Annotated in this window: 221 protein-coding genes and 1 pseudogene (2 of these 222 cut by a window edge); 118 read left to right on the forward strand and 104 right to left on the reverse strand. The window is 61.2% G+C overall.

All coding sequences use genetic code 11. The features are described from left to right. Window positions 1-288, reverse strand: partial view of an FUSC family protein gene (locus ABSE61_RS00585; protein ID WP_423869108.1) — the start only. The gene continues 822 nt to the left of window position 1, outside the view; the window shows 288 of its 1110 coding nt (coding positions 1-288); it begins with the start codon at window positions 286-288; its stop codon lies beyond the left edge, outside the window. Window positions 289-424: 136 nt separating this feature from the next. Beyond that, window positions 425-2590: a carboxypeptidase-like regulatory domain-containing protein gene (locus ABSE61_RS00590; protein WP_423869109.1), complete on the reverse strand. Its 2166-nt coding sequence runs from the start codon at window positions 2588-2590 to the stop codon at window positions 425-427. A 456-nt stretch (window positions 2591-3046) separates the two neighbouring features. On the opposite strand from ABSE61_RS00590, the gene ABSE61_RS00595 reads away from it, so the two are divergent. The 10 genes from ABSE61_RS00595 to ABSE61_RS00640 all read left to right on the forward strand — a co-directional run bounded on the left by ABSE61_RS00595 (window position 3047) and on the right by ABSE61_RS00640 (window position 12669). Then, window positions 3047-3928, forward strand: a complete 882-nt coding sequence (locus ABSE61_RS00595; RefSeq protein WP_423869110.1) for an isocitrate lyase/PEP mutase family protein — start codon at window positions 3047-3049, stop codon at window positions 3926-3928. A 63-nt stretch (window positions 3929-3991) separates the two neighbouring features. Next, window positions 3992-5020 carry an ABC transporter substrate-binding protein gene (locus ABSE61_RS00600; protein WP_423869111.1) on the forward strand — a complete coding sequence of 343 codons (1029 nt, stop codon included), beginning with the start codon at window positions 3992-3994 and terminating at the stop codon, window positions 5018-5020. A 10-nt stretch (window positions 5021-5030) separates the two neighbouring features. Then, a complete protein-coding gene (locus tag ABSE61_RS00605) occupies window positions 5031-5822 on the forward strand; it encodes an ABC transporter ATP-binding protein (protein WP_423869112.1) in 792 nt (263 codons plus the stop codon). Further along, window positions 5819-6580 (forward strand): ABC transporter permease, encoded by a 762-nt coding sequence (locus tag ABSE61_RS00610; protein WP_423869113.1) that lies wholly within the window; start codon window positions 5819-5821, stop codon window positions 6578-6580. Before ABSE61_RS00605 ends, ABSE61_RS00610 begins: the two co-directional genes overlap by 4 nt. Next, the gene (locus ABSE61_RS00615; protein ID WP_423869114.1) at window positions 6577-7377 is read left to right on the forward strand and encodes an ABC transporter permease; all 801 of its coding nucleotides are present in this window, start codon (window positions 6577-6579) and stop codon (window positions 7375-7377) included. Before ABSE61_RS00610 ends, ABSE61_RS00615 begins: the two co-directional genes overlap by 4 nt. A gap of 19 nt (window positions 7378-7396) precedes the next feature. After that, window positions 7397-8266, forward strand: coding sequence for an isocitrate lyase/PEP mutase family protein (locus ABSE61_RS00620; protein WP_423869115.1), 870 nt, complete (start codon window positions 7397-7399; stop codon window positions 8264-8266). A gap of 1 nt (window position 8267) precedes the next feature. Then, window positions 8268-9533: an MFS transporter gene (locus tag ABSE61_RS00625; protein ID WP_423869116.1), complete on the forward strand. Its 1266-nt coding sequence runs from the start codon at window positions 8268-8270 to the stop codon at window positions 9531-9533. Window positions 9534-9715: 182 nt separating this feature from the next. Further along, window positions 9716-10381: an HD domain-containing protein gene (locus tag ABSE61_RS00630; RefSeq protein ID WP_423869117.1), complete on the forward strand. Its 666-nt coding sequence runs from the start codon at window positions 9716-9718 to the stop codon at window positions 10379-10381. 65 nt (window positions 10382-10446) lie between these two features. Beyond that, complete coding sequence (locus tag ABSE61_RS00635) at window positions 10447-11736, forward strand: MFS transporter (RefSeq protein ID WP_423869118.1); 1290 nt, start codon at window positions 10447-10449, stop codon at window positions 11734-11736. 9 nt (window positions 11737-11745) lie between these two features. After that, window positions 11746-12669 carry an SMP-30/gluconolactonase/LRE family protein gene (locus tag ABSE61_RS00640; RefSeq protein ID WP_423869353.1) on the forward strand — a complete coding sequence of 308 codons (924 nt, stop codon included), beginning with the start codon at window positions 11746-11748 and terminating at the stop codon, window positions 12667-12669. 22 nt (window positions 12670-12691) lie between these two features. Here the strand turns inward: ABSE61_RS00640 and ABSE61_RS00645 are convergent, their stop codons facing one another. The 3 genes from ABSE61_RS00645 to ABSE61_RS00655 are packed head-to-tail and all read right to left on the reverse strand — an operon-like array spanning window position 12692 to window position 17063. Next, the gene (locus tag ABSE61_RS00645) at window positions 12692-14239 is read right to left on the reverse strand and encodes an efflux transporter outer membrane subunit (RefSeq protein WP_423869119.1); all 1548 of its coding nucleotides are present in this window, start codon (window positions 14237-14239) and stop codon (window positions 12692-12694) included. Beyond that, window positions 14239-15837 carry a DHA2 family efflux MFS transporter permease subunit gene (locus ABSE61_RS00650; protein WP_423869120.1) on the reverse strand — a complete coding sequence of 533 codons (1599 nt, stop codon included), beginning with the start codon at window positions 15835-15837 and terminating at the stop codon, window positions 14239-14241. The genes ABSE61_RS00645 and ABSE61_RS00650 overlap by 1 nt, the downstream gene beginning before the upstream one ends. After that, window positions 15834-17063 carry an HlyD family secretion protein gene (locus tag ABSE61_RS00655; RefSeq protein WP_423869121.1) on the reverse strand — a complete coding sequence of 410 codons (1230 nt, stop codon included), beginning with the start codon at window positions 17061-17063 and terminating at the stop codon, window positions 15834-15836. The genes ABSE61_RS00650 and ABSE61_RS00655 overlap by 4 nt, the downstream gene beginning before the upstream one ends. Before the next feature lie 184 nt (window positions 17064-17247). Between ABSE61_RS00655 and ABSE61_RS00660 the strand changes: the two genes are divergently transcribed. Both ABSE61_RS00660 and ABSE61_RS00665 read left to right on the forward strand, forming a co-directional pair. Beyond that, window positions 17248-17844, forward strand: coding sequence for a TetR/AcrR family transcriptional regulator (locus tag ABSE61_RS00660; protein WP_423869122.1), 597 nt, complete (start codon window positions 17248-17250; stop codon window positions 17842-17844). A 131-nt stretch (window positions 17845-17975) separates the two neighbouring features. Continuing rightward, window positions 17976-18518, forward strand: a complete 543-nt coding sequence (locus ABSE61_RS00665; protein WP_423869123.1) for a DUF4142 domain-containing protein — start codon at window positions 17976-17978, stop codon at window positions 18516-18518. 77 nt (window positions 18519-18595) lie between these two features. On the opposite strand, the gene ABSE61_RS00670 is transcribed toward ABSE61_RS00665, so the two are convergent. From ABSE61_RS00670 to ABSE61_RS00680, 3 genes are all read right to left on the reverse strand, one after another. After that, window positions 18596-18802 carry a hypothetical protein gene (locus tag ABSE61_RS00670; protein ID WP_423869124.1) on the reverse strand — a complete coding sequence of 69 codons (207 nt, stop codon included), beginning with the start codon at window positions 18800-18802 and terminating at the stop codon, window positions 18596-18598. A 47-nt stretch (window positions 18803-18849) separates the two neighbouring features. Next, a complete protein-coding gene (locus ABSE61_RS00675) occupies window positions 18850-19020 on the reverse strand; it encodes a hypothetical protein (protein WP_423869125.1) in 171 nt (56 codons plus the stop codon). Between the two features lie 76 nt (window positions 19021-19096). Beyond that, window positions 19097-19390, reverse strand: coding sequence for a hypothetical protein (locus ABSE61_RS00680; RefSeq protein WP_423869126.1), 294 nt, complete (start codon window positions 19388-19390; stop codon window positions 19097-19099). Window positions 19391-19794: 404 nt separating this feature from the next. On the opposite strand from ABSE61_RS00680, the gene ABSE61_RS00685 reads away from it, so the two are divergent. Beyond that, the gene (locus tag ABSE61_RS00685; protein WP_423869127.1) at window positions 19795-20235 is read left to right on the forward strand and encodes a nucleoside deaminase; all 441 of its coding nucleotides are present in this window, start codon (window positions 19795-19797) and stop codon (window positions 20233-20235) included. 154 nt (window positions 20236-20389) lie between these two features. On the opposite strand, the gene ABSE61_RS00690 is transcribed toward ABSE61_RS00685, so the two are convergent. Genes ABSE61_RS00690 through ABSE61_RS00705 form a run of 4 tightly spaced genes read right to left on the reverse strand, consistent with a single transcriptional unit; the run spans window position 20390 to window position 24245 of the window. Further along, the gene (locus tag ABSE61_RS00690) at window positions 20390-21376 is read right to left on the reverse strand and encodes an ABC transporter substrate-binding protein (RefSeq protein ID WP_423869128.1); all 987 of its coding nucleotides are present in this window, start codon (window positions 21374-21376) and stop codon (window positions 20390-20392) included. A gap of 31 nt (window positions 21377-21407) precedes the next feature. Further along, window positions 21408-22529, reverse strand: a complete 1122-nt coding sequence (locus ABSE61_RS00695; RefSeq protein WP_423869129.1) for an ABC transporter permease — start codon at window positions 22527-22529, stop codon at window positions 21408-21410. Next, window positions 22529-23455: an ABC transporter permease gene (locus ABSE61_RS00700; RefSeq protein WP_423869130.1), complete on the reverse strand. Its 927-nt coding sequence runs from the start codon at window positions 23453-23455 to the stop codon at window positions 22529-22531. Before ABSE61_RS00700 ends, ABSE61_RS00695 begins: the two co-directional genes overlap by 1 nt. Beyond that, complete coding sequence (locus ABSE61_RS00705; RefSeq protein WP_423869131.1) at window positions 23445-24245, reverse strand: ABC transporter ATP-binding protein; 801 nt, start codon at window positions 24243-24245, stop codon at window positions 23445-23447. Before ABSE61_RS00705 ends, ABSE61_RS00700 begins: the two co-directional genes overlap by 11 nt. A gap of 309 nt (window positions 24246-24554) precedes the next feature. On the opposite strand from ABSE61_RS00705, the gene ABSE61_RS00710 reads away from it, so the two are divergent. Next, entirely contained in the window at window positions 24555-25430 is an 876-nt protein-coding gene (locus ABSE61_RS00710; protein ID WP_423869132.1) for an FAD binding domain-containing protein, read from the forward strand. 18 nt (window positions 25431-25448) lie between these two features. Here ABSE61_RS00710 and ABSE61_RS00715 read toward each other — a convergent pair whose 3' ends face one another. The 9 genes from ABSE61_RS00715 to rutR form a co-directional block, all read right to left on the reverse strand. After that, window positions 25449-26267 (reverse strand): ABC transporter ATP-binding protein, encoded by an 819-nt coding sequence (locus ABSE61_RS00715; RefSeq protein ID WP_423869133.1) that lies wholly within the window; start codon window positions 26265-26267, stop codon window positions 25449-25451. Window positions 26268-26278: 11 nt separating this feature from the next. Beyond that, entirely contained in the window at window positions 26279-27079 is an 801-nt protein-coding gene (locus tag ABSE61_RS00720; RefSeq protein ID WP_423869134.1) for an ABC transporter permease, read from the reverse strand. 36 nt (window positions 27080-27115) lie between these two features. Next, the gene (locus ABSE61_RS00725; protein ID WP_423869135.1) at window positions 27116-28126 is read right to left on the reverse strand and encodes an ABC transporter substrate-binding protein; all 1011 of its coding nucleotides are present in this window, start codon (window positions 28124-28126) and stop codon (window positions 27116-27118) included. Window positions 28127-28161: 35 nt separating this feature from the next. Further along, window positions 28162-29481 (reverse strand): CmpA/NrtA family ABC transporter substrate-binding protein, encoded by a 1320-nt coding sequence (locus ABSE61_RS00730; RefSeq protein ID WP_423869136.1) that lies wholly within the window; start codon window positions 29479-29481, stop codon window positions 28162-28164. Between the two features lie 79 nt (window positions 29482-29560). Continuing rightward, complete coding sequence (gene rutD / locus ABSE61_RS00735) at window positions 29561-30346, reverse strand: pyrimidine utilization protein D (protein ID WP_423869137.1); 786 nt, start codon at window positions 30344-30346, stop codon at window positions 29561-29563. Window positions 30347-30365: 19 nt separating this feature from the next. Beyond that, window positions 30366-30755, reverse strand: coding sequence for a pyrimidine utilization protein C (gene rutC / locus ABSE61_RS00740; protein ID WP_423869138.1), 390 nt, complete (start codon window positions 30753-30755; stop codon window positions 30366-30368). Window positions 30756-30762: 7 nt separating this feature from the next. Beyond that, window positions 30763-31500: a pyrimidine utilization protein B gene (gene rutB, locus ABSE61_RS00745; RefSeq protein WP_423869139.1), complete on the reverse strand. Its 738-nt coding sequence runs from the start codon at window positions 31498-31500 to the stop codon at window positions 30763-30765. Beyond that, window positions 31500-32579 (reverse strand): pyrimidine utilization protein A, encoded by a 1080-nt coding sequence (gene rutA / locus ABSE61_RS00750; RefSeq protein ID WP_423869140.1) that lies wholly within the window; start codon window positions 32577-32579, stop codon window positions 31500-31502. Before rutA ends, rutB begins: the two co-directional genes overlap by 1 nt. 242 nt (window positions 32580-32821) lie before the next feature. Continuing rightward, the gene (gene rutR, locus ABSE61_RS00755; protein ID WP_423869141.1) at window positions 32822-33544 is read right to left on the reverse strand and encodes an HTH-type transcriptional regulator RutR; all 723 of its coding nucleotides are present in this window, start codon (window positions 33542-33544) and stop codon (window positions 32822-32824) included. Window positions 33545-33964: 420 nt separating this feature from the next. Here rutR and ABSE61_RS00760 point away from each other — a divergent pair, with 420 nt between their 5' ends. The 4 genes from ABSE61_RS00760 (at window position 33965) to ABSE61_RS00775 (ending at window position 37853) form a co-directional block, all read left to right on the forward strand. Then, on the forward strand, window positions 33965-35647 hold the full coding sequence (locus ABSE61_RS00760) for a methyl-accepting chemotaxis protein (RefSeq protein ID WP_423869142.1): 1683 nt from the start codon (window positions 33965-33967) through the stop codon (window positions 35645-35647). A 118-nt stretch (window positions 35648-35765) separates the two neighbouring features. Next, window positions 35766-36065: a hypothetical protein gene (locus ABSE61_RS00765; protein ID WP_423869143.1), complete on the forward strand. Its 300-nt coding sequence runs from the start codon at window positions 35766-35768 to the stop codon at window positions 36063-36065. A 220-nt stretch (window positions 36066-36285) separates the two neighbouring features. Continuing rightward, window positions 36286-36573 (forward strand): helix-turn-helix domain-containing protein, encoded by a 288-nt coding sequence (locus ABSE61_RS00770; RefSeq protein ID WP_423869144.1) that lies wholly within the window; start codon window positions 36286-36288, stop codon window positions 36571-36573. Further along, window positions 36570-37853 carry a type II toxin-antitoxin system HipA family toxin gene (locus ABSE61_RS00775; protein WP_423869145.1) on the forward strand — a complete coding sequence of 428 codons (1284 nt, stop codon included), beginning with the start codon at window positions 36570-36572 and terminating at the stop codon, window positions 37851-37853. Before ABSE61_RS00770 ends, ABSE61_RS00775 begins: the two co-directional genes overlap by 4 nt. 241 nt (window positions 37854-38094) lie before the next feature. On the opposite strand, the gene ABSE61_RS00780 is transcribed toward ABSE61_RS00775, so the two are convergent. Continuing rightward, window positions 38095-39153 carry a DUF21 domain-containing protein gene (locus ABSE61_RS00780; RefSeq protein ID WP_423869146.1) on the reverse strand — a complete coding sequence of 353 codons (1059 nt, stop codon included), beginning with the start codon at window positions 39151-39153 and terminating at the stop codon, window positions 38095-38097. A gap of 71 nt (window positions 39154-39224) precedes the next feature. Continuing rightward, a complete protein-coding gene (locus ABSE61_RS00785) occupies window positions 39225-40001 on the reverse strand; it encodes an acetoacetate decarboxylase (RefSeq protein WP_423869147.1) in 777 nt (258 codons plus the stop codon). A gap of 234 nt (window positions 40002-40235) precedes the next feature. Between ABSE61_RS00785 and ABSE61_RS00790 the strand changes: the two genes are divergently transcribed. Next, complete coding sequence (locus ABSE61_RS00790) at window positions 40236-41405, forward strand: patatin-like phospholipase family protein (RefSeq protein WP_423869148.1); 1170 nt, start codon at window positions 40236-40238, stop codon at window positions 41403-41405. Here ABSE61_RS00790 and ABSE61_RS00795 read toward each other — a convergent pair. The 3 genes from ABSE61_RS00795 to ABSE61_RS00805 form a co-directional block, all read right to left on the reverse strand. Further along, window positions 41399-43243 (reverse strand): tetratricopeptide repeat protein, encoded by a 1845-nt coding sequence (locus tag ABSE61_RS00795; RefSeq protein ID WP_423869149.1) that lies wholly within the window; start codon window positions 43241-43243, stop codon window positions 41399-41401. The genes ABSE61_RS00790 and ABSE61_RS00795 overlap by 7 nt on opposite strands. Window positions 43244-43351: 108 nt before the next feature. Then, complete coding sequence (locus tag ABSE61_RS00800) at window positions 43352-43978, reverse strand: 2OG-Fe(II) oxygenase (protein ID WP_423869150.1); 627 nt, start codon at window positions 43976-43978, stop codon at window positions 43352-43354. Then, a complete protein-coding gene (locus tag ABSE61_RS00805) occupies window positions 43965-45122 on the reverse strand; it encodes a glycosyltransferase family 4 protein (RefSeq protein ID WP_423869151.1) in 1158 nt (385 codons plus the stop codon). Before ABSE61_RS00805 ends, ABSE61_RS00800 begins: the two co-directional genes overlap by 14 nt. A gap of 270 nt (window positions 45123-45392) precedes the next feature. Between ABSE61_RS00805 and ABSE61_RS00810 the strand changes: the two genes are divergently transcribed. Next, complete coding sequence (locus ABSE61_RS00810) at window positions 45393-45917, forward strand: hypothetical protein (protein ID WP_423869152.1); 525 nt, start codon at window positions 45393-45395, stop codon at window positions 45915-45917. A gap of 207 nt (window positions 45918-46124) precedes the next feature. Beyond that, window positions 46125-47372, forward strand: coding sequence for a serine hydrolase domain-containing protein (locus ABSE61_RS00815; protein WP_423869153.1), 1248 nt, complete (start codon window positions 46125-46127; stop codon window positions 47370-47372). Between the two features lie 585 nt (window positions 47373-47957). On the opposite strand, the gene ppk2 is transcribed toward ABSE61_RS00815, so the two are convergent. Further along, window positions 47958-48878: a polyphosphate kinase 2 gene (gene ppk2, locus ABSE61_RS00820; RefSeq protein WP_423869154.1), complete on the reverse strand. Its 921-nt coding sequence runs from the start codon at window positions 48876-48878 to the stop codon at window positions 47958-47960. Between the two features lie 175 nt (window positions 48879-49053). On the opposite strand from ppk2, the gene ABSE61_RS00825 reads away from it, so the two are divergent. Further along, window positions 49054-50166 carry a hypothetical protein gene (locus ABSE61_RS00825; protein ID WP_423869155.1) on the forward strand — a complete coding sequence of 371 codons (1113 nt, stop codon included), beginning with the start codon at window positions 49054-49056 and terminating at the stop codon, window positions 50164-50166. Between the two features lie 221 nt (window positions 50167-50387). On the opposite strand, the gene ABSE61_RS00830 is transcribed toward ABSE61_RS00825, so the two are convergent. Then, window positions 50388-50735 (reverse strand): DUF6481 family protein, encoded by a 348-nt coding sequence (locus ABSE61_RS00830; RefSeq protein ID WP_423869156.1) that lies wholly within the window; start codon window positions 50733-50735, stop codon window positions 50388-50390. A 208-nt stretch (window positions 50736-50943) separates the two neighbouring features. Next, window positions 50944-51657, reverse strand: coding sequence for a hypothetical protein (locus tag ABSE61_RS00835; protein WP_423869157.1), 714 nt, complete (start codon window positions 51655-51657; stop codon window positions 50944-50946). A 383-nt stretch (window positions 51658-52040) separates the two neighbouring features. On the opposite strand from ABSE61_RS00835, the gene ABSE61_RS00840 reads away from it, so the two are divergent. The 3 genes from ABSE61_RS00840 (at window position 52041) to ABSE61_RS00850 (ending at window position 54947) form a co-directional block, all read left to right on the forward strand. Next, window positions 52041-52772 (forward strand): gluconate 2-dehydrogenase subunit 3 family protein, encoded by a 732-nt coding sequence (locus ABSE61_RS00840; RefSeq protein ID WP_423869158.1) that lies wholly within the window; start codon window positions 52041-52043, stop codon window positions 52770-52772. A 616-nt stretch (window positions 52773-53388) separates the two neighbouring features. Further along, window positions 53389-54561, forward strand: a complete 1173-nt coding sequence (locus ABSE61_RS00845) for a GMC family oxidoreductase (protein WP_423869354.1) — start codon at window positions 53389-53391, stop codon at window positions 54559-54561. Window positions 54562-54584: 23 nt separating this feature from the next. Beyond that, window positions 54585-54947 (forward strand): c-type cytochrome, encoded by a 363-nt coding sequence (locus tag ABSE61_RS00850; RefSeq protein WP_423869159.1) that lies wholly within the window; start codon window positions 54585-54587, stop codon window positions 54945-54947. Window positions 54948-55615: 668 nt separating this feature from the next. On the opposite strand, the gene ABSE61_RS00855 is transcribed toward ABSE61_RS00850, so the two are convergent. The 5 genes from ABSE61_RS00855 to ABSE61_RS00875 all read right to left on the reverse strand — a co-directional run bounded on the left by ABSE61_RS00855 (window position 55616) and on the right by ABSE61_RS00875 (window position 61009). Then, the gene (locus ABSE61_RS00855) at window positions 55616-56908 is read right to left on the reverse strand and encodes a DUF445 domain-containing protein (RefSeq protein ID WP_423869160.1); all 1293 of its coding nucleotides are present in this window, start codon (window positions 56906-56908) and stop codon (window positions 55616-55618) included. Then, window positions 56895-57722, reverse strand: a complete 828-nt coding sequence (locus ABSE61_RS00860) for an EcsC family protein (RefSeq protein WP_423869161.1) — start codon at window positions 57720-57722, stop codon at window positions 56895-56897. The genes ABSE61_RS00855 and ABSE61_RS00860 overlap by 14 nt, the downstream gene beginning before the upstream one ends. Next, window positions 57719-59830, reverse strand: coding sequence for a heavy metal translocating P-type ATPase (locus ABSE61_RS00865; protein ID WP_423869162.1), 2112 nt, complete (start codon window positions 59828-59830; stop codon window positions 57719-57721). Before ABSE61_RS00865 ends, ABSE61_RS00860 begins: the two co-directional genes overlap by 4 nt. A gap of 53 nt (window positions 59831-59883) precedes the next feature. Next, window positions 59884-60471, reverse strand: coding sequence for an HMA2 domain-containing protein (locus ABSE61_RS00870; RefSeq protein ID WP_423869163.1), 588 nt, complete (start codon window positions 60469-60471; stop codon window positions 59884-59886). 163 nt (window positions 60472-60634) lie between these two features. Beyond that, a complete protein-coding gene (locus tag ABSE61_RS00875; protein ID WP_423869164.1) occupies window positions 60635-61009 on the reverse strand; it encodes a DUF5132 domain-containing protein in 375 nt (124 codons plus the stop codon). 340 nt (window positions 61010-61349) lie between these two features. On the opposite strand from ABSE61_RS00875, the gene ABSE61_RS00880 reads away from it, so the two are divergent. The 4 genes from ABSE61_RS00880 (at window position 61350) to ABSE61_RS00895 (ending at window position 65693) form a co-directional block, all read left to right on the forward strand. Then, the gene (locus ABSE61_RS00880; RefSeq protein ID WP_423869165.1) at window positions 61350-62597 is read left to right on the forward strand and encodes an MFS transporter; all 1248 of its coding nucleotides are present in this window, start codon (window positions 61350-61352) and stop codon (window positions 62595-62597) included. Window positions 62598-62683: 86 nt separating this feature from the next. After that, complete coding sequence (locus ABSE61_RS00885) at window positions 62684-63442, forward strand: SDR family NAD(P)-dependent oxidoreductase (protein ID WP_423869166.1); 759 nt, start codon at window positions 62684-62686, stop codon at window positions 63440-63442. A 12-nt stretch (window positions 63443-63454) separates the two neighbouring features. Then, window positions 63455-64711 carry an NAD(P)/FAD-dependent oxidoreductase gene (locus tag ABSE61_RS00890; RefSeq protein WP_423869167.1) on the forward strand — a complete coding sequence of 419 codons (1257 nt, stop codon included), beginning with the start codon at window positions 63455-63457 and terminating at the stop codon, window positions 64709-64711. A 313-nt stretch (window positions 64712-65024) separates the two neighbouring features. Continuing rightward, window positions 65025-65693: an amino acid ABC transporter permease gene (locus tag ABSE61_RS00895; protein WP_423869168.1), complete on the forward strand. Its 669-nt coding sequence runs from the start codon at window positions 65025-65027 to the stop codon at window positions 65691-65693. A gap of 81 nt (window positions 65694-65774) precedes the next feature. Here ABSE61_RS00895 and ABSE61_RS00900 read toward each other — a convergent pair whose 3' ends face one another. After that, window positions 65775-66671 carry a transporter substrate-binding domain-containing protein gene (locus ABSE61_RS00900; protein WP_423869169.1) on the reverse strand — a complete coding sequence of 299 codons (897 nt, stop codon included), beginning with the start codon at window positions 66669-66671 and terminating at the stop codon, window positions 65775-65777. Between the two features lie 144 nt (window positions 66672-66815). Here ABSE61_RS00900 and ABSE61_RS00905 point away from each other — a divergent pair, with 144 nt between their 5' ends. Further along, window positions 66816-67226: a RidA family protein gene (locus ABSE61_RS00905; RefSeq protein ID WP_423869170.1), complete on the forward strand. Its 411-nt coding sequence runs from the start codon at window positions 66816-66818 to the stop codon at window positions 67224-67226. Window positions 67227-67236: 10 nt separating this feature from the next. Here ABSE61_RS00905 and ABSE61_RS00910 read toward each other — a convergent pair whose 3' ends face one another. From ABSE61_RS00910 to ABSE61_RS00920, 3 genes are all read right to left on the reverse strand, one after another. Then, a complete protein-coding gene (locus ABSE61_RS00910) occupies window positions 67237-68130 on the reverse strand; it encodes a TauD/TfdA dioxygenase family protein (protein WP_423869171.1) in 894 nt (297 codons plus the stop codon). A gap of 308 nt (window positions 68131-68438) precedes the next feature. Then, entirely contained in the window at window positions 68439-69365 is a 927-nt protein-coding gene (locus ABSE61_RS00915) for an ABC transporter substrate-binding protein (protein ID WP_423869355.1), read from the reverse strand. Window positions 69366-69370: 5 nt separating this feature from the next. Further along, window positions 69371-70624: an MFS transporter gene (locus tag ABSE61_RS00920; protein ID WP_423869172.1), complete on the reverse strand. Its 1254-nt coding sequence runs from the start codon at window positions 70622-70624 to the stop codon at window positions 69371-69373. Window positions 70625-70894: 270 nt separating this feature from the next. Here ABSE61_RS00920 and ABSE61_RS00925 point away from each other — a divergent pair, with 270 nt between their 5' ends. The 9 genes from ABSE61_RS00925 (at window position 70895) to ABSE61_RS00965 (ending at window position 80594) form a co-directional block, all read left to right on the forward strand. Further along, a complete protein-coding gene (locus ABSE61_RS00925; RefSeq protein WP_423869173.1) occupies window positions 70895-71998 on the forward strand; it encodes a DUF2336 domain-containing protein in 1104 nt (367 codons plus the stop codon). Between the two features lie 119 nt (window positions 71999-72117). After that, the gene (locus ABSE61_RS00930; protein WP_423869174.1) at window positions 72118-73263 is read left to right on the forward strand and encodes an aminotransferase class V-fold PLP-dependent enzyme; all 1146 of its coding nucleotides are present in this window, start codon (window positions 72118-72120) and stop codon (window positions 73261-73263) included. Between the two features lie 274 nt (window positions 73264-73537). After that, window positions 73538-73666: a hypothetical protein gene (locus ABSE61_RS00935; RefSeq protein WP_423869175.1), complete on the forward strand. Its 129-nt coding sequence runs from the start codon at window positions 73538-73540 to the stop codon at window positions 73664-73666. Between the two features lie 480 nt (window positions 73667-74146). Continuing rightward, window positions 74147-75487: a Rieske 2Fe-2S domain-containing protein gene (locus ABSE61_RS00940; protein WP_423869176.1), complete on the forward strand. Its 1341-nt coding sequence runs from the start codon at window positions 74147-74149 to the stop codon at window positions 75485-75487. Window positions 75488-75549: 62 nt separating this feature from the next. Beyond that, window positions 75550-76716, forward strand: a complete 1167-nt coding sequence (locus tag ABSE61_RS00945) for an ABC transporter substrate-binding protein (protein ID WP_423869177.1) — start codon at window positions 75550-75552, stop codon at window positions 76714-76716. A gap of 183 nt (window positions 76717-76899) precedes the next feature. Further along, the gene (locus tag ABSE61_RS00950) at window positions 76900-78807 is read left to right on the forward strand and encodes an ABC transporter permease (RefSeq protein WP_423869178.1); all 1908 of its coding nucleotides are present in this window, start codon (window positions 76900-76902) and stop codon (window positions 78805-78807) included. Continuing rightward, window positions 78804-79625: an ABC transporter ATP-binding protein gene (locus ABSE61_RS00955; protein WP_423869179.1), complete on the forward strand. Its 822-nt coding sequence runs from the start codon at window positions 78804-78806 to the stop codon at window positions 79623-79625. Before ABSE61_RS00950 ends, ABSE61_RS00955 begins: the two co-directional genes overlap by 4 nt. After that, window positions 79612-80406, forward strand: a complete 795-nt coding sequence (locus ABSE61_RS00960; RefSeq protein ID WP_423869180.1) for an ABC transporter ATP-binding protein — start codon at window positions 79612-79614, stop codon at window positions 80404-80406. The genes ABSE61_RS00955 and ABSE61_RS00960 overlap by 14 nt, the downstream gene beginning before the upstream one ends. Before the next feature lie 2 nt (window positions 80407-80408). Further along, window positions 80409-80594, forward strand: coding sequence for a hypothetical protein (locus ABSE61_RS00965; RefSeq protein WP_423869181.1), 186 nt, complete (start codon window positions 80409-80411; stop codon window positions 80592-80594). 166 nt (window positions 80595-80760) lie between these two features. On the opposite strand, the gene ABSE61_RS00970 is transcribed toward ABSE61_RS00965, so the two are convergent. Together ABSE61_RS00970 and ABSE61_RS00975 are read right to left on the reverse strand one after the other, a co-directional pair. Then, window positions 80761-81939, reverse strand: a complete 1179-nt coding sequence (locus tag ABSE61_RS00970) for a Gfo/Idh/MocA family protein (protein ID WP_423869182.1) — start codon at window positions 81937-81939, stop codon at window positions 80761-80763. Between the two features lie 261 nt (window positions 81940-82200). Further along, a complete protein-coding gene (locus ABSE61_RS00975) occupies window positions 82201-83169 on the reverse strand; it encodes a PDR/VanB family oxidoreductase (RefSeq protein WP_423869183.1) in 969 nt (322 codons plus the stop codon). 158 nt (window positions 83170-83327) lie between these two features. Between ABSE61_RS00975 and ABSE61_RS00980 the strand changes: the two genes are divergently transcribed. The 3 genes from ABSE61_RS00980 to ABSE61_RS00990 all read left to right on the forward strand — a co-directional run bounded on the left by ABSE61_RS00980 (window position 83328) and on the right by ABSE61_RS00990 (window position 86618). Beyond that, window positions 83328-83858: a MarR family winged helix-turn-helix transcriptional regulator gene (locus ABSE61_RS00980; protein WP_423869184.1), complete on the forward strand. Its 531-nt coding sequence runs from the start codon at window positions 83328-83330 to the stop codon at window positions 83856-83858. 85 nt (window positions 83859-83943) lie between these two features. Then, window positions 83944-84414, forward strand: coding sequence for a (2Fe-2S)-binding protein (locus ABSE61_RS00985; protein ID WP_423869185.1), 471 nt, complete (start codon window positions 83944-83946; stop codon window positions 84412-84414). 2 nt (window positions 84415-84416) lie between these two features. Beyond that, window positions 84417-86618 carry a xanthine dehydrogenase family protein molybdopterin-binding subunit gene (locus ABSE61_RS00990; protein WP_423869186.1) on the forward strand — a complete coding sequence of 734 codons (2202 nt, stop codon included), beginning with the start codon at window positions 84417-84419 and terminating at the stop codon, window positions 86616-86618. 226 nt (window positions 86619-86844) lie between these two features. Here the strand turns inward: ABSE61_RS00990 and ABSE61_RS00995 are convergent, their stop codons facing one another. After that, on the reverse strand, window positions 86845-87099 hold the full coding sequence (locus ABSE61_RS00995) for a hypothetical protein (protein WP_423869187.1): 255 nt from the start codon (window positions 87097-87099) through the stop codon (window positions 86845-86847). Between the two features lie 198 nt (window positions 87100-87297). Here ABSE61_RS00995 and ABSE61_RS01000 point away from each other — a divergent pair, with 198 nt between their 5' ends. Next, window positions 87298-87645 (forward strand): hypothetical protein, encoded by a 348-nt coding sequence (locus tag ABSE61_RS01000; RefSeq protein WP_423869188.1) that lies wholly within the window; start codon window positions 87298-87300, stop codon window positions 87643-87645. A 22-nt stretch (window positions 87646-87667) separates the two neighbouring features. Here ABSE61_RS01000 and ABSE61_RS01005 read toward each other — a convergent pair whose 3' ends face one another. The 4 genes from ABSE61_RS01005 to ABSE61_RS01020 all read right to left on the reverse strand — a co-directional run bounded on the left by ABSE61_RS01005 (window position 87668) and on the right by ABSE61_RS01020 (window position 93332). Next, window positions 87668-88963, reverse strand: a complete 1296-nt coding sequence (locus ABSE61_RS01005; protein WP_423869189.1) for a glycoside hydrolase family 130 protein — start codon at window positions 88961-88963, stop codon at window positions 87668-87670. Window positions 88964-88995: 32 nt separating this feature from the next. Then, the gene (locus ABSE61_RS01010) at window positions 88996-91275 is read right to left on the reverse strand and encodes a glycosyltransferase family 4 protein (RefSeq protein WP_423869190.1); all 2280 of its coding nucleotides are present in this window, start codon (window positions 91273-91275) and stop codon (window positions 88996-88998) included. Beyond that, window positions 91272-92201, reverse strand: coding sequence for a class I mannose-6-phosphate isomerase (locus ABSE61_RS01015; protein ID WP_423869191.1), 930 nt, complete (start codon window positions 92199-92201; stop codon window positions 91272-91274). The genes ABSE61_RS01010 and ABSE61_RS01015 overlap by 4 nt, the downstream gene beginning before the upstream one ends. A 288-nt stretch (window positions 92202-92489) precedes the next feature. After that, the gene (locus ABSE61_RS01020) at window positions 92490-93332 is read right to left on the reverse strand and encodes an alpha/beta hydrolase (RefSeq protein ID WP_423869192.1); all 843 of its coding nucleotides are present in this window, start codon (window positions 93330-93332) and stop codon (window positions 92490-92492) included. A gap of 285 nt (window positions 93333-93617) precedes the next feature. Between ABSE61_RS01020 and ABSE61_RS01025 the strand changes: the two genes are divergently transcribed. Further along, a complete protein-coding gene (locus ABSE61_RS01025) occupies window positions 93618-93998 on the forward strand; it encodes a DoxX family protein (RefSeq protein WP_423869193.1) in 381 nt (126 codons plus the stop codon). A gap of 57 nt (window positions 93999-94055) precedes the next feature. Here the strand turns inward: ABSE61_RS01025 and ABSE61_RS01030 are convergent, their stop codons facing one another. From ABSE61_RS01030 to ABSE61_RS01040, 3 genes are all read right to left on the reverse strand, one after another. Beyond that, window positions 94056-94343, reverse strand: coding sequence for a DUF1330 domain-containing protein (locus tag ABSE61_RS01030; RefSeq protein ID WP_423869194.1), 288 nt, complete (start codon window positions 94341-94343; stop codon window positions 94056-94058). 14 nt (window positions 94344-94357) lie between these two features. Next, window positions 94358-95767 carry a GntP family permease gene (locus ABSE61_RS01035; RefSeq protein ID WP_423869195.1) on the reverse strand — a complete coding sequence of 470 codons (1410 nt, stop codon included), beginning with the start codon at window positions 95765-95767 and terminating at the stop codon, window positions 94358-94360. A 229-nt stretch (window positions 95768-95996) separates the two neighbouring features. Then, complete coding sequence (locus ABSE61_RS01040; protein ID WP_423869196.1) at window positions 95997-97121, reverse strand: amidohydrolase family protein; 1125 nt, start codon at window positions 97119-97121, stop codon at window positions 95997-95999. Window positions 97122-97333: 212 nt separating this feature from the next. Here ABSE61_RS01040 and ABSE61_RS01045 point away from each other — a divergent pair, with 212 nt between their 5' ends. The 4 genes from ABSE61_RS01045 to ABSE61_RS01060 all read left to right on the forward strand — a co-directional run bounded on the left by ABSE61_RS01045 (window position 97334) and on the right by ABSE61_RS01060 (window position 101827). Continuing rightward, window positions 97334-97765, forward strand: coding sequence for a DUF4399 domain-containing protein (locus tag ABSE61_RS01045; RefSeq protein WP_423869356.1), 432 nt, complete (start codon window positions 97334-97336; stop codon window positions 97763-97765). 204 nt (window positions 97766-97969) lie between these two features. Continuing rightward, the gene (locus tag ABSE61_RS01050; RefSeq protein WP_423869197.1) at window positions 97970-98188 is read left to right on the forward strand and encodes a hypothetical protein; all 219 of its coding nucleotides are present in this window, start codon (window positions 97970-97972) and stop codon (window positions 98186-98188) included. Between the two features lie 336 nt (window positions 98189-98524). Beyond that, complete coding sequence (locus ABSE61_RS01055; protein WP_423869198.1) at window positions 98525-99838, forward strand: MFS transporter; 1314 nt, start codon at window positions 98525-98527, stop codon at window positions 99836-99838. A gap of 246 nt (window positions 99839-100084) precedes the next feature. Continuing rightward, window positions 100085-101827: a hypothetical protein gene (locus ABSE61_RS01060; protein WP_423869199.1), complete on the forward strand. Its 1743-nt coding sequence runs from the start codon at window positions 100085-100087 to the stop codon at window positions 101825-101827. Window positions 101828-101896: 69 nt separating this feature from the next. Here ABSE61_RS01060 and ABSE61_RS01065 read toward each other — a convergent pair whose 3' ends face one another. From ABSE61_RS01065 to ABSE61_RS01080, 4 genes are all read right to left on the reverse strand, one after another. Next, a complete protein-coding gene (locus ABSE61_RS01065) occupies window positions 101897-103189 on the reverse strand; it encodes an MFS transporter (protein ID WP_423869200.1) in 1293 nt (430 codons plus the stop codon). 28 nt (window positions 103190-103217) lie between these two features. Further along, a complete protein-coding gene (locus tag ABSE61_RS01070) occupies window positions 103218-104285 on the reverse strand; it encodes a beta/alpha barrel domain-containing protein (RefSeq protein ID WP_423869201.1) in 1068 nt (355 codons plus the stop codon). Between the two features lie 5 nt (window positions 104286-104290). After that, on the reverse strand, window positions 104291-105235 hold the full coding sequence (locus ABSE61_RS01075; RefSeq protein WP_423869202.1) for a DUF6282 family protein: 945 nt from the start codon (window positions 105233-105235) through the stop codon (window positions 104291-104293). A gap of 65 nt (window positions 105236-105300) precedes the next feature. Then, window positions 105301-106140 (reverse strand): IclR family transcriptional regulator, encoded by an 840-nt coding sequence (locus ABSE61_RS01080; protein WP_423869203.1) that lies wholly within the window; start codon window positions 106138-106140, stop codon window positions 105301-105303. Window positions 106141-106287: 147 nt separating this feature from the next. On the opposite strand from ABSE61_RS01080, the gene ABSE61_RS01085 reads away from it, so the two are divergent. Both ABSE61_RS01085 and ABSE61_RS01090 read left to right on the forward strand, forming a co-directional pair. Further along, on the forward strand, window positions 106288-107148 hold the full coding sequence (locus ABSE61_RS01085; RefSeq protein WP_423869204.1) for a cupin domain-containing protein: 861 nt from the start codon (window positions 106288-106290) through the stop codon (window positions 107146-107148). 87 nt (window positions 107149-107235) lie between these two features. Next, window positions 107236-108600, forward strand: a complete 1365-nt coding sequence (locus tag ABSE61_RS01090) for an MFS transporter (RefSeq protein WP_423869205.1) — start codon at window positions 107236-107238, stop codon at window positions 108598-108600. A gap of 6 nt (window positions 108601-108606) precedes the next feature. On the opposite strand, the gene ABSE61_RS01095 is transcribed toward ABSE61_RS01090, so the two are convergent. Together ABSE61_RS01095 and ABSE61_RS01100 are read right to left on the reverse strand one after the other, a co-directional pair. Next, window positions 108607-108879 (reverse strand): hypothetical protein, encoded by a 273-nt coding sequence (locus tag ABSE61_RS01095; protein WP_423869357.1) that lies wholly within the window; start codon window positions 108877-108879, stop codon window positions 108607-108609. Window positions 108880-109093: 214 nt separating this feature from the next. Further along, window positions 109094-109735, reverse strand: coding sequence for a S24 family peptidase (locus ABSE61_RS01100; protein ID WP_423869206.1), 642 nt, complete (start codon window positions 109733-109735; stop codon window positions 109094-109096). 125 nt (window positions 109736-109860) lie between these two features. Between ABSE61_RS01100 and ABSE61_RS01105 the strand changes: the two genes are divergently transcribed. From ABSE61_RS01105 to ABSE61_RS01135, 7 genes are all read left to right on the forward strand, one after another. Beyond that, window positions 109861-110235: a GcrA family cell cycle regulator gene (locus ABSE61_RS01105; RefSeq protein WP_423869207.1), complete on the forward strand. Its 375-nt coding sequence runs from the start codon at window positions 109861-109863 to the stop codon at window positions 110233-110235. A 41-nt stretch (window positions 110236-110276) separates the two neighbouring features. After that, window positions 110277-110648 carry a DUF1376 domain-containing protein gene (locus tag ABSE61_RS01110; RefSeq protein WP_423869208.1) on the forward strand — a complete coding sequence of 124 codons (372 nt, stop codon included), beginning with the start codon at window positions 110277-110279 and terminating at the stop codon, window positions 110646-110648. A 199-nt stretch (window positions 110649-110847) separates the two neighbouring features. After that, window positions 110848-111420 carry a hypothetical protein gene (locus ABSE61_RS01115; RefSeq protein ID WP_423869209.1) on the forward strand — a complete coding sequence of 191 codons (573 nt, stop codon included), beginning with the start codon at window positions 110848-110850 and terminating at the stop codon, window positions 111418-111420. Window positions 111421-111710: 290 nt separating this feature from the next. Further along, a complete protein-coding gene (locus tag ABSE61_RS01120; RefSeq protein ID WP_423869210.1) occupies window positions 111711-111947 on the forward strand; it encodes a hypothetical protein in 237 nt (78 codons plus the stop codon). 253 nt (window positions 111948-112200) lie between these two features. Then, on the forward strand, window positions 112201-113019 hold the full coding sequence (locus ABSE61_RS01125) for an RMD1 family protein (RefSeq protein WP_423869211.1): 819 nt from the start codon (window positions 112201-112203) through the stop codon (window positions 113017-113019). 524 nt (window positions 113020-113543) lie between these two features. Continuing rightward, window positions 113544-113672: a hypothetical protein gene (locus tag ABSE61_RS01130; RefSeq protein ID WP_423869212.1), complete on the forward strand. Its 129-nt coding sequence runs from the start codon at window positions 113544-113546 to the stop codon at window positions 113670-113672. A gap of 284 nt (window positions 113673-113956) precedes the next feature. Beyond that, complete coding sequence (locus ABSE61_RS01135; protein WP_423869213.1) at window positions 113957-114121, forward strand: Flp family type IVb pilin; 165 nt, start codon at window positions 113957-113959, stop codon at window positions 114119-114121. Between the two features lie 218 nt (window positions 114122-114339). On the opposite strand, the gene ABSE61_RS01140 is transcribed toward ABSE61_RS01135, so the two are convergent. Further along, entirely contained in the window at window positions 114340-114723 is a 384-nt protein-coding gene (locus tag ABSE61_RS01140) for a hypothetical protein (protein ID WP_423869214.1), read from the reverse strand. A 231-nt stretch (window positions 114724-114954) separates the two neighbouring features. On the opposite strand from ABSE61_RS01140, the gene ABSE61_RS01145 reads away from it, so the two are divergent. From ABSE61_RS01145 to ABSE61_RS01165, 5 genes are all read left to right on the forward strand, one after another. Then, window positions 114955-115218, forward strand: coding sequence for a hypothetical protein (locus ABSE61_RS01145; RefSeq protein WP_423869215.1), 264 nt, complete (start codon window positions 114955-114957; stop codon window positions 115216-115218). A 99-nt stretch (window positions 115219-115317) separates the two neighbouring features. After that, the gene (locus tag ABSE61_RS01150) at window positions 115318-115653 is read left to right on the forward strand and encodes a type II toxin-antitoxin system RelE/ParE family toxin (protein ID WP_423869216.1); all 336 of its coding nucleotides are present in this window, start codon (window positions 115318-115320) and stop codon (window positions 115651-115653) included. Next, window positions 115650-115934 carry a helix-turn-helix domain-containing protein gene (locus tag ABSE61_RS01155; protein WP_423869217.1) on the forward strand — a complete coding sequence of 95 codons (285 nt, stop codon included), beginning with the start codon at window positions 115650-115652 and terminating at the stop codon, window positions 115932-115934. Before ABSE61_RS01150 ends, ABSE61_RS01155 begins: the two co-directional genes overlap by 4 nt. Before the next feature lie 172 nt (window positions 115935-116106). Then, complete coding sequence (locus ABSE61_RS01160; protein WP_423869218.1) at window positions 116107-116328, forward strand: hypothetical protein; 222 nt, start codon at window positions 116107-116109, stop codon at window positions 116326-116328. Between the two features lie 20 nt (window positions 116329-116348). Continuing rightward, window positions 116349-116687 carry a cupin domain-containing protein gene (locus ABSE61_RS01165; RefSeq protein WP_423869219.1) on the forward strand — a complete coding sequence of 113 codons (339 nt, stop codon included), beginning with the start codon at window positions 116349-116351 and terminating at the stop codon, window positions 116685-116687. 53 nt (window positions 116688-116740) lie between these two features. On the opposite strand, the gene ABSE61_RS01170 is transcribed toward ABSE61_RS01165, so the two are convergent. Next, window positions 116741-116995: a hypothetical protein gene (locus ABSE61_RS01170; RefSeq protein ID WP_423869220.1), complete on the reverse strand. Its 255-nt coding sequence runs from the start codon at window positions 116993-116995 to the stop codon at window positions 116741-116743. A 199-nt stretch (window positions 116996-117194) separates the two neighbouring features. Between ABSE61_RS01170 and ABSE61_RS01175 the strand changes: the two genes are divergently transcribed. Beyond that, window positions 117195-118043 (forward strand): M15 family metallopeptidase, encoded by an 849-nt coding sequence (locus ABSE61_RS01175; protein WP_423869221.1) that lies wholly within the window; start codon window positions 117195-117197, stop codon window positions 118041-118043. Window positions 118044-118050: 7 nt separating this feature from the next. On the opposite strand, the gene ABSE61_RS01180 is transcribed toward ABSE61_RS01175, so the two are convergent. Continuing rightward, entirely contained in the window at window positions 118051-121074 is a 3024-nt protein-coding gene (locus tag ABSE61_RS01180; protein WP_423869222.1) for a bifunctional diguanylate cyclase/phosphodiesterase, read from the reverse strand. Between the two features lie 203 nt (window positions 121075-121277). Continuing rightward, entirely contained in the window at window positions 121278-121544 is a 267-nt protein-coding gene (locus ABSE61_RS01185; RefSeq protein WP_423869223.1) for a hypothetical protein, read from the reverse strand. 235 nt (window positions 121545-121779) lie between these two features. Between ABSE61_RS01185 and ABSE61_RS01190 the strand changes: the two genes are divergently transcribed. From ABSE61_RS01190 to ABSE61_RS01210, 5 genes are all read left to right on the forward strand, one after another. Further along, window positions 121780-122040, forward strand: a complete 261-nt coding sequence (locus ABSE61_RS01190; RefSeq protein WP_423869224.1) for a PilZ domain-containing protein — start codon at window positions 121780-121782, stop codon at window positions 122038-122040. A 141-nt stretch (window positions 122041-122181) separates the two neighbouring features. Next, complete coding sequence (locus ABSE61_RS01195) at window positions 122182-122571, forward strand: nuclear transport factor 2 family protein (RefSeq protein ID WP_423869225.1); 390 nt, start codon at window positions 122182-122184, stop codon at window positions 122569-122571. A gap of 164 nt (window positions 122572-122735) precedes the next feature. Then, window positions 122736-123584, forward strand: a complete 849-nt coding sequence (locus tag ABSE61_RS01200) for a helix-turn-helix domain-containing protein (protein WP_423869226.1) — start codon at window positions 122736-122738, stop codon at window positions 123582-123584. A 228-nt stretch (window positions 123585-123812) separates the two neighbouring features. Continuing rightward, window positions 123813-125225, forward strand: coding sequence for a coiled-coil domain-containing protein (locus ABSE61_RS01205; RefSeq protein ID WP_423869227.1), 1413 nt, complete (start codon window positions 123813-123815; stop codon window positions 125223-125225). A 705-nt stretch (window positions 125226-125930) separates the two neighbouring features. After that, complete coding sequence (locus ABSE61_RS01210) at window positions 125931-126557, forward strand: hypothetical protein (protein ID WP_423869228.1); 627 nt, start codon at window positions 125931-125933, stop codon at window positions 126555-126557. A gap of 797 nt (window positions 126558-127354) precedes the next feature. Here the strand turns inward: ABSE61_RS01210 and lspA are convergent. The 4 genes and pseudogenes from lspA to ABSE61_RS01230 all read right to left on the reverse strand — a co-directional run bounded on the left by lspA (window position 127355) and on the right by ABSE61_RS01230 (window position 130540). Beyond that, window positions 127355-127885, reverse strand: a complete 531-nt coding sequence (gene lspA, locus ABSE61_RS01215) for a signal peptidase II (RefSeq protein ID WP_423869229.1) — start codon at window positions 127883-127885, stop codon at window positions 127355-127357. Window positions 127886-128123: 238 nt separating this feature from the next. Further along, window positions 128124-129564, reverse strand: a pseudogene (locus ABSE61_RS01220) (IS1182 family transposase). Between the two features lie 135 nt (window positions 129565-129699). Beyond that, entirely contained in the window at window positions 129700-129822 is a 123-nt protein-coding gene (locus ABSE61_RS01225; RefSeq protein ID WP_423869230.1) for a hypothetical protein, read from the reverse strand. Window positions 129823-129901: 79 nt separating this feature from the next. Then, window positions 129902-130540: a Rossmann-fold NAD(P)-binding domain-containing protein gene (locus ABSE61_RS01230; RefSeq protein ID WP_423869231.1), complete on the reverse strand. Its 639-nt coding sequence runs from the start codon at window positions 130538-130540 to the stop codon at window positions 129902-129904. A gap of 286 nt (window positions 130541-130826) precedes the next feature. Here ABSE61_RS01230 and ABSE61_RS01235 point away from each other — a divergent pair, with 286 nt between their 5' ends. Next, complete coding sequence (locus tag ABSE61_RS01235) at window positions 130827-131771, forward strand: AraC family transcriptional regulator (RefSeq protein WP_423869232.1); 945 nt, start codon at window positions 130827-130829, stop codon at window positions 131769-131771. Between the two features lie 77 nt (window positions 131772-131848). Here the strand turns inward: ABSE61_RS01235 and ABSE61_RS01240 are convergent, their stop codons facing one another. The 3 genes from ABSE61_RS01240 to mddA form a co-directional block, all read right to left on the reverse strand. Further along, window positions 131849-132091: a hypothetical protein gene (locus ABSE61_RS01240; protein WP_423869233.1), complete on the reverse strand. Its 243-nt coding sequence runs from the start codon at window positions 132089-132091 to the stop codon at window positions 131849-131851. Window positions 132092-132188: 97 nt separating this feature from the next. Then, the gene (locus ABSE61_RS01245; RefSeq protein WP_423869234.1) at window positions 132189-133076 is read right to left on the reverse strand and encodes an alpha/beta fold hydrolase; all 888 of its coding nucleotides are present in this window, start codon (window positions 133074-133076) and stop codon (window positions 132189-132191) included. Window positions 133077-133234: 158 nt separating this feature from the next. Then, window positions 133235-134011: a methanethiol S-methyltransferase gene (mddA, locus tag ABSE61_RS01250; RefSeq protein ID WP_423869235.1), complete on the reverse strand. Its 777-nt coding sequence runs from the start codon at window positions 134009-134011 to the stop codon at window positions 133235-133237. A gap of 167 nt (window positions 134012-134178) precedes the next feature. Here mddA and ABSE61_RS01255 point away from each other — a divergent pair, with 167 nt between their 5' ends. Further along, window positions 134179-135747 carry a winged helix-turn-helix domain-containing protein gene (locus tag ABSE61_RS01255; RefSeq protein WP_423869236.1) on the forward strand — a complete coding sequence of 523 codons (1569 nt, stop codon included), beginning with the start codon at window positions 134179-134181 and terminating at the stop codon, window positions 135745-135747. Between the two features lie 40 nt (window positions 135748-135787). On the opposite strand, the gene ABSE61_RS01260 is transcribed toward ABSE61_RS01255, so the two are convergent. Together ABSE61_RS01260 and ABSE61_RS01265 are read right to left on the reverse strand one after the other, a co-directional pair. Beyond that, entirely contained in the window at window positions 135788-136333 is a 546-nt protein-coding gene (locus ABSE61_RS01260) for a cupin domain-containing protein (RefSeq protein WP_423869237.1), read from the reverse strand. A gap of 108 nt (window positions 136334-136441) precedes the next feature. Beyond that, complete coding sequence (locus ABSE61_RS01265; protein ID WP_423869238.1) at window positions 136442-136699, reverse strand: hypothetical protein; 258 nt, start codon at window positions 136697-136699, stop codon at window positions 136442-136444. 106 nt (window positions 136700-136805) lie between these two features. Between ABSE61_RS01265 and ABSE61_RS01270 the strand changes: the two genes are divergently transcribed. After that, window positions 136806-137390 (forward strand): hypothetical protein, encoded by a 585-nt coding sequence (locus tag ABSE61_RS01270; protein WP_423869239.1) that lies wholly within the window; start codon window positions 136806-136808, stop codon window positions 137388-137390. A 277-nt stretch (window positions 137391-137667) separates the two neighbouring features. After that, the gene (locus tag ABSE61_RS01275; RefSeq protein ID WP_423869240.1) at window positions 137668-139725 is read left to right on the forward strand and encodes an alkaline phosphatase family protein; all 2058 of its coding nucleotides are present in this window, start codon (window positions 137668-137670) and stop codon (window positions 139723-139725) included. A 248-nt stretch (window positions 139726-139973) separates the two neighbouring features. On the opposite strand, the gene ABSE61_RS01280 is transcribed toward ABSE61_RS01275, so the two are convergent. Further along, window positions 139974-140378 carry a hypothetical protein gene (locus ABSE61_RS01280; protein WP_423869241.1) on the reverse strand — a complete coding sequence of 135 codons (405 nt, stop codon included), beginning with the start codon at window positions 140376-140378 and terminating at the stop codon, window positions 139974-139976. Window positions 140379-140555: 177 nt separating this feature from the next. Here ABSE61_RS01280 and ABSE61_RS01285 point away from each other — a divergent pair, with 177 nt between their 5' ends. The 4 genes from ABSE61_RS01285 (at window position 140556) to ABSE61_RS01300 (ending at window position 145627) form a co-directional block, all read left to right on the forward strand. Next, on the forward strand, window positions 140556-141338 hold the full coding sequence (locus ABSE61_RS01285; RefSeq protein WP_423869242.1) for a hypothetical protein: 783 nt from the start codon (window positions 140556-140558) through the stop codon (window positions 141336-141338). 293 nt (window positions 141339-141631) lie between these two features. Next, window positions 141632-143755 carry a glycogen debranching protein GlgX gene (glgX, locus tag ABSE61_RS01290; protein WP_423869243.1) on the forward strand — a complete coding sequence of 708 codons (2124 nt, stop codon included), beginning with the start codon at window positions 141632-141634 and terminating at the stop codon, window positions 143753-143755. A 468-nt stretch (window positions 143756-144223) separates the two neighbouring features. Beyond that, window positions 144224-144415, forward strand: a complete 192-nt coding sequence (locus tag ABSE61_RS01295; RefSeq protein ID WP_423869244.1) for a hypothetical protein — start codon at window positions 144224-144226, stop codon at window positions 144413-144415. Between the two features lie 189 nt (window positions 144416-144604). Then, entirely contained in the window at window positions 144605-145627 is a 1023-nt protein-coding gene (locus tag ABSE61_RS01300) for a MerR family transcriptional regulator (RefSeq protein ID WP_423869245.1), read from the forward strand. Between the two features lie 33 nt (window positions 145628-145660). On the opposite strand, the gene ABSE61_RS01305 is transcribed toward ABSE61_RS01300, so the two are convergent. Beyond that, window positions 145661-146020, reverse strand: coding sequence for a hypothetical protein (locus ABSE61_RS01305; protein WP_423869246.1), 360 nt, complete (start codon window positions 146018-146020; stop codon window positions 145661-145663). A gap of 130 nt (window positions 146021-146150) precedes the next feature. Here ABSE61_RS01305 and ABSE61_RS01310 point away from each other — a divergent pair, with 130 nt between their 5' ends. Further along, entirely contained in the window at window positions 146151-146939 is a 789-nt protein-coding gene (locus ABSE61_RS01310) for a molybdate ABC transporter substrate-binding protein (RefSeq protein ID WP_423869247.1), read from the forward strand. 62 nt (window positions 146940-147001) lie between these two features. On the opposite strand, the gene ABSE61_RS01315 is transcribed toward ABSE61_RS01310, so the two are convergent. From ABSE61_RS01315 to ABSE61_RS01340, 6 genes are all read right to left on the reverse strand, one after another. Further along, entirely contained in the window at window positions 147002-147367 is a 366-nt protein-coding gene (locus ABSE61_RS01315) for a response regulator (RefSeq protein WP_423869248.1), read from the reverse strand. 178 nt (window positions 147368-147545) lie between these two features. Further along, window positions 147546-148646: a peptidyl-alpha-hydroxyglycine alpha-amidating lyase family protein gene (locus ABSE61_RS01320; protein WP_423869249.1), complete on the reverse strand. Its 1101-nt coding sequence runs from the start codon at window positions 148644-148646 to the stop codon at window positions 147546-147548. Window positions 148647-148910: 264 nt separating this feature from the next. Then, complete coding sequence (locus ABSE61_RS01325; protein ID WP_423869250.1) at window positions 148911-149150, reverse strand: PilZ domain-containing protein; 240 nt, start codon at window positions 149148-149150, stop codon at window positions 148911-148913. Between the two features lie 102 nt (window positions 149151-149252). Then, complete coding sequence (locus ABSE61_RS01330) at window positions 149253-150842, reverse strand: GMC family oxidoreductase (protein ID WP_423869251.1); 1590 nt, start codon at window positions 150840-150842, stop codon at window positions 149253-149255. A 2-nt stretch (window positions 150843-150844) separates the two neighbouring features. Further along, a complete protein-coding gene (locus tag ABSE61_RS01335) occupies window positions 150845-151435 on the reverse strand; it encodes a gluconate 2-dehydrogenase subunit 3 family protein (RefSeq protein ID WP_423869252.1) in 591 nt (196 codons plus the stop codon). Window positions 151436-151761: 326 nt separating this feature from the next. Continuing rightward, window positions 151762-152502 (reverse strand): 3-oxoacyl-ACP reductase family protein, encoded by a 741-nt coding sequence (locus tag ABSE61_RS01340; protein WP_423869358.1) that lies wholly within the window; start codon window positions 152500-152502, stop codon window positions 151762-151764. A 105-nt stretch (window positions 152503-152607) separates the two neighbouring features. On the opposite strand from ABSE61_RS01340, the gene ABSE61_RS01345 reads away from it, so the two are divergent. Together ABSE61_RS01345 and ABSE61_RS01350 are read left to right on the forward strand one after the other, a co-directional pair. Beyond that, the gene (locus ABSE61_RS01345) at window positions 152608-153219 is read left to right on the forward strand and encodes a TetR/AcrR family transcriptional regulator (protein ID WP_423869253.1); all 612 of its coding nucleotides are present in this window, start codon (window positions 152608-152610) and stop codon (window positions 153217-153219) included. Between the two features lie 88 nt (window positions 153220-153307). Further along, window positions 153308-153676: a transposase gene (locus ABSE61_RS01350; protein ID WP_423869254.1), complete on the forward strand. Its 369-nt coding sequence runs from the start codon at window positions 153308-153310 to the stop codon at window positions 153674-153676. Window positions 153677-154045: 369 nt separating this feature from the next. Here the strand turns inward: ABSE61_RS01350 and ABSE61_RS01355 are convergent, their stop codons facing one another. From ABSE61_RS01355 to ABSE61_RS01370, 4 genes are all read right to left on the reverse strand, one after another. Then, on the reverse strand, window positions 154046-154237 hold the full coding sequence (locus ABSE61_RS01355) for a hypothetical protein (protein WP_423869255.1): 192 nt from the start codon (window positions 154235-154237) through the stop codon (window positions 154046-154048). Between the two features lie 203 nt (window positions 154238-154440). Continuing rightward, complete coding sequence (locus ABSE61_RS01360) at window positions 154441-154746, reverse strand: hypothetical protein (RefSeq protein WP_423869256.1); 306 nt, start codon at window positions 154744-154746, stop codon at window positions 154441-154443. Window positions 154747-154917: 171 nt separating this feature from the next. Further along, window positions 154918-155337, reverse strand: a complete 420-nt coding sequence (locus ABSE61_RS01365) for a hypothetical protein (protein WP_423869257.1) — start codon at window positions 155335-155337, stop codon at window positions 154918-154920. 103 nt (window positions 155338-155440) lie between these two features. Then, entirely contained in the window at window positions 155441-155935 is a 495-nt protein-coding gene (locus ABSE61_RS01370) for a MarR family winged helix-turn-helix transcriptional regulator (RefSeq protein ID WP_423869258.1), read from the reverse strand. A 55-nt stretch (window positions 155936-155990) separates the two neighbouring features. On the opposite strand from ABSE61_RS01370, the gene ABSE61_RS01375 reads away from it, so the two are divergent. Further along, on the forward strand, window positions 155991-157109 hold the full coding sequence (locus tag ABSE61_RS01375; protein ID WP_423869259.1) for an FAD-dependent oxidoreductase: 1119 nt from the start codon (window positions 155991-155993) through the stop codon (window positions 157107-157109). A 148-nt stretch (window positions 157110-157257) separates the two neighbouring features. After that, window positions 157258-157836: a PadR family transcriptional regulator gene (locus ABSE61_RS01380; RefSeq protein WP_423869260.1), complete on the forward strand. Its 579-nt coding sequence runs from the start codon at window positions 157258-157260 to the stop codon at window positions 157834-157836. A 215-nt stretch (window positions 157837-158051) separates the two neighbouring features. Here ABSE61_RS01380 and ABSE61_RS01385 read toward each other — a convergent pair whose 3' ends face one another. From ABSE61_RS01385 to ABSE61_RS01395, 3 genes are all read right to left on the reverse strand, one after another. Beyond that, window positions 158052-158528: a hypothetical protein gene (locus tag ABSE61_RS01385; protein ID WP_423869261.1), complete on the reverse strand. Its 477-nt coding sequence runs from the start codon at window positions 158526-158528 to the stop codon at window positions 158052-158054. A gap of 185 nt (window positions 158529-158713) precedes the next feature. Further along, on the reverse strand, window positions 158714-160849 hold the full coding sequence (locus tag ABSE61_RS01390) for an alkaline phosphatase family protein (protein ID WP_423869262.1): 2136 nt from the start codon (window positions 160847-160849) through the stop codon (window positions 158714-158716). A 52-nt stretch (window positions 160850-160901) separates the two neighbouring features. Beyond that, window positions 160902-162740 (reverse strand): multicopper oxidase family protein, encoded by a 1839-nt coding sequence (locus tag ABSE61_RS01395; protein WP_423869263.1) that lies wholly within the window; start codon window positions 162738-162740, stop codon window positions 160902-160904. 556 nt (window positions 162741-163296) lie between these two features. On the opposite strand from ABSE61_RS01395, the gene ABSE61_RS01400 reads away from it, so the two are divergent. Further along, a complete protein-coding gene (locus ABSE61_RS01400; RefSeq protein WP_423869264.1) occupies window positions 163297-163494 on the forward strand; it encodes a hypothetical protein in 198 nt (65 codons plus the stop codon). Window positions 163495-163550: 56 nt separating this feature from the next. On the opposite strand, the gene ABSE61_RS01405 is transcribed toward ABSE61_RS01400, so the two are convergent. Continuing rightward, window positions 163551-163793, reverse strand: coding sequence for a hypothetical protein (locus tag ABSE61_RS01405; RefSeq protein ID WP_423869265.1), 243 nt, complete (start codon window positions 163791-163793; stop codon window positions 163551-163553). Window positions 163794-163915: 122 nt separating this feature from the next. Beyond that, window positions 163916-166309: an outer membrane protein assembly factor BamA gene (gene bamA / locus ABSE61_RS01410; protein ID WP_423869266.1), complete on the reverse strand. Its 2394-nt coding sequence runs from the start codon at window positions 166307-166309 to the stop codon at window positions 163916-163918. A gap of 374 nt (window positions 166310-166683) precedes the next feature. Between bamA and ABSE61_RS01415 the strand changes: the two genes are divergently transcribed. After that, complete coding sequence (locus tag ABSE61_RS01415) at window positions 166684-167736, forward strand: hypothetical protein (RefSeq protein ID WP_423869267.1); 1053 nt, start codon at window positions 166684-166686, stop codon at window positions 167734-167736. A gap of 142 nt (window positions 167737-167878) precedes the next feature. Here the strand turns inward: ABSE61_RS01415 and ABSE61_RS01420 are convergent, their stop codons facing one another. Further along, window positions 167879-168307 (reverse strand): cupin domain-containing protein, encoded by a 429-nt coding sequence (locus ABSE61_RS01420; protein ID WP_423869268.1) that lies wholly within the window; start codon window positions 168305-168307, stop codon window positions 167879-167881. Window positions 168308-168509: 202 nt separating this feature from the next. Between ABSE61_RS01420 and ABSE61_RS01425 the strand changes: the two genes are divergently transcribed. Next, window positions 168510-169274: an SPFH domain-containing protein gene (locus ABSE61_RS01425; protein ID WP_423869269.1), complete on the forward strand. Its 765-nt coding sequence runs from the start codon at window positions 168510-168512 to the stop codon at window positions 169272-169274. Between the two features lie 458 nt (window positions 169275-169732). Further along, window positions 169733-171127 (forward strand): TAXI family TRAP transporter solute-binding subunit, encoded by a 1395-nt coding sequence (locus ABSE61_RS01430; protein ID WP_423869270.1) that lies wholly within the window; start codon window positions 169733-169735, stop codon window positions 171125-171127. A gap of 52 nt (window positions 171128-171179) precedes the next feature. Here the strand turns inward: ABSE61_RS01430 and ABSE61_RS01435 are convergent, their stop codons facing one another. Beyond that, window positions 171180-171530 (reverse strand): endonuclease domain-containing protein, encoded by a 351-nt coding sequence (locus ABSE61_RS01435; RefSeq protein ID WP_423869271.1) that lies wholly within the window; start codon window positions 171528-171530, stop codon window positions 171180-171182. 101 nt (window positions 171531-171631) lie between these two features. Continuing rightward, window positions 171632-172900, reverse strand: coding sequence for an alpha/beta hydrolase family protein (locus ABSE61_RS01440; RefSeq protein WP_423869272.1), 1269 nt, complete (start codon window positions 172898-172900; stop codon window positions 171632-171634). 250 nt (window positions 172901-173150) lie between these two features. Between ABSE61_RS01440 and ABSE61_RS01445 the strand changes: the two genes are divergently transcribed. Next, window positions 173151-173999, forward strand: a complete 849-nt coding sequence (locus tag ABSE61_RS01445; RefSeq protein WP_423869273.1) for a metal-dependent phosphohydrolase — start codon at window positions 173151-173153, stop codon at window positions 173997-173999. A 26-nt stretch (window positions 174000-174025) separates the two neighbouring features. On the opposite strand, the gene ABSE61_RS01450 is transcribed toward ABSE61_RS01445, so the two are convergent. The 4 genes from ABSE61_RS01450 to ABSE61_RS01465 form a co-directional block, all read right to left on the reverse strand. Then, entirely contained in the window at window positions 174026-175105 is a 1080-nt protein-coding gene (locus ABSE61_RS01450) for a sensor histidine kinase (protein ID WP_423869274.1), read from the reverse strand. A gap of 253 nt (window positions 175106-175358) precedes the next feature. Beyond that, entirely contained in the window at window positions 175359-176852 is a 1494-nt protein-coding gene (locus ABSE61_RS01455; protein ID WP_423869359.1) for a DHA2 family efflux MFS transporter permease subunit, read from the reverse strand. 92 nt (window positions 176853-176944) lie between these two features. Beyond that, window positions 176945-177445 (reverse strand): isoprenylcysteine carboxyl methyltransferase family protein, encoded by a 501-nt coding sequence (locus ABSE61_RS01460; RefSeq protein WP_423869275.1) that lies wholly within the window; start codon window positions 177443-177445, stop codon window positions 176945-176947. Beyond that, complete coding sequence (locus ABSE61_RS01465) at window positions 177442-178488, reverse strand: type III polyketide synthase (protein WP_423869276.1); 1047 nt, start codon at window positions 178486-178488, stop codon at window positions 177442-177444. The genes ABSE61_RS01460 and ABSE61_RS01465 overlap by 4 nt, the downstream gene beginning before the upstream one ends. Window positions 178489-179003: 515 nt before the next feature. Between ABSE61_RS01465 and ABSE61_RS01470 the strand changes: the two genes are divergently transcribed. Then, the gene (locus tag ABSE61_RS01470; protein WP_423869277.1) at window positions 179004-179207 is read left to right on the forward strand and encodes a hypothetical protein; all 204 of its coding nucleotides are present in this window, start codon (window positions 179004-179006) and stop codon (window positions 179205-179207) included. Window positions 179208-179423: 216 nt separating this feature from the next. Here the strand turns inward: ABSE61_RS01470 and ABSE61_RS01475 are convergent, their stop codons facing one another. Beyond that, window positions 179424-179669 carry a hypothetical protein gene (locus tag ABSE61_RS01475; protein WP_423869278.1) on the reverse strand — a complete coding sequence of 82 codons (246 nt, stop codon included), beginning with the start codon at window positions 179667-179669 and terminating at the stop codon, window positions 179424-179426. A 241-nt stretch (window positions 179670-179910) separates the two neighbouring features. On the opposite strand from ABSE61_RS01475, the gene ABSE61_RS01480 reads away from it, so the two are divergent. Next, complete coding sequence (locus ABSE61_RS01480; RefSeq protein WP_423869279.1) at window positions 179911-180261, forward strand: phasin; 351 nt, start codon at window positions 179911-179913, stop codon at window positions 180259-180261. A gap of 257 nt (window positions 180262-180518) precedes the next feature. Then, a complete protein-coding gene (locus tag ABSE61_RS01485) occupies window positions 180519-181196 on the forward strand; it encodes a PRC-barrel domain-containing protein (RefSeq protein ID WP_423869280.1) in 678 nt (225 codons plus the stop codon). Between the two features lie 71 nt (window positions 181197-181267). Here the strand turns inward: ABSE61_RS01485 and ABSE61_RS01490 are convergent, their stop codons facing one another. From ABSE61_RS01490 to ABSE61_RS01500, 3 genes are all read right to left on the reverse strand, one after another. Next, window positions 181268-182107, reverse strand: a complete 840-nt coding sequence (locus ABSE61_RS01490; RefSeq protein ID WP_423869281.1) for an alpha/beta fold hydrolase — start codon at window positions 182105-182107, stop codon at window positions 181268-181270. Window positions 182108-182254: 147 nt separating this feature from the next. Then, window positions 182255-183760 carry an ATP-grasp domain-containing protein gene (locus tag ABSE61_RS01495; protein WP_423869282.1) on the reverse strand — a complete coding sequence of 502 codons (1506 nt, stop codon included), beginning with the start codon at window positions 183758-183760 and terminating at the stop codon, window positions 182255-182257. Window positions 183761-183867: 107 nt separating this feature from the next. Continuing rightward, a complete protein-coding gene (locus ABSE61_RS01500; RefSeq protein WP_423869283.1) occupies window positions 183868-184122 on the reverse strand; it encodes a PilZ domain-containing protein in 255 nt (84 codons plus the stop codon). 252 nt (window positions 184123-184374) lie between these two features. On the opposite strand from ABSE61_RS01500, the gene rocF reads away from it, so the two are divergent. Next, window positions 184375-185331, forward strand: a complete 957-nt coding sequence (gene rocF / locus ABSE61_RS01505; RefSeq protein ID WP_423869284.1) for an arginase — start codon at window positions 184375-184377, stop codon at window positions 185329-185331. Between the two features lie 98 nt (window positions 185332-185429). Next, a complete protein-coding gene (locus ABSE61_RS01510) occupies window positions 185430-185702 on the forward strand; it encodes a hypothetical protein (protein ID WP_423869285.1) in 273 nt (90 codons plus the stop codon). Between the two features lie 32 nt (window positions 185703-185734). Here ABSE61_RS01510 and ABSE61_RS01515 read toward each other — a convergent pair whose 3' ends face one another. Continuing rightward, the gene (locus tag ABSE61_RS01515) at window positions 185735-185920 is read right to left on the reverse strand and encodes a hypothetical protein (protein ID WP_423869286.1); all 186 of its coding nucleotides are present in this window, start codon (window positions 185918-185920) and stop codon (window positions 185735-185737) included. Window positions 185921-186298: 378 nt separating this feature from the next. Here ABSE61_RS01515 and ABSE61_RS01520 point away from each other — a divergent pair, with 378 nt between their 5' ends. Then, the gene (locus ABSE61_RS01520) at window positions 186299-186685 is read left to right on the forward strand and encodes a VOC family protein (protein ID WP_423869287.1); all 387 of its coding nucleotides are present in this window, start codon (window positions 186299-186301) and stop codon (window positions 186683-186685) included. Between the two features lie 108 nt (window positions 186686-186793). Here ABSE61_RS01520 and ABSE61_RS01525 read toward each other — a convergent pair whose 3' ends face one another. Continuing rightward, window positions 186794-187594 (reverse strand): Crp/Fnr family transcriptional regulator, encoded by an 801-nt coding sequence (locus ABSE61_RS01525; protein ID WP_423869288.1) that lies wholly within the window; start codon window positions 187592-187594, stop codon window positions 186794-186796. Window positions 187595-188569: 975 nt separating this feature from the next. On the opposite strand from ABSE61_RS01525, the gene ABSE61_RS01530 reads away from it, so the two are divergent. From ABSE61_RS01530 to ABSE61_RS01545, 4 genes are all read left to right on the forward strand, one after another. Next, window positions 188570-190513, forward strand: a complete 1944-nt coding sequence (locus ABSE61_RS01530; RefSeq protein WP_423869289.1) for a PrkA family serine protein kinase — start codon at window positions 188570-188572, stop codon at window positions 190511-190513. Window positions 190514-190590: 77 nt separating this feature from the next. Then, on the forward strand, window positions 190591-191865 hold the full coding sequence (locus ABSE61_RS01535) for a YeaH/YhbH family protein (RefSeq protein ID WP_423869360.1): 1275 nt from the start codon (window positions 190591-190593) through the stop codon (window positions 191863-191865). Then, window positions 191862-193400, forward strand: coding sequence for a SpoVR family protein (locus ABSE61_RS01540; protein WP_423869290.1), 1539 nt, complete (start codon window positions 191862-191864; stop codon window positions 193398-193400). Before ABSE61_RS01535 ends, ABSE61_RS01540 begins: the two co-directional genes overlap by 4 nt. A 191-nt stretch (window positions 193401-193591) precedes the next feature. Beyond that, window positions 193592-193777, forward strand: a complete 186-nt coding sequence (locus ABSE61_RS01545) for a hypothetical protein (RefSeq protein WP_072821809.1) — start codon at window positions 193592-193594, stop codon at window positions 193775-193777. Between the two features lie 8 nt (window positions 193778-193785). Here ABSE61_RS01545 and ABSE61_RS01550 read toward each other — a convergent pair whose 3' ends face one another. The 4 genes from ABSE61_RS01550 to chrA all read right to left on the reverse strand — a co-directional run bounded on the left by ABSE61_RS01550 (window position 193786) and on the right by chrA (window position 198162). Continuing rightward, complete coding sequence (locus tag ABSE61_RS01550; RefSeq protein ID WP_423869291.1) at window positions 193786-194703, reverse strand: amidohydrolase family protein; 918 nt, start codon at window positions 194701-194703, stop codon at window positions 193786-193788. Between the two features lie 153 nt (window positions 194704-194856). Then, entirely contained in the window at window positions 194857-195801 is a 945-nt protein-coding gene (locus ABSE61_RS01555; protein ID WP_423869292.1) for a DUF1932 domain-containing protein, read from the reverse strand. A gap of 54 nt (window positions 195802-195855) precedes the next feature. Then, the gene (locus ABSE61_RS01560; protein ID WP_423869293.1) at window positions 195856-196851 is read right to left on the reverse strand and encodes a Bug family tripartite tricarboxylate transporter substrate binding protein; all 996 of its coding nucleotides are present in this window, start codon (window positions 196849-196851) and stop codon (window positions 195856-195858) included. Between the two features lie 81 nt (window positions 196852-196932). After that, window positions 196933-198162, reverse strand: a complete 1230-nt coding sequence (chrA, locus tag ABSE61_RS01565) for a chromate efflux transporter (protein WP_423869294.1) — start codon at window positions 198160-198162, stop codon at window positions 196933-196935. 147 nt (window positions 198163-198309) lie between these two features. Here chrA and ABSE61_RS01570 point away from each other — a divergent pair, with 147 nt between their 5' ends. The 9 genes from ABSE61_RS01570 to ABSE61_RS01610 all read left to right on the forward strand — a co-directional run bounded on the left by ABSE61_RS01570 (window position 198310) and on the right by ABSE61_RS01610 (window position 211032). Then, window positions 198310-199410, forward strand: a complete 1101-nt coding sequence (locus ABSE61_RS01570; RefSeq protein ID WP_423869295.1) for an MBL fold metallo-hydrolase — start codon at window positions 198310-198312, stop codon at window positions 199408-199410. A gap of 239 nt (window positions 199411-199649) precedes the next feature. Continuing rightward, complete coding sequence (locus tag ABSE61_RS01575; RefSeq protein WP_423869296.1) at window positions 199650-200246, forward strand: SCO family protein; 597 nt, start codon at window positions 199650-199652, stop codon at window positions 200244-200246. 126 nt (window positions 200247-200372) lie between these two features. Further along, window positions 200373-201059 (forward strand): response regulator, encoded by a 687-nt coding sequence (locus tag ABSE61_RS01580; RefSeq protein WP_423869297.1) that lies wholly within the window; start codon window positions 200373-200375, stop codon window positions 201057-201059. Further along, window positions 201046-202404 carry an ATP-binding protein gene (locus tag ABSE61_RS01585; protein ID WP_423869298.1) on the forward strand — a complete coding sequence of 453 codons (1359 nt, stop codon included), beginning with the start codon at window positions 201046-201048 and terminating at the stop codon, window positions 202402-202404. The genes ABSE61_RS01580 and ABSE61_RS01585 overlap by 14 nt, the downstream gene beginning before the upstream one ends. 302 nt (window positions 202405-202706) lie before the next feature. Continuing rightward, the gene (locus tag ABSE61_RS01590; protein ID WP_423869299.1) at window positions 202707-203393 is read left to right on the forward strand and encodes a putative quinol monooxygenase; all 687 of its coding nucleotides are present in this window, start codon (window positions 202707-202709) and stop codon (window positions 203391-203393) included. Window positions 203394-203594: 201 nt separating this feature from the next. After that, window positions 203595-205148: a DUF1800 domain-containing protein gene (locus ABSE61_RS01595; protein WP_423869300.1), complete on the forward strand. Its 1554-nt coding sequence runs from the start codon at window positions 203595-203597 to the stop codon at window positions 205146-205148. Between the two features lie 99 nt (window positions 205149-205247). Next, window positions 205248-206441, forward strand: coding sequence for a DUF1501 domain-containing protein (locus ABSE61_RS01600; protein ID WP_423869301.1), 1194 nt, complete (start codon window positions 205248-205250; stop codon window positions 206439-206441). Between the two features lie 117 nt (window positions 206442-206558). Next, entirely contained in the window at window positions 206559-208952 is a 2394-nt protein-coding gene (locus tag ABSE61_RS01605) for a bifunctional diguanylate cyclase/phosphodiesterase (protein ID WP_423869302.1), read from the forward strand. 172 nt (window positions 208953-209124) lie between these two features. Continuing rightward, window positions 209125-211032, forward strand: coding sequence for a potassium transporter Kup (locus tag ABSE61_RS01610; RefSeq protein ID WP_423869303.1), 1908 nt, complete (start codon window positions 209125-209127; stop codon window positions 211030-211032). A 28-nt stretch (window positions 211033-211060) separates the two neighbouring features. On the opposite strand, the gene ABSE61_RS01615 is transcribed toward ABSE61_RS01610, so the two are convergent. After that, complete coding sequence (locus ABSE61_RS01615; RefSeq protein ID WP_423869304.1) at window positions 211061-212350, reverse strand: NRAMP family divalent metal transporter; 1290 nt, start codon at window positions 212348-212350, stop codon at window positions 211061-211063. A gap of 394 nt (window positions 212351-212744) precedes the next feature. Beyond that, window positions 212745-213134, reverse strand: coding sequence for a hypothetical protein (locus tag ABSE61_RS01620; RefSeq protein ID WP_423869305.1), 390 nt, complete (start codon window positions 213132-213134; stop codon window positions 212745-212747). A 531-nt stretch (window positions 213135-213665) separates the two neighbouring features. Here ABSE61_RS01620 and ABSE61_RS01625 point away from each other — a divergent pair. From ABSE61_RS01625 to maiA, 13 genes are all read left to right on the forward strand, one after another. Further along, window positions 213666-213848: a hypothetical protein gene (locus ABSE61_RS01625; RefSeq protein ID WP_423869306.1), complete on the forward strand. Its 183-nt coding sequence runs from the start codon at window positions 213666-213668 to the stop codon at window positions 213846-213848. Between the two features lie 197 nt (window positions 213849-214045). After that, on the forward strand, window positions 214046-214228 hold the full coding sequence (locus ABSE61_RS01630) for a hypothetical protein (RefSeq protein WP_423869307.1): 183 nt from the start codon (window positions 214046-214048) through the stop codon (window positions 214226-214228). After that, on the forward strand, window positions 214222-214701 hold the full coding sequence (locus tag ABSE61_RS01635) for a GNAT family N-acetyltransferase (RefSeq protein ID WP_423869361.1): 480 nt from the start codon (window positions 214222-214224) through the stop codon (window positions 214699-214701). Before ABSE61_RS01630 ends, ABSE61_RS01635 begins: the two co-directional genes overlap by 7 nt. A 119-nt stretch (window positions 214702-214820) precedes the next feature. Then, a complete protein-coding gene (locus tag ABSE61_RS01640; protein WP_423869308.1) occupies window positions 214821-216083 on the forward strand; it encodes a CaiB/BaiF CoA transferase family protein in 1263 nt (420 codons plus the stop codon). 213 nt (window positions 216084-216296) lie between these two features. After that, entirely contained in the window at window positions 216297-217271 is a 975-nt protein-coding gene (locus ABSE61_RS01645; RefSeq protein WP_423869309.1) for a quinone oxidoreductase family protein, read from the forward strand. Window positions 217272-217277: 6 nt separating this feature from the next. Further along, window positions 217278-218132, forward strand: a complete 855-nt coding sequence (locus ABSE61_RS01650) for a type 1 glutamine amidotransferase domain-containing protein (protein WP_423869310.1) — start codon at window positions 217278-217280, stop codon at window positions 218130-218132. Between the two features lie 228 nt (window positions 218133-218360). Beyond that, on the forward strand, window positions 218361-219749 hold the full coding sequence (gene leuC, locus ABSE61_RS01655) for a 3-isopropylmalate dehydratase large subunit (RefSeq protein ID WP_423869362.1): 1389 nt from the start codon (window positions 218361-218363) through the stop codon (window positions 219747-219749). Next, window positions 219750-220385: a 3-isopropylmalate dehydratase small subunit gene (gene leuD, locus ABSE61_RS01660; protein WP_423869311.1), complete on the forward strand. Its 636-nt coding sequence runs from the start codon at window positions 219750-219752 to the stop codon at window positions 220383-220385. Further along, on the forward strand, window positions 220382-221521 hold the full coding sequence (gene leuB / locus ABSE61_RS01665) for a 3-isopropylmalate dehydrogenase (protein WP_423869312.1): 1140 nt from the start codon (window positions 220382-220384) through the stop codon (window positions 221519-221521). Before leuD ends, leuB begins: the two co-directional genes overlap by 4 nt. Beyond that, the gene (locus ABSE61_RS01670; protein ID WP_423869313.1) at window positions 221521-222567 is read left to right on the forward strand and encodes an ABC transporter substrate-binding protein; all 1047 of its coding nucleotides are present in this window, start codon (window positions 221521-221523) and stop codon (window positions 222565-222567) included. Before leuB ends, ABSE61_RS01670 begins: the two co-directional genes overlap by 1 nt. A 14-nt stretch (window positions 222568-222581) precedes the next feature. Continuing rightward, window positions 222582-223391, forward strand: coding sequence for an ABC transporter ATP-binding protein (locus ABSE61_RS01675; RefSeq protein WP_423869314.1), 810 nt, complete (start codon window positions 222582-222584; stop codon window positions 223389-223391). Then, on the forward strand, window positions 223388-224263 hold the full coding sequence (locus tag ABSE61_RS01680; protein WP_423869315.1) for an ABC transporter permease: 876 nt from the start codon (window positions 223388-223390) through the stop codon (window positions 224261-224263). The genes ABSE61_RS01675 and ABSE61_RS01680 overlap by 4 nt, the downstream gene beginning before the upstream one ends. Before the next feature lie 58 nt (window positions 224264-224321). Further along, on the forward strand, window positions 224322-224981 hold the full coding sequence (maiA, locus tag ABSE61_RS01685) for a maleylacetoacetate isomerase (RefSeq protein WP_423869316.1): 660 nt from the start codon (window positions 224322-224324) through the stop codon (window positions 224979-224981). 217 nt (window positions 224982-225198) lie between these two features. On the opposite strand, the gene ABSE61_RS01690 is transcribed toward maiA, so the two are convergent. Further along, window positions 225199-225495, reverse strand: the final stretch of a protein-coding gene (locus ABSE61_RS01690) for an amidohydrolase family protein (RefSeq protein ID WP_423869317.1). It continues 777 nt past the right edge of the window; only the last 297 of its 1074 coding nucleotides appear in the window; its start codon lies beyond the right edge, outside the window; the stop codon is at window positions 225199-225201.

A 225495-nucleotide genomic window follows, 5' to 3' on the forward strand; every position in this document is an offset into this window, starting at 1 on the left:
GTGCGGAATCAGGATCGCAATCGCGCCGCCATAGGCGACGCCTGCGAAGGTGCCGATCAGATAGTCTTTTGCCACCTTCACCGAGCGGCCCAGACTCATCTGGGTCACGATCACCGAGGTCAGGACCGCCCAGAGCGGCAGATGCAGGTGCAGGACCTGCGCCAGTGCGAAGGCCGACAACGCGCCGACCGTCACCCGAAGCGCCAGGATCAATTGCAGCCGGTAGCGGCGAATCCACGTGCGGATTGACGTCAGCAGGCTGGCGGCGCGGGTTTCGTTGGCTGGCATGCGGCTCTAACTGAGAAGGTGAGTCCCCCTTTAGGCCAGCTACCGCGTGAAGACAATGTCAGCCGGGAATGCAAATCGGGCTCCGCAACCTATATGGCGCGGAGCCCGATTTATTTCGAAGAGCTGTTTTAAGCGATCAATGCGCCAGCGGATCGGGCCGCATCTGCACCTTGAACACTTTCGGATAGGCGTCCTTGCCGCCTTCGCCGTGGAAGTTGGCGCGCGTGCCGGAGGTGGTCCAGATGCCGCGGCCTTTCCAGCCCTTGGCGTCATCGTCGATCCGGCCGTCGACATTCTTGGTGAAGAAGCCCTGCGGGTAGGGCATGCGCAGTGTGACGAACTCGCCGTTGACGAGCGCCATCAGCGCTTCGGCACCATTGGCTTCGGCGATCGGCACATTGGCGCCGAGGCCGAGCACATTGTAGCGATCGACCCACACATAATAGGAGTGGTTGGCGCTGCCCTTGGGATCGAGCCCCTTGAATTGCGGCCCCGGCAGCCGATAGACGTGCCAGCCTTCCGGACATTGTTTGCCGTCGGCGGTGGTCGGGCCGTTGAGCGGGCCCTTGCACAGCCTTCGGTCGAAGCTTCCGAGATGGCCGCTTGAGAGCGCCGTCCAAACCACGCCATCCAGCCCGATGTCGATGCCGCGCGGACCGAACGTGCCTTCCGGCGGCTGGTACACTTCGGCGAGCGCGGTGTTGGCGGGATCGGAGCCCGGCGTCAGGCGAATGATATAGCCGGGCTGATCGATGCGCGAGAAGCCGCGGTCCATTGCCTGACCCCAGATCGAATCGTCGACTGGGCTCGGCATGATGCCGTAGAACGAAGCGGCGATGCGCTTGTCCTTGGTCGGATCGACGGGATCCTTCGCGCCGACATAGGCATCGCGCTTGCCGTTGCCGTTGGTGTCGATGACGAGCGCAGTCCAGCCCTGTGAGGCGACGCCGTCCTGCGTCTCGCGGAACTGCTTGGTGTTGAGCCAGCCGACATAGCCGCCGCCGGTGCCCGGACCGCCGGCGCTCATCCACAAAGTCTGGTTGGCGTCGTGTCCGAAATAAAGGTGATGGGTCGTGAAGCAGGTGTTGATCAAATCCCATTTGCCGGTCGCAGGATCGAAACGCGACAGCTCGCGCACCGCGGTCGCCTGCGGATCGGCCTTGGCGGAAGGAAGTTCCGATCCTTGTTTGCAGTAATCGGGGTTAGCCGGCGGGCGCAGCTTGGCGGTGAACCAGACCTTGCCTTGCTCGTCCATCATCACGTTGTGGATGCTCGTGTGCCCGTCCCAGATCGCGTCGTCGCCCCAATAGGCCGAGGTACCGTGCGGCGCGTCCGCCGAACCCGTCATGTTGGGATCGAGGTAAGGCTCCTTGATCGTGGAGGCGATGTTCTTGATCGGATCGAGCGTCGGAATCAGGTCAGTGCTCTCTTCCGGCGATCCGTAGATCAGCCCGTTGGCATTGACATGCGGATTACGTTTGTCGGTCGAGACCGCGTCGTGCTGATAGTGCGTCGGCGAGGCCCAGTCCCACAGCGTGAACACGACGTTGCGCTCGACGCCTTTCGGACGCTCCGGCTTGTCGAACGGCAATGCGCCGGCCGCTATCTTGTCGGTCCACTTCGAGAAAACTTCAGGCACCTTGTCGGGGCCGATGCTGTTGATCGCGGTCGCCATATATTCCATGGCTTGTCCAGCTTGGGTGCGGATCGCCCAGGCGGTTTCCGAATTAGGGACCTGATCGGTGAACATCTTCGGTATTTCGCGGATGCCGCGCGTGCCAATGGCGTGGCAGGACTGACACATGTTCTTCACGGTATCGACGAACTGCGCCTGGCTCTTCATCGTGTCGGGCATCTTGTTGCCTTTGGCGCCGGTGCCGGGAAACTCACTGGGCGCGGGAATGTCGATCAGCGAATACCAGTACATGCCGGGATAAAGCTGCGCGTCCGCGGCACGCGAAGCGGTCGGCTTGACCTTGAAGTCCACCTGCTTGCCCGGTTTTGACTCGACGGGCGCGCTGTCGGTCAGGCCATAGCCGCGAACCCAGACCTTGTAGTTCGCGTCCGGCAGTTCGGGAATGACGAAGCGGCCCTGATCGTCGGTCACCACGATCTTCGCATATTTGGTCGGCAGGTCTTTGGTCTCGGCGATGATCCAGACGCCGGCTTCCGGTCCCTTTTCGCCGGTGACTTGCCCGCCAATGTCATGGGCGGAGATATCGATGTTGGCCGCGAAGACGGCGCCAGCATGCAGCAGCGCCAAAGCGCTTACACCGGTGGCAATCAATCGATTCAACTTCATGGTTCGTTTCCTTGATTTAGGTGGCACTCTCGCGCCAACCGCGCGTCTGTTATGGCATGCGGTCGGTCATGGGGGCTATTTCGACCAAAGTCTTCTTCTTGTCGAGGTACCTCCCATCGGCCGCCTTCCCTTCTCACATGGTGAAAACGAAGGCTGTCGGAACATAATGAGTTTGATGCTGCGCTGCCGATTCCAATTCATGGTCCATTTCTATTGCCGGTACGCATCGCAGCATTCGATTACCTCAGGTTTCAACCGCGCCATCGGCTGGTGGAGGCCGTCGGCCAGTATTGCTTTTTGCCAGATAACCCCTAGGAATCGAGGGGCTGGGCTTGGCGCAACGTGGCGCCGGAGTTCCGGGAAAGACCAAGTCGCAAAAGACCAAGTCTGGAAAAAGAATAATGGCGGAAGCCCTTGAAACAGGGATTCCGCCGAAGGAAACGATAGGAGGACGGCTTGGCTGGGGCAACACCGCTTCGTGCGCTGCTGCAACGCGATGAGTGCCTGACGCTTCCGGGCGTCTTTGACGGCATCTCGGCGCGAATGGCGGCAAGCATCGGTTTCGATGCGCTTTACATGACCGGATATGGCGTCGTCGCCTCGGCACTGGGCGTAGCCGATGCCGGCACCGCGACCTTCACCGAAATGCTCGATCGCGTGCGCTGCATCGCCGGCGCGACAAATCTGCCGTTTCTGGCCGATGGCGACACCGGTTATGGCGGATTGCTGAATGTCGATCGCACGGTGCGCGGTTATGCCGCCGCCGGCGCCTCCGGCATTCAGCTCGAGGATCAGGAATTTCCCAAGAAATGCGGCCACACGGAGTTTCGCCGCGTCATTGCAGCGGACGATGCGGTTGCGAAAATTCGTGTCGCGGTCGATGCACGACCAAGCCGCGATTTTCTCATCGTCGCTCGGACTGACGCGCGCTATGCCGAAGGGCTGGACGCCGCCTTGCGCAGAGCGGAGCGATTCCTGGAAGCCGGCGCCGACGTGCTGTTCGTCGAGAGCCCGGAGAGTCTCGAGGAATTGCGTCGTATTGCCGAAACCTTCAAGGGCGCGGCGCTCCTGGCGAACATGGTCGAGGGTGGCCGCACGCCGTATCTGTCGACCAGCGAACTCGCATCCATGGGCTTCAAGATCGCGCTTTATCCCGGCTCCGGGTTTTTGACGGCGGCCGGCGCCCTGCAACAGGTCTATCGCCATCTGAAGACCGACGGGATCGGCACCGGCGCCAACGCGCCGATGCTGCCGTTCTCCGAAATGAATCAATTGATGGGCTTTCCCGCCGTGCATGCGTTCGAAAAGCGCCACGGCCTCAGCGGGAGCGAGCGTTAGGAACAATCGTCGCGTGTCTCAATCAGGAAATCCTCGCACCGTCTCTTAAAGAAGGATGACGCCATGACACAGGGAAGTTCGCTTTCGCGCTTTCGACGGGTGCTGGATCCGGTTGTTCGGCGCCTTGGTTTTCTCCTTGTTGCAGGCGCTATCATCCTCGCCGGTGAATCTCGGGGCGTGCGGGCCGAGACCATCACGGTGACGCATTGGGGCGGGCAGTTCTATGGCGTTCCCTATGCGGTCGCCATGGAGAAGGGCTTCTTCAAGAAGAATGGCGTCGACGTCACCGGCATCCTCACCGCGGCGGGCGGCGGCACGGCCGTGCGCAACACGCTCGCGGGCGGCATTCCCTTCGGCGAAGTCTCGCTCGCGGCCGCCGTTCAGGCGATCAACTCGGGCCAGAAGCTCATCATCATCGGCGCAGGGTCCTGGTCGGTCGCCGACCAGATGTGGCTGGTGAAAAAGGATTCGCCGCTTCACACCATCAAAGATCTTTTCGGCAAGCAGGTCGCCTATACGGCGCCGGGCTCGGTGAGCAACATGCTGATCCTAATGGCGCTGAAGGCCAACGGCATGACGCCCCAGCAAGTCAAGCTGGTGCCGGCCGGTGATCTCGGCGCCAACATCTCCGCCGTCGGCAGCGGCGCGGTCGATGCGGGCTTCTCGGACGAATTGATCATCGCCCAGAACAAGGAACTGGTGCGGCCGCTGTTTATGGTGCGCGACGTGCTTGACCCGCGCATGATGCAGACCGTGATGATCACCACGGCCGAATATGCCAAGTCGCATGCCGATATCATCAAGGGCCTCGTCAATTCGCGCCGCGAGGGATTAGCCTATACGCTCGATCATCCGGATGAGGCGGCCGACATCACGGCGAAAGCCTACAACAATCCGCACACCGATCTCTTTCGCGATCACATCCGCGAACTGATCAAGGAGAATTACTGGAGCGATGGCCGGCTCGATTATCCCGCCATGAACCACATGGTCGAGGGTCTTCAGATCACAGGACAGATCAAGGGCGATGTCGACTGGCCGAAATATGTCGATACGTCCTATCTGCCGGCGGACCTGCGTCCGACGCAATGAGGGGCTGGCGATGAGTGGGCAGCCGCAGATACAGCTGTGTGAGGTGGTTCGCCGTTATGGCGGACCATCCGGCTTGCAGGCGCTGGGCCCGGTCAATCTCGAGATCCGCAGCGGCGAGTTCTTCTCCATTGTCGGCCCGTCCGGTTGCGGCAAGTCGACCTTGCTCGATGTGGCCGCGGGCCTGGTCGCACCGACCAGTGGCAGCGTGCGCTTCGAGGGCAAGGAATTGCACGGCGAGGTGCCGGACGGCATCGGCGTCGTGTTCCAGGAAGATGCGAGCCTACCGTGGCTGAGCGTGCGCGACAACGTCGCGTTCGGTCTGCGCACGTCGGGTCTGCCGAAAAAGGAAGTGGCCGATCGCGTCGATCACGCCATCGATTTCATGGGGCTCGCGCAATTCGCCGGTCATTATCCGGCGCAACTGTCCGGCGGGATGCGGCAGCGCGTGTGCATCGCGCGGACGCTGGTGTTGCGGCCGCGTTTGATCCTGCTCGATGAACCTTTCGGTGCACTGGACCAGCAGACGCGATTACTGATGGGCGACGAGCTTTTGCGGCTCTGGCGCGAGACCGGCGCGACCGTGTTGCTGATCACGCATGCGCTCGATGAAGCCGCGATGCTGTCGGATCGGGTCGGCGTCATGAGCGCGCGGCCGGGCCGCTTCATCGACATGATCGAGACCGTATGGCCCAGGGATCGCGACAGCCGCATCGTCTCCGACCCGAAATTCGGGGCATTGACCGCGCGGCTGTGGTCTTCGCTGCGTGAGGAATCACTCAAGACCATGGGCCGGGCGGCATGAGGTGGCGGCACGCCGCGCTCATCGTGCGGTCCGCCATCCTGGCGTCGTTGATCGTTCTGCTCGAACTTTGTTGCCGCACCGGCCTCGTCGATTCCCTGGCGGTGATCCCGCCGAGTGAGATGATTGCCTCGATGGTCGATCAAATCGGCTCCGGCGAGCTCAACGCCAGCATCGCGACGACATTTTCGACGATCCTGATCGCCTTCCTGCTGGCCGTCGTCCTTGGCACCATGGTGGGCGCGCTGATCCATCGCTGGTCTCGGTTGCGCGATGTTGCCGATCCGCTGCTTGCATCTTATTACTCGGTGCCGACCTTCATCTTCTATCCGTTGCTGGTGGCACTTCTCGGGCTCGGCAATGCGCCTTTGGTGGTGCTCGGCATTCTCTCCGCCGCTCCGGCGGTTGTGATCTCAACGCTATCCGGTCTCGATGGCGTAGCGCCCGTCTTGATGAAGCTTTCGCGCGTGCATCGGTTGACGCCAGCGCAAACGCTGTGGTGGATCGTAGTGCCGGCGGCATTGCCGCATCTGTTCACCGGCTTCAAGCTCGCATTGAGTTACGCTTTGATCGGCGTCATCGCCGGCGAATTCATCCTGTCCGGCACCGGGCTCGGTTACGCGATTTCCTTTGCCTATCAGAGCTTCGACAACAGAACGATGTATGGCGCGATGCTGTTCGTGCTGCTGGTCGCGGTGACTGCCAACGGCATTCTCTATGTATGGGAGGGGCGATTGGCGCGCCGCCGTTCACGGGGATGAGTGACCTCTCACTGGAAAACGAGCAGGCGACGATCGCGGTGCGCCGCCGCTTCCGTGGCTTCGACGCCATCGTACTCACGCTGGTGATGCTGGCGCTCTGGCAGGCGGTCGGGAGTTGGACCCAAGGCGTAGCGATCTCGCCGCCGTTGCTGACGCTGGTGTATCTCTTTGGCTTGCTCCGTACCTGGATGTTCTGGGATCATGCGGCGGCGACGCTTGCAGCGTTTTGTCTCGCTTTCATGTTGTCGGCGCTGATCGGCCTTGCGCTCGGCTTGATCTTCGGCGTCAGGCGCTTTGCCGGCGAAGTCGCCGAGCCGATTTTGGCCGGCTTCTACACCATCCCGAAAGTGACGCTCTATCCGGTCGTGTTGCTGCTGTTCGGGCTCGGCATGTCTGCGAAGGTGGCCTTCGGCGTCATGCACGGGCTGGTGCCGGTGACGCTGTTCACGCTGGGCGCGGTGCGCAACCTGCCGCCGGTGCTGGTCCGCACCGCCAAAGTATTGCGGCTTTCGCCCGGGCGTACCATGCGCTGGGTCCTGGTGCCGGCGTGCCTGCCTGATATCGTCAACGGCCTTCGCATCAGCTTTTCGCTAAGCCTGCTCGGTGTATTGATCGGAGAAATGTTTTCATCGCAGCGTGGCCTCGGCTTTCTTTTGGTCAACGGCATGGCGCAGAACAACGTGCCGCTGTCGACGGCGATCGTGACCGTGATCGTTGTGATCGCTATTGCCGCCAATACGCTGATGCTGCGCGCGGGGCGGCGTTTCGCGCGGCGACCGGATACTACGGCGAGATAGGCCGCGACAGGAGATTGGTATGACAAGGCCGACCACGATCTTGAAGACCATATTCAGCCGCCGCGAGGGGACGATTTTGCCCGGCGCTGCCAACGGTCTGTTTGCGCGGATCATCGAGGACCTCGGCTATGAGGCCGTCTATGTCACCGGCGCCGGTGTCGCCAATATGTATCTCGGCGCGCCCGACATCGGTCTGACTACGTTGACCGAAATCGCCAGCCACGTCGCGGCGATTTCGGACGCGGTCGCCGTTCCCCTGCTGGTCGATGCCGACACCGGCTTTGGCAATGCCGTCAACATGGTACGCACGGTGAAAGTGCTGGAACGGGCAGGCGCGGCCGGGCTCCAGATCGAGGATCAGGTGTTTCCGAAGAAGTGCGGCCATTTCGACGGCAAGGAGGTCGTGCCGCTGGAGGAGATGCTGGCGAAGATCAAGGCCGCCGTCGATACAAGGAAAGACAGTGATCTCCAGATCGTGGCGCGCACCGATGCACGCGCCGTCCTCGGTCTTTCCGCCGCGATCGATCGCGCCGGCGCCATGATCGAGGCTGGCGCCGATGTGACCTTCGTGGAAGCGCCGACCTCGGCCGAGGAACTGGCGCAGATTGCGAAAAGCCTCATCGTGCCGCAGGTCGCCAACATCGTGTTCGGCGGCCGCACGCCGGAACTGGGGCGGCAGAAATTCGCAGAGCTTGGTTTCGGCTGCGTGCTCTATGCCAACGCGGCGTTGCAGGCGGCGCTCAAGGCCTCTCACGACGTGCTGAAGGCGTTGAAGCAGGAGGGGGCGCTGGCATCGGTCGCCGATCACCTTGCAGATTTCGCCGTTCGCCAGCAGACCGTGTCCAAACCGAAGTTTGACGAACTCGAACGCCGCTACCGTGGGGGATGATGTGAGCTATCGCCGGGGATGGGTCGCGCTGCTGATTTTTACCGTCGTGATCATCAACTATATCGACCGCATCGCATTGTCGGTCGCCGCCAGACCCATTGTCGCTGAGTTCGGCTTCTCGCCGGTGCAGATGGGCTATTTGTTTTCCGGCTTCCTGTGGACCTACGTCGTCTGCCTGATTCCGCTCGGCCTTCTGGTCGAGCGGGTCGGCATCAAGAACATGGTCGGCGGCGGCATCGCGATCTGGTCGACCGCCACCGTGCTGACCGCCGCGGCCGGCAGCTTTGTCACCATCCTGGCGGCGCGGCTCGTGATGGGCGCAAGCGAAGCGACGACCTTTCCGGCCTGCGGCGGTGCGATCCGCCAGTGGTTTCCGGAGCGCGAGCGCGGTTTCGTCACGACGTTATTCAACGGCGGCTCATCGGCGGGTCCCGCGGTCGGCGCCATTCTCACCGCAGCGCTGGTCAGTTCGTTCAGCTGGCGCGTGGCCTTCGTCGTGCTGGGGGCGATCGGCTTTGTTTGGCTGATCGCGTGGTGGATCTGGTACGCCCCGCCGGAGGAAGCCCCTTGGCTGAGCGAAATTGAGCGGACAAAAATCCTTAACGAGCGGAACGGCACCGGCGTGGCGACCGAGAAAGCGCCGCCGCCGTCTTCGCCCGGTTATCTCCTGCGCCAGCGCAGCGTCTGGGGTCTGGTGCTGACCCAAGCGTGCCTCGTCTACACTGCCTATCTGTTTTTGACGTGGCTGCCGACATATTTGCAGTCGACCCGCGAACTCTCGACCATGAACACGGGCTATCTCACCGCGGTCCCGTATCTCTGCACTGTCGTGCTTGGCGTCACGATTGCCCGCATCAGCGACCGCGTGCTTTCGTCAAAGGACGTCCAGGCCGGCCGCCGCCGCAACTTCATCGCGGCCATGGCGATCCTCGCGATGACCATTCTGCTGGCCCCCGTCGTCGACAGGCTGTTCCAGCTATTGTGTGTGCTGACGGTGGTGCTGACGGGGGCAACGACCGGCTCGGGTTTGAATTTCACGCTCGCCAGCGATCTCTTGCGCAACCCGCGCGATGTCTCGCGCGTGGTCGCCATGACGTCGTTCGGCGGCAACTTTTTCGGCCTGATTTCACCGATCATCACCGGATACGTGGTCGCCGAGACCGGCGGCTATACGTGGGCATTCCGTATTGCGGCGGTGTTGTTATTCTGCGGCTGTCTGGCGACGCTCACTTTGACGCGCCGGCCGATCGAGCCGCAACACGCCTAGTGCGGTGAATTTGAAGTTCCTGTCAGTTTCGCGGCAATCTCTTCATAGGAACTTCAAATTCGAAACCGCACTAGATCATATAGTTAGCTAGTGCTGCTTTGATTCCGAAGTTCGCAAACGTGGAACCGCGATATGATACGAACTTTGGAATCGGAGCACTAGACGTTTCAGGAGAAAACGAAATGGCCAAAAATATGAAGCACCATTACGCCAGCCTGCGCCGCCCGGTCACCGATGAAACGCGCGCCGGCGTGATCGAGGATTTTCCGGAGATCGAACTGGTGCCGGACAAGGCGCTGGGCACGCGCTGCGTCGAGGCCTGGAGCTATTCGCTCTGCTGTTCCGATTTCCACCGCATCCGGGACATTCCGCCCTGGGGCAATCCCAATGGCCCGATCCTGCGTAAGGGAAACCAGACCGAACATCTGCGCGGCGTGGTGCGCATGACCAAGGCGATGGCGGAGGAATTCGAGCATTCATATCCGCAGGTGCACATCGATTGGGACGTCCTGATCGCGGGTGCGGTGTGCCACGACGTCGGCAAGCCGTATGAGTTCGACCCGAGCAACCGTGCGCGGTGGCAGGCCTATCCGGCCGACAGCGGCGAGCCAACGTTTCGGCATTCGGTGTTCGGCATGCATGTCTGCCTCACGGTCGGTTTGCCGGAGGAGGTCGCGCATATCGCGGTCGGTCACTCCTACGAAGGTTTGCACATGGGCGTCAGCGCCGAGTGCATGATCGTTCGTCAGGCCGATCACGGCTGGTGGCATATTGCCGGCGGTTTGGGCCTGCTTGCGCCCGACAGTATCGGCGTACTGCCGGGCAACTTGCGGGCCCGCAATCTCTGACATACTGCTTGATCAACAAATAATCAGCGCTCCGTCAGTGGGCGCAAAAAATCGGGGGGAAGAAGATGAAGCGCCGGTACTGGATTTTCGTTTTCATGTTTCTGCTGGCGACGATCAATTACGTCGATCGGGTCGCGCTGTCGGTGTCCTCGACGCCGATTGCCGCAGAGTTCGGCATCAGCAAGGTCGAACTCGGTTATCTCTTCTCTTCCTTTCTCTGGCTTTATGTCGTCTGCCTGGTCCCGATGGGCATGATCGTCGACAAGCTGGGCACCCGCACGGTCAATGCGGCCGGCATCGGCCTCTGGTCGATCGCGACCGCCTTGACGGGACTGGCAACCGGATTCGGCATGCTGATCGCGACCCGCGTGGTGATGGGCGTCGGCGAATCCACCACCTATCCGGCCGCGGGCCGCGTTATCCGCGAATGGATTCCACTGAAGGAGCGCGCGCTGTTCACGGCGATCTTCAACGGCGGCGCCTATTTCGGCCCGGCGCTCGGCGGCCTCGTTCTGGCTGGCCTCGTCGGCGCGATCGGCTGGCGCATGACGTTTCTCATCTGTGCGGCCATCGGCTTTGTTTGGCTGCTCGCCTGGATGATCTGGTTCCGCAAACCGGAGGAGGTGAGCTGGCTTTCGGACGAAGAGCGCGCGTTCATTTTGCGCGAACGCAACGGCAGCGCCGGAGCAACGCCGGCCGACGGACATTCGATCGGTCTGCGCGGGCTGTTGAGCTCGCCCTCCATGCTCGGGTTGATGGTGACGCAGGGCTGCGCGGTCTATACGCAATATTTCTTCCTGACCTGGCTGCCGAATTATCTTCAGACCGAGCGCGGGATGTCGATCCTGAAAAGCGGCGCGCTGATGTCGCTGCCGTTCATCGGCGCGGTGATCCTGACCGTGCTGTTCGGCAAACTGAGCGACAGCATGCTGGATGAGGAAAGCGCGCGGGTCGGCGGCCGCAGGCGGCTCGGGGCGCTCTGCATGTTGTTCGGCTCGGTGATCCTGATGACGCCGCTGGTCGACAACGTCTATCTCGTGCTGGTGCTGATCACGATTGCGCTCGGTGGCGTGGCATCCGCGGTCGCGCTGAATATCGCGATGGTCGGCGACCTCTTGCGCACGTCGGCCGATTGCGGCCGCGCGACCGGGTTGCTCATTCTTGGCGGCAACATCTTCGGCATCATGGCGCCGATCGTGACCGGCTATGTCGTGCAATCGACCGGCAGCTTCAACATGGCGTTCGTCGTTGCCGGCGCGTTGCTGGCGTTTGGCGCCGCGACCGTGTTTCTGCTGGCGCGAACGCCGATCGGTCCGAGCGAGAGCGAGGCGGCGTTGGCGGTTCGGACGGCGTAAGGGAGCGCGATCTTGTTTTTCCATCCGCCAAAAAACCTCTCGACCAGCGTGTTCGCGCGGCTGCCGGAGGAGTTTCGCAAGGCCGATCCCAACAACGAGTGGGCGCGCTATCAGCCGAAAGGAAGTCCCGCGCGCTCGCTGCTCGAAGGGCCGTCGTTCGACCGCAACGGCCATCTCTGGTGCGTCGATCTGCCCAACGGCCGCATTTACCGGATCACAGCGGACGGCCAGTTTCACGTCGTCGCCGAGTATGACGGCTGGCCCAACGGGCTGAAGTTTCATCGGGACGGCCGCATCTTCATCGCCGACTACAAGAACGGGATCATGGAAATGGACCCCGTCAATGGCAAGGTGAAGCCGTATCTGACCCGCGCCAGCCTCGCGCCGTTCAAGGGCTGCAACGATCTCTTCTTCGCCGCCAATGGCGATCTTTATTTCACCGATCAGGGCCTCACCGGCCTGCACGATCCCACCGGACGGCTGTTTCGGCTAACCGAAAAAGGCCAGCTCGACTGTCTGCTCGATAATGTGCCGAGTCCGAATGGCCTCGTGATGAATCTCGCCGAGAACATGGTCTATCTCGCGGTGACGCGCGGCAACTGCATCTGGCGGGTGCCGCTCAGTCCCGACGGCGGCGTGGCCAAGGTCGGAATCTACATCCAGCTTTCGGGCGGCTGGGGCGGCCCCGATGGGCTGGCGCTCGACTCCCAGGGCCGGCTGTTTATCGCGCATGTCGGCATGGGCGCGGTGTGGGTGGTCGATGCGCTCGGCGAGCCGGTCTACCGTATCCGAACCTGCGCCGAGCCTCACACCACCAACATGGCGTTCGGCGGCGCGGACAACAAAACGCTGTTTATTACGGAGTCCGGCAGCGGCTCGATCCTGACGGCGCAACTCGACGTGCCGGGCAAGCCGATGTTCTCGCATCAATGATGTGAAGCGATGGAACGCGTTCCTATCGAGGCGCGGGATCGGTTGTCGTCACGGTCTCCTTGACCTGAACCACCATCGGCTTCGGCGGGTCGGGCAAGGTCTGTTCCCAGCCGCCGCCGAGCGCCTTGAACAGCGTGACGAGGTCGAGCGCGACATTGGTTGTGCTCTGCGCCAATTGCTGCTCGTTCTGCAACAGGTTGCGTTCCGCATCGAGCACGGTCAGGAAGTCGGCGACGCCGTCATTGTAGCGCGAGCGGCCGAGATCGAGCGCGGCGCGGGTGTGATCGAGCTGGGCGCGCAACCGCGCGCGGCGGACTTGTTCGAGCCGCAGCGAAGCGATCGCGTTGACGACCTCGTGCCAGGCTTGCAGCACCGTCTTGTGATAGGTGATGGCGGCTTCGGCCTGCTGGACCTCGCTCAGATGGAGCGAGCTTTGCAGCCGGAAGCCGTCAAAGAGCGGTATCGTCACGCTCGGCCCGGCCGTGTATTGCAGCGAGCTTGCGTTATAGAGGCTAGAGAACTGAAGCGAATCCAGCACGACTTGGCCGTTGAGCTGGAATTTCGGATAGAACGAGGCGATGGCGACGCCGATATTGGCGGTCGCGGCATGCAATTGATCTTCGGCCTGCCGGATATCGGGTCTCCTTCGCGCCAGCTCCGACGGCAGACCGAGAGGAACATGCGCCGGCAGCCGCAGCGCGGCGCGGCCATAGCCGAGTTCGCCATTGAGCGAAGATGGCGGCAGGTCGAGCAAAAGCGCAATCGCATTCTGATACTGGATTTGCTGCTGCTGCAGGGCCGGCAGTTGCGCGCGAATACCTTCGACTTGCGCGGCCGCATTCTCGGCATCGAGCCCACTGCGCACGCCCTTTTGCTGGAGCTGCTGGGCGAGCTGCAGGATGTCGCGATCGACCCTGAGGTTGTTTTCGGCAATCCGGATCTGGTCCTGGGTGCCGCGAAGCTGGATGTAGTTGCGCGCCAACTCCGCAAGGCTCGAGACCAGCGCGTCCCGTCTTCGATCCTCGGCCTGGTCGACCTGCGCGTCGGCGGCTTCGACCTGCCGGCGCACGCGGCCCCAGAGGTCGAGCTCCCACGACATGTCGAGACCAACCGTATATTCGTTGATCGGCGTAATCGGGATTCCGCCCGAGCTGCCCGGGCCGAGCAGGGGCGACAGGAGGCTGATGATGCCGTTCTTGCTGTAGAGTTCGCGCTGATACTTGCCGTCGCCGTTGATGCTGGGCAATTCGGCCGCGGCGGCCTGGCCGCGCTGGTAGCGGCTCTCTGCGATGCGGATCGCGGCGGTCCGCACATCAAGATTGGCCTCGGCGACGCGGCTTTCGAGATTGGTCAGGATCGGATCGCCGAAAATTCTCCACCAGTTGGGATCGGTCGGCGCCGGCAGATGGGCGTCCGAGACTACTTGGCCGTTGAAGGTCGCATTGTCAGGCAGATGCGGATTCGGTTCGCTGAAGTCGGGCCCAAGTGCACAGCTAGAAAGCGCGCAGCCGGAGAGCAGCACGACCATCGCGGCAACAACGCCATCGCGGCGGCGGTGGAAACGCGACATCAGTGGCCCCCTCCGGGGCGCATGCCCCCGGTCTTCGGCGAAAGCAGAAAGCACAGGGGCACAATGAGAAACGCCACGATCGCGCAGTAAAAGAATACGTCCCGATAGCCGAGGATCGCGGCCTGCGTCCGGAACACCTGATAGACGCGCCCGACGGCGGCATCATGCGCGGCGGCGCCGACGCGGCCCAGTCCCCGCAGCGTCTGTTCGTATTGGGCTACCAGCGCCTGATACGGCTGGTTGAGCGGCGAGGTCCATTGCGCCAGATAACTCTGATGGACCTGGGTGCGCTCCGTAACCTGCGAGGTCCCGAGCGCAATGCCGATTGAACCGAAAATATTCCGGAACATCGCAAACAGCGCGGCGCCGTCGCCATTGAGTTCCCGCGGCAAGGTCATATAGGCGATGGTCGAGATCGGCACGAACAGAAAGGCCAATCCGGCGGTCTGGAAGGTTCGCATCAGCACCAGCGTCTTGAAGTCGATGTTCGGCACCAGCGTGCTCGAATAAACCAGCGCGCAGCCGATGATGGTGAAGCCAAAGGCGATGAGATAACGAATTTGTACGACGGCCATCAGCCGGCCGACGAACGGGATCAGGATGATCACCGCAATGCCGCCCGGTGACAGAATCAGCCCGGCCCAGGTTGCGGTATACAGCAGCACGGTCTGGGCGAATTGCGGGATCAAGACTGCGCTCGCGTAAAGGATGCCGCCGGTGGCGCCGATCATGACGCAGCCGCCGGCGAAGTTTCGATCGGCAAACACCGACAGATCGACGATCGGCTTCCTGGCGATCAAAAGCCAGCCGATTGCACCCAATATCCCAAGGAAAGCGAGCAGTCCCATCAGGCAGATGAAATTGGACTGGAACCAGTCGGCATCCTCACCGCGGTCCAGCATGATTTCGAGACAGCCCAACCCCATGGTGATCAAGGACAGGCCGATATAATCGATGCCGCGGCTGCGCCGGTTCTTTTCCCACGGCGGGTCTTCGACCATGATCGAGACGAAGAAGGCGGCGACCGCGCCGACGGGCACGTTGAGGAAGAAGATCCAGCGCCACGACACTTGATCGGTGATGAAGCCGCCAAGCGTCGGACCGAGCACCGGCGCCACGATGGTGGCGATCGCCGTGACGCCAAAGGCCGCGCCGCGTCGTGCCGGCGGAAAATAATCCAGAATGATGGATTGCTGATTCGGTTGAAGGCCGCCGCCGAAGAATCCCTGCATCAGGCGAAAGACGATGAGCTGGCTCAGGCTCTGTGCGACGCCGCACAGAAACGAGCAGACCGTGAACATGATGATGCAGATGATGAAGTAGCGCTTGCGCCCCAACAGGTCGCCGAGCCAGCCGGAGATCGTCAGCACGATGCCGTTGGCGACGAGGTAGGAAGTCAGCGCCCAGGTGGCTTCGTCGTTGCTGGAGGAAAGGCTTCCGGCAATATGCGGAAGCGCCACGTTGACGATCGTGGTGTCGAGAATCTCCATAAACGCGGCTGATGTCACGATCACCGCGATCAGCCATGGATTATATTGCGGCTTCCAGGGAGCCTCAGGCTTAGCCGTTTCGGGCGCCGCGGGGTCGGCCTCGCTCATTGCACCGAGACCTTCGGTGAGACCGAAATCCCGAGCGGCAGCGGAATGTTGGGATCGAGCCCCTTGTCGATGACGATCTTCACCGGCACGCGTTGAACGATCTTGATGAAGTTGCCGGTGGCGTTCTCAGGCGGGAAGGCCGTGAATTTCGAACCGGAGCCGAGCTGGATGCTGTCGACATGGCCCTCCAGCCGCAGCTGCGGATAGGCATCGATCCGGATCGCGACATGCTGGCCGGGCCGCATGTTGACGAGCTGGCTCTCCTTGAAGTTGGCGGTGATCCAGACTTCGGTCGCGACGATCGAAAAGATCTGCTGACCGGGCGCAACGTAATTACCCTTTTCCACGTTGCGCTTGGTGATCCAGCCGTCTTGCGGCGCCTTGACCACGGTCCAGGACAGATTGAGATTAGCCTGATCGAGCCTGGCCTGCGCCTGCTCGACCTGGCCCTTGAGCTGGCCGACGGCGGCATCCGTCTCGCCGACGCGCTCGGTGACCGGAGAATTTTGCGTCACCTGGGCGTCGGCCAATGCCACCTGCGCTTCGGCCTGCTTCAACGCGGCCTCCGCGGCATCGACATCCTGTTGCGACGTCGCAGCCTTCGGCAGCGCTTTTTGCCGGTCGTAATCGGCCTGCGTCCTGGCCTTGGTCGCCTTGGCGTTTTCGAGCTGGGCCTTGGCCTGTTCGAGCTGCGCCGGGAAATTCTTCTTCGCGACTTCCAGCCCGTATTGCTGCCCGCGATACTGCGCCTGGGCGGTGGCGAGTGCGCCTTCGGCCTGCTCGCGATCGATCTGGTATTGGCGCGGGTCGATATGGATCAGCGGCTGGCCCTGCTTGACGAACTGGTTGTCGTTGACGTCGAGCGAGATCACCGCGCCTGCGACTTGCGGCGCGATCGTAATGGCGCGGCCGTCGGTATAGGCGTCGTCGGTGTCCTCGATGCCGCGCGTCGTGATCCAGTAATAGAGACCGCCGATCGCGAGCAGCGCCAGCACCACGGCGCCAACGATGAGGACGGTCGGCCGCCGCTTCTTTCTGGTTTCCTCGCGGGCGGCCGCAGCCGCTGCCTTGCCGCTGTCGGCAGGTGGAGCCTTGCCGGTGTCGGGCTTTGCCTCGTCGGGTGCTTTGTTCGGCACTTGATTCGGCCCTTGGCCTTCCTGGCCGCGCCGTTCGGCCCGTGTCGCCTCGGGCGAACGGCTCGTTGCCTCAACTTCGTCAACCGCCATCGGGCGCGCCCCTTTGAACCACCAGAATCGTTTGCCTTGCTACTTGTGTAGCGCCCCGGATATAACCGTACCTGATGGTTCGGTTAGAGACAAGGGTTCCGCCACCTCCAACGCGCTCTGCAAGGCCCCCCGCATGCCTAAAGAAGTGGTCAATCGAAAAGTTCCGCGCGGCGATCGGCGCCGCGTGGAACTGATTGACGTTGCTGAGAAAATGTTTCTCGAGCGCGGCTACGCCGAGACCACCATGCAGGTGATCGCGGAAGCCGCCGGCGCTTCCAAGGAAACGCTGTACCGGCACTTCGAAAGCAAGGAGCTTCTGTTTGCCGAAATCGTCGGCCGCAAAGCGCAGATGATCTCCGGTCCCGACACCGGAATCACGCGTGGCGGGAAACCGGAAGTCGTGCTGTTGGAGCTCGGCACCAATCTCTTGCGCGCGATCAGCCGGGGGCAATCATCGTTTCTGTTCCGAACCGTCGTTGCCGAGGCGGTGTGGACGCCGGAACTCGGCGATCTCTTCTATGAGCGCGGCCCCGGCCTGACGGTTTCACGGCTCACGCAATATCTGGCGGACGCCAGCGAAAAAGGTGAGTTGCGCTGCGACGACCCGCTCATGGCGGCGCGGTTATTTCTCGGCGCGGTGGTCTCGCAATTTCACCTGTGCCGTCTGGTCCAATCGAGCTGGAAACCGCCGACGACCAGCGAGATCGACCGGCACGTCAAAGCTGCGGTGTCGATGTTTTTGACAGAGTTCGGCGCGCGGCGAGCGAGCCCCACGCGATAGGGCGCACAACCTCGGTTTAATAAACGCATCTCTGCCGTTGTTCCCTCGAGACATCTCCTAGAGCCTCAGGAACTTCGCTGATGTTCTCGGATTGACATGAGAACCGACCCGAATATCGCCTGGAGGCTCACATGAATAAATGGATCGTTTCATCCGCTTGCGCCGCGCTGCTGCTGGCGCCTTTGGCGTTTGCTCAATCGGTGGGAGAAAAAACCGGCGTCAATTCGACACTCGGCATCAGCCCGACGACACAGGACTTTGTCACCGAGGCCGCCAACAGCGATATTCTGGAATTGGCGGCAGCCAAGCTCGCCGAAGGCAAGGGCAACGCCGACGAAAAGAAATTCGCCGAACAGATGACAACAGATCACACCAAGACGAGCAAGGACCTCAAGGAGCTGGTCGATAGCGGCGACGTCAAGGCCACCATCCCCGTCAAGCTCGATTCGTCCGGCCAGAAGAAGCTCGACGAGTTGAGCGACGCCAAGCCGCAGGATTTCGCCGGCTACTACGATCCGATGCAGGTGAGCGCGCACAAGGACGCGGTGTCGCTGTTCGAGCGTTACGCCAAATCCGGTGACAATCCGAAGCTGAAGGATTGGGCAGGCAAGACGCTGCCGGCGTTGCAGCATCACCTTGAAATGGCGCAAAACCTGAACAAGAACCGCGACTGAGAATCGGCTGGCGGCGCGACGAGCACCTTCTCCCCGCGTGCGGGGAGAAGGTCGGCTTCGTGCTATTTTTTCTGCGTCTATTTCTTCGAAGCGATCGCAGCCGTATGCATGGGTTCGCCCGCCACGTCAGATGGCGCGGAGGTGATCATGTGGCTTGCGACGGTTGCCAAGACCATCAGCGCCATGACCGAGCTGTAGAACAACAGGCCGCCGCGCAGCCATTTCTTGTACAGGATGCGATCTTCCGGCGATAAAAGCCGCAGCTGGCTCTGTGAAGGGCCCATAACCAATTCTCCCTAAAAAGGGCAATCCTCCCGAAATATCCTCGCAATCAGAACGTCGCCAGTAACTCCTGCGGATCAAAGGAAATGACCGGCGTATTGAAGTGTGCGGATATGGCAATCAACAAGAGCGCCACGGCCCAAATGGCCAACGGTACGCTCAACATCAGATACTGCGACGCAAACGATTTTGGTTCTGAAACCCGGATATAAGTCGGCATGCAAAAGCCTCGAGTTGTCCGCTGTGATGGCGGCGGTGATTGCTTGTTCAGTGACGTTTGAGATGGATCGTTCGCGTCAGGGAAATACGGTCATGGATACGAGTTGTTCAGCCGGCGTACCCGCCGATATCGAAGCCAGATAGATTGCAACCAAAAGAACAATCGTCAGCGCGCCGCTGGCAAATAGGATGGGGACGTCATAGTCAGGCGCCTTGGTGCGGGTTTTATCGATTGCGTCGAATTGGGCAAAATTCGTCATCACGTCCTCCAATGAAAGACCTGAAAAATTCGAAAGCGAATGACTCAGAACAATATTGCCGTCAGTTGCTGAATACGCTTCGGCTGTGAAGGCAAATATGAACTCGTTCACACGCCGGAAAATTCTCAACTGTTACAAAGCGGCATAACTTCGCGACGACTTTTACTTCGACCATCGCGCGAACAAAAATGAGCCGCACCCGACGCAGCCAATGCTGTCCGAGGATCGCATCACAACGCTGCATTCTTATTACGAAGGACGTATCAGCAAGATGCGTGTCAGCAAGATGCGTGCCAACGGCCGGCCGCTAAAAAGCCTGAGTTTTCTCATCGCCAGGCGCGAGGGACCTGTCCGTCGGATTAAATGATATGCAGAAGGCCTAATATCGATTCACCTTATCGATTCAGCCGTGCGCTTCTCGATATTGATTCGCTGATATTGAATTCGCTGGCAGGTTCACGTGGCTTCTTTTCTGGTTCAAAATCACGTGCCAAGTGGAAACGTCAGGGGCACCTATGACCGATCACGCGACCTTCATGGCCAAGGCCTACGATCAGGCGTTCGAAAGCTACAAAAGCGGTGGCGTGCCGGTCGGCAGCGTTCTGGTGCGCGCCGGCGAGATCGTGAGCGCCGGGCACAATCAACGCGTCCAGCAGTCGGACCCGATCGCGCATGGCGAGATGGACTGCCTGCGAAAGGCCGGGCGGCAGCGCAGCTATCGCGACACGGTGATCTATACGACGCTGTCGCCTTGCATGATGTGCACGGGCACCATCATCCTGTTCAAGATCCCGACCGTGGTGATCGGCGAGTGCGTCAATTTCGGCGGCAACGAACAATTGCTCAGGGATCACGGCATCGACGTGATCGACCTCAACGATCCCAGCTGCATCGATCTGATGGCGCGGTTCATCCGCGAGCGTCCGGATATCTGGAACGAGGATATCGCGGAGTAGACTCCCTCGCCCCGCTTGCGGGGAGAGGGTTGGGGTGAGGGGCAGGTAGCCCTCGCAAAAGGTTGATTCAGGTGTAGGGAGATTCCCCCTCACCCGGATCGCCAGAGGCGATCCGACCTCTCCCCGCGCGCGGGGAGAGGTGAAGCAGTGTCTTTTACTTCATCGCATCATAGATCGCGAAGGAGTAAGCGCCTTCCGGCTTCTTGGTGATGACGGGGTCGGAGCCGCCCGCCATCAACTCTGCGACCGTGCGGTCGTAGTCCTTGACGTCGAGTTTGCCGTCGCCGGTCGAGAGCAATTTGCCGACTTCGCCCATCATCCGCTTCTGATCCTTCTCGGTCTTGGCGCCGGTGGTGTCGGCGGCGAGGATGATCTTCACGGCTTCATCGACGTGGGTCTTGGCGTAGTCCCAGCCCTTCATCGACGCCTTGACGAACTTCGCCATCTTGGCGACGAAGGCGGGGTCCTTCAGGTTCTTCTCGAGCACATAGAGCCCGTCTTCCAGTGTCGCCACGCCTTCGTCTTCATACTTGAAGACCACGAGCTGGCTCGGCTTGTAGCCGCCATCGATGACCTGCCAGTATTCGTTGTAGGTCATGGTGGAGACGCAGTCGGCCTGCTTCTGCAGGATCGGATCGACGTTGAAGCCCTGCTTGATGACCTTCACGCCTGATGGCGAAGAGTCGGTCTTGATGTTGAGCTTCGACATCCAGGACAGGAACGGATATTCGTTGCCGCCGTACCAGACGCCAATGGTCTTGCCCTTGAAGTCGGCGGGCTTCTTGATGCCGGTGTCGGCGCGGCAGGTCAGCTCGAGCCCGGATCGTTTGAACGTCTGCGAGATGTTGACGAGCGGCACGCCCTTTTCGCGCGAGGCGAGCGCTGACGGCATCCAGTCGACGACGACGTCGGCGCCGCCGCCGGCGATCACCTGCGGCGGGGCGACGTCCGGGCCGCCCGGCTTGATCGTGACGTCGAGGCCGGCGTCCTTGTAGAAGCCCTTTTCCTTGGCGACGAAGTAGCCGGCAAACTGGGCTTGAGAGACCCATTTGAGCTGGATGGTGACGGTGTCGGCGGCCTGGGCGGCGGTGACCGCGAGGCCGAGCGTGAGACCAGCGGCAAGTGCAAGACTGTGTTTCATGAGTAACCCCAAATCAAAGGACCTTGCCGACCTAGGTCCGGTACGATGGATGCCAGAAAGTTGTCGCGCGTTCGGCGAGCGTGACACATCCGTAGAAAGCCATTCCGGCAAGGGCCGCGAGTGCGATCTCCGCCCAGACCATGTCGATTGCCATGCGTCCGGCCTCGGTGGAGATGCGAAATCCGATCCCTTGCGTCGGTGTTCCGAAAAACTCTGCAACGATCGCGCCAATCAGCGCAAGCGTCGCGTTGATCTTGAGCGCGTTGAAAATAAAGGGCAACGCCGCCGGCAAGTAAAGCTTGGTCAGGCTCTGCCTTGGGCTGGCGGCGTAGGAGCGCATCAGGTCGCGCTCGATATGGCCGGAGGCCGACAGGCCCGCGATGGCGTTCACCAGCATCGGGAAGAAGGTGACCAGCACCACCACGGCCGCCTTGGAAGGCCAGTCGAAGCCGAACCACATCACCATGATGGGGGCGACGCCCACCAGCGGCAGCGCTGAAAAGAAATTGCCGAGCGGCAGCAGGCCGCGGGCCAGGAAGTGATAGCGATGCGCCAGGATTGCGACCGCAAGCCCGGCGCCGCAGCCGATCACGTAACCGATCAAGACGCCCTTGATGAAGGTCTGGGTGAAGTCGCCGGCCAAGGTCGGCAGCGAGGAAAAAAAACGCGCGGCGGCCGCGCTCGGCGGCGGCAGCAGCACCGTCGGCACGCCGAGCCCGCGCACCGCGACTTCCCAGAGATAGAATGCGGTCGCGCCGAACAGGAGCGGCACCGCGAGGTTCACCGCTTGTTGCGCCCTACGCCGCAATTTCTGCAAGCCGGCGAGATTGACCAAAGTGAGCACGACCGAGAGCCATGATGCTAACACGATCATCCAGAATCCGGCCTGCGCTGAGCCTGCCACCGAGGCGTCGTTCAATAACGCGAGCGAAACCGCGGCCGTGAGCAGCGCCCCGGCAAGGCCGACGACGGTCGCGCGGTTATCCGCAAACCATGCCGCGAGCAGGAACAGAAGTCCTGCGGCGCCGGCGATTTCCTTCAAATACGGCCGCGCCATCATCGACAGTGCTTCCGGCGCGATCGGCAGTACGAAGGCCAGCGCGATGGCGCCGGTGGCGAGCAAAAATCCCAGCCGTAATTTGCGCGGGTCCATCAATGGGCCCCCATGCGTCTGTTGACGCCGCGCTCGATCAGGCCGACGATTCCAATCAGCGCGGAGGCCAGCACGGCAGCGGCGACCAGTGCGGCCCACAACTGGATGGTCTGGCCGTAATAGGAGCCGGATAACAGCCGCGCGCCGATACCGGCTTCTCCGCCGGTCGGCAATTCCGCAACGATCGCGCCGACCAGGGAGATCGTGATCGCGACTTTAAGGCTCGCAAACAGGTAAGGTACCCCGGACGGCCAGCGCAGTTTCCACAGCACCTGTCGCGAGGTCGCCGACCACGTCCGCATCAATTCGATCTGCAATGGATCGGGCGAGGTGAAGCCTTTCACCATGCCGATCGCGATCGGGAAAAAGCAGAGATACGCCGAGATGATCGACTTCGGCAAAAGGCCTTGCAGGCCGACCGCGCCCAGCACCACGATGAAGATCGGCGCCAAGGCCAGCACCGGCACCATCTGCGAACAGATGATCCAGGGTAGGAGACTTCGCTCCAGCACGCGGCTGTGTACGATCAGAAGCGCCAGGGCAATTCCGAACAACGCGCCGAGGATAAAGCCGAGCACGGTCGCCGACAGCGTGACGAGGGAGTGATAAATCAGGCTGCGCGGCGCCAGCGGCGGATAGCCGAACACGCCGTCGACAAAGGCGTTGATGACCTGATGTGGTGCGGGCAATAGCGGGCGCTCGGCATCCATGGTGCCGGCCAGAACGTCGCTGACGGTATAGGGCGTCTCCTCGCGCTCAAAGCCGTCGCGGACCAGCGTCCAGTTCATCGCGACGGCCGCGACATACCAGATCGCGATCAGCGCCAGCACCATGGTCGCGACCGGCACATAGCGTTCGACGATCGCGTTGCGAGCAGCAAAGAAGGTCGCTCGCCGCGCCGGTAGCGTTAACGAGCTACTCGTCATAGGAGTGTCCTGCGCGCAGGCCGTTGCGCACGCGCTGCGCGATCTTGAGGAACTCCGGCGTCTCGCGGATTTCCAGCGAACGATCGGCCGGGAAGTCGCAATCGATGACGTCGATAATGCGTCCGGGCCGCGGCGACATCACCACGATTTTGGTCGAGAGAAAAACCGCTTCGGGAATCGAATGGGTGACGAACAGCACGGTCTTTTCCGTCGACTTCCACAATTGCAACAATTGCTCGTTGAGATGATCGCGCACGATCTCATCCAGCGCGCCGAACGGCTCGTCCATCAACAGCATCGCGGGATCGAACGACAAAGCGCGCGCAATCGAGACCCGCTGCTGCATGCCACCGGACAATTGCCAGGGAAATTTGCGTTCGAAGCCTTTCAAATTGACCATTGCCATATAGCGCTCGGCGCGGATTTTTTGCTCGCTTTCCGAGAAGCCCATGATTTCCAGCGGCAGCTTGAGGTTCTTTTCGATGGTGCGCCAGGGAAACAGCGCCGGGGCCTGGAACACATAGCCATAGCTGCGGGCGAGCCGCGCATTCTCCGCGGTCATGCCGTTGACCAACAACGTGCCGGAGGTCGGCTGCTGCAAATCGGCGATCACCCGCAACATCGTGGTCTTGCCGCAGCCAGACGGGCCGATGAACGAGACGAACTCGCCCTCAGCGATTTGCAAGGAAACATTGGACAAAGCATCGACCGGGCCGTCCGCGGTCTCGAACCTCAGCGAGATCGCGTTCGCCTCGACCACCAGCCTTTTGGACACAGGCTCGGTGGACATCAAGTCAATACTCCTGACGGGTGCGGGCCGTGACATTCTTTCACCCGGGGAAGGGGCCGCTGGCGGGTCGCCGGCGATCGAAATGCTCTGTTTTGGCGATGCCATATCCGAAGTGTGGCAAATGCGGCTTCCGTAGGCGCGCACAATGTTTGCGCAGCCCGATAGAAAGTTGAGCAGCCTTTCGCTGGGTTTCGGCGCCATTTGCCCGCGGACACGCGCTCTTTTTTGACTTGCCTGAGTTGGCGACCGATAATCGTGCATGTTGCGTTCGCGAAGCGGGCGCGCATGCTCTGCCGCCGGACGCAAATTATGAAGTCTGCTCCATTCGAATACATCGCCGCCTCGTCCCTCGATGAAGCGCTGGCCCTCAAGGCCGAATATGGCGAGGAGGCGCGTTTTCTGGCCGGCGGGCAGAGCCTGATACCGGCGATGAACTTCCGCCTGGCCCGTCCGGCTGTGCTGATCGACATCAACCCGCTGTCCGAACTCGCCGGGATCGATTGCTCGGGCGGCGAGACGATAAGGGTCGGCGCCGTGACGCGATATCGGGCGCTGGAACGGGATGCAGCTTTCCTGAACGCTTGTCCATTGTTTGCCGACGCGCTGCCCCACATCGCCCATCCGCAGATCCGCAACCGCGGCACCATCGGCGGCAACCTTTCGCATGCGGACCCGGCTTCCGAATTGCCGGCGGTCGCAACCGCGATGCGGGCGCGCATGAAAATCAAGTCGGCACAGGGCGAGCGGGAACTGGCCGCATCCGAATTCTTCGTCGATCTGCTGACGACATGCCTTGAGCCGGAGGAAATGCTGGTCGAGATCGCTTTTCCCGCAAGCGCGCCGCGATCGGGAAGCTGCTTTATGGAGTTGGCGCGGCGGCGTGGCGATTTTGCACTCGCGGGCGTGGCGGCGATCGTCTCGCTCGATGAAGGCGGGAAATTCACGGATGTACGCCTCGCGCTGTGTGGTGTCGGCGGAACACCGGTCGACGCGAGTGAAGCTGCCACGTCGCTGATCGGGCAACGCTGCACGGACAAAGCGATCGAGACGGTTGCAGCAGAGGTAAAAAGCATGATCGCGCCGTCCGGCAACGTTCATGCGAGCGCCGACTACCAGCGCCACATCGCGGGCGTGCTGACGCGCCGGGCACTCGCGTCTGCGCATGAGCGGGTCGCTCACGCCTGATGAGGCGCAACGGCTGTCTCACGCCACACCCGCCGGTTTTTCCAGGTCGGCCCAGATTTTCGCGAAATATTCCTGAAACAGCGGATCGGTGCGCAACGCTGCCGGATCGCGACCCTCGCGCGGCAGGTTCACGACATGCAGCGCGCGCACGGTCGCAGGCCGCGCGCTCAGCACTAGCACGCGGTTGGCCATGGCGATGGCCTCGCCAATGTCGTGCGTAACCAGGATCGCGCTCTTGCCGCGCTCGGCGATGATGCGGGAGACGTCGGCCTGCATCAGCAACCGGGTCTGAAAGTCCAGCGCTGAAAACGGCTCGTCGAGCAGGACGACTTCGGGATCGAAAGCCAGCGTCCGCATGATCGCGACGCGCTGGCGCATGCCGCCGGATAACGCCGCCGGCTTGGTATGCTCAAAGCCGGCGAGGCCGTAGGTTTTTATGAGCTCCAATGCGATCTCGCGCGCGCGAGGCTTTGGGACTTTTCGGATTTCGAGCCCGAGCATGACATTGTCGAGCACGGTGCGCCATGGCAGCAGCAGATCCTTTTGCAGCATATAGCCGACATGGCCAGCCGCGTCGCCGACGCGTACGCCTCCGACGTCGACATGACCGGAGGTCGGCCGCAGCAGACCGGCAATGGCATTGAACAGCGTGGACTTGCCGCAGCCGGAGGGGCCGACGATGGCGAGGGTCTCACCCTGGTGCAATTCAAAATCTACCTTCCGGATTGCCTCCACGGGCTTGCCGTTGCCGTGAAAGGTCACGCCGATATTTTCGGCGCGCAGCACGACCGGCGCGGCATTCGTTTCACGAGCGAGAGTTGGTGCGGGTGCGTTCATCGGTGAATTGTTCAAGAGAGCAGGCGGCGTTCGATCAGGTCGATCGCGCCGTACATCAGAAGCGCAACCGCCATCAGTGTCGCAATGCCGACCCAGACCGCGTTGAGGTCGTACAGCACACCGGCGTAATAGATCATGTAGCCCAAGCCTTCCTTGGAGGCGATGTACTCGCCGACGACGGCGCCGATCAGAGCGAAGCCGACATTGAGTCGGAACGCCGCGACGATCCACGGCATCGCGCCCGGCACGATCACGGTGCGCCAGGTCTTCACGCGGGTCGCGCCCAGCGAGCGCAGCAGTTTGATCAAATCGGTATCGACCTGCTTGGCGCCTTGCAGGGCGGTGATCACAGCGACGATAAAGGTGATGATCGCGGCGATCGCGATCTTGGAGGAGATGCCGATACCGAACCAGACGATAATCAGCGGCGCCAGCGCGATTTTCGGCAAACCATTGAGCGCAACCAGATAGGGCCGCAGCACGGCGGCGCCGGTCGGCACCAGCCAGAGCGCAAGACCCGCCGCGCTGCCGAGAATCGTGCCGATCAAAAAGCCGGCGATGGCCTCCCACGCCGTCAGCGCGGCGTCCCGCAACAATTCGCCGTTGCCGATCAACGTGACCGCCTTGGCGGCGACGCCGCTCGGTTGACCGTAGATATAGACGGCGATCAGTCCGAAGCGGATCGCAAGCTCCCACGCTGCGAGCAGTGCTGCCAGCAGCGCGATTTGAAGCAGCGCAATCCGAACGGCCGGCGGCAGCCCGGTCCGTGTGCCGCCCGTCAGCGTGGGTTGTTCGGCGTCGATTGTCACCACGTCATGATCCTCGCGAAGAAGATTGGTTCGCCGTCATCACGCCAGACCAAATTGCTTGGTCGCTTGCGCGGCGAACTTGTTCTCGACCATCTGGGCATAGGGGAGGGGAGACTTCACCGCGCCGCCGCCCTGTTCAAGCTGCATCGCGCGGTCCCATTCCTCTTCCGAGATGGTCGGATTGCGCGGGATCGCGGTTTTCGATCCGAAGAAGTTCTTGGTCGCGTTTTCAACCACCGACGGCGTGACCTTCGGGAAGTATTTTTCGGCCACTTCGGTGAAGACCGCGTTGTTCTCGTGCATAAGCTTCTGGGCTTCAGCGATCGCGTTACAGAACCCCTGAACAGCCGCGGGGTTGCTGTCGATCGTCTCCTCCGTCGCCATGGCGGTGGTAAAACATAGCGAGCCGATCACGTCGCCGAAGGACAACACCGGCACGAGGCCGAATTGTTCCGCGGCAATGCTGACGTCCCACTCAAAGGCCGTTGCGATATCAGCCCGTCCGTCTTTCACGGCGGCCGCCTGTGCGCCCGGCGGAAGCTCCATGAAAGTGACGCCGGCTTCCTTCGGATCGAACTTGCCGACGGTCTTGATCGCAAAGGTCGGGACTTGAATCGTCGAGGAGGGAAACTTGAGGGTGGCAATGGTCTTGCCGCGCAGGTCGTCGATGGTCTTGATGGTGCTGTCGGCGCGCGCGATGCCCCACATCGAAACGCCACCAACGATTTTAGCGATGTTCTTGATCTTGCCGCCTTCGCGGACCGCGTTGACGGACATCCCGGGGCTGGTCACGCCGATCTGGCCGCGTCCCGATAGCAAAATCGGAACGGGAAGCGCGATACCGCCCGCTGTCGTGAGATCAACGTCGAGGCCATGCTTGGCAAACAGGCCCTTGTCGGCCGCGACATAGAGCGAATTATACATGCCGAGCCGAAGCGCCTCGGCGACGGCGAATTTAGTACCTGCCGCGAAAGCGGGAGTGCGCGCCAACGCGAGCGGCGCGGCCGCACCGAGGACCGAGTATTTCATGAGATCGCGTCTGTTGATCACGTCCTTAGTCCTTTTTTGTTCGCGTCCAACGTCGTTTAAGTCCGGCGCAACGATTTCAGATAGGCTTCCGGCTTGTCGGAATCGAATTCGCTGCCGAGGATGATTTCCTTGCCGAAACCGACCGGCGGCGGCGTGACACCGCTCTCCCGCAGGATCGTGGCGGCGTTTGTCGCCAGCATGACCTGCTCGGCGAGCTTCTTGTAGTCGATGTCTTCTTTGAGGATGTCCCAGCGCCGCAACTGCGTCATCAGCCAGACGGCGGCCGCATAATGTGGAAACGGTTGATAGTCGACGCGCCGGGCATCTTCCTTCACCTCGCCGAGCCCGTCGGCGTAGCGGCCGGTGATCACCTGCTCGATGACGGGTTCAGGCGCATTGAGGTACTGCGGCTGCGCGAGAACCTTTGCCATGCCGGGCCGGTTAATCCGGTCCGAGACATGCAAACTCGCCGAGACGATCGCGCGATAGAACGCCATGAAGGTGTTTGGATGTTGGGTGATCCAGCTTTCCGCCGCGGTGACCGAACAGCAGGGATGGCCGTCCCAGATCTCCTTCGATATCAGGTGGATGAAGCCGGCGCCTTCATAGACGGCGCGCTGACCGCCCGGTTCGCCACCGAAGAAGCCGTCGATGCTGCCGACCCGCAAATTCGAGACATATTCGGTCGGGGGCACCACGCGGTAGGCGACGTCCTTGTCCGGGTCGAGGCCATGCGCGGCGAGATAGTTGCGCAGCTGCATGGCCTGATGACTTTGATCGAACGGGACCGCGAAGGTGAACCCCTTCCAGTTTTTGGGATCGCGGTTGTCCTTGTGCTTGTTGGCAAGCACGAGCGAATTGCCGTTTTGATTGAGAATGGTCAGAACCTTGATCGACTGCGCGTTGCCGCCGAGGCCCGCGCTCATGGTCAGCGCAACGGGCATCACCTGCTGCGATACATCGAGTTCGCCGTTGATCATCTTGTCACGGATCAACGCAATGCCTGCGACCTTCTGCAGCGACACCTCAAGCCCTTGCGCGGCGTAGCTGCCCAACTGCTCACCGTAGATCAGAGGCGCCGCACAAGTGATCGGCAGAAAACCGACATTCAGTTTGGTTTTCTCCAGCGGCTTCTTCTCTTGCGCGATCGCCTTCAACGTCTCGATCGGCAGCAGCGCGGACAACGAGCCGAGCAGGACGGCTGCGCCGACCTGGTTCAGCAGGGTTCTGCGCAGGACGGAATCGGGAAACAGGCCATGCAGCAACGCGGTCTCGACGCCGTCCGAAATCGCGTCCCCTGCAGACAGCCTGGATGTCGGCTTGCAACAGGGGCAAGTGGCCTGGAGCAGCTTCCCGTCATGATCACGGCTTTTCATGTGTGAGGCGCTCCTGCCGGCTTTGCATCACGAGCAGATTGTGATCGAGGCGCACGAACTCGTATCGACGCGTGTTCGTTCACGCATGAACAGTCTCCGCCAGAAAGCGGGAGATGATGTCATTGAAGACCGCCGGGTTGGTCACGGAGTAACCGTGTCCACCCTCCGCCGTCACCGAAAGGTGGGAGCCGGGAATGGCGCGGGCGAGCGCTTCGGAACTCGTATAGGGAACGAGGACATCGTCGCGCGCGGCCGCGACCAATGTCGGCGTTCGGATCTGACCGAGCTTGCTGGACGGGTCAAACTTCAACAGCGCTCCGATCCGCTTGAGCAGGGTCTCCTTGCCCTGGAAATGCGCGATGCCATGGGCATCATCCTTGGCAATCGTGTCCGCATGCTGCGACAGCCACCAGGAGGGATAGATGAAGATCGGTTGGGCGCGGACATAGGCCTCGGGCCCGACGTGTTCGAGAAGCGCAAGGCGTGCTTCAAAGCAGCGCCGCGTATGCCGGTCGACCACAGGCCATGCGTTGATGAGAAGCAGGCTGTCGAGGCGATCCGGACAGCGTAGCGCCAAGTCTAACCCGACCAATCCGCCGAGCGCATGGCCCATGAAATGGCATTTGCTTACGCCGGCCTGATCCAGGATGGAAACGACATCGTCGCCCATATGGGAGATCGTGTAGTTGTCGGGCAAATGCTCTTTGTTCGCGCCGGTGCCGCGTTGATCGTAGGAGATGACACGGTAGCGGGCCGCAAGCATGTCGTATTGCGGCCGCCAGAAACCACCCATGCCGCCGAGGCCGGCCGACAAGACAATTGTCGCGGCCTCGGGTTCAGAACGGCCAAAACTCTCGTACTTCACGCGTTCACCTCGTCGCGCTTTATTTTTTGCCGATATGCGCGAAGGTCGCGATTTCAACGAGCGCGTCGGGCTTCACCAGGCCGCATTGGATGCAGTAACGGGCCGGTTTGTCGCCCGGAAAGAACTCCGCGTAGACCTTGTTGACGGCGCCATAGTTCGCCCAATCCGTGATGAAGATCGAGTTGAACGTGACGTCGTCCATCGTGCCGCCGGCGGTCTCGACGACCGACTTGATCGTGGTGAGGATATGCTTGGTCTGCGCCGCGGCGTCGCCGACGTGCACGACGTTGTTGTCCTTGTCGAACGCCAGCGTGCCGGAGACATAAAGGACGCCATCGGCGAGCGTTCCGGGCGAGTAGGGGGCGAGCGGTTTTCCAGTGCCGGGCGGCAGAACGATCTTCTTGGGCATGATGACCTCAGTTGTTTGCAGGTGGAGTTTGCGATACCGCGCCGCAGAAGTCGGCGACGGTTGAGACCCAGCCGAAGAACTTCTCGATGTTATAGAGAGAGGCTTCCTGGATGAAGGCGGGGCCGAGATGATGCGTCGCATCCTTGAGCACGACGCCGAAATATTCGAGATGAAACGCATCCCGCAGCGAGGATTCCACGCAAACATTGGTCGCAACGCCGACGAACACCAGCGTTCGAATGCCGCGGGCGCGCAGGACGCTGTCGATATTGGTGTTGAAGAAGCCGCTGTAGCGCGTCTTCGGTATGACCACATCGCCGGGCTGGGGCACCAACTCGTCGACGATGGCATAGTCCCAGGTGCCCTTGGCGAGCAGCGTGCCGGCAAGTTCGGGCCGCGCCCGCATGGTCTTCAGCGCATTCGACTTGTGCCAGTTCGGTGAGCCCGGCGTGCCGGCTTCGAGATAGTCCTTGTCCCAGCCGTTCTGGAAAAAGATGACGGCGATGCCGGCGGCGCGCGCCGCATCGAGAACCTTCTTGGTTTGAGCGACGGCGGCCGCCGCACCACTGACATCGAAGCCGGCGATGTCGACATAGCCGCCTTCGGTGGCGTAGGCGTTCTGCATATCGACCACGATGACCGCCGTCTCGCTCGCCTTCAGCGTCAACGGCTCCGGGCTTGCGGGCAGCGAAACAAGCTCGCTGTCAGCTGGCGGCTGATAGCCTGTGCGAACCTGACTGCCCATCAGACAGCTTCCTTTGTTTTGAGATGGCTGCGCGACTTCATCAAGGGCTGGATCCGTTCGCCGAAATTCTCGACGCCTTTGACGAAATCGTCGAAGGTGAGCAGAACGCCTTCCGCGCCGGGCACGGTCGCAACCTCGTCCAGCATGCGGGCGACGTTGGCGTAGGATCCGACCAGCGTGCCCATGTTGAGATTCACGGCTGACGCCGAATCCGCCAGCTGGCGAACGTTGGTGTCGGCACTCTTGTCGACGCCGGATTGCTCCTGGAGCCAGGCGATCGCTTCCTGGTCGGCACCTTCCTTGTACAAATTCCACTTTGCGCGTGCGGCTTCATCGGTTTCATCGGCGATGATCATGAACAACGCATAGGATGTGACGTGACGGCCGTACTTTTTGTTGGCTTCGAGCAGCTTCTCCGCCGTCGGCGCAAAGGCGGTTGGTGTGTTGACGCCCTTGCCGAGGCAGAAATTATAGTCGGCATATTTGGCGGAGAACGCCATGCCGGCTTCGCTTTGGCCGGCGCAGATGATCTTGATCTCGGCCTGCGGCTTCGGACTGACCCGGCAGTCTTCCATCTGGAAGAAGTCGCTCTTTCGGCTCGAGGTGCCCGTCGCCCAGAGATCGCGCATGATCTGCACGTATTCGGACAGCATATCGTACCGCCGTTTGAAAAAATCGTCGCCGGGCCAGAGACCCATTTGGGAGTATTCGGGCCGCTGCCATCCGGTGATGAGATTGAGACCAAACCGGCCGTGTGAAATGGAATCGATGGTGGACGTCATGCGCGCCGCAATAGCCGGCGGCACGGTCAACGTCGCCGACGTCGCAAACAGCTTGATCTTGGTCGTCACGGCAGCAAGCCCTGCCATCAGCGTGAACGATTCAAGATTGTGATCCCAGAATTCGGTCTTGCCGCCGAAACCCCTCAGCTTGATCATCGAAAGCGCGAAATCGAAATCGTACTTCTCGGCCTTCTGGACGATCTCCTTGTTCAGGTCGAAGGACGGCATGTATTGCGGCGACGTGCTGGAGAGAAGCCAACCGTTATTCCCGATCGGGATGAAGACACCAATTTGCATGGTCGTTCTCGCGTTTTTAAGGGGCCGATGGGCCGGAACTAACGCATTGCCTAGCAGGCTTCGTGCCACATCCAATTCAGCAATAATTTTCAATCCCTTGCAAGACCGTGATCGGACCACTCAGTCTTTTTCGGACCAACTGGTCCGTTTTTGTCGGCGCTTTGCCACGTTCCTGAGCAACATGCTGCCCGTTCTGAGGTCAGGCTTTGTCAGGCCGGCCGACAGAATAACCAAACTCCCTCTCAAGACGAGCGGATTTTGATTCCGCTCAATATGATCCGCTGCACGTTCAACGTTGCCTCTTCGAAGAACGCCTTGTCCGTCAGGCGCTTCTCCAGGATGGCATGAACCTGGGCCGAGAAGTCCGCGTAATGCTGCGTCGTCGACCAGATCGAGAAAATCAGATGATAGGGGTCCACGGGTGCGATCTTGCCGGCGTCGATCCAGGCCTGAATGACGGCTGCCTTCTCACTCACGAGCCGTTTGAGGGAGGTGCGCAGCTCCTTGCCGAGCAGAGGCGCGCCTTGAACGATCTCGATGCAAAACAGGCGCGAGGCTTCGGGATATTTGCGCGAAAATTCCATTTTTCGCCGGATATAATCGCTCAATGACTTGATCGGATCGCCCTCGACGTCGAGCGCGAGCATCGGCGCGAGCCACTCCGTCAGCAGGTTCTGCAGGGCTGCGACATAGACGTCTTCCTTGGTCGGGAAGTAGTAAAACAGATTGGTTTTGGAGACGTCGGCGGCTTCCGCGATCTGGTCGACGGTGGTTCCGTGCAATCCGTATCGGGCAAACAGCTCAAGCGCCGCGTCGAAGATGGCGATCCGCTTGTTCTCAAGCCGCTGTTGGCGGCGCGGCGTTTGGTCTGACGCCGCCGTGGCCGTCCGCTTTCGATCCGTGCGGCTTCGGGTGCCTGCAGACCGAGCCTCTCTGCGCTCTCGCTTTAACCTGACGGATTTCATGCTGCCTATCTAGTTAGCGAATGCGGGCCTGCCCGTCACGAACAAAAGCAGCCAGCGATTGAGATGTATCTGTCGCCCGCTCGAGCCTTGTTGGACAAAGCGGGCCTTCCAAGGCTTGCCCGCAAAGCTCGCCTGCAAAACTCTCTCGAAAGTTTTCGCACCTCTCGAAGCGGCGCGGAGAATCGTTTCGCTTCGCCAATACACCTTTTGGTTTTCAAAAATTATTACACCATTTTTGCGAGCGAATTTGCATGCGGAGAAATCTATGAGTGACTGCGCGCAGCGGTAGAATTATGGGTTTTTGCGGCCGCCGCCTTGCGCTGGCCATCTTGGTTAAGCCGCCGCTAAGGAATTTCAAGCTATCGTGAGCGAAGCCATTCAGATCGGCGATTTTTTTGTCCTTATTTTGGAGACGTCTCGATGCTGCGCAATATGACCATTGCCCCCAAGCTCGGCATTCTGGTGGGTGCAACGCTGCTTGGTCTTTGCGTGGCCTGCGGAATCGCCAGCTACCTGATGCAGCAGGAAATGTTCAACGCGCGGGTCGACCAGACCAAAGCCATTGTCACCATGGCCAAGAACATGGCGGGCGAATTGAAGCGGCAGGTCGATGCCGGTGAGATGACCAAGGACCAGGCGATGGCGATGTTCCGCAAGCTTGGCAACGCCATGACTTATGACAACGGCTCCGGCTATCTGTTCGCCACCGGCTATGACGGCATCACCCAGTTGGCGCCCGATCCCAAGCAGGTCGGCATCAACCGCATGGACGTCGTGACCAACGGCCGGAAGCTCTCCCAGGAATTGATGGATGGCGCCCGCGCCAAGGGCGAGATCCTGTTGCCTTATGAATACGTCAAGCCCGGCCAGGAGACGCCGATCCGCAAGATCGGCTATGCGGTCGCCGTTCCCGGCTTGGATATGTTCATGGGCACCGGCGCCTATCTCGACGACCTCGATGCCAAGCTCCGGCCGATCGTGTGGACGCTCGGCCTTTCCACCGTCGGCATCGGCCTGTTCTCGGGCCTCATTGCCTGGTTCATCGGCCGCGGCATTAGCCGTCCGCTCAATTCGCTCGGCGCCCGGATGGAAGGGATCGCCAATGGCGAACTCGACAATGACATCCCCGGCGCCGGCCGCGGCGACGAAGTCGGCAAGATGGCCAAGACCGTGCAAGTCTTCAAGGACAATGCACTGCGCATGCGCGGGCTTGAAAAGTCGGAGGCCGAAACCCGCGAGCGGACGGCAGCCGAACGTCGCGCGGCGATGGAGAGCCTTGCAGGCGACTTCGAACGCAGCGTCAACGGCATCGTCCGTTCGGTCTCGACGGCTGCGACCAGCATGCAGACGACGGCGCAGTCGATGACGGCGACCGCCAGCGACGCCAGCGCGCGCGCGGCCAATGTCAGCGCAGCCTCGCAAAGCGCTTCCGGCAATGTCGGCACCGTTGCCGCCGCCGCCGAGGAGCTGTCGAGCTCGGTTGCCGAAATCTCGCGCCAGGTCAGCCGTTCCACCGAAATCGCGAGCCAGGCGGTGACCGATGCCGAGCGCACCAATGCGACCGTGCAGGTGCTTTCAACCGGCGCGGAAAAAATCGGCGAGGTGGTGAAGCTGATCCATTCGATCGCTGCGCAAACCAACCTGCTCGCGCTCAACGCCACGATCGAAGCGGCGCGCGCCGGCGAGTCCGGCCGCGGCTTTGCAGTGGTCGCCTCGGAAGTGAAGGCGCTCGCCAACCAGACCGCGAAGGCCACCGAAGAAATCTCCGGCCAGGTCGAGGCGATGCAGCAATCGACCAACGATGCGGTGACCGCCATCAACGGCATCTCGCGGACGATCGCGCAGATGAGCGAGATCACGACCTCGATCTCCACCGCGATGGAGCAGCAGGGCGATGCAACGCGCGAGATCGCCCGCAACATCCAGTCGGCAGCGGCCGGCTCCAGCGAGATCAGCACTCATATCGGCGGCGTCACCACCGCGGCGGCCGCTACCGGCACCGCGGCCTCCGAGGTGCTGGAGAATGCGCGCCAGCTCGACACGCAATCCGGCATGCTGCGCAGCGCGGTCGATGGCTTCCTCGCCAAGGTGCGCGCGGCTTAAAGATACAAAAAGCTACGCGCGGGCTTCAACCCAGCCATTGCCGGAATTGCGGATTGCTGCCACTTTACATCGGTCACATCGACGGTAGAGGCGAAGGTGCGTCATGGCACGATTTTTGATGGCGATACTATTGCTCGCGCTTCTGCCCGGCTGGACCGACACCAGGGGCATCGTTCGCGTCGAAGCGGCGGCGCCGGACAAGCCTTATGACTTTGTGGTGCACGTCAGAAACATTCCGGACATCAAATATAATCCGCTGGTGCGCCAGGACCGCAACCGCATGGCGCTTGATCTCGTCCGCGGCGAATGTCCGAGGGGCCGTGTCGTCGGCGAGGACACCGTGAACACCGAGATCTACGGCATCACCTCTCAACTGCCTGACTATGTCGTGCTAGTGAGCTGCGCGCGGAGTCGCTGAAGGCGCCGCCCAGGGATTGGGACTGCATCGCTAGAGCATGATGAATTTAGGCGCAGGGCTCAATCGCTTCGCGCCGCGCTCGCTACCTACCTTAACAAGTTCATATTTTATTAATGTAAGCGAACGATAACATTTAAGATTGTCGTCGAACGACGACATTTCTCTATGTCAACGAACGCTAACATATGCTAATGTTAGCAAACGCTGTTAGGGATGCGCCATGCTCATACGTTCACCTGCCGACCTCGGCGCAATTATTCGCGATAAGCGCAAACGCCTCAAGATCGATCAATCTACCCTGGCCAAACGCATCGGCGTCAGCCGTCAATGGGTGATCGAGGTCGAGCATGGGCACCCGCGCGCCGAACTGGGACTCGTACTGCGTGCTCTAGACGCCTTGGACATCCGTTTCGATGCGAGCAGCGAACTCGCTAAGGACCGCAGCTCAGCCAAATCCGCTGTCAACATTAATGCCATCTTGGCCAAAGCCAAAAAGAGCAAAACATGACCGACGAACTTGTCGCTCTGTTGGATGGCAACGAAGTTGGCCGCGTACGTAATGGCGCACGTGGCCGGTTGACCTTCGTCTATGACAGCAAGTGGCGCGACACAGGCGGAGCCTATCCCTTGTCGCTTTCGATGCCGCTCGCAGCCGAAGAGCACGGTCCCGCCGTCGTTCAAGCCTTCCTATGGGGACTTCTCCCGGACAATGAGCGCGTGCTTGATCGGTGGGCCAAGAAATTTCAGGTGTCGGCGCGCAACGTCTTCGCCCTCATCTCTCACGTCGGCGAAGATTGCGCGGGCGCTGTCCAGTTTGTCAGGCCTGATCGTTTGGAAGCCTTGAAGAGCGGGAAAGAAGACAAGGTCGAATGGCTCGACGAATCGGCAATCGCAAAGCGCCTCCAAGCCTTACGCGAAGATCATGCCGCCTGGCGTTTGCCACGCGACACAGGGCAGTTTAGTCTTGCCGGCACCCAGCCGAAAACCGCCCTTCTTTTGCAAAAGAGCCGTTGGGGTGTTCCTTCGGGACGGATTCCAACGACGCATATCCTTAAACCGCCAACGGGCCATTTTGATGGTCATGCTGAAAATGAGCACATCTGCCTACAGCTCGCACGCCACCTCGGCTTCCCTGTCGCAGAAACTAAAGTCACGCGGTTCGGAAAAGAGATAGCTATCGTGATCGAGCGCTACGACAGACAGATCATCGGAAACGATATCGTCCGTATCCATCAGGAAGATATTTGCCAGGCACGTGGGACGTTGCCGACCAAAAAATATCAAAACGAAGGGGGACCAAGTCCTTCCGACATTATCGAGCTATTGCGTACCTACTCTACGGATCGCGAAGTTGATATTGACACTTTTGTCGACGCCCTCGCCTTCAACTGGCTTATTGCCGGCACCGATGCGCACGCCAAAAATTACTCGCTGCTGCTTGCCGGGGGTCCCGAAATAAGGCTGGCACCACTTTACGATATCGCCAGCATTCTTCCCTACGACGAGGTCGATGCTCAAAAGATCAAGCTCGCGATGAAAATCGGAGATGAGTACAAACTCAGCCAAATCGGCTTACGCCAATGGCAGAAATTCGCGCGCGAAATGCGATTTGATGCGGACAAAGTGCGTGCCGGACTAACCCAAATGGCCGAGCAGCTTCCCGACTTCGTTACCGCAGTGCAGATGCAAGCGAAAAAAGATGGATTAGACAATGCCATCATTGGACGCTTGGCGACGCAGCTGATCGTGAGGGCCAAGGATTGTGCGCGTCGTCTGAAGGAAACCTAGATTTCGGCGTTACGTCACGCCGATAATAATCATTGTGATCGGTGCCACTACCACCATTACTGACAGCGCGAGCGCCGCTCGTCGCGCCCCCGTAAGCACGACGTGAGAGAGCAAATCGAACCCGCGGTACTGGCTCGGCCAAAACTCATCAAGCGCGCTTTACATCGACGCGTTTTCTTCACGCGAACCGGTGTCGACCCCCGGATCAGGTCCGGGGGCATGCTTCGCTCGAAAACGCTACCTAAGCCCTTTGAGCTTCCGGCACCGGCTGCTTCACCGGCTCGACGGTCGCGATGCCGCGCAAGAGACGGCCGAGCAGGTCGGAGCCTGTGATGATACGTTTGCGCGTGCTCCACACCAGAATGAGATCGTTCTCGATCAAGTCGTCGTCGGGCGTTTCCTGAACCACCCGCATCTGCCCGATCACGTCGCCAAGCTTGGCCTTGGTGTCGCGGACCACGATCGGCCGATGCCAATAGGCTGATGTGTCCAACTCAAGCTGGTTGAACAGCGCATCGCGCAGGAAATGATGGGCGTCGAGCACAAAGACCGGCTCGCCGGTCGCAGCGTCGGTGATGATCACCCATTTCATCCCGGATGCATCGACTTGCCGCAGGAACGGATCGTCGGGCGAACGCTGGAACGACGGCAGCACGCAGCGCTGATTGACCAGCGGCAGGCTGATAATGCTTTTGACGTCGACGAACTCACCCTCGTCACAGACGGAAATATCGTCGAGGTCGAGAAAATTCTGCGCGCCGGTGGCCTCCAACTTTCCGATCGTGCCTTCGCTTCCACTGTGGCGCGCGAGCATCGATCGCAAGTCTCTTTCTTTCATATAGGCCGGGCCTTCCGGTCCGAGCCAGGCATCGAGCAGCATCGCAGTCGGCTTCGCCAGCGGATACAGCACGACGCGGTAGAAATTCAGGAACGGCAGAAAACGCGAGGTCACCCGCAGCGCGTTGCGCGAGAAGTAGGCCTGCGGGATGATTTCGCCGAGCATGGTGATGGCGAAGGCCGAGAAGAAGAAGGCGGCGATGCCGTGCAGAACGGAGTCGGACAACAGGGTCAGAAGAACGTTGGTCGTGACGTTGCCCCAGATCACGGTCGCCAGCACCTGGTTGGCGTTATGGCGCAGCTCCAGCACCTTGACGGCGTCCTGGTTGCCGCCATCGGCTTCGACCTGAAGCCGGAGCAGGCTAAGACTGAAGACCGCAAGGTTGAGGCCGGCAAACAGCGCCGACTGGATGATGCAGGCGCAGACGCCGAGCCATGCGCCGGTTGTGCCAAACGCAGCCATGCTTGCCGTCCCGGTTCTGTTGGTGCGGTGCCGGCGTCACGACGGTACAGCACGCATTTGTTCGACGGCCGCTACTCCGCCGCCTGCTGGGCGACGGCGTCGACCTCCTTATTATAGTCGAACACAACGCGGCCGTAAGGCAAGGTGAGATCGGCGATGTAGTGGTGGGCGCCGATGACGCGGCGGACCGGGAAGTCGGCGACCGGCGCGTTGACGTGGGGAACCAGATGCAGGCGGCCGGGCCCGACCCACGATCCCTTCACGACGATGTCGATCAGGTTGATCGCGACCAGCTGGCAGACTTCGGCATGGCCATCGACGCCGGGGATCAGCTTCAGATTGATCTGGGTCTTCGACAGCGTGGCGCGGGTCGGCGAGCCGTCGCCAGCCATCGCTTCGTGCTTGTAGCCCATGGTGCCCATGGCAACGAGTTGCCCGGCATATTCCAGCGTGCCGGTCAGCGTGTCCTTGACGATCTCGAGCTTGGGATGGGCGTACTTCTTCGGAAAGCCCCAGATCTCGCGGCCCGCCACGATCGGCGGATCGTCGTCGAGATACATCTGCGAGATGAAGTTGACGTCCTCGCCGTTCAGCCGCGCCGGGATCACGAGGCCGGATTCGGTATAGCTGCCGAAGCCGGAAGAGTCCGGCATCTTGATCCATTCATAATGCACGATCGGGGTCTCGATCGGCTCCAGCGGCTCGGGCAGTCCGGCCCGGATCAGATCGGGATCGGTCTCATAGCTGATCACAAGAAATTCGCGGTCGATGAAACGATAGGGACCGGCGGGATAGCTCGGAGCGGCGAGCGGCATGGACGGAAGCTTCAGGACATCTGCCTTGCGCATCGAAAACCCTTATCTTCTGGAGCAAGTTATTGTTTGAAACTGGTTTGACGTCACCCGAACGGCGTCACACTCGCGCGAGCCGCATCGGATTGCCGGATCGAAGCTATTTTCGCGGTACGGTAACCAAGGTGTTTGACGGCCGGATGAAACACCCGCGAGCGGCGGGCCGTGTCATACCAACGTCACCGCCGTTTTTCACTCTGCGCCCCTGACGCAACGACTGGATCGGATGTGATGGATCAATTCGCGGGTGATGAACGACTGCTGAAATCCGAAACGGAAGCTGCCGCGCCGTGGCGTCCCGAAGCCTGCCATCGCATCGCGCTGGTGTTGCAGGGCGGCGGCGCGCTCGGCGCCTATCAGGCCGGCGTTTATCAGGCGCTGCACGAAGCCGGCATGGAGCCGGACTGGGTTTGCGGCGTGTCGATCGGCGCGATCAATTCGGCCATCATCGCCGGCAACCCGCCGGAGAAGCGGCTGGAAAGATTGCAAACCTTCTGGGACCGCATCACCGCGCGCAAGGTCTGGCACTATACGCCCGATGGCGACATCTATCGCAAGGCACGCAACCTCACGAGCTCGTTCATGACCTCGACGCTCGGCCAGCCCGGCTTTTTCAAGCCGCACGAGGTCAATCCGTGGCTCAGCCCGGCCGGCGCCAAAACCGCCACCAGCTATTACGACACGACGCCATTGCGCGAAACGCTGCTGGAGCTTGTCGATTTCGACCGCATCAATGCGCGCCACATGCATTTCGCGGTCGGCGCGGTGAACGTGCTCACTGGCAACTTTCTCTACTTCGACAACAAGAAGGAAGTGATCGAGCCCGAGCATGTGATGGCGAGCGGCGCGTTGCCGCCGGCGCTGCCGATGGTGCGGATCGGCACCGATCATTTCTGGGACGGCGGCATCGTTTCCAACACGCCGTTGCAGCATCTGCTCGATCAGGAAGACGGCCAGAACTCGCTGGTGTTCCAGGTCGACCTGTTCAGCGCGCGCGGGCAGTTGCCGCGCGACATCCACGAGGTCACCTCGCGGCACAAGGACATCGTCTATTCCTCGCGCACGCGCCACAACACCGACGTCTACAAGCGCATGAACAACCTCAAGGCCGCGCTCTACAAGGCGCTGTTGAAGGTGCCGGAGGCGGAATTGAGCAACGAGGAGCGCACGATGCGTGATAGCCTCGCGCATCTGTCCGCCATCACCATTCTGCAATTGATCTATCAGCAGAAGGCCTATGAGGGCGACTCGAAGGACTTCGACTTCTCGGCGACCTCGATGCGCGAGCACTGGATGAGCGGCCTGGAGGATACCCGCCGTACCTTGCTGCGCCGCGACTGGCTCGCGATGCCGACCGAAGGCATCGTCGTCCACGACGTGCACCGCGAGCGGGATTACTGAAGCGGCCGTTCAATCGCTTGGCGGACGGCGGTCATCGCCATCAGTTCGCCGCGCACCCGCGCAATGACACCTTTATAGTCGCGCGTCTCGTCCTGCCTGAACAGGCGCACGCTCGGATACCAGGGATTGTCGTCGCGGTTCGTTAGCCAGCGCCAGTCGGGCGTATGGGGCAGCAGGATCCAGGTCGGCCGTCCCAGCGCCCCGGCCAGATGGGCGATGCTGGTGTCGACAGTGATGACAATATCGAGGCACGCGATCAAAGCGGCCGTCTCGGCGAAATCTGCGAACCCGGACGTCAGGTCGATGATGTCGGATCGCTCGCGCAGGATCGCTGCGTCGCTGTCTCTCGGGTCCTTCTGAATACTGATGAAGGTCGCGTCCGCATCGAGCACGGGCACGAGCAGTTTTAGGGGGATCGAGCGGTTGTGGTCGTTGAAATGCACGGGATTGCCCGACCAGACGACGCCGATCCGCAGGCGTTCGCGCGGGCCGAGCCGGTCCTCCCAGGCCTGCACACGCTCCACATCAGGCGAAGGCAGATACGGCAGAGACGCCGGGATCGTCTCGAGCCTGGTGTCGAAGGCGAGCGGCAGGCTGCACACCGGACAATACAGATCGAAGTGGGGAAGACTGCCGGCTGATTTGGGCAGCACTTCCGCGACGCCGGCCATCCCGGACAGAAGGGAGACGGCGGGGTCCTCGACCAGAAGGATCACGCGCGCTCCGAGCGCGGCCAGCATCGGGATGTAACGCGCGAACTGAATCAGATCGCCAAAGCCTTCGTCGTTAACGACGAGAATGGTCTTGCCGGCGATGGAGTCCCTGCCGAGCCACCGCGCCTGAGGGAAATCGAAATGCGCGAAGCCAACGAGTTTCGACCGCGCTTCGCGCCCGGCCCAGCCAGCCTCGAAGTTCCCGATCAGGAGCTCAACGAGGGAAGCGTCGAAATCTGCCTTCGCGTCGTCCGGATCAAGCGCCTTGATCTCGTCGTAAACCGCGAGCGCTTCCACGAAGCGGTGAATGTTGGTCAGGGTAAAGGCCTTGTTGCGAAGTGCGCCGATGAAGTCCGGTTGAAGCGCGAGCGCCCGGTCAAACCATGGCAGCGCCTCGGCCTCGCGATGCAGCCGCTGCAGGAAGACGCCGAGCTGGTTACAAAGTCCGGCGTTGGCCGGATCGCGCTCCTGAGCGCGCGTGATGTCGACGAGACCCTGCTCGAACCGGCCCTCGATATACATCGCAAGCGCGCGCATCTGCAGCGCCAGATTGCTTTCCGGCGGCATCTTTTCATGCAGCTTGAAGAGCTCGAGCGCCTCCTCGCTCCGCCCCTCGTGATGGAGCAGAAATCCGGCCTGGAACGCGGCATCCCAAAGGCAGGGATCGAGCTTGAGCGCATGCTGAAAGCTTAAGGCCGCCTCGGAAAGTCGTCCGGCATCGGCGAGGGCACTGCCGAGATTGCGCCACAGGCCGCCGTCGTCCGGCTTGAGCCGGACTGCCTTGTCGAAAGTCAGGAGCGCGTCGTTGTGCCGCCCCTGACGCTGGAGCGCGGTAGCCAGACTAGTCAGATAATCCGCTTTGGGCTGCTGCCGGATCGCGCGCGATATCCATTCGACCGCATGATCGTATTGGTGCGCCTGCAGCGCGATCACGCCCATCAGGTGCAGCGTCTCGGCGTTGGCCGCATCGCGTTCAAGCGCCTGCTGACAACAGAGCTGGGCTTCGAGGTACTCGCCGGCGGAAAAGTGCCGGACGGCGGCTTCATGGAGCGCTGCGGCTGTGGTTGTGGCCGGCACGGCCAATTCGGTGTCCTTGTGGGCCGCTCTGCGTTCGCGGCGGGTCATCGGAATGTCAGCGTAGACGATCCCTCATCACCTAGTTGATTCTGCAGCATGCAGGAAGGCCCGGCCACCGCGAGCGGAAGAGACCCGGCGCGGCGAAACCTACCGCCGTCACGCAGTCGCGGGCTGGAACAGGCGCTTGATCATCGACGAGAAGCCGTGACGGCCTTGCTCGCGGTCGACGACGGACTGGTCGGTCACCCAGTTCAACTGGATCGCGCGGCGCTTGCCCGCAAACGGGTGATGGCCGTGCCACGACGTGTCCGAACGCTTGAAGATCAGAAGTGTCCCGCCGGACGGCTCGACTTCGGCGACGTAATTTTCGAGGTCCGTGCCGTTGCGCAAAATGCGCAGGCGCCCCGTCGAACTCTCCCAGGAATCGTCGTTCATGTAGAGCAGGACGGTGATGATCTTGGTTTTGGAATCGGTGTGGATCTTGCCGTCGCGCGCCCGGCAGAATCCGCGCACCGTGTACATCGTCGGCCGGCCGGTGAGGTCGATGTCGAACTTTTCCTCGACCAATTGCCGGAACGAAGTCGCGAGAAGTTCGTCGATCATCTCCTTGAAATGCCCGGCAATTTTCAGGCCCGCCGGCGGATGCGAGCCGGGCCCGGGCACTTCGGGATAGTCGGAAAGGACCTGCTTCAGCTTCTCGCGTTCGACGAAATCCCGCACGATCAGATATTCGAAGGGATCGCGTTGCAGCGGCGTCGAGCGAAGCGTGTCAAGCTTGAGCATGGTTCCTCCTGTACCCGGTCCGGTCCGGATAACTCGCGGGTTCGGTCTCGCCCGCGTTTTGCCGGCCTTTTTCCGTCAGGCCAAGTGGGCTTTGTCCTTCGGTCCACAGCCGGTCATAAACGCTGCGGATGCGGCGCGCCTCGGCTGCGAGCGAGAAATTGGCGTGTACGAATTCCAGCGCCGCCCGGCCGTGTTCTTTAGCCATATCCGGCTCGCGGAAATAGGGTTCGATCGCGGCGGTCAGCGCCTCGGCGTCGCCCGCCGGCACGATGGCGCCGTTCACTCCAGGCTGGATCATCGACGGAAACGATCCGGCGTCCGAGGTGACGACCGCCGTCTGAGAGGCCATGGCTTCCAGCGGGGTCAGGCCGAAACCTTCCTGGCGCGACGGCGCCACAAACAACGTGAAGCGCCGGTACCACACCGAAATATCATCGACATCGCCCAGGAAGATGATGCGCTGTGTGAGCCCTGCGGCCGATATCTTCGACTTCAACTCGCGCTCGAAGGCGAGATTGTCCGACGTGGTGCGGCCGGTAATGATCGCGGTCCAGTCCGGATAGTTCGGCAAAAGCTGCACCATCGCATCGACAAACAGATCCGTGCCTTTCTGGTGGCGGATTCTCCCGGTGCAGCCGACGGCATATTTGCCGGGAAGCCCGGTCGCGGCGTAGTCGTCCTCGTGGCCGCGCGGCGGATGGAAGTGGTCGAAATCCGTTCCATGCGGGACGACCGTATAGGGGACGTCGAGGAAACTGCCCGAGCGTTCGCTGGTCGCAATCACCGCATCCATTCGCTTCAACATCCAGCGCGTCAGCGGCTTGTGCCGGCGCTGACCGGCGGAGTTGAAGATCAGCCGCAGCGGCGCGCGCAGGACGTACCTGAGCAAAAGCCCTGCGATCATCTCGTTGTTGCGGCGGCAATGGTAGATTCGAAATGGCCGGTTGGCCGGCCGGCGAAACAGTTTTGGAACGTCGCGCCAGCGCATGCGCGGCACCCGCTCCGGCAGGTCGAAGCCGAGCGCCGCGATTTTCAGCGTCTTGGCCTGTTCCGGAACCAGTTGCACGACCGCCGTCGTGCCGCCGGACTGGCGCCAGTTGAAGTTGGTGGCGACCACTTCGATTTCCGAAAAATCGTCCGTCAATGCGATGATCCCTGGACGAGGCAGACTATCCCTTATCACGCTGAGAGGGGTTAGCAGCGGCCGTAAACGTTCACAAGATGCAGGCATTGCGAAGTAAAGGCTAAAGCGAAGTGCCAAAGCCGAAAATGAAAATTCATTAATAATAGCAAACACCTAGAACGACTGCCAAGGTTTGGCGCGGGCAGGATTTTGGTCACCCGGGAGGGCGGCCGTGTTACCTGAGGAAAATCTCCGGTAGCATTATTCCGCTCGATCCGACGAGGACAAACCATGACGAAATCGGCGTGCCTGCTGACTGCGATCTTTCTGGTGTGGGCACACACCGCATTCGCCGATGAATTTCAAAACCTGCCATGTGGCGCTGACATTCCCAAAGCCCTGATCGGGAAGCGCTCGTCGAACGAGCCGGTCGTTCAAACCGAGAAAAAATACCGTGCCCTCGGCCTCAAGGGTCTGGGCGGCGATGAAATTTCCGATCAGCTCTCCTCGGTCAACTGGCTGATCTGCGGCGCCGAATATGTCGAACTGATCGACCGGCGCGGGCTCGTCCGCGACGCGCTGTTGTTTCCGCCGCATTCCAAAACCGAGCCCGCCTTTTCCGGCATTTGCCAGGCCAAGGGCCGCGATCTTCCCGACATCATCCTGGCGGTGCTGGACGGCAGCACCGCCGCCGATCTTTTGCCGGTCAAGACCGCGTGGAAGCTCGACCAGAAGGGCGCTAGATTCGTACCCGTTTCGGGCGAGGGCCTCGTTTGCCCGCGAAGCGGCATCATCACCCTGGATGGTGGCCGCTGAGGCGAAAGCGGCTTCCGGGGTAGCCGCGGATCGCTGCCATGCGGTGTTACCCAAGAGACACCACCGATGGCAGGTGCTAATGTTGCCATTCGCGGCAAGCCGAAACGGCGCCGCACCTTTCGCCGTCCCCCAACCGGCGTCGAACGGGAATTGAGCAACGGGAGAGCAGGGGTATACCCGGCCATGAACGACAACAGGGAGACTTCCATGAACAAGACCGCTGAAATCGCATTCGCCGCAAGCGTTGCGGTTGTCGCGTTCGCAAGCACCGCGAGCGCACAGAATTCGCAGGCCCAGGCCGCCATCGACGCGAGCCTACGTGGCGCGGTCGAGGGCAAGGATGTGCCGGGCGTGGTGGCGCTGATCGCCGATCGCAAGGGCGTGCTTTATGAAAACGCATTCGGCGTGGCCGACGTTGCGACCGGTCGCCCGCTCAAGACGGATGCGTTGTTTCGCATCGCCTCGATGACCAAGCCGATCACGTCCACGGCACTGATGCAACTGGTCGAGCAGGGCAAGATCGGTCTGGATGATCCCGCCGAGAAATATCTGCCGGAACTGAAGAACCCGAAGGTCATCGAGTCCTTCGATGCCATGACCGGCGATTACAAGCTTCGTCCGGCGGCAAGCGCACCGCTGGTCAGGCATTTCCTGACCCACACGTCTGGGCTGGCCTATCCCTTCACCAGCGCGATCTGGCGCGATTTCAAACCGCATGCCGGCGAAACCTATCCGTTCGGCGGGCCGATGCTGTTCGATCCGGGCGAGCGCTGGCACTACTCGACCAGCATCGATGTCGTCGGCCGGCTGGTCGAGGTGGTGTCGGGGCAAAAGCTCGAGGATTATTTCCACGATCACATCTTTGTCCCGCTCAAGATGACCGACACCTCCTACAATGTGCCGGAATCCAAGGGCCCGCGCCTCGTCGCGCAACAACAGCGCGACGGCGCCAAGATGGACGGCCCGGTCGTGCTGCAAATCCCGCCGCTGGTCGGTCTCATAATCGCCGAGCCGATCGGCGGCGGCGGGCTCGCCTCGACCGCCGATGACTACGGTCGCTTCATGCGCATGATCCTCAACGACGGCGAACTCGATGGCGCCCGTGTGCTCAAGGCCGAGACGGTCAAGCTGATGGAGCAGAACCATATCGGCGTGGTCTCGGTGCCTGCGCTCAAGAGCGCGTTGCCGCGCAGCGCCGACTTCAGCTTCATTGCCGATGGCCGCGACAAATGGGGCTATGGCTTCCTGATCACGGTGGATCAGCTTCCGGGCATGCGCTCGCCCGGCTCCTTAAGCTGGGGCGGCATCAACAACACCTATTTCTGGATCGATCCGGCGCGTGGCGTCGCCGGCACGATCCTGATGCAGTATTTGCCGTTCGCCGACGCCAAGGCGCTGGAGGTTTACCGCGCGTTCGAACGCGGCACCTATCAGCTCGTGAGCGCGGAGAAGTAGAACATTTGCGAAATCCGGCCGGCGTCATAGGCGAGCGAAGCGACGCCGTTCTTCGAGCGGCATAGGCGAGCGAAACGACGCCGTTCTTTAAACCTTGATGCCGGCCGGTATTGCAAATGTAACTCGGGTGTTGCGGGTGTAAGGTAACGCTTGGGGACAAGATCCGGAACGCCGGTCATACATGCTTGTCACGACACGGCTGATCGCGCCAAGAATGTGCCCGTGACCTGACTTGGTCCAAACAATAATTTTTCACGCTAAAGCCATCACCTGAAGTTATTCTTCGTACCATCGATTATCCGACCTATTCGATATATTAGAAAAATTTGAGAGACGCGGTTTTTGAGGCAGCGCATGGCACTCGAAATCATTATTCGAAGGCGTCGAGCTATCGATCGACCGCCAGAAACGGGTTCGCCGGATCCTTCCGCGCCGCCCGAAAGCGTCACGGCCGAGCAACAGTCAGCAAGCGATCCGGCCAACGACAATAGCGACGGGGCCTGGCCGTTTATCCCATTTCCTGAAGGTTAGCGGGCCGCAAGGCGAGTAAATCTATTCGCCTTGCGCGTCGCTTGATGTCGCGCCTCAGTAGACCTTCGGCACGAACATCTCTTCCGGGATGTTGTCGCGACGATAGGACGGATCGTGAATCCGTTCCGGCAGCACGACCGATTGATGCGTCACCTCGTTATAGGGCACTTGCGTCAAGAGATGCGCGATGCAATTCAGCCGTGCGCGCTTCTTGTCGACGGCTTCGACCACCCACCACGGCGCTTCCGGAATATGAGTCCGGTGCAGCATGTCTTCCTTGGCCTTGGTGTATTGCTCCCAGCGTGCGCGGGACTGCACGTCCATCGGGCTCAGCTTCCATTGCTTGAGCGGATCGTGGATGCGCATCAGGAAGCGGAATTGCTGTTCTTCGTCGGTGATCGAGAACCAGTATTTGACGAGGATGATGCCCGAGCGCACCAGCATGCGCTCGAACTCCGGCACCGTCCGGAAGAACTCCTCGACCTGGTCTTCGGTGCAAAATCCCATCACGCGCTCGACACCGGCGCGGTTGTACCAGGAGCGGTCGAACAGCACGATCTCGCCGCCGGCCGGCAGGTGCGTCGCGTAGCGCTGGAAATACCACTGTGTGCGCTCGCGCTCGTTGGGGGCGGGCAGCGCCGCGACCCGGCAGATGCGCGGATTGAGGCGCTGGGTGATGCGCTTGATCACGCCGCCCTTGCCGGCGGAGTCGCGGCCCTCGAAGATCACGACGACCTTCAGCTTCTGATGCTGCACCCAGTCCTGCAACTTCACGAGTTCGCCTTGCAGGCGCAACAACTCCTGGAAGTAATGCTGGCGGTCGAGCCCGTCGTCGGCGTCGCGGGCGGAGGTGCCATCTTGAAGCGTCTGGAGCCGGTGGTCGTCGAGCTCCATCTCGATTTCTTCGTCGAGCGTGTCCTGAAGGTCGGCGTCAATCAGTTTGCGCATGTTGGCGCCGTTGGCCGCGTCGGTCATCGAGATCCCCTGTTTGAGTCGCGTCCCTAAAATTCCCGCGTCGTTTGACGGGGGTATGACAGTTCGAGACGACGGAAGCCGTTGTCCCAGAAGAGCCGGTTACCGCTGCCATTCATATGACCGTCAAGAACGGCCTCTAGACGGGTTGTTTGGCCCCTGACGGGCGAGGACATCGATGCAGCAGCGGATGATCGAGAATTTGAAGGTCGGTCCCTATGCGATGCGCTATAGTCAGTTTGTCCCCCGTCTTTACAACCTGTGCCGATCCCTGGGCTTTAAGCGCGATCGCATGCTGCCGTCGCGGGCATTTTGTTCCGACGAAAGCCAGGGCTATCCGGTCATTCTGATCGCCCAGCATTTCGGCACGTTTCCGTTCGATCACGGCCGCGTCGGTGGCAAGGTCTCGGTCAATCGCCACGGCCCTTACGCCGCCCACGGCGAGGACCTCGTCATCATCCAGGCGAGCCATGTCGGCTATGACGCCGATAGCGGCCGCTTCGGCGTCTACCGGCGCGAGCGCACCGAGAGCTGCGGCTTCGGCTCCAATTGCGGGAAGCTCGCCGCGGTGCTGCATTGGTATCACGACGAATATCAACGTGCGCGCGAGCTCATTCGTTTTGGCAAGCTCGACGGCGAGGCGGTGGTCTATCTCGACAATCAGTATCTCGACGACAGGCGCACTGAAGGCCTGTTTCCGAAACTCGATCAGTTGGTCGGGGAGGCCGACGATCCCCTCAAGGCGCTCGCGACCTCGAAGGCGTATCTCGCCTCGCAACGGTTGCGCGCTTGCCTGCCGGCCGATCGATGGCAGGATGAACCGCAAGCCTTGGGCGCGCAGTTGACCGCGGAGCTCTTCAGCTTCCGCAGGCAGTTGTCGCAAGATCCCGAAGAGCACGACATTCTGGAGATGGAGCTGTTCCCGGCGATGCCGGCGCTCGTGACCTCGGCCAATCCGGCGCTCGATGCCGCGCGCTTCGTCACGCAGGTCGAGTTCGACCGCTGTTACCGCAGCATTTTGCGCGAACCGGCCTACACCGGCAAAAACCTCCTGCTCATCTCCGGCGTCAACATCGACGTCTCGCCGCGCGCCGGCTTTCCGTTTCCGCTGATCAAGTTCGTGCCGTGGGCCGCCTATGCGAGCTTGCGCGACGGCCGCAAATTCCTGCTCGAGCAGGCCGAGCTGAACGAGCAGTTGCGCGACCAGTCGCCCGACAATCCCGACCGGCTGTCGTTTGATGACTCGATCCGGCGGATGGCGGACGCGGAGGAAATTCGTCTCGAGGTGTGAGTGTAGCGTTTTCGAGCGAAGTGGGTATCGGTTCGCGTGAAGAAAGCGCGTCAAAACGAAAATTTTGTCGGCAGGAGGCTATTTTGGATCGACGTTCATTTCTCGTTTGCTGTCGTGGCTTGCTCGCGATGAAAGCCGTCAGTGTTGCGCGCTCGGCCTGGCGGATGCCGCTGTTTCGTTTGCGCGCCTGACGCGGCATCCCCGCCAGCTACAGTCTTTGGTTATTTTTTCTTGTTTTTTCGCGCGGCGTAGCGCGCATCGCGCAGGGTTTTCTGCTCGGCTTCGAGTGCCGCTTGCCGTGCGAGGGCCTCTTCCTTTTCGCGCAGGAGCTGGGCTGCGGCCGTGGCAGCCTTCTCTTCCTCCACGCGCTTGCGCTCGGCCTTGGCGGCCTCGCGCGCCAGCTGGGCCTTGGCACGCTCGGCGGCCAGCGCTTCGCGCTCGGCCTGCCGCGCCTTCACGGCCGGATCATCGGGGCCTGGCTGGCTACGAAACTTGCTCAGGATGCTTTTCCTGGCTTCCTGGGCTGCTTTCTGCCGGTCCGCGAAGCTCGGTTCCTTGAATCCGCTCATAATAAGGTCGTGTCACTTTCTAGTTTGCGCCGATCCGCTATCCACGACAACCGCGTCAGCGTTGCTGGCAGCGGTGTATATTTCCCGCACGCGGATAAGTCATCAAAAATAGACCGAAAAAGGGAGATTCCGGAGGCGATACCATCGCTTTTACCCGCAAAGGTGACGGGTTTCGCAAGTTGCTCAACCCAACCTGCGCGCTGCGGTTTCATTCGGGTACCACGGCTTTCGCATTGTGGTCCGAGAAAACCTCGGGCGCCTCGAATTTGCCGGTCTCCAGATCATATCGGCAGCGCCAGCCGTGGACGACGCCGGTCTGCATCGGCTTGCGGCCCTTGATGTCGGCATCTCCTGACAGCGTGATCACAAGATAGCGGTTCGCCGGCCAATCGACGCCGAGCTGGCGATAGTTGTCTTGCAGCCCTTTCAGGAGACCCGCGGCCTTGTGATACTCGGGCGGCTTCGCGATCCTCCGCCACTCGGGGCGGGTCTTGAGGTAGGCCCACGCCAGGTCGCCGAGCGGCTTCTTGCTCGCGGGGACGGTGCCGTGCGGGATGACACGATAGAGATAGAGTGTCTCTTCGCCAGAGCCGGTCTTCTGCATGCGAACGATCCATTTCAGATCGCCCGTGAAGATAAAGGCCGCCGGGTAGCCGGCCGGCTCCGGATCGAGCAACGTGAATGTGCTCTGCCGGCGCACCCAGAACTGCCATTTCCGGTCGTCGTCGGTATCCTTGTTCAGGTATTGCTCGATTGATATCGCGCCGTCCGTGGAGACCTGAGTGAATTCCGGATCGATCTTGTAGCCGGCGGATGGCACCGCTGGCTGCGCGGCGGACATGCCGACGCTCCAGGCGCCGATCGTGCAGGCGAAAAGTGCAAAGACAACGAGCGCGCGAAGCAAAGCTGTTGCGACCCTCATGTTCTGGCTCCTTTGACCCGGTCACGCCATTAGTCGCGCAGGTCCGGCTCCAGTTCATTGAGGGCGCCGCTCACTTGTGCCCCAACGACAAGCGAATGGGGCTATGCAGGCATCGGTGATAGAAGTGCTTGCCGCGGGCTTGAGCGGTGCTAACGTGCAAATCAACAAATCTGGAGCGGCTAGTGTCCCGGTTCTGACATTCGTATCTCGTCGCAGCGGGTACTTTTACGAATGTCAGAACCAAAGGGACACCAGCAAATATATGATTTTAGTGTGGCTTTGACTCTGACGTTCCTTCAGAGATCGCCGCGAAACTGAAAGGAACGGCAGAGTCGCCACACTAATGAACGCCTAATCAATCAATAATTCCGGGGAGGACGGTCATGGCAAAAGACCCGAAAATCGGGCGCCGTGAATTTCTGACAGTTGCGGGAGCCGCTGCGCTCGCACCTGCGGCGCCTGCCGCAGCGCAGCAGGTATCCGCGACGCCATCTGCTGCGACGACGCCTGCGACAACATCAACGCAACCGCCGCCAGTTGATGAGCCGTTGCTGACGCTGACGGCAACCGAGCATGCGTTCTTCGTGGCCGCCGCCGACACGATCATCCCGCCCGACCAACTTTCGCCTTCAGGCAGCGACTGCGGTGTTGCCAACTTCATCGACCGGCAGCTCGCCGGGGCCTACGGCACGGGCGCGCGACTTTACCGGCAGGGACCATTCCCGAAGGGAAAGCCCGAACAGGGCTATCAGCTTTCGCTTAACCCCCGCGAGTTTTTCCGCGCCGGCGTCGCATCCGCCAACGAGTTCACGCGCAAGACGTATGGCAAGGACTTTGACCGGCTGAACGAAGACCAGCGGATCGCTGCGCTCAAGACAATGGAAGAGGGCAAGGCCGAGTTCAAGGGGTTCGGCAGCGCGATGTTCTTCAACGCGTTGTTGCAGATCACGATGGAAGGCTTCTTCGCCGATCCGATCTATGGCGGCAACCGCGACATGGCCTCGTGGAAGATGGTCGGATATCCGGGCTTGCCGGCGACCTACCGCCATGACATCCGCAAATATCTGGGCAAGATCTACGACAAGCCGCCGCGTTCGATCGCGGACTTCTCGTGAGAGGGGCCGCGTCATGACAACCATTCTCAAGGAAGTCGATGCGGTGGTGATCGGCGTCGGTTGGACCGGCAGCATCATGGCCCGCGAACTCACCAAGGCCGGGCTCAATGCGGTCGGCCTTGAGCGCGGCGCCAAGCGCATGCCAAGCGAGGACTTCACACTGCCGAACGTTCGCGACGATCTCAAATATTCTTCGCGCCAGGAGCTGTTCCAGGACGCGCAGGAAGAGACCGTCTCGTTCCGGCATTCGCCGTCGGAGGCGGCGTTGCCGGTCCGCAGGCTCGGCTCGTTCTTGCCGGGCACCGGGCTTGGCGGCGCAGGCTCGCACTGGAACGGCCTGACATGGCGGCTCTTGCCTTCGGACCACAGTTTGAGGACTCATCTCACCCAGCGTTACGGCCGCAACGCGATTTCCTCCGAGATGACGATCGAGGATTTCCCCGTCAGCTACGACGAACTCGAGCCGTATTACGACCACTTCGAGAAGATCTGCGGCGTGTCGGGCAAGGCCGGTAATTTGCGCGGCGAGAGGATTCCCGGCGGCAACATGTTCGAGGGGCCGCGCCAGAACGAATATCCGAACAAGCCGCTGCCGCAAACCATGGCCGGCTCCATCATGGAGGCGGCGTGTAAGGATCTCGGCTACAGCACCTTCGCAGGTCCCTCGGCGAATGCGAGCGAGGTCTATACCAACCCTGAAGGGTTGACGCTCGGCGCGTGCGAATTCTGCGGCCACTGCGAGCGCTTCGGCTGCGAGGCGAACGCCAAAGCTTCGCCGAACGTCTGCATCCTGCCGAACCTTCTGAGCGACCCCAAGTTCGAGCTCCGCAACTACGCCTATGTGAAGGAACTGGTCTACGACAGGCAGGCGAGGCGGGTGAAAGCCGTGCGCTACATCGACACGCGCACCGGCGAGGAATACGAACAGCCCGCAGGCATCGTCGTGCTTGGCGCGTTTGTGTTCAACAACAACTTGCTGCTGATGACCGCGGGGATCGGCGAGCAATACGATCCTGCGACGGGCAAAGGCGCGTTGGGGCGCAACTACTGCTACCAGCTGAGCGGCAACACCGTCACCGTGTTCTTCGAGGACAAGGTGATCAACCCGTTCATGGCCTCGGGCGCGCACACCACCAACATCGACGATTTCAACGGCGACAACTTCGATCACAGCGGTCTGGGCTTCTTCGGCGGGGCGATCATCGCCGCCGGCACGACCAACGGCCGCCCGATCCTGACCCGCCCGGTGCCGTCGGGAACGCCGCGCTGGGGCCGCGAGTGGAAACAAGCCACGGCCAAGTGGTACAACCACGCCTTCAACATCGGCGCTTCCGGGTGCAGCTACGCGCACCGCGAAAATTTCCTCGACCTCGATCCGACGTACAAGGACGTGCTCGGCCGGCCGCTGATCCGGATGAGCTATAACTTCCGCGAAAACGATCAAAAACTGGTCGAGTATATCGGCGCGGCGATGGAGCGGATCGGACGCGCGATGAATCCGACCAAGATCAGCCCGGCCTCGGTACGGCGCGGCAACTACAGCGTGGTGCCGTACCAGTCGACCCACAACACGGGTGGAACGATCATGGGTTCGGATCCCAAGACGAGCGTGGTGAACCGGTATCTTCAGGCCTGGAATGCCGACAATCTCTTCGTCGTCGGCGCCTCGGTGTTTCCGCAAAACGCCTCCTACAATCCGACGGGTCTCGTCGGCGCGCTGGCTTACTGGTCGGCTGAGGCGATCACCCAACGCTACCTCAAAAACCCGGGTCCGCTGATTCCTGTCTGATGGCTTTCGTGCGAAGGATCTCCATGCAACGTATTTCGATCATTCTCGGCGCCGCGGTTCTCGCGGCGCTGGTTAAACCCGCGGCCGCGGCCGACGCCGAGCATGGCAAAGCGCTCTTTGTTGCCTGTGCGGCGTGCCATCAGGAGAAGCCGGATGCGCTGGGGCCGAGTCTCAAGGGCGTGCTTGGCCGAGAGTCCGCCGCGCTGGATGATTTCCGCTATTCCAATCCGATGAAGCGGGCGAATCTGGTGTGGGACGAAGCCAACTTGCGTGAGTACATCGCCGATCCGCAGGCCAAGGTGAAGGGCAACCGGATGCCATACGACGGTCTGCACGATCCGAAGGATGTCGACGACATCGTCGAATACATCAAGACGTATAAGTAATCGACGGTCGCAGAGCCAGATGTCCGCTGAGTGGCTATCGTGAGAGTTAGATTTGGAGTCTCGCTTTGATACAGGGATACTTAGAAATGAAGTGTTTTACATGCATCGCGCTCATCAGGTCTGGTTGCCTCAACCTCAGGCGCAATAGCCGCACCGCAGAGCTTATAGGGAAAAACGCTTCGCGTGACCTGGAATGAATCACCTAGTCAACGCGTGCAAGGGGAAGGCGAATTTAAATCCGTTTCGATTCCGTTGTCATATACGGTCTATGTCGGCAGCAAGGGGCAGCTCTTCAAGCGTTTGACATCGACCACTTCCTCGGGGGGCGCCAGTCAGGTTCGAAAGACCGCGTCGGCACCTCCGGGTCCGACTCTCAGGGCTCGGGCAACGTCTCCTTTCAGGGCAACACACTGATAGCCACCGCCAATAATGGTGGGCTTGGCCGAAGAATCCGCGTCGCCTTCGACGGCGGCTCATCATGTAGCGCTGAAGTTTTGACGGGTAAGGCTGGAGCAGGTACGGCGACGGTTCGCAGCAACGCTACAGGCAAGATGATGGAATTCGTTTCGGTCTCGGCCGGAGCCGCTTCGTGCTCCGTTCAGGACGGAAATGCATTTGCAGATTAAGGTCTTCGAAACTGGGCCCATCTGGCGCATCCGGGAATCTGCCTAAAACAGTTGCGTCACCGCAAAGATGATCAGGCCGACCAGTCCGCCGACGATGGTGCCGTTGATGCGGATATATTGCAGGTCGCGGCCGACCGTGAGCTCGATCCGCTCGGTCAGCGTCTCGGTGTCCCAGTTCTCGACCACGTTGCGGATGAATTCGGCGATCTCGGCCCGCCGCGGCGCTACCGTGCGCAACACCGCGACGCGGAGCCAGCGGTTGATGCCACTGCGAAGGCGCTCGTCGTCCTGAACGCGCTTTCCGATGTTGATCAGCAGACGCTCGATCACGCGGGTCAATTGTGCCTGCGTCTCGGGCGCCTCGAGCCGATTTTCGATTCTGACCCAGAGCGCGTCGATCTGACCGGTCACCGCAGGCGTTGCCAGCAGTCTCGTCTTCAGCTCTTCGCCCTTTTCGATCAGCTCGGGCTTGGTGGCGAGATCGCCGATCAACTGTTCGACGGTCGAAGTCATCTCGATCCGCCAGGGATGGCTCGGCTCGCGCATCTCATCAAGAATCCGCGCCACGCCGTCGATGATCTTGTCGGCGACCATGCTGTCGATCCATTTCGGGATCAGGCGGGAAGTTCGCTTGGATACTTTGGCGCGCAGCGTCTCGCGGTTCTTGGCGAGCGTCGTGGAGGCCCAGTCCAGAAGTTTTTCGGCGAGCGCCTGCATCTCGCCATGGGCCCAGAGCAACGACAGGATCCGTGAGGCGAACGGGGATGCCGGCACGTTCTCGATGCCGCCGCGCACCGCGCCGCTCAGGAACGCGTTGAGGTCTTCGCGCGGCAGCGCGCCGAGCGCCTGGTTCAACGACGAGGTGGCGCGCTGAGCGACATTGTTCGCGTTGTCGCCGCGCAGGACCCAGCGCGCCGCCCAGCCGGAGATGTCGACGTCGCGCATGCGTTCGGCGAGCACTTTGGGCGAGAGAAAATTGTTGGCCGTGAAGCGGCCGATCGCAATCCCGATGCGTTCCTTGCTGCTCGCGACGATGGCCGTATGCGGGATCGGTATTCCAAGCGGATGACGAAACAGTGCCACCACCGCGAACCAGTCGGCGCAGGCGCCGATCATGCCGGCTTCGGCAAAGGCCCTGACGTAGGCGAGCCACGGCCAGTCCTTCATGCCGATGGACGTGGCGATGAAGATCACCAGCATCAGGACCAGCAGCGAGGTGGCAAAGGCCCGCGCCCGGCGCAGCGCGCGGCGTCGTTCCTCCACGCTGCCGCCCGCGGTTGCGGCCCGGCTCAGCCTGGCTTTCTTTTCCGGAGGTGCGAGATCAGGAGACCGCATTGGATTTTGGCGGGGCGAGTTCAGCATAGCGCTCTTTGATATGGGCGCTCCCATAGGTACGTTCCAGACGGCGCAACGTAAAGTGCGCGTGTGCGACCCGCTGGAAATGGTCCATGAACACGATATTGACGGTGGCGCCACCCACCGCGCCCAGAATCGGCAGCGCGCCGGCCGCGACCTTGTCGGACACGACCAGCCCGAAGCGCGAGACGATTTCGCTGACAAGGCTCGCCACCACCGGCGCTGAGGCATCGATTGCGCCGCGTTCCAGCGCGAGAGCGGCGATGTCGTGGCTGTATTTGCTGATCAGCGCGCGGGCCGCGTAATAACCGACGTCGAGATTTTCGTCGGTTCGTTTGGCCCCGTAGGCAAAGACTTCGAGGCAGGCCAGACGCGCCTCCAGCGTGGAGAGGTCCTCGCCCTGATGCTGCGCGATTTCGGCAATCGCGCGTAACATCAAGGTGGTGGTGAGCGGCAATTCGAAGGCGAGCGCGCCGAACCCGAACAATCCGCTGACCCCGCCGGTCACGCCGGCGAGAAACGACGAAAAGCCCATCGCGGGCGAACGCGGCGGCTTGTCGTCGAGCGTATCGACCGCGACTTCAAGTCCCTTCATCACGGCGCTGCGCACCATGCCCGAAAGCTGCTTGTTGACGGCTTTGGGCAGAACACCGAGCACGCGGTTGACCGGTACACCGGCATAGTCGGCGAGCCTCGCCGCAAAATTCCGGCCTTCGAGATATCTGACCGCATTTTTCAGGGCGGCATGGTCGGCCGAGGCAATGGAGGGCGCAAGGGCTGTTTGATCGCTCATTGGTAGCGCAGCATCGGCCGCACGCCGTTGGCGCTGGCCAGGATCGCCGAACCGTTAGAGATGAGAGCCGTGACTTCCGGCGAGATCAATCCGCCGGGCAGCGCCAGCCCCAGCGCGATCGCGTTCAGCGTCGCCACGATCGCGTAATTCTGCCTGATGAGGCTGACCGCGCCTCTGGAGATCTCGACCGCCTGCACGAGCTTCCAAAGTGAGTCTTCCATCAGCACCACGTCGGCGGATTCGTGCGTGACTTCAGCACCGTATTTCATGGCGATGCCGACATCGGCAAAGCTCAACGCGGGCGAGTCGTTGATGCCGTCACCGACCATGGCGACGCGGCGGCCCTCGCGCTGCAAATCCTGGATCACGCTGGCTTTGTCGGCCGGCAGCATGTCGGCGAAGTGCCGCGCGAGGCCAATATCGTTGCAGACCGCACGCGCCACCACGGCGTTGTCGCCGGTCAGCATGATGGTGTTCTTGATTCCCATCTCATGCAGCTTCCTGATCACCGGCCGGCTCTCGTCGCGGATCTTGTCCGAATAGGGAACAAGCCCGGCGAGTTCGCCATCGACTGAGATATAGAGGCTGGAGAAGCCTTTTTCATCGAGGCCGGCGCGATCGATCACGGATTTGTCGGTCGAGATGCTGCACTGGCGCATGAAGCGCTCATTGCCGACATGGACGTAGTAGCCGTTGACCTGGCCCTCGACCCCGAGGCCGAGACGGTATTGAGTCTCGTTACAGGACGGAATATTGACGCCCAACTCGCGGGCCTTGCTGCGCAGCGCTTCGGCAACGGGATGCTGAAGCTTGGTTTCGGCGGCCGCTGCCAGCCCGAGCAGATGGTTCGGCGTGATGTGGTTCTGATAGGAGACGATGTCGATCACGGCCGGGGTGCCATGGGTGAGGGTGCCGGTTTTGTCGAACACGACAGTGTCGATGTCGGCGAGCTTTTCCATATGGCCGCCGCTCTTGATGATCATGCCGGCGCGCGCCGCATGCGTCATCGAGGCCAGCACGGAGGTAGGCGCTGCGACGCGAATGCCGGTGCCGAAATCGACGATGACCAGCGACAGGAAACGGTTGAAGTCGCCGGTCACGGCCGCGGTGCCGGCGGCGAGCGCCAAGGTCGGCGTCACCAGGCGGTCGGCGAAGCGCTCGGCATGGTTCTGCATGCGGGTGTCGCCGATCGGCGCGCTTTCGACCAGGCGGACGATTTGACCTGCGGTGGTCGCCGAGCCGACGCGCAATGCACGCACGGTGATCTGGCCCTCGCGGATCACGGTTGCCGCAAAGGCCGCTTCGCCCTTGCCCCGGCTGACGGGCAGGCCTTCGCCGGTGATGGTCTTCTGGTCGATCGTCGCATGACCGTCGATGATCTCGCCGTCGACCGGGATCATCTCGCCGGGATAGACCACGACCAGATCGTCGACCTTGAGTTCGGTTGCCGGAATCGAGATGACTTCGCCGTCGCGCAACAGCCAGGCGGTCTTGGTCTGGAATTCCAGCAGATCAGAGATTGCGCGCTTTTGGCCTGCCGCTGTCAGGTCGCGGATCCAGTCGCCGAGCTTGATCAGCCAGGTCACGATGCAGCCGGCCATCGGGTTGCCCTGCAGCATCGAGGCTGAGATCGCCAGCGTGTCGAGCACGTCGATGTTGAGCCGGCTTTCGTTGGACCACACTTTCCAGGCGCGCCTGGCGATCGGGATCGCATTCCACAGCATTACGGGCACGTTGACCGCCATCACGACCGGGTTGGCGGAAAACGCCATCAACAGCGAGATCGTCGGCAGCGCCAGCGGGGAGTCTTTTGATACCTGCAACGCGGTCTTCTTGGCGGTGGCGTCCGCTGTAGTCTGGGCGCAAAGCGCCTTGATATCCTTGAGACTCGCGCCCTTGAAACGCTCGAGCAGCGCCATCAGGAACGGTTCATGCGCCGGGTCGTATTCCATCACCAGGCTGGCGCAGTCGAAATTGATCCGGGCGCTGCGGATGCCGGGTTGGGCCTCCAGCCAGGAAAGAAGTTGCTCGCCGAGGCGACGATTGCGAAGCGCCGGAATATGAAGCCTGGCGCGGCCCTGCATCAAATGTCGGATCGAACATTCCATGGAGTTTTCGATCTCGCCGGCCGGCTTTTTTGAACCAGAAAAAACAAGTTCGATCAGGCCGGTGCGAGAATCTCCTCTTCTTCTTCCGAATTTTGTGCCGCGCGCGCGGCGGCTTCCGCCATGCCTGCCTGGATCATGTGATTAAGCGCAAAGATCGAGATCGTGACCCAGACCGGGGTGGCGGCGCTGGCGCCGACCTCGAAAATGGTGAAACCGGCAATGCCCAAAGCGAGCACGATTTTCAGGTCGACGACGTTTTCGGTCGCCAATTTGATCTGCTCATCGAAATGTTTGAAGTAATCGACGATGACGCGGGCGGTGTGGGAATGCTCGGCCAGGAATTCGGCTTCCTGCCCGATCTTGTTGGCGAGCGCGTCGATCTCGTTGGTCGGCGGCCGGTCTTGGCCGCCGGTGTGATGCTGCTCGAGGTGGCCGTGGAATTCGTCGTGTCTGTCGGTGTCGTAGCACAGCACCACGCTGCCGGTGGTCGGATTGACCGTGACGTCCTCGATGCCCGGGATCACGTGGAACATCTGCTTGATCTGGTCGACCAGTTCCGGGTTGTCTTTCACATTCGGCACCTTCAGGCGAATGCGGCCGGGGACCTGATGGGCGACTTGCACGTTCATCGTCGTGGTCATTGCTGATCTCAGGTCTCGTTTAGTTCAGATCCCTCAAGTCCAAACACGCGTTTGTTCAAGCGCGCTGCACTTCAAGCTTTGCTTCAACCATCGGGCCAAAGCATCAGCGGTCTTAAAAAGGTTTTGCCGCCGATGATTCTTTTCAAGGTGTGAAAACGGCCGATCAGGCCGCGTGGCGCTCGCTGTCTTTTGCGGCCGTCTCGGCTTCCGCCTTCACTTCGGCCACCGCGTCATGCACGTGCTCGCGCGCTTCGTGGAACATTTCCTTGGATTTCTGGGCGAGCTTGTAGGTGCCGCGAACGGCCGACTTGAACAGCGGGTTCAAGGCAGCGCTGAGCTTCGGAAGGTACTTGGGTGCTGCGACCGCGGCCGCGCCAAGCGCGATGCCGGGCAAAAGGGCCACTTCGAACAGGGCAGCGCCGACTGCGACCACCGCAACCGCGGCAACCGCCTTGCCCACCACGCCGTCTTCGTGGGCTTCCTGCGATGGAGGGGTCACATCTTCAGAAAATGAAGCCTGCCCGTTACCTGTCGGCATCGTACTATCCCTTCCGGTTAAACCACATGGCGCAATGTGCACTGCATAAGAGCCGAATTAGAAAGTCGAGTGACACTTTAATGACATCTGTGCCACGGTGTTTTCCGGCGAGGTGAGGTTGCCTCGTCAAAGACCTGACTTGGCTGAAAAATTCGGCAGCGTGCTCAAGTCCCACCCAGGTGCCGGTGCGAGGCGAATGGCCGGAATAAGAATGCCTTGAAGTGGGGTCTCGTATCTCCTGCCGCACATAGGATCGGCGTGAGGCTCTGCTAGAAGAGGCTTTGCTAGACGTTTTGGGCAAAGACCTAACTCCATCCCTCATCACGGAAATCCCATCGCCATGAACGATGCAACAACAGGGGGCCAACCCCCGCCGGCTAAAATGCGTTCCTTTGCGGCCATGCGCCATCCCGGCTTTCGCGCGCAGTTCACGACTTACGTGCTTGCGATGATGGCCGACAATATCGAGCACGTGATCAGCTACTGGGTGGTGTTCCAGAAATTCCATTCACCGGCCTTGGGCGGCTTTGCGGTCGTCTCGCACTGGTTGCCGTTCCTGATGTTCTCGGTGGCGTCGGGCGCGCTCGCCGAGCGCTTCGATCCGCGCCGCGTCATCCAGTGCGGCATGGCACTGTTCATCATTGCGTCCTTGAGCTGGGGCTATTTCTTCTTCACTGACAGTTTGCAGATGTGGCAGGCGATGGCGATTTTGGTCGTTCATGGTTGTGCCGGCGTGCTGTGGCAAACGCCGAACCAGATGTTGCTCTATGACATCGTCGGTCCGGCGGAACTTGAAAGCGGCGTGCGGCTCAACGCGATGGCGCGCTATCTCGCCGTGCTCGCGGGGCCTGCGGTCGGAGCCGCCATTCTGCTGGCGTTCGGTCCGGCCTGGGGCATCATGCTCAACACCGTGTTCTATCTGCCGCTGGTGCTGTGGCTGATCGCGGCGCCCTACGGGCCGCGTTTCCGCAAAGACAAGCCCGCGCCGCGCCGCGCGGTGCGCGGGCTCAACGACATCATCTCGACCATTCGCGACATCAAGGGTCATCCGACCATCGTTTCAATGGTGCTGCTCGCCGGCGCCGCATCGTTCTTTGTCGGCAATGCCTATAGCTCGCAAATGCCGAACTTCGCGATGGACCTGCAGCACGGCGATCCTGGTCTGGCCTACTCTACGCTGCTGGCGGCCGATGCGGCCGGTGGACTGCTGGCGGGTCTGATTCTGGAAGGCGGAGGCTTGCTGCCGCCGAAGCCGCGCACCGCGATGATCCTGGCGCTGTTGTGGGGCGCGGCGCTGGCGCTGTTTTCGCTGTCGAACGTCTATTGGCTCGCGGTCGGCTTCCTGTTGGCCGCCGGTTTCCTCGAACTGTCGTTCAATGCGATGGCGCAGAGCCTCGTGCAGCTCGATGCGCCGCCCGACAAGCGCGGGCGCGTGATCGGCCTGTTCAACATGGCAAGCCTGGGCTTGAAGACGTTCAGCGGCATCTCGGTCGGCCTGATCGGCAGCCTGATCGGGATTCACTGGTCGCTGGCATTATCGTCGCTTGCGGCGATGCTGGTCGCAGCAGTGCTTCTGGTTTTGCCGTAACCGGCAGGCGGGGAGCCCTGCGATCGTTGGCATTCCGGATGGCAGGACCTATAGTCGCCCTCGGTTGAGAAGTTACGAGGGGCAGTTTGCGCGTTACAGTTATCACGGGGGCGGGGTCCGGAATTGGCGCGGCGGTAGCGCGCCGGCTGACGGGCTCGGACGCATGCCTGATGCTGCATGGTCAGGGCAGTGACGCGGCAGGCTTCGCGCGCCTGAGAAGCGTGGTGACGGAATGCGAACGCTTCGGCGCCAGGGTGGCGTTTTCGACGGGCGATCTCGCCAAGGCCGGCGTTGCCTCCCGGCTTGTTGGCGCGGCCCGCGAGAAGTTCGGCAGCATCGATGCGATTGTGCATGTGGCGGGCTTTGCCGACCGGCGCGGTTTTAAAGAGTTGCCGCGCGAGAGCCTCGAACGCGCCTTTGCGGTGATGGCTGCCGCCTTTCATGAAATGGCAAGCACGGCACTGGAGGATTTGCAGCGAAGCCCGCACGGCCGCATCGTCGCGGTATCAAGCTTTGCCGCGCATCGCTTCACGCCGGAAATGACCTATCCGGGATCGGGCTCGGCGAAGGCCGCGCTCGAGGTGCTGGTGAAATGTCTTGCGATCGAGCTCGCCGGTTCCGGCGCCACCGCCAACGTCGTCGTGCCCGGCTTTACGCGCAAGGACGCGGGGCTAAAAGGCGCGCTCGACGCACAAGCGTGGCAGGCAGTCGCCAAGGCCAATCCGATGTCGCGCCTGGCCGCGCCGGACGAAGTCGCCGCCGTCGTCGCGTTCTTGTTGTCGAAAGAAGCCTCGCATGTGACGGGCGTATCGCTGCCGGTCGATGGCGGTTTAACGTTGATGTAGAGGTTGAAGTGAATGTCTGAGAACGGGGTGGGCCAATCAATCGATGTCGCCGTGCTCGGCGCAGGGATCGTCGGCATATCCGCCGGCATCGCCGCGCGGCAACGCGGCCTCTCTGTGGTGGTCATCGACCGCCGCGAGCCCGGCAGCGAGACCTCTTACGGCAATGCCGGCATTCTCTCCAGCGGATCGATCCTGCCGCTCAACAAACCCTCCTTGTGGAGCGCGCTGCCGGGTTATCTCGGCAACACCAGTGCGGCCTTGCGCTGGGATCCGATGTGGGTGATGCGCAACCTCGATTGGGTCGCGCGCTTTCTCGGCAACGCCGTCCCATCGCGCACTCGGCCGCGCGCCGAAGCGCTGCATGGTCTGATCGGCGCGTCGCTGAAGCTGCACCGCGAATGGATCGTGAAGGCCGGCGCGCCACAGCGCATCCGCGAGACCGGCTGGCTCAAGGCATGGCGCAGCGATGCGACGGAGGCCGCCAAACAAGAGCAGGCGTTCCTCGCCGAGTTCGGCATCAAGAGCGAATTGCTCGATCGTCAGGCGATCTCCGCGCTCGAGCCGAACATCCTGCCGGTCTACACAACCGGTCTCCTGCACACCCAGACGGCTTCGGTGGATTCGCCGGGCAATGTGGTCAAGGCCTATGCGCAGATGCTCAGGGGTCTTGGTGGCGAGGTTCGCCAATCCGACATAAGGGGAATCGAACTTTCAGGGAACGGCTGGCGCGTCGTGCTCGGCGATGGCGCCGTCTCCGTGCGTCATGTGGTTGTCGCGCTCGGTCCGTGGTCCGCCGATCTGTTGCGGCCACTCGACTATCGCGTGCCGCTCGCGGTCGAACGCGGCTATCATCAGGAGTTCACGCCCAATCCGGCACGCGCCTTGCAACGTCCGATCCATGATGCCGAAGGCAGTTTCCTGATGTCGCCGATGGAAAATGGCATTCGTGTCACCTCGGGCGTCGAATTGACCGACCGCGACGCGCCGTCCTCGTTCGCGCAGCTTGACATGGTGGTGCCGATGGCGCGCGGCGTCGTCGAATTCGGTTCACCCGTCGCCGAGCCCTGGCGCGGGGCGCGGCCGACCTTGCCGGATAGTTTGCCGATGATAGGGAAGGCGCCGCGGCATCAAGGCCTGTGGCTCGCCTTCGGCAACCAGCATATCGGCTTCACCACGGGACCGGCGACGGGCGCTGCGATCGCCGCGATGATCGCGGGCGACTCGCCGAGTTTCGATGCGAGCGCGTTCGCGCCCGGGCGTTACATTTAATGGGCGGTCGCGACGATAGATTGATCCCTCCCCCGCGGAACGCGTGGGGAGGGTGCATAGGCGACCTTCGGTCGCCGTATTTAGACGACAAAGCGCCGCTGCCTTGCATCGGCTATGCGCGAAGCGACGGTCGGGTGGGGGTGTGCAGCATTATAGAAAGTGTTTGGTGGACTGAGCGAACCCTAAGAGCTCCCACCCCGGCTCGCTTTTGCTCGCCGACCTCGAGAGCGAGCTTTGCTCGCCTCGGACCCGCAAGGGGGAGGGATAAGAGCCCGGGCGCTCTGGCGCGATCGCTTTATAAGCGGTTGCCGGTATGAATTACGTCTGGGATTTCGGCATCCTCGTCAAATACAGCCATCTGTTCTGGCTCGGCATCGGCTGGACCATGGCCTACACCGTGGGTACCATCGCGCTTGGCACCTTGATCGGCCTTGTCGTCGGCATCCTTCGGCTGCGGCGTTATCCCGTGATCGACTGGCTGCTGGTGGCCTATATCGAGCTGTTTCGCTGCACGCCGCTACTGGTGCAGATCATCTGGTTTTATTACGCGTTCCCGGTCGTGATCGGCGTCAATATCCCGGCGCATGTCGCCGCGATGACCGTGCTGTCGCTTTATGGCGGCGCGTTCTATGCCGAGATCGTACGCGGCAGCATCGAAAGCATTTCGCGCGGGCAGTGGGACGCGGCGCGTGCGCTCGGCCTGTCGTCCTGGCGATTGCTGCGGCTCGTGATCATCCCGCAGGCGCTCAAACCGATGCTGGCGCCTTATGTCAATCAGTCCGTCACACAGTTGAAGAACACTTCGCTGGTGTCGGTGATCGCGGTGCCCGACCTCGTCTACAACGCCACACTGATCAATGCCGATACTTATCGCCCGCTCGAGGTCTATACCGTCGTCGCGATGATCTACTTTGCGATCCTGTTTCCGGCGACACTGATCGCGCGCCGGCTCGAACGCGGCATGACGTACGATAAGGCGTGACTCTTTATATCCTTCCCCCGCGGAACGCGTGGGGAGGGTGGCCGTCGCGCAGCGACGGTCGGGTGGGGGCTTGGGGCGCAATCAAATACTCAATTCCACGGGCACATCCTCCGGCTTGACGCCGGACAATGCCAGTCCCTTGACGAACCATTCGCGCATCTGGCCGATGCCGCGGTTGTAGTCGATCCAGACCGAGAGGAAATCGCGCCAGCGTTTGTCCTGCTCGCGCCGCACCGCGCAGCCGCTCGCGACGGTGACCGAGGGCGAAGCCAGGATCTTGTAGGTGCCGAGGCTCGGGTTCTTGGCGATCGCCGTCAGCCCCAGCACCAGCGCGTTGACCACGCAATCGACGCGGCCTGACGCCATTTCCAGCATCACCTCGTCGCGCGACTTCATCGACTTGATGGTGGCGTTCGGCGCGAAACGCCGCGCCACTGCTTCGTTCGCCGAGCCGACGTCGACCGCAATTCTCACTTCGGGCTTGTTGATGTCGGCCCAGGTCTTGGCCTCAAGGCCCTTCTTCAGCATCGCGCCGAAGGGATGTGGAAACACCAGGCTGGTGAAATCGACCACCAGTGCGCGCTGCGGCGTCGGGTTGAGCGCAAAGCCGAGGTCGACCTTGTTGGCTTGAAGATCGAGGATCGAATTACCGTAAGTCGATTCCGTATATTCGAGCTTGACATCGAGCAGCTTGGCGATGTCGTTGGCCATCTCGATCGAAAAACCGGACCAGGTGCCGGTGGCGAGGTCCTTGTTGAAGTAGGGCAGTTCGCCCGGCAGCACCGCGATGCGCAGCGCTTTGGTGGAGCGAATCTTGTCCAGCGTGTTGTCGGCGGCGGTTTGCGCCAAGGCTGGACTGCTTGCGAGCGTGGAAGCGATCGCCGCACCGCTGCCGAGCGCCAGCGCATAGCGCAGCGCTTCGCGGCGGTCCTCGGAAATCTTTTGTGCGTCCGACTTGGGTTCGTCCGATGGCGTCACCTGCCCCTCCTACCATAATATTCAGGGACCCTAGCGCGCGTGCCGCATGGCAGCAATAGCGCCACCATCTACCCTTTTGTCGCGGTGGCGTTTAGTTCTAAGGTCCGTCTGCATCCTGTTCAGACCTTGAAAGCGCGAGAAATCATGTCAGCAGAACTCAACATCTATAATCCCGAAGAACTCGGCCCCCCGATGGGGCAGTACACCCATGTGACGCGGGTGAAGGCGAACGAATTCCTGTTCATCGCCGGCATGCTGTCGGGCGATTCCGCGGGTAACGTGATCGGTGACGGCGATTTCGACACGCAGACCACCCAGGTGTTTCGCAATGTCGAGGCGGCGCTGAAATCGGCCGGCGCGTCCTGGGCCAATGTCGTGCAGTTCACGACCTATCTCGTGCACTCGCAGGACATTTCAAAATTCATGGCGTTCCGCCTGCGTGAATTCCCGAAGATGTTTCCGAACGGGAAATATCCGCCGAATACGCTTCTCATCGTCGACCGGCTGGTGAAGGAACAGTTCCTGGTCGAGGTGCAGACGATCGCGGCGGTGTGAGGCGCGCGTATTAAACCGGCGCCGCGCTGCCCTTGATTTGCGTGCGATGCATGATCCGGCGGGACGAGGCTTCGAACGGGTCGCGCCGGTGCATGGTGCAGCGGTTGTCCCACAGCACGAGATCGCCGACCCGCCAGACATGCTCCCAGGCGAATTGCGGCCGCTCGATGAAATTCCACAACTCGTCGAGCAGCGCTTCGGATTCGGCAAGCTCAAGTCCCACGAGATAAGCGTTGCGCCGGCGGCCAAGATAGAGCATGCGCCGGCCGGTGTCGGGATGGGTGCAGACCAGCGGATGCACGGCGCCGGTCGAGCTGCGCGGATCGTCCGTTGCGGTAACGCCCTGACGCAGATAGCCGCCGCTGTTGTAGGTGCCGTCGTGCTTGATCTTCAGGTTCGCGATCCGGCGCTTCAATTCGTCCGGTAGCGCGTCGTACACCGCGTACATGCTGCAAAACGAGGTGTTGCCGCCGGCAAGAGGCACCTCGATCGCGTATAGCATGCTCGCCATCGGTGGCACGTCGAGATACGACATATCAGTGTGCCAGACGGCTTCGCCGGCACCTAAGCTGCCGATCGGCTGTCCGTTGATGGTCACGTTCGAGACGATGTAGATCTCGGGCAGCCCCTCGACGAAGCGACGGCCGGTTTCCTGGACCGGCGCCCAATCGAGGTCGCCGAAGCGGCGGCTGAACGCGATCAGGTCCTGATCGTCAAGCGTTTGCCCGCGCACCAGAAGGACCTGATGGTCGTGCCAGGCGCGCCTGAGCGCCGAAAATTGAGTTTCGTCGCACTTCTTGAGATTGACGCCGTGGACTTCAGCGCCGAGTGCGGCGCCGGTCGACGTCACGATCGGTCCGGGATCCATCTTGCGTGCAACATCGCTCTGGACGCTAACGGCCATGGAGACCTCCTCCCGCCAAGTGGACTAATCAGTGGACCAATTCCGCGCACCGCTACCGCGAACGTTAGTCAATTGAGGTGACCAGATAGTGCAACATTATGTTGCAATTTCGATGGCGAGTTTCAGGTTTAATCCCTCCCCCGCGAGCGAAGCGAGCAGTGGGGAGGGTGGATCATCGGAGCGGAGCGAACTATGAGCCGGGTGGGGATACCGCAACAGGAAAAAGCCCCCACCCCGACGCTCGTTTCACTCGCGCCGATCCTCCCCACGCTCCGCGGGGGAGGGATGAGAGCCTCCGAGTCCGTCGTTCAACCAAAACTCAGATTGTAATATTTTGCCGGCTCGTTCAATTGCTTCGCCGGAAGGCTGTAGCGGCTGCGTAATTCTAGCACGCAGTCGAGGCCGGTGCGGTCGATCTCGCAGTTGCGGAAAAAGCCGCGCTTGGAATCGAGCAATTCGCCATAACTCGCCTCAGCGATCTCTTGCGGCATTTGCAGCAAATGATGCCGCAAGATCGCGATCGCCTCGGTGCGATTCTCAGATTCATATAGCCACGCGATCGACCGGCGATAGGCGCGGATATAGGCTTCGACCTTGTCGCGGTTGCCTTGTGCCCACGGCCGGCGTACGGCGGCGACATTGCCTTGATAGGGGCCGATGACGTCGGTCGCTTTCACGAGTTCTCTAAAACCCGCATTTTGCGCGATGATGTTATAGGGCGCCGACAACAGCGTCGCGGCATGCTGGCCTTCGCGCAGAGCGTTCCAGCGCTGCACCATGCCGCCGGCGCGCACGATCTCGTAGTCGCCCTTGTCCTTGTCCAGACCATGACGGCGCATGATCTCGTAGAGTACGAAGGCGTAGCCGGTTGTCATCGCATCGACGGAGAGCGTCTTCCCGGCGAGGTCTTCGATCTTCGAAATAGCTGGCGAGGCGACGAGACTGAGGAAGCCGCTGTCGCTGCCCATTACCGCCATGAAATCGCCCTGCGGCCCGATCGGCGCTTCGCCCTGGCTCTCGACATAGGCGACGATATTGTCGACCGCGGTCATCGCAATATCGAATTTGCCCAGCGAGAAGTCCGTCATCTGGGTGACGGAGTTGGGCGTGCCTTGCACGTCGACCGCAATGCCTGTGTCTGCGAAGAAGCCTTTGTCCTGGCCGACATAGACACCCCAGTTGAAGCCGCCGGGGAAAACGTTCACGGAAACCACGGGAAGGTTATCCTGTGTCATCGTCGTCACGCTGCCTGCTTTACTGGCCGCGACATTTGCTCCGGCCGCAGCGCCAACGACACGACCGCGCCGACCAGACACAGCGCCACGAGCTGGATATTACCCGCAACCGTCCAGCCCGCCAGCCCAACGATCCAGCCAATCACATAACCTGCGACGGTGGCCGAGCCATAGACGCAGCTAACGAACAGCCCCGAAGCGCGGCCGGCGAGGGAAGCCGCCACCGACTTGACGTGATAAGCGGCGAGGTTGACGAAGATCGTGCCGCTAAAGGTCGCGCCGAGCACGAAGGACAATGCGGCTTGCGTTGCGAAGTCGGCCGGGCCGTTGAACAAAAGTGCCGCGATGGCGCTCGCGAGCAGAAAACTCAGGCCCAGCACCAGCTTTGGCGAGAAGCGATCCCCGAGCCAGCCCGTGAACAGCGATACCAGCACGCCGAGCCCGTAAATGCTCATCACGCGGCCGGCGTCCGCCGGCGCGTAGTGCAGCTGTTCGCGCAGGAAAGTCGGATACATGCCGAGATAGCCATAGAGCGCAAGCCCAAACAGCACGCTGAGGATCGCGAGCACGATGGTGTTGCGGTTGTTGAGCGACGCCGCGCCGCCCGCCGCGATCGTCGTATTCTCCTGGCCGGCGGTGTTGGTCTCGGACAGATACGGCCGCACCACTGCTGCAATCAGCACCATCATCGCGAGCCCAATGACGCCATAGATGATCATGGGCGCGCGCCAGGTGCCGTAGTCGACCAGCAGCTTGGCGCCCAGCCACGGTCCGACCGCCGCACCTCCGGCATAGGCATAGTTGAGCAGGCCGACGCCCGCAGCGCGGTGGCGCGAGAAGTAGCTGGAGAACACCGCGAGCAACGCGGTGAGCTGCATCGCTTCGCCGGTGCCGGTAATCGCGCGATAGAACAGCATGTCGGCAAAGCCGATCGCCGTGACCGTGATCACCGTCGCGGCCGAATAGATCAGAATCCCGACCTGGATCACGGTTTTGCGGGAATAGCGCGACATCAGGTAGCCGGTCGGAAGCCCGGCGAGCGTCATGCCGAGCGTAAAGATGGTCGACATCAAGCCCGCCTGCGGCAGGGCGAAGCCGTATTCGCGCCGGACATCCGTCAGCATCAGCGGAAACAGCGTGCGGTCCATCGCATTGACCGCGTAGGAGACGATCAGCACCGCGATCGCGGCAATCGCGATCGCGCTATCTGTCGTGCGTGACGTCGCCTCGGTACCCGGAGGCGTTGCAGTCTGATCCATCGTCTCGCCCTTCAATCCCGCTTTCGCCAATCGTCAAAAGAGGTAAGCGATCGGTAAACAGGCTGTCAAATCGCACCCCGCCGCGCGGCATTTTTACCGGTTTTTTCCGTTCGCGGGCGCCGATCAGGCCGTGGAGGGCCGCACAGGGCAGCCAGAGTTAATGAAGGGTCACTGGAAGCTGCGAAAACTCGGGGAAAGTGAAACCGCACCATTAAAAATTGCGGTTTATGGCTTTCGCCTAGAGATTTTATTACCTCACTGGATTGCCCGATGACTGAAGTCAGTCACGCTTTGGAAGATTTGAACGACGCGATTGCGCGTGGCTCGAGCGAGAGCCGCGCGAAAGCGTTGTGGCATGCGACCGATGTTCTCGTCGAAGGCGAGTTCAGCGAAGATGAGATCCGCATCTTCGGCGAGGTGATCGGCCGGCTGGCCGAAGAGATCGAACAGGTGTCCCGGGCCGAACTGTCGTGCCGGCTGGCCCATTCCAACAATGCGCCGGACAAAGTCGTGCAGATGCTTGCCTTCGACGATTCGATCGAGGTCGCCGGGCCCGTCCTGCAATTTTCTCCGCGTCTCGACGTCAAGTCGCTGATCGCCAATATCCGCACCAAGAGCCAGCCGCATCTGCTGGCGATCGCGCGCCGGCCGACGGTGCCGGTCGAGGTGACGGACGAACTCGTCACGCGCGGCAATCAGGAAGTCGTTCAGTCGGTCGCCGCCAACGATGGCGCGCGGTTCTCCGACTTCGCCTTCCGCCAGATGATCAAGCGCGCGGAAACCGATGCCGTGTTGGCCGAACGGGTGGGCCTGCGCAAGGAAATTCCGCCGCAGATGTTCCGCCAATTGGTCGCAAAGGCGTCAGACGGCGTCCGGCGCAAGCTCGAGCGCGAACGCCCCGAACTCACGGCGGCCATCAAGGCCTCGGTGACGAAGGCATCGGGCGAGCTTTATTCCAAGTTTGCGTCGGGCCAGGAAAGTTATCTGGCGCTCAAACAGGCCCTGACCGAGGCGCACAAGGCCGGCCGGCTGAACGAAAAGAGCATTCTCGGCTATGCGCTGGCGCACAAGGTCGAGGAAGCCGTTATTGGACTGTCGCTGCTTTGCTCGCTGCCGCCGGAGGTTGTCGAGGACGCGCTTTCGCGCAACAACCGCGACATGATCCTGGTGTTGTCGAAGGCGCTCGAATTCTCCTGGGATACCGCGATGGCGCTGTTGTTCTTGGGAGCGGAGAATCACCGCATTGCCTCAAGAGAGCTCGATGATCTGAAAGCCGAGTTCAAGCGTGCTGATGTCAGGATGTCGCGCGGCATCCTGGAGGTCTACCAGTCGCACTGGAGCCCGGCCGAGCCCGAACAGCGGCAGTCGGCGTAGGCTCACCAGGCTTTTATGCAGAGCTACCCCCGCGCGCCGGGACGATCTGACCGGCATCAGTGGGGATGGCCGGTTCAATTCCAAGCCGCTAAGGTTGTCTCTCCAACGAAGAGCACACCATGCTGGCTTCCCAACGCGACCTCTTCGATATCCCGCGCGACATCTGTTATCTGAATTCGGCCTCTTACAGTCCGTTGCCGCGGCGCACGCAGGAGGCTGCCCGGGCCGCGGTTGGCCGCAAGGGCGCGCCGTGGACGCTCGATGCCGCTTTCGCCAACCGCCAGCATGAACGCGCCAGAGCCGCCGCCGCACGCCTAATCAATGCTGACGCCAGCGACGTCGCGCTGATTTCCTCGGTGAGCTATGGCGTGGCGACCGTTGGAAAGATCCTGTCGATCCCGGCCGGCATGCGGGTGCTGGTTCTGGAAAACGACCATTCCTCGCCGATCCTGGAATGGCAGACACGCGCGGCTTCGGCCGGTTTCGCCATCGAGACGGTGCGTCAGCCGCCCGATGGCGACTGGACCTCGGCGGTGATGGCGGCGATCGAGCGGCCGGGCGCGGCACGCCTCGCGCTCGCCTCGATCTCCTCGGTGCACTGGTCGGATGGCGGCTTGATCGACATCGCGAAAGTCGCTGCGGCGCTGAAGCGGCAAAGCGCGCTGTTCCTGATCGATGCGACGCACGCCGTCGGCGTGCTCGCGATGGACGTCAAAAGCCTCGATCCGGATTTCGTGATCTTCCCGACCTATAAATGGCTGATCGGGCCCTATGGCCGGGCCTTTATCTATATGGCCAAACGTCACCAGAACGGCATTCCGCTGGAGCAGACCGGTTTTGGCCGCCGCGGGGTCCGCTCGGAAGCGGAAGTCTACTTCGCCGATGTGAGCTATGTGCCGGGCGCCCGGCGCTTCGATATGGGGGAACGCGATCATTTCATCTCGATGGAAATGGCCGCGATCGGCATGGAGATGATGGCCGAATGGGGCGCGGATGCGGTCGTCGCGCGTCTGGCGATGCTGACCGCGCGGATCGCCGAGGGCCTGAGCGACAGCAAGGTCCGCCTGATGGAGACACGTTTTCGTGCGCCGCACATTTTAAGTCTAGGGTTTGCCGGCGGCCTGCCGGCCGGGCTGGTCGAGGGTCTGGCCGGGGAGGGTGTCTATGTTGCACCGCGGTTGTCGCGCATGCGTATCTCGCCGCACGTCTTCAACGACGAGGAAGACGCCGACCGCTTTGTGGCGGCGCTGAAGAAGCGGCTTTGAGGGCTGAAACGGGCGCGGCACTTCATCCCTCACCTTGCGGGGAGGGTGGGTCATCGTGAGTGCAAGCGAACGATGAGCCGGGTGGGGGCCTCTAAGGAAAAAGCCTCCACCCTGGCCTCCGCTTCGCTTCGGCCTTCCCTCCCCACAAGGGGGAGGGATTGGAGCGCGCGGCACCTTTGGAACCCGCCGGCCCCTATCGCATTGGTTCACGGGATTGAACCTTGTGCCGCCGCGCGCGACTTAACTGGCAGGAGGCAGTCTCAAGGAGGCTCTCATGACAGAATGGCGTGACGACATGGTGGACCGGCCCGAAACCGAAGACGGCGCTTACGCAGCCGGCTGGACCGTCTCGGGTCTGGCCGTTCTCGGCGCCATTGTCGCCCTCTGGGTATTCGGGATTTAGCTTTTCGAGACCTAGGTCATCAGATCGCGATCTAGCCGTGTATGGGCAACATTGCCCCGTCTTACCGGTTTTTTGGCTTGAACCCGATAACGGTTAATTCAACGTCATCAACGCTACGGCCTGTTGGCAAAGGCCGCAGCCATTTGCTGTGTGATTTTATATCAAGGATTGCTCGAGGGGAGTTGCCATGCTTCGATTTTCAGTCGTTCTTTTTGCCGTACTCGTACTGACAGGGACAACCGCCATCAGCGTTTCACCCGTATCGGCTTACACGGGCGCGGCATATGATAGATGCATGTCGAAATGCCAAAAATCGGGCATGACGAACAGGTGCCCATATTGGTGCGAGAGCAAGCACTGATCGCCCAATCCCGCAAATTCTCTCGGAACCGCTTTCAGCACCTCTGGACGGCGCGGCGGCGCATGGGCTAGGGTCAGGCCCGATAAGCTTAGGAAACTAAGGTTTTCGGGAGAGCGGCCATGCTGACGCAAGCAGAAAACGAGCTGTTGTGCCGGGTCGAGGGCGATGCGCCGATGGGACGGCTGATGCGCCGCCACTGGGTGCCGGCGCTGTTGTCCGAACAGGTCGCCGAGGTGGACGGCGCGCCGGTTAGGGTCCAGCTGTTCGGCGAAAAGCTCGTCGCGTTCCGTGACAGTAACGGCAAGCTCGGGCTGCTCGGGGAAGCCTGTCCGCACCGCAAGGCCTCGCTCGCCTTCGGCCGCAACGAGGAATGCGGTCTGCGCTGTCTTTATCACGGCTGGAAGTTTGACACCGACGGCAATGTCATCGACATGCCCTCGGAGCCGAAAGCGAGTGCGCTGCCCGAGAAGGCCAGGCATTTGTCTTATCCCACGCGCGAGGCCGGCGGCTTTGTCTGGACCTATATGGGCCCGCCGGAGGCGATGCCGGAATTCGAGGCGCCGCCATGGGCACCACATGCCGAGGCGCGCGTCGCGATTGCCAAGGTAGAATTGCCCTGCAACTGGGCGCAGATCATGGAAGGCCAGATCGACTCGGCGCATTCCTCCACACTGCATTCGTCCGACATGCGCCCGGCCAAGGGCGATGCGACCGCGAAGGGCGATCACTGGGTTCGTCCCTCGACCGACAAGAATCCGCGCATTCAGGTCCAGCTCACCAATTACGGCATGCGGTACGCGGCGATCCGCCGTCCGATCGTCAACGCCAACTCGCATGATTACGTGCGCATCACGACCTATGTCGCGCCCTTCACCGCGCTGATCCCGCCGAACAGCACCTACAACGTCACGAGCGTGATCGTGCCGCGCAGCGACACCTCGAGTACCTTCCACTTCATCGCCTGGGCGGAAGGCGAGCAGGCCGGCATCGGCACGGAAGCATGGCGCAAGTTCTGTGTGCTGGAAGTGGGCGTAGATGTGGATAGCGCGTTTCGCCCGATCAAGCGCCACGCCCATAACGACTATCTGCAGGACCGCGACGCGATGGCCGGCGGCGACAGCTTCACCGGCATTCCCGGCATTCCCAACCAGGACATCGCGATGTGGGAATCGATGGGCGCGATTGCCGATCGCACGCAGGAGCGTCTTGGCGCCAGCGACATCGCGATCGTGCAGTTCCGCCGCCTGATGATCGACGCGGCACGGGCGTTTGAGCAGGAGGGGCGGGTGATCGGCCAGATCCAGCCGCATTTGCCGCCATCAAAACTGCGCTCTTACCAGGGCGTGGTGGAAAAGATTGTGCCGTGGCGCACGCTGGGCGCTTCCGACGAGGAGGTGAAGGTTTTATCCGGTCTCGAAGAAGACGAGACCGACAAGGAAATGGCCGGCGCGGCCGCCTAGCGTTGCTGCCGATAACTCATTACAAAGCACCAAACGCCAGCGCCAGGTATCGGGAGGATCGATTGCGCGTCCGCATCATTCTTGTTGCCGCCGTATTTGTCTGCGGACTCACCATAGCGCAGGCCGCCGATCGGGAGATCAACGTGATCCTGCCGCTGACCGGCGGCGGCGCCTTCCTCGGCAAGGCCGAGCAGCAGGCGCTGATGCAATTCGAGAAGGCGGCCAATGCGGACGGCGGCATCCACGGCCAGCCGCTGAAATTCGTGTATCACGACGACCAGTCGAGCCCGCAAGTTGCGGTCCAACTCGCTAATCAGGTCAAGGCCACCAATCCGCCTGTCATTCTCGGATCGTCGCTGGTCGCGCTTTGCAATGCGATGGCGCCTTTGATGAAGGACGGCCCGCTGCTTTATTGCTTCTCGCCCGGCATCCATCCGGTGAATGGCGGCTTCGTCTATAGTTCGAGCATCTCGACCAAGGAACTCGCGGCGGCGCTGCTGCGATACTTCGGCCGCAAAGGCTGGAAGAAGGTCGCGCTGATCACCTCGACGGATGCGAGCGGTCAGGACGCCTACAAGAATTTCAAAGCGCTGTTCGGCACCGACGACCACAAGGACGTCGAACTGATCGCCGAAGCGCAGCTCAATCCGACCGATGTCAGCGCCGCGGCGCAGATCCAGCGTTTGAAAGGCGCCAACCCCGACGTGCTGGTGGCGTGGTCGACCGGAGGTCCGATCGGCACCGTTTTCAAGGCGATCCATGATGCCGGCATCGAATTGCCGGTCGCGACCACCAACGGCAACCAGACCTATGCGCAGATGGCGCAATACGCGGCCTTCCTGCCCAAGGAGCTTTACATTCCGGCCGCGGATTTTCTCAAATCCTCGCAACCGCCAAAGACGAACGAAGCGTCCGCGGCAAAGGACGCCTTCTACAAGGCGTTCGAGGGTACCGATATCAAGCCGGACGGTTCTTCGACCTATGCATGGGATCCGGCGTTCCTGGTCGTCGACGCCTTGCGTAAGTTAAAGCCGGATGCGACGGCCGAAGATCTGCGCAAGTATTTCGGCGATCTCAAGGGCGTCGCCGGCATCAACGGCTTCTACGATTTCAAGGCCGTACCCAATCGTGGGCTGGACGAATCCAACGTCGTCGTCACCCGCTGGGACCCTTCTGCGCAGACCTGGGTCGTGGTCAGCGACCCCCTCGGCATCCCCCGCGCCCAATGAAGCGAACGGGCATAGCAAGTTGAGTGGATTTGACATTCGCTATAATCCTAGCCGCGAACTCGTAATGCGAATGTCAAATCCAAAACTCCACTTGATACACATATTTGCTAGTGGTCCCTTTGATTCTAACATTCGCAAAAGTGGCCGCTGAGGAGGGATGCGAATGTTGGAATCGGACCACTAGTGCTTGAGTTTGCGCAGATCGCGATTGGCGGGCTCGTTGTCGGCAGCATCTATGCCGCGATTGCGCTGGGCTTCTCGCTGATCTATCGCGTCACCGGCGCGATCAATCTCTCGCAAGGCGGCTTCGCGCTGATCGCGGCGATGATCGGCTATACGTTCGGCGTCGCCTGGGGCTGGCCGCTGGTGGTGGCGATTCCGGCGGCGGTCGTGACGACGGTGGTTATCGGTGTCAGTCTCGCGACCTTTACGTTTGTGCCGGCGTTGACGCGGCTTTCCAACGCCAATGTGCTGATGCTGACCGCCGGCATCCTCACCATGATCGAGGGATTTTCGCTGGTGGTCTGGGGCAGCCAGCCCTATGCGATGCCGCCGTTCTCGGGCGAGCGACCGCTGGCGTTCGGCGCGATCCTGATTCCGACGCAAGCCTTCTGGGTGTTCGGCGCCACCGCACTCTGCATCGTCGCGCTCTGGTTTCTCATCGCCCGGACCAAGCTCGGCAAAGCTCTTCGCGCGTGCGCCGAAAATCCTTCCGCCGCGAGCCTGATGGGCATCGACGTGCCGAGGATGACGCTGTTAAGCTTCGGTCTCGCCGTGCTGATTGCCGCGATCTCGGGCGTGACGGTCGCGCCGACGACCTCGCTGCAATTCGACACCGGGCGTCTGTTCACGATTTCCGGCTTCGTCGCGGCCGCGATCGGCGGCATCGCCTCGTTTCCCGGCGCCGTCATCGGCGGCCTTTTTCTCGGGCTCGTGACGCAGCTGTCGACCGCTTACATCTCCTCGCTGTTTTCGAGCGCGATCTCGCTTGTCATTCTGCTGGTGGTGCTGATCTGGCGGCCGCAGGGCTTGGTCGCGGTGGGTGTCGGGCGGCGACAGGATACCCGCGACGAGGTGAAAGCCGCCGGCCATGCGGCCAAGCTGCCGGCGCACCTCGCATGGTTACTCGCGGCGATCGCGGTAATCGTGGCGGTGGTGATTCCTCTTGTCATCACCGATAACGGCATCCTGAGCGGGCTCGTGATCGCGGCCATTTTGTTCATGACGCTGATGGGGCTCGATGTGCTGATGGGTTATGCCGGGCAGGTCAGCCTTGGCCAGGCCGGCTTCATGGCGATCGGCGGCTACACATCAGGCTATCTCGCGATCAACTATGAGATCGAGCCGGTACTTTCGATTCTTGCCGGCATCGGCGTATCGCTCGTTTGCGCGCTCGTGCTCTCGGTGGTGACGTTGCGTTTGCGCGGGCTTTACCTCGCGCTCGCCACGCTCGCCTTCGGGCTCCTGATCGATTCCTGCGCGGTCGGTTTTCTCGACATCACCGGCGGTCCATCTGGTTTGGTCGGCATTCCCTCTTTCTCGGTCGGCAGCTTCATCTTCGCGAGCCCGCGCGCGATGTATTATCTCGTGCTGGCGCTCGATCTGATCATCCTGATCGGCCTTGTCGGCGCGATGCGCTCCGGCTTCGGCCGCGCGCTGAAGGCGATCCGCTCCGATCAGATGGCGGCAGCCGCGCTCGGCATCAACACCGTGCGCTACAAGCTTGCTGCGTTCCTGATCAGCGTGACGCTGGCCTCGCTCGCGGGAAGTCTCTATGCGTTCTTCTTCAACTTCCTGGCGCCGGAAATGGTCGGCACCTCCCGCTCGCTGGAATTGGTGGCGATGCTGATCATCGGCGGCGAGAGCACACTGGTCGGCGGGTTGTTCGGCGCACTGCTGTTGACGCTGCTGCCGGTGATCTTTGCGCCGCTCGCGATCTACAAGACCTTTGCCTCCGGCGCGCTATTGGTCTCGAGCTTCCTTTATCTGCCGCAGGGAATTTACGGCGCGCTGATCCAGATCATGACGCGGATGTTACGCCCGCGCGAGGCGAAGCCGAACGCGGCCAAGACGGAGGTGCTGATGTCATGACGGCGATTGATCCGCAAGCTCAAGCACGAGACGAGGCAAGTGAAAGCACGATCCTGAGCGTGCGCGGCCTTGCCAAAAGCTTTGGCGGCCTGAAAGCCATCAACGACGTCTCGTTCGATGCGGCGGCCCATCAGATCACCGCGTTGATCGGGCCGAACGGCGCGGGCAAAACCACCGTCTTCAACCTCATCACCAACATCATGTCTCGCGACGCAGGGAAAGTTGTGTTTGCGAGCCGCGACCTCGATGGCTTGTCGGCGGTGAAGATCGCGGGCCTCGGTTTGATCCGGACGTTTCAATCGGCGCGGGTTTTTCCCGGCATGACGGCGATCGAGAACGTCATGGTCGGCAGCCATCGTCTTGGCCGTCATTCGTTTCCGGGCCAGGCGCTGTGGCTCGGTGGAGCGCGCGACGAAGAGCGGGCGCTGCGCCGCCGCGCCGAGGAGATGCTCGAGCTCGTGGGCCTCTCGTCCTTTGCCGAGACGCACGCGATCGAATTGCCGATGGGTGCGCAAAAGCTGCTCGAGGTCGTGCGCGCGCTGATGGCGCGGCCCAAACTACTCTGTCTCGACGAGCCGGCGGCGGGGCTCAACGACACCGAAACGCAGGAACTCGCCAATCTTCTGCGCGCGATCCGCGGCCTCGGCATTCCCGTGCTCGTCGTTGAGCACAACATGTCGCTGGTGATGAACGTCGCCGACCGCATCGTGGTGATCGATTCCGGTGCGATCATCGCCACCGGCACGCCTGCGGAAGTCCAGGCCAACAGCCGCGTGATCGAGGCTTATCTGGGAAGGGAGGATCATGTCGCTCCTTGAATTGAGATCGGTCGCGATCGGCTACGGCCACCATTGCGTGCTGGAGGATATCAATCTCAAGCTCGAGCGCGGCGAGATCGTCACGTTGTTGGGCGCGAACGGCGCCGGCAAATCGACGCTGGCCAAGGCCGTTTCCGGATTGTTGCGTCCTCTCAGCGGCGCCATCCTGCTCGATAGTGTGCCGATCGAGACGTTGCCGCCGGCCGAGCGGCTGCGCCGCGGCATCGCCCATGTGCCCGAGGGGCGCCAGATTTTCGCCGGCATGACGGTTGCGGAAAACCTCGCGCTCGGCGCCTACGCCACGCCAGCGAAGGACAGCACGGCGCAGCTGGAGAAGGTGTCGGCGCTATTCCCGGTGCTGCGTGAGCGCATGAACGATATCGCCGGCAATTTCTCCGGCGGGCAGCAACAAATGTTGGCTATCGCGCGCGGGTTGATGGCAAAGCCAAAAATCCTCGTGCTCGATGAGCCGTCGCTCGGCGTCGCGCCGTTGCTGGTGGCGGAAATCTTCCGCCTGATCGTGGCGTTGCGCGACCAAGGCATTACCATTTTGCTTGCCGAACAGAACGCACGGCAGGCGCTGTCGATCGCCGACCGCGGCTATGTGTTCGAGAATGGCCGCATCACGCTGTCGGGGTCGGCTGGGGATTTGCTGAACTCGCCTGAGATCGCGGCGCGTTATCTCGGCATGAGCGGGACGGCCGAGACATCAGGGGCTGTGGCGGCGTCGCTGGCCGAGAGGCTGCGTGGTGTGCTGTTTGCCGAACTCGGAAAGGTCTGACCATGGCAGTGATCCGTGTTGAGCCGAAATTGGACCCATCCTCCGGTCTCTATTATGTCGAGATATTTCATCCCGCCGAGGCCGAGCAGCCGTTTGTCACGACCGAGCCGCGCTACAAGACCGCGGCTGTCGCCGAGAACGATTTGATCGCGATTATTGCTTCAAGGGCGAATAGTCCGAAGGGGTGAATTCGCGGCGATCTCTTTCTTCACCTCTCCCCTTGCGGGAGAGGTCGGCTGCGAAGCAGCCGGGTGAGGGGTGATCCACCGACAGACCGTGACCCCTCACCCCAACCCTCTCCCGCAAGGGGAGAGGGGGCTCACCTCCGTCGCCGCAAAAGCGAGTCGTCATCCCCTAGATTTGCCACTTCAACTCCACCTCACGCCCACTTCTCGCCGATTCCAATATCCCCAGGCAAATCTCCAGCGTCGCCAGGCCCCATTCGCCTGAATGCAATGGCTCCGTGCCCGACATCGCCGCGGCGTAGAGTTCATCGACGACTTCGGCGCGCGGGATTTTCGGCGGCGGGATTTCGTCAAGATGGCGGCTCTTGTCGCCATAGACCATGACGCTGTGCGGCAGCGGACGCAGATCGGCGTGCTCGCAAGCTACGACCACAAACCCGAAATGATTGTGCGACAGTTCGCCATCGATGCGAAACGCATCGCGGCCGAATGGGCCATAGGCGCGGGCGTTTTTCATCGCAATCTCGTCGGCGACGTCAGTCGCCTTCTGCAAATTGAGCCGGGCGCGGCCGTAAGAGGCCTCGGCATCGCGGCCTTGGCCGAGTTCGCCCCGCCAGCCCATGAATTCATCGGTGTCGAAATGCGCGTAGCCGCTATAGGTCAGCGATGCACAGCTTCCGTCTTCGAATTTGATCTGCGCCGAGTACGCGCCTTCGGTGTTGCGCGCGGCGTCCCAGTTGCCCGTGAAAGCATGCACGGAAGCGGCCTTGGCGCCCGCGAGCAGGCGCACGATATCGACCTGATGAGCGGCCTGGCTGAACACCACGCCGCCGCCTTGGAGCGTATCAAGTTCTTCGGGCCGGCGCGGACGATAGAGAAAGTCGGTGAAGTTGAGCGCGTTGATCATGCGGACGCGGCCATAGGCGCCGCTTCGGATCATCGCGCGCGTGTGCAGATAGGGCAGGTCGAAGCTGTGGCTGTGGCCGACCAGCAGTTTGACATTTGCGGCGTTTGTCGCGGCGATCATGTCTCGGCAATCATCCACCGACAGCGCCATCGGCTTTTCGACCAGCACATGCTTGCCGTGTTTGGCGGCGCACTTCACATGCGCGAGGTGGAATTGATGCGGCGAGGCGATGTAGACGGCTTTCACGTCCGGATCAGCGCACAGCGCTTCCGCGTCCACATAAACCTTCGCGCCGAATTCCTGCGCAAAACGCTCGCGGGCGTCGAGGCGCGGATCGTGTGCAGCGACCATCCGGATGCGGGGATCGGCCACGAATGTCGGCAGCATCAGCGTGAAGGCGCGGCCGAGGCCGATGACGCCCAGTTTCAACGGTTTGCTCATTGGTTTTTCCGAACGGCGGCCCAACCGCCTTCACCTCCCCCTGAAAGGGGGAGGTCGGTGAGCTGAGAAGCGCGCTTTCGCTTCGAAGTGAACCGGGAGGGGGTCGCTTTTCCAGATATTGCGACTTTCTCCGCCCCTTGCATCGTCGAATTGACCCCCACCCCAACCCTCCCCCTTTCAGGGGGAGGGCGCTTCAAATCGGCGCAAGCTGGGAAAGGGAGCATCGTCTGTCGCGGCTGCAAGAGGATCATCTGCCTCACCTCATAGATCCAGCGTCAGGGTTCGCGATTTCGCGCGCGACACGCAGATCATGATGTCATACCCCTTTTCATCGTCTGACAGTACGAGGTCGCGATGGTCCACCTCGCCCTCAATGAAGCGGCAACGGCAGGTGCCGCAGGTGCCGCTCTCGCAGGAGCTTGCCAGCACATGGCCGTGTTGTCGAAGCGTATCCAGGATCGAGACGTGGGCGGCGACTTCGTAAACCTCGCCGCTTTTGGCAAGCCTCACTTCGAACGCTTGGTCGTCGGCATGCGGGGCGGAAGCGCCGACAAAGTCCTCGAAATGCACCACCGAATCCGGCCAGTGGCCGGTCATGTCGCGCACGGCGTCCATCAACCCGCGCGGTCCGCAGCAATAAAGATGCGCGCCGCGCTGTTGCTCCAGCACCGGCCAGAGGTCATAGGCCTGATCGGGGTCGCCATTGTCGTGATGAAGCACGACCTTGCCTTCGAAGGCGCTTGACGCAAATTCGTCGCGAAACGCCATCGCGGTCGGCGTGCGCGTGAAGTAATACAGCATGAAAATGGTTTTGCCCTGACGCAGGCAATGCAGGATCATGGCGCGGATCGGCGTGATGCCGATGCCGCCGGCAATGAAGATCAGCCGTTTCGGCTCGGCCTTGGCCATTTCGAAGTCGTTGGCTGGCGGCTCCACCGTAACCTCGTCGCCGTCGTTGACGCCCCTCGTGAAGCTCAGCGAACCGCCGCGGCCTGATGTTTCCTGCTTGACTGCGATCAAGTAACGATCGTGCTCTGCGGGATCGTTGCACAGCGAATAGCGGCGCTTTTGCCCCGACGGCGCGGTGACGGTGATGTGGGATCCCGGTGTAAACGGCGGCAGTTCGCCGCCATCCGGCGCGGCGAGTTCGAACAGGAACACGCCGTCGGCAATTTCCGACTTGTGGCGGACTTTGAGGGTCAGTTCCCGCACGTCAGGATCGGGCGTCATGTTGTCCTCGGGGGGCGCTTCCGACAGATACTTAGCAACCTAAGCAAATCGCGCAAGTCCCGGCAACGTGTGAAAGCGATGTGTTTGCCTGCGCTTCACGAATGTGCAATCTGGGCGAGAGACAGGAGGCGCCGTTGACGAGCGTGAAGAGAGCCGTCGTGAGGAAGGCCGGTGGCAAAAAGGCCGCCAAGCCGCGGAAACGGGGTGCAGGCGCCCCCGAGGCCGATTTGCCGTTTGACGAGAGCATCGGCTATCAGATCCGCACCACCCACCGTGCGATGCAGCGCTTCCTTCAGTTCAAGATCGCGCCGCACGGGATCACGCTCGGCATGTGGTATTTCCTGCGGGCGCTCTGGCATGAGGACGGGTTGACCCAGCGCGAGCTGTCGAACCGCGCCGGCACCATGGAGCCGACCACGCTGAGCGCCATCGTGATCATGGAGAAAAAGGGTCTGGTCCGGCGGGTTCGCAACCGGGACGACCGCCGGAAATGGCATATCCATCTGACGCCGAAGGGAGGCGCGCTGAAGAGCAAGCTGCTTCCGCTGGCCCGGGAGGTCGTCGATACCGCAGTGCAAAATCTCGCCCGTAGCGAGGTTGCGCAACTGCTGAAGGCGCTCGCCGAAGTGCAGAACAGCGTCCACGCCAGGCTTGCCCGGCTCGATGAAGCCAACGGGGTCGCCGAATAGCGCTCAAGGCAGACCCGCGCGCAAAACGTGTAGGCAATATTTCACGCCGCCATTATGCTCCGTCCGCCTGATTGGAGGAATGCATATGGCAAAACTCAATATCAACGGCACAGTCAAAGACGTATCGGCGGAGGCCGACACACCCTTGCTGTGGGTTATTCGCGAACATGTCGGTCTCACCGGCACCAAATATGGTTGCGGCATCGCCCAGTGCGGCGCCTGCTCGGTTCACTTCAATGGCGAAGTGCAGCGCTCCTGCCAGATCCCGCTGGGCCAGATCACCGAAAGCGATGTGATCGTCACCATCGAGGGATTGTCGGAAAACCGCTCGCACCCGGTGCAAAAAGCCTGGGCGACGGTGGACGTGCCGCAATGCGGCTATTGCCAGTCCGGCCAGATCATGGCGGCGGCAGCGCTCCTGAAGAAGAATCCGAAACCGACCGACAAGGACATCGACGATGCGATGACCAACATCTGCCGGTGCGGCACCTATCAGCGCATCCGCGAGGCGGTGCATATCGCCGCCAATGGTGGCACCACCGGACAGGGAGGTTAGTCATGAACAGACCTCTCCTGGAAAAGGATTTCGAACTCTCGCGCCGCAGCTTCATCGTCGGCTCGGCGGCGATTGCCGGCGGCGGCCTGGCGCTCGGCCTGAGCGTGCCGTTTGACGCGGCCTATGCGGAAGGAACACCCGAGGGCGCCGTTCAGGTCAACCTCTGGGTCGCGATCAAGCCGGACGATGCCTGCGTCATTCGCGTCGCGCGCTCCGAGATGGGGCAGGGCACGCTCACAGGTTTGGCCCAGCTCGTCGCCGAAGAACTCGAATGTGACTGGGGCAAGGTCACGACGCAGGGCGTGACGCCGGGCGAGAATCTCGCGTCCAAGCGCGCCTGGGGCGAAATGGGCACCGGCGGCAGCCGCGGCATCCGTACCTCGCAGGATTATGTGCGCCGGGGCGGTGCGGCCGCGCGCATGATGCTGCTGCAAGCGGCGGCCGAACAGTGGAACGTTCCGGCCGGTGAACTCAAGGTCTCGAAGGGCGTCATTACCCATACTGCGAGCCAACGCTCGCTGCGTTATGGCGAAGTCGCGGCAGCCGCCGGCAAGCTGACGCCGCCGGATGCCAAGACCATCACGCTGAAGGACCCCAAGAGCTGGACCATTGCCGGAAAACCGCTGAAGCGGCTCGACACCGCCGATAAGCTCGACGGCAGCAAGATATTTGCGATCGATCTCAAATTGCCGGGCATGCTGTGCGCGGCGATCAAGGATTGTCCGGTGTTCGGCGGCAAACTCAAGAGCTATGACGAAGCCAAAGTCCTCGGCATGCCCGGCGTGAAGAAGGTGGTGCGGGTCAAGGAAACCGCCGTTGCGGTTGTCGCCGACACCTGGTGGAGAGCGAAAAAGGCGCTCGACGCTTTGCCGATCGTCTGGGACGAAGGGCCGAACGCGACGCAATCCAGCGCCACGATCGCGGCGATGCTCGAGGATGGCCTCACAGCTACCGCAACCAACGGCGAACGGGTGAATGGAGATGCGTTGAGGGCGATCGCGGACGCGCCGAAGAAGGTCGAAGCGGTCTATATGACGCCCTTCCTGGCGCACGCACCGCTCGAGATGATGAACTGCACGGTAAAACTCTCAGGCGATCGTGCCGATGCCTGGGTGCCGACGCAGAATCTCGAGGCGTCGCTCGCGGCGCTGTCGGAAACCTCGGGCGTTCCGCTCGACAAGTGCGAAATCCATCGTCTCGACCTCGGCGGCGGTTTTGGCCGGCGTGGCGGCACACAGGATTACGTGCATCAGGCGTCCGAGATTGCGAAGTCTTTCCCGGATACGCCGATCAAGCTGATCTGGAGCCGCGAGGAAGATCAGGCGCACGACTTCTACCGCCCGATCTCGCAATGCAAGCTGTCGGCCGGCCTCGACAATGACGGCAATCTGGTCGGGTTGCATGTTCGCGTCTCCGGCCAGTCGATCAACGCGATCGCCAACCCGAGCGCTATTGTCAACGGCAAGGACATGCGGCAGTTGCAGGGCTATTACGACACGCCCGGTGACGCGCAGTTGGGCTACGACGTGCCAAGTCTCTCGATCGAATACACGATGCGCAACAGCCATGTGCCGGTCGGCCCGTGGCGCGGCGTCAACACCAACCAGAACGCCGTCTACATGGAATGCTTCATGGAAGAGGTGGCGCGCGCGGCCGGCAAGGATTCGCTCGATTTCCGCCGCGCGCTGATGAAGGAACATCCCAAGCATCTCGCGGTACTCAACGCGGCGGCCGAGAAGGGCGATTGGGGAAAGCCGTTGCCTCCGGGCGTCCATCGCGGCATCGCGCAGTTCATGGGCTATGGCAGCTACTCGGCGGCAGTCTCCGAAGTCTCGGTGAGCCCGCAAGGCAAGCTCAGGGTTCATCGCGTGGTGCTGGCCGTCAATTGCGGCCATGCGGTCAACCCGCAACAGATCGAGGCACAGGCCCAAGGCTCGGTCGCGTTCGGCCTGACCGCGACCATGTACGGTGAAATGCCGGTCGTGAACGGCCGCATGACCAGCCTCAATTTCGACAGCTATGAGATTATGCGGCTGGCCGAAATGCCCAAGGTCGAGGTCGTGGTGGTGCCGACCTACGATTTCTGGGGCGGCGTCGGCGAGCCGACCATTTGCGTGGTCGCGCCTTCGGTGATGAACGCCATCTTCGCCGCGACCGGCAAGCCGGTGCGCAGCCTGCCGCTGAAGAATGTGAAGCTGGTGTGAGGCGAGAGCGGTCGAGATAGAGCCGCAACGGCGCTGCTCTCCCTCTCCCTGAAAGGGGGAGGGTTGGGGAGGGGGTCTGATCCCCTCCCGCTTTGCTCTCGCGAGCAAAGCGACCTCCACTTTTCAAGGGGAGGTCAAATTGCTGAGAATTCGCGATGAGTCGAGAAGCAAATCGCCCACGCGCTCCCAGTCAGGAGCCCGCAGGCGATTTATTTTCATCAAGTCGTCAGTCGTTCTGATGGATGACAGTCTTGCTTCGGTTGCCGTCGCTGTCTTCCTTCTTGATGACCGTGGTGCGGTCAGCCGGTTCGTCCTTACGGATCACGGTCTTTTCCTGGACCCGATCGCGGTCGTAATCGCGATGGCTTTCGCCAACGGTCACGCCAGCACCTACGGGGCCAACCCGAACGCCGACATCGTCGGCCAGAGCCGGCGCGGCCAAAGCACAGGTCGCCGCGGCCGCCAATAGAATCTTCCTCATACCATCCTCCTTCTGTTCGATGGCTGGTCAACGTTACCGGGGTGGCGCTGTTCCGCCGGCGCACGCACAAATATTTCGCTCATGACGTGATAAAGAGGGATCGAATTGCTTGTTCCATTGCCACACTTGAACCATCAGCCTGTGGAACAGGGGAGAAGGCTCTCGGGTCGTTGTTTTATGGTTAGCGGAAGCGTTTCAATGTCTGGCCAGGTCGAACTTGTGTTGCAGAAGATTGGTCAATCCTTGCGCCCCCTCAGCGAGGCGCCGAAGGACGGGCGCTGGATTCTGGCGAAATCCGCCGATGGGTTTGTGGTCTGCCACTGGGACCGCGATCCGCCCGGCCTTGCCGGTCCGACCTGGACCGAGGCCAACGACGCCTCGCGCGGTTATCTCGATAATCATTTCGAAGGCTGGATCGACCCGGCCGAACTGAAATTGTGGGATTACGCCACGCTCGCCGATCTCCTGATTGCCTTTGTCGACGACGCCAATGCGCGCGGCGACGAGCGGGCGCTGCGAATTATCAAGGCCCGCGCCAAGGCTTGAACGAAGCCCGACGCAAACGAATTCAGGACAGTGCGCGCATCAAGGCTGCAATCTCGATCGTCGCAAAGTTGGAATACGTATCGGATATCGCGTACGGCAAAATGATCTGATCTTTGTGCCGCATCGCCCCGCAGGTATAGACCACGTTGGGGACATAGCCTTCGCGCTCCGACGGCTCCGGCCGCAGCAACGGTTCGACCGAACGCGCCAGCACTTTGGTGGGGTCGTTCTTGTCGAGCAGCGCCGCGCCGATCGAATATCTTCGAACCGGACCTACGCCGTGCGTGAGCAACAGCCAGCCCTCGTCGAGTTCGATCGGTGAACCGCAGTTCCCGATCTGCACGAATTCCCAGGGGAATTGCGGCTTCAGGATCGCCTGGCCGCCGTCCCACCGGTACAAATCCTTCGAGTAGATCAAATAGAGATTCTCGTTGTCCTGACGTGCGATCATGGCGTATTTGCCGTGGATCCGGCGCGGGAACAGCGCCATGCCCTTGTTGCGCGCGGCGGCGCCGTCCAGCGGGGTCATTCGAAATGACCGGAAGTCGCTGGTCTCAAGCAACTCCGACCGGATCGCGAGGCCCGTATAGGCTGTATAAGTCGCATAATAGGTCTTCCGGCCGCCGTCGATGAATTCGACGAAGCGAGCGTCTTCGATACCGTGCGACTGGGATTCCGTGACCGGGAATATAACGCGTTCGCTGATGTCCCGGCTCTCTTTGAAGGTCACCTCGATGTCGTCGCCGAGTGGTCCGAATATTCGATATCCAATCTCGGGACTCGAGGCGAGCCGGGCGGTCGGATCAACCGTCAGGCCGCCGTCGGCCGCGATGGTTCCGGTACGAAAGGTCAGCGAAGACACGTGGCCCTCGCCGACGGCCCGAAGGCTGAGAATGAAGCGCAAGCCGCCTTGCGGGGCGCCTTGCTGGTGGGGGTGCGGTACGATGCTTGGATTGAACAGCGCCGACGCCTCGAACGAATATTCGTTCAGGAAGTAGGCGCCGAGAAGCTGGCGCTGGATTTCGGAAAAGCTGTCGTGCCTCGTGAGTGCGTCTTCCATTTCGTCGGCGCGAAGCTCAAAGGTCTCGAGCAAATTGCGATGCCGGCCTTGAAAATTTTCCAGCACATCCGCCAAGAGGCTGGCTGCGGATTTCGCATCGAGCGCGAGAATACGTGCGACGATATGGTTGGCGCGCGTCTTGTCCGTCGGGTTGAGATCACGGGGTTCGGTTGCCGGTTTGAAAGGCCGCACGATCACGCGCGTGGGATCGGGACGCAGATAGAGTGCCTGCCGATGCAGGAAAGAGGCTTGCGACAAAATACCCTCGGTTCGCTGGAGGTGAACTGAAATCAGGCGCTGACGGAACGAAGCGCCGCAGGGGGTGTCACGCTGACATTGACGCGTGCAAGCTGACGAATATCCGCAAGGCCGAGCAGATATGACACGACCGACTCGCCGCCGCGGTTTTCGTTGGCGCGGTCGGGATGCAATCCATCGCGGCAACTGCCGGTCTCGGGATCGACGAGCGCGACTGACAAATCGTTACGGCCGAGAAACCAGGCGAAAACGTTGGCGGCAATCGCTTTCCATTCGACGTCGCCGTCGGCTCGCCACGCTGTCAGGCAGGCGGCGATCGTGGCCGTCGCTTCCACCGGCTGTTGATCGAACGCACGAGGCGGTTGGCGCAGTTCGCCAAAGCCTAAAGTGCCCACGGGGCGGAACTGGCCGGTCGGCGTTGTCTGTTGCGTCATCAGCCAGCGCAGCGATCTTAATCCGGCATCGACGTAGTCGGGCGTTTGCGTGGCGATGCCTGTCTGCATCAGGGCCTGCGGCAGCCGTGCGTTGTCATAGGCGAGGCCCTCCTCGAACCACGACCAGTCCGGCGTCTCGACCGCCGCGAGGCCGGACATCAGTCGGTCGGCGAGAGAATGCCTGATTTCCCGGGCGCGCAGATCAGGCACGACCGCGCAATAACCGTCCAGACCCAACAGCGTGAAGGCCAATGCCCGGGGTGAATGAAACGTCAGCACGGTTGGCAGCGCCTCGGCAAACAGCGCTGCGGCCCATCGCCGCCGCGACGGGCTCGCATCTTTGCGGGCGCACTCGCCGAGCGCCCACAAGGTTCGGCCGTGGCTGTCTTCCGAACCGCAATCTTCGAGCCAGGTTCGATTGAAGCCCATGAAATTACGAAAGCGTTTGGTGTCGGGATTCCACGCGTGCTGCACGAACGCGGCAAACCGGGCGGTCAAAACCTCCGACAGGCGTTTTTCGCCGGGATTGTTGAGAGCGCAGGCCAGCAGCAAGGCGCGCGCGTTGTCATCGACGCAATAGCCGTGCGAACGGTCCGGCACCGAATGCACCGCGTGCTGGAACAGGCCGGTGTCGTCGCACATGGAAAGAAAGTGGCCCAATTGCATGTCCGACGCCGCGGGGCTATGGGCAATCGGGACCGGTCCGGTCCGCGCGATCACCTTGAGCCAGTCGCCATGGCGCGCATTTTCGAAGACGGCGATGTAACGCTCGGCCGTGCGCTCCCACGTCATCGACCGGCTGACGGCGTAAGCGCGCTCGCGCATCGCCTGGCGGCGAGGGGCGTCGGTGAGCAATAGCGCGATTTCCTTGCCGATCGCGGCGGCATTGCCGAACGGCACGATGACGCCGCGGCCGTCATCCAACAGCTCCAGCGCGTGCCAGTAAGGCGTCGATACCACCGGCTTGCCCAGTCCAAAGCTGTAAGCCAGCGTGCCGGACGTCATTTGCGCTTCATTGAGATAGGGCGTGACGTAGACGTCGCACATCGAAATGAATTCGAGCAATGTCGCCTGATCCACGAACTGGTCGAGGAAGACGACATGGTTCTCGATGCCAAGTGCGTGTACACGCGCCACCAGGCTGTCGCGATAGGCCTCGCCCTGGTCGCGCACCAGATTGGGGTGCGTCGCACCGAGCACGACGTAGACCGCGTCGGGCCGATGCTGCAAGATCGCAGGCATGGCGTCGATCATGACCTCGATGCCCTTGCTGGGAGAGAGCAGGCCGAACGTCAGAATGACGGCACGGTCGGCGAAACCGAGTTTGGCTTTCGCCGCATCGGGCTCCGCAAACGGAAATTCGGGGATTCCATGCGGGATAACCTCGATTTTATCGTCTGTGACGCCATAGACGCTGCGCAACATCTCCCGGCCCTTGCTGGCCATCACGATGATCTTCGAAGAGGCCTCGACGAGTCGCTCCATCACCGCGCGTTGCGCGGCGCTCGGTTTGGCCAGCACCGTGTGCAGCGTCGTGACGACCGGCATGCTCAACCGTGAAAGCAGCTCGAGAATGTGGCTGCCGGCTTCGCCGCCGAATATTCCGAACTCGTGCTGCAGGCAGATGAGGTCAAAACGGCCGGCGTTCAGGAATGAAGCAGCGCGCACATAATCGTCGATCGTGTCGTCTTTGATCTGAAAGGCGACCGAGGCGGGATATTCGTAGCTTTGACCGTGGTCGTTCATCGCCACGATGCAGGTCTCGACCTTTGGTTGCGAATTCGCGATCGCTCGTACCAGATCGGTCGTGAAGGTGGCGATGCCGCAGCGGCGGGGCAGCGAATTGCCGATCACGGCGATGCGGCGATGCGGCGTCATGATTGCACTCCGGCAGGGCCCGCGAATTGCGGAAGGGCTGGAGATTTGACCGGAGTGGCCGGCGGCTCAGCGAGCGACTGCAACAGCGCATCGATCGGGTAGCTTGCCGGGTAAGCGATCAGCGCCTTCAATCCGTCGGCGCCAACCTCAATGCTGGCGCGGCCGCCGCCTACGAAGATGGCCTGTCCGATCGATACGGTGGTTAGTCCGATCGCCGCGTGGCCATCGAGAGCGAGAATCCAGGTCTCGGCCTCGGCCAACAGCGCCCAGCTTGAACCCGCAAGGAGCTCAACTCGCTCCAGGACGAAATGCCGGCTGATGACCAGCGCCGTCCGGGCTGTCGTGAGGCGGGTCGGATCGCAGCGCGCTGGAAGCGGCCACGGGTGGGCAACCGCGATGCCGTTGTCTTCGTCCAACGCGCGCTGCCTTCCAAAATCGAACAGGCGGAATGTCGTGTCGCTGCGCTGCTGAATTTCAGCAAGCACGATACCGGCGCCGATGGCGTGGATGGTGCCGGCCGGGATGTAGATCACGTCGCCCTTCGCGACCGGGCGCCAGTCAACCAGCTCGGTGATCGAACCGTTCTGGACCGAAGCCCGTAATTGCTGGAGCGTGACCTGATGCTTCAATCCGACGCCTACCTTCGCGTCAGGCTCGGCCGAAAGGATATACCAGGCCTCGCTCTTGCCATTCGGCATTCCCATCGCGCGGGCGAACGTGTCGTCAGGATGAACCTGGATCGACAACGGTTCGCTGGTGAACAGAAGCTTGAGGAGCAAAGCCGGGGTGGGAGCATGCGTGCCCTCCCGTTCGAACCACAGTTCGCCGATGGCATCGCTCGAGCCGTCAAGGCTGCTCCAGGGTTGCAGATCGCGGACCCCCCACGGCTTGTGAACGACCCGCACGGCGGCAAGCTCGGTAGGCATACATTTTCCCGATCCATGACGCGCACGTCGGGGTGACGTGCCGTTGGCTGATATCGTTCGTGAGTTTTCGCTTAGCTGCGGCGTCGCGTTTTCAAGCAGAACTTGCTGCAAGAATCGATCAAGCTGGTGCGCCCCCGTGGCTTTCCGGAGTTGGTCGAAGTTGTGCCGCGATGGCACGAACTGCGGAAAGTGGGCGCTAGATGATCATATGGGGACTGGCATGCCCGATAGCAACCATCGAGCGGCGCGTGTTTTGGGGGCGCGCGGCGCCCAGCAGTGCCGCTATGGCTACTGCGGAACGGCCGCTGCGATCAGGCCGGGATTGTTTTGCAGCTTTTCGGCTTCCACCTGACCGGACGGCGTGTTGTCGTCGAGGAAGCGGTCGAGAATCGACTGGATCGTGTTCTTGACCCCGTCCGGGCCGCGGTCGCTGAGATCGTTGTGCTGGTAGGTGGTCTTGACCACGGTGATGCCGGCCTTCTGGCACACCTCGTCGTTGGGCACGACGCCGGGATCGGCCTTGAACACCGGATCTTTCGAGCGGAACGACAGGATCTTGAACTTGCCGTCGGTGATGAAGGGGACGCGCAGGTTGTCGAGCGTCACCACCTTCTTGATCATGTCGGGATAACGCTTGGCGAAATACATCGAGATGTCGCCGCCGTTGGAATGGCCCACCATGGTCAATTGATGATAGTCGGCGTTCGGATAGCTGGTCTTGAGTTCGTCGAGCGCGAACATGATATTGGCGATGCCGCGATTATAGTGCGACCTGCGGCCGACATATTCCTCGCCGACCTGCGTTATCATGGGCCCGTCGGAATCGATGTCGTGCTGGACGCTCACGACCAGATAGCCGCGCATCGCAAAGACATTCGCGAGGAAGGAATACTCGGTGAACTTGACCGTGTTGCCGTGGTTGAGGATCGCCACCGGCAGCGTGATCATCTCGGCGATGGATTCCATCTCCCTGTCGCGACGGACCGCGATGTCGATTTCGACCGGCCGGTCGGTCCGCTGGGGATCGTACAGCGTCAGCGTCTTGTGACGGATCGCCCACTTGCTGGCGGTGAAATAAGCGACTGTAGCCAGCACGCAGACCGACAGCAGAATGGCCATTCCGCGTTTCATGATCGCTCTCTTGAATGCCTGAATGAAAGATTGAAGATCGCAAGGCGTATTGTCCCGCGCTTTCGTCACAGCGGCGTGACACCTGGAGCTCAGCTTCCGAAGTTTGCATGGTCTCGCCGCACCCGATATTTCCGTCACAACGACGTGACACCGGGGCAAGACATTGGGAATCAACCACTTCCTTGCGGGGTCGCGCTTGCGCGTCGGCGGGCCTCATGGCTGACTATGCGGGCTTCAGGTAGCCCGTTATGGGCGGTCATTTCTAATACAGGGGGAATTTAATCGATGGATCGCGTCAGCAAGTATACGCCGGAGTTGCTCAGCATCGTCCGTCTGGTGGTAGGGCTGTTGTTTCTCGAGCACGGCACCTCGAAGCTGTTCGACTTTCCGCACGGACCGGTGCAGCCGGCCATGGGTTCGCTGATCTGGTTTCAGGGCGTCATCGAACTCGTCGGCGGCGTGCTGATTGCAGTCGGTTTCCTGACGCGGCCCGTCGCCTTCATCCTCGCCGGCGACATGGCGGTCGCCTATTTCATGGCGCATGCGCCGAAGGGGTTCTTCCCGATGCTCAATGGCGGCGACGGCGCCATTCTCTACTGCTTCATCTTCCTGATCTACTTCGTGGCAGGACCGGGCCGCTGGGCCGCGGACGGATCGGTGAAGTAGCGAGATCTTTCTTATCCTCCCCCGCGAAAGCGCGGGGAGGGAGTAGTGTCCGGGCCGTCAGGCGCCATCCAGGATCACGAGATTTCCCTTCGAACTCTGGTGCCGCAGCCCGATGATCTCCTGGTATTCGGCCGATTTGTACCAGCCCTCGGCGGCTTCGCGCGACGGAAATTCGATGATCACGGTGCGCGGGTGCTGCCACTCGCCCTCAAGCACGGTGAATTTGCCGCCGCGCGCGACGAACCGGCCGTCGAACGGCGCAAGCGTGGCGGCGACGCCCTTTGCGTATTCGGCAAACATCGCCTGGTCGTGGATCGTCTCCAGCGCGATCACATAGGCTTTCACGGTGCGCCTCTCGTCTACACAAGTCCGGTGAGGTAGTAGACGCCGATCACGAAGAAGACGCCGAGCGTCTTCAGACACGTGACGGCAAAGATGTCTTTGTAGGATTGCCGGTGGGTGAGGCCGGTCACCGCGAGCAGCGTGATGACGGCGCCGTTATGCGGCAACGTGTCCATGCCGCCGCTCGCCATCGAGGCCACACGGTGTAAGACCTCCATCGGAATGTGCGCGGCCTCCGCCATGGCGACGAAATCCTTGGACATGGCGGCGAGCGCAATCGACATGCCGCCGGAGGCGGATCCCGTGATGCCGGCGAGCGCGGTGACGGTGATGGCTTCGTTGACCAGCGGATTGGGAATCGATTTGAGCGCATCCTTGATCACGAGAAATCCAGGCAGCGCCGCGATCACGCCGCCGAAGCCATACTCCGAAGCCGTGTTCATCGCCGCCAGCAACGCACCGCCGACGGCGGCCTTGCTGCCTTCGGCGAAGGTGGAAGCGAGTTTGCCGAAGGCAAAGATGAAGACGGTAATAATGCCGCAGGCCAACGCGCCCTCGACCGCCCAGATCGCCTTGATGCCGGGAATCGGATTGGCGATCGGATGATCGAGCGCCAGTGTCAGATCGTAATTGGTGCCGTAGGCGCGATCGATCAGGCCGCCGAACAGGCCCGGGAAACCGCCGAGCACGAGGTTGACCACAAAGACAACGATCAAGGGCAGAAAGGCGATGAACGCGGGCGCGAGGTCCTTGGTGTCGACCGGCGGCGGCTCGTTGCTGTGTCCCTCGCCATAACCTTCGCCGGCTTTGGCGGCCGCGCGGCGCCGCCATTCCAGATACGTCAGCCCGAGCACCAGGATGAAGATTCCGCCTAACGTGCCAAGAATGGGCGCCGCGCCATTGGTGGTCTTGAAATAGGTGGTCGGAATGATGTTCTGGATTTGCGGGCTGAAGGGCAACGAATCCATGGTGAAGGAGAACGCGCCGAGCGCGATCGTGCCCGGGATCAGGCGCTTGGGGATATTGCCGGCGCGAAACATCTCCGCCGCAAAGGGATAGGCGGCGAACACGACGACGAACAGCGACACGCCGCCGTAAGTGAGAACGCCGCAGACCAGCACGATCGCCAGCATCGCGCGCTGCGGGCCTACGAGATCGATCACGGCGGCCACGATCGATTTCGAGAAGCCGGAGAGTTCGATCACCTTGCCGAACACGGCGCCCAGCAGAAAGACCGGAAAGTACAGTTTTGCAAAGCCGACCATCTTGTCCATGAAGAGGCCGGTGAAGGCGGCCGGCACCGCAGCGGGATCGGTGAGGAGCACCGCGCCAAGGGCTGCGATCGGCGCAAACAGGATCACGCTGAAGCCGCGATAGGCGACGAACATCAGGAAAACCAGCGCGGCAAGCGCGATCAGAAAACTCATCGATACCTCCCCATGGTTTCGCTTTTGTGTTTTGCGCATCGTTTTCGCGAACCGCCACAAGTTTGCTCTAGGAAGTTGCGGACTCGCAAGCGATTTTGCCGGGGCTTTCGTTTTGCGCGGCAAGACAAAACAAAAGCCGGCAGGAAAATCCTGCCGGCCCGAAATGCCAGATGCCAGAAAGCGTGGAGCCTTATGTCATCTCAGCGTCAAATCTCTAGGCATTCAGTCTTTATGCATTGAGTCTTGGCAACAGCTTCAGCGCATTGCCGCGCTCGATGTCCATGATCTGCGCGTCGGTGAAGATGCCAGAGCTTCGCAAGCCCTTCACATGATCGATGCCGGTGCGGTAGGGAAAATCCGTGCCGAACACGATTTGCGAGGTCGGGATGATCGCGGTCAGCGCCGACATCGACGCCTTGTTCGAGGTTTGCGCGGTGTCGTAATAGAACCGCGTCAGCTCGGCGAGCGTGCCATCCGGCACCATCGGCTTGTATTTCGCCTCGATCATCGGCTGGCGGATGAAGCGCTCGATCAAAAACGGCATGGTGCCGCCGGCATGCGAGAAGATCCACTTGATGTCGCGGAATTTTTGGGCGTTGCCGGAAAACACGATGTCGCCGATCGTGCGCGTGGTGTCGGTGCCCCATTCGACCAATGTCGGCGGCTCGTTGGGGAGCAGGTTGACGCAGCAATCGGCGGTCGAGGGATGGGTATAGACCACGCATTTGCGGCGGTTGAGTTCTTCCATGACCGGCAGGAACGACGGATGGCCGAGCCACTTGTCGCGATAGTTCGTCATCAACCCGATGCCGTCGAGCTTGAGCGTATCGAGCGCGTAGGCGATTTCCTTCAGCGAACCCTCGGTGTCGGTGAGCGGCAGCATCGCCCAGCCACCGAAGCGGCCGGGATGATCTGATATCAGCTTGGCGTTATATTCGTTGCATTCGCGTACCAGTTTGCGCGCCGCTTCGCCGGAGGTGAAGTTGACGCCGGGTTGCGTCACCGACAGCATCGAGACCGCGATGCCGGCCTGGTCCATGTCGGCAAGGGATTTCTCCACCGTCCAGCCGCGCAGCAGGCCGTCGCCGAAATTATTGGCGACCGACGCCTGAATATAGCTCGGCGGCGACAGATGATGATGAACATCGATCCGGTAAGATTTTGTATCGGCACTTTGCGCCAATGCCTGTCCGGCGCGGCCAAAGCCGGTCGCCGCTAGCGTGGCCGCGCCCGCGGCGCTCGCCATGAATTGGCGCCGGCTCAAGCCGCCATTGGTCAGCGACAGCGTGTCGTCGCATCCACAGGCGCAAGCGCCGATCGATAGGCGCATTTTGCCTTCGTCCCCATGATTCATGTTGTTCTCCCTTACCGGTCCCTATTCAGGACTTCTTGATCGAAACGGTCACACCTTAGCGATGTTGCCGTGGCAGACAATAGGGCCTCAAGCTCACCTCCTAGAGCGCTAAAGGGAATAATCCGGCGTGTCCGAGGTTAGGTGGGAGAGGGGCCGCGGCTGCTTTTTGAAAGTTGAGCTTTGTGAATTCAGGCTTTTGGAGAAATGAAATGATGGCGTCGATCAGATCCGGATTGTTTTTGCTGGCGGCTTTCGCGGCGATAAGCGCCTCACCGGTCGCGGCGCAAACGCCATCACCCGCCGGCGCCAAAGCTTACATCATTAATCTCAAGGACGGCGCCGAAGTGACGAGCCCGTTCCTGGTGCAGTTCGGCCTGTCGGGCATGGGCGTAGCGCCGGCCGGGGTCGAAAAGCCCAACACCGGACATCATCATCTCCTGATCGACACCAAGCTGACCGACGAGCAGATGAAAGAGCCGATCCCCGCCGACGACACCCACAAGCACTTCGGCGGCGGCCAGACCGAAGCGATGGTGACGCTCTCGCCGGGCACGCACACGCTGCAACTGATGCTCGCCGACTGGTCGCACATTCCGCATTCCCCGCCGGTGATGTCCGAGCCGATCACGATCACGGTGAAGTAAAGTCATTGAGAAACAGCGGATAAGAAAATAGTCAGGCCTGCTGTCTATCTAATCACGCTTGTCTCACAAGCATGCTGCGTTGCAGTGCAGTCGGTGGAAAAATAGATTTATTCTTTTTTCTTGGCCAAAAAAGCAACACACGGAACTGATGAAGTCTGCTAGCGTGATGCCGTTACTTGGCTTCACACAGAAGGAGTGGAGTTCATGAACAGGCTCGTTGAAATTCGCCGCCAGGAGCATTTTTGCCGTGAGCGTGCGTTATTCGATTCCGAGCGCAAGACGTTCTGGCTCGCGGAGGCCGAAATCTGGGAGCAGCGCGCGCTCGACGAGATCGCGTTCCACTTCCGGGAGTGCAATATCGAAACTCCGGGTATTGAGACGCCGGGCCACTCAATTCCAAGTCAGTCCCTGAACGCCGCGTAACTCAAAAGCGAAATCGCGATGTTGATTGCGGGTGGCAGAGTCGCTGCCCCGCGGAAGGCTTGTCGTCTCCAAGATTGACGTTGCTGGTAGCATGCGTCATGGCAGGGCTTGACCCGGCCATCCACGCCTTCCTTTTTAACGGAGTTTAAGACGTGGATGCCCGGCACAAGGCCGGGCATGACGAGAGAACGCGGTCGACCCCGCCCCAGCCCTCCGCCATTCCGCTAGGAGGGAGCCTTCCGCCGACCCGCCCCCTTCCAGAGGGAGGGACCGTTCTGCTAAAGCCAAGTCCGTGAAGATCAACAACAAAAGCCAAACGGGCAAGGGCAGGGCGGGATGACGGTTTTGGGCGCCTCGGGCGATGTCGGTGCATCGCAGGCGGACGCAGCCAATGCCGTGCTGCAAAGCGCGGTGAAAAAGGCCGCGCTCCGGTTCGTGCCGCTGCTGACGGTTGCCTATCTCTTCAATTATCTTGACCGCACCAGCCTCAGCGTCGCAGCGCTGACCATGAACCAGCAATTGGGATTGACTCCGTCACAGTTCGGGCTTGCCGCCGGCATCTTCTTTCTCGGCTATTCCGTGTTCGAGATCCCGAGCAACCTGCTGCTCTATAAAGTGGGCGCGCGGCGCTGGATCGCGCGTATCATGATCAGTTGGGGACTGGTGTCGGCTTGTATGGCCTTCGTGGTCGGTCCGAACAGTTTTTATGGCCTGCGGCTTCTGCTCGGCATCATGGAAGCCGGCTTCTTTCCCGGCGTGACGTTTTTTCTCGCCGCCTGGTTCCCGACCCAATTCCGCACGCGGATGCTGGCCTGGTTTCTGGTCGGCATTCCCTTGTCGTCGCTGATCGGGACGCCCGTTTGCAGCATGTTGCTGCAAATGGATGGCATCTGGGGGCTGCACGGCTGGCAATGGATGTTTCTTCTGGTGAGCTTGCCTTGCGTGCCGCTCGGCATTCTCACGCTCACCCTGCTGGCCGACCGGCCGCAGACCGCATCCTTTCTTACGAAAGAAGAGCGTGACACGCTCGACGGCGTACTGGCCTGCGAAGTGCGGGAACGGCCGCATTCTTCGCTGTGGGGAGCGCTAAAGGATGCGCGCGTGTTGATTTGCGCCGCGATCCAGTTCGGCTTCACGCTCGGCTCCTACGGCATCGGCATCTGGCTGCCGTTGATGCTGAAGGAGTATCACCTCTCCAATGTCACGGTCGGCTGGGTCACCGCGATTCCCTATCTCTTCGCGTCCGTCGGCATGATCCTGTGGGCGCGCTATGTCGACCATAAGGGGCGGCGCATCGCCAATCTCGCGCTGGCGTGCCTGCTCGGCGGCATCGGCCTCTTGGCGCCGATCCTGTCCAACTCGCTTATATCGGCCGTGATCGGATTTTCCCTTGCGCTGATCGGTGTCACCGCGGCCCGCGCGATTTTCTGGACCATCCCGACGCGCTTCCTCACCGGCGTGGCAGCCGCCGGCGGTCTTGCCTTCATCAACAGCGTTGCCACGACCGGAGGCTTTTTCGGCCCCTATATGATGGGCTGGCTGAAGGAGTTTTCCGGCTCTTACGTCATCGGCCTGCTGGCGGTCGCCGCCATCATCTTTGCCTCGACGCTCGCATCGCTGTCGCTGAAGCTGTTCATTTCGAAGGAATAAAAAGTCGGGCGAACCCGCGTCCGATTGAAAATGTTTTGCATTTGCAGATGACCTCGCCCTGCGCCCTTTGCGGGACGATCGGGCGTTTTTGTTTCCATGGTTTTCCCGAATTTTACGGGACAAATAGGAAAATATCGCAAACCCTTCGCATTCCTGTAACAGGCGCTGAGCAGATTGCGCGGCCTTAGCTCATCTTTGTCTTCGCGGCGTTTCGTATCGCGAGGCCTCGCATTCTGGGAATATAAAATGACACTTAAGGAAACGCGTTCGCTTCGCGGACGCTCGCTCTCGAACACGCGCTTTGCCCTCGCGCTGCTTGCCAGCACCGCACTCGGCGGCACGCTCGCTTTTGCCGACGAAATCACGTTTTTCGCGCCTGGCCATCTGCTGTTGAGCCGCAGCGTCTACGACGCCCCCGCCAGCATCATCACCCCGGGTGTGACCCAGCTCCCGCCGGGCTGCACGCCCGGCAATTGCGTCACCGCAACCGCCGACGGCACCTATCCGACCGTGTTCAACAATGTGATGGTCGATGCGTCGTTCGGCGTCACCGCGCCGATCCTGCTCGACGAGATGCTCATCGTCCCCTCCGGCGATGTCGTGCAGACAATCCAGGTGCCGAACAGTTCCGAGAAGGGCGTGAAGACCACCGCCGACCAGATGGTGACGAGCTTCTCGTCCAAATCCGAAATCGGCCTCAACCTCTCGCTCGACCGCAACAGCGTGTCGTTCATGGGCTATCTGGCGCCTAACAGCACGATCGACGTCTCCAACTCCAACACGCCCGATGTGGTCGATCCGACCAATCCGGTCCCCGGCACCGACTTCCGCGTGGTCGCGAGCGTCGACCATCTCGGCCAGTTCCACTTCACCAAGACCAACGCCTATAGCGGCAATAACGGCCGCGCCGCGATCCTCAACAACGCGGGCGGCGCCAATGTCTATTACACCACGGGCAATGCCGGTAACGGCTCCAACCCGCAGCCGAACGGCGTCATCGTCGGCGCCGGTGCCCAGATCATCACGCCCTCGAAGCTCGCGCTCGCCCAGCAGCCGGATCCCGGCCAGCCGACGCCGGTCGGCTCGTTCAGCGTCACCGAACTCGGCGACAAGGCCGACAAGGTCGGCAAGGACACCAACTTCCGCGGCCTGACCGTGTTCAACAACGTGATCTACACGACCAAGGGCAGCGGCTCGAACGGCGTCAACACGGTGTATTTCATCGACACCTCCGGCTCCGCCAACGGCAAGCCCGCCGCTTGCCCGACCGGTTCCGGCGTGCCGAGCCCGTCGGCGACGCTGCCGACCACGCCGATCGCGTTCAACGCGGCTAACCTGCAGACGCAAGGCGTGACGCCCCTCAACATGTGCGTGCTGAGCGGCTTCCCGACCGGCCTAGCGAAAGCAACCTCGCCCGTGCCGCTGTTCCCGTTCGGCGTGTTCTTCGCCAACGCCACGACGCTCTACGTCGCGGATGAAGGCAACGGCGACACCACGTTCAACGGCAGCACGTTCACCGGAGCCGCCGCCCAGACCACGGCGGGATTGCAGAAGTGGGTATTGAACACGACGACCCACACCTGGTCGCTCGCCTACACGCTCCAGGCAGGTCTCAATCTCGGTGTGCCCTACACCGTGAAGAACTATCCGACCGGCATCAATGCCGCGACCGGCCTGCCGTGGGCGCCCGCGACCGACGGCCTGCGTAACCTGACGGGCCAGGTCAACGCGAACGGCACGGTGAGCATCTGGGCGATCACCTCCACCGTCAGCGGCGGCGGCGACCAGGGCGCCGATCCGAACCGGCTGGTGACGATCACCGACAAGATCGCCGCGACCACGCTGCCGGCAAACGAAAGCTTCTCCACGGTGCGCACGGCAAAATCGGGCGAGGTGCTTCGCGGCATTTCGTTCACGCCGGGCACGGGCCTCTCGCCCGGTCAGGAAATCTCTTCGTTGCTTTGCGACTTCGGCATCTGCCTGCCGTAAGACCGATCGCACGAGCGTTTGGTATCTCTCTCTCCCCGCGTGTCTCACGCGGGGAGATTTTTTATGGGATTAAGCTGCCGGTCGCATCGCGGGCTTGGCTGGTGTTGCGGCCAGCTGCGAGGCCGCGCCCAAACCCAGCAGTCCCAGACAAACCGCCGGCACCAGCATCGCGGCGGTAGCACTTCCGCCCATCCCGGCCACCATCGGCATCAGGTTTTGGGCTGCAAAGCCGCCAAAGCTGCCGAGCATCGAGATCGCGCCGATCCCGGCCGCCGCGCGCTGTCCGGTCAGGAAGCGCGACGGCAGCGACCAGAAGCACGGCAACAGCAACGAGATGCAGGGCGTGCCGACGATCATCGCCGAAAGGCGCATCCAGTTTTCCGGCACGACGGTCGAGAGCCAAAACGCCACCACGCCGATGCCCGAGAGTACGACCATCGCCATGATGACGGAACGATGCTCGCGCAACCGCTTCGGCAAAATGAGCAGCATCGGCACCGTCACCAGCCACGGCAGCGCGGTCAGAACGCCATTCTCGGTGCCGCTGGCGCCGAACGCCTTGATCACGGTCGGCGTCCAGTAGATGACGCCGTAGAGCGAGGTCAGGATCAGCGCATAGACCGCCGACAGGAACCACACCCTGCCGTCCCACAGCACCTGTAGAAGCGAATGGCTCTCGCGCTTGGCTTCGTTTTCCTCGTCGAGCCGTCGGGTCAGCCAGCGCTTTTCGGAGTCGTCGAGAAACGCCGCCTCATCGAGCCGGTTCGGCAACCGCGTGAAGACCAGAAGCCCGAGCAGCACCGCCGGCGCGCCGGTGACGATGAAAACCCATTGCCAACCGGACAGGCCGAGAAAGCCATGCAGGTCGAGCAGGGGACCCGAGGCAAGCGCGCCGAACATGTTGCCGAAGGCGCTGCCGAGCGTGATGATGCCCATCACGCGCACGCGATAGGCCTGCGGAAACCAGATCGAGGTGACGTAGATGATGCCGGGATAGGCGCCGGCTTCGGCAATGCCGAGCAAAAAGCGCATCACGGTAAACGTCCAGTCCGACGACACGAACGCCATCGCGACCGTGACCGCGCCCCAGCTCACCAGAATGCGCGTCAGCCAGGCTCGCGCGCCGAAACGGTGGATCGCAAGCGTGCTCGGAATTTCGCAAATGAGATAGCCGATGAAGAACAGCGAGGATGCTAGCCCGAACGCCTGCTCGGACATCTTCAGTTCGCGCGCCATTTGCAGCTTGGCAAAGCCGATATTGCTGCGATCGATCACCGCGACCAGATAGACGAGCATCAGGATCGGCATGATCCGCCAGATGATGCGCGACATCAGTTTTGGTTCGTCGACGACGCGATCCATTTTGGTTTCCCCGCCGTGTTCGGCTTGTTCAGTCTTTTGAATTCTGCGAATCTGGCGGCACATAGTTGCGCCAGTTGCCGTCAAGGCGCGGCATATCCGCAAAATTCTTGCGCGCGTCCGCGGCGCGGCCGATCAAATCCTGCGCCACGATTTCCTTAGCGTTGAGATAGTCTTTCAGCTCTGCGAGCGAGCGTTCGATTAGCTCAAAACCACGCAGCATCACCGGCGAGGAGATCTCGGCCGCGCTGGCGCCGGCCAGCATCGCGCGCGCGATGTCGAGACCGTTCTGGATGCCGTTGGTGGCGATCAGCGGCCTGTCGCGTCCGACGGCGGCGCGCGACAGCGCGAGCCAATGACAGGTGAGCGGCAGGTTCCAGTAACCGCCGACGCCCAATGTCGTCCCGAGAACGGGCTGCATGGTTTCAAGATCCGGGATCAGCCCGAGCAGGCGGCCCGCCATCACGACGCTGTCGGCGCCGGCTTCGAACGCGGCGCGCGCGAGTTCCGGCACCCGCTCGCTCTGGCCGGTGATCTTGACCCATAGCGGCATCGACACGGTGGCGCGGATGGCGCCGACGATCGCGGCGACCCGTTCCGGTAACAGCTCGGTGGCGACCGCGCCCTTGGCCGCCTGCGACGCATAGGGCGTGCCGATATTGAGTTCGAGCAGGCGAAGTCCGGCCTCCTGCACTTGAAGTGCCATGCGCTTGGCGTGATCGAGGTCGCCGAGGATGAGGCTGGCGGCGACATAGGCGTCGCTTTTGGCGGCTTCGCGATCGAGCCGGGACACACTTTCGAGCCAACTTTCGAAAGTGCCCGGATAAAGCCCGGAGCGGCAGGCGATGAAGGCCGACGCCGGTGCCGAGGCGTTCCATTGCCGCCTGTGCCAGAGTTCGTCGAACACCGCGTATTCGGCAGCATCGAGCTGAATTTTCGCGGCCTCGACTTCATTGGTCGATTTCATCACGACCACGGCCGCACCGGCGCGCAGCGCCGCGCGCACGCCCGATTCCTCGATCAGATGTTCGGCCGCGCCCGCGATCAGCGGGTTTTTTAAACGAAGTGAACCTATCGTGACACCGGTTATGCCAGACATATTTTTCAGGCCGCCTGCTGGTCGAGGCCGAGCATTCGGGAGGCGTTGGTTGCCACCATCTTGTGGATGTCGTCATCGCTGTAGCCGAGGTCCATGCACAGCGCGACGCCACGACGAAAACCTTCGAGCGGTGAGAACACGCCGACCTGGCCCAGATCCGAGCAGATCACGGTCTGGTCGATGCCGGCGGCCTCGATATGGTGACGCAGGTCTTCAGCCGTGGCGACCTTGAACTTCGAACCTTCGAGGAACATGCAGATCGAATGTTCGACAAAGGCGCCCATCGCGGCGATGCCCTTGACGTCGTTGAGGCTGGCGCCGACGATTTCTTCGGGATGCGTAAAGGCGAGGCGCTTGACGCCGCGGCGCTTGGCTTCCTCGAAGATGATCCAGGTCTCGCTGACATGCAGATGGCCGCTCGCCAGCAGCAGGTCGTTTTTGGCGATCACATCCAGCACTTCCTTGACCGAGTCCAGCACCTTCTTGTTGGCATCGAGTACTGGCACGGCGGTGGCATGACGCATCTTCGAGGTCGAGGCCGGATGGGCGAAGCTGGCGTTCTTTTCCCAGCGCAGATGGTTTTCGGCCGCCAAGGTTGGCATCCAGACCGTCTTGCCGCCCATCGCGGCGGTGTGTTCGACCGCATAGGGATTGATGCCGCCGACCACGTTATTCAGCACGATGCCGGAAAAGATCTTGGTGCGCAGCTCCGGATGATGCTTGGTGATCAGTTGCGCGGTCGCCACGCCCGCATAATCGTGATCCTTGGTCAGGACGGCGGCGAAGCCCGCCTCCGACAACTCGCGGACCAGATCGAGATGATCGATGGCGCGGGGCGCGATCGACGGCCCGCTGTGGACATGCGGATCGACCGCGCCTTGCAGGATCTTGTCGATGCGCGCTTCCCGTGCGGCTGCGCCGGCCTTGTCGGCACTTTTCGTTTCACACATGATCGTTCTCCCTTTTCTTTTTAGTTAAGTGTTATTTTAAGTAAGTGCTTGCCGCGCCGCTGTTGTCAGGCCGTTCTTTGCTTGGCGGCGCGCATTTCGGAATTGCTGACCCGGCCCTGACCGAGCGTTCGCGAGATCTGTGCCGTCGCCGCCTTCAAGGCGTTGATGCTTTTGGCATCGAGCTCGGCGGGGAGGAACTGGATCGAGCCGACCAGCGCCAGCGCACCGGCGCAGGAATCCCTGGCGTCGAAGATCGGCGCAGCAAAGGCATTGATGCCGAGCATCGCCTGCTCCGGCGCAGTGGCAAAGCCTTGTTGCGCCACGCGGGTCAATTCCTGTTCGAGCGGCTTTACATCCGTCACCGTATGCGCGGTGAAAGCGGGCAGGGGCTTTGACAGTATGCGCTCGCGTTGCGGGCGCGGCGCGAACGCCAAAAACACCTTGCCTTGCGCGGAAGAATGAAACGGCAGTTCGCTGCCTGGACGCACGCCGATCTCGATCGCGGCGGTGCCGACCACCATGCTCAAGACCAGCGCGCCGCGCGGCGAGGATTCCGACAGCACGACGGAATGACCAAGAAGGTCGCGCAGCTCGCGCATCGGCCCCGCGGCGAGTTGAATGAGATCGGTCCCGGGCGCGTAATGTGCGAGCAAGCGGCTGCGCGGCCCGCGCGAATAACGCGTCGTCGCCGGATTCTGCACGAGATAGCCGCGCTCGACCAGCGTCAGCAGATGACGGTGCACCGAGCCCTTGGTCAGCCCAAGCCGTTCGGCGATCTGGGTGACGCCGAGCTCTTCGTCGGAGAAGGCGACGGCCTCCAGCACATCGAGTGCAACCTGCACCGAGCGCACCCCGCCGTCCCCGCGTTCTTCCGGCAGTGAAGGCAATTCCGCTTTGGTTTTCAAAGGCAAATCCCTGTTGCTTCGCGCTGGTGAAAATTCATGTTGACGTTCTCGGGCGTATCGATATACAGAACGCTGTATCACGGTCGCGAACAACAAACAATCGGTCATTTCCGAAAAAATCGCGGCCCTCGCTGGAGGATCTCTGAGATGAGCGAAGCGATGCGCGCCGCGACCCATGCCCGGCATTATGCCGAACCGCCGCAGGCCACCGATGCCGACGGCACGCGCCACTGGATCACGCGCGCCGCCAATTTCGTCACCGTAGTGAGCCGCGCCGAGGAAGGCGCAGTCCTCGAGCGCAATAATCCGGACGAATACATGCTGCTGCTGGCGCCGGGCACCAAAGTGACGGTCGAGGTGGGCAGTGAGCGCATCGAAAGCCAAGGCAACAGCCTGATCATCGTGCCGCCGGGCCAAAGCCGCGTCGTCGTTCGAAGAGCGGGCATGGTCGCGCGAATATTTTCCAAGCGCGCCGAAGACCTCGCGGCAAAGGCCGTGAATGCGGCGACCTACGCCGATGGCGCGCCTGAAGTAGCTGACCTCAAGCCGTGGCCCGATCCGGCCGGCGGTTTTCGTCTGCGCCATTACGATCTGGACAAGGCCGAAAGTCCCGATCCGAGTCCCCTGAAGATGCGCGTATTTCGTTCGACCAACCTCATGGTCAATATCTTCATGCCGTGGCAGAAGCGCCGCGACGAAACCAAACTCTCACCCCACAGCCACGATGATTTCGAGCAGATCTCGCTCAGCATGGAAGGCGCCTTCGTTCATCACCTGCGTTATCCGTGGTCGCCCGACAAGACACGCTGGCGCGAAGACGAACACGCCCGCTACGAGGCGAGCCCGTCGGTGCTGGTGATCCCCGCGCGCGTGTTGCACACCACGCAGGACATCGGGGACGGCACGACCTGGCTGGTCGATGTGTTCGGCCCGCCGCGGATGGATTTCTCGTCGCGGGAAGGCTTTGTGCTCAACGCGTCAGACTATCCGATGCCCGCCGCGCATTAACACATTCCAAACATCGCGAGGCCAAAACGGCCCGCTTCCGTGCAACGCCGCGGTTCAATCAGGGAAGCCCAAGGAGGGCCCGACAGGATGGCTCAGTTCTTCACGCGCGTGTCGTTCGGCTCGGACGAAGAAGCCGCGGCTTACAATCGCGCCGCCTGGAAGCTCATTCCGTTTCTGCTCATTCTCTACATCATCTCGTTTCTGGATCGGGTGAACGTCGGCTTTGCCAAGCTGCAGATGAGCGCGGATATAGGCCTGTCCGATGCCGTGTTCGGGCTCGGCGCCGGCATTTTCTTTATCGGCTACGCGGCCTGCGAGATTCCGAGCAACCTGCTGCTGCAGCGTTTCGGCGCGCGGTTCTGGATTTCGCGCATTCTCGTCGTGTGGGGCATCATTTCGGTTTGCTTCATGTTCGTCACCACGCCGGCGCAGTTTCTGACGCTGCGCTTTCTGCTCGGCATTGCCGAAGCCGGCTTTTATCCGGGCATCGTGCTCTATCTGACCTACTGGTTTCCCGGCAAACTCCGCTCGCAGGTCTGCGCGCTGTTCTTCGTCGGCATTCCGATTGCCGGCTTCGTCGGCGGTCCCCTGAGCGGCTTCATCATGAAGACGATGGCCGGCGTGTCCGGCTTCTCGGGGTGGCAATGGCTGTTCCTGCTCGAAGGCGCGCCCGCGATCATCGGCGGCATCGTCACCTTCTTCTATCTCTCGAACGGACCGAAGGATGCGAAGTGGCTTGGCCAGCGTGATCGCGACATCATCGTGCCGGCGCTTGCGGCCGAGGAGGCCACCCATCGCGCGATGGGTCACGGCCACCGGCTGATCGATGCGCTGTTGAGCGGCAAGGTCTGGCTGCTGGCGGTCACTAACTTCACGCTGCTCGGCGGCATCTACGGCATTTCGTTCTGGATGCCGCAGATCGTCAAGGATCTCGGCGTGCAGGATGTGTTCCTCAATGGTCTCGTCACCAGCATTCCTTTTGCGGTCGCCTGTGTCGCGATGATCGTGGTCGGCCGCTCGTCCGATCGCGCGCGCGAACGCAAGTGGCACATCATGCTGTCGGCGTTCGTCGGCGCGCTCGGCCTCGTTGGCGGCGCGACGCTGACGGCGACGCCGGTCCTGGCGCTGGCGAGTCTCTCGCTGGCGCTCGGCGGCGCCTTGGCCTCGATCGCCGTGCTCTGGGTGTTGCCGAGCGCGCTGCTCACGGGCGCGGCCAATGCCGGCGGGCTGGCGTTGATGGCGACCATCGGCAATCTCGGCGGCTACGTCGCGCCCTATGTCGTCGGTCTTGCCAAGGAAGCCACGGGACGCACCGATTTCGGCCTCTATCTGATGGCGGCGGTGATGATGCTGGGCGCGCTGCTGGTGCAACTGCTGCCCCGCAACGCCTCGATCGATGAGGCCGGCCATGGCGTGGCGCTAAAAGAGGGCGCTGCGGTTGGAGTGACGTAACGTTGGTCACACCACCTCGTGCTTGCGCAAATCCCTGACATGATCGAAGCACGCCACCTGCAGATCGGCCGCTGACGTCGCGATCTCATGGACGGCGGCCTCGCTGAGGATTTCCTCTGTGACATCCTCGACGATTGAATCCGCGATCTCGTTGATGAAGCTGATATTGGCGTATTCGCCGGAGGAAATGCGCGAGATGACCTCGCGGCGGGTGATTTCGGGATCGAGGATGGCCTCGCCGCGCCTTCCGTAATCGATCATGACGACGAAATACTGCATGCGGGATGGAATGACGCGAGGTTCCATTGTTTCTGAAATTCAGTAATTTTACAACCTAAAATTCGGATAATCAGGAATGGCGTCATTCCGGGATAACCCGTAGGGTCAGGCCCGGAATCCATTCATCCCAGTGTTCAGGCGGCATGATGGATTCTCCGATGTGCAATTGCACATCGCAGCTCGCGCCAAGGCGCGCCCCGGAATGACGGCGGCACTATTCACGTCGAAGATTACTTACCGTCCTTATGCGTGGTCTTCCGCCGCGAGCGCCCGCGGCGCGCGCCCGCAGGCGCTCGATCTGGCCCCTGGGCAGGGTCACGCAGATTTCCCCGATCCATTCCAGCTTGACGCCTGATATCGGCTTGGCGTTGAAGCTCGTGAGGTTGACGACCTGGCCGGTCTTGCCGCGCTCGATCGTCTTCAGATGGCGCTCGCCACTCTTCAGGCGCACCGCGGCTTCCTCGCCATAAAAGCTCGTCAATGGATGCCGCTGGTCGCGATAAACCACGATTATATCGCCATTTTCGTATTTCGGCAGCATGGAGTCGCCGACCACCTCAAACGCGATGGTTTCCTCCGCGATCGGGAACGGCAGTTCGACTTCGCCCAAGCCCTCGGGCGGCATCTGCTCCAGCTCCGGGCCGATCGAAGCGCCGGCGCCGACCCGTCCCATGATCGGCACCGCGTTGAGTTCGAGGTAATCGATGATGGGCGCCAGCTCGGACGCCTTGATCAGCCGCGTCTCGGACAGGATCTCGGACACCGCGCCCGGCCGCACGCCCATCGCGGCCGCAAGGCCGCCCTTGGTCTTGCCTGGCTTCGCCAGACCCCGCTCGATCATCTTGACATCCAGCATGGTCGGCTCCCGTCGACACCGAATCTGGCTGCACCCTACCAATTCCGATTATCCGAAATCAAGCTTGACATAATTCGGAATATCCGAAATAAAGAAACACAACTGCAAACTTTAAGAAATAAACAATGCAATCAAAATGGGAGGAAGCGCACTCCGTGGCGCTGCGCGACTGCCTGGAAAAGGGAATGTCGTTTGCGGAAATCGCCCGCGCGTTCAATGAACGGTTCGGCACGGCCTATACCCGCAATGCCGCGATCGGCCGCGCCCGCCGCCTGGAGCTCTCGGTTCCGATGCGCGAGCGCGCGGCGCGCGCCCTGAAAGAAGCGCCCGCCCGCCAAGACAGCGTTACGGCGCGTGGAGGCGGCATGAACGGTACGGCTGATCTTATGCTCGCAAGGTTGAAGGTTCTCCCGCGGCGGCTTCGCCTCGCGCATTTGGCCGCGCTGATACGTTGTGAGTCGCATGGTTCGCCGCGCTCAAGCATTTGCTGGCTTCCATGAATGGCGGCCGCGCCGGATGAAGCGACCGTGGATGCCGCTTTATGTCGGCGACTATCTCGGCGATACCGGTTCTGACCACGGCGCAGCATGGCGCCTATCTGCTTCTCATGATGCATTACTGGCGCAAGGGCGAATTGCCCGACGACGACCGCCAACTGTCGAAGATGACCAAACTGTCGTTCAAGACCTGGTGCGACTACCGGCCGATCCCGCAGGATTTCTTCCACGATGGCTGGCGACACAAGCGGATCGATGCCGAACTGGAACGCATGGTGCGGCTGTCGGAGAAGCGCGCCATCGCCGGCCAAAAAGGCGGGCTCGGTTCGGCGCTGGCCCGCATGAAACTCGAAAATGCCTCGCGTGCCGTTCATTGCCGCCAGCAATTGCTGTCAGCTTGTCGAGTGAGGCATTAGCGGGCGCCAACCACTCATACCAACACTCACATCAGAATCTTTCTTCGAAGTCAGCCGGCGACAAGGAGGGTGTGAAGTCCGACGCAGCGTCTCCCGCGACGAAAGCAAGCAAAGCCATACTTGTCAGCGCGGAGCTTGCCGCATCTGTCGCGCGCAAAACGTCCTGAGCCAAAAAATATCACGAAAGGAGTTCTCGGCCATGTCCCGCGCCAAACGCACCCGAATTCGAAAGAGCACCAAGGTTCACGACCGCCGGGCGCGGGATCTTCCCTTGAATGCGCAAGTGGCGGCGGTCGAGATCGACGATCCGCTCGCGCTCGAACCCGGCGAAAAGATCGTCGCTTTGCGCTCGATCCGCAACGATCCGTTGTGGCGGTTGCACAGCCATCATCAGATCGACGAGGCGCGTTATCGCGGCGGGCGCGCCTTTCAGGACGATTGGGAGAAGGCCGAGCGCGGCCCTCGCGCGGTCGATCCGACCCGCGAATATGTCGACGGCGGGCAATCGCGCGAGCCGATCACCGAGCGGCAGCGACGCGCGGTGCTGCGGCTCAACCGCATCGAGCGCGAACTCGGCGCCGACGGCATCATGCTGGTGCATGAGGTACTGGTGCAGGGGCTGACCATGGAACAGATCGGCCAACGCGGCCAGCGCTGGATGGATTATTTCGCCAAGCGCTTTCGCGAGTGCCTCGATCGCCTGGCGCTGATTTACGGTTTTGCGACCTCAAACGAAAAGGCCGCTGGCAAAAACCAGCGGCCTTCCGGGTAGAATAAGGGATAAGGATCAAATGCGCTCAGCCCCGGATGTTGGTCATCATATATAGGATGGATGAAGGAATGGAGTCGGAAATCGCGAAGTTTGCGTGACAGAGCGTCGCTGTTGCGACTGCGGCACAGTTTCGTGTGAGGAATATCGGAATCCATCAGGCTACCGGGTTCCTAAGTTACAAAGCATACGTTGCGCGCGGGAACTTCCGCGCTCGCGCGCGATTGATTGGCTATTGATTGGATCAACGGTTCAAGGCGCGCCGCCGGAACAGGCGCTGGAGTAACTGGCGCGTGACGGCGACTATGCAGAACTTTTCGGGTGGTGACGTGGTGTACTCCCCTGAAGTGATCGAGATCATGTCGCTCGCACTGGAGGCTTCCATCGCGAGCCTGCCGGAACCGGTATCCGCGACCCAGGTCCATCATCTCGCTGAATCGATCCTGCACACCGCCGGCCGTGGCGAGTGCGACATCGGCGTGCTCGAACGCATCGCGCTGGTCGAATTGCGGATCACCCCGCGGGCGTAACGGTGAATTGCAGATCATAAGAGTGCTGAACGTCAGTTTTGCGTCATTCCGGGATGGTCCCAACGGGTCGCGCGACTGCGCGCCCGATGACAGGCTCCGGACCAGACCCGGAATCTCGAGATTCTACGATGTGCAACTGCACATCGTAGTTCGCGCTGGCGCGGCTCGGAATGACAACTGAGGCCTGAATTGACGAGCGCGTACTTGCGCTGATGCTGCTAGGCTTGGCCTGTTCATTCAGGCCGCCCCCGACATGACGAATTCCACCTTTCGCAACCAGCCGCAACTCACTCGCGTCACCGCGCATGCGCTCAATGTCGGCGAGCGGATCAACACTGCTGGCTTCGAAAAGGAAGCCCTGTCGGCGGTGCCGCTGGCGCTGCGGGCCGGCCACGACGGCGTCGCGGTGCTGTTTCGCTACGGCGCGGTGGTGTTCCTCAATATGACGATGGAGGAGGAGGCTGCCTTTCTCGATCGTTTGCTGCCGCGCATCGGCGGGCGCTTGACCCCACCGGAAGAGGAAGCCGCCACCGTCGAAATCCTGGGCGAGACCGAAGATCAGGTGGGCTCGGGCGGCCCGATCCACGTGCGCGACATGTCGATCGCGCGGCTCTTGGTGGTGTCGGACGTGCTCGCCAAAAGCGTTGCGCTCGCCCATGACGAACGCGATGTGGCGAAAGTGTTCGAAACCATCGAGCCCTTTGTGCGGGAGCTGGCGTCTTCCGGAAAAGTATCCCGCGATCGTCGCGGCATCCTGCGGCTGATCGGCGAGGCGCTCCTGGTGCAGCACAACGTCTCCGGCCGGGTCGCGATCACCGACAAGCCCGATGCGCTATGGGACCGGCCGGACCTGGAGCGGCTCTATGCGCGGCTGGAAGACGAATATGAGCTGATCGGGCGGGTCGAGACGCTCAACCGTAAGCTGGAGGTGGTGTCGGACACCGCCGATACGCTCGCCGACATCATCGACACCCGCCGCTCGCTGCGGCTCGAGATCATCGTCGTGCTTCTGATCGGCTTCGAGATCGTGATCGGTTTTTGGCAGATCTTCATCGCCCGCGGCGGGCATTAGAGGCCGTTCAGCATCCGCTCCAACTGCGCCCTCCCCCTGAAAGGAGGAGGGATGAGGACGGGGTCGATTTTACAAGTCGACAGGGCAAGTGACCCCCTCCCGGCTCGCCTCCGAAGCGCAAGCGCGCTTCGAGCGCGCCGACCTCCCCCCATTCTGGGGGAGGTAATGGCAGTGGCTCAGCTTATTCTGGCTCCCGCGCCTCCTCACCACGAGGGGTTTGGCCGTGCAGGCAACCAGACACCGCAGGCTCCGGAAAGCCACACTCATATCCCGGCATTGTCCCGAAAAGGGACAGAACTCTGACATTTCCGGCCACAATCCGGCGCGACGTTAACCAAATGCAAACCATTACGGTCATAACCATCTTGGCGCTGCTGGCGATCTCCGGAGCGGTGGTCTCCGATCAGGTCCTGACAAGCCAAGATCTTGCAAGCCAGCAGACTGTAGCGGCGCGTTTCTGACCTTTTGCCAATTTGGTGGGCGCGTTTGGCGGGTGTCGACTTAATCCTTGGGGGACGTCGAACATGCTTTCCGTTGATCAATTCCTGAGACTTATCAGCGTGCCGGCCGTGGTTGCGGCCTTTCTGATCGCCTCGCAGGTGTCGGGAGCCGGCGTGTTCCACGCCCAGCCGGCGCAATTAGCCAGCCAGTAACCATTTTTCCGGATCTGGGCTCTCGGATCTGAAACCGCGAGATGGCGGCCTTTGGAACCGCGACGTTTGGCCGGTTCCAAAATTCCCCATGTTTCCCGATATTTGTTACGGAGTGACCGTTTGCACGCCCTGCTTGCGGGTGCGTGAAACACACTTTCGATTAAAATTGTGCATCGCCCCTTTAATGCAACCTTAGAGAGCGCCCCGTAGATCTACGGGTGCGCGCGCTGGTGGCGATGGAAATGCCGGCGTGCGGGCATCTCTTGCTCACACGGAGGCGGACTTTGCGGAACATTCTTCAGAAGTTTTGGGCCGATCAATCCGGCGCAACCGCGATTGAATACGGCCTGATCGCGGCCGGGATCGCGCTTGCCATTATCGCGGCAGTCAACGGTCTCGGCTCCACGCTGAATACCAACTTCACGAGCATCAACTCCTCGCTGAAATAGCCGAAATCCCCTGCTCAGAGGGGAAAGCGGATGACACCTGGTGCATGACCCCCGCAGGAAGCCCGGCTTCCCGCGGGGTTTTTGTTGCGGCCGCTCGAAGTCGACCTCACGCTCCCTTGCCGAATCGCTCTTCTCCGTAGAAAGCCGGCCTTGGCCGGAGCCGCCGAATCTTGTCATGGAAATGGCTGGCAAGGACCGGCGAGAAGTGCAGCGAGAGTCTATTGATGCGGCACGATGGCATAGGGCGTGGTGTAGGGCTCGACCCGCAGCGACGAGTTGGCGATCAGCCCGATTTTGGCGGTCGGTGCCTGCTGCAATTCACCGTTCGCCCCGCGATGCACATTGTACTGCCACACCGCCATGTCACCTTTCTGGGCCAGCGCATGTGCAACCGCGCTGGCATCCGAGCCGCCGAGCGCCATGAGCTCGTCGGTGGAAAGGCCGATCACGATTTCGTCCTTCACGGTGACGATCTTGAACAGGCTGGTCTTGCTGTCCTCGGCCAAAGCGGGGGCGATCAAGCCGGGAGTGATCAGACCGGGGGCGGTCGAGAGCAGGAGTACCGCAAGTGAGCCGCATAAGAGGATTTCGCGCTGAAGCATGGATGATTCCCGCTGATTGGATGACGCATGCGTTTGCTTGGTCGCAACCACGCGGCATTAAGTTCACGGCGCGGGTCGCGCTTGCTCCCGGTTTGCGCCGCGTCGAGGCGAGCCGTGACTCTCCAAACACAGTCCACAGCTATTAAAGCCATAATTCATCTCGGGTGAAGACATTGGCGGCGGCTGCGCTAAGTTCAAAGTGGGGTAGTTAGACTGGGATTCTTTCGTAAAATGACGCATCACCTTCTTTCCAACCCGTTTCATTCGAAACAGGACAATCAGGAGCGCCCGCAGGAGACGCGGCTGCGCACGGTGGTGTCGACGCGGGCGACGCCGGTCTGCGGCCATTGCCGCTCCGACGACATCCTCTCCAAGGCGACCGCGCAATGGAGCAACGAGAAGCAGGAATGGGAGCTGGCCGACACCTTCGCCCAGCCGGCGCACTGCAACACCTGCAACATGGCCTGCGAGATCGTCTGGCTGCCGCTGAATTAGAGCATCGGAAAATGGCGCCTGCCTCCGTGAGGCAGGTGGCAGTTTTCCTGCTTGTTTATCTGTACCAAAATTGGTACATTCTCGTGTGACGAGCGGCCTGTGAAACGACTGCCCGCGGCTTTTTTCCAGCTCCCCTCCGGCCGGGAACCAGTTCGGGAATGGCTCAAATCTTTGCAGGAGGAAGATCGCAAGGTCATCGGCGAAGACATCAAAGACGTTGAGTTTTCCTGGCCGATCGGGATGCCGCTATGCCGTTCGCTTGGCGGAGGTCTTTGGGAAGTTCGCAGCGACCTCTCGTGCGGCCGCATCGCGCGGGTCGTATTCTGCATCGCGAGCAGCCAACTGGTCCTCTTGCATGGTTTCATCAAGAAGACCCAAAAGACACCCACCGCGGATATCGAGATGGCGTTGAAACGAAAGAAAGACATCACATGAAAAAGAAAGGCCGGATCGGGTCGTCGTTTGACGATTTCCTGAAAAAGGAAGGAGTCTATGAAGAGGTCACTGCGCGCGCGATCAAGCGCGTGATCGCGCGACAGCTCGATGCGCTGATGCAAGACCAGGGATTGTCAAAATCGAGTCTTGCGAAACGCATGAAAACGAGCCGCGCCCAGCTCGACCGTTTGCTTGACCCCGATAACGAGTCCGTCACGCTTGGAACCCTTACCCGCGCCGCCCAAGCTGTGGGACGACATTTGCGGATGGAGTTGGTTTGAACCGGCGCCATGCGGCGCGAACGCTCGCGCCTTTTCTGTTGTCGAAGGCCGATGAACCGACATTTCGAACTGACAAAAGGCAATAGCCGGTAAAGCCTTTTTGTCTCGGCTTTTCGTGACTGAGGGCCTATATAGCCACGAGCAAATCAGCCGGCCCCAAGGAGCAGCGTGAATGAAACCGATTCGTATCCTGGCAATCCTGTGTGTGTTCGCCCCTAGCGTCGCAGTCGCGCAGGATTGGCGTCCGAAGCCGGTGGTGACCGCGCGAAAGGCCCCCGCATGGGGAGACTTTGTGGCGCCCGGCGTGCTGCGACAGGATCTGTTCTCGCGCAACAATCCGAACAATCTGCGCCACGATTATCCGTCGGCGCCCGCGCAGCCCGGTCAGTTCTGATTCCCTGTTAGACCGCAGAAATGACCAACCGTCAGCCTTTCATCGATCCGGGCGCGGCCGCCTGGCTTATGATCGAGGCGCTGCCGGGCGTCGAACGCATGCCGCTCGCCGAACCGGTGCCGCAAGGTTCGATCCACCGCGCGCGTCTCGCCGCCGGCACGATCATCCCCGTTCACACCCACCCGGCTGATGAGTTTGTGCAGCTGCTGTCGGGTACGGTTGAGACCGGGGGCAGGCTTTGCGAACCCGGCACCTTCTGGACCACGCCGGCCGGCACGCGACAGGGGCCTCACGTCGCCGTCAGTGACGTCGAACTGCTGACGGTGCGGCTTGGCGCGATGGTGCCGTTCGGGGAATAAGACGTAAAGTTCAAGCGGCAAGCCGCAGTGAGTATCGGCGCGGCTCGCCTCGATCAACGATCGTCGCCCCAGCGCCATCTCGGCGGTTCGCCCTTCCACCAGCAAATGGCGGTCAGGACCGCCGACAGCGCGATGACATAGGCCACGAATGCGACGGGCGATTGGTGCGGGGGCACCAGGAAAACCCCGGCGATCACCAACGCAAAAAAGCCGGTCAGGACAACCCAGCCTTCCCAGGTGGCGGGAATGCCCCAACCCCAGCCATAGCGCTTCGCGGGAAACCAGTATCGGGAATCGTCGGACGGCATCTGACGCTCCTTCAAGGACTAGCCTGGCTAAAATAGCGATACGTTCTGGTCTGTGAAAGGGGCGAAGCCAGCCGCCCCTCGACGAAATTCCGACGCAACAGCGCGATGCTCTTCCTCCCATTCGGGTCCGGAGCTACACCTCGCATTCCAGATTGCGCACGGCGCGCCATTCGGCCGCCGCCGCGCCGGGTGGTGCGTCATGTATCTGTTCTTCAGCGGAATGCTCCTCAACCTGTTCAGGCGCCGCTTTACGGTCTTTCCTTTGCTTTTTGCCTTTGGTTTTATTTTCCTGGCACTGCTTCAGTGTGTGCCGGTCGCAGCGAACGCGGCAGAGGCAAGTCCGGCGGAGGTCAGCCCGATCTCAAACGCTTTTTGCAAGGACATGAAGAACCACAAGACGCTCACCGGACATGGCCCGGTCGGTTGCGAGCGGCTGGCAAGCGTCAAATTCAGCTATCTGGGTTTCGACGGGCGCGTGCACGGCGACGGCGAGATGATCGTACTGGATGCGGTCGCAGCCCGTGTTGCCAGGATTTTCGACAGGCTTTTGCAGCTTCGATTTCCGCTCGCGAAAGTGCTGCCGGTCAATCGTTACGACGGCGACGATGACGCCTCCATGGCGGACAACAACACGTCCTCCTTTAACGATCGCGTGGTATCGGGCCGGACAAGCCTGTCGATGCACGCTTACGGTCTCGCGATCGATTTGAACCCGGTTCAGAATCCATTCCTGGAAGGCATCGGCGCGTCGCGTCGCGTCTCCCCCGATGGCGGCAAGACGTATTTGGATAGAAAAGATATCAGGCCCGGTATGGCGGAACAGGTGATCGATGTCTTTGCCGATAACGGCTTTCTGATCTGGGGAGGCGATTGGCACAACCCGATCGATTATCAACACTTCCAGGTCGATCGCGATCTGGCGGAACAGATGGCCCGGCTTTCAAGCTCAGCGGCCAGAGAGGTCTTTGAAAAGCGTGCCGAGGAATATCGCCGATGCCGCCAAAGCGGAAAGAGCAGAACGGCGTGTCATTCGCCGCCGAGAACTTGAAAATGTTTCAGGCGACCAGCGGGGTCAGCATCGGCGCGTTGTCGCGGCCGAATTCGGCAATCGGCACCGGTCTGCCGAACAGATAGCCTTGCGCGAGTTCGACGCCGGCGTTGCGCATATATTCGAACTGCTCTTCGGTCTCGACGCCTTCGACGGTTGTGACGATGCCAAGCCCTTGCGCCAGCGCGAGTGTGGAAGCCACCACCGCCTTGCAGTCGGCGCGGCTGAGAATGCCCTTGGTGAAGGACTTGTCGATCTTGATCTTGTCGAACGGAAAGATCGTCAGATAGTTGATCGACGAGAAGCCGGTGCCGAAATCGTCGAGCGCGATCGACAGACCCAGATTCTTCAACTGCCGGATGGTCGTCAGATGGGCTTCCTGGTTTTCCAGCAGCGACGTCTCGGTGATCTCGAGCTCGAGCCGCTCCGGTTGCAAGCCGGTCTCCACCAGCACGCCGAGGATGACCTCGAACAGGTTGCCCTTCTTGAACTGGATCGCCGAGATATTGACGGCGACCTTGACATGCGCGGGCCAGTTGGCGGCGTCCGCGCAGGCCTGGTTCAAAATCCATTCGCCGAGCGGCACGATAAGGCCGGTGGATTCGGCGAGCGGAATGAAGTGATCCGGCGCGATCATGCCCTTGTCCGGATGCCGCCAGCGGACCAGTGACTCGACGCCGCGAAGCTCGCGCGTCTTGCCGTCCACCACCGGCTGGTAATACAGCTCGAACTGGCCTTGCGCGATCGCCTCGCGCAGTTCGCGCTCCGCCGATTGCTGGGTGTGGACGATCTCCAGCATTTCGATGCGGAACAGACAGAAGTCGTTGCGGCCCGAGGATTTGACGCTGTAGAGCGCGAGGTCGGCGCGCTTGAGCAGTTCGTCCGGCTCGACGCCGTCTTCCGGCGCCATCGCAATCCCGATCGAGGTGCCGACTTCCACCAGTTGTCCGTTGAGATGGAAGGGGACGGAGATCGCGCCGATGATCCGCAGCGCCAGGGCGACTGCGCCTTCGCGCTGATCGGCGCCGCCTTCCTGAATGATCGCAAATTCGTCGCCGCCGAGCCTGGCCAGCACGTCGATGTCGCGCACGCTTGCTTGCAGGCGGCGGCCCACCTCGCTCAACAGCTGGTCGCCGGCCAGATGGCCGAGCGTGTCGTTGACCGCCTTGAACCTGTCGAGGTCGATCATCATCACGGTGACGCTGCCGCCGTTGCGAATCAGCCTGCGGCTTGCTTCTTCGAGCCGGGCGTTGAATTCCGCGCGGTTGGCGAGCCCCGTCAGCACGTCATGCCGCGCCAGATGGACTATTTCGGCCTCCGCGCGCCGCCGTTCGGTGATGTCCTCGATCAGCGTGACCCAGCCGCCGCCCGCCATCGGCTGGCGCGTCAGCATCACGAATCTGCCATCGGACAATTGGTCGACCCGGGAGGCATCGGGCGCCAGCATCAACAGCTCCGTTACCCTCAGCTTGACCGAGGGATCGTCGATCGTTCGCCGCATGTCGCGGGCGACCCGGTCGGTGAGAATCTCGCGAAGCGGCGTTCCGACTTTCAACAGATGCGCCGGCATGCCGAGAAGCTCGACGTAACGGTCGTTCCAGACCGTCAGCCGTTGCGCGCCGTCGAACATGCACAACCCTTGCGCCATGTTGTCGAGCGCGGTCGAAAAGCGCGTGTTCATCACCTCGAGTTCAGTTGCCTTTTCGGCGAGCAGCTTTTCGCTGTGTTTCTCCGCCGTGACATCCTCATGGGTGGTCAGCCATCCGCCGTTGGACATCGGCTGCCGCTTGATCGAAATCACGCGCCCGTCGGCGAGCTCCTGGGTCTCGGTGGCCTGTTTGACATTGACCCGGACATAGTCGTCCGGGTCGATCACAAAGCCGGTGCCGCTGTCCTCGCGTGCCTGCAAGATTTCCCGCAAGCTGGTGCCGGGTTTTATCTGGTCCTCGCGCAGGCGGTAGATCTCCGCATAGCGGGCGTTGGCAACCACCACCCGCTGGTTCGGATCGAACAGGCAAAGACCCTGCGACATGTTGCGAAGGGCGGCGGTGAAACGCGTATTCGCCAGTTCGAGATCGGCCTGGCTGCGGTCGAGCCTGATCTGGTAGCGGACGGCAAAGCTGATGCCGACCAGGACAAACAAGGTGACGATCGAAGCCACCAACCGATAGGCGGTGCGATGCTGACGGTATTCGCTCAGGATGCTGTCTTCGGACAGCCCTACCGTGAAGATCAATGGGAAGCGGTCAGACTTGCGGTAGGCGATCAGCCGAATGGTGCCGTCGATATTGCCGTGCCCCCAATAGTGGCCAGAGGAGGACTTCGCCAATTCGCTGGACAGCATCTGGCGAGCCGGTTTGACGCCGATGGTTTCGGTCGAGAACCCCTTGGCTGCGAGAATCACACCGGCCGTATTGCGCATCGAGAGGCCGCCGTGACTGCCGAGATCGACGCTGCTGGCGAAGGGTTCGATGAAATTGGGATCAATTGAGAGCAGGATCACGCCGGCCGTACTGCCGTCGGGATAGCGAAGCCGCCGCAACAGCTGGATCGACAGCCGCTTCGAGGTCCGGCCCAAAATCGGTTCGCTGATGATCAGCTCATCGTTGGTGGCGTCCAGTTGCTTGCGGGTGTGTGGACGGTCGCCGACGTAAAGATGCGGACCGTTATAGTCCAGCGTCGTCGCGACCTGGTAACCGTCGGAGTCGATCAAGGAGAGCTGGAAAGCCTCCTGGCTGATCAGCGCGGTCTGTCCCGCCCATTTGCGCAGATCGAAATAGGCGGGATCGTCCTCGAAACTCTTGCGCAACAGCAAAAGCGTGCGGTCGAAGCGGTTGACGGTTTCGATGGTGTCGTGCTCGAACAGCCGCACCAGGCTGTCGGATTGCTTCGTCGCTTCCTCGACCGCCTTCTCGCGTTCGACGGAGGAGATGTAGGCGGCGACGAACCAGCTCGCGGCAATCAGGACCACGCCTGCAATAGCAGCCGAATGCAGGAAAGCCCGCATCCAGAGCAGCCATTTGCCGCGCACGATCATTTTTCCCAAGCCCCCAGGCGAAAACGCGCAACTCGAGCGTGTTTTATCGCCCCGGGGCAGTTTAATCCGTCGTTACACGGACATTTCTCCGCTTGGCGTAGTTAATAGCGCTCGAATTTATAGCTGCAGCAACCGGAAATTTACCATGCGCCCGCCCGCGCGAAGACCTCGCGGCGGTGTCCGCTGCAACGCACTCTCTAATATTGGCTGCGGTCCATCACCGGGGCGGGGGCGCTTTGCTGGGCGACGGCGGCGGCCCGCCGCGCCTCATCGAGCACCGCACGAATCTCCTTGGCGCTGATCAGGGCCTTGCGGACATTGCGGTCATCCACCGTCATGTCGAAGGTGATCAGGCGATTGCAGTGTTGGCAATTGGTCTGAAAACCCGGGCGCACCCGTTGCGCGCGCTCGCGGAAGATTTGCGAGCACTTCGTGCATTTGATTCTGACTTTGTCGTCGATCATGAGCGCCCCCGGCTGGAAATATCGTATTAATATCGCGATACAGTCTGCGCGAGCGGGCCTTAAGGCCATGTTCGAGCCTTCGCTAAAACTTGAACGAGCGCGCGTTCGCGCCGGCTTTCCGGCTTTGATTCAAATTGCCCGGGCCAAGGCTGCCGTTAAGGTTGCCGATCACGCGTGCGGGTCCCGCGATCGCTAGCTTAACAATGCTGTAACCGGGTAGGGCACAGCATGGGGCATGGCAGTCGAAACCAAACCGAAGCGGCTTTTCCCGCGCGTTGCGCCCGCGAGCGGCGAGGCTGCAAAAGCGCAGATCATCGTGGGTGCGAAAGCTCCGCCCGTCGCCTGCCGGTTGGTCGATTATTCGCGCGGCGGTGCCTGTCTCGAGGTCTCTCCCACGGTGACGTTGCCGGAGCGGTTCGAATTGCTCCACGGCGGCGTCAAGAAAAAAAGCCGCGTGGTCTGGCGGCGCGGCATGCGGATTGGCGTGGCGTTCTAATCCCCCGTAAATCTACGCCTGCGCGGCCGGGCTATTACCTCCGATGTAATTGAGCCGAGCCGCCAGCTCGCTATTTTCCTGATCATTCACTGGCGCGCGGGTCACCGCCGCCGGGCCAAGAGCCAAGATCAGGAGCGAGACATGCAAGTCGTATTTACGAAAAAAGAAGCGCCAAACTGGCTGCTCGAGATGTGGAAGGAGATCGACGACAAAACCTTCGGCAAGGGGTTTGACTGTTTTGCGGAAGATGCCGTCTGCAACCTGGGCGTGGCGGACTGGAAGGGACGCGAAGCGATCCGCGCCAACTTAAAGGCCTTCGTCGACACCGGCTTCACGGCGCTGCATCACGTCACTGAGTACTGGGACGGCGGCTCGCTGAAGGTGTTTTGCGGGGTCGTCGACATGACGCCGGATGGCAAGCCGGATGCGACCGTGCATCCGACCATGACCCACTTCTTCTACATGGACGAGAAGGACAACACCAAGGTGCGCCGCTGGGTCGGCGCGGTGGGTCCGACAGCCTTCGGCTAGTTCCGAGAAGCCCTTTCGCGAAAGGACGAGACAAGAGGGGACCAGAATGGTGCCTTTGAATAATCTCTGGGAATGGTGCTTTCTCGTGATGTCTTGGATCAGGGCGTTGGCCCCTGATCCAAGGACCTTCACGCGTAGAAGATCAAACGAAGGACCGGTCGACCATGAACGCTGTGATCAGCGAAGGAAAACGAGCCGCCAATCCCGCCGGTGTGCTGTTGCGCCAATGGCGGGATGTTCGCGGCAAGACCCAACTCGATCTGTCGTTCGATGCCGGAGTCTCGCAGAGGCACATCAGTTTCATCGAAAGCGGCCGCAGCACGCCGAGCCGCCAGATGCTGCTCGATCTTGCCCAGGCGCTCGACGTGCCCTTGCGTGAACGCAATGAACTGCTGATGGCCGCGGGCTATGCGCCGCTATATTCGGGCCCGTCGCTCCAGGCGCCGGTCATGGACAGCATCAGCAAGGCCTTGCAACGCGTGCTGCGTCAGCATGAGCCGTTTCCGGCTGTCGTCATGGACCGGCACTGGAACGTGGTGATGACCAATGATGCCGCACCGCAGCTCTTCAACTGCTTCATCGATATGGCCAGGCGGCCTGGCCCACGCAATCTGTTGCATCTGATGTTCGATCCAGCCGGCATGCGCCCGTTCGTCGTGAACTGGCCGCAGGTCGCACGCGGGCTGCTCGCGCGCGTCTACCGGGAAGCGCTCGGCCGCGTCATCGACGAAAAGACCAGGACGTTGCTCGCGGAATTGTCGCAGTATCCCGGCGTCAAGGCCGAATGGCGCGCGCCGTCGCCCGACGACACCCTGCCGATGATCCCGATCACCTTGGTCAAGGACGGCACGAGGCTGAGTTATTTTTCGATGATCACCACGGTCGGCACGCCGCAGACCGTCACGTCAGAGGAGCTGCGGCTCGAATGCATGTTTCCGGCCGACGATGCGACGGAGGCCGGGCACGACCGCTTCATCGGTGCGAATTCGCCAGCGGCCTCGACACGGCATTGACCCAGACGGGCAGCGACGTTCCGTCCCAGGCTCGATTTTAAGGGGTTTTGGCGCCTTCCGGCGCCGATTTGCTATCCTCTGCAGCATTGCCGGGCCCGCTGTGGCCCGATATTGATGTCCCCTAATTGCTTTAATACCCCTGCCGGCCTTCTTTTTTGGGCCGGCGTCCTTTTGAGTGACCGGTCATCCCTGATGGCCGGGTTAGAAGTGTGAGTTTGGGGATTTGCGATGTGGGGTCTCTTGGCGTGGCTGGTGCTGCTGGCCGCAACCGTCGTACTCGCAAGCGTCGCTTTTCATTTCGACGTGGCTCTCCTGCCGGCGGCGTTCCAGGCCTTGTCGCCGACCCAGCAGGTCGCCGCGATCCTGATCGCGTTGGTGGCGCTGGCGCTGACCGCCTCGACGCTCTGGCAGTCCTATCGCTTGACGCGTGAGGCACGGGAAGCCCGCGCGATGCAGGGCGGCATTCTGGGTGCAAAAAAGGGCGCCGTATTGGCGGCCGCCTCGCAAAAGGATTTCGACGCGGCGGTCGCCCATCTCCAGATCAACGATCCGGAGGATGTGCTGTCCACCGTTCACAAGCAGTTGGCGGAGTCCGAGGCGCGATTGGTGTTGCAGCGCGGGCGCAACGAAGCCGTCGACATGAAGGAACGGCTGGAGGACGTCCGCCGCCGCCAGCAGGCGCTGCGCGAGCAGATCGGCGAAGTCGCCGAAAAGCGCCGCGCCATCGAGCCGGTGTTCGAAGAGTTGAAGGATCGCCAGCGCCAGCTTGCCCGCTCGCTCGACAAGATCGAGACCGACGACGACAACAACAACTTCATCGATGCGCTGAAGGAGTTCGACCAGAAGACCGCGCCGCTTCAGGCCAGACACCAGGCGCTGCAAGACGCCTTTGCGTTGCTGACGCGGCTCAAGCAGGGGATATCGACCTCGCAAAGCCAGCTGGTGCGGCTGCAGGCGCCGGACGGCGGCGTCAAGGCGTTACTCGGCGAAGTGCAGGTCGCACGCGATCATCTGGTCAAGGCGATCGAGGCGCTGGAGACGACCGGCGAGGGCGAGGTGCTCACCGCGCGCGTCGCGGCGCTCGACACCGGCAAGAAAGACGTGGAACTGCGAATCGCCCGGCTCGAGTCGTCGTTTGCCGTACTCGACACCATCCGCCGCGACATGGCCGAATTCAAGAAACGTCAGGAAGATCTCGCGGCCGCCTTTGCCGAGGTCGAAACCGACGCCGACGGCAAGGGCCTCAAGGATCGATTGGCCGAGCTGGATCAATTTTCAGGCGAGACCCGAAACCGGCTGCGCGCGTTGCAAGAAATTCTGACCACGCTCAATCGCTACCGCAAAGACCTGATCCATTCGCAAAACGACCTGTCGCCGCTGCGCGCGCCCGGCGAAGGCGTTCAGGCCGTGATCGCGGAATTGAACATCATACATGCTGAACTGACCGCCGGTCTCGAAGACATCGAAACCATCGGCAACCAGACGCTGGCTGCCCGCGTGGCGGGGTTCGCCGACAACAAGCGAATGGCCGAGCAGCGCATTGCGGAGGTGCACCGGCATTTCGCGCAACTGGAATCGATCCGCAGCGAAATCGCGGTCGCGTTCGCCGACCTCAACAGCGCGTTCAAGAAGTTCGTTTGAGGTTTGGGCAGTTTGCCGGCCGGCGACCGGGCGACTGCCGAACTGATTCATATTCTTAGATTCTTAGACCGACTTCTCGGCCGGCCTGAACTCGCCTGATTGCCGAGTCGCAACCCTGGAGCTGGCTCTCACCCAGCGGCTTTCCATCCCATCTGTGGCGGCCGGCCCTTTATTTTTGTGGCCTATCGGCCATTTCTAACTGTGGCCGGTTGGCCACGGTCGGGCCGTGCTTGAGCCTGAAGGTGTGGCTTAAAAGTCTTAAAAGCCGAGCAGCGCCAGGCCAACCCAGCTGAACGCAAACAGACCGCAGGCAGCTGCTGCGACCGAAGCAAACGTTGCAATCATCTTCCTGACAGGCATTGCCGCACCTTTTCGAACTGACAAACGCACTATGCTGGACGATCTCATCTCAATGATGGCGAGAAAATGCGCGCGCCAAAAAACGAGGGGTTGTGGCAGTGCTGCAACATGAACCTCATCCTGCCCGCAAAAACCCTCATTCGGACGGCCTAGTGGGCGAATCGGAACCCGCTTTTCGACGATCGCAGGGGCTCGCGGCGTCACGCTCGTTTTGCGAATTTAAGGTTCAAGTGGGTGCCGGTATTGGGTGGGGTCTGGTATCTCTATCGGTCTGAAGTCCATGGGGAACGCTGATGTCGGCGAGCCTTCAGGATTTCGAATCGGGTGCTGCGGGGAACCGAGGGAATGTTTGATTTAGGGAATCGCGAACGGATCTGGCTGGTGGCGGCTGCAGCCGCGGCTGCCTCCGTTGCACTCCTGGTCGTATGGCTTTTCCCCGGCGGGTCATCGCCGGATTTGGCGCGCGATTACGAAGATTGTGTCGAGCGGGCGCAGGCCCTGGGTTTGGGCGGCGATCAAGCCGGCAATCTGATGAGTGGTTGCGGCGCGCGGTTTGCGGGACGGCGCAAGCCGGACGGCGGCTACAGCTATTACGATTTCATGCAGGATCGGAAGTTCGACATCGCCGGTCCCAATCCGAGCGCGGACGAACGCAAGGCGATCGATAGCGAATATATCGGTTATCTCGAGTCGCAGCGCCGCGAAGCGATTTCGGCAGCCCTTGCCAAACAGCAGAACGAGAAACTGCGCGTCGATATCGAAACCGCGCGTCAGCCGGCCGGCGCGCCGCTGGCGCTGCTTCCGACCAGCGTACCCTTGCCCGTCCCGCGCCGTGTGGCCGAGCAGCGGGAGCGGGCGCGGCATTGCGCCGAAGACGCGCTGTACTGCACGCTGACGAAACTCTCCAGCGCGGTGAAGGACGCTTTCGCCTCGTCGTCGAAGACCAAGACGTCGTCGCACGAGCAGCAATAAGCTTGACGCCTGCTACACTCAGACCATGACCTATGGACGGCCAAATGTCCCTGACGTCTTGAACGTGCAAGGCGGCGGTCGTTGGCGGACGTCCGAATTCTCTGCGCATAACGGACATGGACCCGCCGCCACAGCACTTCCGAGAAGGGCCAAAATCCCCATAGCGTCTGACGCAAGACCTTGCACACCTCCCGCGGTTTCCCTTGGAGGTTTGCGGACGCCACCCCCGGTGTCCGCCGCGCCTCCGTCATGGGGCCGGCATCCGAAAACCTTCACAGATGGCAGATGTCCTTTTCGAACGAAAGAGGCCGCCAGCACAGGCGGCCTTGTTTTGTGCGGAGGCCCGACATTGGGTGCCGATTCCGTGGTATAGAGATGCGACACAAGCGGAGACAGCCAAATGTGGTGGCTTATTGTGATCGTTTCGATTGCTTCGATACCGCTTTCCACGGAGATGGCTCGGGAGCGCGCCAGATCGTCCAGAGTTTGGTTTTGGATCGCATTTTTAATCGGACCATTGGCCCCGCTCGCGCTCCTTTTTCTTGGAGACGCAAGAGCGCAAACCAGGTCATTGTCCAGTTCAAACTAGATCCACTGAGGTTGGAAACAGTATCAAGGCGCTAAGGGCGACGAATTAGCAACTCAGCGCACATTCAGAATTCCGCTCAAACTTGCGTTCAGGATCAATCGCGTCGTTCTGAACCTGGGCGGGCCCGCTTCCGGTCTACTCCGATCAACGGACATTAATGTACCGACCCGGTTGGTCCGGTTCGTGCCAAAACCGGAAATGCAGAGAGTTACAAATGCTCCTGCCTATCTTTGCTGTCCGGACACGCGCCAGGCGTCTCCAAACAGGTTGACGCTATAGTCGCGATGACGCCCACCGTGATAGCCGCATCTGCGAAATTGAATACGGCGAACGACCAAGCTTTGTAATACACATGTACAAAGTCGATGACCGAACCGATCCGGGCGCGGTCCAACATATTGCCAAGCGCGCCACCAAGGATCAGGGAAAGGCCTTTTGCCAGGATCGGCTTGCCACGCGGAACGCGACTGAGCCACCAACCCAACAGCCCGGACGCCAGGATGGATAGGCCGACCAGTGGCCAGCGCTGCTGGTCGGCGGCGAATTGGAGAAAGCTGAACGAGATAACTTTGTTGTAGGACAACACGAAATCGATCGATGGCAGGATGGCGATCGGTCGGTTGGCTTCCAACGAATTGACGACAAGATGTTTCGTGCCCTGATCCAACATTACGATGAGAACGATAAGCCAAATCCAGTGGAAGCTGACGTGCAACGGCTTCCGAGTCGTGCTCATCATTTTCCGATCTGGTGGGCAGTCCCGCGCCAATGGTCACGCGCGGCTTTCGATTGCTAAATCTGATTTTCAGTCGATTACGAGATAATTTGAAGATCAACATAACCCAATGTCAACACGGCCCTTGTCAACACGGCCCTTGGGCCTCCGGATATGGCGATCCGTCGGCCGGAAGTCCGCTTCGGATCTTGGTCGTGTAAAAACGCTGTGAAGCCGGTGAGAAGCCAGGACCGGGTCGGTCTCAGGCCACGATCGCAGCGATCAGCGGTTTGATCCCGATGATGTTCATGACCCGTGTCAAGTTATAGGCCAGAACCGAGAGAGCCATCTCGGCGGCTACTTTTGGAAGCGTTTTAGTTAGGAAGTGTGTCGCCCCCATGCGCGCCTTCATCGTGCCGAACGGATGCTCGATGGTCTCGCGACGCTGGCGCATAGCGAGCGGGTTCGCATCAAGGCGCTGCTGCACAGCGTCGAGCAGATGCTCATGCTCCCATCGTGGAATCCGTCGCTCTGGCCCTGTCGTGCATTGGGATTTGAGCGAACAACTTTGACAGGCCGTGGTCCAGTAGCGCCTTATCCGCTTGCCATCTTCCTCGCCAGTAAAGCGATATGGCAGTTGCTCCCCAGCCGGACAACGATAGGCATCTTCCTCCGGCAAATATACAAAGTCCTGTTTGCCGAAGCGCCCGTCCGACTTGGCGTTAGAAGTCATCGGCTTGGGCAGGGTCACCGTGATGCCGGCCTCGTGGCAGGCGAGGATCTCCGGACTGCTGAAGTAGCCGCGATCGGCAACAGCATTGAGCGTCTCAGTCTTTAAAACAGCCTTCGCTTGCTTGGCCATGTTGGCCAATTGCGCTCGATCTGACCCGCTGTTTGTTACCTCATGCGTGACAATCAGATGGTGCTCGGTATCGACGGCGACCTGCACGTTGTAACCGACGACGCCGGAGCCGCGACCGCTCGTCGCCATCGAACGGCTGTCGGGATCGGTCAGCGAGATTTGCTGGTCAGGCGAAGCGTGCATCTGCTTCTCGTAGACATCAAGCTTGCCCATTTCCTCCTTTTAGCTTTGTCAGCTTCTCCCTGAGCCTCGTCACCTTCGCAGTAAGCACTTCGGTTGGCTCCTGCCGGTCGGCCGTGTCAAGCTGGCTCAGATACCGCGCCACACTCTCCTCCAGCTGAGCACGACGCCGTTCCACCTTCGCCCGTGTGAAGTTCCTATCCCGGTTGTTTACAGCCTTGAACTTGCTCCCATCGATGGCGACGCTCGCTGTCGCCAGAAGACCCATCTCACGGCAGAGTTCGACGAAGCGCGCACAGACCTTGCGCAGCCCCAGGCCGTTGTCCTTGCGGAAATCTGCGATCGTCTTGTGATCGGGTGCGAGCCGACCCAAAAGCCACATGACCTCGACATTGCGCCCGGCCTCTCGTTCGAGCCGACGGCTCGACTGAACCCGGTTCAGATAGCCGTAAATGTAAAGCTTCAGGAGAACCGAAGGATGGTACGATGGTCGACCAGTCGCCGCCGGCTCAATTCCCTCAAATCTCATCTCAGCCAAATCAAGCGCATCGACAAACATGTCGATCACGCGAACAGGGTTACTCTCGTCAATGAAATCATCGAGGCATTCAGGCAACAGTATCCATTGCCCACGATCCGCCTGCTCAACGAAGCGCCTCATCAGCTTCCCCCGCAGAATCACGAGAGAATCATAGCAAAGCAGCGGCGTTTTCACACAGCCAGGATCGTCAGCGGAAGTCGGTCGGGACGAAAGGCAATGTGTCCGCTTACCTCGATTAACCGACATGCCCGGCCACTATCTTCCCATCAGACTCATGATCGCGCTTTCGATGACGTGGCTGTAGCGGCCGTCGTTCAGCAGAGCGTCCGTCAACCAAAGAACACCGATGGCGACGCAGGTCGCGCCGATAGTTCTCATGCGAAGCCCCGTTCTAATCGTGGCACCGGAGGCGATGCTACGAGCGGTCGCTTACACGTGCCTTACGGCCGCGGCCTGTCTACCCCTGGACTTGCATATTTAAAGCGCGAGACCTCTGTCTCGTCGCCGCATTTTCGAGAACCACAACCCCGTTCGGGGCAGCGTTGCTGATGAATTCAGCGACAAAGGCGCGCCCGATATCGTCCTGCTCGATCGTGCCAAACGATCCCGGAATCAGGCGCCCCAACCAGGCTACATAACGCGGCGTGTGAGCGTTGCCTGCGACAATTCCGGGGCGAAAAATCGCGAGGCGTTGGAAGCCTATTGCTTGAACCGTCTCTTCCTTCAACCCCATGATCCGCGCATACCGAATTCTGCTTTTCGCGCTGCTTCCCGCCGCCGAGAGCAGAGAAAACCGTGCGATACCCCCGGCCCGGCAACCGCGGGCAAAGCCGCCCACCACGCCGATTTCGAGCGCCTTTAATTGCTCCTCGCTCCAGTTCATGCTGCCTTTGCCGACGCCGACGCAGGATGCGCCATAGACGGGATCGCCTTGCGCAACGAGGCTCCGCGCAAGCTGGGTCACCTCTGCGGGAAACTGGGCTGCCGCCGTATCCAGGGTGATCGCCCGCACACGGGGATTAGCCACTTGAGAAATCGGTTTGCGATTGACCATCACGACTTCAGCACAGGTGGGCTCCGCGGCGAGCGCGCGCACCACTGCGGCTCCGACTTGCCCCGTGCCACCGATGATCAAGATACGAAATGCCATCAGGCCTTTTCCCGCGCTACTCGTCTGTCCCGTGACGCCTGACGGCATCAGCCCACTCTATCGCAAAATGCACGGCGCGGGCGACTTGCGAGAAGCGATAAGCCTTGAGCGGTGACAGTATGGGATTGCCGGTTTCCAGTGTGGAAAGTCCCGTAATTCTACCTGCTCGACATATCAAGCTTTCATGGGCACTGTGGTCGAGCTTATTTGAAACCAATATTTTCCAGCTGCAATGCTTTTTCAGCGACTGAATCCCTCTGAAGCGCTCAATCTCGTGAGCTATGCGGATATCGACCATTTCCGCGAAAGCGAACGGTATCTTCGCGCTTCGAGCATGCCACTTGCGGCAGGTGACTTTTCCATTCAGCGTGCAGAGCTCGCATTGCCATCCTGCACCTTATCGCTGGTGCGCACATTTCCACGTATCGTCAACGGATACGAACTGGCCGGTCGTCTCGTCTTCGTCATCCCAATGAACGACGTGTCTACGGCGCGTATTAACGGCGAGCAGATCGGCCAGGCGGTCCTGGTGCTCAAGGGCAACGAACAACGTACTGTGTTTGAACCCGAAGGAAGGCTGGTCGCTATCTTGTCTATCGAGCAAGAGCGGCAAGGTCGCCCGTCGCTCCACTTTGACCGAGGCTACCAACTAATCAACCTATCCCGGTATGAACTACTTGGTCTTCGGGCTCAGATCACTGGCGCACTTGAACTGGCAGCCAAGGACCCGGAAGCCAGCCGGCTTCCCGCGATCCGCGTCAGCGCCGAGGACACGTTGCTCGCGGCGATAGAACGGGCGACGCGCCTCGGGGAACTCGTGAATGGGGATCGCTATGGTTCGCTTGGTCGCTACAAGAGAATCATTGATCAAATCGACAATTTGATCCAGCACCAGCCAACGACCAATTGGTCCTGTGAACAACTCTCGGATGAACTCGGCACGTCAACTCGCACCATACAAACGGCAACTCAGACCCTCTGCGGCTCGGGAACTTTGCACTATTGGCGGTTAAGACGGCTCTGGATGGTGAGGCGGCAGCTTCGCTCTGGAGTTCCTGGATTGACTGTCAGGGCCAGTGCGCTCGCGCACGGATTTCACCATATGGGCGAATTCTCGAAGCTGTATTGTTCGACGTTCGGGGAATTGCCGTCATATACGCTCGCGGCAGCCCGATAGGAAAGATCGGGGAACCTTCCTGACATGGCCGACGCCGCAAGGCCGCCGGATTGAGCGGCATAGCCGCTCGGGATGATTTACCTGCGGAATAATCCGCCGATCGCGCCACCGATCGCGCCGATGGGGCCGCCAATACCACGGGGGTGAGGATGATGGGCGCGCCGTTCAGTTCGGCCTCGCTCCGGAGGATTGGATTCGGGAGGGGTGGCCGTATCGGCGGAGGCCACCGCTTCGCGGGGCGTGGTGCTCAGCCCTGCTTGAGCCGCATTGGCGTTGGCCAACACGGCCAGAATTGCCACCGTAAGGATCAAAGCACGCATGGCTTGTTTTTCCTGAGTTCGATGCTTGGCAACCGTTATCCGTGCCGCTTGTTCCATGGCGGCGCGTCGATTGTTGGCGCAATCGCGCCACGCCACCCTACGCCGTCTGATGCCGCTTCAGGAAGTTGCGCGCGCGGTTGATGGTGCGGGCCTTCAGATCGGGCGGCTCCTTCCACGGGAACACCGTGATCTCGGCATTCGGGCAGAGCGAGGCGACATCGATCGAAGCAACCAGCGGATGGGCGTCGACGTCATCGGGGAGGACCAGCATCGACGTCTGGCATGATTTCGCGAAATCGCGCGAGACGCTGTACACGAAATCGGGCTGCACGCGGTAAAGGTTGTGCAGATATTTATCGATGGTCTCTATCGAGACGTTGGGCTGGCGCTCGCGCTGCTCCTTGGCCCAGACCGTCTTGCCGGCGTCGTACATGTAATCCGGGACCCTCGGATTGTGCCCGACCGGCTGGCTCAATATCGCGGCCGTGACGCGCTGCGGCGCCTTCTCCATCAGCTTCATCGCGAACGGGCCGCCGATGCAGTTGCCGAAGAAAAAGAACTTGTCGATGCCGAGATGGTCCATCACGCCCAGCTGGTCGCTCGCGAACGCGCCCCAGGGATCGTCAACCGGTACCGGTCCGGTGGACTCGCCGCCGGTGGCGTTGCGCTGGTCCATGGTGATCACGCGGAAGTCACCCTTGAACTCCTCCGGAATGTTGATCACCGCACGCGCCCACACGGCCATGCAGGAGTTCAAGCCGCCGCCGGGCGTCGCCAGCAGCGGGAAGCCCGAGCCGATCTCGGCGTAGCGGATGCGGACATTGCCCTTCTCGTAGAAGCCGACCTTGGCGCCATCGGGCAATCCCGCAACCGCTCCCGCCGGCTGGGCCTGTGCCGGTCCTTGGGCGAATACTTGCGGCACCGCGCTTGCTGCTGCTGCGGCAGCACTGTTGGCAAGAACAGTGCGCCGGCTCGAATCGATCATCGGTTCCTCCCTTGTCGTGTACGGTCGTGCGACCGGCGCCCAGCACGTTTGCCGTACTTGTTCCGTACTTGGGCGATCGGACGGGAGCCCGGCTTCTTTATATTCGATTTGATCCGGCGCTTCGTCAATCACGAAGGCACGCCCGTATTCCTGGTCGATCAGGCCGACTTGCGCCAGGGCAATACCATCGAAACCCGCTGCTTGTAGCGGCGATAATCGTCTCCGAACATCTCGACGAGGTCACGCTCCTCCAGCAGGATCCCGACAAAAATGTAGGCCGTCGTCACGGCGGCAAACAGCAAGTGTCCGATCGTCATGGTCGCCGCTGCCCAGAACGCGATGATGAATCCGAGATAGATCGGATGCCGCACGAATTTGTAGTAGAGCGGTGTGCGGAAACGCGGCGCCGGCATCGGCTGGCCGGTCAGGTTATTGGTGACCTGATGCAGCCCGAACAACTCGAAATGATTGATCAGAAACGTGCTGGTCAAAACGATTAGCCAGCCAAACATCGAGAATCCCAGTATCGCCGTTCTGGCCGGCGGATCGGTTACTTCCCAGACCACGGAGGTCATCGGACGCCACTGCCAAAACAAGAGAACGAGCGCGAGGCTGGCCAGCAGCACATACGTGCTGCGTTCGACCGACTTCGGTACGTATTGCGTCCACCAGCTCTTGAATTGCCGGCGCGCCATCACGCTGTGTTGCACGGCGAACAACGACATCAAGAGCAGGTTGACGACGATCGCCTCGACCGTCGGCGCGACCGTGCCGGAATCGATCGTCTTGGGCACCGCCAGGTCCGATACGAAGCCGATGGCGTACAGGAAGGTCACAAAAAATATGGCGTAGGAAATAACCCCGTAGAGAAACGCTACGGCTCTCGCGGCGCGAGTAGCCTTGATATCTTCGCCGATGGCGGGGATTTGGGTCATAATCTCTCTCCTCTGATCCGAACGCGATGATCGCGATCGCAATTTGGGAGTTCTGACGCTGCCGCAGACGAAGCCCCGTGACTTTGCGCCAGGGTTGATTTGTCCGTGAGAAAGGCTTGATTATCGCCTGAGAGCAGCAGGAGACTGACCGGCTCTGGAGCCATTAATTGCAATTTATATTTGAAAATCATGTGCTTAGCACTGATCGACGAGAGCTGCGTCGGGGGTGTGAGCTGGTTGCAGTCGAGCCGCAGGTATTCGACCTCCTGATCTATCTGCTTGCTCACCGGGACCACGTCGTCAGCAAGGACGATCTGTTCGCCTCGGTCTGGGCTGGACGCGTGGTGTCGGATTCGACGCTCACCAGCCGCATCAACGCGGCCCGCAAGGCGATTGGCGACAGCGGCGAGGATCAGAAGCTGATCCGCACCGTGGCACGCAAGGGCTTCCGCTTTGTTGGTTCAGTTCAAACGAGCGAGGCGGGTGCGGACAATGCCGATGCCGGTGGCGCTGCCGTAGAAGGCCGCGAACCGCGACCGATTACAACGCATGAACGTCCGGCCATTGCTGTACTTCCCTTCACCAATATGAGCGGCGATTCAGAACAGGAATATTTTTCCGATGGAATCAGCGAAGACATCATCACCGCGCTGTCCAAGCTGCGTTGGTTCTTTGTGATCGCGCGCAACTCGTCGTTTACCTACAAGGGAAAGGCGGTCCACATGAATCAGGTCGGGACCGAACTCGGCGTTCGTTATGTCCTGGAGGGGAGCGTTCGCAGAGGCGGCGACCGGGTGCGTATCACGGCTCAGCTCAACGACGTCTCAACCGGCAGTCATCTCTGGGCGGAAAAATACGATCGTAAGTTGGCGGACGTGTTCGCCGTGCAGGACGAAATCACCGAAGCCATCGTCGCTGCGATCGAGCCGCAGCTTTATGCAGCGGAAAATTTCCGTGCACAGCGCAAGCCCCCGGACAGTCTGGACGCCTGGGATCTCGTGATGCGGGCGTTGTCGCATTACTGGCGCGTGACACGCCAGGACAACGTCGTCGCGCAGGCGCTGCTGGAAAAGGCGATTGCGATCGATCCCACCTACGGTCAGGCCCTTGGGGTGCTTGCCACCAGTTATACCTTCAGCGCCCATATGGGATGGTCGGACATGGCCGGCATGGCTGGCATCGCCGAGCGCGCTGCGCTTGCCGCCATCCAGGCTGACAGCGAGGATCCGTGGGCTCACCTGGCGCTCGGCAGCGTGTTTCTATTCCGGCGGCGCTTCGAGGATTCGCTGGCGGAATTCGAATCGGCGCTCGATCTAAATCCGAATTTCTCGCTAGCCCAGGCCTACTACGGCCTGACATTGTCGTATTGCGGGCGCTGGCAGGAAGGCTGTGTGGCGGCACAGCGCGCGCTGCAGCTGTCTCCGCGCGATCCATTCTCTGCGGTTTTTTGCGGCATCTCGGGTTATTCCCACTTTGTCGGCCGCAAATATGATGAGGCGACACGTCTCGCGCGCGAGGGCATCCGGCAACGCGGCGATTTTGTCGGTTGTCACCGGGTGCTGACGGCGGCGGCCGGCATGGCGGGTCAGCACGATGTGGCCAAAGCCGCCTTGCTCGAACTCAAGCGCGCGCAGCCTAATGTCTCACTCGCCTGGATCGAAAGCGAAATGCCGATCAAGCAGGATGCCGACCGGGAGCATTATCTGGAAGGCTTCCGTCGCGCCGGCCTGCATTAGACCAGCGCTAAAGGTCGTCACAGGCAGCGGTTGACGCGCTTTAAGTCTTCACCATCTCGGTTCGATATTTTGGCAGCAGCGCCGCGATCAGTTTGCCTTTCTCGGCCATCTCTTCAGGGGTCGGCTTCGGTGGTGGCGATGTACGGCCTTCGACGGGAAATCCGACCGCCAGGAAGAATTCATCCTGTCCCGCCGGCGTACACATGCAGAGCATGCGGGCCATCTTGCCGGACACGTTCTTGAACGCGTGCGGGGCGTTGGCCGGAACATTGACAGTCGATCCCGCGCCTACGGTCTGCGATTTTCCGCGAAAAGTGAATTCAAGTTCGCCTTCGAGAAGCGTGAACATTTCCTCGAAATCGTGGCGGTGCGGCGGCGGTCCCCCGCCTGCGGGAACCAGCATGTCGACCAGGCAATAGCGTCCCGCGGTCTGCGCGCCTGACACCAGGATCGTGTAGGTGCCGCCGGCCACCGAGATATGCGGCACGCCGGCATCGTCGGGATCGGCCACCGTCAGGGCGCGGCCGGGATCGTCGGCGGGTATCGAGGAAGCTGACGGAGAATTTGCAGACGAGGTGTTGGTCATCTGGAGCCTTTGCTGTTCTGGAGCCTTTGCCGTTGAAGATGTCGGGAAGACACCGGATGTAAGCGGTGCCTTTCGATGCCACGTGTCGGCGGTCTGTGCAGGCGAAGGCTACAAGATAAACGACCGTTTTAAAATCGTATCAGGCAAGGGGTGAGCGGCACGTTTCGGTGCCCGAATAAAATCCCGAGACTGCCGAATTGGGGTCGCATTGCGACCCAGTTCGCGTTCGAACGTCGTGCGCGGGTGGGTGCGCAACACCGGAGTTTCCATGTCCGGCCATTGGCGCTTTTGCGTAACGGCTTTTCTCCTCTCTGCAGGTCTCTCGACTTCACCTGCGTTTTCGAACCCCTTGACCGACTTGTTCAACCCTGCTCCTCCCGCTCCTAAAGAGGAGGCCGCCGCGCCTGCGCGCGCCCAAGATGCGCCTGTTCCAGCCCGAGAGGCGTGTGTGCCGCAACCGGGCAGGTCAACGGTGCCCGGCCAGCACTGGGTCTATCATCTCAATAGTCACCGGAGATGCTGGTTCCTGGCCGACGAGGCGACTGTTTCGGCGAAGAAGCAGATCCGTCATCATTTCGCGAGGCGGCCTGCTGTCGCTCCTGAAGAGAATGAGGCCGCGCTGCGTAAAAAGACGGTTCTCGATGCGCGGGCTCAGGTGCTGAACGCGGCCGCGGCGGCCGCGCCCGATCCGGCGGCGTCCGCGCCCGAGGTGGTCGATACAGCGTCTGCGCGCGCTCGCGAGGCGGCGATAGCCGTGTCCGCGGCACCCATCGCTGCCCAGCCCGCAATCGATCCGCTCACTCCGGACCGTGCCGCGCCACGCTCGGTCGACGTGGAGACGCTGTTGGCCGCATCGACGCTTGACAGAGAGATGGCGGCCTCCTCGGTGCCACCGGCGACTCCCGACGTGCCTGCTGCCGCAAGCGCGGACAACTGGGAATCAACCGCAGCTTGGGCGGGCACAGTGCTGATCGCGCTGGGCTTCGTCTTCTTACTGGGGTCGCTCCTGGCCAGCCGATTCTTGGGTGCGAGAGAGACATCGATTCGTCGGGCGTAGGTGTCGGTCGAGACGGTCGTGCCTGTGCTTTGCGACCAGATCCGCAAGATCTCCTGCATAACCTGGGCTTCACGATGCGCGGGGCTGTGCGGGCGCGTGCTGTTGTGTCGTCCTGTTGTGACATCACTTGCACGTTCCCGCGGCAGTCTCGCCCGCGAATTCGTTTTTTCGTCACCGCTCGTCGTAAACGCTACACAAATCCTAATCTCTTTTGTCATCGAGCTTGATTAATTATCGCGTGGAGTTGTCCCGAATCTGCCTCTTGAAAGAGAAAAAGATGTCTCCCCAAACTTCGATTCGTCGAAAAAGCCGGCTCAAGATGATCGCCGGCGTTTCTGTCACGGCCCTGTTGGGTTTGGGTGCGGCTCTGTTCCCGAATGGCGATGAGCGCGGTGCGCTCGCTGCGACGCCGTCAGTGCTGCTGCAGCCGCTGCCGTCATTTCCGTTCCCGCCATTGCCACTGCCGTTTCCGGCGAAGCAGTTCTCGACGGAAACTCCGATCAAGCACGTCATCTATATCGTCGCCGAAAACCGCAGCTTCGATAATATCTACGCCACGTATCAGCCGAAAAACGGGCAGAAGATCTGGAATCTGCTGTCGCAGGGGATCGTCAATGCTGACGGAACGCCGGGCAAGAATTTCGCCAAGGGACAGCAATTCGAGGTAACGACCGGCAGCAACAGCGGCCAGTTCTTTTTGAGTCCGGTGAGCAAAACACCTTACACCTTCCTGCCGGTGCCAACCCTCAACTCGGCGCAGCCTTTCGGCATCGGCATTGAGGCCGGCATCGTCAACGCGGCCGGCGTGCCGACCGCCAATTTCCCACAAGGCGACCCCGACTTGGCGCCTCAGGACCAGAAGACGCTGGCGACCGGCGGCTTCGCGCAAGCCCCTTCGCCTATCACATCGACCAAAGCGAGCGGCACGGATATCCGGATTCCCGGTGTGAATCAGTTGCCCGGGGGGCCCTTCCAGCAGACCAGTGCCAAGCTGCCTTACGACGCCTATGCCGGTGACACGATCCACCAGTTATTCCAGATGTGGCAGATGAACGATTGCAGCATGCACCACGCGACATTGGAAAATCCGACGGGCTGCCTGCACGATCTGTATCCGTTTGTCGCTGTCACCAACGGCACCGCGCCGGGACAGGCCCCGGGCGACGGCGGCCAGGACATGGCGTTCTTCAACATGACGGACGGAGACGCGCCGATCTTCAAGGCGTTGGCGGACCAGTATGCGATCGCCGACAATTTCCATCAGGCGATCATGGGCGGATCGGTCACCGGCCATTTCGGGATCGCCTACGGCGACAATCCGTTCTTCGCCAACCCCGACGGCACCCCGGGGACGCCGACGGGAAGCATTACCAACCCCAATCCGCAAGCCGGCACGGTCAACACCTATCAGTCGAACGGCACTTGGGTGATGTGCAAAGACCGGACGCAGCCCGGCGTTGGCGCCATTCACTCCTACTTGTCCTCGCTTCCCTATTCTGCCGGTCCGAACTGTGCACCGGGCGCCTACTATCCCGTTCGTGACGCCGACCCGGCATTTACGCCGACCGGCACGCTGAACCCGGTCACTTCGACCGTGATGCCACCGATAACGGTCCGGCATATCGGCGATGAGCTGAATGCCCATAACATCTCCTGGGCATTCTACAGTGGTGGCTACGACTCCGCGGTGAAGGTTACGAACGGCGCCACGGACACCTTCGACGTGATACTCCGGAGCGGATACTGCGACATTTGTAATCCGTTCCAGTATTCGAAGTCGATCATGGCCGATGCGAACCAGCGGGCGGCTCATCTCAAGGACATCGCCGATAACCTCTACGCCGACATTGCGAGCGACAACTTGCCGGCGGTTTCTTTCGTGAAGATGGACGGCGGTCTCCAGGGCCATCCCGGCAGCGGCAAGGTTAGTCTTCTGGAAGAGTTCATCCAGGATATCGTCAATCGCATCCAGGCCAACCCTGCGCTGTTCGCTGAAACCGCGATCATCTTCACTTTCGACGAAAGCGGTGGGCTGTACGACAGCGGGTTCATTCAGCCGCTCGACTTCTTCGGCGACGGCCCGCGTATTCCGCTCCTCGTGATCTCGCCGTACTCCACCGGAGGACGCGTGTCGCATACCTACACCGATCAGGTGTCGGTCCTCAAGTTCATCGAACGGAACTGGCGTCTCAACAAGATTTCGAATCGCAGCCGCGACAACCTGCCGAACCCGATCATGATCGAAGAGTTGAGCCCGTGGGTGCCTTTGAACATGCCGGCGATCGGCGATCTCTTTGACATGTTCGCTTTCCCTCCGGGTGAGGACCGCCTCTGACAAAGCCCCGGCAGCGTCGCGCGATCTGAAAAAACAGCGCCGGTTTGGTCCTGGGGCCAACCCGGCACTTGCTTCATACCCCCGACTTTGAGGTTGCTTGCTGCCACTTTGCAGCTTCGCGAAAACGGAATTCGCCTCACCCCATGTACGACGGGATGATGCGTCCACATCGAGTCATCAGCGGAAGTCGGCGCAGCCGACTTCGAGGGGGCGTTGCGCGTCGAGACCAACGCCTTCTCGGCGCGAGATCATAGAACCTTCTCGCGATCGAATACCTGCTTGCTGGTTGGACCGTTGCGACGGGTTACGATGATTTGAAGATGTGCGCCGGCGTCGATAGCCTCGAACGAAATCCTGTCGTCTTTTGGTTCATTTCGCCATCGCCCGGGCTCATCGGCCCAGATAACGCGGCTACCCTCGATCCTGCACCGATAAGTCCAGACAAAACTGTCGATGGGTCGCGCATAGGTCAGGAAGAAAACGCCGTCTCTTATCAGGGCGACCTTGATCAATTTCGGATCGCGGTCCTTGATGGATGCAATCGCAGCTCGGCAAATCGCTTCGGGCTCGAACAACGGCGCCGCCGCGACCAACGATCCGGTCGTCGGCAAGGCAGCCAACAGAACCGCCCCGAAAGTTTTTGACCGATTCATCGATCACCCCCACCAACCGCAGAAGTCGGCCCGAAGCTGTTCGGAGTCGGTCCTGCTGAGCCTCGTTAGACTAGAAGCAGAAAGCGTATGCGTCCATATGAGGGGCCAATAGGAGGCCCTGTTCGAGGTTCGATGCGGGGTTGGAGCAGACCGCAATCCGATTACGACTAATAATGGGTGAAATTCGAAAACATAATTGCAGGAATGGAGCGATACCTTCCGCAATCCTTGGTTGCTAACCTACAGCTGCTCGAATCCGTCGATGGCGAACGGCTCGAAGGTGAGAAAGATATGTTGCGCATCAGCTCGGTTAAGGCATTTGTCGTCTCGAACATAATCCAGTTTGTTTTGTTTTCGGCGATTGCTGTCGCGCTGGCGTTTTCGATGGTTGCGCTTCGAATACCCATACCTCTTCCCGCAAAAGGTGTGATGCCGTTGGGTGGCGCAACGATACTGATGGTTTGCCTATCGGCTATCCCGTCCTCGCTGATTGCGGGCTTTGTTGCAGGTCGCATCGCTGAATACAGACCCGTTCTGCACGGCGTGCTTTCTGGCACCGCCTGGCTCATTCAGGATTTGTACGCTGCTTTGCATACTGCCGTTCTCGGGGGGCCATCACGCGCGCACTTTCCGATCTCATTGAGCCTCACACTGACGTTCGCCGTTCTTCTGTGCGGCGCACTCGGCGGTTATGGCGCAGCCAACGTGGCTGGTAGCGCAAACCGGTACAATGTCGCGCCTGTGCCGCGAAATCGCCTCGTACAACGCGGCCTTGTACCGAAACTCTTACTGTCTCTGGCCGTGACGACGTGTGTTTGTGCAATCATCCTCTTTTCCCCGACGATATTCTGTCACGGAGAGGGAGCCGGAGGAAACTGCGGTGAGGCTTACATGCTATCCATACCCGCTGCCATGTTGGCGTTGCCAATCGTATTTGCGGGCGCGGTGTTCTTGATCTAGGTCGTTTTTGCTGCGCGATATTGCGATGGTGGGGATGAACCACAGCCACTCTTCTGGTTCTCGCCATAAGTGTTACGTCGGTCATAAACAATTTTATACAACCGACCCCGTCTCGGCTATGCCACCGGAAGCTGGCGCCCTCGGCCACAAAGCCTCTTTTACCCTGCCGAAAGCACATCGCCGCCGTCACACTGCCGCAGCCAAAACTTGCGAAAAATGGCGCATGCGTGAAACATTTCGCGTGAGCCCGCGTTTGCTCACGGCTGCGCAACGATGCCTCTGGGGGATTTTGAATGACCGACTTCGCGATCGAAGAGGGATTGCCGTATCCGCTGGGCGCCCATTGGAGCGGCAAAGGCACCAATTTCGCTCTCTTCTCGGCCAACGCCACCAAAGTGGAAATCTGCCTGTTCGACGGCGAGCGCGAGACGCACCGGTTCGAACTGCCTGAGTACACCGACCAGATCTTCCACGGCTACATATCGGGCGTCGGCCCCGGCACGTTCTACGGCTATCGCGTGCACGGGCCCTATGAGCCCGACAACGGGCATCGCTTCAATCCGAACAAGCTGCTGCTCGATCCGTATGCCCGCGCCCACGTCGGCGCGCTGACCTGGAATCCGGCGTTGTTCGGCTACAAGATGGAGAGCGGCGACGACCTGACCTTCGACGAGCGCGACAGCGCAGCCTTCATGCCGAAATGCGTCGTCGTCGATCCCGATTTCGATTGGCAGGCAGATGCGCAGCGGCAAAACGTGCACTGGGACGAAACCATCGTCTATGAAACGCACGTCAAGGGTTTCACCGAAAAACATCCCGGCGTGCCCGAGCACCTTCGCGGCACCTATGCCGGCTTCGGCACGCCGGAGGTTGTCGAATATCTGAAATCGCTCGGCATCACCTCGGTCGAGTTGTTGCCGATCCACTCCTTCATCAACGACAGCAATCTGCTCGAGAAGAAGCTGACGAACTACTGGGGCTACAACACCATCGGCTTCTTTGCGCCCGATCCGCGTTATGCCGCAGATGTTGCAAACAGCCTTCGCGAGTTCAAGGAGATGGTGGCAAAGCTGCACGCCGCCGGGCTCGAAGTGATCCTAGACGTGGTCTATAACCACACCGCCGAGGGCAACGAGCGCGGGCCGACTTTGTCCTACAAGGGCATCGACAATGCGAGCTACTACCGTTTGCTGCCGGACAAGAAGCGCTACTACATCAACGACACCGGCACCGGCAACACGGTCAACCTGTCGCATCCGCGCGTGATCCAGATGGTGATGGACTCCTTGCGCTACTGGGCCGGCCATATGCATGTCGACGGCTTCCGCTTTGACCTCGGGACTATTTTGGCGCGCGAAGTCTACGGCTTCGACGAGCAGAGCGGTTTCCTGAAAGCCATGGACCAGGACCCGTTGCTGGCGACCGTCAAGCTGATCGCCGAACCCTGGGATTGCGGTCCCGGCGGTTATCAAGTCGGCGGTTTCCCGCCGGGCTGGGCGGAATGGAACGACAAGTTTCGCGACACCGCTCGCGATTTCTGGCGCGCCGAAGTGCCGCCCTCAGTGCTGGCGCCGCGGCTGCTCGGGTCCGGCGACGTCTTCAACCGCGAGGGACGGCGAAGCTGGGAAAGCGTCAATTTCATCACGGCGCATGACGGCTTCACGCTGAACGACTGGGCGAGCTACAACGACAAGCACAACGAGGCCAACGGCGAGGACAATCGCGACGGCTCTTCGGACAACCGGTCCTGGAATTGCGGCGCGGAGGGGCCGACCGATAACGCGGATATCCTGGCGTTACGCGAGCGGCAGAAACGCAACATGCTGGCGACGCTGCTGTTGTCGCAGGGCACGCCGATGCTGCTCGGCGGCGACGAGTTCGGCCGGACGCAACAAGGCAACAACAACGCCTATTGTCAGGACAGCGACATCTCGTGGTTCGACTGGACCATGAGCGAGGCCGCGCAGAAACAACTCGCCTTCACCAAACGCCTGATCCAGTTGCGGCGCGATTATCCGATCCTGCGCCGCAGCCGCTTTTTGACCGGTGAACACGACACCCAGCTCGACATTCGCGACGTGACCTGGATCAGCGCCGGCGGCGGCGAAATGACGCCTGAAGAATGGAACACGGGCTGGATCCGATGCTTTGGCGCGATGCTGGACGGCCGCTGCCGCAAAACCGCGATCGCACGCCAAGGCGAGGACGACAGCGTGCTGATCATCATGAATGCTTCCGAAGACGACGTCGATTTCAAGTTGCCGCACACGTCCGCGGGCCCACAATGGACCTTGCTGCTCGACACCGTTTTCGCCGACGGCGCGTCCGCCACGCCGTTCGCGTTCGACAGCACCTACAAGGTCGCCGGACGGTCGTTCTCGCTTTTCGTGGCTGCGGAATCGACGCCGTCCGTTTGAGCGCGAACGATTCCCGGCTTATCGGCACCAACAAAAAGGCCCCGCGCTCTGAAGGAAAGAGCGTGAGGGCCGAGGTCGGTACTCTTTGCTGAAACAACGGCCTCGAGCGACACTCGTTCCTGACAAGGATTTTTGCGAGGGTCCAGATTTGAACACTCGCGATCGTGAATGAGGTGCGAGAAACCTGATGCCGTCCCGCCCGTAGCTCTTTGGACGGCGGTTTGCCTTGACTCCTCGGGTGCCCACCGCTGTCAGCGGCTCCGCCTTTATGCCCGTATCGGCGGGGCCGTTTTTTGTCGCAGGACTTTATTCTTTTTGTTTTTGCGGCGAGGAACGAATGCGCGAGGCTGCGCTTGGTTCAATACCGGCTGGCCCCTGCGCCCCATCGGCTTATCCGGTGAAATATCGGCCTCAGCTTTTCCCCGAAGCTGGGGCCGTTTCGTTTCGAAACGATGGAAGGAAGCGCCAATGGCCGAAGAGAGCGAAATCCTGTGGCACATCGAGCAGATCGCGAAGAACCGCACGATCCTCGAACAACTTGAGGGCGGGAACACGGCCGGCGGCGAAGTGTTCCCCGAAACCCAATCTGAAATCGAGCGTGTCAAAGCTCAACTCGCCCAGTCGGAGTTGATTGTGGCCACGTATGAGAAAAAGAATTAGGTGCTTTGCGCGCTACCCAGGAAATTCGACGTGGGATCGGACACAGCTTTTCTGCCCTGTGTCAGAAGATGCCGGCACAAATCACAGCTTGATCACGGGAGAAATTGCCTGAGTTGGCGAATACGTACTTGACCCGTCCCTTGGGGCAGCCTCGATAAGGATTGCGGTCCGCCAATGACGAGGTGATTCGTGAGCCCCTCCGCGCAATTCCTGAGTGCTTCCGAGGCCGCCACGCGGCTCGGTGTTTCCGTCAAGGCTTTGCGGCTCCACGAACAACGCGGCCTGATCGCACCAGCTCGCACGTCGGCCGGCTGGCGAGCATATGGTCCCAATGAGATGGCCCGCGTCGCCGAGATAGCGGCGTTGCGCGAGCTCGGTCTTAGCCTTAGCCAAGTGGGGCGCGTGCTGGGAGGCGATTCCGAGAGTCTTGAACCGGCACTTGCCGCGCACCAAGCTGCGCTCGAAATTAGCGTTCATCAGCTCGTCGACACAGTCGATAAGGTCCGCCGTTTGCGAGCCGACATCACCGGCGGGCGGGCGCTTGCTGCCAGCGAACTTGCGCGCCTGCTGAGACTGGCCTCCAAATTCAGCGTCGCGTTCGATCTGCCGTGGCCTTGGGGTGGCGAGCGGTTTGAATTGCGAGATATCCGCTCACTGAACTACATCATTGGTCCGCTCGGCAGCGGCGAGACACGGCTAGCCAAGTGCATTGCCGAGAACGTGCCGGGCGCCGCGTTTCTGGGCCTGGACCGGCTATCGCATGGGGGTGCGGCTGCCAATCCACTCCTGCACTGCGACCCGGCCCTCAAGTCGCGCGTTGATCAGACGTTGGCCTGGCTTATCGAGGACGGCGCTACGGCTTCTGACGCCTTGACTGGCTTGCTCGCCGGACTGGAAACTGAGGGGCCGGCAGTCCTGGTGATTGATATGCTGGAACAAGGGCTCGACAAGGCCACTCAGGAAGCCTTGATTGCATGGCTGCGACGACGTGACTCCAAGCGTCGGCCACTCTTCTTTCTTACACGATCCAGTTCGATCTTGGATTTGGACGCGGTGGGGGATGATGAATCCATCATCCTTTGTCCCGCCAATCACAGCCCACCAACCAACGTCCGTCCATACCCCGGCTTTCCAGGTTTCGAGGCCGTCGCGACGTGCCTTGCATCACCCGAAGTGCGGGCACGCATCGCGTCGCGACCTCAAGTGGCCTGAGAGCCCAACCGGACAGATGAATATCCGCTTCGATCAGCCGCAATTCCAAACCGGGCCGATCGGCGTCCGCGTCCAGCACGGACCAAAGGTGCCGCCATTATAGTGGCCGTTGTAAAAGCCGGGCCGGCCGGGATAGTGCAACTCGCCGTCCCAGCCGTAATAGCGAGGGGTCGGGTCGATGTACCAGGGCCGCCGGTTCTGGCGTGCCAACCGCCGCAACCCGTCTTTCTGGGCAAAGACAGGCTGGCTGTTGCTCAGCGGCTGTTGATAGCCGGGCAGGAAGCCGTAGCCGTGCCAAACCGGCTTCGGCTTTTTGGAAGGCGGCGCGGCCTGGGCTGCGACCGACAGCAGCGCGAGAGCCACAGCAATGGATAGACACAGAAGGCGCGACATCGAAAACACCATAGACATTCGGTGACGGGAAGACCATTCAAATCCGGGTGCAAAGTTACCCGTCACCTCATAACATGGACTGAGAAGCTCTTGTTCAAGGGCCGTCAAAAAAATCCACGGAAATCAATTGTTGTCACGTCCAAAACTGCCGCGTCCCAAAACGTTTCTCATCCTCGCAAGCCTCACGGCCTATTTCGCCACTCAGCTTCCTACGATGGCCGACGAGCCGGTTCGCGTGATGGCGACCGGCGTTTTTGCCACCGCCTTGCAGGCGCTGGCGCCTGCCTTCGAGGCGGCGACGGGTGCCAAAATGCAGGTGTCGATTGCCAACGCTGGAGAAGTCGCCGCGCGTGTGGCTTCGGGCGAGCCCGCCGATCTCGTGATGACGTCTTCGGCAGGCGTCAAGGCGCTCGCCAATCAAGGCGCGCTGGCCGCCGATGAAGTGGTGATCGGCAAGATGCGGCTTGGCGTCGCCGTCCCCTCAGGCGTCACGATGCCCGATCTCAATTCGACCGAAGCGTTCCGGGCGCTTCTGCTATCCGCCAACAAAGTTGCCTATATCGATCCGAACGGCGGGGGCACTTCAGGTCCGTTTTTCGAGAAGATGTTCACTTCGCTTGGCGTTGCCGACGCCGTGCATGCCAAGGCCGTGCTCTGCAAAACTGGCGCGGAAATCGTCAACGCGGTTGCATCGGGACGGGCCACGATCGGCATGACGCAGGCGAGCGAGATCATCGGCGGCAACGGCGTTGCCTTCGCCGGCTATCTGCCGGACGCGCAGAACCTCACGACGGTTTACGCGGCCTCGATCGCGACGCGATCGAAGAACCCGAAAACCACTATCGCATTTCTGGAATTTGTCGCCGGCCCAGTCGCATCAGATCGTCTTCACCGGGCCGGCTGGGATATCGAGCGATAGCAGCCAATGAGGTTTGGCTGCTATCGACGCAAGACCTCTATATTTCTGCCTTAATGTCCGCCTCAGTGTCTGTGACCGGCATTGACCTCGCGGATCAGCTCGATCGCATAAAAGGGCTTGGCGAAGAAGGTGACGTCATCCGGCAACGCCCGGGCCAACGGCTGTCCGGACATCATGATGACGCGGAGTGCCGGATTGATTTCACGCGCGCGCTCGACCAGTTCGATACCCGTCATGGCGCCGACGAGCGTGATGTCGGTAATCAGGAGGGCAGGGTGCCGGCTCAAGGCAAGCTCGGCGGTCTCGGCGTCCTCGCATTGAATGACGTCGTAATCCGTTTCCTTCAGCAACAGGACGATCATCTCGCGCTGGATCGGATCGTCCTCGACCAACAAGGCGGTCGGGCGGAAAGGTTTTGACTGTCCCATCGTTGTTCTCTCTTTCTGATATAACGTCAATCAGGAGAGTTGTAGATGGTTGCGCAGGGAACTTGCTGAAAGAAAAGTCAGTTCCCCTGAAACCCGAAACGGAACCTGCGCCGGGGGCAACCGCGGACATGTCAGCTAATCAACGATGTCTGCTTGGCTGACGCCGAGTCCTTAAGCCTCATTCGGCGCCGGGGTGAAGGATCAGCTTTTGTACCCGCCAGTTGGCGGTCTCGGCCGCATAGACCAGATTTTCCGACGGGCAGGCGAGCGCGTGGGCACCGGAGAATTCCTTGATCTCGCGTCCGGATTTGCCGATCACACCCAGCACCTTGCCGTCGAGCGCGACTTTAAAGATGCGTCCGGGATACGTCGTTTCGCCGACGAACATCACCTGATTCGGTCCCGGCGTGATGCAGATCGAATTCGGCGCACCGATCACCTGGGTGAGGCGGTCGCCGGTCGGCGTAGGACCGTAGACGGCGCGCGTGGTCGTATCCGGCGGCACGGTGATCGCGAACATCCGCAAAAACTTGCCGTCGGTATCGAACACCTGGATGCGGTGGTTAGAGCGGTCGCCGACATAGACGTTGTCGTTGTTGTCGATGGCGATCGCGTGCGGCAGGTGGAACTGGCCCGGCTCGGTGCCGGGCTCGCCCCACGACTTCACCCATTTGCCGTGCACGTCGTATTTGGCGACCCGCGAATTGATATAGCCGTCGCTGATATAGGTGTTGCCCTTGGAGTCCCAGGCGACATCGGTCGGCTCGCGGAACAGGCCGTCGACCGGCGGCAGGGGCGGATTGACGTGCTCCCACGGCTTGGCATCGTCGGGGGATTCCTTGCGGCGGCCGAACACCCACTGCACGCGGCCGGCCGGATTGAACTTGACGATCATGTCCGAGCCCTTGTCGATGGCCCAGATGTTGTCGTCCTTGTCGATGCGCACACTATGCGCAAAAGCCCAGGCGTAGAGGCCCTTGCCGATCTCGCGGACGAAATCGCCCTCGGCGGTAAACTCAAGAAGTTGGGCGGCGGTCGGTGCATAGGCCGGCCCATTGGCGCTGTTGGAGCGCGTGAACACGAAGACGTGGCCCTTGGAGTTCACGGCAACGCCGGGCACTTCGCCGAAATTCATGCCGTCCGGCAGTTTTGGGAAATCTGCTACCGAATCGAATGGGATCTGCGGAACGCTCTGGGCAATGCTCTGCTGCGCAAGGCTTTGTTGAGTAAGACACGGCGTTGCGGTCAGCACCAGGGCTGCGGTGATCAGCGCTTTCACGAGAAATTCCTCCCTTTTTTGTTCGGGATGCGCGCGCCTCTCTGTCTCAAGCTTCGTCCTGGGGCGCGGCTACTCCCACGCCGAGGCTGTCATTTTTTTGCGGGTCTGACCAGCCGCCCGCTCGTCATTGTAAGGGGTGCACGTTGACGATCCGGCCGGATCGTTTTACCCCGCGATCGAGCCCCAGTTGGTGGCGAGGTTTTGCGCCGCGTGCAGCGACGGCGCGAACACGACCGGCGACGTAGAAGTTCGGCACCTTGCGGCTCAGTCGAATTTGATTCCCAGCCGGAATTCGGTGCGCCGGATCACCTCACACGCTATCTCCAGCCCGTCCTCTGGAATCACCAACGTGAATTTCGCAGGAGCGTTTTTTGCGTCAAAGACTTCCAACGAAGCACCGGTCAGCGAGAGGTCGCATACCGTGCACGTAATTTTGTCGCCGCCGTACTTGATGAAAGCAGGCTTCCTGACCCGGTATCTCGGTGCTGCTCGGTCTTCCGCCATATCTCAGCTATTAGACCATAAAAACTAAGGTTCCACTTATGGGAAGTCCAATAGCCCCGCAAGCGGGGAGAGGTGAAGCGCCAAACGAGACTGCGTATCACCTCACCCCGCGATCGAGCCCCAGTTGGTGGCGAGGTTTTCCGCTGCGCGCAGCGACAGCGCGAACACGGTGTAGGTCGGGTTCGAGGCGCCGCAGGTCGGGAAGATGCCGGGGCCGGCGACATAGAGGTTCGGCACCTCGTGGGTCTGCCCAAAACTGTTGACCACGGAGTTATCCGCAGCGGTGCCCATGATGGTGCCGCCCATCAGATGGATCGCCGGCATCGCGGCGCGCACCTGCCAGACTTCCTTGGCGTCGGTGGCATGCCCGATCTTCATGCCTTCGTCGAGATTGGCGGTCCACAACGCCATTTCGTTGTCGTCATAGTTGTGGGTGATCCTGGCGAGCGGCATCCCGAACTCGTCCTTCTGGCTGACCAGTTCGACACGGTTCTCGATCTTCGGCTGCTCCTCGCAGGCCGCCGTGTAACGCGTGTAGCCCCTGACCGCGCGCTTCATGAAGGTGGCGAGTTCGGCGCCAAAGAGATCAGGTCGTGAGTTGTGGATGCCGGTCAGGCCGCTCACCTTGGCGGCGGCGCCGACCGCAAACAGCGTCGAGCCGAACGCGCTCTTGTGGGCGGTTTTCGAATAGCGCTCGTAGGACATGAACTGCCCGCCGATGGTGCCTCTCGCCGGCTCCAGGTCGTCGTCGAACATCGCGTTGGTGACCGCCGTGAAGTGCGTCATGATGAATTTTCCGACGAGCCCGCTTGCGTTGGCAACGCCGTTCGGATGTTTGTCGGTGGCCGAATTGAGCAAGAGCCGCGGGTTCTGCGCGGCCCATGAGGCGCAGACGACAACGCTCGCCGGCTGGATGTGCTTGTCGCCATCGCGGTCGACGTACTCAAGCCCGGTCGCCTTCTTGCCGGATGCGTCCGTCAGCACACGCGTCACCGTGCTCCAGGCGCGGACTTCCGCACCGGCCGCTCGGGCTTCGCCGAGATACGTCACCAACGGATTGGCGAGCGCACCGATCGGGCAGCCCACATGGCACCAGCCGTCATAGATGCAAGCAGGCCGGCCCTTGAAGTCGGTCGAGTTCATCGCGACCGCCGCCGGTACCAGGCGAATGTTGTTGGCGGCAAATCCCTTCTGCCACACCTCGCCGTTCTTGAAGGTCTTCATCGGCGGCATCGGATAGTTGCGCCCCGCGGGCCGCCACAGTTCTTCCGCCTTGGCGTCGCCGGAGATTCCGATGTCGTGCGCGACCTTGTCGTACCACGGCGCCACATCTTCATAAGCTATCGGCCAGTCGTGGGCGCGGTTATGCTCGCTCTTGATCTTGAAATCGTTCGGCAAAAGACGCGGCACGTTGGCAAACCAGTGCAGCGCCGCGCCGCCGACACCCCAGCCGCCGTGATAGCCGATCGGTGCGACTTGTTTGCCTTCGAGAATGAACGGCGGTCCCGCCGGCTTGATGCGGCGTCCCCAGGTGTCCGACGAGATCAGATCCGAAGCCTGCCAGTCCGGCCCGTTGTCGATCAGCACCACCTTCTTGCCGGCTTTGGCGAGCACGGCGGCGAAGGTCGAGCCGGATGCACCCGCGCCCGCGATCACGACGTCGACTTTTTCTTCGATTTTTTGCGTCGCCATGTTCACCACCTCTTGTCGGGTTCGATATGCGCCATGTAGGGAACGCCGAGTGACTCGTAGCCCTCCATGGTGCCGTACATGACATCGACGGTGTCGCTGCGCAGGACGAAATAGACCAGGCCAGCCGGCGGACCCTGCCATCCCTCGATCTTGTTTTGACGAAGCGCATCGATGAAATCGTGCTGCTCGCTTGGGTTAAGCGCCGCAAACCGTTTGCCGCTGCGCGCGGTGGCCGCCTTGTCGATGCCGGCGATCGCCGCGCGATAGAAGTTGATGTAGGGCGGCTTGACGTTGACGATCCGCGCCTCGAGCAGCGCCTCGCCGGGCGTCACTGAGACCTGCTGGTCGATGAAATGCGCCACGCCGGCTTCGCGCGCGCCGGGCAACAACGTCTCGCCGAGCGCCTCTAACGTCTCGGCCTCTTCGGCCTTGAGGGTGCGGAACGGCACCGCGCGGGCGCGGGCCTCGCCCGGCGTCATCAGGATTTCAGCGCCGCCGACGGTAAAAGCAAGGAGGCCCATGCTGGCCCCCTTGAGAAAGACGCGCCGTTGCAAATCGCCTAACGGTTTCGCGTCCAGACGATTGGCGTCCATCGGTTTTCTCCCTTTTGATCGGACGCTGACCGCGCCATTTGGAATCGATCTTGAGGGGGAATGAACGCCAAAGAGCAAAGTGAATCAAGCGCATGCCGCGCCGATTTCGAGAGCACGCGAACAACTTTATGTCAGGCGTGCATTTTGGTGCGAGACGCAGCGCGCTTCGGTCGTCCCTGCCTTGTGCGCAATTGCGAACGGGAGCAGGGACCCATAGCCACCGGCGCGTGCGAGAAGGCGAAGGCTCGCATTTTTCGTGAGCAATGATCGCCGCGGCAGTATGGGTCCCCGCTTTCGTGGGGACGACGTCGTGGATCGCACGAATCTCAAGCGTTCGCGCCACCGTCAACGGTCAGCGTCGAGCCGGTGATGTACTTGGCCTTTTCGCTTGCGAGGAACGCGACCGCATTGGCAATGTCGTCCGGCTTGCCGTAATTACCGAGCGCCATGAACTGCCGCAGTGCATCGCCGAACGGGCCGTGTGCCGGATTCATATCGGTGTCGATCGAGCCCGGTTGAACGAGATTGACCGTGATCTCCTGCGGACCGAGCTCGCGCGCCAGCCCCTTGGTGAAGGCGACCAGCGCCGACTTCGTCGCCGAATACACCGTCAGCACCGGGGCGGGGACGCGATCGGCGAAGTAGCTGCCGATGGTGATGATGCGGCCGCCTTTCGTGAGATGCGCCAGCGCCGCTTGGCTCGCGACGATCGGCGAGCGAACATTCACGTCGAGCAGCGCGTCGATGTCGGCGAGCGAATTGTCCTGCAGTCCGCCGACCCGAAGAATGCCGGCATTGTTGACGAGGATGTCGAGCCCGCCGAGTTCTCTGACCGTCTTCTCGATCGAAGACTGAACCGCTGACACGTCGGCGCTGTCGGCCTGGATCGCGACGCCCTTGCGTCCCTGTTCCCGGATGGCTCGGACGACCTCGTTGGCGCGATCGGCCGACTTTTCGTAGGTGATGGCGACATCGGCGCCCTCGGCCGCCAAAGTTTTCGCGATGGCCGCACCAATGCCCCGGCTCGCGCCCGTCACCAGCGCCCGTTTTCCTTTTAATAACATGATCTTGCTCCATTATGTAATGATCAACACAGAACACATAGTCTATTGATCGGCAGGATCAAATGACTTATGTGTTACTCATTACAGAAAGAACGGCGAAGGACTGTTATGGCGGTGATCGGGCGGCCCAGGGAATTTGATCGCGAGGCGGCGCTTGCCGCCGCGATGCTGGTGTTCTGGCGCAAGGGCTTTGCGGCAACCTCGATGAATGATCTCTGCGACGCCATGGGCATTCGCTCGCCGAGCCTCTACGCGGCTTTCGGCAGCAAGGAAGCGCTCTATCTCGAAGCCATCCAGCATTACGTAAAGACCGTCGGGCCCTCGATCTGGGACAAGCTGGCGGCGACGAGTGCGCGCGACGGCGTGGAAAAGATGCTGCTGGCTGCGACTGAGATCTTGCCTGAAACCGGGCCGATCCCGGCTGGCTGCATGGCGGTGCTGGGCGGTGTCGGCGACGAGTGGCCGGCCGCGATCGCCGACGTCGTCAAAGAAGTCCGTCTCGAAATGCTCGGCAATTTACAGTCGCGTTTGAAAACGGCTGTGACGGAAGGCGAATTGTCCGCCGCGACCAACGTCGATCGCCTCAGCCGTTTCTATCTCAGCGTCTTTCAGGGCATGGCGCTTCAGGCGCGCGACGGCGCCACTTCAACAGAATTGAAAGGCGTGGCGGCGTCGGCGATGCTGGCCTGGCCGGGGGAGGGGAAACCACAAGACAGTTAGAGTGATAAATTGAATTGCTGCACACGGAGCAAAAGCGTGACGCGGGCGGCGAAGGTAAAAAGGGGGATGGCGGCTATTCGGGGGTTACATGAAGCCGGCCAACCCAAAAGAATATTGCCGTGATCGTCGGTTCGCCCGGAACCAAAACGATAAGCACAGGGTTGTAGAGATAGTTCGGGAACGTGGAGGAAACTCCGTCCTGGCCGTTTTCAATTCGGAAAGCCAAGCTGCATCATGCATTCGCGCCCGCATCGCGAAGCGAACGGTTATCCATGCCGACGAAGCGGCGTCTTGGGATCACCTTCATGAGCGTTTCGAGGTCAAGAGAATCAGCCATCAGGAGGCATACAGCCTCGATGGCGCTGGCGCTGACATGGCTGAGGAATACTTCTCCCGGCTCCGTCGCGCCGAAAACGGCATCCACCATCCCATCGCGGGCGCGTACCTCCTCCGCTAAGTGCAAGAATAATCGCGGCGTAAAGATATCCGCCGCATAAGCAACGGCGATCAGGTGACCTGCGACCGCCGCAATGGCCCCCATCGTCGGTCTGTGCTCTTGTCGATTACATAAGTCCCCTCGCCACGACACCTACCGAAACAAATCGCCACACTCGCTCATACGATTGAGCGCTAACGTTGGTCCGATTCGTTTGGACAGTCCCCTAAACGCGCCCAGCGGATCAAAACCGGCTCCAGTGAATATTTGCCCGCTGGAGCCGGTTTTATGTCGGGTGCGCGTCGCCTCGCGCTCGGCGTCGCTGCGAACCAGTGCAGCCGCGAGGGCAAGTGCGACGAGAGATGGTCGGTCACTTGCGATGGTGCGTCTTCATTCCGGCGATTGCAGCCCCGGCGAATTGGCCCAATCGTGCAGATGTGAGGCTGTTTCCGCCTGACGAATCTTGCGCAGTGCTGTGTCCCGTTCGGGACCGGGCGGGAGCAGCAAGGCCTTTTTGCGTTCGTCCTCCGCGAAGGCGCTCAGCCGTTTCTGGAAGGACGCCGAGTCTTTCGGGCGATCCATCACACTATCCTCCGTCTACGACCCGCCATATGCCGGCGGTAAAAACATTTTGAAATGTGATGTCGGGATAGGCCAGCGGTTTATTGGAGCAAGTCGAATCGTCTCAAGGGAACGATTCGTCATATTCCAAAACGCGTCGATTAACGAGCGGCAAGCCAAGTCTTCCTGGCGAAGTCTTCCTAGCGAACCGATCGTTCTCGACTTCACGTCAGCGCCATCTCGCGGCGAAGCGCAGCCGCGGCCGGATGCACCGGCACGACTTCGGTCGGCATATCTGCCGCCGCGTTGACGGGATCTTTTTCCACGATCCGATAGCCGCATTCGTCGAGCTGGGCGATCGCCCGGTCGGCCAGGTCGCGATCGTGCTTGGGGAGAATGTGGGCGATGGCCTCGGTCGGGGAAATCTTCGCCATTTCAACGGTCTCCAGCAGATTGATGCGCCGCAATAACCCGTGGGCGACTGCAAAGTTCCAGCCCGCAAGTTCCAGCCGTAAGGTTGGTGTCAGCATCAGCGGCTAGCTTCGCTTTGACGCGAGGGTTCGGCGGGTGGAGGACTTCACGATTTCGGGCATTCAAGGCCAGAGCTGGACGCTGGCGGCCGACATCATCGTCTTCCTGTCGCTGGTTGCGGCGGTGTGGCGTCGCAGCTAAGCGGCGCGGAGTGTTAGCGATATCAGCGATTATTGCTGCGGCGGTTTGGTGCAGAGGATCACCGCCTGCGGCGGATCGCTTTGGCCGGGCTTGGTATCGCAGCTTGCGCCGCTCTCGCCCATGGTCCGTGGCGCTTGGGCTGCCTCGCCGACTTTCACGACGCAGGTGGCGGCGATCATGACTTCCTCGGTGCCGCATAGCGCCGGTTTGGAAATTCCGTTGTCGACCCCCGAGCGCACCACGCGAAATGGCAGCGGCGGCGAAACCCCGTCGCGCCCGTCCTTGCCAGGCGCGCCCGCGAGGCCTTGAGGTCCGGCCGGGCCCGTGGGGCCGGCCGGGCCGGCCTCACCCTTGTCGCCCTTGTCACCTTTATCGCCCTTGACGCCGCAGCCGCTCACGGCGAGCGCGGAAAGCAGGACGCAAATCAATAGTGCCGGCTGTTTTTTCATGACGGGAACTCGCAAGAGGAGAGCGACCGGTAACTCGCGACCGCGCCTTTAAGTTCCGTGCGTCACACGGTGCGCCAGCAGGGCGCGCGCCCAGCCGCTTGAATCAATCGGCCTTGCGGCCTGCGTGAGGTGGTGCGCTCTGTGTCACCTGCTCCATCGCCTCGACATTGGCGAGGACACGACGCAACAGACCGAGGAGCGTCTCGACTTCGCGCGCCGACAGACCCTTTGTCATTTCGACGTTGCCCTGCCGGAGAACGGCGCGGCCGGCCGGCACTTTGGAACGGGCCTGTTTGGTCAATGAAATGACGCTGCTGCGCCGGTCGTTGGGATCGCTCTCCCGGCGGATCAAACCATCGCGCTCCATACGCGCGAGCATCTGCGCCATCGTGGGCTGCTCGACCTTGGCCCAGCGCGCGAGATCGGTTTGCGACATCCGCGCGCCGTCCTTGAGCGCGGCCAGGACCGGCAGTTGTGCCGTGGCGAAGCCGAGGTCGCGAAGCCGGATATCCCCGATCCGCGTTAATGCCCGCGCGATCCGACTGAAATAGTGGCCGGGGTGAGCCATGGGATCCCAGTCGTCGTCAGCACTTGCCATTACATAGGGTCCTATGTATATTATATAGGTGCCTATGTAACAGGAAGGTGTCCCTATGACAAGCAAGCCGCAGATCGCCATCGTCGGAGGCGGACCGGGCGGGCTGATGCTCGCGCGCCTGCTTCAGCTGCGCGGGTTTGAGCCAACCGTGTTCGAGCGCGACGGCCACGCCGGCGACCGGCCCCAGGGCGGCTCGCTCGATCTTCACGGCGATACCGGCCAACGCGCGATGCGCCTCGCCGGCCTTGAGAAAGAGTTCAGCGCTGCAGCGAGACCCGAAGATCAGGGTGACCGGCTCTACGATCAGAACGGCACGCTGCTGTTCGATCGGGACGGCGGCGACGACGACCGCCCGGAGATCGACAGGACCGTGTTGCGCCAGATCCTGTTGGATTCGCTTGCGGCGGGAAGCTTGCGATGGGGCAGCAAGGTCAAGGCGGTCAATCCCCTTGCCGGCGGCGGCTACGGCGTCATTTGCGGCCGCACGGCTGAACGTTTCGATGTCGTCGTTGGCGCAGACGGCGCCTGGTCGCGCGTGCGCCCGCTGCTCACCGAGGTGAAGCCTGTTTACGAGGGTGTGACGCTGGTTGAGCTTGGCTTTGACGCCAAGCGCCACGCCAAGGTCGACGCGCTGGTCGGTGGCGGCAAGATGTTCGCGGTGGGTGACAACAGGGTGCTCATCGCCCAGCGCAACGGCCATGGCCACATTCGCGGCTATGCGGGGCTGCGCCTCGCCGAAAACGTCGCCCAGGAATGGACCGCACAAGAGCCCGCACGCGTCCGGGCGACGCTGATGCACATTTTCGCCGGATGGGCGCCGGCGTTGACATCGCTGATCGAGGCCGGCGATTTCATCGCGGTCCGGCCGCTCTATGCGCTTCCGATCGGGCACACATGGCAGAGCAGGGCCGGTGTTACGCTGCTTGGCGACGCCGCACACCTGATGTCACCGTTCGGTGGTGAGGGCGTAAACTTGGCGCTGGCCGATGCCGTCGACATGGCCGATGCGCTGATATCAAGGGAGGGTTGGCAGGCGGTTGTTGCCTGTGAGGCTACGATCGCTGAGCGGGCCAGGCCGGCTGCCGAAGGCGCCGCCGAAGGATTGAATAGCTCGATCTCGTCCGATGGCGTGGCCGCCGTTCTCGACCATTACCGCGAGCGCGTCGGCGCCTGACAGGAGCAGGCGCGTTGGTCTAATCTGAAATTATAGAGCAGATACTTATAGATGAGCGAATTACCGATACAATCAAGATGTATCTTGATTTCCGATATATCTTAACCTATATCGTGCTAACGAAATTCAAACATGGATTGGAATGAATATGAGATTTGGACACCGATTTGGTCGCCACCGCGACCACGACGACCGCGATGATCACCCTGGCAATCGCGGCCAACATCACCACGAACGTGGTCTCCACCATCGCCGCGGCCGGCATGGCGGGCGGCTGTTCGACTATGGCGAGCTGCGCATTCTGCTGCTTGCGATGATCGCGGAGCGGCCGCGTCACGGCTACGAGCTGATCAAGGCGATCGAAGAGCGCATGGGCGGCAGCTACACCCCGAGTCCCGGCGTGATCTATCCGACGCTCTCCTGGCTCGAAGACATGGGCTATGTCGCGCTCGACACCGAAGAGGCCGGTCGCAAGCGATACAGCATCACCTCCGAAGGCGAGGCCTTTCTTGTCGTCAACCGTGCAGCGGCAGACGATCTGCTCGCGCGCGGCAGCTCGCCGCAAGCTGACGGGCCCGATCGCGTGCCGTCGCCGGTCGTGCGGGCGATGGAAAATTTGAAAATGGCGATGCGCCTGCGCCTGCGACAGGGACCGATCAATCCGGAGGCAGCCGCGACCATTGCCGCCGTGCTCGACGAGGCCGCCAAGACCATCGAGCGCACCTGACGGCGTGAGTTTGCGGCTCAGTAATTCTGAGCCGCCGCCGAGATCTCAAGCGCTAGTGGTCCGATTTTAACATTTGCCTCCCAATGAGGCAGGCATTTTTGCAAATGTCAGAATCAAAGGACCACTAGCAAATATAGGTTTCTAGCGGAGTTTTGGATTTGACATTCGCTTCACGCACCCATGGCAACAGGTTAGCGAATGTCAAATCCACTCCACTAGTCGGTATCGGTCTTTGGCGCGGCGTCTTTCGGCGCGCCGTTTTTCTTGGTCGCGTCCTTTTTCATCGCGCTCCTGGTCGCGGCCTTCTTCGGCTTCGTCGTGTCAGTGGACGCGCCGCGGGTGACCGCCGAACTCGGCAGGTGCGAGGTGTCGTTGTCGGCGTCGCCCTTTCCGAATGGCGGATCTCTCGGCGAAATTGGATTGCCCGGGCTGTAGCTATACTTGCTGCCGGCCGAGTTCGGCTCGTGCATCGTGTCGTTGTCCGCATTTCCTTTTCCGAACGCGGGCTCGCGCGGCAGAAGGTTCTGGTTCGAGGCGCCATGCGTGGTCCCGGTTGAGTTCGGCTCGTTCATGGTGTCGTTGTCCGCGTTCCCTTTGCCAAACGGCGGATCCCGCGGCGCGAGGCCCGACGTCTGCGCGATCGCGCCCGAGGTCAACGCGGAAGCTAATGCAACGGCCAAAACCAATCTCATCACGATCTTCTCCGTGGTCTTTCGAGGCGCTCATCTCAAGAGCGTTCCTACCACCATTCAAGAGAGGCGAAGACGGGAGTTTTGTTGCTCTTTATTGCCGCCGCGTGGGTTCAGCGGCGAGCAGACCCAAAAAATCCGCCGGCCTTTTGCGGCCGGCGGATAGATCGTGTTATCGAGAGCGGTCGTTACGGAATCAATCCGCTAAACGGGCCGAAGTCGAAGAGATCGAACAGATCGCCGATCGCCGGGCTGTTGACCGGAACATAGGGATTGTTCGGGAAGGCAATCGGGTTCGGGTAGTTGTCCCGGCTGCGGTTGGTGATCGGCTGCAGCCCCCAATTGCGCTCGATGAACTTGATGATCGAGACGTGGTCGGCATAGGTGTGCGAGATGTGGCCCGGCGTCAGGTACGGAGCGACCACGATCAGCGGGATACGGGTGCCGTCCCCGAAGAAGTCGAGCGGCTGCACGTAGCCTGAGTCGTAGTAACCACCACCTTCGTCGAAGGTGATGAAGATCGCCGTATCCTTGGCGTAGGGCGAAGCCTCGACCTGGTCGACGATCTTCTTCACGAAGCCTTCGAACAGGTTGAGCTTGGAGGACGACGGGTGACCGTCGGTGTACCCGCTCGGCTTGACAACCGAGACCGCAGGCAGGCTGTGGTTCGAGATGTCGCTGTACAGGTTGACCGAGTCCTGGATGTGGGCTGCGACCTGATCCGGGTGCGACATGATCGACGTGTCGTACTGGAACGGGTTGCAGATATTGCAGTACTCGTCGGCGAGCGGTCCGGCGGCAGCCCAGTTGAGCTGATACGGATCGTTGACGTAGTTATTCCACTGATCGGCGTAGTACTTCCAGGAGATATTACGCTCGTTCAGGCTGTCACCGATGCTCTTCACCGACGAAGGCGGAATGGTGAATGGCGTGTTCGACGGATTCTGGTCGAGGTCGGCGCGGTTGCCGTTGCCGAAGTAACCCGGATTGTAGTTGTTCAAGAGATAGTAGTGGCCGGATTGGCAGTTCGGGTTGATCCGCATCGTCTTCAGATAGGCCGTGACCGGGCCAACGCCGGGCTGGCTGGTATCGGAGCAGTTCGAGTACGAACCACCGCCGGAGACCGGGGCTGCACTGAAGGGCGGCGGGAATCCGGCGTTGAAGCTGTTGCCGTAACCGTCCTCGGTGTACCAGTTGTTGGTGCCCGGCGCCGGATTCGGATTTTCGATCTCGTTGACCGTGCCCGCGTCCGGATTTGGGCCATTGTTGTAAGGCGCCGTGAAAACCTGCACGCCGTTCGGTGGCGGAAGCGGGTGACCGTTGCCGTCGGAGTACCAGATCGCGTCGGCGTGGCCGAACATGATGTGGTTGGCGCCGGTGCCGCCGTTGACCGACTGGTGGAAGTTGTCGCTCATCGCGTACTTCTGCACTAGGCTCGTGAAGTAGGGCACGTCACCCTTCTGCACGTTGTAGAAGCCGAGCGCAGTCGAACCTTCGCCCGTGGTCGCATTGGTGAGCGGGGTCGGCTGTGCCGCACCGTTGGTGCCGGCGCCGACCGTCGTTTCGACCCAGGCAAACAGGTTAGCGCCGCAGCCCGACGGATTGTCGCGGCTGGCGGCCGAGGTGTTGCAATTCAGCTGCTGCCACATTTGATAAAAACGATGCACCGGGCTCTGCGTATACGAGTCATAGGGCAAGGTGGCGCCGGTGAGCTGGAAGGGACCTGCCGGCAGCGCATTCACGTTGGTGATACGTGCGTCCGGTTGGCCCTTTTGCAGGCTCGGATCTTCCGATTGGTAGCTGCCCGTCAGAAGGAATTGGTAGTAGTCGGGCGACAGTCCGCTTTCGGTTTGCTGGGCCAATGACAGCGTAACCAGACACTGGGTGAAGTCATTGTCGGTACACTTCTTGGCGCCGCCGACGATCGGCGGTGGCAGAGTGGGGAACGCCACCTGGTTCGGCGGGCTTAGCAGGAAGCTGTCCGCAGGACCGGTATCCTTCGTCGAGTTCTGTTGGGCTGCCTTGAAGTTCGGGCCCGGAATGGCGTTCTTGTTCGTGTCGAGCTTGACGATCCCCTTGGAAAGAAGATTGTCGACGGTCTCGCCGGGACGGATTGGCACGTAGGTGGCGAACACGTGATCGAAGCTGCGGTTTTCGCCGATGATGACGATAACGTGCTTGATCGGCGTCCTGGCTTGATTGTCGCCGGGGTACGGGATGCCGGGAAGTCCGGGGAAGCCAGGCAATCCGGGGAAGCCGGGAAATCCCGGGAATCCGAGCGGATCGGCGAGGACGGGGGTGGCGATGAACTGACCCAGCGCCATGACGCTGAGGGCAAGGCGGCAACCTTGCAGCCAACGTGACTTACGTTTGTCGTTAGAGTTCTCCTTTGGTATGATGTTTGGATGGCGTCGTCGAAGTCGAAGTCACCCTCGGCACGACCGTGATTTTGCCCATCATGCCGCCGTCCTCATGCTCGAGGACGTGGCAGTGGTAGACAAACGTGCCGACGATGTTGGGATCGCGAAAATCCATGCGCAGCCGCACGCTGGGATAGGCCAGCATCCGGCCGTTGAAGTAGGGGACGTTCACGGTATCGCGCAGGAAGGGTTCGTTGACTTGAATTCCGGACCATTCGCGCAGTTCGAAGTGGAGCTGGTGGATGTGGAAATCGTGCAGCTCCATCGAGCGGTTCTCGATGATCCAGTCTTCGACGTCTCCTTGCCTGACGACGATGTCCGCGGTGTCCGATTGCGGATCGAACGGCTTTGGCGTTTCGCCGTCGGTCGTGAGAAAAAATTTGGTGGGACTATTGGGGTCGTTCCGGTTCTCCTGTTGCTCGGAAAAGAAAAGTTTGCGCACGCGTACCGGCGCGACCTCGCCGAGCCATGGCCGCGACGGTTTCGGTAGCGGCTCGGCATAAGCGGGCAGCGCGGCCTGCGGCTCGCTTGCTTCAGTTGACGCCGTGATCGCCATCAGCGCGCGGTTGGGATCGTTCTCGCCCGCGGGCCCGGTATCGACCGCGCGCGTTACCAGCAATGCGCCGGATCCAGCCGGCGGTCCCTCGACGATGAATTCGGCGCGCGAGCCCGGCGGCACGCCGATATGCTCGACCCATTGGACCGGCGGCGACGGGCTGCCGTCGAATTGCAGCGGCACGCCGTCCAGCGCGACGACGCCGATTTTCTGCGGCGTGCGGCGAACCAGCACCGCCAGATTGAGATAGGTGATTGCGGAGGCATTCAGCACGCGCCAGAGCTGCTTTTCGTCCGGCTTCATCGACAGCTTTGCCGGCGGATAGTTCGGATAGGGGACGGCCACGAAATTGACGGACAAATCCTTCGACGGTTTGCCGAAGCCGGTGCCGGAATTGATGGCGTCGCCGTCACTATCGAGTTGGCTCTTGGACATCACCGGCTCGGACCGCGACGGCAGTGCGTCGGGATGGACGAGATCCCGGTCGCGGATCACGAGCACGCGCTCGGGCAATCCCGGCAGCGAAGCGTCGGCGCGCTCGATGCCCTCGATGATCAGTGCGCCAGAAGCGCCGCCCAGCACCTGCGTCTTGGAGAAGCCGTGGAGATGCGGGTGATACCAATAGAGGCCAGGGGCGGCGTCGTCGGGAATGCGCAGGCGATAGTCGAACGGCGCGTCGTCGGGCTGGATCGAGGTCTTCACGTCGTCCTGATGACAAACCGGCGGCACGGTGAGCCCGTGGAAATGCAAATTGGTCGACACCGGCGTCATCGCGCCGCTCGCGCAAGGGTCGGCGCTCTTTTTCGCCGTGCAGATCGGCGCACCGGCCAATGCGCGATCGATCGCAGATATCGTCGTATCGATGGTTGCGTCGAGATCAACGAGGTCGTTCTTGAAATGAATGACCAGTTGATCGCCCGGCTTCACGCGCAAGGTCGGTGACGGCTTGCCGTCCGGCGTCAGGTAGCAGTAGCGGCTGCTGCCATCCGGCAGCTTTTGATCGAGGATGCGCAGATCGGTTTCGAGAATGCCGTCGTGACTGCGTAATTCTGCCGGCTCCGGGACAACACTTCCGGGCTCGGGCCGGACGCAAACGTCTTCTCGACCCTGCGTGGCAGCTGCTTGCGCTTGCAGCACGGTTGCGCCGAGCCACGCCGTCAAGCCGCTCGCAGAGAGCCCAAGGAAAATTCCAAGGCAAACCGCGGCGATGACACGAGAAATGGCCGAAAACCGTCGCACCTTGCCGCACCTGCCCATGCGCGCGCGTCCGCCGCGCGGAAGCCAGCGATGGCTCCAGCCCGCACGTTGCGATCGCGATCACAGAAATTTTTGATTCAGAGAGGGAATATGCTGCTCGACATCAGTGTGGCGAACCTACCCGCGCGTTGTTGCGGTAATCTGGCAGGTTTCTAACAGCGCAATGACAGTTCTTTGCGACGCTTCGACACAGCATGCGAACATAACGTGCAAACCTGTTGCCCGATCAACCGGATGAATGGTCAGCCAGCTGCATATTGGGCTGACGTGTCGCGCGAGATTTTTTGCCGGTTTGTTTCGAAAGGCGCGTTCGACGCGATTCCACTTCTCTTCCAGCTCGCGGAATAATCGCTGCTCGCGCGGCGACGACATCATGAGTCAGAGATCTGACCGCGCTGCAGCAAGTTTACGATATCCGATCGGTGGGAATCGTAGCTGAACGTTCGTTCATAATTCTTGTGTTGGCGGCAATGGGCGCGTTTGTTATTCCTTGTTTCGTGCCTGAATCAGCATGCACCAAGAGGGCGAGAGGGATTCCATGAAAAATTTTTCTTATGCGCTGGCCGCGCTGGCGGCCATCGCGTTTGCAATGCCGTCGGTCGCAAGCGCAAAAGACGCCAAGCCGATGGGTAAGCCGATGATGCATCATCATGTGCACCATCACATGCACCACCATCACCACATGCATCATCATCACCACATGATGAAGAAGCCGATGATGGACAAGAAGATGTAATTTAAGAAAATGGCCCCTTCCCGGGGCCATTTTTTTCGAGCTGCAACAGAAAGCGTTTACGGCGTTCTTGTTACCGGCGCTCTCCGGCCTCGCGTGTCTCTCCAGGGATCGCCGTAGGTTACGTTGTTACTGGTCGTGCCCCACCCAAGATCGCTCTGGTTCGGCAGGTGATAGGTGTCGTTGCCGGGATTTCCCTTTCCGAACGGTGGGTCCCTCGGAGAGGGATCATAATAGGTTTGCGCCGTCGCGCCCGTAACGACTGCGGCGGTCAAAGCAGCGGCCAAAAGAAATTTCTTCACGATCGCCTCCATAAATTTCCATCGCACAGGAATGTGAAGGGCAGTATTCCTGTCCTCTTTTTTGATGTGAGGTTTCGCTCGCACTGCTTCAAGGGGACCTATACCAAGGGGTAGGGTCGCTCTCAGAATGGTGAAGCCGTGAATCCGAGCGGCTGCGTCACGTCATAGGAGGCTTTGGTGATCGGCGCGGCATAGCTCACGGTGAGCCCGCCGAACGGCGAGGCCCAGGTCAGCCCGGCGCCGACGGAAGAGCGCAGGACATTGGAATTGGCGAGTTGCAGCGACTGGCTAGAGCCGGGAAACGTCGTTGGTCCGTTATAGCGGAACACGCTGCCGGCATCGACGAACGCGATCGCCTTCAGGCCATATTCCGCCGGCACCCCCGGAATATTGCTCTGAAGTTCGGCCGTGGTCGCCCAGTACATGCTGCCGCCGACATTATCCATGGTGGTGCCGGGGGTGAGGTCGCGCGGCCCGAAACCATACGGCGCAAAACCGCGCACCATCGACGGGCCGCCGAAGAAGTTGTCGATCAACGGCACCTGGCTGCCGCCCCAGCCGGTGATGTAGCCGCCCTGCGCGCGGGCCAGCGCCACCACGTCGTCGTTGAGCGCATGGTAATATTTGAAATCTTCGGTGGTGCGCAGGAAGCGGACATCGCCGCCGAGCCCTGCAAGGTCCTGACTCAGTTGCGAGGTGAAGCCGTTGGTCGGCGCCTTCGGATTGTCGACCGTCGAATAGGTCGCGGTGTCGCCGACCGCCGAGACCCATTGCGGGCCGGTCGCGGCCGCCTGCTGCACCACGATCGAGGGCGGGGCGGCGAGCGAGGCGGGGTCGATGGTGAGGTCCTGCCGCGAGATCGAGTAGCGCCACTTCACGCCGAGTTCTTCGGAAATCGGCGTGCCGATCAGCATGGTCACGCCGTAATTTTCGGTGCCGTAAGACACATAGGGACTGGCGTCGGTCTGCTTGGCCGACAGGTCGATGCCGGCCGAGGCGCGGTTGCCGAAAAAGCCGGGATCGGTTGCGGAAACATCGAAGCCGCGGGCGTATTGGCCGTAACTGAAGGTGGAGTTGAGCACCACGCCGGTACCGGCGAAATTCTTGTCGCCGAGTTTGATTTCGGCGAGCCAGCCGTCGGTGGTGGAATAGCCGCCGGAGATGTTGAAATCGCCGGTGTTCTTTTCCTCCAACTCGACGTCGAGAATGACACGATCCGGCGCCGAGCCCGGCTTGGTCGTGATCTTGACAGTCTTGAAGTAATCAAGAGCCTTCAGTCTTCGTTCGGCGCGGTCGATCAGTCCCTTGTTGAAGGCGTCGCCTTCGGCAATATCGAACTCGCGGCGGATCACGTAACCGCGCGTGCGGGTGTTGCCGCGGATGTCGATGCGCTCGAGATAGGCACGCGGGCCCTGTTCGATCGCAAAGGTCACGTCGATGCGGCGCGCGGCGACGTCGCGCGAACTGCGCGGCAGCGCGCGGGCAAAGGGATAGCCGAGCTTGGCCAGTTCAGTCGAAATCTTGTCGTTGCTCTTGTCGAGCGCGGTGCCGTTGAATTGCGCGCCGGTTTGCACGTTGAGCAGCCGGCGCAATTTTTCCGGATCGACGCCGTCGACATGGCAGTCGATCGTGACCTCGCCGAAATGATAGAGCGGGCCTTCCTCGATCGCGTAAGTCAGCGTGAAGCCTTTTGTCGCGGGATCGTATTCCGGCGTGACCGCGCGCACATTGGCGTCGGCATAACCCTTGGCGCGATAATAGGTGCGGATCAGCTCGCGATCGGAATTGACCACATCGGGATCGTAGACGTCGCCGCCGAGCAGAAAACTCAGCATGTTGGAAGCCGACGTCTTGATGACGGCGGCGAGCTGGCGTTTGCCAAAGACAGTGTTGCCGGTGAAGTTGATCTGCCGGACCGGCGTCTTGGCGCCTTCGGTGACCTCGAAGACGAGATCGACACGGTCGCTGCCGCGATCGATGAGCACGGGTTTGACCGTGACGTCGTCACGCCCGAGACGCTTGTAAGTCTCGATGATGTGGTTGACGTCGGCCTGCACGGTTGCGCGTTGCAGGCTTCCGCGCGGCTTGGATTCGATCGCAGGCGCAAGCTCGGTGTCTTTGACGCGCTTGTTGCCCTCGAAGATGACTTTATCCAGCACTGGCGCCTCGTGCAGGTGCACGACCAATTTTTCGCCGGAGCGCTCGATCGACACGTTTTCGAACAGATGCGTTCCGACCAGCGCTTTCAGCGCCGCATCCCGCGCGGCCTCGTCGAAATGACCGTCGGGCGAGGAATGGAAATACGAGCGCACGGTCGCGATATCGACGCGCTTGTTGCCTTCGACTTCGATGGCTGCGCGGGCCGTTTCCTCGAAATCGCTGGTCTTCTCGTCGCCGGCCGCCGCAAAAGACGGCATGCCTGACAAGAGGCCTGCGGCTAGGCCCAATACGATCAATACTCTCGTTACACTTATCACGCTCGGCTCGATATCCCGCGCGCCCTTGCCCAACCTCATCCAATTTTGCAGGCGAGGCGAAACAATGTCTGCGGCGGGGAGAGTTGGTGCCTTAAACCTTAACGGCCGCCACAATTTCGACGCGAGCGGTGCGAGGTCATCCAGAAAATGTCCTTATGCGGGCCCAAATGTTTTTTAGCCTGTTGCCCAAATGGCGCTCTCCGCATCGAAAGCTGCGGCGCGAGCGAGCGCTACTAGTGCCGCCTATTTGAAGTTCCTGCACGACAAGCGGCAAATTCTGTCCAGGAACTTCAAATAGAAAGCGGCACTCGAATCGTAAATTTGCTAGTGCCCATGACTTTCCGAAGTTCGTGAAAGGTGGGTGTTGAGGGTGCCGCACGAACTTTGGAAAGTGGGCACTAGTGGAGCATCACATGCGTAGCGTCGCCTTCATCCTTGCTGTTCTGCTTTTCGTCGAGCCTGCCTTCGCCGTCTCCACGCAGGAGATCGATCCGCGCGCCTCGCTCGGCGTGGTGCAGCAGTGGATCTACAACTACCGCGCCAAGCCGGATTACGGACATATCCCGGCGGCCGTGCGCGTGCTGTTTCATGCGCAGACCTTCAAGGAGCCGGAGAACGCCGGCATCTATCTTGGCTTCATTGCCGGCGCACTCGCATCGAATCCGGCGAAGGCCGAAGCGCTGGTCAACAGCTTCTTCCCGGTGCCGGCGGAAGACGAATGGGTGATCATCCGTGCGATCGCGTTTTCGGGTCTGCCCGACTGGCGCAATCTGCTGCGTAAAGTCGCGCCGAAAATGCCCGGCCGGCAGGTGATGATCGATGCGTACCTCGCCGGCAGCTTGCCGACGCTGATCGACATTCCGCTGGAGGAAAAGCAGCCCGGCATGATGGACAAGGTCAAGGGCGTCTTTACCAAGAATCCTTTCGCCAAGGACGACAAGAAGATGAAGATGCAGCAGACCTTCGCCGGCAATCAGGATCTGCTCGACACGCTGTGGGGCTATTACTTCGCGACCGGCTCGTTCCGCCCGATCCTGCGCATCATGGCCATGCTGCCCTGGAGCAAGAGCCGCGACACCGTCGACAAGCTCACCGTCGGCAGCATGGCGCGCTATACGCTCGCAAGCTACGCCGTGCGCGATGCGTCTTTGCGCGAATATCTCCGCAGCGAACTCAAGGTGCAGCCTGAGGCCGTGAAGGTGCCACTGACTGAAGTGGTCGAGGCAGCTGACACGGTGCAGTTAGGGGCCGTGCGCAAGGACGCGCTCGCCGCGGTCGATGAACTGAAAGCCAAAGGTTCGGACTCACGGCGCAACCTCGATTTCTGGGGCCAGGTCGGCGTCGGTGCGGTCGCGCTCGGCTGCGTCTCGGCGGCAGCGCTTGGCGCGGTTGCGGTCGGCATTCCCTGCGTGATCGGCGGCTCCGCCGGCCAGGGCCTGCTGTCGTTCTGGGAAAAGCAGCAGTAGTACTTTTCGTGGTCCCCGCGAACGCGGGGACCCATAACCACAGGGAGTGGTTGTCGCGAGCGGCGTCTGCCATATCGCAATACGGAAGTATTCCGCGGTATGGGTCCCTGCGCACGCAGGGACGACAGTTCGCTTGCAGACCCTACGCTGGCGAAGCGAGCGGCTTGCCCTTCTCGACAATATACGTGCTCACGATATGGCTCTTCTTGTCGCCGTTCTTGCCGCCGGCATGTGGCGTGTTCGGCGGGATCACCACGCCTTCGCCGGGCTTGAGCGTCTTGGTCGGCTGTCCCTCGATCGGCAGGTCAAAGCCGCCTTCGAGCAAATAGGCGCTCTCGATACCGGGATGGGTGTGCCGTCCGATCGTGACGCCGGGCTCGATCTCGATATCGACGATCAGCGTCACATAGCCGGGCGTCGGCCCGTCGGTTTGCGACAGGATCTTCCGCGTCACGCCCGGCGTGCCGTTGGCGGCTGGTGGCGTTTGGGCGGAAGCGTCGGTGGCGATAAATCCGGTGAGGGAGCAGAGCGCGCAGGACGCTACGCTCGCGAAATCTCGGCGTGTCAGCATGGTGGCCTCCCTTAAGTTTTGACCGGCCTTCTGACGAGGCCGATTAGGCCGGGAAAATGCCCGAGGCAAGAGGGCTTTGCAAGGCCGATTGGCAAGCGGGAAGCTTCGAGGTGGCCTGTAGCTTTGGCTTCATCGACCCCACATAGAGGTTGGCCGTCTGACTGAACAATGAAAGCTTCGGGAGCGGCCAAGGGAGAACGCCATGGGATTTATTTCAGTTCTGATTTTGCTGGCGATTATTTATGCCTTCGTTTCGATCCGCGTGCTGAAGCAATATGAGCGCGGCGTGGTGTTCTTTCTCGGCAAGTTCGAGGGCGTGCGCGGCCCGGGCCTGACGCTGATCTTCATGCCGATCCAGACCATGACGCGGGTATCGTTGCGCACGGTGACGATGCAGATCCCGTCGCAGAAGATCATCACCAAGGACAACGTTTCGATCGATATCGCAGCGGTGGCCTATTATCACATCACCGATCCTGAAAAGGCGGTGATTGCCATCGAAAACGTTTTCAACGCGATCAACCAGATCAGCCAGACCACGGTGCGCAACGTCGTCGGCCGCTTCAGCCTTGATCAACTGCTGTCGGACACCTCCAGCATCAACGACCAGATCAAGAACGTGATCGACCTCCATACCGAGCCGTGGGGCACGCAGGTGACCGCGGTCGAGATCAAGGACATCACGCTGCCGGACAACATGCAGCGGGCGATGGCGAAGGAAGCCGAGGCCGAGCGCGAGCGCCGCGCCAAGATCGTCGCCGCCGAAGGCGAGTATCAGGCTGCCGTCAAGCTTGGCCAGGCCGCCGACATCATCACGCAACACCCGGTCGCGCTTCAATTGCGCACGCTGCAAACCATGGCGGAAATTTCGGTCGAGAAGAATTCCACCATTATCTTCCCGGCGCAGTTCATGACCACGGTGCAGGAAGCGATCGCGCTGCTGTCGAAGGATTCGGCGCCGAAGTAGAAGCTGTTTCGGCATGCAGGATGCTTATCCCTCCCCGTTGCGGGGAGGATACGCATCGCGGAAGCCGCGCCCAGTTCGGCGCATTACGCAGGCTTAACCTAGCTTTCCGATTTGTAACGCGCCCAGGCTCGAACGGCGCCTCGGCATCGCCTCACCAATGATGAGAGCGATGGAGGCTTTCGATGAAGATGATGTCCTGGTCGCGTTATCATTGCCGATCGTGGCTGTCGTCATGCATCGAGCGCCGCCGCCGCGGTCGTGTCGTCCCTGCGAAAGCAGGGACCCATAACCACAAATGTTTCGTTATGAAAGCACGTCGCCAAACGGATAAGGCCCGCGGGATGGGTCCCCGCGTGCGCGGGGACCACGATGGAGGCGCATGATGACCCTCGCTTGAGATCGGCCAGCCAATTCGTCCGGCTGCCCAGTATGAGATTCATCATCAGGCTAATTCGAACTTGAAGAGCATCGCCAAATACCAATACGGTAAGGCGATTGCCTCGAATCTCTCACGTTCGGATTTCATGGATCGATTTCACAAAACCTTGCCGGTCTGGGTTCGCGCCGTTCTCCTGGTCGGCCTGATATGCCTGGTCGCGGGTGCTGGCCTGGTCGCCTACCGCTATTACCAGCGGCCGACCACACTTACGGTTGCAGTCGGTTCGTTCGACGGCGAAGCGCGGCAGGCGGCCCAACTCGTCGCAGGCCACCTTGCCACCACCAACTCACCGATCCGGCTCAAAATCGAAAATGCAGGCAATGTGCTCGACGCCGCGAAGGCGTTTGCATCAGGCAAGGCTGACCTTGCGGTGGTGCGCGCCGATGTCGGCGATCTCTCGCAGGCGCGTGCGGTTGCCGTGATGGCGGAAGGCGTCGTCATGATCGTGGCGCCGCCGGGATCGAACATCACGACCATCGCCAAGCTGCGCGATCACACGGTTGGCGTCGCCGGCGGCGAGATCAATCGCAGCGTGGTCGAGGCGCTGAAGAAGGAATACGACCTCACACACTCAAACGTCACCTTCAAGGACATCGCGCCGACGGATTTGCGGCGTGCGATACAGGCCAGGGAAGTCGCCGCCGTAATCGTGGTGGTGCCGCTCACCGACAAATATCTCTCGCTCGTGAAGGGCCTGTTTCGCGAAGGCGCGACCTCGGCGCCCGTGCTGATCCCGATCGACTCGGCTGGCGCGATCACCGACACGAAAGGTCCTTATGAGAGTTTCGATATTCCCAAGGGCACGCTGCGCGGTTCGCCGCCGGTTCCCGACGACGACGTCACGACGCTCCGGGTGCCGTATCTTCTGGTCGCTAACCGCCATCTCGACCAGCAGGTGGTCGCCGAACTCACCAAGCGTGTGATGGCCGCGCGGCGGGATCTGGCATCGCAGGAGCCGTTGATCGTGGGGATCGCCACGCCGACGCTGGACGCAGACGCCTACATCGCCGTGCACCCCGGCGCGGCCGCGTTCTACAACGGCACCCTGCAAAGCTTCATGGACCGCTGGGGCAACGTCATCTATCTGACGCCGATCGTGTTCGGTGCGCTCGCCTCGGTATTCGCGGCCGCTTGGCGGTTTCTCGGCATCCGCAGCCGCGACGCGGCTCAGAGCACGCTGGAACAGCTCTGCACGTTGCGCGAACGCATCCGGGATCTCGAGGATGAGGCCGAGTTGCGCAAGATCGAGGACGACATCGACGTCATGCTGCGTGCGCATCTGGCGAAGCCGGGCAGTGACGAGGAGAGCGGGACGGAGGCCTTGGCGCTGATCGCGCTGGCGCAGCGGCTCGACAATCTGGTGCATCACCGCCGCGTGGTGCTGTCGGCGCGGGCAGCCAACGGCAGCGGCTAGCGACAGGGGGCGGGAGCTTTTCCCTCCCCGTTGCGGGGAGGGTCGACCTGCGTTAGCCGGTCGGGGTGGGGGTATTCAAATGGCGTAGAATATCTTCCTTTACGCCATCTAAATTGTGATCCACGTCTGAATTCCAGTACCGTAAAACACGAAAGCCTCGTGTTCGAAGAAACTTATCGCGCTCGTCATCCGACCGAGCTCCCTGCGGCAGGCCGTGTTGGCCGCCGTCTATCTCGACGACGATTCCAGTCGTCAAAGACGCGAAGTCGACTATATACGCGCCGGTCGGAGCCTGCTTTCGAAAATGAAATCCAAGAGATTTCAGTTCGCGCAGCTTCACCCACAATTTGACTTCTTGGGCGGTAAGACGCTTTCGGAGCGTGCGAGCCGTCTCGTTCGCCAAATGCCGTCTCCGCCGTAACCCCCACCCGACCGGCCTTCGGCCGGCCACCCTACCCGCAAGGGGGAGGGAGTAGCCCACACAGCCTCCGCTCACGAGAGCACTCACGTCCGCCGGCGCGTTTCCAGCCGGTCGGCGAACCAGTCCGCGATATAGGTGATGCCAAGCGTGACATTGTCGCCCTGGCAGTGCTCGTAGCCGCCTTCCTCGGTCGTGAACACCTTCAGCGTCTTGTCGATGGAGCCGACCGCGTCGAACAGCGCCCTGGCATCCTCGATCGGGATCTGCGCATCGCGCTCGCCATGCGTGACCAGATAAGGACATTTGATCTTCTCGGCGACGCCGGCGAGCCGCCAGTCTTTCAGCTTCTCGATCGCGGCATCGAGGCTATCGACGCCGAGTACCCACATGATGTGATCGCCCGGCACCGAAAGCGAGCCTTTGAAAGCCTTGTCGACGCGGCGCTGCCAGACCGCGTGATAATCCCAGATCGCGCCCCAGGAAACGCAGGCCTTGAAGCGCGGCTCGAAGGCGGCGGAGCGTGCGGAATAGTAGCCGCCCAGGCTGATCCCCATGATGCCGATGCGGTCCTTGTCGACGTCGGCGCGGGTCTCGAGATAGTTGACGGCGGCGGTGCCGCCGACATTGGTGTCGTAGCGCGCCGGCATGCCGCGGAAGCGGATCGACTCGCCGGTGCCGGGAATGTCGACGATCAGGACCGCAAGGCCGCGCTTGGCAAGCTCCGGCACGCCGTGGAAAAATTGCAGCTCCTTGGTGATGTCGAGCCCGTCGAAAAACACCACGGTCGGAAGCGGCGCATTGCCGGCGTCGCGGCTTTTGACGAAGTAGGCCGGAAGGCTCTTGCCGCCTTCAAAGGGGACCTCGACCGCCTCGACCGAGACGGCGGCCATTTCGGTCATGCCCTTCTTGAACAGCTCGACCGAAGTCGCATAGGCCCTCTCGCTCTCTTCGCTGCGCGGTTGCAGCAGGCGCTCGCCGGCCTGACAGTAAACCGCGGCGCGCAAATAAGCGCCGGCCGCGGTCTTGTCGTGACCTTTGGTTTTTGCCTCGTCGCCGAGTTTCGCGACCTTGCGCGCCATCGTAGTCCATTGCTCGAACCACGCGGTGTTCTTTCCGACGTCCGGTTTGAGCGCGGCGACCACCTTGTAGATCTCGCCCATATCGGCGCCGCCCCACATCTCGCTGGCGACGACCATGCGGGTCGCCGCCGACCAGGTGTAGTTGCCTGGAAACATCATCAGGGAGAGATCGGGCTTTTCGTCGCCGGCGGCTCGCGCCGGTGTCATCCCTTCGACAGCAGCAAGACCAACCAGGCCACCCGCCGTCAACCGCAGCACATCGCGTCGTTCCATTGCGCCCTCCCTGAAGTTTTTTGTTTGAGTATTGGGCTTAGCGACAATCCTCCAACAATCGAACGGGAAGGCAAGCGGAAACTTTTCGCATCGTCCGGCGCTGAAGTCAGGCCAGCCATGTCGTGTTTGGCGGGATGCCTGTTTTGCGCCAGGCAACATTTGCCAGCTGCAGGCAGGCCCGATGTGCTATCGTTGGGTTGAGACAAAGGAATGTTATCACGCCACGACGCTTAACCAGGCGGGTGTTCAGATGATTACAATTCCGGAATTGGTAGCGGGGGCCTTGGGATCGTTCCTGACGTCGGACACCAAGAGCCGGTTTGGCTCTTCACATGCCCGCCTGGCTGAAGTTGTCCCCTTCGCCGCCAGACTGACGCTTGATTGCATCGGCAACAGCGACGCGCTGTATCACAACATCGAGCATTCGATGCTGGTTACCCTTGCCGGGCACGACATCCTGATGGGACGGCAGATGTTGCGGGCGACAACCGCGGATGACTACGCCAATTTCATATTGGCGTGTCTTGCTCACGACATCGGATACGTTCGCGGAATTTTGCAGGGCGACGACAACGATTCCTATGTCGCAGATCTGAGCGGTCGTACGATACGTCTGCCGCGCGGGTCGTCCGACGCCGCGCTCGCACCCTATCACGTGGACCGGTCGAAGTTGTTCGTCGCTGAGCGCCTCGACGGGACCGAAGAGGTGGACGCCCGCCGTATTGCGCGCGCCATCGAATATACCCGCTTTCCATATGCCGCGTCCTCGAACGAAGACGATCTGAACGAGGAGGAGGGCTTGTTGCTGCGAGCGGCCGATCTCATCGGTCAACTCGGCGATCCCAACTACCTGAAAAAAGCGAATGCACTGTTCTACGAATTCGACGAAATCGGTCTGAACAAAAAGCTCGGCTACGATACGCCAGCCGACGTCGTCTACAAGTACCCGCAGTTCTACTGGAATAACGTCGCCCCGCAAATCCAGATGGCGATACGCTACCTCAACGTCACCTCAAGCGGACGCCAATGGATCGCAAACCTGTATGCCAATGTTTTCCGCGCAGAGCGTGAGCTGAACCTGTCGGGTCCGCAGTTGTGATCATACCGCGGGCTGCGTAAACGCAACTACGCCACCGCTTGGCTTTTCGCCTCACCGCCGGCAAAGGTCGCGTGAGTAACGGTGACGGTCGTTCCTCGTGGTCCACTCAGAGTATTGACCTGGGAGTCGAGCTGCTTGGCGAGCGCCTTGACAATACCGGTGCCAAGCCCGGATTTGGGCTGGGCAAAGACGCCGTCAGGTTTTCCAACCCCGTTATCGACGACGGATAGTTTCCAGTCGGTCCCGGAAACTTCATAAGACACGGCGATCTGTCCGTTTTGCGTTCCTGGTTTAAAAGCGTGCTTTAACGCGTTTATCACAAGTTCGGTGACGATTAATCCCAGGCTCTCGGCGTCGCGACAAGTTGCCCTGCCACCTTGACCGAGCACCCTCAACGAAATTGACTGGTGCTCGGCTATCATCGAGTGGGCGAGCGCTTCGCAAAGCTTGGTCAGATAGGGCTGCATTTCCATCGAGCCGATGCCCGCCGAAGCATGAAGGTGCTCCTGCACGGCCGCAACCGAAATGAGCCGGGTGTGAGCGTCCCGCAGATGGCGCCGCGTTTCCTCCGACTCCACCGATTTTGCCTTCATCATGATAATACTGGCGATGATTTGGAGACTGTTGGCGACACGGTGCTGGAGTTCGTCGAGCAGCACATCTTTCTGGCGCAACAGGTCATCCTTGTCGCTCTCCAGACCGCGTTGAACCGTAATATCCTCGATCCCGATCAGGATATTGGTGTGCGCTTTCTCGTAACGGACGATGCAGGCATTCAACAGCATCACCCGTCGTCCGATACGGGGAAAGTCATGCTCTACTTCGTATTCGGCCATCGGGCTTTGATTGGGTATGATTTCCTCCAGCAGCAAGCGGAGCTTCGGAATGTCCCAATCGCGGTCGCCCAGTTCATAAAAGCGCTTGCCTCGTGTGTTGCTCGGATCGGCCGAGAACTTCACATAGAACGACCGGCTGGCGGCGACGACCCGCAGGTCCTTATCGAGGACGATCAGAGGTTCACGAACGGTGTCTACCATCGCCTGCGCCAGTGCACAGGCGTCTTCGACCTCACTGAATTGCTTTCTGAACACAGGATCACCTTTCACCGCGCGGTTTTCAAAATCGCGCGGGATAAACGAATGCGTTGGAGGAGATCAGGTCCAACGGTCTTAAGTCAGTTAAGGTCCGTCGTTGGAACGGCTTATTACAGTGCAATATTGATCACTCGCGGAAGCGGTTTTCGAAAACGCCGTTGTCCATACAACGTGTAGTTTAGCACGGTTTAGCACTGTCGGCAGCTGTACGGCGGACATCGCAGTGTCCGCTTCGTGCCAATCGGCAAGGTCAGTTCAAATTTAATCAAGATAGAGACTTCACTGGCTCGGCTACAGGCTTGCCGGCAAACCACACCAACGCAAGCGCAACCAGCGCCACCGCCGACAACAGCGCCCAGGCTTCGTTGACCGAGATCGCAAAGGCGGCGCGTTCGACCATTGGACGCACGTAAGCCTCGATCGTCGCTTGCGTCACATCCGGCGGCGGATGCAGGAAGAGCTGCACGTCAAGACCGATGGCCTTGGCCGCCGTCACGTCGCCCGCGATCAGGCGGTCGCGCACCGCCTCGCCGTGGCCGACGGTGCGGCCATAGAGAATCGTATCGATCACGGCGATGCCGATGGCACCGCCGAGGTTGCGCATCAGGTTGAACAGCCCGCTCGCATCCGGCACCTGCGCGGGCGTGAGTGCACCGAGCGCCAGTTGCGTCGGCGGCAACAGGCAGAACATGATGGCAATGCCGCGCAAGACTTGGGGTAAGAACATCTCGTCAAAGTCGGCGAGGCGGCTCTGGAAGAAGCTCAAGCCCAGGCCAATTGCAAACAGCGCAAAGCCCGCCGTGGATAATTTGCGCGGATCGAGCCGGCTTTCAAAAAAGCCCGCGACCGGCGCGCTCACGAGTTGCGCTGTGCCCATAACCAGCATGATGCTGCCGATCTCGAACGCGTCGTGACGGCGGACGTAGGCGAGGAACACCGGCATCAGATAGACCGAGCCGTACAATCCGGCACCGAGACAAAAGCTCAAGCCACAGCCGACCGCAAACGCGCGCGCACGCAGCGTGGTCAGTTCGACGACCGGATGCGCGGCCTTGATACTTCGCTTGACGAAAATCCAGCCGCTGATGAGGGCGCTTGCGAACAGTACGAGCGGGCGCGGCGACAGCCAGCCGTCTTGCGGGGCCTGCTTGAGGCCGATCTCGAGCGTGGCGAGCGCGACCGCCATCAGCGTCAACGATATCAGGTCGAGATTCCTGAATTCGCCGAAGTTGATTTTGTCGCTCGGCAGCAGGAACGGCGTCGCGGCGGCCGCCAGCAAACCGGGCGCGACATTGATCAGGAACAGCCAGTGCCAGGACCAGGTCTCGGTAATCCAGCCGCCGACGATGGGCCCGACGGTCGGCGCCAGCACCGCGACGATTCCGGCAAGCGTCGTGGCCAAAGGGTGCAGGCGCAACGGAAACAGCAGGAACACCGCGGAGAAGACCGCCGGGATCAGCGCGCCGGCGGCAAAGCCCTGTAGGATGCGAAACGAAATCAGCGTCGAAAAATTGTCGGATAACGCGCAGCCGATCGAGGCTGTCGTAAAAACGCCGATCGCGGCGACGAACAACCAGCGCAGCGTCAGACTACGCGTTAGCCAGCCGGTGAGCGGAATCGCGATGATCTCGGCGATGAGATAGGCGGTTTGTATCCAGCTCATCGCATCGCGCGAGATGCCGAGCGCCTCTTGAATGGCGGGCAGGGATGTCGCGACCACCTGGATGTCGAGGATCGCCATGAACATGCCGAGGCACATCAGCAGGAAGCCGAGCCAGGTCTTGGAAGTAGCATCAACGACGAGCGTGCTGACGGCGCATTCGGCTTCGCCAATGCTGTGGCTCGCGTCGCTCATGCGGTTTGTTTGGTTGCATCCAGCGCCTGATTTTCGGCGCGGATGCGGATGAAAATCACACCGGCATTGAGGAGCGAGAAGATTGCCGCCACCGCGGGCAACTGAAGCGTCAGCGGCAGTATCGCGATCTCGCCGGCCACGACGGCATAATTGGGGTGACGCAGAAAGCGATAGGGACCCAAAGTCACCAGCGGCGCATTCGGCAGCACGATGATGCGCGTGGTCCAGCGCGCGCCGAGCGTCGTCATTACCCAGACGCGCAAGGCCTGAAGCGCGAGATAGATGGCGAGCGCTATGATATCGATCGGCTGGTCGTACCCGAACGCCCAGAGCGAGATCAGCCACGCCGAGTGAACGGCGACCATCAGGGGATAATGACTGGCTGCGATCTCGATCGCGCCGCGCGCTATCAGCGCCCTCGTGTGAGCGCGCGACAGTAGCAATTCGCCGCCGCGCTGGGCCGTGACAGCCGCGAGTATGATTTCCGCCGCCGTCACGCCGCGTGCCGCAGCGAGACGCAACTGGCGGTGAAACCGGGGCCGAGTGCGGTTAGCAACGAACGCGCCGGCAATCCTTTCGCCAGCGTGCGTTCGAGGATGAACAGCAGCGTCGGCGCCGACATGTTGCCGTAGTCGGCGATCACGCCGCGTTCGTGCTCCAGCGTGCCTTGATCCAGCGACAGCGCGGTCTCGATCGCGTCGATCACCTTGGCGCCGCCGGGATGGCAGATGAACTTGTCGATGTTGCCGACATCCAATTCCATGCGGCCGAGAATTTGCGTCAGCGCCGGCTTGAGTTCGGTCGTGACGAATTCGGGCACGGTGCGGCGAAGGATCACGCCGAAGCCGAGCGGATCGACATTCCATCCCATGACGTCGAGCGTATCCGGCCACAGATGTTCGCCGACCGCCTCGATCTGGGTCTCGCCGCCATCGCCTGCGCGCAGCACCAGCGCGGCGGCGCCGTCGGCGAACAGGCTGGTGGCGATGATGTTGGCCTTGGTGAGTTCGTCGAGCCGAAGCGCGAGCGTGCAGAGCTCAACCGTCACCAGCAGAACGTTGGTGCCCGGCCGCGCCTGCGCCAGGCGGGAGGCGATCGAAAGACCGGAGGCGCCGCCGGCGCAGCCGAGCCCGAACACCGGCACGCGCGAGACGTCGGAGCGAAAGCCCATGCGGCGTGCGACTCGCGCGTCGAGACTCGGCGTGGCGATACCCGTCGAACAGATCGTGACGACGGTGTCGACATCGCTTGCTTTGAGGCAGGCTGCGTCGAGCGCCTTGGTTGCGGCATCGATGAACAGTGCTTCCGCGCCTTCGAGGAACGCTGCGGTGCGTTCCGGCCAGCCGCGCTGGGTCAGATACCATTCGAACGGCTTGACACCGTAACGTTTGACGATTCCGGTATTGGTGAAAATACTGGCGAAGCGTTCGTAATCCGGAAAGCGGCTGCCGAAGAAGCCCCACGCGACGTCCAGAACGTCCTTCTGCAGGAAGGCGTGGGGAGGGACCGAGGTCGCAAGAGAGAGAAGGGCAGCAGACATCAACAGATCTTCCGTGTTGGTTTCCGTCATGATGGGAACAGCGACTGAGCGCGTTTATTTCGGCTGCCTCCTACCTCGTGCTTTCCAAAATGGTCACTTAAAAGTGAGATTTTACCTCCGTTCGCCGTGGTGCTGGTGAGGCAAATCGGTCCTTCGACGCGCGCCAATCGTGGCTCGCGCGGCGCCAATATGTTTCACCAGACGAAAGGCGGTGAGGGTCAGAGCAACCCGGGAATCGAGGTTGCGATTCAAAGTCGTTTTTTGAGTGACGCCGACAGTCCACGGTCGCCGCAATTGATGCAATCAAGCGCGGCGATGTTGCGATCATCTTGTGGTGGCCGCGCGGGGCTCCGACAAAAACGGGTATTTAGGGCTTAATACTACCTCCGCGAAAGTTCCCTTCGCACCTCAACCCGACACAGCCTTGCCCGCGTGGGTGTTCCTTGGCATACTTTCCGGCGCGACAACTTCGGTTGGTTTTTTGCCGTTTTGAAATTGCCGCTAAAAGGCGCGGAATGAAAAATCGAACATCCGCTTCAGAAGTCAGTGCCACGCTCGGGTTTCCTTCCAGTGAAACCGTGCAGGGTTTGAGGCTGTGGAAGGCGTTCGTCAGGCTTTCGCCGTCGCAGCGTTCCGAGGTGCTTGCTCTGGTTGAGCAACTCGCGACCGATCCCGCACCGCTGCCGGGCGGGGTGAGCGGCAGCTTGACGACGCGCTGACAACCTTTCAAGTGGCAAGCTTTTAAGCTTAAAGCAATCGATGGGCTGCACCGCCGATCCGTAAAAACGGCGCTTTCCGGACGAACCATTCGCGTCTGATTTATTTCATCGCGATAAAAAATCCGCTCGCCAACAGGTCCGCAAAACCGCGCTTACAAAACCGGGCTCACAAAAAAGGCCGCCTTGAGGGCGGCCTCTTCCGTATAGCTTGAGAACTTACCTTTCGAACCAGAACCAGTCGGCATGGGCCCGGCGCCAGTCGGCACCGCGCTGTTCGTTGCGGCCGATGAGGATGCCGAAACGAACACAGGCTTTCCGGTCGCCCTTGTCGCAGAGCTGGTGGAAGCCGATGATTTCCGCCTCCATGGCGTTCTGCGCGTGGGCCGGGGAAGCAATCATCGAGGCCGATCCGCCAACGCCGGCTGCGATCACCAAAGCAGTCATCAATCGCCTAAAGATCATGGGTTCTCCTGTCAAAACAATTCGCGCCCAGCGCCAGAGGTTTAGATCGCCAAATCTGAACGCAATCTGAACCCAGGCCGTCGGGTTGGTCGCTGTATGGGTTGTCAGCGGCCGCGCCCGCATAGCACGCCGAACCACCCCTCCATGTGACGCCAAAGCAGGTCCTGCCGGTTCGCCTCGGCGGCCTAACTGTGCTACGCCCCTTGGGCTGGGCCAATGAAAACAAGAGGGATGTTCTCCGATGTCCGAACCAAAACTGGAAGTGCCGGCCGAACTGCGCGATATGGCCGAAAAAACCATCGATCAGGCCGAGCGCGCGTTCGGCATGTTTTTCGAGGCCGCGAGCAAATCCGTCGCCGCGATCCCGACGCCGGGAACCGAAATATCGAAGCAGGCGCTGTCGTTCACCGAGCAAAATGTGAAGGCGGCTTTCGAACATGCCCGCAAGCTCGTGCATGTGACCGACCTTCAGCAGGCTATGCAAATCCAGTCGGAGTTCTTGCGGAGTCAGTTCACCAGCGCCGGCGAACATATGCGACAGATCACCGGCGAGGTGATGTCGGCCGCCAAGGATATGAAGCCGAAGTTCTAAAACGCCGTTCGATTTTCGAAGGCAACCGGCAATCGCGCGAGGCGCCGCAGCGGCGTCTCATAAATGCTGAGCGCTGGGATTCGGGTTCCACATTGCTCGATGTGTCTGATGCACGCGAATTGACGCGCGCCGCGTGGCGAACCGTGCGAATGGTGCTGCGCGCTGTCGCCCGGGAATGATGGTCTAAAGTTCATGAAACGCGCGGCGTCTTCCTGTGTTGGTCCCACGAGGGGCATTCCAAAAACAAGGAGACCGACATGCGTTCATTTCTTCTCACCGGCGCAGCGCTACTCGTGCTGTCGCAGGCGGCGATGGCCCAGAGCCCGACTTCAACACAGCCCAATCCGGCGCAACCTGGCGCCATGCAGAACGGCAACGCGAGCGCGAGCAATCCGCATCTGCGGGCAAACCTGCAAAGCGAGCTGGAGAAGGCTGGCTACAAGGATATTCGCGTAGCCCCGACCGCCTTCATGGTTCATGCGCGCGACAGCGAGGGCAACCCGGTGGTGATGACGATCAGCCCCGACTCCTTCAGTGAAGTCACGGCGATCAACGACTCCAACAATAACAATGCCTCGTCGACGACGGGCGCGGTCGGCAATACCTCGTCCAGCACGTTCGTTGCAATTCCCCAGAACGACGAGCTGAGTTCGAAGGTGGTAGGCCTTGATATCTACAACACCGACAACAAGGACATCGGCCAGATCAAGGATATCGCACTCAACCCCAACGGCCGTTCGCAGGCCTATATCGTCTCGGTCGGCGGTTTCCTCGGGCTTGGCGAGCATTATGTCGCCGTCAATCCGTCGGCGGTGAAGGTCAGCTACAATGAGCAGGACAAGAAGTGGCACGCCTCAATGAACGCGACCGCCGATCAGTTGAAGGCGGCACCCGAGTTCAAGTACACCGGCCGCTGGCAGTCGAACCGGACGTAAAAGCGGGTCGGACGCATTAAGCACAAGAAAATACAGGGCGGAATCCGGGCTTGGACTCCGCCCCTCCGCGCTTATGGATAGGGGCCCGGTCCCATCTTGGCAATCAGCGGATTATCGGTCGGTACCGGCGACAGATCGCTGCTTGAAGAATCGCCCAAGAACTTCTCCAGCGTCGCCTCGATCTGCTCCCGCGCTTTTTCCGGACCGCGGTCGCTCATCCATGTGTGCTGGAACGGCGTCTTGACGATGTCGATGCCCTCGGCCTTGGCCTGTTCCGGCGTCGGCAGCACGCCGGGATCGGTCTTGAAGTTCGGGTCGTTCGAGCGGAACGACAGGATCTTCATCTTGTCGTTGAGCACGAAGGGAACGCGCAGGTTGTCGAGCGTGATCACCTTCGACACCAGCTCGGGGTGTTCTTTCGCGGTGTACATTGCGACGTCGCCGCCGTTGGAATGGCCGACCAGGGTCAAATGGTCGTAGTCGGCGTTCGGCTCGATCTTCTTCAACTCGCCGACGACAAAGAGAATGTTGGCCTCGCCGCGCTTGTAGACGTCGAGGCGGCCGACATAGGGCATGCCCACTTTGGTGACCAGCGGCGGATCGCTCGGCAGGTCTTGCTGAATGCTGGCGACGAGATATCCGCGCGCGGCCAGCACGTTTTGCAGGAAGGAGTATTCGGTGTTCTTCACCGTGTTGCCGTTACTGATGATCGCGACCGGCAGCTTCCGGTCGCTGTCATTGGCCCGCATCTCATGGTCGCGGCGCACGGCGAGATCGACCGACACCGGCCGTTGCCGCGCGGCATCGAACAGATTCAGCGTCTGATGTCGGATGGCCCATTTGCTGCCGGCGACATACACGCCGCCGATGACCGCGCAGATGCAGGCCAGAATGACCAAGCCGCGTTTCATTATCTTTTCCCTCTCCTCCCACCTCAGATAATGATTTGGACGTGGCTTCAGTGGGTTCAGGTGAAGGATTGGGCAGATTAAATTTGTGAAAGTTATTGCTTTGCAACAGGTTTTTGCGTTGCGGTATAGGGGCGTCCGGAAGCTGCTTTAACCCGCCGCGCGGCGGCCAAGACCCGCTCTTTGCTTGATCATTCCGGTCACGGCCTCGATCGCGGCCGTGATCGGGCCGCGCCGGTAGGCCCAGCGCGGGTCGTTATCCGGCGAGGCGATCACCATGGTGGCGTTGGCCTCGAACAGCAGAAGGTCTCCTCCCGCGTTCACGGCGAAATCGATGCCGGCATAGTCCAGCGCCAACGCCTTGCAGATCGCATGCAATGCTGCGATCGCCTTGTCGCCGAGAACCGCGGGCATGTTTTGCAGGAAGGCCATTTCCTCCTGGCGGTGATCCGGCTTGTCGGCCATGTCGGAGGTGAAATAGTGCACCTTCCAGTTTCGCGAAATCGCCAGATGCAGCGGAAACAGTTTTCCGCCGATCATCATCACGCGATATTTGCGGGCGCTGCCATCCTCACCGCGCGCGTCGAGATATTCGATCACGAGGATCTCCTCGCCCGGCAGCTCCGCGACGGCCACTGGAAGATCGGCGGCTTTCTCCACCAGCACGAAATTGCGCCCGGTGTGATAGCCGGGCGAGCGCAACAGCAGCGGAAAGGCAAAACCGTGTTTGGAAAGCCAGGCGGTCGCCTTGTGGCCGGCGAGAATCGCGCGGTCGACGGATAGCGTTGTTGCCGTCACGACGCCGGGCAGCGCCGACAACCGCGCCGCATTGTTGATCCGCCCGCTTCGCATCACCGCGGAGGGATCGTTGATGACGGGCGCCTTCGAGCGCGCGGTCAGGCGGATCGCGGCTTCGAGCGCGGGCTGGCACAGATCAGGGTCGCCAATCGCGTTGAAGATCAGACGGTGCGGCGGCAACGGCGTTGCGGGGTCGAGATAATCCGTCACGACCACCGTGGTCAGGAATACGCCATCATCGAGGAACGGCGCGGTCGGAATATTGCCGCCCCCGGAAGACACCAATTGCAACAGCGGGATCGGTGGGCCTTCGCCGCGATAGGGCAGCGTCGAGACCGCATGTCGGCGAAATCCTTTGGTGAAATGTTCGCGCGCGCCGTCGCGGTCGCCCTCGTCTGATAGCACCGCGCCCATGCCCTGATGGGCTGCGGCATGATCGGGATCGGCCTTCAAGGCGGTCTCGTAATGCGCGCGTGCTTCCGCATGGCGGTTGGCGCGGAGCAGCAGGTTGCCGAGGTTCACATGCGCCATCGGATTGTCCGGGTGATGCAGAATCGCCTCGGCATAGACGCGGCAGGCGGCGTCGATGGCGCCCTGGCTTGCGAGCCACGTGCCGAATTCGTTGAGCGCGCTGAAATGGGTCGGATGCCGGCGCAGAATATCGATGAAGGCTGTTTGCGCCTCGGCCTTGCGATCGAGCGCGCCGAGCAGCGCCGCGCGCTCGATCTCGACCGGAAGCAGCACATCTCGATCGAGCGGCAACGCCAACTGTGCGTCGAGCTCGCGCAGCCGTGTTTCCTGCGCGAGGCGGGGCGCCCAGTGGCCTGTGATGGACGATTTGGCTTGTGATTTGTTCACGGGCTTGGCGCTTGCGGCTTTCGCGGCTGGTATCAGGAGGCGCACTATCGGCTGATTCGCCGAGGTTGGCATCCTGCCAGCATTGCAGGCTTCTTCTACTGCCGGCGTCACTCCCAGCCGTTTTCCTTGTCAAAGGTCACGCCGATGCGCTTTTCCTTGCGCCAGACCACCCGGCAGGGCCGCTGCTCGCCGTCGATCGCCAGCATGAACTCGGTCGGGATTCCGAGCTGGCTTGCGACATCGAGCGCCGCGCCAGTCTCGGAAATGTTTCTGATTGTGCAATCGATCGCGCCGCCGCCGAAATGAACTCGGCCGCCTTTCAGCACCCGATGTCGGTTTGCGCTCCGGTGTTCCTCGTCCATCCCCTCACGTCCCAGAACGTCGAAATCCCTACTTTTCGAGTGAAACCCCTTAAAGCCTCCGGTACTTCTCCCCTTACCCCGGAAAATGATCAAGTTGCCGGAAGGCTTGTTGGCGCCTTTTTTACAGCCGGAGGTCGCGGAAGCGGCCGCCCGCGCTTGCCCGCCCTTGGGTTCCACGCCACCGGAATATCAGAATCGAAAGCTTGCGGCTAAGCTCGCACCGTTATGTGACATTGTGAAAGGTTTCCACCGGTGAACGCTTCAGAGCCAGCAAAAAAGATCGCCGTGCTTGGCGCGCCGATCGAAATCGGGGCGTCGCAACGCGGGACGCTGATGGGGCCGGCGGCGCTTCGCACCGCGGGTCTTCTGACCGTGCTGGAGGAGCTCGATTTTGCGGTGGAAGACCACGGCGATCTGACGGTCGCCGGCGTCGCGGCGCTCGAGGACACTCCGCCGCAAAACGCCAAGCACTACCGCGAGATTCAGCGCTGGATCCGTACGATCAGCGCGCGCGCCTACGAGTTGGCGAAAACCGGTGCCATTCCCATTTTTCTCGGCGGCGATCATTCGCTCTCGATGGGCTCGATCAACGGCGTGGCGCGTCACTGCCGCGAACAGGGGCGGGAGCTCTTCGTCATGTGGCTCGACGCGCATGCCGACTACAACACGCCGGCGACCACCATCACCGGCAACATGCACGGCATGTCGGCGGCGTTTCTGTGCGGCGAGGAAGGGCTCGACGGGCTGTTGGGTCACGAGCCGCGCGCCCCGATCGACTCCTCGAGGCTCGAGCTGTTCGGCACCCGATCGATCGACAAGCTCGAAAAAGACCTGGTGAAGCTCCGCCGCATCAGCGTGGCGGATATGCGCAAGATCGACGAGTTCGGCGTCAGCGTGCTGATCCGCCGTGTCATCGACCGGGTGAAGGCGGTCGACGGTGTGTTGCACCTGAGTTTCGACGTGGATTTCCTCGATCCCGAAGTGGCGCCCGGCGTCGGCACCATGGTGCCGGGCGGGGCGACCTATCGCGAGGCGCATCTGATCATGGAGCTGTTGAACGATTCCGGCGTCGTACACTCGGTCGATATCGTCGAACTCAATCCGTTCCTCGACGATCGCGGCAGCACCGCGCGCAGCGTGGTGGAATTGATCGCGAGCCTGTTCGGCCAGCAGATCACCGATCGTCCGACGCCGACCAACGCGATGTAGTTCGCGGTTTTGTTCCCCGAACCGGCCGCAAAACCTCGCGGAACCTTCGCCGCCGCGCGTCATTGACGTTTCAGGGAAACATCAGGCGAGGGTGTTCGATGGTCTCCGATCATGCGAGGCAGAGAGGCGTGCGGCCGGTCATGGTCGCGCTGGCGATAGCGGTCTTCGGGCTGGTGGCGATGCTGCTTGTCGATCACGGGCCGTGGGCGCGGCCGCATGCCCAATCCGCCGAAGTCGCTTATTTCCATACAACGGGGGAGGCCGCGCGCGCCGCAGGCGCCAAGGTGGTGCCGACCGAACCTAAATCCGAACTCGAGCCCGATCCGCTCGGGCCAAAACGTGTCGCGCCGCCAAATCCTGAACAAGAGTGAAATTCGTCGTCGTGCCGGGGAAGCGCTCCGCTTCAGCGAATGCTGACGAAGGCCGCCCATAGCCCGGCGAGGATGGCGCCGACCAGCACGTAATAGGGCTTGTCGCAGAACACGTCGCCATATTGGCACAAGGTCGGGCCGAACGAGCCCATCTCGTTGTTGCCCGCGAGGTAAAAAAGGCCCGAAAGGACCGCAAGTGCTCCAGCAACAAAATACATCGGACCCTCCGCAAAGGGATCAATTCACGACCGCCTCGAATGTGGACGGCCAGGTGCGTGAACCATTTCACGCCAGTTTGATGTGATTCTCTTGCAATACCAAAAATAAATTAGTGAAAATTCTCGCTTTCAAGCGGCCAGTTTGTTTCAAGCGGCCGCTCGCGCGGCCTTCGCCGAAACGCCGAGCCAAATATCGTCACAAGATCCAACGAGAGTGTGGCGGCTAGAATCCCGATAACGTGAGTTTTAACGGAGAGGGGTCGTGAGCGCGTTGGAAACGGTGGAGATCAAGGCCTTCGTGCCGGCGCGGGACTTTTCGAACTTTCCAAGCAGTTTTACCAGGATCTGGGCTTTGAGCTTGCGTGGTCGAGCGAGAACATGGCGTACCTGCATCGCGGAGACTGCTCGTTCCTGCTGCAGGATTTTTACGTGCTGGAGCACGCCGACAACTTCATGATGCATCTGATCGTGACGGACGTGGACGCGTGGTGGCGTCATGTCGAAGCCAAGGGGATCGCGTCGAAGAGTGGAGAGCTGGTAGGCATTTCGGAAGGTGGCGCGATGATTGGTTGTGAGTCTGGAATGAAGGTTGGAGAAAAGGGAAGTCTACGCCTTTCGGATCTCTCTTCGGCACTCCCGTTCGTCGTTCGCGCCCACGAGGGCGAAGCCATCCACGTCGAATTCCACTTCGCCAAAGCGCAGGCTGCGAGCTTGCAGGAATGGTTGAATCGGCATATTCCCACGACTTCCGCCTTGGCCTCTTGAGTTGTCCTCTAATACTCAAAATTGGGGTCCGTTGTCCGTTCCGGATCGTCAGCAGATGTGCCGACAGTCTTGCAAGAACGCGGACGTCTCTGTTTATGCGCGCGTGCGCTAATTCGGCGCGGGTTGCGCGAGTTTGTTCTGTGCGATGATGCCCTCAAGCCGCGCGATGTTTTCCAACAGCCGCTGGCTGGTGAGCACCAGGAAGTAGTAACCGAACTGCGGATTCTGGAAATAGATTTCGAGGAGCTTCTCATAGGTGATCGAGAGCACGTGGCCGTCTTCAAGGCAGGTGACGGTCGCGGTGCGCTTGTTGTCGGGCGAGAGGAATCCGAGTTCGCCCATCAGCCGTCCGGGCGGCAGTTCGACGTTGATCTCCTTGACCAGGAATTTTCCGGTCATGGTCAGGAACATCTCGTTGGCGGTCTCGTCGCGTTTGAACAGCACGTCGCCCTTGCGATATTTGCGTTCGGTCATGAACGGCTTCAGCCATTCCATCGAGGTGTTGCCTTGGGTGGCGCTGCGCGCCTTCTTCACCAGGTTGAGCATCTGGCGGAGCCGGAAGGCGTTGATCGGCACCATCAGGAAGTACAACAGGAAGGTCGTGATGTTGCCGGCGAGCGCGCCGAAGCCGGCGAAGAAGGCGCAGCCGAACATGTTGGCGACCCGCAGGGGCACCATGGTTTGGGTGAGCAAGGTCGCGACAAAGAAGATCGCGCCGATCAGCGCGAACAGATTCGCAAGCGTGATATTGGCGAGAAACAATTCGAGCAGGCGGTTGAAGATCGCGTCATAGGTGATGTTGTCGGGATCGAGCCCGAGCTGGATCAGGATCTTGGCGACCCGCAAGTTGTCCGCGGCGGTGTCGAGAATACGATTAAGAATCGTCGACAGGTCTGCAGCTGGAGTCATGGCCTTGTCCTTGAGCCGAAATAATTTGCCGGTTATTGCCGTATCTTCGGCTTGCCCTTGAAATCCCGGGCCGCCGCATGGGCCGTTACTACCGGGCCAAACGCTACCCGGCAACTTATAGCCTGAAATAGCCGGCCGGAGGCGGGCGGCTTCCTCATCCTCTGGTCGAATTGGCGGGGCCAAGGCGAGGGTACGCGCCCGCAAAACGGCAGGCTGGAGAGAGGCGGGCGAGATGCTCAGGAGGCCAGCAGACAAGCCGCCGGGGGCGCGGTGGCCGTCTTGCCGGGTGATCGAATAGAGCGCAGGTGTGGCCAAGAATTAGGCCGAGAAATAGGCCAAGCATAGGCCGAGCGATAGGCCGCCGAAGCGGCCATTCCGAAACAGGCTGAGATTAGGATTCTAAGGAATCGGAGCGAGCGAGAATCAGCCCTGAAAAATCCGGCCGGGAGAGCCCCGATTTCGGCCGGTCGTGGGATTGTTTCTGGCGGATGATCGACGCCGCCGATGCCGGGCCGAGGCGTCACGGCAACGCTGAATGTGAAAAGCGAAGTACGCTGCCCAACGCGCGCATTCGACTTCAACGTTCGGCGGGTTGGTTCCATCCCTTGCGTCACTGGGTCGCGCCAATGCCGCGCTTGTGAAGCTTCACGCCCGCTTACGCCGGTCTCAAAGAGTAAAATGGCCTCTTCAAAGCCGCGCAGGGATGCATATGTTAACAAAAGATTAACGAGCGTCTACAGCGCGCCAGTAGCGGACCGGATGTGGCGAGATAGCTACATCGTCTAAGAATAAACTAATTTTCGACAATGGCGGATCGTCTAGCACAAGTATTGCATTGCCTGATCGAGTCGGTCGCGTGTCCAATGGAGGGCAGTGCGGAGACTGATTCGAGGGGCCGGTACAAGGCAGCGTTTGATGACGTGGTTATGACGCGCGTTTCAGCGTTGCAGCAAAACCAGATGAGGAGCGGGATCAATGTATAACGACTCTTTGTTCAATGCATTCGCCAGATCGTTCGAGGCGCGAAGCGAAACTGACATGTCGATGGCCGAATATCTGGAGTCGTGTCGAGGGGACCCGATGCGATATGCCAATGCGGCAGAGCGGCTACTAGCGGCGATCGGTGAGCCTCAGATGATAGACACGGCCAAGGACCCACGCCTTGGCCGTATTTTTTTGAACAGGACCATGCGCGCCTATCCGGCCTTCGCCGGCTTCCACGGCATGGAAGAAACCATCGAGCGCATCGTCGGGTTCTTCCGGCACGCGGCGCAAGGTCTCGAAGAGCGGAAACAGATTCTCTATCTGCTCGGCCCGGTCGGCGGCGGCAAGTCCTCGCTCGCCGAACGGCTGAAGGCGCTGATGGAAGTTCACCCGATCTACGTGCTCAAGGCCGGCGATGAACTCTCGCCCGTGTTCGAGTCGCCGCTCGGTCTGTTCGATCCCGAGCAACTCGGACCGATGATCGAGGAGAAGTACGGCATTCCGCGCCGTCGTCTCTCCGGGCTGATGAGCCCGTGGTGTTACAAGCGGCTGGAAGCTTTCGGCGGTGACATCTCGCGCTTCCGCGTCGCCAAGATCCAGCCCTCGCGGCTGCGCCAGATCGCGATCGCCAAGACCGAACCGGGCGACGAGAACAATCAGGACATCTCCTCGCTGGTCGGCAAGGTCGATATCCGCAAACTCGAAACCTACGCGCAGAACGATCCCGACGCCTACAGCTATTCCGGCGGCCTCAACCGCGCGAACCAGGGCGTGCTTGAATTCGTCGAGATGTTCAAGGCGCCGATCAAGATGCTGCACCCGCTGCTCACCGCCACGCAGGAAGGCAACTATATCGGCACCGAGAATATCGGCGCGATCCCCTGTACCGGCGTCATTCTCGCACACTCAAACGAAGCCGAGTGGCAGAGCTTCAAGTCCAACAAGAACAACGAAGCCTTCATCGACCGTATTTGTGTGATCAAGGTGCCTTACTGCCTGCGCGTCACCGAAGAGCAGAAGATCTACGAGAAGCTGATTTCGGGATCCGAGCTTGCAGCCTCGCCTTGCGCGCCGTCGACGCTGGAAACGCTCGCGCGTTTCTCGGTGATGTCGCGGCTTCGCAAGCACGAGAACTCGACGACCTTTGCCAAGATGCGCGTCTATGACGGCGAGAGCCTGAAAGAGAGCGATCCCAAGGCGCGCAGCGTCCAGGAATATAAGGACGCGGCCGGCGTCGACGAAGGCATGGACGGCGTCTCCACCCGTTTCGCCTTCAAGGTCCTCGCGTCGACCTTCAACCACGACACGTCCGAAATCGGCGCCGATCCCGTGCATCTGATGTATGTGCTGGAGCAGTCGATCCGGCGCGAGCAATTGGCCGAGGAGGTCGAGAAGCGCTATCTCGAATTCATCAAGGCCGAACTCGTGCCGCGCTATGCCGAGTTCATCGGTCATGAAATCCAGAAGGCATATCTGGAATCCTATTCCGACTACGGCCAGAACCTGTTCGACCGCTACGTCGATTATGCCGACGCCTGGATCGAGGATCAGGACTTCAAGGATCCCGACACCGGGCAGATGCTCAATCGCGAACTGCTCAATCAGGAACTGACCAAGATCGAGAAGCCGGCAGGCATCGCCAACCCGAAGGACTTCCGCAACGAGGTGGTCAAGTTCTCCTTGCGCTCGCGCGCCCAGAACAACGGCAAGAATCCGTCCTGGACCTCTTACGAAAAGATCCGCGAAGTGATCGAAAAGCGTATATTCTCGCAAGTTGAGGATCTGCTTCCGGTGATCTCGTTCGGATCGAAGAAGGACGGCGAGACCGAAAAGAAGCATGGCGATTTCGTCGCGCGGATGGTGGGGCGCGGTTATACCGAGCGCCAGGTCCGCAGGCTCGTCGAGTGGTACATGAGGGTGAAACAAGCCGGCTGAGGCGGGATGCAACAGTGCCGCCTATTTGACGTTCCTGAGGTGCAACAACAAACTTAGGAGAGTGGGCACTAGTGGCGATGTTCATAGTCGACCGGCGCCTGAATCCAGGCTCTAAGAGCTTGGAAAACCGCCAGAGGTTCCTGCGCCGCGCCAAGGCGCTAGTTCAAGGCGCCGTCAAGAAAACCTCCGAGGGCCGGGACATCAAGGATGTCCTGGAAGGCGGCGAGGTCTCGATCCCGCTCGACGGGATGCACGAGCCCCGTTTCCGTACCGAAGGCGGCACGCGCGACCGGGTGCTGCCGGGTAACAAGAAGTTCGTCGAAGGCGATATCATCGAGCGGCCGAAGGGCGGCGGTGGCCGCGGTTCGCAAGCCGGTGAGGGCGACAGCGAAGACGATTTCCGCTTCGTTCTTTCCCGTGATGAATTCGTCAATCTGTTCCTCGACGATCTCGAATTGCCCGACCTTGCCAAGCGCAAACTGGCGGAGGCCGAAAGCGAGGGACTTCAGCGCGCCGGCTATTCGACGTCGGGCTCGCCTGCCAACATCTCGGTGAAACGCACCGTGCAACTCGCTTTGGCGCGTCGCATCGCGCTCAAGCGTCCGCGGCCGGAGGCAATCGCCGAACTCGAAGTGGAGCTGGAGACGTGCTCCGACGAAGCGCGCCGCATCGAGCTTCTCGCCGAGATCGAGGCGCTCAAGTCCAAGGCCAAGCGCATTCCCTTCATCGATCCAATCGACATCCGCTACCGGCGCTTCGACACGGTGCCGAAGCCGGTGGCGCAGGCGGTGATGTTCTGCCTGATGGACGTGTCGGGCTCGATGACCGAGCACATGAAAGACCTCGCCAAGCGGTTTTACATGCTGCTCTACGTCTTCCTGACCCGGCGCTACCGGCATGTCGAGATCGTCTTCATCCGCCATACCGACCGCGCCGAGGAAGTCGACGAAGAGACGTTCTTCCACGGCCCGGCCTCCGGCGGCACCATGGTGTCGAGCGCGCTACAGGCGATGAACGACATCGTGCGCTCGCGCTTCCGTCCCTCCGACTGGAACATCTATGCCGCGCAAGCGTCCGACGGCGACAACTCGATCTCCGACAGCGCGCTCACCGGGCGGCTTTTGACCGAAAACATCCTGCCCGTGAGTCAGTTCTTCGCTTATCTGGAAGTCGGCGAAGCGAACGGATCAACGTTCGAGATGCCGGACTCCTCGCTCTGGACGCTGTACCAGCGCCTGCGCAGCGAAGGCGCGCCGCTCTCGATGCGCAAGGTCTCCAACCGCAGCGAAATCTTCCCGGTGTTCCACGATCTGTTCCAGCGTCGCCGAAATCAGGAGAAAGTCGCGCCATGACATCCGAACGCCTGTACGAAGGCGCTGATTGGGATTTCCGGCTGTTGCAGCGTATCAATGATGCCTGCGAGGAGATCGCGCACGGCGAACTCGGTCTCGATACCTATCCGAACCAGATCGAGATCATCACCGCCGAACAGATGCTGGACGCCTATTCCTCCTCCGGCATGCCGTTGTTCTACAAGCACTGGTCGTTCGGCAAGCGTTTCGCGCATCACGAAACCTTCTATCGCAAGGGACTGATGGGTCTCGCTTATGAGATCGTGATCAATTCCTCGCCTTGCATTTCCTACCTGATGGAAGAAAACACCGCGACCATGCAGACGCTGGTGATCGCGCATGCTGCTTTCGGCCACAACCACTTCTTCAAGAACAACTACCTGTTCCGGCAATGGACCGACGCCGACGGCATCCTCGATTATCTGGATTTCGCCAAGGGCTATGTCGCGCACTGCGAGGAACGTTATGGCCGGCTCGCGGTCGAGATCACGCTCGATGCCGCGCATGCCTTGATGTCGCACGGCATCGACCGCTATCCCGGCAAGAAGAACCTCGATCTTCGTTCCGAGGAGAAACGCGCGCGCGAACGCCGCGAGCACGAGCAGAGCGTATTCAACGATCTGTGGCGCACGGTGCCGACGGGACCTGCGAAGAGCACCGAGATCCTCAACACCGAGCGGCGGCGCAAGCTTCTGGGCCTGCCGCAGGAAAACATTCTTTATTTCCTGGAAAAGACCGCGCCGAGATTGCAGCCCTGGCAGCGCGAATTGCTGCGGATCGTACGCCACATCGCGCAATACTTCTATCCGCAGAGCCAGACCAAGGTCATGAACGAGGGCACCGCGACTTACGTGCACTACCGTATCATGAACCGCCTGCATCAGCAGGGCCGGCTCACGGACGGCAATTTCCTCGAATTCCTGCAATCCCACACCAATGTGGTGTTTCAGCCCGAATTCGACGATCAGCGTTTCTCCGACTTCAATCCATATGCGCTCGGCTTTGCGATGATGCAGGATATCGAGCGCATCGTCACCGCGCCGGACGACGAGGACCGCGAATGGTTTCCGGACATCGCGGGTGCAGGCGACGTCATGGGCGTGCTGCGCCAGGTCTGGGCCAACTACCGCGACGAGAGCTTCATCAGCCAGTTCCTGTCACCGAAGCTGATGCGAAGCTGGCGGATGTTTCATCTGCACGACGATCCTGAGTTTACCGAGGGCATCAAGGTCGATGCGATCCACGATGCGCGCGGCTATCGCCGGATTCGCCGCGAACTGGCGCGACAATATGATGTCGGTCATATTGATCCGAATATCGAGGTGGTCGATGTCGATCTCGCCGGCGACCGCCGGCTGATGCTGCGCCATGTCGTGGTGAAAGGCGCCACGCTCAACGAGACCGACGCGCGACGCGTGCTGCAACATCTCGCCGATCTTTGGACCTATGACGTATCTCTGGTTGAGGTCGACGCCAAGGACAACGTCCTGAAGGAGTATGTGGTCAGCCCGCGGGGTCTCGCGGTAGCCGCCTGATCCGGCCGACTTATTCGTCCGCATTTTGCCGCGTTGACGTCCGGGATTGATGTCCAAATCGAGGCAGCCAGAGCCATTCCTAATCGGCGGGGGAAAACTCCACGACGCCATTAAATGATCCCTTCCGACGCCGAATTTTGCCCCAATCAACCACAGATATTGGCATGCGGGTGTTCAGTAGGGGATTACCAATGGCGTACAAGCGGACTGAAGTTGCTATCGAAAAAATCATAGCATCTTGCGATGGCAACATGCGGGGTGCGCTTGAGGCGCTGATGCTCGTCAATGAGCACCTCGAGGAAGAATTGCAGCGGCTTTATACCATCATGTCGCTGGGCGACGAGGGCGAGGAATACCGTTTCGAGACGGTGCACTGAAGGCCGCGTTATTGCGCTTTTTCCGGCCAATAAAGCCGCATTGGGTTACCCACGAGCAGCCTCTGTTGCAGTTCGGGCGTGACTGCAATGTGCGGAATAAAGTCGACCAGAAGGCCATCGTCGGGCATGTGGCCCTTTAAATTGGGATGTGGCCAGTCGGTGCCCCAGAGAACGCGGTCGGGAAATGTCTCGACCAGGCGCCTGGCGAACGGGATGACGTCGCGATAGGCATTTTGCTCGCCATTAAGCGCCGGGGGCCCCGAAACCGACAACCGTTCCGGGCAACTGACCTTCGACCACACGTTTTTGTGGTGCTCCATGAAATCCACGAACCGGTTAAATTCCGCCCCGTCGACCGGCTTGGTGACGTCCGGCCGTCCCATATGATCGACCACCACGGTTGTGGGCAGGCCTGCGAAAAAATCGATCAGCTCCGGCAGGTCCACCGCCTCGAAATAGATCACGACATGCCAGCCGAGTTTCGCGATGCGCCCGGCGATTTCCATCAGTTCGTCCTTGGGCGTGAAGTCTACCAGCCGCTTGACGAAGTTGAAACGCACGCCGCGGATGCCGGCTTCATGCAACGCCTGCAATTCGGCGTCGCTGACATTGCGCTTGACCGTTGCGATCCCACGGGCTCGCCCCTGCGCGGCGTGAAGCGCATCGACCACGGCCGAGTTGTCGGCGCCATGGCAGGTCGCCTGGACAATTACATTTCGCGCAAAGCCGAGATGATCGCGCAACGCAAAGAGCTGTTGTTTCGACGCGTCGCAGGGCGTGTATTTGCGCTCGGGCGCGAACGGGAATTCGTCGCCAGGGCCGAACACATGGCAATGCGTATCGACCGCGCCCTCAGGCAATTTGAAACGGGGCTTTGAGGGCTGCGCATACCAGTCGAGCCAGCCCGGTGTTTTTTCGAATTGCATGTCGTGGCTTTCTTTAATTTGCGGGCTGTCCATCCGTCGTCCCCGCGCAAGCGGGGACCCATACCGCGGGATCGATCCGTATCGCGATAAGGTAGACATCCTTGTAAAAACAAAGGCCTGTGGTTATGGGTCCCTGCGTGCGCAGGGACGACATCATATGTTTGGCTTCTGCCGCTTAATCGCCCCTAGGATCCGATCGGCTTCCGTTCGCCAATCCGCAGCTCGTGCAAACGCCCTGGTGCCGCGTTCGCCGAACAGCCCTTCGTCGGCCAAGTCGGCGACCCAGGCCTGACGCTCGGCGGTGCCTTGCGCCGACCACGGGGTCAGGCCGGCCTCGCGCACGGTCTCGGCGACTTCGCGCACCTCTTCGCTGCGGCGGCGGCCGTGTTCGATCACGCGCTGGAAGAAATAGGCGCCCTGTTTCTCCCAGTCGATGCCCGGAAACGTCTCCTTCAGCGAGGCCAGCACGGCGTCTTCGACGCCATAGGCGCGCGCGGTGGTGAAGCTTTCGATCACCATCGCTTCAAGCCCCTTGATCATGACGCTGCGGCACATCTTCACCGCGGACGCGACCCCGAGCTTGTCGCTCGCAACCTTGGCAACAAAACCTAACTCGACAAGCTGCGGCGCCAGCGCAGCGGCGTCGCCACCGCCGAGCAACAGCGGCACCTTGATCCGATAGGGCGGCACCGACGTCATGACCGCGCCTTCGACATAGCGTCCGCCGGCGGCATCGATCAGCGCGGCAGCACGCTGTTTCGCGCCGGGCGAAGCAGAATTAAAATCGAGATACCACGCACCTCGCTTGACGGCCGTCGCGCACGCTTTCGCCACCAGCACGGCCTGGCTCGCGGTCACCGCCGAGACGATGAAATCCGATTGCGCGGCGAGATCGGCATGCGAGGCGGTCAACGTCACGCCATGTTGTCCGGCGTGGTCGCGCAAGGCGCCGCCGGTCTGGTCGCTGCGAAGCTTGATGTCATAAGCGGCGACCTTGACCTCCTGTTGGCGCAGGTCTTCGGCAAGGATGCGCCCGACCTCGCCATAGCCGATCAGGCCGACATTCCATTGCTTGGGATCGCTCGATGGGGAAGTCATGGCGGCGTCTCTCTCTTGGCGCGATTTTCTTGGGGGAGTTTTTTGGGACGAATTTTATTGCTTCGGGATATTCGCCTTCTCGATCACGGCCCGCCACTTCTCGATATCGGACTTCAGCCGGTTGCCGATATCTTCCGGCGCACCTGCCTTGCCCTCGATGCCGAGCACGAGCAGTTTCTTCTTGGTTTCGGCATCGCCCAGGATCTCCTGCAACGCCGTATTCAGCGTCTTGACGACTTCCGGCGGGGTGCCTGATCGGGCGAACAGCGCATTCCACGACACCACGTCATAGTTGGCGACGCCACTTTCCTGCACGGTGGCAAGCTCCGGCGTCGATTCCGAGCGCGCTGCGCCGGAAGACGCCAGCGCAACGAGCTTGCCGTCGGCGATGTTGCCCTGGAGCACCGAATAGCTGTCGACCACGAGAGCAACATTGCCCTGCAACAGCGCGACCTCGGCCTCGTGGTTGCCGCGAAACGGCACCAGCGTGAAGTCGATATTGGCTGATGTCTTGAACAGTTCGGCGGAGAGATTTTGCGTCGAGCCGACATTGATGGTGCCGACATTGAGCGCGCCCGGCTTGGCCTTGGCGGCGGCGATGAATTCGGCGAGCGTCTTGAAGCCGGAGGAGGCGCTGGTGACGAATGCGAAGTCGAAGAAGCCGAGACTCGAGACCGGCGTGAAATCCTTCACCGGGTTGAACGGCAGTTTCTCGAACAGGGACACGCTGACGGCGGTGCCGTTGGTCAGCATGATCAGCGTATAGCCGTCGGCGGCCGCACCCAGCGTCGTGCGCGCCGCGGTGATGCCGCCGGCACCGGGTTGGTTTTCGACATAAAAGCGCTGCTTGAGCTTTTCGGCGAGTTTTTCCGCGACGATGCGCGCGGTCGAGTCGGCGACGCCGCCGGCCGCGAACGGCACGACAACGCGCACCGGACGGCTCGGATAATTGGCCTCGGCAAACGCGGGCCGCGACGCGCCGGATGCGGAGACCGCCAGAACAGCGAGGGCCAGTAACAGGCGGGGCTTCATCGAATAGAATGTTTTCATCGCGCGCACGATAGTTTGGAAGAATGGATCATTCAATCCGTCCCGCAGGGGAAGCGGCCATGCCTTTCGCACCTTGCCAAATCAGATGAGTGACGACAACGTTCCCGCGGCTGTCAGCAGCAGCACCACCGTCCAGGACGGCAGCTTCCAGACCGTCAGCAGCAGGAAGCCCAGGAGCGCGAGCGCGAAGTCGCGCGGGGTTGCCACCGCGCTGGTCCAGACCGGACTATAAAGGGCGGCGCCGAGGATACCGACCACGGCCGCATTGGTGCCGCGCATCGCCGCCTGCGCGGCCGGGCGGGTGCGAAAGCTATCCCAGAACGGCAGCATGCCGTAGACCAGCAGCATGCCCGGCAGCAGCAGCGCGACCAGCGCAATCGTTGCACCGGCCGCTCCGTTCGGAGGCATGTTCATGACCGCGCCGAGATAGGCGGCAAACGTAAACACCGGTCCCGGAACGGCCTGGGCCAGACCGTAGCCGGCAAGAAACGCCTCGTTGCTGACCCAGCCGGGCGTCACGACTTCTGACTGCAACAGCGGCAACACGACATGGCCGCCGCCGAACACCAGCGCGCCGGAACGATAGAAGGCATCGAACACGGCGAGTGCATGCGAGCCGGTCGCTGCCGCCGCGATCGGCGTCGCCAGCAACACCGCCGCGAACAGACAAAGTGCGACGCTGCCGTTCAAGCGCGTCACCGGAAAGTTCAGCCGGCCCGGGACGGCCGAAGCCTCGCCCCGGCAGAGCCACAGGCCAAGCACCGCGCCGAGCACGATCGCCGAAATCTGCGCCAGCGATCCCGGAAACAAGACGACGAACGAAAGCGCAGCGAGCGCGATGGCAGCGCGCGGGCGATCCGGTGTCAGGCTTTGCGCCATGCCCCAGACCGCTTGCGCGACCACCGCGACTGCAACGAGCTTCAGCCCGTGCAGAAAGCCTTCGGCGACGGGGCCGGTGAAATGCGCGGCACCCAGCGCGAACGCAAACATGATCAAAGCGGAGGGCAGGGTGAAGGCCAGCCACGCCGCCAGTCCGCCGAGCAGACCATTGCCCCGCAGCACGCCGAGGGAAAAGCCGACCTGGCTCGACGCCGGGCCCGGCAGGAACTGGCAAAGCGCGACCAAATCGGCAAAGGTCGCTTCATCGAGCCATCGCCGACGGATCACCAGCTCTTGCCGGTAATAGCCGAGATGGGCGACCGGGCCGCCAAAGGACGTCAGGCCAAGTTTGACAAAGGCCGCGAATACTTCGCCGATCGACCCGCGCTCTTGTGGCGCGGAAGTAGCGTCGGGCAAGGCGGATGGCCTCACGGCAGTCTCCGGAATTAGATCGCCCTACCGGATACCACGCGGCCACGGGCGCGGTCACCAAGCGAGATCGCAAAGCTGCAGCCATTTGCGTTGACACGCAAGTCTCCCAGCCTTCTATTGTCGGCCGCGGATTTCCGGGGAGGAAGCATGCCCAATTTCAATCGACGCGACGCGCTGAAGATATCAGCCGGTTTCGCCGCTGCCGCAGGTGGGTTTTCCTGCATCGAGCTCGCCAAGGCCGGTCCCATTCAGGTGCCTGTCATCGACAAGCTCAGCGTGCGCGTACTCGTCGATAGCGCCAGCGACCTTTTCTTCAAGCCGGCTGAAGTCGCCGGGGTGAAGGCCGAACCCGGCCGGTTGGCAAATTCACTGCGGCCGTTGCACAGCGAATGGGGCCTCGCGCTATTTTTGGAACCGCAGCGCGGCGACCTCAAGCGCACATTGATGCTCGATTACGGTTGGACGCCCGAGGCCATCAACGGCAACATGGAATTGCTCAAGGTCGATACTTCCAAGGTCGACGCGCTGATCATGAGCCACGGCCATTGGGATCATCTCGGCGGTATGATGGGCTTTCTCGACAAGCATCGCAAATCCATGCCCGCCGACCTCACCATGTATGCCGGCGGCGAAGACAATTTCTGCCAGCGCTATAGCCGCAACGGACCGGGCGAACTCAGCGATTTCGGCATGCTCGACCGCCGCGACCTCGCCAAGCGCGACGTCAAGGTCATGCTGTGCGAAACGCCGACCGTGATCTCCGACGTGGCGTTTACGACCGGCAAGATCAAGCGCAACTCGATCGAAAAGGTGCTGTCGAACACGATGGTCGAGTTCAAGCAGAAGGACGGCGCGGGCTGCAACTGGAGCCATTATTTGCCGGCGGAGATGGAAGGCAAGATCGTGCCCGACGAGCATATCCATGAGCACGCGACCTGTTTCAATCTGAAAGATAAGGGCCTGATCGTGATTTCTTCCTGCGGCCATGTCGGCATCGTCAATTCGGTGCGGCAGGCGATGGAAGTCTCAGGGATCGACAAGGTACACGCGATCATGGGCGGTTTTCATCTCGGTCCCGCGCCGGCCGATTACCTGACGGAGGTGGTGGCCGAGATCGGCAAGCTCAATCCGGATGTGCTGATCCCGATGCATTGCAGCGGGCTCAACTTCACGCAGGAAGCGCAGCGGCAGATGCCGGGCAAGGTGCTGACCACCGCGACCGGCGCCCGCATCACCTTCGGCATCTGATCGCGACCCGAACGGCGTCACATTTGGCAGGGTTGTCGTATTTGACCGCGCTCTCTTATCCCTCCCGCCGCGAAGCGGAGGTCAGTTTGGGGGGCCTCTTTTTTATACCCCCCACCCTGACGCTCATTTCATTCGCGTCTTCCCTCCCTACCACTCGCTCACGCTCGCAGGGGGAGGGATCGGGAGCCAATCCAGGGATTACGCTCCAGCCTCCCGGTATTGCTTGCGGTCCTATACGCGTGCTGGTTCTGATCGCGCTCTTATTCTGGGGTGGCAGTGCCGCCCTGGCCGAAGACACCCCGCCGGATCAAGCCACCGCCGCGCAGATGATGGACGATCTGATGTACGGCCGCGGTACGGTCGGCGGTCCGTTCACGCTCACCGACCAGAGCGGTCGCCAACGTAGCGACGGCGACTTCCGCGGCAAGTTGATGATCGTCTATTTCGGCTACACGTTTTGTCCCGACGTGTGCCCGGCCGACCTGATGGCGATTACGCAGGCGCTCGATGCATTGGGTCCCGCCGCCGATGGCGTGCAGCCGGTCTTCATCACCGTTGATCCCGAACGCGACAGCAAACTGCTCGCCGAATATGTCCGCGCATTTCACAAGAGCCTCATTGGGCTCACCGGCTCGCCGGAAGAAATCCGAAAGGTCGCCAACGCCTACAAGGCGTTTTACACGAAAGTACCGGGCACGCGTGATGGCGACTATGCGATCGACCACACCGGGGTGATCTATTTGATGGGTCGCAGCGGCGAATATCTCGGCTTCCTGGCGCCGCAGACCGGGCCTGAAAAACTCACCGAAATACTGCGGAAATATCTTTCGAAATAGCGATATTCTTACATCAGCCTTACGGCGGACGGTTCCCGTTAACCCAGCTGATGTTTGCAAGCTTGTCGTGCGAGCTAAAAGGCCGCAAAGCTGGCAGATGAGAATTCCCCGCAAGCGGGCCGCCTGATGCGTCTATTGGTTGTCGAAGACAATGCGACATTGTCCGAGCTGCTCGCCAAGGGCCTGCGGACGGCCGGCTATGAGGTCGACCTGCTCGCGACCGCGGCGGAAGCCCGCGCCGTGCTGATGACCACGACCTATGCGGCCGTCATTCTCGATCTCGGTCTGCCCGACGGCGACGGGCTCGCGGTGTTGCGCGAATTGCGCCATCGCAAGGATTCGACGCCGGTGCTGGTGCTCACCGCGCGCGGCGGCTTGCAGGACCGCGTCTCGGGCCTGCGCAGTGGCGCCGACGACTACATGGTCAAGCCGTTCGCGCTGGAAGAGCTGGTGGCGCGGCTGGAGGCGCAATTGCGCCGGCCGGGTCAGCAGCTCGGCAATTCCCTGCACATCGCCAATCTCGAATTCGACCTGCGCGGCCGGCAGGCCCTGATCGACGAACAGCCGCAGATGCTGTCGGCCCGCGAAACCGCGGTGCTCGAACTTCTGATGCGCAGCAAGGGCAGGGTGGTCTCAAAGAAGCAGGTCGAGGATCATATTTTCGGGCTTTCCGGCGATGTCGCTTCCAACGCCGTCGAAGTCTATGTTCACCGCCTGCGCAAGCAGCTTTCCGACCGCGGCGCCAAGGTGACGATCCACACCATCCGCGGCGTCGGATATCTTATCGCCGAGGAAAAGCGTGATCCGGTTTGACTCGATCATCTCGCGGATCGTGATCCTGCATGTGATCGCGGTGGCGATCACATCGGTCCTGATGTCGGTGGCGCTGTCGTGGCTGCTCAGCATGGCCACCAACAACATCCATAACGAGGCGATGGAAGAGCAGGCGGTCTCATTGGCCGCGCATCTCGTGCTCGAGCCGGACGGCCGCCTCTCGCTGGTGTTGCCGCCGAACCTTCAGGGCTTCTATTCGCAACCCTATGGGCGATATTCCTATGCCGTGATCGACGACACCGGCAAGACGCTGTTTTCCTCGCTTGCCAACAACGCGCCGATCTTTGCCGCTGATCCGCGCGCGGGCACGGTGCAGTTCCTGGAGGCCCGCAAGGGGGAAGCCGCCATTTCAGGGGCCAGCGTCCGCCGCAACGTCGGCGGCAAGACGGTATGGGTGCAGGCGGCCGAAGACCTCGCCAACAACGATGTCCTGATCGACGATATCGTCGAGGACTTCTACCGGCATGTAGGCTGGATCACACTGCCGATCCTGCTGGTGTTGCTGGTCATCGATATCGCGATCTTCCGCCGCGCGCTGCTGCCGCTGCGGCAAGCGTCCGAAATCGCCCAGCACATCACGCCTGCGCGCACCGATATCCGCCTGCCGGTCCGGGAAATTCCGACGGAAGTTCGGCCGCTGGTGTCCGCGATCAACAAGGCGCTCGATCGCCTCGACGAAGGATTCCGCCTGCAACGCGAATTCACCGCGGATGCGGCCCATGAGCTGCGCACGCCGCTGTCCATCCTGCGGACTCGTGTGGAGACGCTCGACAATCCCGGCATTGCCAAGGCGCTGCATCAGGACATCGAATCGATGAGCAGGGTGGTCGGCCAACTGCTCGACATTGCCGAGCTCGAGGCGTTTGCGATCGACCCTTCGGAAGTTGCCGACCTGCAAGCCGCGAGCGCCGAAGTCGCCGGCTTCATTGCGCCGCTCGCGCTCGAACAGGGCCGCGAAATCGCGCTGTTGGGCGCAACCGCTCCAGTCCTCGTCAAGGGCAATGCCGAGATGATCAAGCGCGCGATTCGCAATCTCGCTGAAAACGCCATCCGTCACGCACCCAAAGATACGGTGGTGGAGTTCGTCGTCGAGGATAACGGCACGGTGGCTGTAAGGGATCGCGGCCCCGGCATTTCGGACGAAGAGCGTGAGCTGATTTTCCGTCGTTTCTGGCGGCGCGATCGTAACAGCCAAGGGAGTTCGGGGCTGGGCCTGTCGATCGTGCAGCGCATCGCCGAACTGCACGGCGCCAGCATCGAGGTCGAGAGGCGGGTGATGGGAGGCGCGCAGTTTTCCCTGCATTTTATTCCGGCTGAGCCATAGTGTGGTTGGATTTGACATTCGCTTCAGTGCCACGCCGCGAGTTCTCCGAGCGAATGCCAAATCCAAAACCACATTAGAATCATAAGTTTGCCAGGGTCCCTTTGGTTCTGACATTCGTAAGCGAACCCACCGCGACAGGATGCGAATGTCAGAACCGGGACACTGGGCCGAGGCTTGACGCCGGCCGGTCCCGTGCGTTCAACATAGCGCCATTCAAAATCCCCGAGAGGACGCGACGGACCTCGCGGGAAAAATCAAAGGACACCTCTCAGGGTCCCCGTCATTTCTGGAGGAAATAGCAGATGTATCGTTCGTTTTTGGCGGCTGTCATGGCCGTCGCCGGTCTTGTTTCGCCCGGCGCCGCCCGCGCGCAAGATACAAGTCAGCCCGTCACCATCGTGACCTATACCGAAGTCGCCCCTGCCAAGGCGTCCGAGGGCAGAAAACTGATTCTTGGCTACGCCGCGCAGGCGCGGAAGGCCAAGGGCGCGCTCGAGATCACCGCGCTTCAGCGGATTTCCGATCCGGCGCATTTCGCGCTGGTCGAACGATGGCAGTCGCAGGCCGACAAGCAGGCGTTTGCCTCGACCGATCCCGTTACCAAGTTTCGCGCTGGGCTCGATCCGCTGCGAAGTGCCGCTTACGACGAGCGCATCCACGCCGACCAGGCGGTGGGCCCGGCAAAGCCGACCAATGGACAATCGGTCGTGGGCCTGACCCATGTCGACGTGATTCCGACCCAGCTTGAGCCGGGAACGGCCAAGGTGAAGGCGTTCGTCGAGGCCGGCCGCGCTGCGCCGGGCAATCTTCGGTTTGACGATGTCGTGCAGGCGAACCGCAAGAACCACTTCACGGTGATCGAGGCCTGGAAATCGCAGTCCGACAAGAATGCCTGGGTTTCGGGCAAGACCGCACGCACCTTCCGCGAGGAACTGCAACCGATCGGCGGCGCGCTGTACGACGAACGCGACTTCAAGGTCGTGCAATAAGCGGCCTGTTGCCGTTTCAGGGTTTTACGCATGGCGGGAAGGTAATACTTTCCGCCATGAATCGTTTTTGGCCAATCTTTTTCGCCAAGATATGCTTATCCGTTCAGAGCCTATTCATGCGTAGTGCGTCAGATTGGCTAGCCTTAGGCGGTCTGGCGTTTTTCGGCCGCGTTAAGGGATTTGCATGACGAGCCCGCTTCAATGGAACCGAACGATCGAAGCCAGTTCCGCCGCGGCCTGACCCGCATTCTCTCATGCTGGGTTATCGCGGGCGCGGCCGTCTTCACGAGCACAGCCTATGCGGCCGATCTGACGCCGCATGATCTGATCCTGCTCGATCGCCTCACCTTCGGCATCAACGCGTCAAGCGCGGCGCATCTGCAGGCAGTCGGCGTCGAGCGCTGGCTCAACGAGCAACTGCACCCCGCGCCGAATTCGCCGTTGCCGGAAGCGGCGCAATCGCAGATCGAGGCGATGGCGGATGTGCACAAGCTACCCTTTGATATTCTGGTGTCGTTCGATGCGCAGGCCAAAAGCGCCAATCAAGTCGTCGATCCCGATCAGAAAAAGGCAGCGCAGCAGGTCTATCAGCAGGCGATGAACGACCGGATGAAGCAGGCCGCTTCGCGCTCCATCCTGCATGCGCTCTATGCGCCGGACCAGCTGCGTCAACGCATGACCTGGTTCTGGTTCAATCATTTCAACGTCCATCAATACAAGTCGAACCTGCGCATTCTGGTCGGCGATTACGAAGACCACGCGATTCGCGCCCACGCGCTCGGAAAATTCCGCGATCTGCTGGTCGCAACGTTGCGGCATCCGGCGATGCTGCGTTATTTGGACAATACCGACAACGCCGCCGGCCATTTGAACGAGAACTACGCCCGCGAGATCATGGAACTGCACACCATGGGTGTCGGCTCCGGCTATACGCAAGGAGATGTCGAGGCGCTGGCGCGGATTCTCACCGGCGCCGGCATCGATGCGAAACCAGAAGAGCCGAAACTCAAACCCGAGCTGCAATCGCAGTTGCTGCGCGAAGGCGCTTTCGAATTCAATCCGGCGCGGCACGACTACGGCGACAAGACCTTCCTTGGCCACGAAATCAAGGGCAAGGGCTTTGCCGAAGTGGATGAGGCGATCGATATCCTGGTGCATCATCCGGCAACGGCGACGCATCTGTCGAAGCAGATCGCGACGTACTTCGTCTCCGACAGCCCGCCGGATGCGCTGGTGCAAAAGATGGCGCAGACCTTCAAGACGTCAGATGGCGACATCGCCGCGGTGCTCGCCGCCATGGTGCATGCGCCGGAGTTTGCTGCCTCGTTGAAGCCCGGAACGAAATTCAAGGACCCCATGCATTGGGTCTTTTCGGCCGTCCGGCTCGCCTATGACGACAAGGTGGTTCTCAATACGCAGCCTATTCAGAACTGGCTCAACCGTCTCGGCGAGGGCCTGTTCAATCACGAAACGCCGGACGGCTATTCGATGATTTCGGCGTCTTGGGATGGTCCCGGCCAGATGACGCTGCGTTTCGAGATCGCCCGCCAGATCGGTTCGGGCTCGGCCGGGCTGTTCAAGCCGGATGTGCCGAACGCGGTTGAAAAGCCGGCGTTCCCGCTGATTCAGAACGCACTATATTTCAACGGACTGCGCCAGACGTTGGGGCCGGCGACGCTTACAGCGCTCGATCAGGCGGTATCGCCGCAGGACTGGAACACGCTGTTTCTGTCGTCGCCCGAATTCATGCGCTAAAACAGAGCATGATCCGAAAAAGTGGGAACCGGTTTTTCCTCGCGACAAACGCGCTAGCGTTTGCGCGGAGATCATGCTCATTGAGCAAGGGAGGCCAATATGAACCGCCGTGAACTGATCAAGGCCTTTGCGGGTGCTGTTCCCTTGACGGTGGCCGGCCGTGTCTGGGCCGCACCTGCCACCGATACGCGGCTGCTCGTGGTGTTCCTGCGCGGTGCCTATGATGCGGCCAATGTCGTCGTTCCCATCGGCAGCGACTTCTATCGCATGGCCCGTCCGAACCTCGGCCTCGCCAAGCCGGATACCGGAAATCCGAATGCGGTGCTGTCGCTGGATGCGGATTGGGGCCTGCATCCGGCCTTGCGCGACAGCATCTATCCGTTGTGGGCCAAACGCGAGATCGCGTTTGTGCCGTTCGCCGGTACGTCGGATGATCTGACGCGCAGCCATTTCGAAACACAGGACACGATCGAGCTTGGGCAAGCCGCCGGCGGTTCGCGCGATTATCGTTCGGGCTTCATGAGCCGCTTGGCAGCCGAACTCACGCGCGCGAAGCCGATCTCCTTCACCGATCAGTTGCCGCTTATTTTTCGCGGCAAGACGCAAACGCCGAATATCGGCATCAACAGCGTCGGAAAACCCGGCGTCGACGATCGCCAGGCGCGCCTGATCAAGGACATGTATGCGCAAAGCGACCTGTCCTCGTCGGTGTCGGAAGGGTTTCGGATTCGCGACGACGTCTATCGCTCGATCTCGGAGGAAATGACGGCGGCCAATCGCGGCGCGGTTTCGCCGCGTGGTTTTGAATTGTCGGCGCGTCGGATCGGCCGGCTGATGCGCGATCAGTTCAATCTCGGCTTTGTCGATGTCGGCGGCTGGGACACCCACGTCAATCAGGGCGCTGCGACCGGCTATCTCGCCGATCGCCTTGGCGAGCTCGGCCGCGGTCTGGCTGGCTTCTCCGAAGAGATCGGATCTTCAGGTTGGCGCGACACCATCGTGGTCGTGATCTCCGAGTTCGGCCGCACCTTCCGCGAGAACGGCGACCGCGGCACCGATCACGGTCACGGCAGCGTCTACTGGGTGATGGGCGGCGGCATCAATGGCGGGCGCATCGCCGGCGAGCAGATCAAGGTCGAACAGGCGACGCTGTTTCAAAACCGCGACTATCCGGTGCTGACCGATTATCGCGCGATGTTTGCAGGTCTGTTTCAACACCTCTATGGATTGCAGCCGGCGAGCGTTCAGCGCATCTTTACCAACGTGCATCCCGCAGACCTCGGTCTCGTGTAATTATTCCGGATTCATACGGAATGCATGGCTGCTCCTCCTGGGAGCTGAATTTACGCGGCCTTCACAGACTAGCAGGTAGCGTCCGCCGACGGCAACGTGTCCGAGAGCGGAATACCTATGTTGAAGGTTTATAATTGTATTGCCACGGAGCACGATCTTAAGCTCGTCGCGCTTGCCGCTTTTGTGTGCATTCTCGCCTCGGTCGCTGCGATCAGGCTATTGCGTTATGCCCGTCATTCCAAAGGGCGCATGCGCCGCATATGGTTGACGGTTTCTGCCATCTCGACCGGCTTCGGCATCTGGGCGACGCATTTCATCGCCATGCTCGCGTTCACGCCGGGTTTGCCGGTTGGCTATAACATCGTGTTAACCGTGGTGTCGCTGATCGCCGCCATCGCACTCACCGGTATCGGCCTCACTGTATCGTTGATGAACTGGCGTCACGGCCCCTGGATCGGCGGCGCGATTGTCGCCGGCGGCATTGCCGCGATGCATTACACCGGTATGGCGGCCTTTGAGGTCGCCGGCACCGTGATGTGGGATCCGGTTCTGGTGGCCGCTTCCATCGCGATTGGCGCCGCGATCGGCGCGATCGCGCTGCCGGTTGGGCTGCACGGCGATAGTGAACGGTGGAAGATCGGCGGCGCGCTGCTGCTGACGCTCGCGATCTGCGGCCACCACTTCACCGCGATGGGCGCGGCTTCAATTCTCCCCGATCCGTCCATCACGATGTCGCAAACCGCATTGCCAGCCGAATGGCTCGCGTTTGCCGTGGCGATTGCAAGCCTTGGCGTTCTCGGATTGGCGACGGCGGGCGTCGTCATCGACATCCGCGATCACCGCCGCTCCGAGCTCGAGACCGACCGGATGCGGGAACTCGCTGATGCTTCCGTCGAGGGACTTCTGGTCTGTAACGGGCAAACGATCGTCTCGGCCAATAAAAGCTTTTCGCAGCTCGTGGGCATCCCGGCCGACAGCCTCGTCGGCGGTACACTCGAAAACTGTTTCCCGGATCCCATCGCCCGCTTCTCACTGATGTCTCAGCCCAACCACGGAATCGAAACCGAGTTGCGCCACCGCGACGGTTCGATGACGCCGGTCGAACTGATCATGCGGCCGATCATCTTCGCCGAACGGCCCCATCACGTCATTGCGGTGCGCGACCTGAAGGCGCGCAAGGATGCCGAGCAGCACATTCATTTCCTCGCGCATCATGACGCGCTGACGGGACTGCCGAACCGCAGCTTCTTCAACGCGCGCGTCGATCAGGAAATCGCGGCGCTCGAGCCCGGCAAGAGCCTCGGTATCCTCTGCCTCGATCTCGACCGCTTCAAGGAGATTAACGACCTGTTCGGGCACGCCACGGGCGACCGCACTTTGCAGGTCGTTGCTTCGCGCCTCAGTGCCTTGCTCGACGACCGGAAGATGATGGCGCGCCTTGGCGGCGACGAGTTCGCCATTCTGATGCCGGACATCGCTGGACCCGCGGCGGCCAGCCGTCTCGCCGAATCCATTCTGGAGGCGCTTCGCGAATCGTCTGATGCGCCGGAAATCTCGATCGCCACCAGCATCGGCATCGCGCTCAGCCCGGACGATGCGACCGATCGCCAATCGCTGCTCAATCACGCCGACGTCGCGCTCTACCGGGCGAAGCAGGAAGGCCGCAACACCTATCGCTTCTTCGAGGCCAAGATGGGCGCCGAGGTGCGCAACCGCCGCTTGCTCGAACACGACCTGCGGCAGGCGATCGCGCACAAGGAGTTGTGGCTGGCCTACCAGCCGCAACTCGATATCCGTCGCGGCAAGGTCGTCGGTTTCGAGGCGCTGTTGCGCTGGAAGAACCCCACTCGCGGCGAGATATCGCCCGGTGTCTTTATCCCGATCGCGGAAGAAATCGGCGCCATACTGCCGATCGGCGACTGGGTGCTGCGGGAGGCTTGCCGCGAGGCCGCAACCTGGAAAACGCCGCTCAAGGTCGCCGTCAACGTTTCGGCCGTGCAGTTGCACACCGCGACCTTCGCCAAGGACCTGCATCAAATCCTGATCGAGACCGGGCTGCCCGGCAAGCGGCTGGAGATCGAGATCACCGAGACGGCGCTGGTGCGCGACCTCAACCGGACGCTGGCGACGCTCCGCCAGGTCAAGGCGCTCGGCGTCGAAATCGCCATGGACGACTTCGGCACCGGCTATTCGTCGCTCTCCAACCTGCGCGCCTTCCCGTTCGACCGGATCAAGATCGACCGCTCCTTCATCAAGTCGGTCCATAACAACCAGCAGGCGGCGACGATCGTGCGCGCGGTGCTCGGCCTCGGCAAGGGCCTTGGGCTGCCGGTCATCGCCGAAGGCGTCGAGACCAACGAGGAACTGCGCTTCCTGCAGGAAGAAAGCTGCGACGAGGTCCAGGGCTATCTCCTGGGCAAGCCGGCGGCGATCGGCAGTTTCCGCCAATACACCCACTTGGACACGGACATGCCCGAGGCTGCTCCTCCCCGGCGCGCCGCCAGCGCCTGACGCGGTTTTTGCCCGCCTTCGAGGCAGAGATCCCAAAGATATCCCAAGCAGAGATCTCAAGCTTGGGGTCGTTTGGCTGTCGCAATCGGTGGCGATACTTTGTAGGAATGTCAGGCCTGTAGTGTCCTGACAGAGCATTCCTACGAACGGCAGGTCTATGACCGAACAAGCCATGCCAAGTTCCGATGCGTCAAGTTCCGATGCGCCAACTTCCAGCGCGCGGCAGGTCCCGCAGGGGAAGATGCCGACGTTGGCGCTGTCGGCGCTGGGCATCGTGTTCGGCGATATCGGAACCAGTCCGCTCTATACCTTCAAGACGGTGCTCGGCACCGCCGACATGCCGTCGGACCCCGCGACGGTTTTGGGCGCGCTGTCGCTGGTGTTGTGGACGCTGTTCCTCATCACTACGGTCAAATACGTCTCCTTCGCCATGCGCGTCGACAATGACGGGGAGGGCGGCATTCTAGCGCTGATGGCGCTGCTCGGCGTGAAGAAACAACATCGACCTTCGATCGTCGCCGTCGGCTTGTTCGGCGCGGCCTTGATTTACGGCGACGGCGCGATCACGCCCGCAATCTCGGTGCTGTCGGCGCTCGAAGGCGTGAACATGGCCACTCCCGCTCTGCAACCTTATGTGGTTCCGGCCGCGGTCGTGATCCTGCTCGCTCTGTTTGCGATCCAGTCGAGGGGGACGGCTGCGATCGGGCACTTCTTTGGACCGATCATGCTCGTCTGGTTTGTCGCGATGGCGGTGATGGGCGTGTCCGGCATCGTGCAGCATCCGACCGTGTTTGCCGCACTCAATCCCTTTTACGGGCTCTCTTATCTCGTCTCGAACGGGCTCACCGGCTTTCTGGTGCTCGGCGCGGTGTTCCTCTGCGTCACCGGCGCCGAGGCGCTTTATGCCGATATGGGCCATTTCGGCAGCCGGCCGATCAAGCTTGCCTGGTTTGGAATCGTGTTTCCAAGCCTGATCATCAACTATGCCGGCCAGGCGGCCTTGGTGCTCGAGGGCGCGCCGACCGACGGCAATATCTTCTTCCGCCTGTGCCCCGCGCCGTTGTTGTTGCCGCTGATCGTGCTCGCCACCATCGCCACCATCATCGCCAGCCAGTCGATCATTACCGGCGCGTTCTCGATGACGCGGCAGGCGATCCAGCTCGGCTGGCTGCCTCGTCTTTACATCAAGCAGACGTCGTCGGAAGGCTATGGCCAGATCTATGTCGGCGTCGTCAACTGGCTGTTGATGATCGTCACCGTGGGCTTAACGATCGTGTTCGGCAAGTCCGACAACCTTGCGGCTGCCTACGGCATCGCGGTTTCGGCCACCATGCTGATGACGTCGGCGCTGTTGTTCATCGCGATGCGCGAAATCTGGGGCTGGAGCATTTTAGCCGCCGGTTTCGTCGCCGGCTGTTTTCTCGTGGTCGACAGCGCGTTCTTCCTCGCCAATCTCACCAAGATCGCGGAAGGCGGATATGTGCCGCTGTTGCTCGCGATCCTGATCTACGGCGCGATGTGGATCTGGCATCGCGGCGCCATGGCGGTCGCCGCCCGTATGCGCGAGGCACTGATTCCGATCGGCGAATTCATGGCGCGGATCAGGTCGGCGAATATTCCGCGCGTGCCAGGCACCGCGGTGTTCCTGACCCGCGCCGAGCGCGACACGCCGCCGGTGATGATCTGGCACGTCAAGCATAACCGCGCTTTGCACGAGCACGTGTTCGTGCTGCGCGTGGAAATTCTGTCGGTACCGTGGCTGCCATCCGGCGAGCGCCTCACCATCGAGGAGATCGCGCCGAACTTCTGGCGCGCGGAAGCGCATTTCGGCTTCATGGAGCGTCCGCATATTCCGGAATTGCTCGCGGCGAGTAAATCGCTCGGTTGCACCGTCGACCTTGCCGACGTCACCTATTATGTCGGGCATGAAACCGTGATCGGCCGCGAGGACGGGATGGGGATGCCCGGCTGGCAGGAGCGGTTCTTCGCGGTGATGGAGCGCAATGCGGTCCATGTCAGCGACTTCTTCAGCTTGCCCAACGATCAGGTGGTCGAGATCGGCCGGCAAGTCGCGATTTGATCCTAAGGCAAAGCCCTGTAAGAAAAAGCTATCCTGTAAGCCAGGAACAGATCAGAGCGATCACCGCCAGCGTCATCAACGCCGTGCCGATCCAGCCCAATGCGATCAGCCAGGTGCTCGCCTTGAATCGCCCCATCAGTTTCGAATTGGCGACGATCAACATCATCATCGCCATGATCGGCACGGCTACAATGCCGTTGAGTACCGCGCTCCATACCAGCATGTGAATGCCGTCGATGCCGGTAAAGCCCAGCGCAAATCCGATCACCGTGGCGGCGGCGAGAATGGCGTAAAAGCCGGTGGCGTCCGGGACCTTGGCTCCGAGACTCGCGTGCCATCCGAACGCGTCGGCGACGCCATAGGCGGCTGAGCCCGCCAGCACCGGAATCGCCAGCATGCCGGTGCCTATGATGCCAAGCGCAAACAAAAGGAAGGTGAAGTCGCCGGCCAGCGGTCTCAACGCCTCGGCCGCCTGGCTTGCCGACGTAATATTGGTTACGCCGTGGGCGTTCAATACCGCAGCCGTGGTCAGGATGATGAAAAAGGCGATCGCATTTGAGAAAATCATCCCGATCGTGGTGTCGATCGTGATGCGATCGATCTCGGGACCGCCGCCCCGGGTCAGCTCGCGAAGCGGGGGGTGCTTGCGGCCTTTGTTCATTTCCTCGACCTCCTGCGAGGCCTGCCAGAAAAACAGATAGGGGCTGATCGTCGTGCCGAGCACAGCAACCACCATCAAGAAATAGTCCGAATTAATGATGGCCTTTGGCCATACCGTTGCGAGCAGAGCGGTGCTCCAGGGGATGCTCACAGTCAGGGCGGTCGCGACATAGGCGAACAGCGAAAGTGTCATGAACTTGAGCACCGGCGCATAGCGGCGATAGGGCACGAACACTTGCAGCAAGACCGAGGTCGACGCGAAGATCAGCGCGTGTTCGTGATTGAGCCCGCCGATGACAAGCGAAAGCGCTTCGCCCATCGCCACGATGTCCGCGGCGAGGTTGAACGTGTTGGCGATGACCAGAAGAAAAATCAGTGCCAGCACCACCCAGCGCGGCGCGAGCTCCATCACGTTGGCGGCGAGTCCCTTGCCGGTGACCCGGCCGATCTGTCCGCTCACGAGCTGGATCGCGATCATGAACGGCGTCGTGAGAAGCACCGTCCATAGCAGGCCGTAGCCGAATTGCGCGCCGGCTTGCGAATAGGTGGCAATGCCCGAGGGATCGTCATCGGCGGCGCCCGTCACCAATCCCGGGCCCAACAACCGAAACAGTATATTTCGGGGCTTCTTGGGCGCTGGACGGCTGATTTCGGCCATGAACGGTTTGATGTCCTGAAATGATTTGGCCGACAAATCCTAGACGAAATATTCTCGCGGCCGGCACAAATTTCAGGGCTTCGGGTGGCCGCGGCCGCCGGACGACTTCTTCAGCCACCCCACGATCAAGTGGTCGAGATCGGCCGGCGGGCAGCGATCTGGGCAAAGCGTCGCTCGGATGCAATCGGGATTGCACCGAAGAGATCGTCATTTCGGGGCGCAAGCGGAGCGAGCGAGCTACGACGTGAAATTGCACATCGGAGAATCCATTCGCCACAGGAATTTTAGCAGAAATAGATTCCGGGTTCAGCCCGGAGCCTGTCATCGGGCGCGCGTTCGCGCGACCCGTTGGGGCTGCCCCGGAATGACGACGAGGGTTGCAGCGCGCGAATCCCTACGGCTTCGGCCCCTTCGACGTGCACGCGCCTGACGCGCATTTCAGGTTCGAGGTGACGACAGGGCCGCCTTTGTTCGGCGGCGTGACGGGCGGGCTCAGTCGTGGGCTGGGCGCCTGACCCATCGCGGCGGTGCTGGCGGTCGGCGTCACTACGCCCGTTGAACCTGGCTTGGCAATGTTGACGACCGGGCCCGGCTTTGGCGGGGTGGGCGGCGTCGTGTGGATCGCGGCGCCGCCGATCACAGGCGCGGGCTTCGCCACGCCGCCGATCTTGTTTTGCTGGGTCTTGGCGCCGCCAAGCGTGCTCTGCGCATCAACTGGCGCGACATTGGCGATGAAGATGCCGAGCGCGCCGATCGCCATCCATTTCATTGTTGTATTGTTCATGGCGGTGCCTCGCGCGCTTGCCTTCGACACCATCATACGTAGTCTTCTCGCGTGACTTAGCCAAGAGTTCGGCCTGGCTATTTTCCGGCTATTATTCGCGCAGCGCCCGCAGAAACAAATTTGACACGACGGGCAAATCACTAGCATAGGTGCATCGTCACAAGATATGGCCCGCGCCGGGAGACCGGCCGCGGGCTTTTTCGTTTCCATTTTTCCGAGATCGGGCGGCGGCCGCCGGGCGCAGCAATCTCTTCGAAGCGCATTTTGCGAGGCGCCATCGAAGCGCGCCGCCGTCCGAACCAGTTTGCCGGTGCGCGCGAACGCAACCGGCCGCGGCCTCTCATCCTCCCGAGAGAAGACAGGGTTCGCGCCCCAAATGAGCCGCGCGCGCGAAAGTCGCGCGCCGTTCTGCCGCGCTTTTCATCAAAGCAGATCGTCAAGATGGAAATCCGGCATGTCACCCACCGCCGCCTATCTGATCGCGCTCGCGCTGACGTTACTGATCCTCGTCATTCTCTGGGAGGGCTTATCATGAGTGCGGAGATCATTCAGTTCGTACCGCGGCCGCGGCGCGATCGTGACATGGACCATACGCAGCTCTCGTCCTGGTTGCCGTTGCGGGTAGATGATCTCGCCATGGATCACGCCGACACCGCACCGTGCGAGTACGCGCCGCCGCTTGAGATAACCTGCGACGACGACACGCCGGCGTGACGGCAAGCTCTCACGGAGATTCAGAATTCAACATGCCAAAAGCCGTTACCGAACTGCGCGCCGACTTCCAGCACTTGCGTCGGTGGCGCAAAAGCGTCGAACAGGCGCAGGGGTTTCACCTTCAAGGCCATCATCAGCATCATCGTCGCGGGCTTTCTCGGCGCGCTGTGGCTCGGTATCAAGGCGATGCTTGGCAAATGATCCTTTTTGCACTGCTGCTCGTTGCACTGCTGGCGTCGTCGCCTGCGGATGCCATTCCCTGCTGGGTCGTCAAGCGGGCGGTTTCCCAATATGGCGAGGCGGCTGCGGGAGCCTGGGCACGCGCCAAGGGCTTTTCGCCGAAAGATATCGAACGCGCCCGGCGGTGCCTCAAATCGTGAATATTGCTTACCGGATTCGCGAGGTGGACGGCCGGGATGACGAGTTCGCCGATGTTCTGACCGAACTGCGTCGTCTGAGCTTCTTCAGCGGCGCGTCCATCCCACAGTTCGACGGGGGACATTGGTGGCTCGCTTTTCGTGAAGCGACGCCGGTCGCCTTCGCCGGCGTGGTGCCATCGACGCATGTCCGCAACGCCGGATATCTCTGCCGGGTCGGCGTGCTGCAACGGCACTGGGGTCATCGGCTTCAGTTGCGTCTGATGCGCGCCGTGGAAGCACGGGCGCGGCGCAATGGCTGGAGTTGCCTAGTGTCGGATACCAGCGGCAATATCGTTTCCGCCAACAACTTCGTCCGCGCCGGTTACCGGATGTTTGCGCCGTCCCATCCGTGGGCGTTTCCGGATACGCTTTACTGGCGCAAGAGCCTGACTTGCGCTCCTCCTTCTCATAGCACCTATTCGAAAACACGATAACGGCCAAGCTTCGATGGCGAGTTCGCTTGGAAGGATGGCAAAGGCCCGTATACAATCTTCCGCGAGGATACTGGCCACCAATAAGCCAGAGACCAATAACGGGAAGGAACGGGCCGATTATGACTGCGAGACCGAAACTGCCGGGGCGGCTGCCGAGAGAGAAGGGGGCCCCGACCGCCCTTGATGGTCTGTTGGTCGTGGATTTCACCCGGGTCGTGGCGGGGCCGGTCTGCACGCAGACGCTCGCGGATTTCGGCGCCAACGTCATCAAGATCGAAAACCCCGAAGGTGGCGACGATTCGCGGCATTACGAACATGCCGATCTTGCCGGCGAGAGTGCGGCCTTCGTCAGCATGAATCGCAACAAGCGAGGCATCGTGCTCGATCTGACCAAGCCTGAGGCTTGCGTGGTAGCGCATGAATTGATCGCGCGGGCCGATGTGGTGGTCGAGAATTTTTCCTCCGGCGTGATGAAGAAATATGGTCTCGACTATGCGTCGGTAGCGCCAGCCAATCCGCGGCTGGTCTATTGCTCGATTTCGGCCTATGGCCGTAAAGGCCCGTTCGCATCCCGTCCCGGTTTCGATCCGATCACACAGGCCGAAAGCGGCTTCATGTCGCTCAATGGTTTTCCGGATGGACCGCCGGTGCGAACCGGGCCGCCCGCGGTCGATATGCTCACTGGCATGTCGGCCTGCAACACCATTCTGCTGGCGCTTCTCGCCCGCGACAAACTCGGCCGCGGTCAACATGTCGAGGTGGCGCTGTTCGATATGGCGCTGACCATGACGCAGTTCTACGGCATGGCCTATTTGATGAGCGGCGTGAATCCAAGCCGTCAGGGCAATTCGCCGAATGGCTCGCCTGCCGTCGGCCTGTATCACGGTTCCGATGCGCCGTTTTATATCGCCTGCGCCAATGATCGCCTGTTTCGCCGCCTCGTCGTTGATGTGCTCGGACGCCCCGATCTCTTTAGCGGCGAGTTTGGCGATCGCCGCTCGCGCGTCGCCAACAAGGACAAATTGCGTGCCATCCTCACCGAAGTCTTTGCGAAGGACACCCGAGAGAACTGGGTGACGAGGATGAAGGCCGCCAATATTCCGGTCGGTTTCCTGCGCACCGTCGAAGAAGCCTTTAATTCTCCGGAGGCGCGCGAACGTCATCGCGTCAGCGAGATCCCACACCCCAAAGCGGGCACCGTTCCGAATATCGAAACCCCCCTCAATCTATCGCTGACGCCCGTGATCGATCCGGTCGCGGCGCCGTTGCTCGGACAGCACACCAGGCAGGTGCTGCGAGATACACTCGGCTATGACGAGGCGCGGATTGCGGCCCTGGCGGAGGCCGGCGTGTTCGGCAAGGTGTTGGCCACGGCCGGCTGATCGCTGCAACAAATCATTGAGAATAAAGATGCCCGGTGGCCGTTCGGCCGCCGGGCTTTTTTCGTTTTGGAAGCTGTATTTGAAATTTGACTTGCTTTCGAGAGGTAGCCGGGGGTGTATTCTGCCCTCGCCACGGCAATCTAAACGCACCGCGCCCGTGATCCCGGCGACGATGTGGTCGCCCTCATTGTCCATCTTCAAGGAGTTGTTCCCATGACGCATGCCATCCGCTTTCACAAGACCGGCGGCCCCGAGGTCCTCGTCTGGGAGGAAGTCAACGTCGGCAAGCCTGGAGCAGGGGAAGCGCGCATTCGCCACACTGCGGTGGGACTCAACTTTGTCGACATCTATAACCGTTCGGGCGTCTATCCGTTACCGCTGCCGAGCGGTCTGGGCGGCGAGGGCGCTGGCGTCGTCGAGGAAGTAGGCACGGGCGTCACCGACTTGAAGCCGGGCGATCGCGTCGCCTATGGCGCGGCCCCGCTCGGCGCTTACGCCGAAGCGCGGCTGATTCCAGCGGAGCGGCTTCTTAAGCTGCCTGACGGTATCGACGACAAGACCGCGGCAGCGATGATGCTCAAGGGCCTCACCGTGCAATATCTGATCCGCCAGACCTATCGCGTCAAAGCGGGCGACACGATCCTGCTTCACGCCGCCGCCGGCGGCGTCGGCCTGATCCTGTCGCAATGGGCCAAACATCTCGGCGCCACCGTGATCGGCACCGTCGGCAACGACGAGAAGGCTACGCTTGCGAAAGCCAACGGCTGTGCGCACGTTGTCGTTTATTCGCGCGAGGATTTTGTGAAGCGCGTCGACGAAATCACCGGCGGCAAGAAAGTCCCGGTGGTCTACGATTCCGTCGGCAAGGACACGTTCCTGAAATCGCTGGATTGTCTCGCGCCGCTCGGCGTTGCCGCTCTGTTCGGCGCGTCCTCCGGTAACGTCGATCCGCTCAACCTCGGCCTGCTGGCGCAGAAAGGGTCGCTGTATGTGACCCGTCCGACGCTGAACACTTACGCGGCCAAAACCGAAAACCTTCGCGCCATGGCGAAGGAATTGTTCGAGGTGGTAACGTCCGGCGCGGTCAAGATCGACGTGCGCCAAACCTATGCGCTGAAGGATGCCGCCAAGGCGCATGCCGATCTGGCCGCGCGCAAGACCACGGGCTCGACCGTTCTGCTGGTGTGAGACGCGATGGCCCGTGTTCTCATCCCTTTGCCGGCGCGGGACTTCGATCCGAGCGAAGCCGCCGTGAGCTGGCAGGTGTTGTCGAACGCGGGCCATACCGTCAGCTTCACGACGCCGGATGGTAAACCCGCGGCCGCCGACGACATGATGTTATCAGGAGAAGGCCTCGATCTCTGGGGTACAATTCCGCTGCTGCGGAAACTGCCGCTGATCGGGCTTTTGATGCGCGCCAACCGCGATGCCCGCAACGCCTATGCGGCGATGATTGCTGATCCCGGTTATTCGAGTCCGCTACGCTGGGATTCCGTCGATGCTGCCGCGTTTGACGGATTGCTGCTTCCGGGCGGACATCGCGCACGCGGCATGCGCGACTATCTCGAGAGCGCAGCACTTCAGCGTCACGTTGCAGATTTCTTTGAGGCGCAAAAGCCGGTCGCCGCGATCTGTCATGGTGTTCTGTTGGCCGCGCGCAGCCGCTCGGCCCGAACAAGCCGTTCGGTGCTTTACGGCTACAAGACAACGGCGCTGACCTGGGCGCTAGAGAACAGCGCCTGGAAACTCGCCCGCATTACGCGGTTTTGGGACCCGGACTATTACCGGACCTATCTGGAGCAGGCGGGTGACCCCGACGGCTATATGTCGGTGCAGCAGGAGGTGACGCGGGCGCTTGCGAGCCCAACCGACTTTCTCGATGTTCCCACATGCGATCCCGACTACCGTCGAAAGACCTCCGGCTTGCCGCGCGATTCCATGGGCGACGCGCGGCCGGCCTTTGTCGTGCAGGACCGCAACTATATTTCGGCACGATGGCCCGGTGACGTCCACACCTTCGCAAAAGCCTTTGCCGGCCTGCTGAAATAATGGGCCGGCGAAGCCCAGGTAAGAGCCGAGGCAAACTTTGGCTTGGCTGTTATCTCTTCGCACACTAGCCGAAGCGGAGCCTGTTGTGCTTTGATGCACCTAAGGCCAGGGCCCAAAGAGGCCTTCTTATCGAGCCGTGCCAAAAACGGCGGATGACGGTGAAAGTCCGTGGCCAGACAGGGAGGATACGACGTGGAAACACGAGGCCTGGAAGGATTCGGCCGGACCATGCTGGCCAAGATCTGGAACCAGCATGTCATCGCTCGCATCAGCGACGATACAGACCTTCTTCATATCGATCGCCATTTGCTGCACGACCTCGGGGGTTCGCGCGGGCTGCTCGACCTCAAGAGCCGGAATCTTCCCGTGCACAATCCCGAACTCACCTTCGCCACGCCGGACCATGCGATTTCCTCGGCGCATGGCCGGGCCGGCACCAGCAAGACAGGAATCGAATTGCTGGAGGGGCTGCGGGCCGAGACCTCGGCAAGCGGCATCACGATGTTCGATATCGACCAGCCCGGTCAGGGCATCGTCCATGTCATCGGTCCCGAGCTTGGCCTCAGCCTGCCGGGCTGTTTGATCGTCTGTGGCGACAGCCACACCTGCACGCATGGCGGACTGGGCGCGCTCGCGTTCGGCATCGGCTCGAGCGAGTTGGCGCATGTGCTGGCAACGCAGTCGCTGATCCAGCGCCGTCCGAAAACCATGCGCGTGAAGTTCGAAGGTAAGATGTCGGCAGGCGTGACGCCGAAGGATCTTATCCTGGCGCTGATCGGTCATGTCGGTGCGGCCGGCGGCACCGGTTATGCAGTCGAATATGCCGGCAGCGCCATCCGCGAGATGGGAGTCGAAGGCCGGTTCACGATCTGCAATCTGTCGATCGAGCTCGGCGCCAAGATGGGCATGATCGCGCCGGATGAGAAAACCTACGACTATGTCCGCGGCCGGCGCTATGCGCCGAAGGGCGCGATGTGGGAGCGCGCGCTCGCGGCGTGGCGTCAACTGCCGAGCGATGCGGACGCCGTGTTCGACCGCGAAGTCACCATCGATGTTACGAAGATCATCCCGCAGGTGACCTGGGGCATCAGCCCCGAACATGTCATCGGGGTCGATGGCCGGATTCCCGATCCGAGCGAGGTTTCTGATCCCGCCCGCCGCACCGCGATAGAAACTGCACTCGATTATATGGGACTGAAAGGCGGCGCCCCGATCATGGGCACACCGGTCGATTGGGTGTTTATCGGCTCCTGCACCAATAGCAGAATGAGTGATTTGCGCGCGGCCGCCGCGATCGCCCGTGGCCGCAAGGTCGCGCCCGGCGTGCGGGCCTGGGTGGTGCCGGGCTCGGAAACGGTCAAGCGAGAAGCAGTGGCCGAAGGGTTGGACAAACTCTTCGTGGAAGCCGGCTTCGAATGGCGCGAGCCCGGTTGCTCGATGTGTCTTGCCGCCAATGGCGAGATGCTAGCGCCGGGCCAGCGCTCGGTGTCGACCTCCAACCGCAATTTCATCGGCCGCCAAGGGCCGCAAGCGCGGACTCATCTCGCGAGCCCGGCGATGGCGGCAGCCGCCGCGATCTCGGGCGCGATCGCCGACGTGCGAACGATGGAGCGATAGATGCCGAAGCCTTTTACCAAACTGAGCGCGATCGCGGCTCCGATCATGCGTGGTAATATCGATACCGACGTGATCATACGCATCGAACGTCTGGTCGGTAATTCCATTCGCGGCACGCTTGGCAAATGGGCATTCGGCTCGCTGCGTTATCTGCCGAGTGGTGCGGAAAATCCCGACTTCATTCTCAACCGCGAACCTTACCGGAACGCGGAAGTGCTCATCACCGGCCCGAACTTCGGCTGCGGATCGTCGCGGGAAGGCGCGGTGTGGTCGCTTCAGGAAATGGGCATCCGCGCCATCATCGGCTCGGGCTTCGGCGACATCTTCTCTGCCAATTGCTTCCAGAACGGAATCCTCCCGATCATGGTCGACAAGCAGATCGTCGACGCGCTGGCGATGGAAGTCGAGCACAGCCAGGGCGCTGGGCGCGTCAGCATCGATCTGGAAGATCAGACCATCACATCGCCCACGGGAAAGGTGCATCGCTTCGAGATCGATCCGCGCCGTCGCGCCGGACTCCTCAAAGGCCTCGACGAGATCGCGCTGACGCTGCAACGCGACACCGAAATCCGTGCCTTTCAGGCAACGGATCGCGAAGCGCGGCCATGGATTCATCTTGCAAGGAATCAGGCATGAGTACGTCGTCGAATATGATGAAGATCGCCGTCGTCGGCGGCGAAGGCATCGGCCCCGAGGTGACGGCGCAGTCGCGGCGCATTCTCGACTGGTTTGCCAGCAAACGTAGCGTGCCGATGGTGTTGCGTGAGGCGCAATATGGCCTCATTCCGTATCTTTCGACCGGCAAGGTACTTCCCCCCGATACCGCCGAAGCGATGGAGGAGGCCGACGCGATTCTCTGGGGCGCGACCGGCGGCCCTGAGACGAAAGAAGTGCCCGCGGAGGCCCGCAAGGCGGGAGGGCTACTGTCGTTGCGCAGCAAATACGATCTCTATGCGAACCTTCGGCCCATCAGGGCCAATCCGGCTCTGGCGGAATCGGCGCCGCTGAAGGCGCGGGTGCTGAAGGACGTCGATTTTGTCATCATCCGCGAACTCACCAGCGGCATCTATTTCGGCGAACCACGCGGTATCGAAAAGCTCGCCGATGGCCAGCGCCGCGGCTTCAACACCGAGCAATACACCACGAGCCAGGTGCGACGCGTGGCGCGCGCTGCGTTTGAACTCGCGCGAACCCGGCGAGGCAAGGTCTGTTCGGTCGATAAGGCCAATGTGCTCGAGACCAGCGTGCTGTGGCGCGAGGAAGTCATCGCGTTGCATGCCGAAGAATTTTCCGACGTCGAATTAAGCCACATGTATGTCGATAACGCCGCGATGCAGATCGTGCGCGAGCCTGCGCAGTTCGACGTGATGGTGACCGGGAACATCTTCGGCGATATCCTTTCGGATTGCGCGGCGATGGCATCGGGTTCGCTCGGCATGCTGCCGTCCGCTTCGCTTGGCCCGGTCGATCGCCACGGCCGGCGCAAGGCGCTGTACGAGCCGGTGCACGGCAGCGCGCCCGACATCGCCGGACGCGGCATCGCCAATCCACTTGGCTCGATCCAGAGCGTGATCATGATGCTGCGTATGACGCTCGACCGGCCTGACGATGCAGACCTGCTCGAACAGGCCGTCGATCTCGCGCTCGCAAGCGGCGCGCGAACCGCCGATATTGCGGAGCCCGGCGCCAAAAGGCTTTCGACCAAGGAGATGGGCGATGCGGTATTGGCGGCGCTCGAGAGGGTCTCAAGCAGCGTAAAGGAGAGGGCTTGATGGCGGCCTTCATCACCCGACGCTCGGCGCTGACCGTGATCGCAGGTGGCGCCAGCTTCGCTGCTACCTCGGCGCGGGCCGGAGATATGAGCGGCCGCGCCATCTATCCCGTTGCCGTGCCGATCTATCAGTCGCAATTTGTCGCCGACCGCGCCGGTTATTTCAAGGACGCCGGCCTCGACTGCAAGCTCATCCAGGGCGGCAGCGGCGTCAAGACGCGCGAGATCATCGCCTCATCCCAAGGCGATGTTGGCATCGGCGACGTCACCCATCCGATGCAACTGGCCAATCACGGGCGGGCAGGGCGGATTCTGTTGCCGACCGACACCCGCAGCAGCTCAGTGATGTTCATCATCGGCAAAGACCTTTGGGACCAAGGAATCACGACGCTGGAGAAGCTGACCGAATGGAAGCGGCCCGATGGCCGCAAGCCGATCGTCTCGGTCTCGTCGCTCGGCGGCACCAATCACGTCTGGTCGTCGTATTACATGGAGACGATGGGGCTCGCCGAGAAGGTGACCTGGATCGGCACCGGTAATGTCGACACGATGCTCGGTTCCCTCAAGAGCAAGCAGGTCGACGTGCTCGTGAGCTCGCTTTCCTTGCTGAACGAGTCGCAGCAGCAGGGCTGGGGAACGCTGTTGTTCGACGGAACTGATGAGGCAATCTGGAACAAATATATCGGCGGCAAGGTTCCGGTGACCTGCCACTTCACGGTGCAGTCCACGATCGACAAGGACCCACCCAAGATGCAGGCTTACGTCACCGCGTTGTGGCGCGCGGCGCAATGGATCAAGACGCATTCGCCGGACGAGGTTTGCGATGCGATCGAGCCCTATGTCGGCAGCACGTCGCGATCGGCCAACCTGCTCGAAGTCTCCGCCTTGCAGAAGGTCGCGGACTATGACGGCGCGATCGATGCGGCGAGTTTTGCGCGCGGTGAAAAAGTCTGGTTCCGGGAGATGACCGGCATCAAGCCGTTGACGATCGCCGAAGTGGTGGCTCCCGACTTCGTTCAATCCGCCCGCAAGGCGTATCCGGGTTGATGGCGACAGCCGCCATGCCCCTTGATCGATCGCAGGATGTGAGCCGGATCGACGTCAGAGGCCTGAACAAGACGTTTCAGCTCGCGGGCACCGCCATCGAAGCCGTGCGCGGCGTTTCCTTCAGTGTCAGGCGCGGCGAGTTCGTGGCGCTGCTCGGGCCATCCGGCTCCGGCAAGAGCACTGTGCTTAACATGATCGCGACCCTGATCAGGCCGACCAGCGGGCAAATCCTGATCGATGGAACGCCGATCTTGCCGCGCAAGGCGACGCCTAATGTCGGCTATGTGTTCCAGCGCGACACTTTATTTCCGTGGCGCACGGTCGCGGACAATATCGGCTATGGCCTGCAACTCGAGGGCCGCGGCGAGGCCGAGCGCAAGGAGCGCGTCGCGGCCTGTATTGCGCAGGCCGGCCTGAAAGGTTTTGGCGACGCCTATCCGTCGGCGCTGTCCGGCGGCATGCGCCAGCGCGCGGCGCTGATGCGCACGCTGGTTGTCGAGCCGCAGATCCTGTTGATGGACGAGCCGTTCGGCGCACTCGATACCCATACCAAGATCGACATGCACGAGGTCCTGCTGCGGATCTGGGAGCGCGAGCAGCAAACGGTGCTGTTCGTCACCCACGATCTCGGCGAGGCGCTGACGCTCGCCGACCGCATCATTTTATTCTCGGCGCGGCCGGGCCAGATCAAGGACATGTTCGAGGTGGATTTTCCGCGGCCGCGCGATGCCGTGAAAGTGAGGGAGACGCCGCGTTACGCCGAACTGTTCCAGCACATCTGGCACTCGCTCGGCGAGGAATTCGTCAGGGGGCGCGAACGATGAGCATGCGCCAGAACGGGCTCAGCACGCTGGCGTGGCAGGTATCGATCTGCGTCATTGTGCTGTCGGTCTGGCAGTGGGGCTATCAGTTGCACACGCGTTTGCCGTGGCTCGTGCCGGACTTGCTCGATCCCTATTTCATCTCGAAACCATCGGAGATTTTCGAGCAGTTTCTGATCCTCAGCTGCCTCAAGTCCAAGCTTGGCGTCTTCAACGGCTGGTTCAACGGCGACTTCGCCAAGTGCATGGCGCGCACTGAAAACAACCTCTGGGTCGCAACCGCCATCACGCTCAAGAACACGTTCTTCGGCTTCATCATCGGCGTCACCAGCGGCTTTGCCGCAGGCCTCATTTTGGGGCGTTCGGACCGACTGAGCGCGATCTTTCAGCCTTTTATTACGGCCGTGAACTCGATTCCCCGGATCGCGCTCGCGCCAATCATCGTGCTCGCCTTCGGCATAGGCGACACTTCCAAGATCGTGACGTCGTGGATCGTGGTAGTTTTTCTCGTGTTCTACAACACGTTCGAGGGCGCGCGTTCGATCGACGAAGGCTTCATCAACGCCGCGCGACTGCTGGGGGCGAGCGAATGGCAGATCACCCGCACGGTCGTGATCCCTTCCACGATGGCCTGGGTATTTGCCTCACTGACGCCCGCAATTTCGTTTGCGCTGATCGGCGTCATCGTCGGGGAATTCATTGGCGCCGAAAAAGGCATCGGCCGTCTGATCATCGAGTCGGAGGCGCGTGGCGAAGCATCGGGCATGATGGTCGCGGTCACGGTCTTGATGCTGGTCGGCGTCGTGCTCGCGGCTCTCATCCGCCGGCTACAGGCCTATCTCCTGCGCTGGCAGCAGCACAACCGGGCAGACTGAAGTATTTGTCTATTTGCTCGCGAATGCTATGAGCATGCGGGCATTAAAGAGGTTTCCGATGAGCATCACGGTCTACGGGTTCTGGCGGTCGATTGCGTCCTTTCGCATCCGGGTCGCGCTGAAATTGAAGGCACTTCCGTTCGAGGAAATCTCCATCGACATCCTCCAGGGCGAGCAGTTCAAACCCGGCTATGACGAGGTCAACCCCGAGCATGTGGTGCCGACCTTCATCCATGATGGTCACACGCTGTACCAGTCGCTCGCGATCATGGAATATCTCGACGACATCAAGCTGAGCCCGCGGCTGTTGCCGGACGACGTCAAGGAGCGAGCCTATGCACGCTCGCTGGCGCTGATGACCATTGCCGATACCCATCCGCTGACCGTGCCGCGGGTACGCAAACATCTCGCGACGACCTTTGGCGCCGACGCTCACGCGATCGAGGCATGGGGTGCGCATTGGAGCACCGAGGGGCTTGCGGCCTATGAGCGGTTTTTAGGTCGCCGTAAGCCTGCGCCGTTTGCACTCGGCAAGGACGTCGGCGTTGCCGATATCTGCATCGCTGGCCACGTGGTCGGGTCGCAGTACTTGAAGATTGGGCTCGACGCGTATCCGCTGGTCAAGGAGCTTTCGGATCGCCTCTTCAAGCGGCCGGAATTTTCGACCTCACATCCGTTCGAACAGCCTGACTACAAGACGTCAGGCGCGAAGCATTAGCCTCGGACTCAAAAACGGCGGCGGTGCCTTCCCTCCCCCTTGCGGGGTCCGAGGCGAGTAAGCTCGCTCTCGAGGTCGGCGGCGAGAGCGAGCCGGGGTGGGGTTTAAAAGGCTAACGTCTATTCAATTTTGTCAGCTCTGGCGCCCCACCCGACCGTCGCTTCGCGATGGGCATCCTCCCCACGCTACGCGGGGGAGGGATAAGATGAGGCAATCCTCAGACATCCAATCCCAGCACGCGCGCGGCATTGCCGCCAGCGATCTGCGCCAGCGTCGCCTCGTCCATGCCCTGGACGCCCGCGACATGTCCGAGCGGATTATATTCGGCCATGTCGAAGGGATAATCGGTGCCCATGACGATGCGGTCGGGGCCGAACACGTCGATTAGATATGCCAGCTGGTGATAGCTGAACACGACGGTGTCAAGATAGACCTGACGCAAATACGTCGTCGGCGGCAACGGCAGTTCGCCATGCGAATCCTTTCGCGCGCCCCAGGCATGGTCGATGCGGCC

The organism is Bradyrhizobium sp. (genome assembly GCF_049519115.1).
Classification (GTDB): Bacteria; Pseudomonadota; Alphaproteobacteria; order Rhizobiales; family Xanthobacteraceae; genus Bradyrhizobium.

Coding starts and splice junctions, on each gene's coding strand:
- leuC (WP_423869362.1), top strand. CDS start 218,361: ATGCTGGCCAAGATCTGGAACCAGCATGTCATCGCTCGCATCAGCGAC.
- ABSE61_RS01205 (WP_423869227.1), top strand. CDS start 123,813: ATGTGGGGTCTCTTGGCGTGGCTGGTGCTGCTGGCCGCAACCGTCGTA.
- ABSE61_RS01355 (WP_423869255.1), bottom strand. CDS start 154,237: ATGGATCGCCCGAAAGACTCGGCGTCCTTCCAGAAACGGCTGAGCGCC.
- ABSE61_RS01625 (WP_423869306.1), top strand. CDS start 213,666: ATGAGTGCGGAGATCATTCAGTTCGTACCGCGGCCGCGGCGCGATCGT.
- ABSE61_RS00960 (WP_423869180.1), top strand. CDS start 79,612: ATGTCGCTCCTTGAATTGAGATCGGTCGCGATCGGCTACGGCCACCAT.
- ABSE61_RS00730 (WP_423869136.1), bottom strand. CDS start 29,481: ATGAAAAGCCGTGATCATGACGGGAAGCTGCTCCAGGCCACTTGCCCC.
- ABSE61_RS00795 (WP_423869149.1), bottom strand. CDS start 43,243: ATGACCCGCCGCGAACGCAGAGCGGCCCACAAGGACACCGAATTGGCC.
- ABSE61_RS01325 (WP_423869250.1), bottom strand. CDS start 149,150: ATGGCGGAAGACCGAGCAGCACCGAGATACCGGGTCAGGAAGCCTGCT.
- ABSE61_RS00855 (WP_423869160.1), bottom strand. CDS start 56,908: ATGCGGTCTCCTGATCTCGCACCTCCGGAAAAGAAAGCCAGGCTGAGC.
- ABSE61_RS00590 (WP_423869109.1), bottom strand. CDS start 2,590: ATGAAGTTGAATCGATTGATTGCCACCGGTGTAAGCGCTTTGGCGCTG.
- ABSE61_RS00830 (WP_423869156.1), bottom strand. CDS start 50,735: ATGAGCGGATTCAAGGAACCGAGCTTCGCGGACCGGCAGAAAGCAGCC.
- ABSE61_RS00665 (WP_423869123.1), top strand. CDS start 17,976: ATGAATAAATGGATCGTTTCATCCGCTTGCGCCGCGCTGCTGCTGGCG.
- ABSE61_RS01480 (WP_423869279.1), top strand. CDS start 179,911: ATGTCCGAACCAAAACTGGAAGTGCCGGCCGAACTGCGCGATATGGCC.
- ABSE61_RS00810 (WP_423869152.1), top strand. CDS start 45,393: ATGACGAAATCGGCGTGCCTGCTGACTGCGATCTTTCTGGTGTGGGCA.
- ABSE61_RS01155 (WP_423869217.1), top strand. CDS start 115,650: ATGAAAAAGAAAGGCCGGATCGGGTCGTCGTTTGACGATTTCCTGAAA.
- rutR (WP_423869141.1), bottom strand. CDS start 33,544: ATGAAATCCGTCAGGTTAAAGCGAGAGCGCAGAGAGGCTCGGTCTGCA.
- ABSE61_RS01370 (WP_423869258.1), bottom strand. CDS start 155,935: ATGGCAAGTGCTGACGACGACTGGGATCCCATGGCTCACCCCGGCCAC.
- ABSE61_RS01455 (WP_423869359.1), bottom strand. CDS start 176,852: ATGTGCCTCGGCATGTTCATGGCGATCCTCGACATCCAGGTGGTCGCG.
- ABSE61_RS00670 (WP_423869124.1), bottom strand. CDS start 18,802: ATGGGCCCTTCACAGAGCCAGCTGCGGCTTTTATCGCCGGAAGATCGC.
- ABSE61_RS01385 (WP_423869261.1), bottom strand. CDS start 158,528: ATGAGATTGGTTTTGGCCGTTGCATTAGCTTCCGCGTTGACCTCGGGC.
- ABSE61_RS01420 (WP_423869268.1), bottom strand. CDS start 168,307: ATGCTGACACGCCGAGATTTCGCGAGCGTAGCGTCCTGCGCGCTCTGC.
- ABSE61_RS00880 (WP_423869165.1), top strand. CDS start 61,350: ATGAACGATGCAACAACAGGGGGCCAACCCCCGCCGGCTAAAATGCGT.
- ABSE61_RS01055 (WP_423869198.1), top strand. CDS start 98,525: ATGACGGTTTTGGGCGCCTCGGGCGATGTCGGTGCATCGCAGGCGGAC.
- ABSE61_RS01490 (WP_423869281.1), bottom strand. CDS start 182,107: ATGAAACGCGGCTTGGTCATTCTGGCCTGCATCTGCGCGGTCATCGGC.
- ABSE61_RS01500 (WP_423869283.1), bottom strand. CDS start 184,122: ATGGACGAGGAACACCGGAGCGCAAACCGACATCGGGTGCTGAAAGGC.
- ABSE61_RS00620 (WP_423869115.1), top strand. CDS start 7,397: ATGACAAGGCCGACCACGATCTTGAAGACCATATTCAGCCGCCGCGAG.
- ABSE61_RS01315 (WP_423869248.1), bottom strand. CDS start 147,367: ATGGGACAGTCAAAACCTTTCCGCCCGACCGCCTTGTTGGTCGAGGAC.
- ABSE61_RS00890 (WP_423869167.1), top strand. CDS start 63,455: ATGTCTGAGAACGGGGTGGGCCAATCAATCGATGTCGCCGTGCTCGGC.
- ABSE61_RS01110 (WP_423869208.1), top strand. CDS start 110,277: ATGTCGGCGACTATCTCGGCGATACCGGTTCTGACCACGGCGCAGCAT.
- ABSE61_RS00840 (WP_423869158.1), top strand. CDS start 52,041: ATGGCAAAAGACCCGAAAATCGGGCGCCGTGAATTTCTGACAGTTGCG.
- ABSE61_RS01170 (WP_423869220.1), bottom strand. CDS start 116,995: ATGCCGTCCGACGATTCCCGATACTGGTTTCCCGCGAAGCGCTATGGC.
- ABSE61_RS00690 (WP_423869128.1), bottom strand. CDS start 21,376: ATGAAACACAGTCTTGCACTTGCCGCTGGTCTCACGCTCGGCCTCGCG.
- ABSE61_RS01305 (WP_423869246.1), bottom strand. CDS start 146,020: ATGTCGCGCCTTCTGTGTCTATCCATTGCTGTGGCTCTCGCGCTGCTG.
- ABSE61_RS00835 (WP_423869157.1), bottom strand. CDS start 51,657: ATGAGGGTCGCAACAGCTTTGCTTCGCGCGCTCGTTGTCTTTGCACTT.
- ABSE61_RS00935 (WP_423869175.1), top strand. CDS start 73,538: ATGACAGAATGGCGTGACGACATGGTGGACCGGCCCGAAACCGAAGAC.
- ABSE61_RS01595 (WP_423869300.1), top strand. CDS start 203,595: ATGGAACCGAACGATCGAAGCCAGTTCCGCCGCGGCCTGACCCGCATT.
- ABSE61_RS01210 (WP_423869228.1), top strand. CDS start 125,931: ATGTTTGATTTAGGGAATCGCGAACGGATCTGGCTGGTGGCGGCTGCA.
- ABSE61_RS01535 (WP_423869360.1), top strand. CDS start 190,591: ATGTTCATAGTCGACCGGCGCCTGAATCCAGGCTCTAAGAGCTTGGAA.
- ABSE61_RS01485 (WP_423869280.1), top strand. CDS start 180,519: ATGCGTTCATTTCTTCTCACCGGCGCAGCGCTACTCGTGCTGTCGCAG.
- ABSE61_RS01020 (WP_423869192.1), bottom strand. CDS start 93,332: ATGAAACGCGGAATGGCCATTCTGCTGTCGGTCTGCGTGCTGGCTACA.
- ABSE61_RS01425 (WP_423869269.1), top strand. CDS start 168,510: ATGGGATTTATTTCAGTTCTGATTTTGCTGGCGATTATTTATGCCTTC.
- ABSE61_RS01235 (WP_423869232.1), top strand. CDS start 130,827: ATGCTTTTTCAGCGACTGAATCCCTCTGAAGCGCTCAATCTCGTGAGC.
- ABSE61_RS00635 (WP_423869118.1), top strand. CDS start 10,447: ATGAAGCGCCGGTACTGGATTTTCGTTTTCATGTTTCTGCTGGCGACG.
- ABSE61_RS01160 (WP_423869218.1), top strand. CDS start 116,107: ATGAAACCGATTCGTATCCTGGCAATCCTGTGTGTGTTCGCCCCTAGC.
- ABSE61_RS01280 (WP_423869241.1), bottom strand. CDS start 140,378: ATGAATCGGTCAAAAACTTTCGGGGCGGTTCTGTTGGCTGCCTTGCCG.
- ABSE61_RS00860 (WP_423869161.1), bottom strand. CDS start 57,722: ATGAGCGATCAAACAGCCCTTGCGCCCTCCATTGCCTCGGCCGACCAT.
- ABSE61_RS01415 (WP_423869267.1), top strand. CDS start 166,684: ATGCGTAGCGTCGCCTTCATCCTTGCTGTTCTGCTTTTCGTCGAGCCT.
- ABSE61_RS00895 (WP_423869168.1), top strand. CDS start 65,025: ATGAATTACGTCTGGGATTTCGGCATCCTCGTCAAATACAGCCATCTG.
- ABSE61_RS01510 (WP_423869285.1), top strand. CDS start 185,430: ATGGTCTCCGATCATGCGAGGCAGAGAGGCGTGCGGCCGGTCATGGTC.
- ABSE61_RS01560 (WP_423869293.1), bottom strand. CDS start 196,851: ATGAAAACATTCTATTCGATGAAGCCCCGCCTGTTACTGGCCCTCGCT.
- glgX (WP_423869243.1), top strand. CDS start 141,632: ATGACCGACTTCGCGATCGAAGAGGGATTGCCGTATCCGCTGGGCGCC.
- ABSE61_RS01445 (WP_423869273.1), top strand. CDS start 173,151: ATGATTACAATTCCGGAATTGGTAGCGGGGGCCTTGGGATCGTTCCTG.
- ABSE61_RS01555 (WP_423869292.1), bottom strand. CDS start 195,801: ATGACTTCCCCATCGAGCGATCCCAAGCAATGGAATGTCGGCCTGATC.
- ABSE61_RS00645 (WP_423869119.1), bottom strand. CDS start 14,239: ATGTCGCGTTTCCACCGCCGCCGCGATGGCGTTGTTGCCGCGATGGTC.
- ABSE61_RS00685 (WP_423869127.1), top strand. CDS start 19,795: ATGACCGATCACGCGACCTTCATGGCCAAGGCCTACGATCAGGCGTTC.
- ABSE61_RS01465 (WP_423869276.1), bottom strand. CDS start 178,488: ATGTCTGCTGCCCTTCTCTCTCTTGCGACCTCGGTCCCTCCCCACGCC.
- ABSE61_RS01275 (WP_423869240.1), top strand. CDS start 137,668: ATGTCTCCCCAAACTTCGATTCGTCGAAAAAGCCGGCTCAAGATGATC.
- ABSE61_RS00700 (WP_423869130.1), bottom strand. CDS start 23,455: ATGACGAGTAGCTCGTTAACGCTACCGGCGCGGCGAGCGACCTTCTTT.
- ABSE61_RS00995 (WP_423869187.1), bottom strand. CDS start 87,099: ATGAGGAAGATTCTATTGGCGGCCGCGGCGACCTGTGCTTTGGCCGCG.
- ABSE61_RS01335 (WP_423869252.1), bottom strand. CDS start 151,435: ATGGACGCCAATCGTCTGGACGCGAAACCGTTAGGCGATTTGCAACGG.
- ABSE61_RS00815 (WP_423869153.1), top strand. CDS start 46,125: ATGAACAAGACCGCTGAAATCGCATTCGCCGCAAGCGTTGCGGTTGTC.
- ABSE61_RS00955 (WP_423869179.1), top strand. CDS start 78,804: ATGACGGCGATTGATCCGCAAGCTCAAGCACGAGACGAGGCAAGTGAA.
- ABSE61_RS00775 (WP_423869145.1), top strand. CDS start 36,570: ATGACCGACGAACTTGTCGCTCTGTTGGATGGCAACGAAGTTGGCCGC.
- rutB (WP_423869139.1), bottom strand. CDS start 31,500: ATGGGCAGTCAGGTTCGCACAGGCTATCAGCCGCCAGCTGACAGCGAG.
- ABSE61_RS01680 (WP_423869315.1), top strand. CDS start 223,388: ATGAGCATGCGCCAGAACGGGCTCAGCACGCTGGCGTGGCAGGTATCG.
- ABSE61_RS01675 (WP_423869314.1), top strand. CDS start 222,582: ATGCCCCTTGATCGATCGCAGGATGTGAGCCGGATCGACGTCAGAGGC.
- ABSE61_RS01475 (WP_423869278.1), bottom strand. CDS start 179,669: ATGATCTTTAGGCGATTGATGACTGCTTTGGTGATCGCAGCCGGCGTT.
- ABSE61_RS01670 (WP_423869313.1), top strand. CDS start 221,521: ATGGCGGCCTTCATCACCCGACGCTCGGCGCTGACCGTGATCGCAGGT.
- ABSE61_RS00975 (WP_423869183.1), bottom strand. CDS start 83,169: ATGACGCCCGATCCTGACGTGCGGGAACTGACCCTCAAAGTCCGCCAC.
- ABSE61_RS00605 (WP_423869112.1), top strand. CDS start 5,031: ATGAGTGGGCAGCCGCAGATACAGCTGTGTGAGGTGGTTCGCCGTTAT.
- leuB (WP_423869312.1), top strand. CDS start 220,382: ATGAGTACGTCGTCGAATATGATGAAGATCGCCGTCGTCGGCGGCGAA.
- ABSE61_RS00940 (WP_423869176.1), top strand. CDS start 74,147: ATGCTGACGCAAGCAGAAAACGAGCTGTTGTGCCGGGTCGAGGGCGAT.
- lspA (WP_423869229.1), bottom strand. CDS start 127,885: ATGATGAGCACGACTCGGAAGCCGTTGCACGTCAGCTTCCACTGGATT.
- ABSE61_RS01115 (WP_423869209.1), top strand. CDS start 110,848: ATGTCCCGCGCCAAACGCACCCGAATTCGAAAGAGCACCAAGGTTCAC.
- ABSE61_RS01295 (WP_423869244.1), top strand. CDS start 144,224: ATGGCCGAAGAGAGCGAAATCCTGTGGCACATCGAGCAGATCGCGAAG.
- ABSE61_RS01130 (WP_423869212.1), top strand. CDS start 113,544: ATGCTTTCCGTTGATCAATTCCTGAGACTTATCAGCGTGCCGGCCGTG.
- ABSE61_RS00920 (WP_423869172.1), bottom strand. CDS start 70,624: ATGGATCAGACTGCAACGCCTCCGGGTACCGAGGCGACGTCACGCACG.
- ABSE61_RS00910 (WP_423869171.1), bottom strand. CDS start 68,130: ATGGCCGTTAGCGTCCAGAGCGATGTTGCACGCAAGATGGATCCCGGA.
- ABSE61_RS00655 (WP_423869121.1), bottom strand. CDS start 17,063: ATGGCGGTTGACGAAGTTGAGGCAACGAGCCGTTCGCCCGAGGCGACA.
- ABSE61_RS01145 (WP_423869215.1), top strand. CDS start 114,955: ATGACGCATCACCTTCTTTCCAACCCGTTTCATTCGAAACAGGACAAT.
- ABSE61_RS00915 (WP_423869355.1), bottom strand. CDS start 69,365: ATGACACAGGATAACCTTCCCGTGGTTTCCGTGAACGTTTTCCCCGGC.
- ABSE61_RS01025 (WP_423869193.1), top strand. CDS start 93,618: ATGGATCGCGTCAGCAAGTATACGCCGGAGTTGCTCAGCATCGTCCGT.
- ABSE61_RS00930 (WP_423869174.1), top strand. CDS start 72,118: ATGCTGGCTTCCCAACGCGACCTCTTCGATATCCCGCGCGACATCTGT.
- ABSE61_RS01590 (WP_423869299.1), top strand. CDS start 202,707: ATGTATCGTTCGTTTTTGGCGGCTGTCATGGCCGTCGCCGGTCTTGTT.
- ABSE61_RS01075 (WP_423869202.1), bottom strand. CDS start 105,235: ATGTGTGAAACGAAAAGTGCCGACAAGGCCGGCGCAGCCGCACGGGAA.
- ABSE61_RS00765 (WP_423869143.1), top strand. CDS start 35,766: ATGGCGATACTATTGCTCGCGCTTCTGCCCGGCTGGACCGACACCAGG.
- ABSE61_RS00650 (WP_423869120.1), bottom strand. CDS start 15,837: ATGAGCGAGGCCGACCCCGCGGCGCCCGAAACGGCTAAGCCTGAGGCT.
- ABSE61_RS01090 (WP_423869205.1), top strand. CDS start 107,236: ATGGCTCAGTTCTTCACGCGCGTGTCGTTCGGCTCGGACGAAGAAGCC.
- ABSE61_RS01530 (WP_423869289.1), top strand. CDS start 188,570: ATGTATAACGACTCTTTGTTCAATGCATTCGCCAGATCGTTCGAGGCG.
- ABSE61_RS01190 (WP_423869224.1), top strand. CDS start 121,780: ATGGCAGTCGAAACCAAACCGAAGCGGCTTTTCCCGCGCGTTGCGCCC.
- ABSE61_RS01245 (WP_423869234.1), bottom strand. CDS start 133,076: ATGATCGATTCGAGCCGGCGCACTGTTCTTGCCAACAGTGCTGCCGCA.
- ABSE61_RS01620 (WP_423869305.1), bottom strand. CDS start 213,134: ATGAACAATACAACAATGAAATGGATGGCGATCGGCGCGCTCGGCATC.
- ABSE61_RS00990 (WP_423869186.1), top strand. CDS start 84,417: ATGAACAGACCTCTCCTGGAAAAGGATTTCGAACTCTCGCGCCGCAGC.
- ABSE61_RS01015 (WP_423869191.1), bottom strand. CDS start 92,201: ATGCCTACCGAGCTTGCCGCCGTGCGGGTCGTTCACAAGCCGTGGGGG.
- ABSE61_RS01035 (WP_423869195.1), bottom strand. CDS start 95,767: ATGAGTTTTCTGATCGCGCTTGCCGCGCTGGTTTTCCTGATGTTCGTC.
- ABSE61_RS00865 (WP_423869162.1), bottom strand. CDS start 59,830: ATGGAATGTTCGATCCGACATTTGATGCAGGGCCGCGCCAGGCTTCAT.
- ABSE61_RS00925 (WP_423869173.1), top strand. CDS start 70,895: ATGACTGAAGTCAGTCACGCTTTGGAAGATTTGAACGACGCGATTGCG.
- ABSE61_RS00615 (WP_423869114.1), top strand. CDS start 6,577: ATGAGTGACCTCTCACTGGAAAACGAGCAGGCGACGATCGCGGTGCGC.
- ABSE61_RS01060 (WP_423869199.1), top strand. CDS start 100,085: ATGACACTTAAGGAAACGCGTTCGCTTCGCGGACGCTCGCTCTCGAAC.
- ABSE61_RS01000 (WP_423869188.1), top strand. CDS start 87,298: ATGTCTGGCCAGGTCGAACTTGTGTTGCAGAAGATTGGTCAATCCTTG.
- maiA (WP_423869316.1), top strand. CDS start 224,322: ATGAGCATCACGGTCTACGGGTTCTGGCGGTCGATTGCGTCCTTTCGC.
- ABSE61_RS00850 (WP_423869159.1), top strand. CDS start 54,585: ATGCAACGTATTTCGATCATTCTCGGCGCCGCGGTTCTCGCGGCGCTG.
- ABSE61_RS01175 (WP_423869221.1), top strand. CDS start 117,195: ATGTATCTGTTCTTCAGCGGAATGCTCCTCAACCTGTTCAGGCGCCGC.
- ABSE61_RS01105 (WP_423869207.1), top strand. CDS start 109,861: ATGCAATCAAAATGGGAGGAAGCGCACTCCGTGGCGCTGCGCGACTGC.
- ABSE61_RS01225 (WP_423869230.1), bottom strand. CDS start 129,822: ATGAGAACTATCGGCGCGACCTGCGTCGCCATCGGTGTTCTTTGGTTG.
- ABSE61_RS01600 (WP_423869301.1), top strand. CDS start 205,248: ATGAACCGCCGTGAACTGATCAAGGCCTTTGCGGGTGCTGTTCCCTTG.
- ABSE61_RS00630 (WP_423869117.1), top strand. CDS start 9,716: ATGGCCAAAAATATGAAGCACCATTACGCCAGCCTGCGCCGCCCGGTC.
- ABSE61_RS01125 (WP_423869211.1), top strand. CDS start 112,201: ATGACGAATTCCACCTTTCGCAACCAGCCGCAACTCACTCGCGTCACC.
- ABSE61_RS00845 (WP_423869354.1), top strand. CDS start 53,389: ATGGAGGCGGCGTGTAAGGATCTCGGCTACAGCACCTTCGCAGGTCCC.
- ABSE61_RS01440 (WP_423869272.1), bottom strand. CDS start 172,900: ATGGAACGACGCGATGTGCTGCGGTTGACGGCGGGTGGCCTGGTTGGT.
- ABSE61_RS01390 (WP_423869262.1), bottom strand. CDS start 160,849: ATGGCGCTGGGTCAGTTCATCGCCACCCCCGTCCTCGCCGATCCGCTC.
- ABSE61_RS01580 (WP_423869297.1), top strand. CDS start 200,373: ATGCGTCTATTGGTTGTCGAAGACAATGCGACATTGTCCGAGCTGCTC.
- ABSE61_RS00870 (WP_423869163.1), bottom strand. CDS start 60,471: ATGACCACGACGATGAACGTGCAAGTCGCCCATCAGGTCCCCGGCCGC.
- ABSE61_RS01095 (WP_423869357.1), bottom strand. CDS start 108,879: ATGCAGTATTTCGTCGTCATGATCGATTACGGAAGGCGCGGCGAGGCC.
- ABSE61_RS01550 (WP_423869291.1), bottom strand. CDS start 194,703: ATGCAATTCGAAAAAACACCGGGCTGGCTCGACTGGTATGCGCAGCCC.
- ABSE61_RS01515 (WP_423869286.1), bottom strand. CDS start 185,920: ATGTATTTTGTTGCTGGAGCACTTGCGGTCCTTTCGGGCCTTTTTTAC.
- ABSE61_RS01240 (WP_423869233.1), bottom strand. CDS start 132,091: ATGCGTGCTTTGATCCTTACGGTGGCAATTCTGGCCGTGTTGGCCAAC.
- ABSE61_RS00790 (WP_423869148.1), top strand. CDS start 40,236: ATGGATCAATTCGCGGGTGATGAACGACTGCTGAAATCCGAAACGGAA.
- ABSE61_RS01610 (WP_423869303.1), top strand. CDS start 209,125: ATGCCAAGTTCCGATGCGTCAAGTTCCGATGCGCCAACTTCCAGCGCG.
- ABSE61_RS00770 (WP_423869144.1), top strand. CDS start 36,286: ATGCTCATACGTTCACCTGCCGACCTCGGCGCAATTATTCGCGATAAG.
- ABSE61_RS00675 (WP_423869125.1), bottom strand. CDS start 19,020: ATGCCGACTTATATCCGGGTTTCAGAACCAAAATCGTTTGCGTCGCAG.
- ABSE61_RS01040 (WP_423869196.1), bottom strand. CDS start 97,121: ATGAATCATGGGGACGAAGGCAAAATGCGCCTATCGATCGGCGCTTGC.
- ABSE61_RS00970 (WP_423869182.1), bottom strand. CDS start 81,939: ATGAGCAAACCGTTGAAACTGGGCGTCATCGGCCTCGGCCGCGCCTTC.
- ABSE61_RS01260 (WP_423869237.1), bottom strand. CDS start 136,333: ATGACCAACACCTCGTCTGCAAATTCTCCGTCAGCTTCCTCGATACCC.
- ABSE61_RS01540 (WP_423869290.1), top strand. CDS start 191,862: ATGACATCCGAACGCCTGTACGAAGGCGCTGATTGGGATTTCCGGCTG.
- ABSE61_RS00875 (WP_423869164.1), bottom strand. CDS start 61,009: ATGCCGACAGGTAACGGGCAGGCTTCATTTTCTGAAGATGTGACCCCT.
- ABSE61_RS01010 (WP_423869190.1), bottom strand. CDS start 91,275: ATGACGCCGCATCGCCGCATCGCCGTGATCGGCAATTCGCTGCCCCGC.
- ABSE61_RS00760 (WP_423869142.1), top strand. CDS start 33,965: ATGCTGCGCAATATGACCATTGCCCCCAAGCTCGGCATTCTGGTGGGT.
- ABSE61_RS00695 (WP_423869129.1), bottom strand. CDS start 22,529: ATGGACCCGCGCAAATTACGGCTGGGATTTTTGCTCGCCACCGGCGCC.
- ABSE61_RS01085 (WP_423869204.1), top strand. CDS start 106,288: ATGAGCGAAGCGATGCGCGCCGCGACCCATGCCCGGCATTATGCCGAA.
- ABSE61_RS01545 (WP_072821809.1), top strand. CDS start 193,592: ATGGCGTACAAGCGGACTGAAGTTGCTATCGAAAAAATCATAGCATCT.
- ABSE61_RS01330 (WP_423869251.1), bottom strand. CDS start 150,842: ATGGCGACGCAAAAAATCGAAGAAAAAGTCGACGTCGTGATCGCGGGC.
- ABSE61_RS00610 (WP_423869113.1), top strand. CDS start 5,819: ATGAGGTGGCGGCACGCCGCGCTCATCGTGCGGTCCGCCATCCTGGCG.
- ABSE61_RS01400 (WP_423869264.1), top strand. CDS start 163,297: ATGAAAAATTTTTCTTATGCGCTGGCCGCGCTGGCGGCCATCGCGTTT.
- ABSE61_RS01065 (WP_423869200.1), bottom strand. CDS start 103,189: ATGGATCGCGTCGTCGACGAACCAAAACTGATGTCGCGCATCATCTGG.
- ABSE61_RS01360 (WP_423869256.1), bottom strand. CDS start 154,746: ATGCTGACACCAACCTTACGGCTGGAACTTGCGGGCTGGAACTTTGCA.
- ABSE61_RS01380 (WP_423869260.1), top strand. CDS start 157,258: ATGAGATTTGGACACCGATTTGGTCGCCACCGCGACCACGACGACCGC.
- ABSE61_RS00785 (WP_423869147.1), bottom strand. CDS start 40,001: ATGCGCAAGGCAGATGTCCTGAAGCTTCCGTCCATGCCGCTCGCCGCT.
- ABSE61_RS01615 (WP_423869304.1), bottom strand. CDS start 212,350: ATGGCCGAAATCAGCCGTCCAGCGCCCAAGAAGCCCCGAAATATACTG.
- ABSE61_RS01520 (WP_423869287.1), top strand. CDS start 186,299: ATGGCGTACCTGCATCGCGGAGACTGCTCGTTCCTGCTGCAGGATTTT.
- ABSE61_RS01140 (WP_423869214.1), bottom strand. CDS start 114,723: ATGCTTCAGCGCGAAATCCTCTTATGCGGCTCACTTGCGGTACTCCTG.
- ABSE61_RS01605 (WP_423869302.1), top strand. CDS start 206,559: ATGTTGAAGGTTTATAATTGTATTGCCACGGAGCACGATCTTAAGCTC.
- ppk2 (WP_423869154.1), bottom strand. CDS start 48,878: ATGACCGACGCGGCCAACGGCGCCAACATGCGCAAACTGATTGACGCC.
- ABSE61_RS01195 (WP_423869225.1), top strand. CDS start 122,182: ATGCAAGTCGTATTTACGAAAAAAGAAGCGCCAAACTGGCTGCTCGAG.
- ABSE61_RS01570 (WP_423869295.1), top strand. CDS start 198,310: ATGCCCAATTTCAATCGACGCGACGCGCTGAAGATATCAGCCGGTTTC.
- ABSE61_RS01200 (WP_423869226.1), top strand. CDS start 122,736: ATGAACGCTGTGATCAGCGAAGGAAAACGAGCCGCCAATCCCGCCGGT.
- ABSE61_RS01100 (WP_423869206.1), bottom strand. CDS start 109,735: ATGCTGGATGTCAAGATGATCGAGCGGGGTCTGGCGAAGCCAGGCAAG.
- ABSE61_RS01365 (WP_423869257.1), bottom strand. CDS start 155,337: ATGAAAAAACAGCCGGCACTATTGATTTGCGTCCTGCTTTCCGCGCTC.
- ABSE61_RS01050 (WP_423869197.1), top strand. CDS start 97,970: ATGAACAGGCTCGTTGAAATTCGCCGCCAGGAGCATTTTTGCCGTGAG.
- ABSE61_RS01640 (WP_423869308.1), top strand. CDS start 214,821: ATGACTGCGAGACCGAAACTGCCGGGGCGGCTGCCGAGAGAGAAGGGG.
- ABSE61_RS01070 (WP_423869201.1), bottom strand. CDS start 104,285: ATGTCTGGCATAACCGGTGTCACGATAGGTTCACTTCGTTTAAAAAAC.
- ABSE61_RS00800 (WP_423869150.1), bottom strand. CDS start 43,978: ATGCTCAAGCTTGACACGCTTCGCTCGACGCCGCTGCAACGCGATCCC.
- leuD (WP_423869311.1), top strand. CDS start 219,750: ATGCCGAAGCCTTTTACCAAACTGAGCGCGATCGCGGCTCCGATCATG.
- mddA (WP_423869235.1), bottom strand. CDS start 134,011: ATGACCCAAATCCCCGCCATCGGCGAAGATATCAAGGCTACTCGCGCC.
- ABSE61_RS00905 (WP_423869170.1), top strand. CDS start 66,816: ATGTCAGCAGAACTCAACATCTATAATCCCGAAGAACTCGGCCCCCCG.
- rutC (WP_423869138.1), bottom strand. CDS start 30,755: ATGCCCAAGAAGATCGTTCTGCCGCCCGGCACTGGAAAACCGCTCGCC.
- ABSE61_RS01350 (WP_423869254.1), top strand. CDS start 153,308: ATGAAGCCGGCCAACCCAAAAGAATATTGCCGTGATCGTCGGTTCGCC.
- ABSE61_RS00825 (WP_423869155.1), top strand. CDS start 49,054: ATGCAGCAGCGGATGATCGAGAATTTGAAGGTCGGTCCCTATGCGATG.
- bamA (WP_423869266.1), bottom strand. CDS start 166,309: ATGAGGTTGGGCAAGGGCGCGCGGGATATCGAGCCGAGCGTGATAAGT.
- ABSE61_RS01525 (WP_423869288.1), bottom strand. CDS start 187,594: ATGACTCCAGCTGCAGACCTGTCGACGATTCTTAATCGTATTCTCGAC.
- ABSE61_RS00965 (WP_423869181.1), top strand. CDS start 80,409: ATGGCAGTGATCCGTGTTGAGCCGAAATTGGACCCATCCTCCGGTCTC.
- ABSE61_RS00710 (WP_423869132.1), top strand. CDS start 24,555: ATGAAGTCTGCTCCATTCGAATACATCGCCGCCTCGTCCCTCGATGAA.
- ABSE61_RS01045 (WP_423869356.1), top strand. CDS start 97,334: ATGGCGTCGATCAGATCCGGATTGTTTTTGCTGGCGGCTTTCGCGGCG.
- ABSE61_RS01345 (WP_423869253.1), top strand. CDS start 152,608: ATGGCGGTGATCGGGCGGCCCAGGGAATTTGATCGCGAGGCGGCGCTT.
- ABSE61_RS01470 (WP_423869277.1), top strand. CDS start 179,004: ATGAAAAATCGAACATCCGCTTCAGAAGTCAGTGCCACGCTCGGGTTT.
- ABSE61_RS01645 (WP_423869309.1), top strand. CDS start 216,297: ATGACGCATGCCATCCGCTTTCACAAGACCGGCGGCCCCGAGGTCCTC.
- ABSE61_RS01630 (WP_423869307.1), top strand. CDS start 214,046: ATGATCCTTTTTGCACTGCTGCTCGTTGCACTGCTGGCGTCGTCGCCT.
- ABSE61_RS00780 (WP_423869146.1), bottom strand. CDS start 39,153: ATGGCTGCGTTTGGCACAACCGGCGCATGGCTCGGCGTCTGCGCCTGC.
- ABSE61_RS01185 (WP_423869223.1), bottom strand. CDS start 121,544: ATGATCGACGACAAAGTCAGAATCAAATGCACGAAGTGCTCGCAAATC.
- ABSE61_RS00715 (WP_423869133.1), bottom strand. CDS start 26,267: ATGAACGCACCCGCACCAACTCTCGCTCGTGAAACGAATGCCGCGCCG.
- ABSE61_RS01375 (WP_423869259.1), top strand. CDS start 155,991: ATGACAAGCAAGCCGCAGATCGCCATCGTCGGAGGCGGACCGGGCGGG.
- rutA (WP_423869140.1), bottom strand. CDS start 32,579: ATGCAAATTGGTGTCTTCATCCCGATCGGGAATAACGGTTGGCTTCTC.
- ABSE61_RS00985 (WP_423869185.1), top strand. CDS start 83,944: ATGGCAAAACTCAATATCAACGGCACAGTCAAAGACGTATCGGCGGAG.
- ABSE61_RS00600 (WP_423869111.1), top strand. CDS start 3,992: ATGACACAGGGAAGTTCGCTTTCGCGCTTTCGACGGGTGCTGGATCCG.
- ABSE61_RS01650 (WP_423869310.1), top strand. CDS start 217,278: ATGGCCCGTGTTCTCATCCCTTTGCCGGCGCGGGACTTCGATCCGAGC.
- ABSE61_RS01165 (WP_423869219.1), top strand. CDS start 116,349: ATGACCAACCGTCAGCCTTTCATCGATCCGGGCGCGGCCGCCTGGCTT.
- ABSE61_RS00705 (WP_423869131.1), bottom strand. CDS start 24,245: ATGTCCACCGAGCCTGTGTCCAAAAGGCTGGTGGTCGAGGCGAACGCG.